This is a genomic window from Serratia sp. CY76391 (assembly GCF_052166695.1).
In the GTDB taxonomy this organism is placed as follows: Bacteria; Pseudomonadota; Gammaproteobacteria; order Enterobacterales; family Enterobacteriaceae; genus Serratia; species Serratia nematodiphila.
Window position 1 is genome coordinate 1112786 of the sequence record NZ_JBJNOJ010000001.1, and the last position, 222916, is coordinate 1335701.

Below are 222916 nucleotides of genomic sequence, written 5' to 3' on the forward strand. Positions count from 1 at the left end.
ACGCTGAACCTGGACGATCAGGTGCTCGGTCTCGGCTCCAACTCCTGGGGCTCCGAGGTGCTGGATACCCACCGGGTCTATCTGGCGCCATTCAGTTACGGCTTCACGCTGGTGCCGTTCGACGGCCGGCAAACGGACGGCGCCACGCTCGCCGGTTATGACTTCGCGCCGGCCCCTCATCACCCGCAGTCTGCGGAGGAAAACGCATGATCATTCTCGAATCCCTGACGGAGTTTCAGCGCATTTATCACAGCGGCAAGAAATGGCTGCGCTGCATGGAGGCGATCGCCAATGTCGATCGCATCAGCCCGAACGTGTGCCATTCGATCGGCGACTCGCTGACCTATCGGCTGAGCGTCGGCGCCGGCCGGCAGCATGGCTGGCTGGAGGGTAACCGCCGCTACTTCGACGTGCACTACTACCTCGAGGGAGAGGAGATCGTCGAAGTCGCCGACAAACGGGCGCTGACGACGGTGGCGCCCTATCAGGACGAAACCGACCGCGAGTTCTTCAGCGGCGAAGGCGAGAGGCGCCGGGTCGGTAAAGGCAACGTGGTGATCTTCGAAAACCACCAGGCTCACCGCTTCAAAGAAAGCGGCAAGGTAAAAAAAGTCATTTTAAAAGTGACGGTGGAAGACAGCTATTTCATCAACAAATAGCGCGACCGCCGATCGATAACAACAAACCGAAGTCCCCTACACCATTCGGAGAATCTCTATGGCTGCGTCGAACAGAAACACCATCGGCAAGTTTGGCCTGCTGTCGATGACGTTTGCGGCAGTGTTCAGTTTCAACAACGTGATCAACAACAATATTCAGCTCGGCATCGCCTCGTCGCCGGTATTCCTGGTGGCGACGATCATTTACTTCATTCCCTTTTGCCTGATCATCGCCGAGTTCGTCTCGCTCAACCGCAACTCCGAGGCCGGCGTCTATGCCTGGGTCAAAAGTGCGCTCGGCGGGCGCTGGGCGTTTATCACCGCCTACACCTACTGGTTCGTGAATCTGTTTTTCTTCACCGCGCTGCTGCCGCGCGTCATCGCCTATGCTTCTTACGCGTTTTTAGGCTACGACTACGTGTTTACGCCGCTGACCACGGCGATCATCAGCATCTTCCTGTTCGCCTTCTCGACCTATATCTCCAACAGCGGCGCGAAACTGCTGGGGCCGATGACCTCCGTCACCTCGTCGCTGATGCTGCTGCTGACGTTTTCCTACATCATCCTGGCGGGCGCGGCGGTGCTGGGCGGCATCGAGCCGGCCGACCCGATCAACGTGCAGGCGATGACGCCGAACTTCAGCTGGGCGTTCCTCGGCATTACCGCCTGGATCTTCCAGGCGGCGGGCGGGGCGGAATCCGTGGCGGTGTACGTGAACGATGTGAAAGGCGGCAGCCGCGCCTTCGTGAAGGTGATCATCGTTTCCGGGCTGTTCATCGGCGTGCTGTATTCGGTGTCATCGCTGCTGATTAACGTATTCGTGCACCGCACCGACCTGCACTTTACCGGCGGTACGGTACAGGTGTTCGAAGGCTTGTCGGCGCATTTCGGCCTGCCGACGGTGCTGATGAACCGCTTTGTCGGCATTGTTTCCTTCACCGCCATGTTCGGTTCGCTGCTGATGTGGACGGCGGCGCCGGTGAAAATTTTCTTCACCGAGATCCCGAAGGGCATTTTCGGCGAGAAAACCATCCGCCTTAACCGGCACGGCGTGCCGACGCGCGCCGCCTGGATCCAGTTCTTCATCGTTATCCCGCTGATGCTGATCCCGACCCTGGGTTCCAGCAGCGTGCAGGATTTGATGAATACGCTGATCAACATGACCGCCGCCGCCTCGATGCTGCCGCCGCTTTTCATCATGCTGGCCTACCTGAATCTGCGGCTGAAGTACGACCGGGTGGCGCGCGATTTCAAAATGGGTTCGCGCCTGCAGGGTATCGCCATCGTCAGCGTGCTGATCGCCATCTTCACCGTCGGCTTCTTCGCCTCGACGTTCCCGACCGGCGCCAGCATCATGACCATCGTGTTCTATAACGTCGGCGGGCTGGTGGTGTTCCTCGGCTACGCCTGGTGGAAATACAACCGCTACTCAAAGACTCTGAATGCCGAGGCGCGCTACCACGAAGACATGCCGCTGGCGCGCCTCGCGCTGGAAGCGCAGGAGGGGGCGCCTGCCGGTCAACCGGCGCTGACCACGCCCGCATGCAATAAACCGCTGTAATTGCTCACCTCTCGACTCCGCGCCCCGGCGCGGAGTCTCGCCTTGCGAAAAAAATCTGCCTCTGCGTTTGCATAATACATAAGTGAATACTAATGTGTTTGTATGAACGAAAATGACATCTTCAAGGCGTTGGCCGATCCGACTCGCCGCAGCATCTTCGACAAACTCGCTGTCGCCAGCATGAACGCCAGTGCGTTGCGCGAAGGGCTGCCCATCAGCCAGTCGGCGATGTCGCAACACCTGGCGGTGCTGCGTAACGCCGGACTGGTACGCGAGACGAGGCAGGGGCGCTGCGTCAATTACCAGGTCGACCCGGAAGGGCTGGCGCAGATCGCCCAGTGGCTGGCGAAGTACCGCGCCTACTGGCCGGCGCGCATCGACGCGCTGCAAACTTTGCTGAAGGACATGGATCAATGAACAAACAGGCTGAGCGGCCGCCGCGCGACCGGCTGGTGTTGGAATATTCGCTCGAGGCGCCGCCGGAAAAAGTGTGGCGGGCGCTCAGCGTTCCCGAATTGCGCGAGCAGTGGCTGCCGACGGGGGATCTGGCGCAGGCCGAGCCGCTGGCCGCCACGCCGGGTGAGGCGGTGAGCTATCGCTTGCGCGACGACCAACCGCCGTTTCTCGAAAGCGTCGTCACCCTGCAGATCGTGCCGGACGCCGGCGGCGGCAGCCTGCTGCGGATTATCCACCAGCTCGATGCCGCCAACGATGGCCCGCCGACGGTGATGCGCGCCGCCTGACGCGTTAAACACATTTCTCTTTGTTGCCAACCCAGGAGTTCACCGATGCGTGAGAAGATGATGCTCGTCCCGATGGTGGTGGAACAGACCAGCCGGGGAGAACGTTCCTTTGATATTTATTCGCGCCTGCTGCGCGATCGGATCGTGTTCCTTAACGGCGAGGTCAACGACGACGTGGCCGAAATGCTGTGTGCCCAGCTGCTGTTTCTGGAGGCGGAAAACCCGGAAAAACCCATCCATCTTTATATCAACTCGCCGGGCGGGGTGATCACCAGCGGGCTGGCGATTTACGACACCATGCAGTATATCCGCGCCCCGGTGCATACGCTGTGCATGGGCACCGCGCGCTCGATGGGCTCGTTCCTGCTGATGGCCGGCGAATCGGGGCACCGCATGGCGCTGCCTAATGCCAGCCTGCACGTGCACCAGCCGCTGGGCGGCTTTCAGGGGCAGGCCTCCGACATCTTGATCCACGCCGAAGAGATGAAGCGCACCAAAGACACGGTGATTCGGTTGTATGCCCAACATTGCGGCCTAAGTTATGAAGAGGTGGAGCGGGTGTTGGATCGCGATCGCTTTATGACCGCCGACGAAGCGGCGGCCTGGGGGCTGATCGATCGGGTGCTGCGGGCGCGCTAAAGGGCTCAGGAGTGCGTGGCGGATTGTGGCGTTTGCCAAACCCGTTCAAGTCCGAATTCGACCATCGCGAAATAGAGACTAAAATAGCGCTCCGCCATGATGAAGAACGAACTGTTGAGTTCGATCACCACATTATTGGTGGTGGTCAGCAGGCCGGATTTTTCCGCCGCCTGCAGAATGCGGTTCACATGCGCGCGTGAGACGGAGCAGGACTTGGCGATTTTCGCCGAGGAGAGCAGCAGAAAGGGGGAGTCCTGTCGGATGCTTTCGATAAACAACATCAACAGCACCATGTGGCCGGCATCTTTGCTGATAAACAGCGCGGATTGCGGCACCAGGTCGATCAGGTAGACCTCCTTGAGCATCAGTTGCCCGTAGGCGGCGAAAAAGGTGGACAGAAAGTCGGGCGCCGCCAGCAGTGCCGCGATGGGCATCTGTGGCGCCAGCGCCTGATAAGGGCACGCCATTGAGGCGATCAGCGCCTGGGTTTCCGCCAGTGCGTGCGGCGTAGGCTTATAGCGTAACTGGCGTTTGTCATGCTCGCAGGGTTTGACCTCCAGCCGGCGCCCGACCCGTAAAAAGAACAGAAAGGAATCCAGGGAGTTCTCGCTGATCATATTCTTCCCTTTGAAAAAGGCTTTGATGTCTTTCAGCGCGGCGGCGTGCTGGTGGTAATAAATGGACAGGATGGTGGAGCAGATGATGAACCGGCTGTTCCTGAAAATGATTTTGTAAAACAGCGGATGCTTCTTGTAGGTCTCCCTCAATAATTCCCCGTGTTTGACGATAGCGGTGTGAAACGCCGCTGACTGCCTGATGTTGTTGGCCTGTTTCTCCAGATGAAACTGTAGCTGGAATCTGCTTAAACTCATTTTCCCTATTTCCTGTACTTAAAAAAATGCGCTGCTTTTTATCGTTATGGGTTTGCTGTGTATGGCTTGACGATCTGCTGGCCCTGGTCGTTGATGAGGGTGGCCTGAACGGTGGCCCGAGAAGGGAACTCGGATGCCGAAACGCCGTCGAGGTGATAATCCCGCGAGCTGAATGGCGCGGTCATCATGTCGCTTTCTTGCCGCACCGGGTAATCGCGCCTGTCGGCGTGCACGGCGATGCGCGCGAACGAGAGATAAAACGCCGATCGGTTTTGACAGCGCAGCAGATAACCGTCCGGCGATTTTTGCAGCGTGAATGAGACGGCCTCGGCCGCGTTTTCGGCTTTCCCCTGCAGCGCTCTGGGCCGGTAGAAGATCTTCATCTGGGTGTTCATCGCCAGCGTCACGCGCGACGCCAGCGGCCGCGTGGTCGGCAGGTTAGGCGGGATCTCATACAGGTTAAGCCAGAACACCGACTCCCGGTCGGCGGGCAGGTTCGCACCGGCAAACAGGATGCGCAGCCCTTTCAGCGCAGAAGGCGGCAGGGCGAACACGCTGGGCAGGGTGACAAAAGGTGCGCGGGACAGTTCGGGGGCGGCGTTGACGTCGCCGTTATCGACCCAGGTTTGCGCCACGATCGGATAGCCGTTGGTGTTGAGCAGCATCAGGGTTTTTTCCGTCTCGCCTTCGCGGAAAATCACCCGCGTGGCGGAGGCGATGATGCCCGCCTGCGCGCCGATGGAAGCCAGCGCCAGCAGCAGGGCGCATCCCATAATCAGGCATCTCTTTCTCATCATTGCACCTTAACCCAGACGTAGGCCCTGGCGTCCACCTTGCCGGCGGTGACGGTTTGGCCAGGCAGCCGGGCGAGCGTGGCGGTGAGCTGGGTGGTGTAGTGGGTAAACCCCGCTGCGGTGCTGCCGCCGCCGCTGGCGCCGTTGAGCACCGGGTACCAGCCGGCGTCGTTGCCCTGCGGGCATTGCCCGGCGCTGCAGCGCGCCCAGCCGACAAAGTTCATCGGCGCGCCGTTGCCGGCGTTGGCGAGCGCGATGCCCACGCCGGTGGCGATGCTGCTGTCGGTGCCGTAGCCACTGGAGAGCAGGTAGCTCACGCCGCCGTTGGCGCTGACCAGCCCGAGCTGCTGCGCCGCGACATAGCTTTCATACGGCACCTGCAGGCCGAGGGCGGTATTGTTGCTGCTGACGCCGGACACGGCGGCGTTGTCGCATTCGATATTGATAGTGAACTGCGCCTGTGAGGTTTGCCCGGCGGTCAACTGGCTGACGGAAATGGTCGGCAGGATCACCAGCGGCGTGACGTTGCGCGCCACGCAGGTGGCGGTATAGGTCAATGAGGAGATCGGTGCGGTGCCCATGCCCATCGCGTTCCAGCGCCCGGTGCCCCAGGTGGCGTAGTTGGTGGCGGAATCGCTGCCGATAGGATCCGAAGCGATGCCGGGCCCCTGAAAGGTGACATAGCCGTTCGGCTGCGTGCAGGTATAGTTCGAATTGCCGGTGGTCGACGCCATGCCCACCAGCGGGTTGCCGGCGCTGTAGCCGCAGTAGTTGCTGGCGCCCGCGCCCGGCAGCGAGCTGATGCGGATCAGATCGGCGCGGATGGCGCTGAAGTCTTTCACCCGGATCTGGATTTTGTTGCCGACGGTGGCGTAGCGGGTAATCGGCGCCGACTGCCAGTAACGGGTAAAAACCTTGCCGGAATCCAGGTGGGTCAAACGGATGCCGACGTAAGGGAAGTAGGTGGCGTAATAGTTGGGGTTGCCGTCCCTGGCGCCCAGATCGTAATAGCCGCCGACGCGATCGTCGCCGTTGGTGGCGAAGACTTCATAAATTTGCCCGACATCGCCGGCATCGCATTCATACAGCACCTTGTTGGGATCGGGATAACGGGTGCCGGAGGTCAGATCGAACACGCTGGTGCCGAGCGGCGTGCCGACGGGCTGCAGGTAAGTGCTGGTCAGGTTGACCCGGCCCAGCGCCGTGCCCACCCCGCAAGGATCGCAGCCGGAGTCGATCCAGGGGGCGACCCGCGTGCATTGCGCCAGCGCCGCGGGGGCGCCGAACAGCGACAGGGCGAACAGCGCCGGGGTGGCGACCAGATAAGAAATGCGTTTCATCGTCTCTCCTGAGATAAGTTAAACGGGTTAGCGGCACGGGGCGCTGAGCCGCTGAATCGGGCTGTCTTCCGCGGCGGGCAGGCGATAATGCAGCGTGCACTGCTGGCCGGGCGCGTCGCCCCAGTTCAGCGTCAGCGTGCCGGCATTCCGGTCGCTGCGCAGATATACCTGATTGGCCTGGCCAACCATGCCCACGCTGTTGCCCGCGTTGTCCAACACGTTGGCGCCCATCGGGATCGGTGCGTTATCGGGCCGCTGTGCGGTGATCAGCAGCGCCTGGCCGCTCACGGTGTTGAAGTGCAGACGCACCGTGGCACCGGCATAAGGAGCCACGCGCCGCTGGCCGTCTTCCAGTTCCGCTTTGTCGTTCATGCCCTCGGGGTTCAGCGCTACGGTGTTGTAGTGATAGGGCACCAGCGCCGGCGCCAGCGCATAGCCGAAGCGATCGACACGCGCGCCCTGGCCGTCCATCACCTGTGCGCCGCTGGCGCCGGGCGCTTCGATCAGGGCGAAGGTGTCGCCGACATACGGCCCTAATGTCACGCCGCCGCGGTGCGCCACCACCGCGCCCTGCAGCGACAGGGAGCCTTGTCGATACTGGCGCGCGGTGGAGAACGAGCCGGTGACGTTGGCGTAAGGCAGGCGGGTTTGCAGGTTGCCGCCCCAGATGCTTTGTTGGCGATCGTCGTCGGTGGTGAAGTTCAGGCCGTAGCTGACCGGCTGTTCGTCGCCGACGCTGCCCGACAGCGCAGCCTGATAGTTGCCGCCCTGACCCTGGCTGTGGTTGGCCAGCAGCGAGACGCTGGGGGCGGATGATGAGCGCCCGAGCGGGAAGCTCAGCGACAGGGCGGTGACGGTCTGCGCGTTCTGCGCCAGCGGCGCGCTGTAGACGTTATCCAGCGGCCCGTAGCCGCGGTAGTCGCCGTTGCTGTAGCCCAGGCTGCGGGTGCGGGTGACGGAGAGATTAAGCGCCACGCCGTTGCCGAAGGTTTTCCCCCAGCCCAGCTGCAGCTGATTGTCGCGGCCGCGCTGATCGCGGTAGTCCTGAGTCGAGCCGGACATCGTCAGGCTGCCGAACGCGCCCATGCCCTGATTGACGGCCACCTCGAAACGCGAACGCTGGCGGTAGGAGTCGGACTGCCAGTTTTTGCCGGTAACGGCGGCGCGCCGCACGCCGAGCACGTCGCTGAGATCGCGAAAGCCTTCGGTAGAGTAGCGGTAGCCGGCGATGGATAGCGTGGTGTCTGTCGGGCTGAAGGTTCGGCTGTAAGAGAGGTGCAGCATCCAGCCGGAGGCGCCGCCGTCCGGCAGGCTGGCGTGGGAATAGGTGGTATCCATGCCGAAGGCGCCCAGCCAGCTGCTGTACACGCCGCCCAGCATCATCGCCTGATAGCCGTCCGCCAACTGATTGCCGAGGTTGAAGGTCAGGGCGTTGGTCAGGCCGTGCTGCCAGGTCACTTCGCTGAACAGATCGTTGTCGCCGACGTAGCGGGAACGGCCGACGATGGCGGAGTAGCGCGACTGGCCGGGGCGAATGGATTCCGGCACCGCGGCGAACGGCACGGTGAAGGTGCTGACGCTGCCGTCGGCTTCGGTCACCACCACGGTCAGATCGCCGGCGTAGTTGGTGGCGTACAGATCGTTGATGGCGAACGGCCCCGGCGCCACGGTGGTTTCGTACAGCGTGCTTTTACCCTGCAGCACCGTCACGCGCGCGTTGCTTTTCGCCACGCCGCGCACCACCGGTGCATAACCGCGCTGTGAATCCGGCAGCATGCGATCGTCCGAGCTGAGCTGAATGCCGCGAAAGCCCAGGCCGGAAAAGAAGTGCCCGTCGGTAAAGCCTTCGCCCAGCAGCATTTCGCTGCGCCAGGGCAAGATCGCGCGCTGCACGTAGCGGCGGCTGGTATCCAGGTGGCCGCCGAACTCCCGATCGTAGCGGTAGCTGGATTGCTGGCGGTAGCGCCAGAGCCCGAGGTTGAACCCGCCGTTCAGGTTGGCGTAGGTCGAGTCGAGGTCGCGGGTTTGCCCTTGTCGGTAGCTGACGTGGTACTGGTTGAGGTTGTAATTGACGAAGACCATCGATTCGCCGCCGTCCAGGCTGGCGGGATTGACGCTGCCGCGCGGCCGGCCGTTCAACAGCGCCTGCGGAATGCTCAGATCCAGCCGCAGCCGCGAGATATCGGCGTTCACTGTGATGTCCTTCAGATCCCGGCCGGGCAGCAGGCATTCCGCCTCGGCCGCCGGCGGATTTTTCAGCCCGAAGCGCGTTAGCTGCGCGCGATCGAAACAGGGCAGCACCTGCTTGCCATCGCGCACGAAACGAATTTGATCGCGCTCGAGAAACTGGCCGTTGAGGTACAGATCGATCTGATAGCTGCCGGGGGCGACGGCGTCCTGTTGGTTGAATTGACTCAGGGCGCTGTTGCTCAGCACGCTGCCGCGCAGCAGCGCGGGATCGAAGGTGTAGCCGTCGGCGGCGGCGCAGCCCAGCGGCAGCGCCAGCAGCGCGCAGCACCAGCGTGCGGGCAGCGGCGTCGCCTTGCGAGCATCGAACATGAAAACCTCCCTGTCTGGTTTCAGCGCACGACGTTCAGGGTGCGTGTGATTTCCACCCCATAGTCATTGATGACGCGCAGCGCGACCTGCCGCACTTCCCCGTTCACCGGCCAATTGGCCTGTGAAAACGGCGGGATCAGATCCGCCTGCGGGATCACGGTGCGTTTTGCGCCGCTGAGTATCGCGGCCTGGCTGACGTTGGCGTAGTAGCCGGTCGGGTTGTCGACGCGCAGCGCGTTGCCGACCTGGCGCAGGCTAAGGCGATCGATGACGTGGTTTGCGTCGCCGGCCAGCCCGGCCGGGCGATAGAACACTTTCAGCCGGTTGGTGACCACCAGCAGCAGTTTGTTCTTGTCGCTGTCCGTCTGACGCACGGCGGGCACCTGCAGGAAGTTGAGGTAGAACAGCGATTCGCGATCGCGCGCCAGCGGCTGGCCGACGAACGACAGCCGCACCATTTGCCCGCTGTGCGGATCCATGCGGAAGATTTGCGGCGAGGCGACAAAGGGCGCATCGGCGTTTTCCGGCGTGGACTGCGGGTTGTTGATATCGAGCCAGATCTGCATCAGCGCCGGGGCGCCGTCATCGTTGGTGAACTGCAGCGTCTTCTCCCGCGCCTCGGCGGGGTAGATCACGCGGTTGCCGAGCAGCGTTACGCTGGCCAAGGCGTGGGTGGCGGCAAAACTCATCAGGCAAAGCGACAGGGCGGCCCATCGGCGGGCGGAACGGGATATCTGCGGCATAAACGTGAACCGATAAAGAAGCGAGTCATTCAGCGCCGTCCGCTAAGGAACGGCGCTGGCATCAACAGGTATGGCGCCTGACGCCGGCTTATTTGTAGCTAATGGCGAACTGGGCGGTGGCGATCACCGAACCGGCCGCCACGCCGGTGTCTTCCGCGTAGTAGCGGGCCACCAGGTTCTGCGAGGTGGAGGTGGCGTCTTTCGCCAGCGTCATCGCCGACGTGGTGACGGTCGAACCGCTGGCGAACGACAGCGGCGTGGTGGCGTCGCTGTCCAGCAGTTGAATGGACACCTTGGCCGCATCGCCCGCGTTGCCCAGGTTGCCGTTGGTGGTCGGGTTGTTGCCCGCCAACACGGTTTTGATCGCCGTATCGCTGGTCGCCGCCGCGCAGCCCGTCACGTTAACGGTAAAGGTGGTGTCGCCGGCGGTGGCGCCTTTGGTGGCGAGCTGGCTGGCGGCGACGGTCGGCAGCAACACGACCGGGTTGGATTGGTTGCCGTTAATATTCACCGAACAGGTTTGCGTGCTGACTTCGCCTTTGAATTGCACGGTATTGGACGAGGCGGCCGCACAGGCGCCGGAGAGAGCCAGCAGGGATAATGCGACTAATTTAACATTCATGTGAAATGCCCTTTAATTAACTTTAGAGAAAAGCTTTCATGACAGTAATAAATTACTGACGTGCGTTTGTTGATTAATCATGTTGCGCAATTGTTTTTTAAACGCGTCGGCAAACATGGATTTTCATCCTAACAAACTAAGAATTTTCCCTATAGGTGTTTTCCGCATGGTAATAAGTTGGCGGTACGGGTTGTTACATTTATTTTCATTTTTGCTTATATCATACAAAATGGAAAATAGATCTATATCATTACGTTGCGTTTTTATTGGATCGTCGGTTTTTGTTTATGAAATAATTTGAAACATTCATGCCTTTTTTGCGTATTAATCAAAGTGCTGGCTGTTGCGTGATTATTTGAAAAACATGTTATCAAGTTGTTTTATATCGGTGTGCTTTGCAGGCGAATTACCCCAAAAAAGAACAGCGACAAGCCGCCTGAGGTATGGAAGCATACTTTCACGCTGATAAGGAGAATTAAAGTGAGAGTGATTTATATCGACGGTTCGCCGCTATGCCGTTTGGGGATGAAAACATTATTGGGAGAAGGAATGATAACCTTATCCTCGCCCAATATTAATATCATTAAAAATATAAGCCCTGCGCCTGATTTAATTATCATGGATTTTCCCCATGAAATTTACCGGTTCGAAGCGTATTTGCGATTTATTCACGCCTCACGTGCTGAATATGAAGGCGTCCGGATACTGTTTTTCGTCGATAAAACTTCGCCGCTGATCCTGGCATTTATCGCGGCGGCGCAGCCGGATGCGATTTTGCACAAACGGGAAGCGCTGCGGGTGGTGTGGGAGACCTGCGCGGCGTTGAGCCGCCGGGAAAAGGCGGGCGAACGGCGCGTGGTGAGCCGGCATCGGGCGGCGGCGATCACGCCTGGCGAGGCGGCGGTGCTGTGTGAAACGGCCCGTACGGAAGATATCCGCCTGACCGCGCGGCGGCTGAGTTTGCACCCGAAAACCGTTTATTCGCACCTCAACAATGCCGGCAAAAAGTTCGGCATCCGCAATCGGGTGGAATTGCTGAAGATGATTGCGCTGCTGTAGCGCGCCGTTAACGGGCTTGGCCGACGGCCAGCCGCCATTGCGTCATTTCGTCGGCGCCCGGCCCGGCCGTCAGCGCCAGGTTTTGCGCCGGCAGCGATTCGCCGGTCACGGCATCCACTGCGCGCAGGGTGGCAGGGTGGCCGGTTACGCGGTCAACCACGCGCAGCGGCGGCCCGGCCAGCTCGGACAGATTCCATTTGTCGCCAATCTGAATCATCGCCATCACCAGCAGCCCGAGATCTTTTCCCTTCTCCGTCGGCAGATACTCGTAGCGATCGGGACGCGTCTGGTATTGCCGCTTTTCGATAAGGCCGTGGCTTTCCAGGGCCTTGAGGCGATCGGTCAGCGTATTGTTGGTGATGCCGGTCGATTGGCGCAAATCGTCATAGCGCGAGAGCCCCAGCAATAGATCGCGCATGAGGATCGCGCCCCAGCGATCGCCCAGAGCTGACAGCACGTGCGCCACCGAGCACGTCATGCCTTCAAACCCTTTTGCTTTCACGTTGCCTTACCTCCGCTTGCCGCCTGATTGCCGATAATTTTATCGCCTCGGCTTGATAACTTCAATAATTGGAGTTATTACTCTTATTATTGGAGTTTATCATTAACAGCGGCTGATGGCTTGAACGCCGGCCGGAAAACCTAGGAGATAACGCGATGCCACTGTGGCAGATTTACCACCCGGAGCCGGCCTTCAGCGCCGCCGATAAACGCGCGATCGCGCAGAAGGTCACCGCCCTGTATCAGGACTTTTTGCCGCGTTTCTACGTCAACGTGTTCTTCCACGCACTGCCGCCCGGCACGGCGTATCTCGGCGGCGAAGCGGCCGATGACTTCGTGCGGGTGACCATCGACCATATCGCGCGCGCCATGGACAACGACGCAGAGCAGCAGCAATTCCTAGCGGCCTGCACCCGCATCCTGCAACCCTACATCGCTGCACGCGGGCTGCGCTGGGAGCTGCACGTGGACGAAACGCCGTTCTCGCTGTGGACCATTGACGGATTGAAACCGCCGGCGCCGGGGACGGCGGCGGGGGAGAGGTGGCGCAGCGAGAATCGGCCTTCGGTGTGGGAGGGGTAGCGGCGTCTTCGGAATGCCTAATGCTTAAAGGCAGCGATGAGTGTCGGTTTTTATCTTCGCGTTCAAAGAGGGGCGAGATTAAGCGTGGGGGGAGGAGAAATCGACGAAAGTCATAGATTACTTTTTACATCTGATATGAAGGCATTAACGATGGCGGATTTTTCATTCTCACGATAGATGAAAAAAAACTCAGTCACGTTATCGACACCGGGGATCGCTCTGTAGGTAATGTTAGGCAGCTTGATTGAGGATAGTGTAGAAGGAACGATAGCGATGCCCAGGCCAGAAGCCACCATGGCGAGCACGCTTAGTGTGCTGTCCAGCCGATAGGAAACCTGGACGTCTTCTTCAAGAATGGCTTTCAGGATACGAAGCTGGCCATCCTCTCCGCTGTTTTCCGAGTAGATGATAAAGTCTCGTCCCGAGAGGTCTTCTTTTTTCAAGGTCTCTTTTTTCGCCAGATCGGAGTCTTCCTGAATCACGACGACCCAGTCAAACTTTTTAATGGGTATAAGGCCGAGCCCCGGTGGGATTTTGAGATCCAGATTGGGGCAGTAGCTGACGTCGATATTTCCGTTGACGATCTCATCGATTTGTTTCCAGTAAGACATCTCTTTGGCGCGGAAGTTAACGCCGGGATGCTCTGCTTTAAATCGATGAATATCGGCGGTGACTAATCCCGCCGCGACGGCATTGCCGACAAATCCGATGCGCACATTGCCATTCTCACCTTTCGCTGCTGCTTTGGTTTCGTCAAGCGCGCTTTTTATTTTTTCATAAATATCCGGTGCATTTTTTAAAAATATCTCTCCTACTTCGGTAAGTTCGACATTGCGGTTGGTGCGAATAAAAAGTGGTGCACCAATTTCTTCTTCCAGCGCTTTTATCTGCATGCTGAAAGCCGACTGTGTAACATGAATTCGCTTAGCCGCCTTGCCGAAATGTTTTTCTTCAACGAGAGCCAGGAATGCCTGGATATGGCGAAAATTCATGGATTAGATTCCTGCATCAGTCGTTCAAAAAAATGAATTGGATATATAGCGACCATGAAAATACCCTCTAATAGAACTCACGTTAAAGTGTAGATTATTTCTGGAATGCGGGTTAGTCAACAACACTCAGCATGTTGCTATCTGTTTCAAAGACCGAATATATGCATAGTGGAGGCGTTAAATGAATTCATTAGCCAGAATCGATGTTCATACTCACCTGGTCCCACCTTTTTGGGGCAGCGCGCTGCCCAGCCACGGCGGCGATCCATCCGGTTGGTCTCTGCCCAAATGGACGGCGGACGACCATCTGGGCTATATGGACAAACAGCAAATAGCGACCAGCGTCCTGTCGTTAACCGCGCCGAGCGTGGTTGGCTGGGAAGGCCAGGCGCGCCGCGATATGGCCAGAAAAGTCAATGAGTATACGGCGGATCTGGTGGCGAAGTACCCTACGCGGTTTGGTAACTTCGCGACCGTGCCGTTGCCGGACGTTGAGGGGGCGGTGCTGGAAGTGGAGTATGCGCTGGATGTGCTGAAAGCCGATGGCGTGGTGTTATTAACCAACTATGAAGGGGTTTATTTAGGGGATAAAAAGTGGGCTCCGCTTTGGGCTGCGCTAAATCAACGCTCTGCCGTTGTTTTCATTCACCCTGGTCATCCCATCATGGATTTGCTGGATGGCGTTCCGGGTCCCTTGGTTGATTATCCGTTTGATACTGCCCGCAATGCCGTCCATATGGTGTTGAACGGCATTATGGACAATTATCCTAACGTGAAAATTATTCTTTCGCATGCCGGTGGATTCCTGCCTTATGCCGTTCTGCGCTTTACATTGCTGGCGGAATCGCTTAATCCAAATGGGCCGTCAGCTCAGGAATTGAACGATAAATTTAAGCGTTTTTATTTTGATACCGCATTGTCTTCCGGCCCGAATGCATTTTCCAGCCTGCTGACGTTTGCGAATCATAACAATATTCTTTTCGGCAGCGATTATCCTTATGCACCGGAGTCCGTCGCCGCTAAGTTTAATCATATTCTCGACGCCGAAACAAACCTGACTGATGTGCAAAAAGCAAGCTTCAACCGAAATAACGGCCTGGCGCTTTTCCCTCGGTTAAATAAATAAAGGTTCTGCTGGGGCGATGCCGCACTGCTTCAAGCGCTGGCGGGTTCCTTCCCGAAAATAAAAAATCCACGCTGAAGCGTGGATTTTTCCGTTTCCGGCCGCGGAGAAAAACGCTGCGGGGAAGGGGTTAGACGTTGAACAAGAAGTTCATCACGTCGCCGTCTTTGACGATGTAGTCTTTACCTTCGGAGCGCATTTTGCCGGCTTCTTTGGCGCCTTGCTCACCCTTGTAGGTGATGAAGTCGTCATAGGAGATGGTTTGCGCGCGGATAAAGCCTTTCTCGAAGTCGGTGTGGATCTTGCCGGCCGCCTGCGGGGCGGTGGCGCCGACCGGGATGGTCCAGGCGCGCACTTCTTTCACGCCGGCGGTGAAGTAGGTTTGCAGGTTCAGCAGCTCGTAACCGGCGCGGATCACGCGGTTCAGGCCCGGCTCTTCCAGGCCCAGCTCGGCCATGAACTCGTCGCGCTCTTCGTCTTCCAGCTCGGCGATGTCGGATTCCACGGCGGCGCACACGGCAACCACCACGGAGCCTTCGGCGTCGGCGATTTTACGCACGGTATCCAGGTACGGATTGTTCTCGAAGCCGTCTTCGTTGACGTTGGCGATGTACATGGTCGGCTTCAGCGTCAGGAAGCTCAGGTATTTGATCGCCGCTTTGTCTTCCGCGGTCAGATCCAGCGCGCGCAGCATGCCGGCGTTTTCCAGGTGCGGCAGGCATTTCTCCAGCGCCGCCAGCTCGGCCTTGGCATCTTTGTCGCCGCCTTTGGCTTTTTTCTGCACGCGGTGGATAGCGCGTTCGCAGGTGTCCAGGTCAGACAGCGCCAGCTCGGTGTTGATGACGTCGATATCTTCGGCCGGATCGACCTTGTTGTTGACGTGGATGATGTTGTCGTTCTCGAAGCAGCGCACCACGTGGCCGATGGCTTCGGTTTCGCGGATGTTGGTCAGGAACTGGTTGCCCAGGCCTTCACCTTTGGACGCGCCTTTCACCAGGCCGGCGATGTCGACGAATTCCATGGTGGTTGGCAGAATGCGCTGCGGCTTGACGATCTCGGCCAGCTTATCCAGACGCGGATCGGGCATCGGCACCACACCGGTGTTCGGTTCAATGGTGCAGAACGGGAAGTTGGCTGCTTCAATGCCCGCTTTGGTCAACGCGTTGAACAGGGTGGATTTGCCTACGTTAGGCAGGCCGACGATACCGCATTTGAATCCCATGTTGTAATCACCTTAAATATCTTAACTATCAGTTGGTTAGATTTAACCGACTGCATAAAGGGCAAAATAATGCCGCCATTATACACGTAATGGGCGTTTATCTCGATCAGACTTGCTTGGCCGGGGCGAACGCAGCGCGGACGGCCGGTTTTTATTTGAGATTTGGATCACATTTACCCATACTGGCCATTCCGATTAACCGACAGGAAACGCGCCGGATGTATTTCTTGCCTACGCCACCCTGAGCTGTGCCCGCCTGCACTCTGCCGCGCCTTGCGGTACCCCATACCCGCTACGCGGGGAGATGATGTCATCTGTCATAAGTGAATAATGCATGTTTAACCTGAGTAACGTCAGGATCGCGGACGTTAAAAATGAAGTCCTGGCGGGCTTTGTGGTGGCGGTTTCGATGATCCCCGAGGCGGTCGGCTTTTCGCTGGTCGCCGGTCTTTCGCCAATTGTCGGCTTGCATACCGCGTTTATTATCGGCCTGGTCACGGCGCTGTTCGGCGGCAAACCGGGCATGGTTTCCGGCGCCGCCGGCTCCATTGTGGTGGTGCTGATGAGCCTGGCGGCGCAGTACGGCATGGGTTACGTGCTGTGGGCCACGCTGTTTGCCGGGGCGATTCAAATCCTGATCGGCGCCTTCCGGCTGGGCAAGTTCATTCGTCTGGTGCCGCTGCCGGCGATCCACGGCTTCGTCAACGGCCTGGCGATCGTCATCATGCTGGCGCAGTTGAAGATGATCGCCGGGCAGGGGCCGCTGATGTACGGCCTGGTGGTGCTGGCGATTGCGGTGGTGGTGCTGTTCCCGCGCCTCACCAAAGCCATTCCGTCTTCGCTGGCGGCGCTGCTGGTGGTCTCGGCGTTGGCGATCGGCCTCAACCTGCACACGCTTCGGGTGGGCGATCTGGCGGACATTTCCGGCGCGCTGCCGCACTTTAGTCTGCCGACGGCGCCGTTTACCCTGGAGATGGTGCGGGTGGTGCTGCCCTATGCGGTGGTGATCGCCCTGGTCGGTTTGATTGAATCGCTGCTGACCATGACGGTGCTGGATGAAATGGGCGGCAAGAAGGGCAACGGCAATCGCGAGAGTATCGCGCAGGGCGCCGGTAACGCGGTATGCGGCCTGTTCGGCTGCTTCGCCGGCTGCGCGATGATCGGCCAGTCGATCATCAACTTCACCTCGGGCGGGCGCGGGCGCATCTCCGGCACGGTGGGCGCTATCCTGCTGATTCTGTTCGTGGTCAGCCTGTCGCGCTATATCGGCCTGCTGCCGGTGGCGGCGCTGGCCGGGGTGATGCTGGTGGTGTGTTACAACACCTTCGAGTGGAGCTCGCTGCGCCGCTTGCGCCGCATGCCGAAAGCCGACGCGCTGGTAATGATCGTCGTCACGCTGATCACCATCTTTACCGATCTGGCGGTGGCGGTGATCAGCGGGGTGATTATCTCGGCGCTGGTGTTCGCCTGGCAGCAGGCGCGCATCCGCGTGCGCCAGCGGCAGGTAACGGGCGACGTGGCGGTGTATCAACTGGATGGCCCATTGTTCTTCGGCTCCGCCGCCGCTTTCGCCGAGCTGTTCGATCCGCAGAGCGATGCGCAGAATGTGGTGCTGGATTTTGCCGGCACCCGGGTGATGGATTCCAGCGGCGTAGAGGCTATCGATAAGCTGACGGCGCGTTATCTGGCGGCGGGGAAAAGCATTCGTCTGCGCCACCTGAGCAATGACTGCGTGCGCTTGCTCAAGCGCGCCGGGCCGTTCTGCAGCCATGAGCTGGACGATCCGCAGTATTACGTGGCGGAAGAGGGCTTCACCGCCGATGGGCGCCGCGTGGGCGAGGAAACCTTCAACCCGCGCGGCTAAAAGCAGGCAGCGGGCAGGACGCCCGCTGCGGCAAGGTTCAGGCCTGCGCCTTGAAGCTGTGCAGGCGCTGAACGGTTTTTTCCAGCCCGTCCTTCATCAGCATTTCGGTGCAGCGCAGCGACTCGTCGATCGCTTCGTCAATCATCTTCTGTTCGCTGGCCGGCGGCTTGCCGAGCACGAAGCCCACCACCTTGTTCTTGTCGCCCGGATGGCCGATACCGATGCGCAGGCGATAGAAGTTCGGGTTGTTGCCGAACTTGTTTTGGATGTCTTTCAGGCCGTTGTGGCCACCGTTGCCGCCGCCGAGCTTGATTTTGGCCACGCCGGGCGGCAGATCCAGCTCGTCGTGCGCCACCAGGATCTCGCTTGGTTCGATGCGGTAGAAGTTGGCCATCGCCAGCACCGCTTTGCCGCTCAGGTTCATGAAGGTGGTCGGCACCAGCAGGCGCACGTCGTTGCCCGCCAGGTTCAAACGGGCGGTGTAGCCGAAGAACTTGCTCTCTTCTTTTAACTGCTGATTGTGGCGCTGGGCCAGCAGATCGACGTACCAGGCGCCGGCGTTGTGGCGCGTCTGGGCGTATTCCGCGCCCGGGTTGGCCAGGCCGACTATCAATTTAATACTGCTCACTGGGAGATTCGCTATGATCAGGGTAATGGAAAGGGCCTTAGTCTACCTGTCGGGGCGATGAATGACAAAACCCGATCTCCGCCGTCGCCCTGGGTAAGAAAGACGAATGATTCATTAGCTGAATAATTCAATTTGTCCGCTAATTTTCAGCGCCGTGTTAAGAAGTGTCAATAATTCTTTACCATTTGTGATCGCCTCCGCAATCCCCTTGCCGCAACAGGGACTATACTTAACTTATCAAAGTGGGTTAACAAGTTGCAGCGTTATCCCGGTTGGCACATGGCAATCATGGAGGTGGCATATGAAACGTAGAAGCGCGGACAGAGTGGGCAACTTTTTTATGGGGCTGGGACTGGTCGTGATGATCGGCGGTGTCGGATACTCAATTATTGCTGAAGTATCCCAGTTCAATCTGCCGCAATTTTTCGCCCACGGCGCCATCATGAGCATCTTCGTCGGTGCGCTGTTGTGGCTGGTGGGCGCGCGTATCGGCGGCCGCGAACAGGTGGCGGATCGCTACTGGTGGGTAAAACACTTTGATAAACGGTGCCGCAACGATCAACATCGTTCGTCGCATTGATTAAAAAAGCAGAAGGGAAGCAAGAGCGGGGCAAGGGAACATCTGCCGTGCATTAAGGTTTGAGGTCATGTCGGACTACAAGTAGAAAACCCGTTGTTGCTCGCGCACCAACGGGTTTTTCTTTTTCTGCTGTCGGGCGCGCTATCTTTCCGGCGCAGTGGGCGCCGCACCGGAAAGACGACGAATTAATGCTCGAACATCGCAGAGATCGACTCTTCGTTGCTGATGCGGCGGATGGCTTCAGCCAGCATGCCGGACAGGGTCAGAGTGCGAACGTTTTTCAGTGCCTTGATTTCCGGCGACAGCGGAATGGTGTCGCAGACGATCACTTCATCAATCACCGAGTTCTTGATGTTGTCCACGGCGTTGCCGGAGAAGATCGGGTGCGTCGCGTAGGCGAATACGCGCTTGGCACCGCGTTCTTTCAACGCTTCGGCCGCTTTACACAAGGTGCCGCCGGTGTCGATCATGTCGTCGACCAGCACGCAGTCGCGGCCTGCCACGTCACCGATGATGTGCATCACCTGAGAAACGTTCGCGCGCGGGCGACGTTTGTCGATGATGGCCATGTCGGTGTCGTTCAGCAGTTTGGCGATAGCGCGGGCGCGCACGACGCCGCCGATGTCCGGGGAAACCACGATCGGGTTTTCCAGGTTCTGCTGCAGCATGTCTTCCAGCAGGATCGGGCTGCCGAACACGTTGTCTACCGGTACGTCGAAGAAGCCTTGAATCTGCTCAGCATGCAGATCCACCGTCAGAACGCGGTCAACCCCTACGCTGGAGAGGAAATCGGCAACCACCTTGGCGGTGATTGGCACACGCGCGGAACGCACGCGGCGATCCTGGCGGGCATAGCCGAAGTAAGGGATAACGGCGGTAATACGCCCTGCGGAGGCGCGACGCAGGGCGTCGACCATCACAACCAGTTCCATCAGGTTGTCGTTGGTCGGGGCACAGGTGGACTGGATGATGAAAATATCACCGCCGCGTACATTTTCGTTGATTTGCACGCTCACTTCGCCGTCGCTAAAACGACCTACAGCGGCGTCACCAAGGCTGGTGTACAAACGGTTGGCAATACGTTGTGCTAGTTCCGGGGTGGCGTTACCAGCAAAAAGCTTCATATCAGGCACGAGAAGAACCTCAGGCTTGCGTCCAGAGAAGATATTGTCATACGACATCGCCAAGGGGCAGTCGGCGACGCCGGCGCAATATACATACGGGTATGTAAAACTAAAATTGAGACCGCAGGCAGCGCAGGGATAACAGGGCCAGGTGTGCATGACCCTGCGCAGCGAAACGTTGAGCTACGACTCAAACCGCCCGGAACGAATGCGATGTAGTGGGGAGACGTTAACGCCGCGCGCTACAAAACCACACAACCACTCCGGGGCTTGATTTAACACCTGACGGGCGGCGATTTCTGTGTCGAATTCAGCAAACACACAAGCACCTGTGCCAGTCAGGCGTGACGGGGCGTATTCTAACAGCCATGAAAGAAGCTGTTCAACCTCGCGAAAACGTTTTCTTGCGATCGGTTCGCAATCATTTGCGTACGGCGCCTGCAACAGCTCACTTAAGGAGCGAACCGGGGTGTCTCTTTTCAATTCGGGGTCGCCGAAGATAAGCGGTGTCGGGATACCGACGCCAGGATGCGCCACCAGATACCATTTTTCCTGCGGCTCGGCCGGCTGCAGGCGCTCGCCGATGCCTTCGGCGAAGGCGGCGTGGCCGCGCACGAACACCGGCACGTCGGCGCCAAGGCTGAGCCCCAGCTCTGCCAGTTGGTCGTCGTCAAGGCCGCAGCGCCACAGTTCGTTCAGCGCCACCAGCACGGTGGCGGCGTTGGAGGAGCCGCCGCCCAAACCGCCGCCCATCGGCAGGCGCTTGTCGATGCTGATGTCGGCGCCGCGCGGTGCGGTCTGCAGACCCTGCTCATCACAATAGCGCTGCAGCAGGCGGGCGGCGCGCACGATCAGGTTCTGCTCATCCGGCACGCCGTCGACCGGCGTCAGCAGGTTAATGCGATCGTCCTGGCGCGGGTCAATGGTCAGGGTGTCGCCGTAGTCCAAAAACTGGAACAGCGTCTGCAGCAGGTGATAGCCGTCTTCACGACGGCCGGTAATGTACAGAAACAGGTTGAGCTTCGCGGGGGAGGGCCACTGGCGGATCATTTGAGCGTCCAGTTATCCATTTTCAGTTTGATGCGTTGGTCGCCCTGCTGCAGCTCCAGACGGTTCGGCAGCGTCGGCTGGACCTCGGTGCTGTAGCTCTGGTAATCCACCTTCCAGGTTTGACCGCCTTGCTGGTAGGTCAGTTTGCTCAGGCGATATTGGTCATCCAGCGCAAAATCGCTGGCTTCGCCCGGCAGGCCGACCATCCACTGGCGCAGGTTGTTCAGCGGGATCGCCATCCCGGTCAGCTTGCGGATCATCTCTTCCGGGTTGTCGCTGACGTAGCGTTTGCCCTGATTGTCGGTCAGCTGCACCACGTTTTTCTGTACGTTGAGATCCATTTCCGTGCTGCCCAGCGGGTTAGTCAGCAGCAGGCGGTAGCGCTCCGGCGAAAACTGCTGCCAGAAGAAGCGGGCATAGACTTTTTTCTGATCAGACAAGTAGGCGAAGGAGCCGCGGGTCTGATAGGTGCTAAGCTGCTGCACCGCCTGCTCATGGGCGCGCCACTGCGGTGAGGTCGGGCTGGTGGCCGGGCCGGTTGGCTTGGTGGTGGTACAGGCGGCCAGCACCAGGCTGGCCAGCGGGATCAGACGGAGCAAACTAACTTTGCGTATTGGCATAACTTTTTCTTGTCCTTTTGTCCTTGCGGGCATGCGCGACGAAACCCGGATTCAGCGCTCACGCTAACGGGGCGGCGGCGGCGCGTCAATTTTTTGCTGCATCGCGTTGAATCTTGCCGCGTTTATCGGCGTAGTCCCAACGCGGTGCGCGCGTCGGGGTTGCCATTAAGCGTAACACAATCGCCTGAAGGCGGGGGAGGCGCTCCCGATAAGCGGTGCAGAGTTGCGCAAACGCCGCCGTTATGTGCGCCGAATAGCGTGCGCGTCTTCGCAAACTGCGCTAAAATTTAAACCATCAACCTACCCTTTGACTATTTATCCCGCTGTATTTATTACTTATTCATTAATTGATGTCGTCTATGACAGCGATTGAACGGAAGATGCGGTTGTTACTTTTATTGATCCCGCGCATCAAGTAGAATGCCGCTCAACGAGAACCCGTACCAACAGAAGTATTACTCGAAGCAATGACCCTGCTGGCGTTAGGTATAAATCATAAAACCGCTCCGGTTTCTCTGCGTGAAAGGGTGACCTTCTCGCCAGAGTCCATCGATGAGGCGCTGACCAGCTTGCTCCAACAACCGTTGGTGCAGGGCGGCGTCGTGTTGTCCACCTGCAACCGCACCGAGCTGTACCTCAGCGTGGAGCAGCAGGAGCACATGCACGAACAGCTGGTCGCCTGGCTGTGCGCCTACCACAATCTGCGTCCGGAAGAGGTGAAGAAAAGCCTCTACTGGCATCAAGGCAACGATGCGGTTAGCCATCTGATGCGGGTGGCCAGCGGGTTGGACTCGCTGGTGCTGGGCGAACCGCAAATCCTCGGCCAGGTGAAAAAGGCCTTCGCCGAATCCCAACGCGGCCAGTCGCTGTCCGGCGAGCTGGAGCGCCTGTTCCAGAAATCCTTCTCCGTCGCCAAGCGCGTGCGCACCGAAACCGAAATCGGCGCCAGCGCGGTCTCTGTGGCGTTCGCCGCCTGTACGCTGGCGCGGCAGATTTTCGAATCGCTGGCCGATCTCAACGTCTTGCTGGTGGGCGCCGGTGAAACCATCGAGCTGGTGGCGCGCCACCTGCGCGAGCACAAAGTGCGGCATATGATCATCGCCAACCGCACCCGCGAGCGCGCGCAATTGCTGGCGGAGGAAGTCGGCGCGGAAGTGATCACCCTGCCGGAGATCGACGAGCGTCTGGCGGACGCCGACATCATTATCAGTTCCACCGCCAGCCCGCTGCCGATCATCGGCAAAGGGATGGTTGAGCGGGCGCTGAAAGCGCGCCGCAACCAGCCGATGCTGCTGGTGGATATCGCCGTACCGCGCGATATCGAACCGGAAGTCGGCAAGCTGGCCAACGCTTATCTTTACAGCGTGGACGATCTGCACGCCATCATTCAAAGCAATCTGGCGCAGCGCAAAGCGGCGGCGGTGCAGGCGGAATCGATCGTGCAGCAGGAAAGCACCAACTTCATGGCTTGGCTGCGTTCGCAGGGCGCGGTGGAAACCATCCGCGACTACCGTTCGCAGGCCGACCAGATCCGCGCAGAGATGGAGGCCAAAGCGCTGGCCGCCATCGCGCAGGGCGCCAACGTGGAGCAGGTTATTCACGAGCTGGCCCATAAACTGACCAACCGTCTTATTCATGCCCCTACCAAATCCCTCCAGCAGGCCGCCGGCGACGGCGACGTGGAGCGGTTGCAGTTATTACGCGACAGCCTCGGGCTGGATCAGCATTAGTTTTCTCTATTAACAGGGTTTATTACCACGCATGAAGCCTTCTATTGTTGCCAAACTGGAAGCGTTACAAGAGCGCCATGAAGAAGTGCAGGCGCTGCTCGGCGATGCCGGCGTTATCGCCGACCAAGACCGGTTCCGCGCGCTGTCGCGAGAATACGCGCAGCTGACCGACGTCAGCCGCTGCTTCCTGGAATGGCGTCAGGTGCAGGAGGATCTGGAGACGGCGGAAATGATGCTGGACGATCCGGAGATGCGCGAGATGGCGCAGGAAGAGCTGAAACAGGCGCGGGCGACCAGCGAAGCGCTGGAACAGCAGCTGCAGGTGTTGCTGCTGCCGAAAGATCCGGATGATGAGCGCAGCTGTTTCCTCGAAGTGCGCGCCGGCACCGGCGGCGATGAGGCGGCGATCTTCGCCGGCGATCTGTTCCGCATGTACAGCCGTTACGCCGAAGGCCGCCGCTGGCGCGTCGAGGTGATGAGCGCCAACGAAGGCGAACACGGCGGCTTCAAAGAAGTGATCGCCAAAGTTTCCGGCGACGGCGTGTACGGCCAGCTGAAGTTTGAATCCGGCGGCCACCGCGTGCAGCGCGTGCCGGAAACCGAATCCCAGGGGCGCATCCACACCTCCGCCTGCACCGTGGCGGTGATGCCGGAAGTGCCGGAAGCCGAGCTGCCGGATATCAACCCGGGCGATCTGAAAATCGACACCTTCCGCTCCTCCGGCGCCGGCGGCCAGCACGTTAACACCACCGACTCGGCGATCCGCATTACCCACCTGCCGACCGGCATCGTGGTGGAGTGCCAGGACGAACGTTCACAGCACAAAAACAAAGCCAAGGCGATGTCGGTGCTGGGCGCGCGCATTCGTGCCGCCGAGATGGCCAAGCGCCAGCAGGCCGAGGCGTCCACTCGCCGCAACCTGCTGGGCAGCGGCGATCGTTCCGACCGTAACCGCACTTACAACTTCCCGCAGGGGCGGGTGACCGACCACCGCATCAACCTGACGCTTTACCGCCTGGATGAAGTGATGGAAGGCAAACTGGACATGCTGATCCAGCCGATCGTGCAGGAGTATCAGGCCGATCAGCTGGCGGCGCTGTCCGCCGAGCAAGAGTGATGGATTATCAACACTGGCTGAAAGCCGTCGCCGCGCGTTTGACCCACAGCGACAGCGCCCGGCGCGACGCGGAAATCCTGTTGGGTTTCGTGACCGGCAAGGCCAGAACCTTCCTGATGGCGTTCGGGGAAACCGTGCTGACGCCGCCGCAGCAACAGCAACTGGAGACGCTGCTGGCGCGCCGCGAACGCGGTGAGCCGGTGGCCTATCTGGTGGGTGAGCGCGAGTTTTGGTCGCTGCCGCTGTCGGTCTCGCCCGCGACGCTAATCCCGCGCCCGGATACCGAATGCCTGGTGGAGCTGGCGTTGGCGCGCCTGCCACCGCAACCCTGCCACTTCCTCGATCTCGGCACCGGCACCGGCGCCATCGCGCTGGCGCTGGCCAGCGAGCGCCCGGATTGTTCGGCTATCGGCGTCGATGTGCAGCCGGAGGCGGTTGCGCTGGCGCAGCACAATGCGCACAAGCTGAAGATCGACAACGTCCGATTTTTACAGGGCAGCTGGTTTGCGCCAGTCGCGGGGCAACGTTTCGCGCTGATCGCCAGCAATCCGCCCTATATCGACGCCGCCGATCCGCATTTGTCGCAGGGCGACGTGCGCTTCGAGCCGGGCAGCGCGCTGGTCGCCGCCGAGCATGGCTTGGCGGATCTGGCCGCCATCGTGCGCCAGGCGCCGCACTATCTGCAGCCGCAGGGCTGGCTGCTGTTGGAACATGGCTGGCAGCAGGGTGAGAGCGTGCGCGCGTTGCTGCAGGCCGCCGGATTTTCCGCTGTCGCCACCCACCGTGATTACGGCGACAACGACCGCGTGACGCTCGGCCAATGGCCGGGATAAGCGCCCTCATAATAACGACGCCCGAGCCATTTAAGGGAGCATCATGACTGCATACACCGCGTTGAAACATTTCCATTTGCTGACGGTCGCCATCAGTATTACCTTGTTTGTGCTGCGTTTCTTTTGGCAGTGGCGCCGTTCGCCGATCATGGGGCGTCGCTGGGTCAAGATAGCGCCGCACCTGAATGACACGCTGCTGTTCGTCAGCGGTATCGCGCTGGTGGTGACGTTCGGGTTTTATCCGCTGCTGGGTATGGACTCATGGCTGACCGAGAAGCTGTTTGGCGTTATTATCTATATCCTGCTTGGCTACGTCGCATTGGGCAAGAAGACCAAAAGTCAGCGGCTGCGAACCGTGGCGTTCGTGCTGGCGTTGGGCTGCCTGTACCTGATAATTAAACTTGCCACGACGAAAATACCGTTTCTGATGGGATACCTATGAGTAGCATTGCTGATTTTGAATTTAACACCTCGCCGCTGAGCGAAGGGGTGATCCTGGTGTCGCAGTCGGTGCGGCGCGATTTCCCGGCTGCCGACGTGGAGCGCAAGCTGCAACAGCTGGTGGACGAAGCGCGCGCGGTGGTGCCGGCCGATATCACTCAGGAGCAGCAACTGGATGCGCTCATTGAACTGTTCTACAAGACCTGGGGATTCGGCGGCGCCAGCGGCGTGTACCGCCTGTCGGACGCCATCTGGCTGGACAAGGTGCTGGAGGGGCGGCAGGGCACGCCGGTTTCGCTCGGCACCATCTTCCTGCACATCGCCAACGCGCTGGATCTGCCGCTGCTGCCGGTGATTTTCCCCACTCAGCTGATCCTGCGCGCCGATTGGCTGGATGAAGAGCTGTGGCTGATCAACCCGCTGAACGGCGAAACCCTGAGCGAACACCAGCTGGAAGTGTGGATTAAGGGCAACCTGGGCTTGGGTGCCGAGCTGGAAGACGACGATCTCGACGAATCCGAGAACATCATGGTGGTGCGCAAGATGCTGGATACGCTGAAGGCCGCTCTGATGGAAGAAAAGCAGCTGGAAATGGCGCTGCGCACCAGTGAAACGGTGTTGTGCTTCGATCCGGAAGATCCGTACGAGATCCGCGACCGCGGGCTGATTTATGCCCAGCTGGAGTGCAACCACATCGCGATTTCCGATCTCAACTATTTTGTCGAGCAGTGTCCTGAAGACCCGGTCAGCGAGGTGATCAAAGTGCAGATCCATTCGATTGAACCGAAACAGGTGACGCTGCATTAATTCAATGACTCCGTGCAGTTTGCAAGGCGACGGTTACAACCTTAACAAAGGCGAAAGCATGAAACAGAAAGTGGTTAGCATTGGCGACATCGACGTAGCAAACGATCTGCCGTTTGTGCTGTTTGGCGGTATGAACGTGCTGGAATCGCGCGACCTGGCGATGAGCATCTGCGAGCACTACGTCACCGTGACGCAAAAACTGGGCATTCCTTACGTATTCAAAGCCTCTTTCGACAAGGCCAACCGTTCTTCCATTCACTCGTACCGCGGTCCGGGCCTGGAAGAAGGGATGAAGATCTTCGAAGAGCTGAAAAAAACCTTCGGCGTGAAAATCATCACCGACGTGCACGAAGCGGCGCAGGCGCAGCCGGTTTCCGAAGTGGTTGACGTGATTCAACTGCCGGCCTTCCTGGCGCGTCAGACCGATCTGGTGGAAGCGATGGCGAAAACCGGCGCGGTAATCAACGTCAAGAAGCCGCAGTTCGTCAGCCCGGGGCAGATGGGCAACATCGTCGACAAGTTCAAAGAGGGCGGCAACGACCAGGTGATCCTGTGCGATCGCGGCAGCAACTTTGGCTATGACAACCTGGTGGTCGACATGCTGGGCATCAACGTGATGAAGAACGTGACCGGCGGCCATCCGGTGATCTTCGACGTGACCCACGCGCTGCAGACCCGCGATCCGTTCGGCGCCGCGTCCGGCGGCCGTCGCGCTCAGGTGGCCGAGCTGGCGCGTGCCGGCATGGCGGTTGGCCTGGCAGGGCTGTTCCTCGAAGCGCACCCGGATCCGAACAACGCCAAGTGCGACGGGCCGTCCGCGCTGCCGTTGGACAAGCTGGAACCGTTCCTGGCGCAGATGAAAGCCATCGACGACCTGGTGAAGAGCTTCCCGGAGCTGGATACCAGCAACTAAGCGCTCATCGCCAAAAAAAAGCCCGACGCGTCGGGCTTTTTTACGTTTAGGCGCCGGTGGCCGCCAGCGCTTCCGGCAGCGTCGGGTAGAACTGCAAGCGGCCCTCGATCGGCTGCACCCGCGCGCGCGCCAGGGTTTTCAGCGGCTGGAACGGCACGTCGGTGATCACCAGCTTTTTATCCGCCGGCAGCACGTCGATAAAGCGCCGCAGGGCGTTCAGGCCGCCGGCGTCGAGCACCGGCACCGCATCCCACTGCAGCACGATCGTCCGGTAATCCTCGCTGCGTGCCAACAGTTCGCTAAAGATACGCTCGGCGGCGGCGAAGAACAGCGGGCCATTCACTCGCAGCACCAGGCGGCCATCGTCGGCGCTCAGCTCGCTCAGCCGCGTCATGCGGGCGATGCGGCGCATAAACAGCAGCGACGCCAGCACGATGCCCACGGTAATGGCGATCACCATGTCGAACAGCACCGTCAGCGACATGCACAGCAGCAGCACCAGAATGTCGTCCTTCGGCGCCCGGCGCAGCAGGTAAATCACTTTGTGCGCTTCGCTCATGTTCCAGGCGACCATCAACAGCAGCGCCGCCATCGCCGCCAGCGGCAGATAAGAGAGCCACGGCGCCAGAACCAGCAGCGCCAACAGCACCAGCAGTGCGTGGATGATGGCGGACACCGGCGAGGTGGCGCCGGCGCGCACGTTGGCGGCCGATCGGGCAATCGCAGCGGTCGCGGTGATGCCGCCGAAGAACGGCGCGATGATGTTGCCCGCACCCTGGCCGATTAATTCGCTGTTCGAGTTATGCTTCTTGCCGGTCATGCCGTCGAGCACCACCGCGCACAGCAGCGACTCAATCGCGCCGAGCATTGCCATTGAAAATGCCGCCGGTAGCAGCGCGGAAACGGTTTGCCAACTCAGGGTGAACGGTTGCCCGCCGCCGCCCGGCAGATCCCAGGGCAGCAACAGCTGTGGCAGGATCGGCGGAATGCCCTGGCCGCTGCTGCCGTCGGCCAGCAGGTAGCTGAAGCGGGAGCCGATGGTTGCCACCGGGTGGTCAAACAGCGTCAGCAGCCCCATCAGCGCGGTGCCCGCCAGCAGCGCCGGCAGGTGGCCGGGCACCCGCAGGCCGAGTTTGGGCCAGAAGATCAGGATCAGCAGCGTCACCGCGCCGATCAGGGTATCGCCGAGATCCAGCGTCGGCAGCGCCTGCAGCAGAGCGTACAGCTTGCCGACGTAGTTTTCCGGCGTGTGCGCCAGCTGCAGGCCGAAAAAGTCCTTAATCTGCATGGTGGCGATGGTGATGGCGATACCGGAGGTAAAGCCGAGCGTCACCGGCAGCGGAATGTACTCGATCAGCCGGCCAAAGCGCGCGAGCCCCATCAACAGCAGAAATACCCCGGAGATCAGCGTGGCGACCAGCAGGCCGGCCAGGCCGAACTGCTGAGAAACCGGATAGAGGATCACCACGAAGGCGGCGGTGGGGCCGGAGACGCTGTAGCGCGAACCGCCGCTGACGGCGATGACGATGCCGGCGATGGCGGCGGTATACAGACCATACTGCGGCGGCACGCCGCTGGCGATCGCCAGCGCCATCGCCAGCGGAATGGCGATAATGCCGACCGTCACCCCGGCGATAGCGTCTTTCAGCAACCGCGCCAGGTTATAAGGTTCCCGCCAGCAGGCGTCTATCAGCGCGCTGAAGGGGCGAATTTTGTTGATTTCATGCCTTTTCATCTACGGTGCGTACCAAATCTTCAAAAGTGAAAGGAATGGCGGGCCCGATGAGGTCCGTCTTGTCACGTGACAGATACCATACGCCTTTTGTTCAGCGGATTACCAGACCTGTATCAATTTGGCGCAGGAAATCAGAGAGTCGCCCTTTTGTTCGGCGCTAAATTTCGATAATAGAGAAGTCAGCCGCAGATTCTGCGGCTGACAAGAAAGGTGACAGTCAAGGTTTTAACGGTTATTGCAGGGCGGGCAGGGATAAGCCGAGAAAGTGGGCTAAAGTGCTCACCAGCAGCTGGTGATCTTCCTTCTGCGGCGCGCCGGAGATGCTGATGCTGCCGACGCAGCCGAGGCCGGTCAGGGTGAGCGGGAAGGCGCCGCCGTGCACCGAATAGTCACGCACGCTCAGCCCGTAACGCTCCTCCAGCGACGTTTGCCGCTGCTGCAGGCGCAGGCCGATGGCGTAAGAGCTTTTGTGAAAATGGTTCACCAGATTGCGCTTGCGCCGCACCCAGTCGGCAATGTCCGGCGTTGCCCCCGGCATGGCGTAATAAAACAGCGTCTGCCCGGCAAGTTGGATCTCGATGGCGATGCTCAGGCCGCGCCGCTCGGCGGCGGTTTTCAGCGCCGCGCCCAGTTCCCAGGCGGTGGCGGCGTCAAAATGGGTAAAGGCCAGCGTCGCTTCCTGTTCGCTGAGCGCTTGCAGTTCATCGTCGATATTCATGCGGTTCTCCCCCGATAACACAACGCACAGAGTAGCCTGAAGCGGGCGTCGTGAGATAGACGGCTTGGCGATAAGATAGAACTGCTACTCTATTAATAGACTGTGTATCCCTATGGATTTCAAATTGCAGCTAGGCGCCCAGCGATCGCATCCCCAGGAGCTTACTCAGGTAAGTGACTGGGGTGAGAGCGTGCAGGTAACAACGCTGCGGTTTGAAAGACGACGGGTATAAATGGCCGCCGCCGAAGCGGAGACGACAGGGATGCGTTATTCAACGTCTGCACATTACCCCCTGGCGATCCCGAGGAGCGCGCTGACAATTTATGACTTACATTGCGTCCATTTCTACCCTTTACAGCGACGCCTGCATCACCTACGCGACGTTGTCGATAAGCTATTTCCTTCTCAGCAAGAATGCCCCTTTTTCTTATCAATCCGCACTGTGGAAGCGCGTTGTTTTCGGCCTGCTGGCCGGGGTGGCGGTGCTGTATTTGAGCCAGGATCGGCTGGAGCTGACCGATAAGGTGCATTACAGCTTTGCGATGATCCCGATGATATTGGTGACTTTCTTCGGCGGCGGCGTCAGCGGGCTGGTGAGTTTTCTGTTCGCCATGATGCTGACCGGCGGTTTCACCGTCGATAACCTGTTCATCGCCTCGATCGTCGCGCCGCTGCTGCTGTCGCGCGTGTGGCTGAAAAAATCCCACCGGACGTTTTACCTGACGATCGGCATCATCGCGCTGTATCGCATCGCGGTGGTGTGGCTGCTGGTGGACATGAGCGGGCTGTGGCCGGATGTGTTGCTGTACCAGGCGGTTTCCGCGCTCTGTCTGGCGATTTGCTATCATGCGCTGAATTTCAAAGAGCGCCATATCTATGCCTATTTCGCGATGCGCGCGCGCGCCACCACGGACAGCCTGACCCACATCAACAACCGCGCCAGCGTCGATTATCAGCTGATGCTGCAGCGTGCCGAGCGCCGCCCGTGCGGGCTGATGATCCTCGATTTGGATAACTTCAAAAGCATCAACGATACCTACGGCCATCCGGCCGGTGACGTGCTGCTGGCCAGCGTCGGCCGGCTGCTGCAAAACAGCGTGCGCAATGAGGACTTCGTCGGGCGCTACGGTGGCGAGGAGTTTATGGTGATCACCGCCAGCTACGATCCGCAGGTCATCGGCGGGGTGGCGGAGCGCATTCGCAGCGCGGTTGAAAGCTCGACGTTCTTGCTGAATGCGCACGACGAAGCGCACATCACGCTGTCGATCGGCGTGTCGCTGTATCTGCCGGGCATGACGCTGGACAAGGCGATCGCCATGACCGACGAGGCCTTGTATGAGGCGAAGCGCAGCGGCAAAAACCGGGTGGTGACCAGCCGCGTGATGCAGCTGGCGCCGCTGGGCGCCGGATTCCCGCGCGAATAAGCCGCCCCCGCCGCCACGGCGGGGACATTGGCTCAGACCGCCAGCGTGTGTTCGCGGAAGGCGTTCAGCAGCTCTTCGGTGAACGCCAGGCGTTTTTGGCGATCGGTTAGATCGAGCGTGAACTTCAGCTTGCTCGGGCCGTCCAGGCGGTAAACCTGCGGATTGCCCTGCAACAGGCCGATCAGATAACCCGGATCGACGCGGTTGTTGTCGCCGAACTCGATAAAGCCGCCGCGCTCGTTGCTCTCGATGCGTTTGATCCCCAGTTTCTGCGCGTGCAGGCGTAGTGCCGCACACTGCAACAGATTGCGCGCCGCATCCGGCAGTTGACCGAAGCGGTCGATCAGCTCGACCTTCAGCTCGTCAAGCTCACCGTCGTTCTTCGCGCTGGCGATACGCTTATACAGCGACAGGCGGGTATTGACGTCGGGAATGAAATCTTCCGGCAGCAGCGCCGGCATGCGCAGCTCCACCTCGGTCTGGTTGCTGGTGAGATCTTCCAGCGACGGTTCGCGGCCGTTTTTCAACGCGTCGACGGCGCTTTCCAGCAGCTCCATATAGAGCGAGAAGCCGACGGTGGTCATCTGGCCGCTCTGGTCTTCGCCCAGCAGCTCACCGGCGCCGCGGATTTCCAGATCGTGAGTCGCCAGCGCGAAACCGGCGCCGAGATCTTCCAGCGATGCGATGGCCTCGAGCCGTTTATGAGCGTCGGTGCCCATGGCTTTCGGGTTTGGCGTCAACAGATAGGCGTAAGCCTGATGGTGCGAACGCCCGACGCGGCCGCGCAGTTGGTGCAGCTGCGCCAGGCCGAAGCGATCGGCCCGCTCGATGATGATGGTGTTGGCGCTGGGGATATCGATGCCGGTTTCGATGATGGTGGTGCACACCAGCACGTTGAAGCGCTGGTGGTGGAAATCGTTCATCACCCGTTCCAGATCGCGTTCGCGCATCTGACCGTGACCGATGGCGATGCGCGCCTCCGGCACCAGCTCAGCCAGGCGTTGCGCCGCTTTCTCGATGTTTTCCACGTCGTTGTAGAGGTAGTAAACCTGGCCGCCGCGCAGCACTTCGCGCAGGATCGCCTCGCGCACCACCAGACTGTCGTATTCGCGCACGAAGGTCTTCACCGCCAGCCGGCGCGCCGGCGGAGTGGCGATGATCGACAGATCGCGCATGCCGCTCATCGCCATGTTCAGCGTACGCGGGATCGGCGTGGCGGTCAGCGTCAGGATATCGACGTCGGCGCGCATCGCCTTGATGCGCTCCTTGTGGCGCACGCCAAAGCGGTGTTCTTCATCGACGATCAGCAGCCCCAAATCTTTCCAGCGCAGCTCGCTCTGCAGCAGTTTGTGCGTGCCGATGATGATGTCCACTTTGCCTTCGGCCGCGTCGTCCAGCACCTGCTGCTGCTCTTTGGCGCTGCGGAAGCGCGACATCATCTCGATGCGGATCGGCCAGGTGGCGAAGCGATCGCGGAAGTTGTCGAAGTGCTGCTGCGCCAGCAGGGTGGTCGGCACCAGCACCGCCACCTGCTTGCCGTTTTCCACCGCCAGGAAGGCGGCGCGCATCGCCACTTCGGTTTTGCCGAAGCCGACGTCGCCGCACACCAGGCGGTCCATCGCCAGCGGCTGGCACATGTCGCTCAGCACCGCATTGATCGCCTGTTCCTGGTCCGGCGTGGTTTCGAACGGGAAGCTCTGGCAGAACAGCTGGTACTGCTCGCGGTTGTGTTTGAAGGCGAAACCGGCCTTGGCGGCGCGCTGGGCGTAGATATCCAGCAGCTCGGCCGCCACGTCGCGCACCCGCTCGGCGGCTTTCTGCCGCGCGCGCGTCCAGGCGTCGCCGCCCAGTTTGTGCAACGGAGCGTTTTCATCCGCACCGCCGGCGTAGCGGCTGATCAGATGCAGCGAAGACACCGGTACGTACAGCTTGTCCTCACCGGCGTAGGAGAGGATCAGGTATTCAGCCTTGATGCCGCCGGCTTCCAGCGTGGTCAGGCCGACGTAGCGGCCAACGCCGTGCTCCAGGTGCACCACCGGCTGGCCGGGATGCAGCTCCGCCAGGTTGCGGATCAGGGTATCGGTGTTGATGGTACGCCGGTTGTCCTGCCGGCGGCGGCTGACGCGCTCGCCGAGCAGATCGCTTTCGCAGATCAGCGCACGCTGGCGCAGGCCGTCGAGGAAGCCGTGTTCGGCGGCGCCGACCATCATGTAACGGCCTGTCGTCTCCGCCTGATCGAGACGCTGGATCAGCGCCGGAGCCAGCTTGATGCGGCCGAGCAGATCCTGCAGCGTTTCACGCCGCCCCTCGCTCTCGACGGAGAAAATCACGCTGCCGTCGAAGCCTTCGATAAAGCGCCGCAGATTATCCAGCGGGGATTTATGCTGCGCCTGCACCGCCAGATCGGGCAGGGCATGGTAATCCAGATTGGTATTGCCGGCCTTGGCCGGCAGCTCATCGGTTTTCAGCGCGATGCGCGGCCAGGCTTTCAGCTCGCCGAACAGCGCGTCAACGCGCAGCCACAGCGTATCCGGCGCCAGCAGCGGGCGCATCGGATCGACGCGGCGGCTTTCGTAACGCTGGTTGACGTCCTGCCAGAAGCGCTCGGCGGCGCCCTCCAGATCGCCGGTATTGACGATCAGCGTATTGGCCGGCAGGTAGCTGAACAGCGACGGCAGCGGCTGGCTGAAGAACAGCGGCTGCCAGTATTCGATACCGGCGGGCCAGGCGCTTTTGCTGACCTGCTGATAGATGTGCTCGGCGTCGCGACGCACCTCAAACTGCTCGCGCCACTGGCTGCGGAACAGCTCGATGGCGTTCTTGTCGGTGGGGAACTCGTGGGCCGGCAACAGATTGATGGCCTCGACTTCGCTCAGCGTGCGCTGGGTATCGACGTCGAAGATGCGCAGGCTGTCGATTTCGTCATCGAAGAAGTCGATGCGGTAAGGCTCATCGCTGCCCATCGGATAAAGATCGAGCAATGCGCCGCGGGTGGCGAATTCGCCGTGCTCCATCACCTGATCGACGCTGCGGTAACCGGCCTGTTCCAGCTGCGCGCGCAGCTTATCGCGCGACAGGCGCTGGCCTTTCTTCATCACCAGCGCGTGGCCGTGCAGGAATTCGTGCGGGCAGACGCGCTGCATCAGGGTGTTGACCGGCAGAATGATCACGCCGCGCGCCATGGTCGGCAGGTGATACAGGCTCGACAAACGATCCGAGATGATTTCCTGATGCGGCGAGAAGCTGTCGTACGGCAGGGTTTCCCAGTCGGACAGCGTGGTCACCATCTGATCGGTGAACTGCTGGATCTCGTCGCGCAGCCGCAGGGCGTTTTGCATATCCGGCGCGATCAGCATCACCGGGCCAGGGTGGCGCTCGACGATCTCGGCGCACTCCACGGCGCAGGCCGCGCCGGTCAGTTGCCCCAGCTGGCGCAGATCGCCCGCGCGATCGGGCAGAGAATAACGAGGGGATGAAGAACGGTTACGGCTATCGGAAGTGCTCATTCAGGTATCTTTAATCAATGTGTTAGAGGGCGTCCCGGCACGGATAACCCAGCGCTTTTATGCTGTTTATAGTAGCCCAGCGGCCGGCAAACTGACACAGCAAAAAGCGCTGTCCATCGCTTTTTTGCCGGTTATTTAACCGGTTAACGCCGTCGATTTTTTGCAGCGACGGGTAAATCTTGCGCTAATCTGCCGCCACCGCTCTCGTCTGCGCCACGCAATAAAAGGCCGTCGGGTGTTCCCTAAACGAGGGAGAGCCTTTATTATCCATGATCACTTTGCTTAAGCCACGGCTATCAAACGGATTTCATGTATCAACCTGTCGCGTTATTCATTGGCCTGCGCTACATGCGCGGGCGAGCCTCAGACCGCTTCGGGCGGTTTGTTTCCTGGCTTTCCACCATCGGCATTACGCTGGGGGTGATGGCGTTGGTCACCGTGCTGTCGGTGATGAACGGATTCGAAAAGGATCTGGAAAACAACATTCTCGGCCTGATGCCGCAGGCGTTGGTCACCAGTCCGCAAGGATCGGTCAACCCGCAGCAGCTGCCGGCCTCCGAGGTGCAGAAGCTGCAGGGCGTCACGCGCGTCGCGCCGCTGACCACCGGTGACGTGGTGCTGCAAAGCGCCCGCAGCGTGGCGGTCGGGGTGATGCTCGGCGTGAATCCCGACGAGGCCGATCCGCTGACCCCATATCTGGTCAACGTCAAGCAACAGCAGCTGCAGCCGGGCCAGTACAACATCATCATCGGCGAACAGCTGGCGGGGCAACTTGGCGTCAAGCGCGGCGATTCGCTGCGCGTGATGGTGCCGAGCGCCAGCCAGTTCACGCCAATGGGCCGCATTCCCAGCCAGCGCCTGTTCACTCTCATCGGCACCTTCCACGCCAACAGCGAGGTGGACGGCTATCAGCTGCTGGTCAACCAACAGGACGCTTCGCGCCTGATGCGTTACCCGGCCGGCAACATCACCGGCTGGCGCCTGTTCCTGCAACAGCCGCTGACGGTCGATACCCTCAGCCAACAGGCGCTGCCGGCGGGCACCGTCTGGAAAGACTGGCGCGATCGCAAGGGCGAGCTGTTCCAGGCGGTGCGCATGGAGAAGAACATGATGGGGCTGCTGCTCAGTCTGATCGTGGCGGTGGCGGCGTTTAACATCATCACCTCGCTCGGCCTGCTGGTGATGGAGAAGCAGGGCGAGGTCGCCATTCTGCAGACCCAGGGGCTGACCCGCCGCCAGATCATGTCGGTATTTATGGTACAGGGTGCCAGCGCCGGCATTATCGGTTCGCTGCTCGGCACGCTGCTCGGCGTGCTGCTGGCCACCAACCTGAATAACCTGATGCCGATCCTCGGCGCCTTGATCGACGGCGCTTCGCTGCCGGTGGCGGTCGATCCGCTGCAGGTGACGATCATCGCCGTGGTGGCGATGGCGGTTTCCCTGTTGTCCACGCTTTATCCTTCATGGCGCGCTGCCGCCGTACAACCCGCTGAGGCTTTACGTTATGAGTAACCATCTTTTGCTGCAGTGTGACAACCTGTGCAAGACCTACCAGGAAGGCAATCTGCACACCGACGTGCTGCGCAACGTCAGCTTTGCCATGCAGCAAGGCGAGATGATGGCGATCGTCGGCAGCTCGGGTTCCGGCAAGAGCACCCTGTTGCACCTGCTGGGCGGGCTGGACTCGCCGACCTCCGGCGAGGTGATCTTCAAGGGCGAATCGCTGAACGCCATGTCTTCGGCGGCCAAGGCCGAGCTGCGCAACCGCCAACTGGGCTTCATCTATCAGTTCCACCATCTGTTGCCGGACTTCACCGCGCTGGAAAACGCCGCCATGCCGCTCTTGATCGGCGGCGCCAAGCCGGCGCAGGCGCAGGAGAAGGCGCGGGAGATGCTGGCGGCGGTCGGGCTGGAAAAACGCAGCAAGCACCGCCCGTCCGAGCTCTCCGGCGGCGAACGTCAGCGCGTGGCGATCGCGCGCGCGTTGGTCAACAACCCGGCGTTGGTGCTGGCGGACGAACCGACCGGTAACCTGGATAAACGCACCGCGGACAGCATCTTCGATCTGCTGGGCGAGCTGAACGTGCGCCAGGGCACCGCTTTTCTGGTGGTGACGCACGATCTGCAGCTGGCCAAGCGCCTGAGCCGCCAGCTGGAAATGGCCGACGGCCACCTGCAGGCGCAGCTGACCCTGATGGGGGCCGAGTAATGGCGGGAGCCTCACTGTCCTTTCTGACGGCCCTGCGTTTCAGCCGCGGCCGTAAACGCGGCGGCATGGTGTCGCTGATCTCGGTCATCTCCACCATCGGCATCGCGCTGGGGGTGGCGGTACTGATCGTCGGGCTGAGCGCGATGAACGGCTTTGAGCGCGAGCTGAAGAACCGCATTCTGGCGGTGGTGCCGCACGGCGAGCTTGAGCCGGTCAATCAGCCGTTCAGCGGCTGGCCGTCGATTCTGCAGCGGGTGGAAAAGGTGCCGGGTATCTTGGCCGCCGCGCCGTACATTAACTTTACCGGCCTGATGGAAAACGGCGCGCAGCTGCGCGCGGTGGAAGTCAAAGGCGTGGATCCGCAGCAGGAGAGCCGGCTGAGCGCGCTGCCGCAGTATGTGCAGGGCGACGCCTGGGCCAACTTCAAGCCCGGCGAGCAGCAGGTGATCCTCGGCAAGGGCGTGGCCGACGCGCTGGGCGTCAAACAGGGCGCCTATGTGACGGTGATGATCCCTAACAGCGACCCGGAAATGAAGCTGCTGCAGCCGAAGCGCATTCGCCTGCATGTGACCGGCATTTTGCAGCTCAGCGGCCAGCTCGATCACAGCCTGGCGTTGGTGCCGCTGGCCGATGCGCAGCAGTATCTCGACATGGGTGACAGCGTCACGGGTATCGCCATCAAGGTGAACGACGTATTCGCCGCCAACAAACTGGTGCGCGACGCCGGCGAAGTGACCAATTCTTATATCTACATCAAAAGCTGGATCGGCAAGTACGGCTATATGTACCGCGACATCCAGATGATCCGCGCCATCATGTATCTGGCGATGGTGCTGGTGATCGGCGTGGCCTGCTTCAACATCGTCTCCACGCTGGTAATGGCGGTGAAAGACAAAAGCGCCGACATCGCGGTGCTGCGCACCCTGGGCGCTAAAGATGGCTTTATTCGCGCCATCTTCATCTGGTACGGGCTGTTGGCCGGGCTGCTGGGCAGCCTGAGCGGCGTGGTGATCGGGGTGATCGCCTCGCTGCAGTTGACCAACATCATCCGCGGCATCGAGAAGCTGGTCGGTCATTCCTTCCTGTCGGGCGATATCTACTTCATCGACTTCCTGCCTTCCGAGCTGCACTGGCTGGACGTGCTGATCGTACTGGCGACCGCCATCGTGCTGAGCCTGTTGGCCAGTTGGTATCCGGCGAGGCGCGCCAGCCGCATCGATCCGGCGCGGGTGCTGAGCGGACAATAACACCGACGGGGAGGCAGCGATGCCGCCCCGTTTTTTTAGCCTGGGGATGGGTTATGTACTACGGTTTCGATATGGGCGGCACCAAGATTGAGCTGGGGGTGTTCGACGGCAACCTGCAGCGCATTTGGCAAAAGCGGGTGCCGACGCCGCGTGAAGACTACCGGCAACTGCTGGCCACGCTGTGCGATCTGACCCTTGAAGCGGATGCGTTTTGCGGCCGGCGCGGCAGCGTCGGCATCGGCATACCGGGCCTGCCCAACGACGATGACGGCACGTTGTTTACCGCCAACGTGCCGGCGGCGATGGGGCGGCCGCTGCCGCGCGATCTGGCGGCGCTGATCGGGCGCGAGGTGCGCGTCGATAACGACGCCAACTGCTTTGCGCTGTCGGAAGCCTGGGACGACGAGTTCCGCCGCTACCCGACGGTGCTGGGCATCATCCTCGGCACCGGCGTGGGCGGCGGCCTGATCGTCGATGGCAAGACGGTGCCTGGGCGCAACTATATCGCCGGCGAGTTCGGCCATTTGCGCCTGCCGGTGGACGCGCTCGAGGTGCTGGGGCGTGATGTGCCTCGCGTTGCCTGCGGGTGCGGCCATCAGGGTTGCATTGAAAATTACATATCGGGCCGCGGTTTCGAATGGATGTACGCCCATTTCTATGGCCGGCGCTTGCCTGCCACCGAGATCATTGCGCATTATCAGGCGGGTGAGCCGCAGGCGGTGGCTCACGTCGACCGCTTTATGGACGTGCTGGCGATCTGCCTGGGTAACCTGCTGACGGTGCTGGATCCGCACCTGGTGGTGATCGGCGGCGGGCTGTCGAACTTCGACGCCATTTACCAGGCGTTGCCGCAGCGGCTGCCGGCGCACCTGTTGCGGGTGGCCCGGCTGCCACGCATCGAGAAGGCGCGCTATGGCGACGCCGGCGGCGTGCGCGGCGCGGCCTTCCTCAATTTGGCGCGCCCAACGTAATGGGCGTTGAGGCCGGGCGTGAATGTATGCAGCCCACCACGCCTCAACGTCCAGTAAGAAGGGTAAACAGGGAAAAGTAAGGAGAGAGTTAATGCACACTCGCCATCGGCTGTGTCAGTTTCGCAAGAGTAAGCATGTGCTGCATCAGCGCTTTCGTTCACGCATTTTTCACCGTGACACCATGGCGGCGGCCGAGCTGAAAAAGCCGTTTGTGGTGGTGTTGACCGGGGCCGGCATTTCGGCCGAGTCGGGCATTCGCACCTTCCGCGCCGCGGATGGGCTGTGGGAAGAGCACCGGGTGGAGGACGTCGCCACGCCGGAAGGTTTTCAGCGCGATCCGGCGCTGGTGCAGGCGTTTTACAATGAACGCCGCCGCCAGCTGCAGACGGAGGCGATCGCCCCGAACGCCGCACACCGCGCGCTGGCGGATTTGGAAGAGTGGCTGGGAGACAACTTCCTGCTGGTCACGCAAAACATTGATAACCTGCATGAGCGCGCCGGCAGCAAGCGGGTGCTGCACATGCACGGCGAACTGTTGAAGGTGCGTTGCACCCAGTCGGGGCAGGTGTTCGAATGGCCCGGCGATCTCAGCGTTGACGATCGTTGCCATTGCTGCCAGTTCCCGGCGCCGCTGCGGCCGCACGTGGTGTGGTTCGGTGAGATGCCGCTGGGCATGGACGACATCTACCAGGCGCTGAGCAAGGCCGATTTCTTCGTCGCCATCGGCACCTCCGGCCATGTCTACCCGGCGGCCGGCTTCGTGCATGAGGCGCGGCTGGGCGGCGCTTACGCCATGGAGCTGAACCTGGAACCGAGCCAGGTAGAGAGCCAGTTCGACGAGAAACACTACGGTCTGGCCAGCGAAGTGGTGCCGCGTTTTGTGCACAAGTTCCTGGTGGGCAAGGTGGCGCGGGCCGACCGGCCCTGAGAAAGGCATCAGGGCGCAATGCGCGCCCTGATGGGATGGCGGGCGTATTAGCGCCCGGCTTTCAGCTTTTGGAAGTAGCTTTCGTACAGCGTGCTGGCGTCGCCGACGTCGTTTTGCCACTCGCCGTGCTCAATCACCGCCTTATCCGGGTAGAGCGACTTGTCGTTGGCGATCTCCGGCGACAGCAGCTTCTTCGCCGCCAGGTTCGGCGTCGGGTAACCGATGGTCTCCGCCACCTGCACCGCGATTTCCGGCCGCAGCAGGAAGTCGATCAGTTTCAGCGCCCCTTCGACGTTGCGCGCGTTGGCCGGAATGGCCAGGCTGTCCATCCAGAAGATCCCGCCTTCCTTCGGCCAGACGATCTCCAACGGCGTGCCGGCCTGGCGCGCCACAAAGGCCGAGCCGTTCCACACCATGCCGACGTTGACTTCCCCTTCCATAAACGGGTTGCCCGGGTTGTCGGAGTTGAAGGCCAGCACGTTCGGCATCAATTTCTGCAGTTCGTGGTAGGCGGCTTCGATCTCTTTCGGGTCAGTGGTGTTGCCGGAATAGCCCAGCTTGAGCAGCGCCATCTGGAACACTTCGCGCGCGTCGTCGGTCAGCAGCAGGCGGCCTTTGTACTGCGGTTGCCACAGATCTGCCCAGGAGGTGACGGTGGACGGATCCTGCGCGTCGCTGTTGACGCCGATGGCGGTAGCGCCCCAGATGTAAGGAATGGAATAGTCGTTGTTGGGATCGAACGGCTTGTTCAGCAGGGTGGGATCGAGATCCTTGAAGTGGCTGAGCTTGCTCTTGTCGATTTTTTGCAGCATGCCTTCCTTGCTCATCTTGGCGATGAAGTAGGTGGAAGGCACCACCAGATCGTACGCGCCGTCCTTGTAGGTCTTCAGCTTGGCGTACATGCTTTCGTTGGATTCATAGGTGGAATAGATCACCTTGATGCCGGTTTCTTTGGTGAACTGCTCCAGCAGCCCCGGCGGGACGTATTCAGTCCAGTTATAGAAATACAGCGTTTTGCCGTCAGAGGCGTTTGCAGAGCAGAAACTCAGCGCCATCATCCCGGCTGCGAGCAGATGTGACCACTTTTTCATGCAGCGTATCCTTCAGCAGTAGTGAGCCGAACCCGTATGGACTGCCGTTTTCGGCCGCGCCATACCCCAGAAAGGGGCCATTATAGGGGCCGGGGCGAGGTGGGTAAAGGCGGTTATCCCGCTGGCAAATCAAGGGGTTCAGCGCCTTAAAGTGCATCACAATTTGTGTGTCTCGCGCTGGACAGGCGGTGAAGCGCGTGCGAAACAATAATTTTGGCGAATAAACGAGGGCAGCGATGAATTTCAAACAGGTCTTCAGCCAGGCTGAGCTCAGCAAGACGGATCTGACGATTTTGCACTGCATTCTCGACAACCCGGACGCCTGCATCGACGACGGCATCCGTGCGGTGTCCGCACGCTGCTACAGTTCCCCCTCGACGCTGGTGCGGCTGGCTAAAAAGCTGGGCTTTCGCGGCTATCTCGAACTGGTCTATTTCATCAAGTTCAACCTGACGATGGCGCCGGCCTACCAGGCGGAACGCCCTACGGCGGCGGCACCGCCGGCCCAGCAGGCGCAGTTTCTCGATCTGCTCGACAACGGCAAGATCCTGATCCACGGCAGCGGTTTTTCGCAGCTGGTGGCTCAATATATGTACAACAAGTTTATGACGCTGGGTGTAGACAGTTATCTGTCGCTGTGGCCGGATTTCGACATTCTTGACCGTGAGACGCGCTTTCGCTTCGACATGGTGATCGTGATTTCAAAGTCGGGCAACAGCGGCTCGGCGCTGAGCTGGAGCGAGGCGGTGAAGCGTAACCGCATTCTGCTGGCGGCCTTCTGCGGCGACGGCGGCAGCCCGCTGGCGCAGCAGGCCGACATGACCTTTCTGTTTGAGGACCGGCAAAAATACGATCACGATATCTACTATCCCAACCCGTTTTTCGGCCACTGTCTGTTGGGATTCGAGAATGTGATCACCGCCTGGTTTGAACGTCGCGGCCGCTGACGGCCGCACCGTTTAGCGCCAGTGCCCGGCATACGCGCGGTGGGCCTGCAGGTACTCCTCCACCAGCGTTTTCGCCAGCGAGTAGGAGTTGACCAGCGGGTGCACCATCAGCGCCTTGATGGCCAGTTGGCGGTTGCCGGTCAGGATCGCCGCCACCGCCAGCCGTTCGTACTCTTTCACCTGCGAAATCAGGTTTTTCTGGGTGTCGGGAATATCGCGCATTTTGACCGGCTGAATGCCGGCGCTGCTCAATTCGCAGCTGATTTCGATCACGTCATCCGGGTGCAGAAAATCGAGCGTGTCGCGGTTTTGCATCGACACCACCACGCGTTTTTGCCGGCCGCTGTTGACCGCCTCCAGAATGTCGATCGCCACCCCGGCATAGCCGCCGCTGTCCGGCTGTTCGATAAACTGTTGCAGCGTCAGCATCTCGCGCGTTTTCACCTTGCCCTGGTTGGACTCGCGCTGCATGTAGGAGTTTTCGCGCTGCAGATAATGGCTGAAATAGACAGAGAAGGCGTGTTCCAACTGGTGGGGGATGTCCAGCTCGCCTAACTCTGACAGCATTTGGCGGTTGATCGCCGCGATTTGTTCGCCGCGGGTCTCGCCGCCCGCGACGATGGCGGCGATCGCCTGCTCGCGATAGTAGTAATAATAGAGATACTCGTTGAGCATCAAATTGTCCGACAGCGCCACCAGCTCCGGCGAGAAGTATTTCATGCAGGTGTCGCGATACAGGCGCGGATCCGCCAGCAACCGATCCGTGACCGGTTCGCCGTTGACGCGCGCATTGCGGAACCAGGAAAGATGGTTGAGGCCGAAACAGTCGACGCTCAGTTGGTCTTCGCGGCAGTCCAGCAGTTCGGCCAGTTCGCGGATAAACTCGCTGGGGGCGTCGCAGATGCCGTAGACCCGGCGCTGGAAGCCGGATTTGATGATCGCCTCGGTCACCATGCCGGAAGGATTGGTGAAGTTGAACAAGACCGCGTCCGGCGAGGAAACCTGTTCGATCAGGCGGCAATAGTCGAGGATCGCCGGAATCGAACGCATCGCCATGGCGAAGCCGCCGGCACCGGTGGTTTCTTGCCCGAGCAACTGGTGATCGAGCGCGATGCGCTCGTCATGGATGCGGCCTTCCTCGCCGCCGATACGCAGGGTAGTGATGATGTAGTCGGCGCCTTGCAGCGCCTGGCGCGGATCGCTGCTGAGGCTGAAAGCAATGTCGCCGCGAATGCGCTGGAATACGCCCTGCGCGAGGGCGCCATAGATCGCCAGATGGCGCTCATCGGTATCCATAAACACCACTTCGGTAATGCCGATGCGATGGGCGTTATAGGCGATGGATTTGGCGAGGAACGGGGAACGCACGCCGCCGCCGCCGAGAACGGTTAATTTCATTCGATATCTCCCATTAATAAAGCGTTAGAGTGCCGCTAAATATTTTTCTACCTGATTTTTGACCTTGCCGACCGTGACGCCGTAAATCACCTGCACTTCACGGCGATTCTTCACTACGCCTTTGGCGCCGGTGCTTTTTAACGCGGCTTCATCCACCCGCGTCATATCCTTTAATTCCACCCGCAGCCGGGTAAAGCAGTTATCGACGGAAATAATGTTTTCCTTGCCGCCCAGCGCGCGAATAATGATGCCGCTCGGCTCGTCCGGGGTATTTTTTCGGTTCCGGTAATCCTGTTTGGAATAGAGTCTGACGTCCTGATCATCTTCACGGCCCGGCGTCTTCAGATTGAGCTTCAGCACCAGCGTTTTGAACACCAGGTAATACACCGCAAACTGCACCAGGCCGATGAGCACGTACAGCGGCCAGCGGGTGAGGGAAACCGGCAGCGGCAGGTTGTAGGCCAGGAACTCGACCAGCCCGCTGGCGCCCCAGGGGCGCACCTGCAACAGGTTGCAGGCCACCTGCGACAACGCGGTCAACACGGCGTGGATCACCCACAGCAGCGGAGAGATAAACAGGAAGGTGAACTCTATCGGCTCGGTGATGCCGACCAGGATCGAGGTGGTGATGGCGGGGATGAGAATCGCCTTGGCCAGCATTTTCTTTTCCGGCTTGGCGGTGTGATAGAAAGCCAATGCCGCGCCCGACAGGCCGAAGATGGTCACCATCCCTTGCTGCGAGAAGCGCAGCGCCTCGTTCATCAGCGGCGAGATGCTCGGGTCGCGCATATAGGCCAGGAAAATCGCCTGCGAGCCGGAGACGGTCTGGCCGTCCTGCACGATCGAACCGCCGATGCTGGTGAGCTGGAACGGCGACCAGATAAAGTGGTGCAGCCCGGTGGGGATCAGGAATTTCTCAAAGAAGCCGTAGACGAATACCCCGAGCGAGCCGGCGCTTTTCATAAAGCCGGTCAGCGCGATCAGGCCCTGTGAGATCGCCGGCCACAGGTAGCTGAAGGCGACGGCGTACAGCATGATGATCGGCGTCATGGCAATCAGCACCAGCTTGGCGCCGCCGTAGACCGAGAACACGCCGTTGAGTTCGACGTTGCACAGGCGGTTATGCACCCAGGCGATGGTGACGCCGAGGATAAGACCGAGGAAAATGCCCATATCCACCACGGTAAAACCCAGCAACTCCGTCTGCCCGGTGCCGTAATATTCGCCGTTGATCTTGGCCGCGACGTGGCCGCTGAAGTGCAGATAAGAAGAATTGGCGCCGAGGAACATGATAAAGCACATCACGGCGACCAGCGCCGCTTCGCTTTTCTTGTCTTTGGCCAGGCCGTAGGTAATGCCGATGCAGAAAATCAGCCCGAGGTTGCCGAATAATGGCCAGAAGGTATCGCCGATCATTTTACCGATAGAGAAGACGGCGGAATGTTCATTGATTAATGTGGCATTGGTGAGAATAGAACTGAGCGCCAGGATCAGACCGATTACCGGCAGGAAAAATATCGGCCCCATCATGGCTTTGGAGAAAAGCTGCAGCTTGCTTAAGATATTATCGATAATACCTTTCATGGCAGTTCCTTTTTATATTTTAATGGATGACGACGTTGCTGAATAAACTCCCTGGAAGCGAGAAAAAAAATAAGGCACCTTGCCTGAATTCAGTTATAGGGGGAAGTTTTCGCCGCTGCAATCGGCGGGGTGGAAATAGGCACCGATGGTCAGGGGGTGACAACCGGTGCCGGTTGTGAAGGGGATCACAACCGGGCGCCGCAGCGCCCGGCGGGAAGGGTTACTCGGCCTTGGGCGAGCGATCGCGCATCACCCACTGGCTGGCGATCACCAGCACCAGCGACAGCAGCAGCAAAATGGTGGCCAGCGCGTTGACCTCCGGCGAGACGCCGACTTTCACCATCGAGTAGATCTTCAGCGGCAAAATCTCGTAGCTCGGCCCGGTGACGAAGGAGGAGACCACCACGTCGTCCATCGACAGGGTGAAGCTCAGCAGCCAACCGGCCGCCACCGCCGGCATCGCCAGCGGCAGGATGATTTTGCGCAGGATGGTGAACTCGCTTGCGCCGAGATCGCGCGCGGCTTCCAGCATCTTCACGTCGAAGCCTTTCAGGCGCGCATAGACGGTCACCACCACGAACGGCAGGCAGAAGGTGATGTGCGAGAACAGCAGCGACCAGAAGCCGAGCGAAATGCCCAGCAGCATGAACAGCACCAGCAGCGAGATGGCCATCACGATGTCCGGCGACATCATCACCACGAACAGCATGCCGCCGACAAACGGCTTGCCGCGGAAGCGGTAGCGGTACAGCGCCACCGCGGTCAGCGAGCTGATCAGCGTGGCGAAGGTGGCGGAGAGCACCGCCATGGTCAGCGAGTGGCCCGCGGCCTGCAGCAGGCTGTCGTTATTCAGCAGGGTGCTGTACCACTTGGTGGTAAACCCTTGCCAACTGATACCGAAGCGCGAGGCGTTGAAGGAGTTGACGATCAGGATGACGATCGGGATATACAGATAGGCGTATACCAGCGTCATAAAGCCGCCGCGCAGCAGACGTCCGATCATGCCAGATCCTCCTTCTTGTTCAGCAGGCGTGCGGCCCGGTAATAAACCAGCAGCAACAGCCCCATCACCAGCGTCAGGCAGATGCTGGTGGCCGCGCCGAACGGCCAGTCGCGGATATTGAGGAACTGGCTTTTAATCACGTTGCCGATCAGCAGGTTTTTGGCGCCGCCCATCAGATCGGCGACGAAGAACAGCCCCATCGCCGGCAGCACCACCAGCAGGCAGCCGGCGATAATGCCCGGCATGGTCAGCGGCACGATGATGCGGATAAAGGTTTGCAGCTTGCTGGCGCCGAGGTCGCGCGCCGCCTCCAGGCAGGACTTATCGAGCTTTTCGATGCTGGAGTAGAGCGGCATCACCATAAACGGCAACAGGATATACACCAGGCCGAGGACGACCGCTTCCGAGGTGTACATGATGCGCAGCGGCTTGTCGATGACGCCGATCCACAGCAGCGCGTCGTTGAGATAGCCGCGGGTGCTGAGAAACAGCTTCAGGCCGTAGATGCGGATCAGCGAGTTGGTCCAGAAGGGCACGATCAGCAGAAACAGCAGCAGCGGCCGCACTTTCTGCGGCAACCGCGCCAGGATAAAGGCGAACGGATAGCCGATCGCCAGGCAGCACAGGGTGGCGATCAGCGCCATGTTCAGCGAGTGCAGCAGCACCTGGGCGTACAACGGATCGAACAAGCGCCGGTAGTTGTCCAGCGTGAACACCATCTGCACCAGGTTGGCGTCGTCGCGGGTCAGGAAGCTGGCGCCGATGATCATCAGGTTCGGCATGAACACGAACAGCAGCAGCCAGGCGACGACGCCGACGATCACCACATTCTGGAAGACTTTACGCGATTTCTTCATCGGCCAGCACCACCTCCCAGCTTTCAACCCAGGTTACCGCCATCTTCTGATTGAGCGAGTGATCGACGTCCGGATCGTCTTCGTTGAAGAACTCGCTGACCATCACCATTTTGCCGCTCTCCAGCTCGACCACCGATTCCAGCGTCATGCCTTTGTAGTTGCGCTCGCGCACGTAGCCGATCAACCCGTCGTGCTGCGCGCTGTCGTTCACTTCTTCCACCCGCAGATCCTCCGGGCGCAGCAGCACCTTCAGCTTTTGGCCCGGCTCTACCGGCAGATCGGCGTAGATGTCGCACTCGCGGCCTTCCACGTTGGCGCGCACCCGCTGCGGATCGAGGCGTTGCAGGACCACCGCGTCGAAGATGTTGATCTCGCCGATGAAGCTGGCGACGAACAGGTTCTTCGGCTCTTCGTAGATCTCACGCGGCGTGCCGTCCTGCTCAATGCGGCCTTCGCGCATCACCACGATGCGATCCGACATGGTCAACGCTTCTTCCTGATCGTGGGTGACGAACACGAAGGTGATGCCCAGTTTGCGCTGCAGCGCTTTCAGTTCGTTCTGCATCTGCTTGCGCAGCTTGTAGTCCAGCGCCGACAGCGATTCGTCCAGCAGCAGCACCTTCGGCTTGTTGACCACCGCGCGGGCGATGGCCACGCGCTGCTGTTGGCCGCCGGAGAGCTGGCCCGGCCGCCGCTTGGCAAAGTCGTCCAGCTGCACCATGCGCAGCGCCTCTTCGACGCGCGGCGTCAGTTCCGCTGCCGGCACCTTTTGCATGCGCAGGCCGAAGGCGACGTTGTCGAACACCGACATGTGCGGAAACAGAGCGTAGCTTTGAAACACGGTGTTGACGTGGCGATGTTCGGCCGGAATGGCGGTGATGTCCTGGCCGTCGAGCACGATGCGGCCCACATCGGCGTCTTCCAGACCGGCGATCAGGCGCAGCACCGTGGTTTTGCCACAGCCGGAGGGGCCGAGAATGGTGAGGAATTCGCCGTGGTTAATCGTCAGATCCAGATCGGCAATGATGGTTTTGCCATCGAACGCTTTGCTCAGGGCATGCAGTTCAACAAGGGGAGTCGGAGAGGATGTCTCAGTCATTTATCGTATTACTCTATCCCGTGGGCTAATGCAGATAGAACCGCAACTGGAAAAGACTGCCGGAGCTTGCGGGATACCCGCTGATCAAATGAAGCTCAAACCAGTTACGCCAATGGAAATTTTTCGAGCGCGCATGATAGACGCTGAATGCCGGAATTGAAAGCCGATCCGGCCCAGATGCCGCGTTTTTCATCATGATAGCGACAAATGACCCTGTGATGACAGCATTATTCCCCTCAGAAATCATCACAAAGATTAATGATATTGGCGAATTCTGGTTAAAAATGACCTGACGCAATATTTGATCCTGATCGGTTCCGCATAATGAAACGCGATATTCTGAGGGGCCGCTACCATGGACAAATTACTTGACCGCTTTTTCAACTACGTCTCTTTCGACACCCAGTCCAAAGCGAACGTAAAGCATGTGCCGAGCACCGACGGGCAGTTGAAGCTGGCGCGTGCATTGCAGCAGGAAATGATCGCGCTCGGCTTCGAGCGGGTGTCGCTCAGCGAACACGGCTGCGTGATGGGCACCTGGCCGGGTAACGTCGCCTGGCCGGTGCCGGCGGTCGGTTTTATCGCCCATCTGGATACTTCGCCGGATTTCAGCGGTAAACACGTCAATCCGCAGATCGTCGAGAACTATCGCGGCGGCGACATTGCGCTCGGCATCGGTGATGAGGTGCTGTCGCCGGTGATGTTCCCGATCCTGCACCAGATGCTGGGGCAGACGCTGATCACCACCGACGGCAAAACGCTGCTGGGCGCCGACGACAAGGCGGGCATCGCCGAGATCCTCACCGCCATGGTGCGCCTGCGCGCGCGCAAGATCCCGCACGGTGACATCCGCGTGGCCTTCACTCCGGACGAGGAGGTGGGCAAGGGGGCGCAGCTGTTCGACGTGGCGGCCTTCAATGCCGAATGGGCCTACACGGTGGACGGCGGCGGCGTCGGTGAGCTGGAGTGCGAAAACTTCAACGCCGCCTCGGTGACGATCAAAATCCTCGGCAACAGCGTGCACCCCGGCAGCGCCAAGGGGGTGATGGTCAACGCGCTGTCGCTGGCGACCCGCATTCATCAGGCGCTGCCGGCGGACGAAGCGCCGGAGACCACCGAAGGCTACCAGGGCTTTTATCATCTCAGCAGCATCAAGGGCAGCGTGGAGCGCGCCGAAATGCACTACATTCTGCGCGACTTCGAGCGCGAAGGGTTCGAGGCGCGCAAGCGTAAGATGGTGGACATCGCTCGCGAGGTCGGCAAAGGCCTGCCGCGCGATTGCTATATCGAAGTGAGCATCGAAGACAGCTATTACAACATGCGCGAACAGGTGGCGGAGCACCCGCACGTGATCGCGCTGGCGCAGCAGGCGATGCGCGACTGCGACATCGAACCGGTGATGAAGCCGATCCGCGGCGGCACCGACGGCGCGCAGCTGTCGTTCCGCGGCCTGCCATGCCCGAACCTGTTCACCGGCGGCTACAACTACCACGGCAAGCACGAGTTCGTGACGCTGGAAGGCATGGAGCAAGCGGTGGCGGTGATCATGCGCATCGCGGCGCTGGCCGCCGAGCGGGCGCGGTAAACACTTTCGTTCCTCTGCCGGCTAGCGCCGGCCCGACTATCCTTTTCTGATCCGCCCGGCGGGGCTCAGCGCGCCCGCCGTTCTCTTCTTCTTCTTCTTCTTCTGTTCTCTTTATGGTTCCCAGTCTCATGGTTGTTTCGTTCACCACACAACCCGCGGTGAGGGAATCCCATTATCCTTCGAGATAAAGTGCTGTTTATGCATACAGTATGGCTGTGTGCTTAACCGGTTTTACAGCTTCAGTGCGGTGAGCCCAGTCGCCAGGGGATGCTGGGGGAATGAGCGCTGTTAACCGCCATCAAACAGGACGTAAGAGGGTAACAATCATGGCAGAAGAAAAGAAAAATGCTCAGGTGATTAACGGCGTTAACGACGATATTGCCGAACTGAAATCGCTGTCTACGCTGCGCCAGCGCGTGGTCAGCGACGGTGAAATCGTCTCCAAATCGGCCAACGGTTTTCGGCTGGCAAATGGCAATACCGGCGTGATGCTGCGTAACGACGGCGAGGCTTTCTACTTACTGACAACTCAGGCTGGGCAAGCTCAAAACGGACAATGGAACACCTCGCGTCCTTTCGCTTTCAGCCTGGCTTCCGGCAGGGTTGCACTCGGCAACGGCGTTGATATTTCCGGTGGTGCGATGGTATCGCATGACGCGGGTATAGGGGCTGTGACCACTGGGCCCACTCCCCTGATAAATGGGCAGGCATACAACGCGCCCTATATTCATACGCGCTTCGTCACCAGCGGAGTAAGTTCTTCTATGATGATGGGCGCGCGGATTATCCCCGGAAAAGAAGATACGGGATTACTAGCTTATAGCGACCTTGCGGGACGCTGGAATGAAATTCAAGTAAAGGCGAACAGCGAGCTCTCTGCCGGGCAACTGACAAAACGTAACGGCAATGGCTGGATTGTCGCTGCCGGCAATATTGACGTTGCAGGTAAAGCAGAACGTATTACCAATGGGGTGCGTCTTCAGGGAAATGGGGATCTGAGCGCAGATATTTATCACATTGAACACATTAGCCAATACCATGCCATGGCATTCCATGTGGCCAACGGCGGGGCGCAAGGATGGTATGAGTTCCGGAATAACGGTCATGCCTACACCAACGGCGCCTGGCACAGCAGCTCCGACGCTCGCATGAAAACGGACATCACCCAAATTGCCGGCGCATTGGACAAGCTGGCCAATATCGGCGGCTACACCTACCTCAAACAGGGCGTGCCGGAAGCCGGGGTGATCGCTCAGGAAGTGGAGAGCGTATTGCCGCAGTCGGTCACCCAAACCGAATTGAAGCTCAACGACGGCAGCGTGCTGAAGGATGCGCGGGGCATCAATATCAACGGCGTGGTGGCGCTGTTGGTTGAGGCGCTTAAGGAAGAGCGAGCGGCCCGAGAAACGCTGGAATCGCGGTTGGCGGCGTTGGAAAAAGCGATTACGTGCGCCTGAGTAATAACAATTTTTGTGGGTAGCGAAGAGTATTAACCGATAGTGCTGCTGGCGATAAGCACTTAAGAATTTACTCTGCTGCCACATCAACGAAATAAAAGGACTGGCATATGAGTGGCGGAGATGGAAAAGACAGCCGTGGCCCAACTGGCGGTATTAAAGGGGGGGCTTCAGACCAGGGACCTAATGTAGGGCACGGTGGATCTATGGATACACATATTCCCGGCATGGGGGATGTACATATCGATGGAGTACATGGTTTAAATCCCGGTAAAGATAACAGTACCAACTGGGATGATGGTAAAGGGAACGGTAATGGCGGCAGGGATAGCAGCAGTAGTGGAGATTCCCAGGGTGCAGCGATACGGCGGCAGGTTAACGCTATCAAAAATGACCCTAAAATTAATAATATACTGAAAGATTTACAAAAAAAGGTACGTGCGGTTACAACTTATGCAAAGGTAGCTTTGAAAAGTGTTGAGGCTGACGGAAAAATACAGGTGCAGGTTGGTGAAATTCGTACAGCCGATGAAGCCGCCGTCAGCAAGGCTATTTCCTCTGTCCCACAAGTTAAAAATGTACTTGGCGTGGGGTTGCCTGCTCAAGGCGGGATCGTGTTCGCCGGTAATATCGATACCCATCATAGAATCGGTAATTATCAGAACATACCCAACGGCAACAATAACGGCAACAATTCTGCCGCAGAGGATAAGGCGTCATTAGCCACCTATTCCGAGGTGCTTAATGGAACAATCCCACCGGGTTTCTGGCTTGATAATAATAGGGTGATGACAGAAATTACGGAGCAGTATGAGATCAGCGGCGGCGGCAAAGGGAGCGATCGCACAGGGTATCGGCAACGTAATGTCGAAGTGCCTTCTTTGACATCGGCCTATCAACAATTTAAGCAGGTAGAACGAGAAGTGGCCGAAGAGGCCCGTAAAGCTGAGGAGGCCCGCAAGGCGGAAGAGGCTCGCAGAGCTGAAGAAGCTCGTAAAGCTGAGGAGGCTCGCAAAGCCGAGGAGGCCCGAAAGGCGGAAGAGGCTCGCAGAGCCGAAGAAGCCCGTAAGGCTGAAGAAGCCCGCAAGGCGGAAGTCGCCAGAAAAGCGTTGTTCGCCAAAGCGGGGATTCTGGATGCACCGGCCTACTCCCCGGAAAAGCTAAAAGCGGCCAATGCGGCGCTGGCGGCAGCAGGTGCCATGGTGCTCAACCGTGCGCCCGCGATGCTGCAGACGTCGGTAATCGGGCAAGGCGTGATGACGACCACGAGCGAACTGGCCGGCTGGGCAGCGAGCGCGTCGTGGCGGGCAGCCTACGAAATTGGCAGTATACGCGCCGGCACTGTGGTCGCTGCCGGATCGGTGCTGGGGGCTTTTGCCCTTGGTTTCTACCCGACGGAGGTCGGTGCAGGGAGCGACCGGGTACCCGGGCGGGATGTCAATTTGTTTGCCCTCCAGGCGAGCCTGGCGGCAGCGGGCAGGGCGACCATCCAGCCCGGCATGACCTCGGTCGATTTGCCGGTGCGCGGATTTATCACCATTGACGATGATGGGAGACAGAGCGTCAACTTCGTCAGGACGGGCGTGGGCGGCGTATCGCCGAGCGTGCCGGTATTCAGACCCGTTCGCGATGAGCTGACGGGGCTGGACAAAATCACGCTGCCCGCAATGGCGGGGGTACCGGCGAGGACGATACTGATCAACCCGGTGCCGACCGGGCCGGCCGCGCCGGCGCATACCGGCAATGGCTCACCGGGGCCTAAGTCGCCAGTGCATACCGGCACCGGCATCAGGCAGGCGGACAGCATCGTGGTCACCACCTTCCCGGCGGATGTGGTGCAGGATCTGCAAGACTTTATCCTGTGGCAGCCGGATGCGCTGGAAACCGGGGTTGAAGCTGTCTATGTGATGGTCAGTGATCCGCTGGACTCGGGGCGTTTTACGCGTCAGCAACTGGATAAAAAGTACAAGCACGCGAGTGACTTTGGTGTTGCGGACACCAGAAAAAACAGAGAGACTCTGACTCAATATCGCGATGCGCTCGAGGCCCATTTGAATGATAAAGATACGGTAGAGAGAGGGACTTACATAAGAGAAAAAGACTCCAAAGTCTTTTTTAACCTAAGGACCAATAATGTTGTTGTAATTAGACGTGATGGATATTTCTCGACGGGAATGAAATTAAGCCTTGGGACGCCACAGTATAAAAACTATATGGAAAAAGGAGTACTGTTATGAGTATGAAGTTGATTGAAATCGCGCAGGCATTACTCGACTCTAAATTAACCGCTGATGAGTATGAGTCACAGTATCTTAATATGTGGAGAAAAGAACGCGATGACGGGACATTAAGAAATGATAGTAATGATGTTGGGTATTGTGCAGCAGAGCTTTTCAGCTTGGCGGATTGCTATACATCTTCCCCAAATCGGGATGGTAGCGATTTGGATGAGAATGAACTCAAGATAGAGGTAAAAAAAACGCTCGAGAAGTATAATTTTCTCAAAAAAGAGTAAGTTCTATATGTTTTATAAATGAATACGCACACTCTGCCATCACGATGATGAGAAAGAGGGGGTTCTTCGCACCCAGTAAAGAAAGTTTATTGGGTGTTTTTGCCTACTCATGTTTGCCTATGGTGAGCATCAGTATTGTAGTCAGATATTCTAATATTGCTGATTTAGATGTGTCGAGACGTTAGCTTATCTGGAAATCTGCTGCGATAGATGCTGTCAGGCCGGAAAGAATGCCCTTTTAACATAGCGCATTTTTTTGCACTAATACCCCCAGTGCATACTGGGGAGGTAGTGACATCACATATCGATAAGGTACAGCGATGCAGACGGCCAGCATCACCTGGTTATTCACACGATGGAGTTTTTTTAGGATACACTTGGCCTTACTTATAACCACTCGAATTTAATGGGGTGGTTAACCGCCTGCTATACAAAATGCAGTAACCAGGTCTGCAACGCTCCACTCTTTGGTATCTGATACCTGGCCATCGCCTATTTCGATTAGGCGCAATTCGCCATTGGCATTTTTGGCGATATCGATCGAATAAAAAGGCGTTTTAATACGCGATGCGATCTGATGAACGATGTCAGGTATTTCACCATCGGCGGAAAAAACCTGGCTGTTAATCGAAAAGTATCGGCGCTCACTGTCGTCAAACAAGTTTTCAAAGCGTCTTAAGCTAACGCCGCCTTCAAGCTCCCCTCTGTAATGCATAATCAGTTTAAGAACCTCTCTGATTTCAGCGGCATTGTGAGCTACCGAGCCTCGGGATGTGGTCAGCGATTTCACATAATCCTTAACAAAGTAGGCGGGCCAACAAAGTTGGGTGACCAGAGTGTCGAAATCTGTATCAGCCGTGGTGAGCACGGTCTCTGCGGTATATGACTTACATGGCTCATACCAGCCGGTTATATGGTGATTACGCAAATACTCATCCGGGGACTCAAGCATTTCCCCTCCATTAGCCGTTACCGCACGGTGCAACTGGCGATATTCCTCTGCATTCAACATCCAACCACGCCAGATTACCGGTACGCCTGGTTCAAAGCGGCCCGAAAAACGGGTTTTTCCTAATGCTGCGGCTTCTGAGGAAAGTAGAAAACAGCGTATTCCTCTATTTTTGGCGCAGGTAAATTCTTCGGCAAAATTTTCATCCGGTCTGCCTTGGTTTGAATAATCATCAGGATAAATAATTTGCATGGATAACACCTTGTATTAATTAGTATTGTAAGTAATTCAGTGAATGGCCTTAAAAATAACGTCAGTGGGACTGAGAAGCAATGGTTTGTTTGATTTCATGTGGTATGCATTACTTTCAAAATAATAATGATAGGGGCATTCGTGTGGTGGATAAATTGAGGTCTCGATAGAAACATATTGTTGAGGGCGGGCCAGCTTTTTCCACCCTAAAGAAAAGGCCCGCATAAGCGGGCCGGTAGACATGTTCAACAGAGGCCACAGCCCCGAGAACTCAGTCGTTAAAGTACCAATAGCCGCTGTTGACCAGCGCGGTCAGCAGCGCCAGGAATGACGGATCATCCACCGCGTCGCCGAGCAGGGCGGCATCGACGCTGAAGTGCTGGCACAGGGCGTCTGCGGCCTGCAGCTGGTCGGTGTCGATCAGCTCGCCGTTGACGAAGCAGCGATCGCCGACGCGCAGCACGCGCAACCCACCCAGGCGCTGCAGCGCTTCACCCTGTTGCAGCAGTTCGTAGATTTCCCCGGCCTGATACGGCGGCTCCGGCGGCGCCAGATCCAGCTCGTGGCGCGACTGGGAGATAAACTCGCCGAACCAGTGCTGGAAGTGTTCCGGCTGTTGCACCAGATCCAGCATCATCTGCCGTAAGGCGTCCACTTCCTGCGGCAGGATCTCCGCCGGGTGTTCGCGCAGTTTAACGTCCGGATCGCCGTAGCGTTTGCTGCCCAGCTCGCGCGCCAGCACGTAATCGGCGAAGCCGCTCACCAGCTCACGGCCGTTCGGCGCGCGGAAGCCCACCGAGTAATTGAGCGCGTTTTCCAGCGCGTAGCCTTCATGCGGGAAGCCCGGCGGAATATAGAGAATGTCGCCCGGCTCCATCTCTTCATCGATGATGGCGTCGAACGGTTCGACCTGCAGCAGATCCGGGTGCGGGCAGTGCTGTTTCAGCGGCGTTTTTTCCCCGACGCGCCAGCGGCGGCGGCCGGTGCCCTGAATGATGAACACGTCGTACTGATCGAGGTGCGGGCCGACGCCGCCGCCCGGCACCGAGAAGGAGATCATCAGGTCATCCATCCGCCAGTCCGGCAGTTGGCGGAACGGGCGCATCAGCGCGGCGGAAGGCTCATGCCAGTGGTCCACCGCCTGCACCAGCAGCGACCAGTTGTTTTCGCTCAGGTGGTCGAAGCTCTCGAAGGGGCCGTGCGCAACCTGCCAACGGCCGTCCTGGTGGCTGACCAGACGGCTGTCCACTTCGTTTTCCATCGCCAGCCCGGCCAGCTCATCCGGGGAGATCGGATCGATAAAGTTTTTGAAGCCGCGCTTCAGAATCACCGGACGCTTTTGCCAATAACGTTGCAAAAAATCGTTCCAGTCCAGATCTAATTGATAATCCATGTTCTATTCCAGGATAGGGGAGTGAGCCTGAGTGCGATTATAACGGAAGTTTGGCCCCGTGGATCGGGGCCGCAGCGGCATAATTTACTCGTTGTGGTGGGTGTCGTGCTGGCGGGCGAAGGTGACCTGCATGCGCGCGCCGCCGAGCGGGCTGTCGCTGATGACGATTTCGCCGTCGTATTGCTCGATGATCTCCGCCGCCACCGACAGGCCAAGGCCCTGACCGGGCCGCAGGGTATCCACCCGCTGGCCGCGCTGGAAAATCAGCTGGCGCTTGCTTTCCGGGATGCCCGGGCCGTCGTCGTCGATAACGATAGTGAGGTTTTTCTCGGAGTGCAGCGAGGTGATCTCCACGAACTCGAGGCAGTATTTGCAGGCGTTTTCCAACACGTTGCCCATCACTTCCATAAAGTCGTTCTTCTCGCCCATAAAGGTCACTTCCGGCGAGATGTCCAGCGTGATCACCACCCCTTTGCGCTGGTAAACCTTGTTCAGCGCCACCACCAGGCTGTCGAGCAGCGCCGGCACCGAGTGGATCTCGCGCGTCAACACCGTTTGGCCGGAGTTGATGCTGGCCCGGTGCAGGTAGTAACCGATCTGCTGCGAGATGCGCCCGATCTGATCCAGCATGATCGGCTCGGCTTCTTCGATGGTGGTTTGCTTGCCGCTGCGCAGCGAGCGCAGGGTGCTTTGCAGCACCGCCAGCGGCGTTTTCAGGCTGTGGGTCAGATCCGACAGGGTGGTGCGGTATTTGGTGTAGCGCTGGCGCTCGTTGCGCACCAGAATGTTCAGATTGCGCACCAGTCCGCGCAGCTCGCTGGGCGGATTTTCGTCGAGCTGATCGCGCTCGCCGTTCTCCAGCTCGCCCACCTGATTGACCAGCGCCTTGATCGGCCGCAGGCTCCAGTAGGCCGCCAGCCACAGCAGCGGCACCACCAGCAGCAGGTTGGCCAGCAGCACGTAGCTGAACCACTCCCACACCACGTCTGAGCGCTGCAGCTCTTGCGGAATGCTGTCGACCACTACGATGGTCAACGCCGGCAGCCGCGCCGTGGCGGCATAGGTATTGACCGCCACCGAGTGGGTCAGCGCGTTCTGATCGGTATCGTCGTAATTCTTCAGCTGATCCTGCGCTTTGGGGTTGTCCCCCAGCACTTCGCTACTGATGCGGGTATCGGTGTCAATTTCGTAGAAGCCGGACTCCTCCAGCCATTCTTTGTTGATCAGCTTCTCGAGCTCCGGCACTTTGCGCTGGCTCCACAGCAGGTTGCCTTTATCGTCGTAGATAAATACCAGCGTGGGAAAATTGAGATCGATATCGGGAGGAATGGCGATGGTGAGCTTGTTGTCTTTCCACTGCGCCAGGCTGAAGAACAGGTTGCTCTCGCCGCGCAGCAAACGGAAGGCGGTCTTGTCGAAGCTGACGATGTAGCCGACGACCGCCACCAAACCGTAAGAGAGCGACAGCGCCAGGATCACCCCGGCGGTCGCCATCAGGAAGCGGGCACGCAGCGAAAACGGTTTTTTATTCTTGTTGAACATCATGTTCACTTCGCGTCAAAACGATAGCCCTGGCCACGTACCGTGGTGATCACTTCATGCGGGTATTCCGCCTGCACTTTCTTGCGCAAGCGGCCCATCAGCACGTCGATGGTGTGGCTTTCGCGCAGTTCGGCGTCCGGGTAGAGCTGCAGCATCAACGAATCCTTGCTCACCACCTTGCCGGCGTTGCGGATCAGGGTCTCGATGATGGTGTATTCAAAGGCGGTCAGCTTGATTTGCTGATCGTTGACGCTCAGTTCGCGGCGCGACAGATCGATCTGGAATGGTGGCAGCACGATCACCTGCGAGGCCAGGCCGCTGTTGCGGCGCATCAGCGCCTGCATGCGGGCGATCACTTCTTCCAGGTGGAACGGCTTGGTGACATAGTCGTCGGCGCCGGCTTCCAGCACCGCCACTTTGTCCTGCCAGCTTTCGCGGGCGGTCAGCACCAGGATCGGCAGCTTGGTCTGATGGGCGCGCCAGCGGCGGATCAGGCTCAGGCCGTCTTCACCCGGCAGGCCGAGATCGACGATGGCGATATCCGGCGCGTGCTCCTGCAGGAAATAATCGGCTTCCTTGGCGTCTTCGGCCGCGTCGACCTGATGGCCCATCTCGCGCATCTGAACGGAAAGGTGGTGACGCAGCAAACCATTATCTTCAACAACCAGTACTCGCATGGCGAACTCCTGTGACTATGCGGGTGAACGTCCTGTCACCCACGCGATAAAAGGGAACACGCTCTGCGGCGTGTCGGGGAATAACGCGGCCACCTGAACCATTTTGACAAAAAGTGCTGAGGCTATGGTAGGTATAACCCGCCCGGCTCGCAAGAGAGCCGAAGCAATGTATTAAAATAAGCGTTATCAATTTGTTCGCCGACATTATCGACAAGCTCTGATAAACGTCGGATAAACAGCGGCGGGGCAACATTAAACGCAACTTAAACGCCCCAGGCATTGCCCGCGAAAGGGAAGTGTGAGCCGGGGCGCTTGATAAGCTTTAAAGGTACTAATAAGGTATTATTGAGGCAACGGTACATTTTCTCAGGAGCGACGGATGAAGCAGTTAACCCAGGCAGAACGCATAGCGGGCGCACTTTACGGACAGATGCTGGGCGACGCGCTCGGCATGCCTTCCGAGCTGTGGCCGCGCGAGCGGGTTAAGCGCCATTTCGGCTGGATAGACGGCTTTCTCGATGGGCCGGCGGAGAACACCGCCGCCTGTTACTTCAAGGCCGGGCAATATACCGACGATACCGCGATGGCGTTAGCGCTGGCCGATGCGCTGCGGGAAGCGGAAGGCGAGGTGGTGCCGGAACTGATCGCCCGCAACGTGATCCGCTGGGTGGACAGTTTTGACGCCTTCAACAAGAACATTCTCGGCCCCAGTTCCAAACTGGCGTTGAGCGAGCAGAAAGCGGGCACGCCGATCGCCGCGTTGGAAAACAACGGCATCACCAACGGCGCGGCGATGCGCATTTCGCCTTTGGGCTGCGTGCTGCCGTCTGCGCCGCTGGAGGGGTTCTGTCAGCAGGTGTGGCTGGCCTCCAGCCCGACGCACAAATCCGACATCGCCGTCGCCGGTGCCGTGGCGATCGCCTGGGCGGTTTCGCGTGCGGTGGAGGGGGCTGACTGGGCCTCGATTCGCCTGGCGTTGCCGGGCGTAGCGGAGTATGCCCAGCGCCGGCAGGAGACGACGTTCAGCCCCTCGCTGGCGGCGCGCATTGAGTTGGCGTTTCAGGTGGTGGATGAGGCCACCGATCCCGAGCAGGCCTCTGAGCGGATATATCAACTGATCGGCGCCGGGGTGAGCACCATCGAGTCGGTGCCGGCAGCGCTGGCGATGGTGCAGCTGGCGCAAACCGATCCTACCCGTTGCGCGGTGCTGTGCGCCAACCTGGGCGGCGATACTGACACCATCGGCGCGATGGCCACCGCTGTCTGTGGTGCGCTGCACGGTGCAGAAGCGATCGAACCCGGATTGCTGGCGGAGTTAAAACGGGTGAATCCGCTGGACGTTGAGGCGTATGCCCAGGCGTTCGTGCGTTTTCGCCGCCGCCGGCAGGGTGAGGCGTGAGCCGCCGCAAGGTGCAACGGGTCAGCTTTCGCTGGTAAATTCGTACATGTCGCTGCGGCAGAAGCTTTCGCTGTATTCGACAGGCTTCTTGCGGTGGTCGAACAGCGTCTGGCGCACGATCAGCAGCGGCATCGGTTCTGATAGCTGCAGCGTCCGGCGGATATCGTCGTCGGCCATCGCCGCGCTGACCTGGCTGCGCAGCGAGCCCATCTCCACATTATTGCGCCGGAAGTAATCGTAGAGCGAGATGCCAATCTCGTCGATGTTGGCAATCGCCGCCGCCACCACGTAGGACACCGCCACCGACATCGGCCGCCGATCGATAAAGTGAATGCGTTTGAGTTGGTAGATCGGCGCTCCAACCGCCAGCTGGAGCCTTTCCGCCAGTTCGGCGCTGGCCGGCACCCGCTCGCGGCTGATCCATTGCGTGTCCGGCTGACGCCCCTGTTGCGTCGCCTCGCGCGAGAACCCTTTGATGTCCGCTAAGGAATAGCGCAGCTTCGGCGCGGGCCGTTGCGGCTGGATGAAGGTGCCGTAGCCGCGTGAACGGCCAATGATGCCGTCTTGCTCAAGGCAGGCCAGCGCTTTGCGCACCGTGATGCGCGAGATGCCGAGCCGTTCGGTGAACAGGCGCTCGCTGGGCAGGAAATCCCCCGCGCTGAGCAATTCTTGCTCGATAGCCTGGCGCACCGAGGCGTTAAAGCGCAGATACAACGGCATCGCGCCCGCGCTGGCCAGATCCTGCAGCAGTTTTTCCAGCAGACGCTGGTTGATCTCCTTGCTCATAGCTGACGGAAGTCCTGTAGCCGCAATGCGATGGCTTATTTAAGGGGATTTCGCCGGGCAGCGCAACTGCCGCCGCCGCTGGGAGGAAATGAGATAGAGTAGTGTGTAATTGCCCCAGGCTCGGAGAAACAGACGCCCATGAGTGACACCCCACAACACGCGGACGACGCGGCAATCCTGACGGCCTTCACCCAGCAGCGTCAGCAGGGGCTGACCCGACGTTCGGCGCTGCATCAGACCCTGTTGCGGCTCATCACCGCCGGGGAACTGCCTTGGCGGGCGAAGCTGCCGCCGAGCCGCGCGTTGGCGGCCCGGCTGGCGGTGGCGCGTGACACGGTGGAGCAGACCTACGCGCGGCTGGAGGCGGAGGGATACATCAGCCGGGCGGTGGGGCGCGGCAGCTATGTGCGTTATCGCTGCGATACGCTGCTCGGCCGTGAACTGCTGGCGACGCAGGCAGGCCAGGAGGCGCAGTTGGCGGAGCGCGAGCTGAGCGATCGCGGCCGGGCGCTGCTGGCGGTCAGCCATACGCCGCACACCAGCCGTCAGGCGTCGCTGACGCCCTCGCTGGCGGATCTGCGGGCGTTTCCCATCGATTCGTGGCTGCAGTGGGAAAAGCAGGCGCTGCGGCGGCACGGCGAGCGGCTGTTGGGCTATGCCGATCCGCAGGGCTTGCCGGAGCTGCGTGCGGAGATCGCGCACTATTTGCAGCGGGAGCGGGGCGTCAAGGCGACGGCGGAGCAGGTGATCGTGGTCACCAGCTCTCAGCAGGCGCTGGCGCTGTGCACGCAGGTGCTGTTCGATCCCGGCGATGCGGTATTCGTCGAAGAGCCGGGTTACCAGGGGGCGAAAAAGTTGGTGCAGTCGGCGGGGCTGCAGGCGCGGCCGATCGGCATCGATGAACAAGGGCTGGACGTCGGGCAGCTGATGCAGGCTGCGGGCGGCGGGCGGGGCGTTTACATCACGCCATCCCATCACTACCCGCTGGGATACTCGCTGAGCCTCGAGCGGCGCCTGGCGCTGTTGCAGTGGGCCCAGCGCCGGCGGGCCTGGATCATCGAAGACGATTACGACGCCGAGTTCAACTACGATCGACAAACCAAGGCGGCGCTGCAGGGGCTGGACAGCGGCGGGCGCACGCTGTACATCGGCACCTTCAGCAAGACGCTGTTTCCGGGGTTGCGCATCGGTTTCATGATCGCGCCGCCGCAGCTGGTGCGGCCATTGGTCGCCGCCAGGCAGTTTCAGGACGGCTACACGTCGGCGCTGGCGCAGATGACGCTGTTCCACTGCCTGCACGAGGGCGGCTACGCCGAGCATCTGCGCAATATGCGCACGCTTTACAAGGCGCGGTTGGATGTGCTGTACGACGCGGTGTATCGCCATCTCGCGCCCTGGACGCGCCCGGCGCTGCCGCAGGGCGGGCTGCAGCTGGTTTGCCCGCTGGCGGATGCGGCGACGGAGCGGCGGCTGGTGGCGGCGGCGGCCGAACGGGGCATCCGGCTGTACGGCCTGGCGGACTTCTACACCGGCGCGCCGCAGCGCGGGGCGCTGGTGCTCGGTTTCTCGGCCTATACGCCGGACGAGATCGTGCGTTTTATCGCCACGCTGGCGCAGGTGTTCAACGCGCTGCCGCGGGAAAACGGCGGTTAAAATTGGTCTGCTCGACGTTTTGAATTGGTCCGTATTACGCCGTCGCTGAGCGGTGTATTCTGCCGCTATTCGGTTATTTCCCTAATGGAAATAATATCTTAACCCCGTGAGGCGCTATGAACCCATCAAATCGTGAAGTGACCATCCGCAGAATCAATGGCGACGACAGAGCGCAATGGCTGGCGTTGTGGCAGGGCTATCTCGACTTTTACCGCGCCGAGGTGGCGCCGCAGGTGACCGATCGCACCTTCGAATGCTTGGGGCAGGATGAACAGGTGTACGGGCTGGTGGCGGAGGATGCCGACGGCCGGCTGCTGGGGCTGATGAACCTGGTATTCCATCCGTCCACCTGGAGCGCGGTGGGCTATTGTTATATCGAAGATCTCTATGTGTCGCCGCAGGCGCGCGGCCATAAAGTGTCGGAAAAACTGTTCGAACAGGCGTATCGGCTGGCGGAGGCGCGCGGCAGCGATCGGGTCTATTGGATGACCCAGGAGTACAACGCGCCGGCGCGTTCGCTGTACGACAAAATCGGCAGAAGAAGCTCGTTTATCGTGTATACCCGTTAACCGCAGGAGGCGCGTATGGCAATGAATCGTTATGGTCAGCCGATTGGCGAACCGATGCCGGATTGGCAGCCCGCTCGCCGCCCGGGCGGCGCAACGCTCGGTGGGCGTTTCTGTTCACTGGCGCCGCTCGATCCGCAGCGGGATTACGCCGCGCTGTATGACGCTTTCCAGCTGGCGCCGGACGGCCGCGACTGGACCTATCTGTCTATCGAACGGCCAGACACGCCGGCGGCGATGCTGCAGCATCTGGAGACGCTGCAGGCCAACCCGGGGCTGGTCAATCTGACGGTGTTCGACGCCGCCAGCGACGCGCCGGTGGGGACGGTGGCGCTGATGCGCATCGACGAGGCCAACGGCGTGCTGGAGATCGGCCACGTCAGCTGGTCGCCGTTGATGAAACAGCGCTCCAGCGCCACCGAAGCCATCGCGCTGCTGCTGCGTTACGCCTTCGACACGCTGGGCTATCGCCGCTGCGAGTGGAAGTGCGACAGCCACAACGCGCCGTCGCGCCAGGCCGCGCTGCGCTTCGGCTTCCGTTACGAGGGCAACTTCCGCTTTGCGGTGATCGTCAAGGGGCGCAGCCGGGATACCGACTGGTTCGCCATCACCATTGACCGTTGGCCGGCGGTGCGGCAGGCGCTGGCGCGTTGGCTGAGTGCGGACAACTTCGATGCGCAGGGGCGGCAGATTGCCCGGCTGCAGGTGTTGCGCGGCGAATAATAAGCAAAAAGGCGGCCCGTTGGCCGCCTTGTCGTTGTGGGTCTAACGCGCTTACTTCAGCTCGTCGACCAGGGTGGTGGCGCGGCCGATATAGTTGGCCGGGGTCATCGCCTTCAGACGGGTTTTCTCTTCTTCCGGCAGCGCCAGGCCATCGATGAACGCCTGCATGCCGGCGGCGTCCACGCGCTTGCCGCGGGTCAGCTCTTTCAATTTTTCGTAAGGCTTCTCGATGCCGTAGCGGCGCATCACGGTCTGGATCGGCTCGGCCAGCACTTCCCAGTTGTGATCCAGTTCGTCCAGCAGGTGCGCCTGGTTGACTTCCAGCTTGCTGATGCCCTTCAGGGTGGCCTGATAGGCGATCAGCGCGTAACCCAGGCCCACGCCCAGGTTACGCAGCACGGTGGAGTCGGTCAGGTCGCGCTGCCAGCGGGAAACCGGCAGTTTGCCCGCCAGGTGGCCCAGCACGGCGTTGGCCAGCCCTAGGTTGCCTTCGGAGTTTTCGAAGTCGATCGGGTTGACCTTGTGCGGCATGGTGGAAGAACCGATTTCGCCGGCGATGGTCTTCTGCTTGAAGTGGTTCAGGGCGATGTAGCCCCAGATGTCGCGGTCGAAGTCGATCAGAATGGTGTTGAAACGCGCTACGCAGTCGAACAGTTCGGCGATGTAGTCATGCGGTTCGATCTGGGTGGTGTACGGGTTCCAGGTGATGCCGAGTGAGGTGACGAACGCTTCGCTGAACTGATGCCAGTCCACTTCCGGGTAGGCGACGATGTGGGCGTTGTAGTTGCCGACCGCACCGTTGATTTTACCCATGATCTCCACGCGCTCCAGTTGGCGGTACTGGCGCTCCATGCGGTAAGCCACGTTGGCGAACTCTTTGCCGACGGTTGACGGGGTCGCCGGCTGGCCGTGGGTGCGTGACAGCAGCGGGATATCGCGGTATTCCTGCGCCAGCCCTTTCAGCGCGTCGATGATCTTGCGCCAGTAAGGCAGCACCACGTCCTGACGGGCGCTTTGCAGCATCAGCGCGTGCGACAGGTTGTTGATGTCTTCGGAGGTGCAGGCGAAGTGGATGAACTCGGACACCGCGTGCAGCGCAGGCACCGCCGCCACTTTTTCCTTCAGGAAATACTCGACCGCTTTCACGTCGTGGTTGGTGGTGCGCTCGATGGTTTTGATGCGCTGAGCGTCTTCTTCATTGAATTCCGCGACAATTTTGTCGAGGAAAGCGTTTGCGTCGGCGTCAAAAGCGGGAACTTCCTTGATTTCTGCGCAGGCGGCCAGTTTTTGCAGCCAACGTACTTCAACCTGTACGCGGAATTTCAGCAGACCGTATTCGCTGAAAATGGGGCGCAGTGCGCTGACTTTATCACCGTAGCGTCCATCAACGGGGGAAACGGCGGTCAGTGAGGATAATTCCATCGGTAGCAACTCCTGGGATCGATTAACAATGAGCAACGATATTTTGCGCCTGCTTGAACAGACGATTACGGGAAAACATTAACTGCAGGCGGCTGCCGCCGACCTGTTGCCACAGCACGGCGGCGCGAATGCCGGCCAGCAGCGTGGCGCGAACCTTGGCCTGCACCTGCGGATTCTGCAGGATGGCCGGCGAGCCGGTCACCTGGATGCGCGGCCCGAGCGGGCTGACCACGTCGACGTAAATGCCGGCCAGCGCGCTGATGATGGTGTCCGACTCAAGATCGAAGTGCGCCAGCTGGCGTTCGAGCTGGCCGAGGCGTTCGCCGAGCGTGTTCATCGCCTGTTTGTTGGCGTTGAGCTTGCGCTCCAGCACCATCAGGCTGATGGTGTAGCGGGTCAGTTCCGCGCCCGGCCCTTTGTTGTTGGCATTCAGCACGCCCATCAGGGTTTCGAGGCCGACCATCAAATTGCGTTCTTCGCCGCCGAACACCGCCAGCGTGGAGGGCGGATCCATTTGCAGCAGGCTTTTCAGCGAGGTCTGAAACGCTTCGCGGTTGCATTGCCCTTCATGGGCCAACTGCTGAACCAAACGCGCCGACTGGCTGATACCCGCCATGGCCAGCGTGATGTCATAATAATTCTTCGCCACGATGACTCCTGTAAACGCGGTGAACGGTACATGGCTTACTGCATAAGGTTGTGTGTATCGCAGGGGTAACGGCGGCGGCCGCGAACGGTAACGATCGGGCGTGGCTGTAACAACGATGACAACGAATGCCGCGGATCATGCCACAAAATCGAGGGTAAACCCAGCGTCTAATACGTCTGCGGTGAGGCGGAGGCGCCGTGCGGCGCAGAACTGCGCAAATAGGCGACGAAAATCGCCGGCGCGGCGGCGCGAACTTATTGTTGCTGCGGCAAATAAAGTGCGGCGGCTGCATCTATACTGCCAACGTGAACCCTCAAATAAAGACCTTTATATGCACGTAAAAAACAAGCAGCCACTGCCGGCGGTGACGCTGGCGGCCATCGGCGTGGTGTACGGCGATATCGGCACCAGCCCGCTGTATACCCTGCGCGAATGCCTGACGGCGGAGGAGGGCATCACCCTGACGCCGGCCTCGATTTACGGCTTTTTATCGCTGATTTTCTGGCTGCTGACGCTGGTGGTTTCCATTAAATACATTTGTTTCGTGATGCGCGCCGACAACGACGGCGAGGGAGGCATTCTGACGCTGATGTCGCTGGCGATCCGCAAGCTGGATGCGCGCTGGGTGCCGGCGGCGGTGCTGATCGGGCTGGTGGGCGGCAGCTTCTTTTACGGCGATGGGGTGATCACCCCGGCCATTTCGGTGCTCTCGGCCATCGAGGGGCTGCAGATTATCGCCCCCGAGCTGGACAGCTTTATCGTACCGCTGTCGCTGTTGGTGCTGACCGCATTGTTCGCGATCCAAAAACGCGGCACCGGCAGCGTCGGCAAACTGTTCGCCCCGGCGATGGTTATCTGGTTCCTGACGCTGGCGCTGCTGGGCCTCGGCGGCATTTTGCATCACCCCGGCGTGCTGCGGGCGCTGAACCCTTACTGGGCGGTGAATTTCTTCCTCGAATACAAGGCCGTGTCGTTCTTTGCGCTGGGCATGGTGGTGCTGTCGGTCACCGGCGCCGAAGCGCTGTACGCCGATATGGGCCACTTCGGTAAAAAACCGATCCGTCTGGCGTGGTTTACGCTGGTGGCGCCGGCGCTGGTGTTGAACTACTTCGGCCAGGGGGCGCTGCTGCTGGCCAACCCGGCGGCGATCAATAACCCGTTCTTCCTGCTGGCGCCGACCTGGGCGCTGATCCCGCTGCTGGTGATCGCTACGCTGGCGACGGTGATCGCCTCGCAGGCGGTGATCTCCGGTGTGTTCTCGCTGACGCGGCAGGCGGTGCGGCTGGGCTACCTGCCGCCGATGCGCATCATCTATACCTCCGATCAGGAATCCGGGCAGATCTACATTCCGGTGGTGAACTGGCTGCTGTTCGCGGCGGTGCTGATCGTGATCGTCAGCTTCAAACACTCCAGCAACCTGGCCTCGGCCTACGGCATCGTGGTAACCGGCACCATGCTGCTGTCGTCGATTCTGCTGAGCATCGTGGCGGTGAAAAACTGGGGCTGGCCGCGCTATCTGGGCGGGCTAATGCTGCTGGTCATGCTGTGCATAGACGTGCCGCTGTTCGGCGCCAACCTGATCAAGCTGGCGACCGGCGGCTGGCTGCCGGTGGCGCTCGGGCTAATCATTCTGCTGATCATGCTGACCTGGAAGACCGAGCGTTCGCGCCTGATCCGCCGATTGCGCGACAACCAGGAAGGGCTGAGCGCGCTGATCGAGTCGCTGGAGAAGGCGCCGCCGAAGCGGGTGCCGGGCACCGCGGTGTTTATGGAGCGCACGCCGCATGCGGTGCCGCTGGTGCTGTTGCATAACCTGAAGCACAACAAGGTGCTGCACGAGCGCGTGGTGCTGTTGACCATCGTCACCACCGACATGCCGTACGTGCACAACGTGCAGCGGGTGGCGATCGAACAGTTGTCGGCGAGTTTCTGGCGGGTGGTGGCGAGCTATGGCTGGCGCGAGACGCCCAACGTGACGGACATTCTTTACCGCTGCGGGCTGGAGGGGATGAGCTTCACCATGAACGAGACCTCGTTCTTCATGTCGCGCGATACGCTGGTGCTGGGCAAACGGCCCTGGTATCTGCGCGTGCGCGGCAAGGTGTTCCAGCTGTTGCAGCGCAACGCGCTGCGGGCGCCGGATCTGTTCGAAATCCCGCCGAACCGGGTGATCGAGCTGGGAGCGCAGGTGGAATTTTGAATAAAAAAAACGCTGCGATAACGCAGCGTTTTTCTTTTGCCGGGCAGTTACGCCAGGCGCTGTTCGATGATGCCGCCGCCGAGGCAGATTTCGCCCTGGTAGAACACCGCCGACTGGCCGGGGGTGACGGCGGAGACCGGCTCGTCGAAACGCACTTCGATGCGTTCGTCGTCGAGCGGGGTCACGGTGCAAGGGATATCCTGCTGGCGATAGCGGGTCTTCACCGTGCAGCGGAACGGGCCGCTCAGCGGCAGACGATCCACCCAGTGCAGCTGCTGCGCGATCAGGCCTACGGACATCAGGCGCGGGTGATCGTGCCCCTGTGCAACCACCAGCACGTTGTTGGCCACGTCTTTATCCACCACGTACCACGGATCTTCGCTGCTGTCTTTCAGGCCGCCGATGCCCAGCCCTTTGCGCTGGCCCAGGGTGTGATACATCAGGCCCTGGTGTTCGCCGACGGTCTGGCCGTCAACGCTGACGATCGGGCCCGGCTGCGCCGGCAGGTAGCGGCCGAGGAAGTCGCGGAACTTGCGCTCGCCGATAAAGCAGATGCCGGTAGAGTCTTTTTTCTTGGCGGTGACCAGCTCCAGCTGCTCGGCGATGCGGCGCACCTCCGGCTTCTCCAGCTCGCCGACCGGGAACAGGCTCTGCGCCACCTGCTCGTGGCTCAGGGTATAGAGGAAGTAGCTCTGATCTTTGTTGCCGTCGACACCGCGCAGCAGGCGGCTTTTGCCGTCCACGTCCTGGCGGCGCACGTAGTGGCCGGTGGCGATGAAATCGGCCCCCAGATCTTCGGCGGCGAACTCCAGGAAGGCTTTGAATTTGATCTCTTTATTGCACAGGATGTCCGGGTTCGGCGTGCGGCCGGCCTTGTACTCTTCCAGGAACAGCTCAAACACGTTGTCCCAGTATTCCGCCGCAAAGTTCACCGTGTGCAGTTCGATGCCCAGCTTGTCGCAGACCGCTTGCGCGTCGGCCAGATCGGTCGCGGCGGAGCAGTACTCTTCGTCGTCGTCTTCTTCCCAGTTCTTCATGAACAGCCCAGCGACCTGATAGCCCTGTTGCTGTAACAGATAGGCGGTAACGGAAGAGTCGACGCCGCCGGACATACCGACGATTACTTTTTTCTGGCTGTTGTCTGACATGGGGATCTCACGAACTTGAACACGAACCGTGCTGATAAAAACAAGCGCAGGATTTTACCACGTTGGCCGCGCCGGCGCACTGTTCATCTTGTGCTGCCCGGTGCCCTTAATGCGGCCAGGCGAAGCTGCCGACCAGCGACAGCGGATAGCGCTCCGGCTGCTGATAGCTGCGAATGCTCTCCGCCACCAGCGCGGAACGCAGGTTGGGCGCCTGCAAAATCTCGTCGGCGCTCAGCCACAGGCAGCGATCGATGTCGCTGTCGTGCGGCTCGGTCGGCAGCGGCTGTTCCAGCTCGATAACGAAGCAAAAACGCAGGAACGGCGTGCGATCCGGCGCGATCCACTGGTGCAGCCGCAGAAACGCCTGCGGCGTGGCGCGGATGCCGGTCTCTTCCCACAGCTCGCGTTCGGCGGCCTGCACCAGCGTCTCGTCGGCCTCCAGATGGCCGGCCGGCTGATTCCACAGCGCTTTGCCATTGATGGTTTCTTCGACAATTAAAAATTTGCCGGCGGCGTGCACCACGCAGGCGACGGTGACGTGCGGTTTGAACATGCGGTCTCCTTACAGCGGTTTGTCGATGCGCCGGTAGATGTCGTCCAGCTCGGCGATGCGGGTGCGGTAACTTTGCAGCAGGCAGGCGGTGTCGCCGCCGCACCGCTGGCGCTTGGTCAGCCAGGCCTGCTGGCTGTCCTGCATCGCGCCGCGCGCGCCCATGGCGAACAGGCCGCGCAGGAACTGGTATTTGGTGGCCATTTGCACGTCCAGATCGTTCAGCGTGCGGTCGGCGCAGATGGCGCGCTCATCGCCGCCTGCCGCCTTGGCGCAGTCGAAGCTGGCGGCAGGGGCGGCGAACGGGGCCGCCAGAGCGGCGAGCAGCAGCGCGATCGGAGTAGATTTCATGGCGCCTCCATCAGTTATCGGTCTACAAGGAATCGATGATTTTCCATTCACCGGGCTGCAGTGAACCCAGCGAAAGATTACCCATACTGTAGCGAATCAGGCGCAGGGTAGGGAACCCGATATGCGCCGTCATGCGACGCACCTGGCGGTTTCGCCCTTCGAACAGGGTGATTTTCAACCAGCTGGTGGGGATGGATTTGCGTTCGCGGATCGGCGGGTTGCGCGGCCACAGCCACTGCGGCTCGGCCACCAACTCCACCCCGGCGGGCAGCGTCGGGCCGTCTTTCAGCGTGACGCCGCTGCGCAGCGGAGCCAGATCGCTCTCCTGCGGCGCCCCCTCAACCTGCACATAGTAAATTTTGCCGGTGCGCTTGCCTGGTTGGGTGAGCTGTGCCTGCAGCTGGCCGTCGTTGGTCAGCACCAGCAGCCCCTCGCTGTCGCGATCCAGGCGCCCGGCGGCGTAAACGTCGGGGAAGGGGATGTACTCTTTCAACGTGGCGCGGCCGGCTTCGTCGGTGAATTGCGGCAGCACGTCGAAGGGCTTGTTGAATAACACAATGCGGCGCGGCCCCTTCGGCGCGGCGGGTTTGGCGGCATTCGGCTTGCTGAATCGTTTAACGTTGTGATTTCTAACAGAGAATTTTTTCATAACGGTTGAGATTACGGATGATAAGCGCATTATAACCGAATCCGTTTCGGATTGGCGCGGACCGAATATTCAAGTAGTATCTACACGCATCTTACAAAGCATTAACAAAATTGCGCTTGAAGGAGAGGTTGATGGAAAGCAAAGTAGTTGTTCCGGCAGAAGGTAAAAAAATCACGGTTGACGCCCAGGGTAAACTGGTTGTTCCTCATAACCCGATCATTCCGTTCATCGAAGGCGACGGCATCGGCGTTGACGTGACTCCTGCCATGATCCACGTGGTTGATGCGGCCGTTAAAAAGGCTTACCACGGCGAACGTAAAATCTCCTGGATGGAAATCTACACCGGCGAAAAATCTACTCACGTTTACGGTAAAGACGTGTGGCTGCCGGACGAAACTCTGGACCTGATCCGCGACTACCGCGTCGCCATCAAAGGCCCCCTGACCACCCCGGTCGGCGGCGGCATCCGTTCTCTGAACGTGGCCCTGCGCCAGCAGCTGGACCTGTACGTGTGCCTGCGCCCGGTGCGTTACTACCAGGGCACCCCAAGCCCGGTGAAACAGCCTGAGCTGACCGACATGGTGATCTTCCGCGAAAACGCCGAAGACATCTACGCCGGCATCGAGTGGAAAGCCGGCTCCGCCGAAGCGGACAAAGTGATCAAATTCCTGCGCGACGAAATGGGCGTGAAGAAAATCCGCTTCCCGGAGCAGTGCGGTATCGGCGTGAAGCCATGCTCCGAAGAAGGGACCAAGCGTCTGGTGCGTGCGGCGATCGAATACGCCATCACCAACGACCGTGACTCCGTGACCCTGGTTCACAAAGGCAACATCATGAAGTTCACCGAAGGTGCCTTCAAGGATTGGGGCTATGAGCTGGCGCGCGAAGAGTTCGGCGGCGAGCTGATCGACGGCGGCCCATGGCTGAAGATCAAGAACCCGAACACCGGCAAAGAGATCGTGGTTAAAGACGTGATCGCCGACGCCTTCCTGCAGCAGATCCTGCTGCGCCCGGCGGAATACGACGTGATCGCCTGTATGAACCTGAACGGCGACTACATCTCCGACGCCCTGGCGGCCCAGGTCGGCGGCATCGGCATCGCGCCGGGCGCCAACATCGGCTCCGACTGCGCCCTGTTCGAAGCGACTCACGGCACCGCGCCGAAGTACGCCGGCCAGGACAAAGTGAACCCAGGCTCCATCATCCTGTCCGCAGAGATGATGCTGCGCCACATGGGCTGGTTCGAAGCGGCTGACCTGATCGTTAAAGGCATGGAAGGCGCCATCGCCGCCAAGACCGTGACCTATGACTTCGAACGCCTGATGGAAGGCGCTAAACTGCTGAAATGTTCAGAGTTTGGCGACGCTATCGTTAAACACATGTAAGTGTGTTCAGCGCTTGAATGAGAACGGGAGCCTTAGGGCTCCCGTTTTTTTTTACGGTTCAAATATGTGTGAGGTGTCGGACAGGTTCACTGAGTGGCGTTAGCCGATTCACGCACCACCAGCACCGGGCAATTGGCGTGGCGGACGACGGCGGTGGCATTGGAGCCGAGGAGATAAGTGATCGCAGAAGGGCGGTTGGAACCCATCACGATAATCTCCGCGTTGAGCGCATCGGCGAGCTCCAGGATCTGATCTTTAGGATCGCCGACGGCAACGTGCGTGGTCACTCTATCTTCAGGCACGCTGAATTCTTTGGCCGCTTTTGCCAGCCCCTCGGTTGCTACCGCAATGATTTCGTCTTTGGTTTCTATCGCCGCCGTGGCGGCAAAGCCGAAAGCGGCATAGGTGGCGCGCGATGGGATCACCGCCAGGAAATGGACGTGGGAGTCTTCGAGCCTGGCGAGCGCGTTGACATGCGGGATGACCTGCTGTGTCAATTCCGGCTCGGTAATATCCACGGGAACCAAAATAGTTTTGTACATACTCCCTCCTTATCGTTTTCAAAAAACTCCACTTTTTGGATTATAGCTGCTTGACGCCGAGAAAACGGCGATCGGTATGGCAGAACCAAAGAAATTGACCGCCAAAAGGGAAAGCATGCAGAAACCGTTGTTGTGGCAATCGATTAGAAGCGGCTGATCTGGCCGTTAAAGGCATGTGACGGCGTAACAAGCTGGGTGTTCGTGAACATGGCATCCAGCGATCCGGTTTATCTCAGCATTGTGAGCCAAAAGACCGTGTTGAAATTTATGTGTAGTGCTTACAAAGGATGAGCGAAAACGTGTATGCCGCCGCTGTCTATTCATACGTTATTCTGTCAAAAATTGGTGCGTCACTGCTGGTGTAGTGACGGACTTCACAGCCCCTGGCGAAAGTTTTAAGGTCAGTTGCGGTGTATATTGATCCTGTATAACGTATTGGCCGGGGCTCTTTGCGTGGCCCAGCGTCAACTGATTTCACTACAGAGAATTATCCATAAGGACAGGGATATGAAAATAACGCATTCAGGCTATAAAACCGGCGTTGCCACAGTATTGGCGGCGATGACCGCGCTGGCATTAACGGGGTGTGCCAAGAGCACGGCCCCCAGCCAAACCGATCCGGTAAATAAAGAGGTTGACGATCTTTTCACCAACCTTGGCGACCCAAAGACGCCGGCACCGGGAAAAGAGAAAGAACACTATATCGCCCAGTTGCAGGCCGCGATTCAAAGCCATTTGAAAGATGCCGAAGCCTACTCAGGCAAGCGTTGCACATTGAGCATCAAGCTGGCGCCGGACGGTATGCTGATCAGCATTCGGGCTGAACAAGGGGAACCGGAACTTTGCCAGGCCGCGATCAAAGCAATCGCCAATGCGCGTCTGCCTAAGCCGCCAACGGCCGCGGTTTACGAAGCGGTCAAAAGCAGCACGTTGGAATTTCGCCCGCAGTGAATAAACAATGCGGTTTCCGTGCAACGCTATCCCGGTCAAGGCCGGGATTTTTTATTGCCGTCACCCTGCGTTAATGGGTGAAAATCACTAAAGCCCTTGATGAATGGTGACGATAACCCTTAAAACTCCTGATTATAAAAGAGTGGCCATGCGTTTTTTCTGGGTCAACATCGGTGGCAGCGTCGCGGAAGTTTTGAAGGGCGAATTCCTGTGGGCGCCGCAATATGGAATAAATAAGACTGGGAACATGTTTAAACCTGCCGGGTGGGAAACGGTCAAAAAAGTCAAAGAGGGTGACCTGATTTTTTGCCACAAGGGTAGGAAGATCATCGGCGTGGCGACAGCGGTACGCGATGCTTACTCTGCACCGCGGCCTGAGCATCGGGTCGCGGGACCGCCGCATATTGAGGGTACCCAAGTCGATTTGGAACTGACGCGTCTTGAACTCCCTATTGATGTTTCCCTTTTTAATCAGGCGTTCATACGCATGCACAACCAGGCTTGCCTTCCGCGCGTTTTTAATAAGAAAGGCGGATGCACCGAAAACTATATGTGCGAGATCCCCGCGCCGGCAGCCGCGTTGATCGCCGGTTTTATCTCGGAAAATCTCTCTATCAACCTCCATGCGGATACCGTCGAAATCACCAGAGAGGTCGGTGGTGAGCAAGAAAGGGTGATTCAGGCGCGGATTGGGCATGGTCCCTATCGCGATAAAATGTTTAAGCGGTGGGGAAATCGGTGCGCCGTCACGGGGATTGCGGAGCCGTCCATTCTCATTGCCTCTCACATCGTTGCCTGGTCGATTGCGACCCCAGAAGAAAAAGTGGATCCGCACAATGGTTTGCCGTTAATCCCCAATCTGGACAAGCTGTTCGACCGTGGCACGATCAGTTTTGCCGATGACGGACGTTTGCTGTATTCACGAACGATGAGCGGTTTGCTATGTGAGCTAAGGATCCCGTTGGACGCCAATATTAGCGGGTTGTCTGAAAAGAACAGAGCTTACCTGCGGCGGCATCGAGCGAGATGGGGTTTTGAAGTAGAGCCCTGATGCAGGTTTGCAAATCAGGGCCGGCGCTCCTAGCGATACATCATCGCGCTCACGCGCTCGCTCCGATCGTTAAAACCGTTGCTGCGCATCGTGACCACATAGTAGCGATAGTGATGTTTCTGTGCGTATTCGCGCACCAGATCTTCGGCGAACAGGCCGCTGAAGGTGACGGTGGTGACGAACGTCAGCCCTTTCACTTCGTTGGTGCCGATCTCTTGCGGGGTGCCGATATACGGCGGCGGGAACACGGTTTTGTGGAACTGGCAGCCCGCCAGCAGCAGGGTAAACAGCAGGGCGGCGGGTATTTGCGGTATGCTCATCGGGAAAAGCTTTCCTTCCTTGGCGTGTGTTTTAGTAACTCTATAATAGGATTACAAAATTCGGCGGGGATGTAAAAATTATCCCGCTTCGGTTGCCGTTTCGTTGAAGCGGTGTCGCCGTATCCATCAGCATGAGGATTAAAACATGTTTGTTCGCCAGGCCACTGACAGCGATGTCGCAGCCCTGACCGCCCTCGACAGCGTCGCCGAACACGAACCGCAGCGCGCGGCGCAGATCCGCGCCTGGTGCGGGCAGGGGGATTGCTATCTTGCCGAGGAACAGGACGTGGTGATGGGATACGGTGTGCTGCACTATCACTTCTTCGGCTGCGGCTTTATCGAGATGCTGATGGTCGGCGAGCGCTATCGCCGCCGGGGCGTCGGGCAGGCGTTGATTACGGCATTGAAGTCCCATTGCCGACACCCGAAGCTGTTCACTTCCACCAATCGTTCCAACCTGCCGATGCAGCGGCTGCTGCTGAACGCCGGATTTGTCGCCAGCGGCCAGATTGACAATCTCGATGACGGCGATCCGGAGCAGGTCTTTTTTATCCCGCTGCGCTAATACAACCGGACATCGACCGCCTGCTGTTGCAGCCAGGTGCTGACGTAGCCATAAGCGGCATAGAAGGCCAGCAGCGCGAAGATCAGCACCGAAAGCGAGGCCAAAAATTTGACGTCGCCGTGCTTCGAAAGCTGGTAAGCGCAAGAGATAAAGGCCAGCAGGCACAGCAGGGTGAAGGCGATGGCCAGCGTGGCGTAGAAAATAAGCATAACGAAACCCGTTCTTCCTTGTGAGCCTGGCAAGGATACCACAGACAAAAAAGGGGCCCAAACGGGCCCCTGCGTGATTCGCTGCGGGAGGTTTACTCCACCGCGTCGGGATGGTTTTTGCCTTCCTCGATAAATTCTTCGTCGATCTCTTCGATATTCTCCTCGCTGTCGCGGCCGGACAGGATGTTCCAGCAGGCGATGAACAGCGCGGCGATCAAGGGGCCGATGACGAAGCCGTTGATGCCGTAGATCTCCATGCCGCCCAGGGTGGAGATCAGGATCAGGTAGTCCGGCATTTTGGTGTCTTTGCCCACCAGCAGCGGGCGCAGGATGTTGTCCACCAGGCCGATCACCACCACGAAGAACACCACCAGGAAGATGCCTTTCCACAGCATGCCGGTGGCGAAGAAGTAGATCACCGCCGGCACCCAGATGATGGCGGAGCCCACGGCCGGGATGATCGACAGGAATGCCATCAGCGCGCCCCACAGCAGGCTGCCGTCGATGCCGGTAAAGTAAAACGCCAGCCCGCCGAGCGCGCCTTGCACCACGGCGACCACCACCGTGCCCTTGACGGTGGCGCGGGAAACGGCGGCGAACTTCACGAACAGGTGGTGTTTCACGTGCTGGGAGAGCGGCAGCGCTTCGAGCGCCAGGTTCACCAGATAGGGGCCGTCTTTCAGCAGGAAGAACAGCAGGTAGAGCATCACGCCGAAGCCGACGACGAAGTTGAAGGTGCCCTTGCCGATCAGGAACACGCTGCCCGCCAGATATTGCCCGCCCTTGAGCGCCACCTCGGAAAGCTGCTTTTGGATCTCGGCGGCGCTGTTGAGGTTATGCTCCGCCAGGAAGCGCTGCGCCCAGCCGGGCAGGTGGCGCATAAAGTCCGCCAGCATGGTCGGCAATTGGCTGTTGTTGGTCTGCAGCTTGGTGTAGATCACGTTGAATTCCATCGCCAGCGACGAGGCGATGATCGCCAACGGCGTGAACACGATCAGGCAAATCAGCGCCACCGTCAGCAGCGACACCACGCCGTTGCGTTCGCCGACGTACTGCTTCAACTTCTTTTTCACCGGATGGAAAATCACCGCCAGAATAACCGCCCACAGCACCGAGGAGTAATATGGCCCCAGCACGTCGAGAAAAGCGGCGGTAACGATGAACAGGATCAGAATAAAGAATCCCTTGGAAATGCCTTTAGACATCATAGTCGTCCCTCAAAAGATGAATTTTCAGCATAGATGAACTGAATGAAAACAACACTATCATCACCTTTGCTTAACCGGTAGGGGATTTTTAGTGGCGTATTCCATAGGGTTATTAAGGGCAAGGCGGGCGCCGCACGGTGAACAGGCGGCGGCGTGAGAAAAGAAAGAGGGCTAAATAATTAACAAAATTTATCGATTGTGTTTCATTTTGTGAGCCGCGCTTGCCGCCTGCGCCAGGCTTTCCTAGTTTTTAGGAGGGCGGCCGTTCGCCCGATACCACGAAGGAGTATGCAAATGACTGAACACAAACGACTTGCCGTTATCGAAAAGGTGCTGCTGATCGCTTTCGCCGGTGTGCTGGTTTATCTTGCCGCGACCGGCGCCTTGTCATTATCGGGTCTGGACCATCACTGGCCTTATCCTTCGCGCTGAGCGTGATTGATCTCACCACGCAGACCCGATAACGATAACTAGCAGCTGTACCCTACAACACTGGATCCCCAGAATAAATCGCCCGTCATTCGCCTCGTTCTTTGGCGCGCAGGGCGGTGACGCTCTCTCCGCCGACGCCCCAGTTGTCGGTGGCTACCTCGTCAATCACCACGAAAGTGGTGTGGCGTGGCTTATTCAGCACCTGCTCCAGCAGCGCGGTGGTTCCCTCGATCAGCATGCGCTTTTGCGCGGCGCTGACCCCTTCGTCGGTCACTTTAATGTTGACGTATGGCATGGCGTTTCTCCCCGGTTTCACCAGACGCCGGCGGTGGCGCCGCCGTCAACCGCGAGCGCCGCGCCGGTAACGAAATTGGCGTCGGTCAGATACAGCACCGCATCGACGATGTCCTGCGGCTGGCCGACGCGGCCGGTTGGCGCCAGTTGCCGCATCTGCGCCAGACTCTGTTCATCATTTTGATGCATCGGCGTGGCGATGATGCCGGGCGCCACGGCGTTGACCATCACGTTGTGCGGCGCTAACTCCAATGCCAGCTCGCGCACGGCGTGGTTAAGGCCGCCCTTGATTAGCACCGGCAGCAAGGCGGGCACTTTGCTGTTGGGCTGCATGGCGATCGACGCGGTGATGGCGACGATGTGGCCGGCGCCGCGTTGCTGCATATGCCGGGCGGCGGCCTGCGCCGGGTAGAAGAAGCCTTTCAGATTGGTTGCCACCATCGCGTCGACCTCCTCCGGCGTATAGTCGGCGATCGGCTTGGCGATAAATATACCGGCGTTATTGATGAGAATATCTACCTGACCAAAAGCCTGTATCGCCAGGCTGAACAACCGTTCGGCGGTTTCCGGCAGCGCAATGTCTCCCGGCGCCAGCAGCAGATTGGTCGGGCGGCCGAGTTTGTCCGCCGCCGCCTGCAGCCGTTCAAGCGAACGGGCGTTTGCGACAACCTGATAGCCGCGCGCCAGGTAGGCTTGCGCGATGGCGAAGCCCAGGCCGCTCGATGCGCCCGTGACGATGACCGTTTTTACTTTGCTCATTTTCTCTCCTCGACAGGATAGGGATTGATCGTACGTGAACGGTAATCCATACCTGATGATTGAAAAATGAGGGGGAAAGAACTTTAATTTATACCTTATGTAATGAATTAGCAGGGAGAGACATGCAACGCCATTTTGACGACGTTCAGGTGGGCAGCATCGAGCTGTTTTGCCTGACGGTAGAAACCGGCAGCTTCACCGCAGCGGCCAATGCCGCCGGGATAACCCCTGCGGCGGTCAGCCGCTCGGTCGCGCGCCTGGAGACGCGATTGCAGGCGAAGCTGTTTATCCGCACCACGCGCCAGATGCGCGTCACGGATGCCGGCCAGCGTTATTACCTGGAATGTCGCCGGGCGCTGAGCCAGCTGATGGAGGCTGAGGCGAGCATTTCCGGCGAACGGGACAAACCGGTGGGCACGCTCAGCATCAGCGCGCCGACGCTGTACGCGCATTTTAGGCTGTTGCCGCGTTTGCCCGAGTTTGCGCAACGCTATCCCGATCTCAAGCTGAATCTGCACGTCAGCAATCAGAATATCGATTTCTCCGAAGATAAATTCGACGTCGCCATTCGCGGCAGCGAGCTGAACGACTCCGGCCTGGTGGCGCGGCGTCTGGAGGAGGCTGAACTGATCGTGGTGGCGACGCCGGGCTATTTGCAACGCCACCCTGCACCGCTAACGCCGGCGGATCTGGCCCGGCACGATTGCATTCAGTATGCGTTGCCCAGCACCGGCAGAAAAACCGCCTGGACGTTTAAGGTTCAGGGCGAAAACAGCAACGTGGATACTGCCGGGCGCTGGCTTTGCCAGGAAGATTACCTCGCTACGCTGACGCTGGTGAAAAGCGGCGCCGGACTGATGCAAGTGTATCGCTTTACCGTCGAACAAGAGTTGAGCAGCGGGGCGCTGGTCGAGGTATTGAAAGATTATGCCGGCGCCTCGCGTCCCTTCATCCTGCTTTACCTCTATGCGCGCTTTGTCCCGCTGAAGGTGCGGAAATTCATCGATTTCCTGACGCAAGCGTAGCCGCCAGCGCCAATACCGCTCCAGACACCGCCGCCGCCAGCACCAGCCACGCCGGGGCCGCCCAGCCGGCTGCGGCCACGATGGCGCTCAGCGCGACCGGGCCGATCACCTGGCCGAGGTAGTTTCCCTGCATCACCAGCCCGAGGCTCAGCGGCAGCAGCGTCGGTTCCGGCGTCGCCGCCGGCGTGGCGGCCAGAATGGTGGCGGGCAGTATGCCGGCGATGGCGCAGAACAGGAAACACAGCGGGATCAGCAGGCCGTTGGGCGTCATCGGCAGGAAAATGCCGACGCCGAAGACCCCGATCAACAGGCTGGTGGCGGCGAGCAGCGCTCTGGCGGGCAGCCCGCGCGACAGCAGCACGCCGGCGGCGAGGTTGCCGATGATGTTGGCCGCCACCGCCGCCGCGCTGATGCCGCCAGCGGCCGCCAGCGACAGGCCGATGCGCTGCATCAGAAAGATCGGCAAAAAGGTCATTACCGAGAAAAACTGCAGGTTGTAAGCGGTGAACATCAGCGCCAGCAACAGCGGCTGGCGCGCCCGCAGCATCGCGCCCAGCGCCTGCCGCAGCGGCAGAGACGGCGAGTGCGCGTCGGCAGCGCGGCGGGACGTGGTCAGCGGCAGCAGCAGGGCGGCCAGCAGCGTCAACGCCGCACCGGCCTGCCAGCTCTGTTGCCAGCCGGCGAGATGGGGGCCGAAAAACAGCGAAATGGCGATGCCCGCCGGCATGAAGGTGCTCCAGATGCCGAACACCAGGCTGCGCTGCGCCGGGGCGACGATGCGGTTCAGCACCGCCGGCGAGGCAACCACCACGATCACGAAGCCGAGGCCTTCGACAAAGCGGCTGACGATCAGCCCGCTGAAGTCGTGCAGCGTGGCGCCGGCGAAGCTGGCGGCGCTGATGATCAGCAATCCCAGCGCCAGCAGGCGCCGGTCGCCCCAGCGGCGCACCAGCAGCCCGGCGGCGATGCCGCCGAACACCCCGACGAAGGGAAAGGCCGAGATGACCCAGCTTAGCGTCTCCAGCGAGCGGCCGAACTCGGCCTGCAGCGCCGGCAAGGCAATGGTGGCCTTGCCCACGTGCAGCGCCGCGGCGATGCCGGCGAACAGCACGTTGATGACGGCCAGCCAGGGCGTGGCGGCGGGGGAAATGCGGTCGATGGCGTCCGGTTTAATCGCGGTCATAACACTCTCCAGTGGCGGTAACGCCCTCACTATGCGTCTGCGCTACGACAGAAGTCGTTCAAATGCTGCGCTGCCACGTGGGGAAATTATTCATTTCGAGCTTTAATTTGCGCGCCTCGTTGTTTGGTGCGCCAGCGTGCCGCCCTGCGTGGACGCGGGTGCCCGTTCAGCGGTTTACTGTTCCGGCACGCAGCAGGCGTGTTGAATTCACTTTATAAGGAGCAGTGTATGTCAGAGATGATGAACGAGAGTGGGGCGCCGGCCATTGAATGGAGCTATGGCGGCCGGGGCGATGATATCAGCAGCAGCCTGATCCTCGACACGGTTGAGGAGCAGCCGCAGGGTTTCCTGATGACGGTCGATCGGCCGGTGCAGATCTTTACAGAGGCGCTGTCGCCGCTGATGGCCTTTGTCACGCTGCTGCGCCCGCTGTACGCCAAGACCAGCGCAGGCTTCCAGTATGTGCCGGTTTCCAACCCCTGGACCGACGTGCAGCGCCTGCCGGCCAGCGCGGGCTATCTGGGCGTGCAGGTCAACGCCGGGCTGTTCTTCCATGGCGCCAAGCCGACGCACTATAAAGATCGCGACGGCCAGATTAAACCGATCGACGGCGGTACTCTTTTGCAGAACATCACCGTGCTGCATCAGGTGGCCCAGCCGCTGGGGCCTGGCGAAGGCGCGGTCTGAGCCGGCAGTGCTATCATGGGGCCGGACGCGGCCCCTTATCGTGCCTTGAAACCGTGTGCCGGTTGGGTAAACTGGCTGTCTATTCAAGGAGAAGAGTATGTACAGCGACAACGAGAAAAAGTTTTATATCATCCTCAACCGCAATCACGAACCGGCCACGCTGTTTAACGCCTCTTGCCATCTAACGGCGGGCATCACCGATCTGATCGAGCAGCGCGAGTTTCACCACTATCCGAGCAGCCTCGACGGCGTCAGCGCCAATATGAGCCACTACCCGATCGTCATCCTGCAGGCTAAAAACAGCAGCCAACTCAGCAACCTGATCCTCAAATGCAAGGAGGAGGGCGTGCTGTCCAACTTCTTCACCACCACCATGCTGTCGCACTCCGCCGAGCAGCAGATCGCCGACACCGCCAATACCCCTTACGAGCAGCTGGATTTCGTGGCGGTGGCGCTCTACGGTGACACCGAGCAGCTTAAGCCGCTGACCAAGAAGTTCTCCGTCTACCGTTAATCGCGAACGGCATCACATCAGGGGCGGCAACGGCTATGATATTTTTCCATCAAATCGTTGATGGAGATGAACATGAGCGGCAAGAAAACCACCATGGCGGCCATCGCCAGAGAGGCGCGGGTCGGCATCGCCACCGTCGATCGGGTGATCAACCAACGCGCGTCGGTGCGGCCCGCCACCCAGCGCCGGGTGATTGAGGCGGCGAAAAAGTTGGGGTTCGCGTTGGAGAAGTCCCACTGCCTGTCGGCGGTGCTGGGCAGGCCGGAACGCCGCCTGAGAATGGGGTTCATCCTGCTGCGGCGCGAACACTCTTTCTATGCGCAACTGGCCGATGAACTGATGGCGCAAGCGGCGCCGTATCATGAGCCGGGTCTGCCGCCGCAGTTCATCTTCCACTCTCTCAATGCCATCGGCGACACCGCAGCCGCCATTAGCCAATTGAGCCGCCAGGTGGAAGCGATCGGCGTGCTGGCGCTGGATCACCCCCTGATCCACTATGCCGTAGAAGAAGCCGCCCAGGCGGGCATCAACGTTTTCGCGCTGCTGTCGGATTTATCGGTGCCCAGCCGCGCCGGCTACATCGGTCTGGATAATCAAAAAGCGGGCCGCACCGCCGGTTGGGCGGTGGATCGTCTGTGCAGGCGGCAGGGCGACGTCGGCGTGATCATCGGCGACAACCGTTTTACGTGTCAGGAGGCCTGCGAGATCGGTTTTCGCTCCTACCTGCGTGAGCAGATGAGCGGCCAGCGCGTGCTGGAACCTGTGCGCAGCCTCGAGGACGCGGAAACGGCGCGCCGGGTCACGCGTGAACTGCTGGCGAACCACCCGGAACTGGCGGCGCTGTACGCGCCGAGCGGCGGTGTGGAGGGCATTATTCAGGCGTTGCGAGAGAGCGGCCGGCAGCGCGACATCACGCTGGTGTGCCACGGCCCGGTGCAGGGCGGTGAAATGGCGCTGCTCGACGGCACGGTGGATCTGCTGCTGTGCCACCGCATTCCCGAATTGGCCGCCACGATCGTCGAGACGTTACTCGCCGCCGATGAACAACCGGGATTACGCCACATCATTAATCGCTTCGATGTGATCACCAAAGAAAACCTCTGACGGCCGCTGAGCCGTATTCTGCTGGGCGCAGCCAGACGCTGCCTATATTTGATTAAAAAACATCAAATATTTTATCAAAAATAGCGCGATCTCTATCAAAAAATAAAATTTTCATTATTGATGGTTTTGGAATTTTTGTTTGATACTGCCGGCATTCCCTGCAAAAAAGAAGCCGTCGCCATGACTTTGCCTATCGCCAATGCGCCCTGCAGTTGGGGCGTGGATGATCCGAACAACCCCCATTTGCCGCCCTGCGCCACGGTTCTGCAAGAAGCCTCGGCGGCCGGCTACCGCAGCATCGAGCTGGGGCCGTGGGGCTATCTGCCGACGCAGAGCGAGGCGCTGTGCGCCGCGCTGGAGCAGCATCGCCTGTCGCTGGTGGCCGGCACGATTTTTGACGATCTGGTCAGCGAGGCGAACATTGAGCGCCTGCTGGACCTGACGCATCGGATTTGCCGCAACCTCTCGCGGGCGCCCAGGGCGGAGCCGAGCGAGGGCGATCGCGCCGCGCCGCCGTTCCTGGTGATTATCGATTTCGGCAATCCGCAACGCGCCAGATTCGCCGGGCGTTCAGATTTAGCGCCGCGTTTGTCGCAGGCGGAGTGGCAGAGGATGATCGGGCACATTACGCGCATCAGCGAACTGGCCTGGCGGGAATACGGTGTGCGGCCGGTGGTGCATCCGCACGCCGGCGGCTGCATCGAGTTCGCCGACGAAATCGACCGGTTGGCGGCGGACATTCCGCATCACACCGCCGGATTGTGCCTGGATACCGGCCATCTGTATTACGCCGGGCTGGACCCGGCAGCCTGGCTGAGCAAGCACTTTGATCGCCTCGATTATCTGCACTTCAAAGACGTCGATCCGCAGGTGTTCCGCGAGGTGCTGGCGCGCGGCGTCGATTTCTTCACCGCCTGCGCCGAGGGCGTCATGTGCCCGTTGGGCAGCGGGGCGATCGATTATCCGCAGCTGCGTATGCTGTTGGCCGAGCGCGGATACCGGGGCTGGATCACTATCGAGCAGGAGCGCGATCCGCGCAATGTGCAGGGCAGCCTGCAGGACGTCACCGCCAGCTTGCGCTACTTGCGCGGCCTCGGCTTTTAATCAGGAGAAACACGATGATCAACGGCAGCAAACCTTTGGCGAGATCGTTGCGCTGGGGCATGATCGGCGGCGGCGGCACCAGCCAGATCGGTTACATCCACCGTTCGGCGGCCTTGCGCGACGGCGCGTTTACTCTGTTGGCCGGCGCGTTCGACATTGACGCCGAACGCGGGCGTGATTTTGGCCGGAGTCTGGGCGTGGCGGCGGAGCGCTGTTATGCGGATTATGCCGAGATGTTCCGCGCCGAAGCCGCGCGGGCGGACGGCATCGAAGCGGTCTCGATCGCCACGCCGAACAACACCCATTACGCCATTTGCCGGGCGGCGCTGGAGGCGGGATTGCACGTGGTGTGCGAGAAGCCGCTGTGTTTCAGCGTCGAAGAGGCGCAGGCGCTGGCGGCGCTGTGCGAGCGGCAGCGCAAAGTCATCGGCGTGACCTATGGCTATGCCGGGCACCAGATGATTTTTCAGGCCCGGCAGATGATTGCCGATGGCCGGCTGGGGGAAATTCGGCTGGTGAATATGCAGTTCGCCCACGGCTTTCACGCCGCGCCGGTGGAGCAGGATAATCCCAGCACTCGCTGGCGGGTCGATCCGCGCTTTGTCGGCCCCAGCTATGTGCTGGGCGATCTGGCGACCCACACGCTGTTCCTGGCGGAAACCATGGCGCCGCAGCTGAAGATCCGGCGGCTGCTCTGCAGTCGACAAAGCTTTGTGCCGTCGCGCGCGCCGTTGGAGGACAACGCCTATGTGCTGATGGAGTATCACAACGGCGCCATCGGCTCCGTGTGGGCTTCGGCGGTCAACTGCGGTTCGATGCACGGCCAAAAGGTGCGCATTGTCGGTGAAAAGGCCAGCCTGGAGTGGTGGGATGAACAACCCAATCAGCTGCGCTTCGAAGTGCAGGGCGAGCCGGTGCGGATCCTGGAGCGCGGCATGCCGTATCTCGCCGCGTCGGCGCTGGCGGACGATCGCATTGGCGGCGGCCATGCGGAGGGGCTGTTTGAAGCCTGGTCGAATCTTTACCGCCGCTTCGCGCTGGCGATGGACGCCACCGATCGGCGCGACGCGGCCTTCCTGGCCGACTTCTGGTACCCGGACGTGCAGGCCGGCGCGCTGGGCGTGAAGTGGGTGGCGCGCTGCGTGCAATCCGCCGAAACCGACGCCGGCTGGGTCGCCTTCGACTGAGCGCGCGATTCGCTCAGACGCTGGCGCCGTCGTAGGCATGGATCTGCAACGCATCCAGCACGACGTCCGGCACGCAGCGCAGGTTAACGGCGCACATCGCGGCGCCGTCAGGCGCAGTGCCGTAGGCGAAGGGCTGGGCGCCGCAGGTCCGGCAAAACTGATGGCGGATCTTGTGCTGATTGAAGGTGTAGGTGCTGAGCCGGTCTTGGCCGCTGCTGAGCGTGAACGCGCTGATGGGAAAGAACGACAGCAACAGCCCCTTGCGGCGGCAGATCGAGCAGTTGCAGCTGAGGGCTTCGGTGGGCAGTTCGGCGTCTACGGAGAAGGTGACGGCGCCGCAGTGGCAGCTTCCCTGGAATGACATGGCGGTGATCCTGTGGCAGGAGGGCGGGTTTGCCCAGTATAGTGCAATTTATCGCCATTCGGCCGCACCGAGCGGGGTTTCCTTAATAAATGCGCGGTTTTCTGGTAGGTTAAGGTTTAACGTCATCAAAAGGAGATCGCGATGTTAGAACATTACTATCCGGCCAATATGGGCGCCGAACCGGTCACGGACGAACAGCACAAACGGCTGGTGGCGGTGCAGGCGGCGCTGGAACTGATCAAGGCCACGCTGTCGGATACCAACGACGGCAACGGCGTGGACTTCCAGCTGAAGGCGGCAGAAAAGCACATTGGCCCGATGGCCGACGCCATTCAGGAAGCCCTGAAGTAACGGTTCGCCGTCACGTCAACCGCCCGTATCGGGCGGTTTTTTTTGCGCCGATTACTGCGGTCTTTTACGACGCCAGCGGCTCAAGCCATCATCAGGTGCCCGTTCATATTCCGCTCTCGCGCCTTTGCTCGACGGCGGTTGCCAACCGCGCCGGAATAGGGTTAAATGCCGCGTTGACTGTATAAATAAACAGGGGTATTGCAATGAGCCTGGCGCTGAAGGGTGAGAAGATCGCGCGTAACCGCTTTACCGGCGAAAAAATTGAAAACGGCAGCTTTATGCTGTGTGATTTTTCGGGCGCCGATCTGACCGGCACCGAATTCATCGGCTGTCAATTTTACGATCGCGACAGCCGACAGGGCGGTAACTTCAGCCGCGCAATCCTGAAAGACGCGAGTTTTAGAAGCTGCGATTTATCGATGGCCGATTTCCGCCACGTTGACGCATTAGGGTTGGAGATCCGCGAATGTCGCGCGCAGGGCGCCGATTTTCGCGGCGCCAGCTTTATGAACATGATCACCAGCCGCACCTGGTTTTGCAGCGCCTATATCACCAAAAGCAACCTGAGCTATGCCAACTTCGCCAAGGTGGTGTTGGAGAAATGCGAGCTGTGGGAAAACCGTTGGCACGGTGCGCAGGTGCTCGGCGCCAGTTTCAGCGGCTCCGATCTGTCCGGCGGCGAATTCTCCGGTTTTGACTGGCGCGCCGCCGATGTCACCCAGTGCGATCTGAGCAACGCGGAACTGGGCGAGTTGGATTTGCGCACCACCGATCTGCAGGGCGTTAAAATGGACAGTCACCAGGCCGCTCAACTGCTGGAACGGCTGGGGATCGCAATCATCGGCTGAAGGGGAGGGTTACCGCGATGGTTGGGCAAATAAGCGATTGAACGCTTGATCCGCGTCCACGGGAATGCGGCGTTGCATTACCGGGATAGTGAAACGCGGATCGCGCACAAAGTGCCGAGCTTGCTCGTTGAGCGGCACGACGGCGATCGCCAGATTGTCGTTAGCCTGCATGACGCCTTCCTGCTCGAACAGGGCGAATACCGGCGCGTGGCGCGCGTTGCCCAATGAGCAAGCCGAAATCCAATAATCGCCGTCTTGGGCAAATTTGCACTGCGCCGCTTGCGGGCCAATCGCGCTGATTTGTTTGGCTATCAAGGCGTTCGCGTTTTCCACATAGCTTGGCGGTGCCGGCTGGCAGCCCGCCAAACTGAGCGTCAGCGCCGTCAGCATCAGTGTTCTTTTGCCCATCATAGCCATCCTTGAGGTCATTTCCTGTAAAGTAAAATAATTATCCTAACAACGATAATGCGTCAGTGTCGAGAACGGATTGATTTATTAAGCTTTTATTTCTCTTTCATGACGATTAAGCGGTTTTCTCTGTTTTATAGCAGAGAACGGTTTTGCGTGAAGGGAAGAATAGAAAGCGGAAGTGGAGGCTGTTTGCGTGTTCATGATCGGCCCCGGCGCGGCGAGTCCAATCGTTCGTTATTTTTCACCCCGAACGCCGCGTAGATAACCCTGAGCTGGCGGCAGATGCAGGCGGTGATTTGCGGTAATAAATTTATGAGGCAGATGAATATAATTTAAAATATATCTTGCTTAAATAATTTAGCTGTGTGTAAATAGCGTCATCGGTTTGTAGTACAGACCTTATGAAAGCAGTTTTAGTAAAGCAGTTCTCAGTATTAGCGATATCCCTCAGATACCTCTTCTTCCGCGAATTCTCTTCTCTAGTGCCCCATAAGTTTCCAATAAAAACAGACCTCTATCGCCATGTGGCGTCGCAAAAATATAAAGGAAATATCTCTATGTCCAATAAAATGACTGGTTTGGTAAAATGGTTTGATGCAGGTAAAGGCTTTGGTTTTATCACCCCGGCAGACGGCGGCAAAGATGTGTTCGTACACTTCTCCGCTATCCAGAGCAACGATTTCAAAACGCTGAACGAAGGCCAACAGGTTGAGTTCACTATCGAAAATGGCATGAAGGGGCCTTCTGCCGGCAACGTGGTCGCGTTATAATTTTCGGCCGAGGTGCAATTTCTTACGACAGCGATGATGGTTTAAGCCGGAGCAGTTAAGCAATGAAATCCTCAGCCTGAATAAACTCCGGGTTCGCCCGGAGTCTTTCTCGATACGTCATTAGCTCAGCAGGAAGAGCGGCAGCGAAATTATTCGTTGGCGGACTGGGGTTCGATTCCTCGATGACGTTCCAATAATTAATGATTATTGGCAACAGAAAAACAGATTGCCGCAGAATTAATAACGCCGCGTTTCAGTCTATTTTTCTGTTGTGAAAAAGTCGCGCTTAGGCTGCGTAATGTTGGAGTGTGGGATGGACGCTTACGCCATAACATGACAGCCGGGAAAGTCACCGGCACACGATTAATAGCCCCGGCCTTGGCCGGGGTTTTTTATGCCCGCGATCTTAGCGCTGCGAGTCCAGCAGTTCGTTGTTTTTCACCACGTCTTGCGCTTTGAGGTAGCTCTCGATCAGCAACTGATAGGCCGGGAAGATTTTGGTGTAGACCTCGGCCCATTGCTGAGCGTCGGCGCGGTTCCAGCTGCCCTGCAGCTCCGAGGCCACGCCGGCGGTGTCGATCGGCACCACGCCGGCCTGCACCACACGCGCCAGGGTGATTTCCTGCGCCATTTTCGAGTAGGTGCCGGAGGCGTCGAGCACCGCGAAGACCTTATAGCCTTCGGCCACCGCGCTGATAGACGGGAAGGCCATGCAGACGCTGGTGATGGTACCGGCGATGATCAGGGTCTTGCGGCCGGTGGCCTTGACCGCCGCTACGAAGTCCGGGTTGTCCCAGGCGTTGATTTCCCCTTTACGGGCGATGTATTGCGCGTGCGGTGCATTCTGGTGAATTTCCGGGATAAGTGGGCCGTTGGGGCCCTGCGGCACCGAGGCGGTGGTGATCACCGGCAGTTTACTGAGGGTGGCGATGCTGGCCAGGGCGGCGGCGCGGGCGCGCAGTTCGGTCATCGGCATATCGGCGACGGTCTGGAACAGGCCGCTCTGGTGATCAATCAGGAGCATGACCGCGTCATTGGCATCAATAACAGGACGCTGGCCGTTGAAATTGGCTGGAGTGCTCATGGTGTTTTCCCTTTCTCGTCGTGAGGTCAGTGGGTATCTTCTTTGATTGATAAGGCTGAAACTCAGCACTTGCCTACAGTGTAGGGAGAAGAGAGAAATCCGGTAGAGCCTGAAGTCGGGATGCATCGTTCCATAAATGGAACGGTCTTGTGGCAAGCGAGAAAACCGGCGCTGGGCTAAACTTAAGATGCATAAGAAACATGCGGCAAGGAGCGCCATCCTGTTTACGGATCTGACGAGGAGGGCCGCCATCATGGCTTACCGGCATATCGTTGTTGCCACGGATCTCAGCGAAGACGCCGAGTTCCTGCTGGGCAAGGGCGCCAGACTGGCCGCCGCGCTCAATGCCAAACTTTCCCTGATCTATATCGACATCCACCGCGCCGGCTATTACGTCGATCTGGGCGTGGGCGATTACAACTACACCGATCGCACCTTTTCGGAGCGGGTGAAGAATATGCTCAATGCGATCAAAGGGCAGTCGTCGTATCCGGTGGAAGAGGTGATCGTCAGCCGCGGCGCGTTGACGGAAGAGCTGAACCGGGTGGCGAAGGAAAAAGGGTTCGATCTGGTGATTTTCGGCCATCATCATGATGTCTGGAGCCGACTGGTCTCTTCGGCGCGTCAGGCGATCAACGAGCTGAACGTTGATCTGCTGGTTGTTCCCATCGAGAAAAAATAGTCGCGGCCGCCTGCGGGCGGCTGCCGTTTTCCATTCGCATCGCTTATCTCTGGGTGAAGATAACCGCATACCTGCAATAATTTCGCTTGCTGACAATCCGCACGAAAAATAGTGACTGCCTGGAATTTTATTTTCTCCATCAATATGTTGGCCAAAATCCGATAAAGGTTAATCCAGCGCATTGAAATCACTGTCATACCTCTTTTTGGTTAATAAACCGCACGTTTTGACTGGCTCTCCGCGAAGAGGCGTCTTATCCTCGGGGTAATGAGATTTGTATGACTTATATAAATACGTTCACATGGAGGAGGTCTCATGCGTTTTGACAATAAAGTCGTGGTTATCACCGGTGCGGGCAATGGCATGGGGGAAGCGGCGGCGCGGCGTTTCTCCGCCGAGGGCGCCATTGTGGTGCTGGCCGACTGGGCCAAGGAAGCGGTGGACAAGGTCGCCGCTTCGCTGCCGAAGGGCCGGGCGATGGCGGTGCATATCGACGTTTCCGATCACGTCGCGGTTGAAAAAATGATGAACGAGGTGGTGGAAAAACTGGGCCGCATCGACGTCCTGCTGAACAATGCCGGCGTGCACGTGGCGGGCAGCGTGCTGGAAACCAGCGTCGACGACTGGCGTCGCATCGCCGGGGTTGATATTGACGGCGTGGTGTTCTGCTCCAAATTCGCCTTGCCGCACCTGCTGAAGACCAAGGGCTGCATCGTCAATACCGCGTCAGTGTCCGGCCTGGGCGGTGACTGGGGCGCGGCCTATTACTGCGCGGCGAAAGGCGCGGTGGTCAACCTGACGCGCGCCATGGCGCTCGATCACGGTGGTGACGGCGTGCGCATCAACTCGGTCTGCCCGAGCCTGGTCAAAACCAACATGACCAACGGCTGGCCGCAGGAGATCCGCGATAAGTTCAATGAGCGCATCGCGCTGGGGCGCGCGGCGGAGCCGGAAGAAGTGGCGGCGGTGATGGCGTTTCTGGCCAGCGACGACGCCAGCTTTATCAATGGCGCCAACATTCCGGTCGATGGCGGGGCGACCGCCTCGGACGGCCAACCGAAGATCGTCTAAGCGTTAACGCACAGGCCCGGTCAGGATGACCGGGCCTGCTGTTTTAGACGCCGATGCGGTCGCGCAGCGTGTAGTAGGCCGCGCCGATGGCGGTGAATGGGATCTGCAGGTTGCGCCCGCCGAAGAATGGCAGGTGCGGCAGCTTGGCGAAGGCGTCGAAGCGTTCGGCGTCGCCGCGCATCAGCTCGGCGATCAGCTTGCCCGCCAGATGGGTGCAGGTCACGCCGTGGCCGCTGTAGCCCTGCATGTAGTAAACGTTATTCTCCAGCCGGCCGAACTGCGGCATGCGCGACAGCGTCAGCAGGAAGTTGCCGGTCCAACGATAGTCGATACGCACCCCTTTCAGCTGCGGGAAGGTCTTCAGCAGCTTTGGCCGGATCAGGTTGTCGATGTCGTCCGGATCGCGCGCGCCGTACACCACGCCGCCGCCGTACAGCAGGCGATGATCGGCGGTGATGCGGTAGTAATCCAGCAGGTAATTGCAGTCTTCCACGCAGTAGTTCTGCGGGATCAGCGCCTGCGCGATCTCCGGCGCCAGCGGTTCGGTGGTCACCACCTGAGTGCCGCACGGCATGCTGCGTTTGGCCAGCCGCGGCTCCAGCTTATCGCCCAGGTAGGCGTTGCCGGCGACGATGACGAAGCGCGCCTTCACCTGGCCGTTGGCGGTGCTGATGAGCGCCGGTTCGCCGTGGCGGATGTTCGTCACCGCCGATTGCTCGAAGATGCGCCCGCCCTGCAGGCGAATCGCCTCGGCCTCGCCCAGCGCCAGATTGAGCGGATGGATGTGGCCGCCGCTGTGATCGAGCAGTGCGCCGACGTAGCGATCGCTGGCGACCTCCTGGCGCACCCGGTCCGCATCGAGCAGCTCGAGCTGGGTGTTGCCGTAGCGCTCCCAGTTGCGTTTCTGCTCGATCAGCGCATGAAACTGCTTGTTGTTCAGGGCGGCGAAGATGCCGCCGGGGCGGTAGTCGCAGTCGATGGCGTAGCGGCTGATGCGGCTGCGAATGATCTCCGCGCCTTCAAACATCATGCTGCCGAGCAGGCGGGCGCTTTCCGCGCCGTAGCGCTCCTCGATCACATCAATGTCGCGGCTGTAAGAGTTGACCAACTGGCCGCCGTTGCGGCCGCTGGCGCCGAAACCAATGCGCGCCGCTTCCAGCACCACCACGTCGTAACCGGCTTCCACCAGGAACAGCGCGGAGGAAAGGCCGGTATAGCCGCCGCCGATCACGCAGACGTCGCACTCGATCGATTCATTCAATTGCGGATAGGGCTGATGAGCGTTGGCCGTGGCCGCATAGTAGCTTTTTACGTGTTCAGTCATGATGTAAGCCCTTATTCCAGCGAGATCCAGGTGGTTTTCAATTCGGTGAACTTGTCCAGCGCATGCAGCGATTTGTCGCGGCCGTTGCCGCTCTGCTTATAGCCGCCGAACGGCACGGTCATGTCGCCGTCGTTGTAGTTGTTGACGAACACCGTGCCGGCTTTCAGCTGGCGCGCCATGCGGTGCGCCCGCGCCAGATCGCGGGTCCAGACCGCGGCGCCGAGGCCGTAGTCGCTGTCGTTGGCCAGCTGCAGCGCCTGTTGCTCGTCGTCGAAGGCGGTCACCGCCAACACCGGGCCGAAGATTTCATCGCGCGCCACGCTCATGGCATTGTCCACCTGGGTGAGGATGGTCGGCCCCAGATAGCCGGCGTGGTTGCCCTGTGGATGGTCGCGCCCGTCGAGGAACAGCGTGGCACCCTGGCTCAGCCCCCGATCGATATAGCCGGCCACTTTCTCGCAGTGGCCGCTGTCGATCAGCGTGCCCATCACCGTGGCGGGATCGAGCGGATCGCCTGGAACGAAGGCCGCCGCATGTTTGCGCAGCGCCTGCAGGAACGCTTGCTGAATGCTCGCTTCGACCAGCAGGCGAGTGCCGGCGATGCACACCTGCCCCTGATTATAGAAGATGCCGGCGGCGGCGCTGCGGGCGGCCTGATCCAGATCCGGGCAGTCGGCAAAGACGATGTTGGCGCTCTTGCCGCCGGCCTCCAGCCAGACGCGCTTCATGTTCGATTCGCCGGCGTAAATCATCAGCTGTTTCGCCACCAGGGTGGAGCCGGTAAAGGTGAGGGCATCGACGTCGCGGTGCAGCGCCAGCGCCTTGCCGGCGTCGTGGCCATAGCCGGGCACCACGTTCAGCACGCCGTCCGGCAACCCGGCCTGTTGCGCCAGTTTGCCGAGCAGGATGGCGCTCAGCGGCGATTTTTCGGAGGGTTTGAGCACCACGCTGTTGCCGGCGGCCAGCGCCGGGCCGAGCTTCCAGCAGGCCAGCAGCAGCGGGAAGTTCCAGGGCACGATGGCGCCGACCACGCCGATCGGTTCGCGCTCGATCAGCGCCAGCGCATCGCGGCCGGTGGGGGCGATTTCGCCGTACACCTTATCGATCGCTTCGGCGTACCAGCGGATGCAGCGGATAGCGCCCGGCACGTCGTCGCGCAGGCTGTGGCGAATCGGTTTGCCGGTGTCCAGCGTTTCCAGCAGCGCCAGCTCTTCGTGATGCAGTTCCATCAGCTCAGCGAAGCGCAGCAGCGTGGCTTTGCGCTGCGCCGGCGCGGCCTGCGCCCAGTCGCCGCGTTCAAAGGCGGCGCGCGCCGCACTGACCGCCCGATCGATGTCGGCGGCTTCGCCGCGCGCGACCTGCGCCAGCTCACGGCGGCCGGCGGGATCTTCCACGGCGAAACGCTTCCCCGCGGCGGCCGGCTGGTAGCGGCCGTCGATAAACAGCTGGTGCTCAATCTTCAGGGCCTGCGCCCGTTGTTGCCAATACTGCAAATGGTGAAAGTTCATGCCTGGCTCCGTTGATCAGAATGTCGTCGGCGTATGGGCGCTGATAATCCGGCAAATGCGCGCCGACGTGTTGCTGAAGCTGTGGGGAATGCCGGTATTGATGGCGTAGCTCTGCCCGGCCAGCAGGTGGTAGCTCTGGCCGTTGACCTGCAGCACCACTTCGCCCTCCAGCAGCGTGCCGATCTCTTCCCCTTGGTGTTTGATGCGCTCGCCGGTGGTGGTGCCCGGTTCGTAGGTCTCGATCATCATTGCCAGCGTGCGGTTTGGATCGCCGTTGTGGATCAGCTTCATCGAAACGCCCTGGCTGCCGATTTCGATCAGATCGTCACTGCCTATCACGATCTGCGGTTCTGCCGGTTTTTCCGGCTCGGCGAAAAACGCCGACAGCGACAGACCGTATACCGTCAGCAGCTTTTGCAGCGTGCTGATGGCCGGGCTGACCTTATCTTGCTCGATAGTACTGATGGCGCTGTGGGTTAACCCAGACAGTTCGGCGACCCGGCGCTGCGACAACCCCAATTGTTGACGGATCTGCGACAGACGTTTTCCCGGTGCCAAGCTGACGTCGCTCATGGGCGTTTTTCCTTTTGATAGTTCCGACAGGCGGTAATGAAACCATCAAACAACAGGCGCGACAGGGCGTACTCGTCGCTGTTCCACTCCGGGTGCCACTGCACGCCGAGCGCGAAGGGCTGATCGCGCACGCTGATCGCCTCCACCAGTCCGTCGGCGGCATGCGCCTCGACGCGAACGCTCGCGCCCAGGGTTTTGGCGCCCTGGCCGTGCAGCGAGTTCACCCAGAATCTGTTGCAATCCGGTATCAGTTGCGAAAGCAGCCCCCCTTCCTGAACGATGACTTCATGGGCGGGGGCGTATTGCTGTTCCAGCGGCAGGTCGTGATCTTCACGATGCTCCAGCAGCTCGGGCAGTTCGTACAGGCGGCGATGCAGGGTGCCTTGGGTGGCGACCACCATCTCCTGCATGCCGCGGCAAATGGCGAAAAGGGGAATGCGCCTGTCGAACGCCTGGCGGAGCAGCGCCAGGCTCAACGCGTCTCGGCCGGGATCGGCGTCAGGCTCATCGCCGTTTTCACCATAAAGGTGCGGCTGCACATTACTGGGGCTGCCCGGCAGCAAAATGCCGTCGAGGCGCGGCAACAGTTCCGCCAGCATTTCCGGCTCCGCCAGCGCGTGCGGCAGGGCGATCGGCAAGCCGCCGGCGGTGATAACGGCATTCAGGTACTTTTCTTGCAAGGTCTGTGTGAGGTGCCCGTTTAACCTATACCTGCACATGACGACGCCGATGACTGGTCTGTTAAATATATTGTCCATGCTATCCCCTTGGTACGTTCGAAATTATGAACGATAAGCTTCTCCACCGCCGATTTCGTTCAATATTCTATAAATCTAGCAGTCGATTGGGCAATATTCAAACCAAAAGTAACACTTGCAAAACAAATTTGTTTCATCTACGTTTCATTTGTGGGCATTATATTGAACAAGACGGTCAATAAACATCGACGACAGCAAAACACAAACGGCGGGTGAACCATGCAGACCAACATCGTAGAAGTGGAAAACTTTGTTCAGCACAGTGAAGAGAGACGAAGTAGCGCGTTCCAGCGCGAAGTGAAGAAGTATTTGGAACGTTATCCGTTAACCCAACATGTCGACGTACTGCTGACCGATCTGAACGGCAGCTTCCGCGGCAAACGCATCCCGGTCGGCGGCCTGAACAAACTGGAGAAGGGCTGTTATTTCCCGGCGTCGGTATTTGCGATGGATATTCTCGGCAACGTCGTAGAAGAGGCCGGGCTGGGGCAGGAGTTGGGCGAGCCGGATCACGTGTGCGTGCCGGTGCCGGGTACGCTGACGCCGTCGGCGGCGGACCCGCAATATATCGCGCAGGTGCTGCTCACCATGCTGGATGAAGATGGCACTCCCTTTGACGTTGAACCGCGCAATGTGCTGAACCGAGTGTGGCAGCGTTTGCGTCAGCGCGGGCTTTCCCCCGTGGTAGCGGTAGAGTTGGAGTTCTATCTCATCGATCGTCAACGTGATGCGGAGGGCTATCTGCAGCCGCCTTGCGCGCCGGGAACCCAGGAGCGCAACACCCAAAGCCAGGTGTACTCCGTCGATAACCTGAACCATTTCGCCGATGTGCTGAGCGAAATCGACGAGCTGGCCCGTTTGCAGGGCATTCCGGCGGATGGCGCGGTGGCGGAGGCGTCGCCGGGGCAGTTCGAAGTCAACCTGCACCATACCGATGATGTGCTGCAGGCCTGCGACCATGCGCTGGCGCTGAAACGGTTGGTGCGCATGGTGGCCGAGAACCACAACATGCAGGCCACCTTTATGGCCAAGCCGTATGAAGAGCACGCCGGCAGCGGCATGCACGTGCATATCAGCATGCTGAATGCGCAAGGCGACAATGTGTTCGCCGACGACGACGGCGAAGATTCGGCGCTGCTGAAACAGGCGCTGGCGGGCATGATCGCCCTGATGCCGTCCTCGATGGCGCTGCTGGCGCCGAACGTCAACGCCTATCGCCGTTTCCAGCCCGGCATGTATGTGCCGACCCAGGCTTCCTGGGGGCATAACAACCGCACCGTGGCGCTGCGCATTCCCTGCGGCGATCGCGACAACCACCGCGTGGAGTATCGCGTGGCGGGCGCCGACGCCAACCCTTATCTGGTGATGGCGACCATTCTGGCCGGCATCGTCTACGGGCTGGAAACCGCATTGCCGCTGCCTGAGCCGGTGACCGGCAACGGGCTGGAGCAGGACGGGCTGCCGTTCCCAATCCGCCAGAGCGACGCGCTGTACGAGTTTGAACATCAGCCGGTGCTCAATGCATTGCTGGGCGAACGCTTCAGCCATGTCTACCTGGCCTGCAAAACCGACGAGCTGGTGCAGTTCGAGCGTCTGATCACCGAAACCGAAATCGAGTGGATGCTGAAAAACGCCTGATCCCGCTCACCTAACGACTACCGCGCGCGTCCGGCGCATTTCATTGGCTCTCCTGTGGCCGGTGAGGCTGCGCGCTGCGGTAAAGAATTTCTTCTATCACGGCGTACAGGACGCCGACGAGGAAATAACCATGACTCAGTCATCCCCATGCGCAGGCGTCTGCCTGTGCCGCAGTGCCTACGGGCCGGTCGCCGGCCGCCCGACAGTGACCCCAAACCGTTTTTCCCGCCGCCTGAACAGCAGTTTCCCCGCGGCCTCTCTGAATGACGTTGCACGGTTGACAGCAGAGGACCAAGAGGGGAAATGCCATGACGACTAAAGCCATCGACGGCGGCCCGGCGGGCAAACCGCAGCTGCGCAAATCCCTCAAGCTGTGGCAGGTGGTGATGATGGGCCTGGCCTATCTGACCCCGATGACAGTGTTCGACACCTTCGGCATTGTCTCCGGTCTCACCGACGGCCATGTGCCGACCTCCTATTTGCTGGCGCTGGCCGGCGTGTTGTTCACCGCCATCAGCTACGGCAAACTGGTGCGCCAGTTTCCCACCGCCGGCTCCGCCTACACCTATGCGCAGAAGGCGATCAACCCGCACGTCGGTTTTCTGGTGGGGTGGTCGTCGCTGCTGGATTATCTGTTCCTGCCGATGATCAATACGCTGCTGGCGAAGATTTATCTGACCGCGCTGTTCCCGGAAGTGCCGCCCTGGGTGTGGGTGGTGGGCTTCGTGATTCTGATCACCGCCATCAACCTGAAAAGCGTCAATCTGGTGGCCAACTTCAATACTCTGTTCGTGCTGGCACAGGTGGCGATCATTCTGGTATTTATCTACCTCGTGGTGCGCGGCCTGCACAACGGCGAGGGGATGGGCACGGTGTGGAGCCTGCGGCCGTTCCTCAGCGAGAATGCACACCTGCTGCCGATCATTACCGGCGCGACTATCCTGTGCTTCTCGTTCCTCGGTTTTGACGCGGTCACCACGCTGTGCGAGGAGACGCCCGACGCCGCCAAGGTTATTCCGCGCGCCATCTTCCTGACTGCGCTGTACGGCGGGGTGATCTTTATTAGCGTTTCGTTCTTTATCCAGCTGTTTTTCCCGACCATTCAACGCTTTCACCAACCCGACGCCGCGCTGCCGGAGATCGCACTGTACGTCGGCGGCAAGCTGTTCCAGTCGATCTTCCTGTGTGTGACCTTTATCAACACGTTGGCCTCCGGCCTGGCGTCGCACGCCAGCGTGTCGCGCCTGCTGTATGTGATGGGGCGTGACAACGTGTTCCCGGAGAAATTCTTCGGCTATATCCACCCCAAATGGCGCACGCCGGCGCTGAACGTACTGATGGTCGGGCTGGTGGCGTTGTCGGCGCTGTCATTCGATCTGGTGACCGCTACGGCGCTGATCAACTTTGGCGCGCTGGTGGCCTTTACCTTCGTTAACCTGTCGGTGATCAGCCACTTCTTTATTCGCGAAGGGCGCAACAAAAGCTGGAAGGATCGCTTCAACTTCCTGTTCCTGCCGCTGGTGGGGGCGTTGACGGTGGGGGTACTGTGGCTGAACCTGGAGAAGAGCTCGCTGACCATGGGGCTTATCTGGGCGACGCTGGGTTTCGGCTATTTGGCCTGGCTGACCCGACGCTTTCGTCAGCCGCCGCCGCAGTTGGAGCGGCAACCGCAGCAATAAATTCACAGGCGGGAGTTTCCCGCCTTTCTTTTTGGCTCGTGCGGCAGTAGAGTGAAAAACCTGATAAAAAATAACCTATTGGACCTGCCTTATGCCCGCTTTGCCCTTGCGTACCCGCGCCACGCTGCTCGGTTTGTTGGCCATTGTGCTGTGGAGCAGCGTCGTCGGCCTGATCCGCAGCGTCAGCGAAGGGCTGGGGCCGATCGGCGGCGCGGCGATGATCTACAGCGTCAGCGCGGTGTTTTTGCTGGCGGCGCTCGGCGTGCCGAAATGGCGCAGCTTTCCGCGGCCTTATCTCATCGTCGGCAGCCTGCTGTTCGTCAGTTACGAGATCTGCCTGTCGCTGTCGCTCGGCTACGCCAATACCCGCCTGCAGGCGATAGAAGTGGGCATGATCAACTACCTGTGGCCCTGTTTCACCGTGCTGATGGCGTTGGTGCTTAACGGCCAAAGAGCGAAATGGTGGCTGCTGCCGGGGCTGCTGCTGTCGCTGTTCGGCATCGGTTGGATCATGAGCGGCGAGGGCGGCTGGTCACCGGCGCAGATGCTGGCCAACGTGCGCAGCAACCCGCTCAGCTACGCGCTGGCCTTCAGCGGTGCGGTGATCTGGGCGCTGTATTGTAACCTGACCAAGAAGATCGCCCAGGGCAGCAACGGCGTGGTGCTGTTCATCGTGCTGACCGCGCTGGCGCTGTGGCTGAAGTATGCCTTCAGCGCGGAAAGCGGCATGCGGTTCAGCCTCGGCGTGACCGTGACGCTGCTGTGCGCCGGGGTGGCGATGGGGACGGGGTATGCCGCCTGGAACGTCGGCATCTTGCACGGCAACATGACGCTGCTGGCCACCGTCTCCTATTTTACCCCGGTGCTGTCGGCGGTGTTCGCCGCGTTGGTGTTGCACACCTCGCTGACCGTCAATTTCTGGCAGGGCGTGGCGATGGTCACTCTCGGTTCGCTGATCTGTTGGCGGGCAACTCGCGGAAATTAACGGAAATTATCCGCTGTCGTCGCAATGTTGAACTAGAATTTAACTAGCCATGTTGCCTGAAGGAACGACGACGATGAGAAGCGACATTCAATTTATTCAACAGCCTGAAATCGACGTGCATCACTATGAGCGCGGCGATACCGTTCGCCTGACCACGGCGAATCTGCGACATGAATATCAGCTCGACGTTTATATTTTGCGTCGCGACGACAAGCTGATTTACGGCTCGGTCGTCGCGGCGGCGCCCAAGACCGATATTCCGGTCGCCAGTTGGGAGGTGAAAAACGGCGAAGAGGTGGCGTTCCGCCAGGAAAACATCGCCAAAGCGGTGCCGGCGGTGAACTGATTTCACGTTCCGCACTTTCTCCTGATTCTGATGAAGGCCGGCGCTGGCGCGTCGGCTTTTTCTTTTCCAGGGCGTGATCACGCCCTGATGTCATTTGGCTCAAAAACTGCGCTAAAAAACGCGGTGCATGACAAAAATCACAGCGAATGTGAATTTGCATGAAACATAATTTGACAAATGTGAACGCAATCGATTACCTATTCGCGAAATGCGTAACTGGATCACAGATTCTTACAGTCAGTGGTTTCTATAATGCGCGCGTCATCCGAGTTTCTGTGTGAAGACAACGCCAGGTGTCGGCAGACTCATTGTCATCTTTTCTAAACGGGCAGGAAATGGCCCTTTAAGCATGTGGTAATAAAATGAAAAAAATAGCTCTCGCAGCAGGTGTACTGCTCGCAGCGTCTTACAGTGCATCATCAATGGCTGATAGCAAAGACAGTCAATATGTCTCCGACTGGTGGCACCAGAGCGTCAACGTGGTGGGCAGCTACCACACCCGTTTCGGGCCGCAGCTGAATAACGACGTGTATCTCGAATACGAAGCCTTCGCCAAGAAAGACTGGTTCGATTTCTACGGTTACGTTGACGTGCCGAAATTCTTCGGCGTAGGCAATACCCCGGATCGCGGCATCTGGGACAAAGGCTCCCCACTGTTTATGGAGATTGAACCACGTTTCTCCATCGACAAACTGACCGGCACCGATCTGAGCTTCGGTCCGTTCAAAGAGTGGTACTTCGCCAACAACTACATCTATGATCTGGGCCACAACGCCGACGGCCGTCAAAACACCTGGTACATGGGTCTGGGCACCGATATCGACACCGGTCTGCCGATGAGCCTGTCGATGAACATCTATGCCAAATACCAGTGGGAAAACTACCAGGCAGCCAACGAGAACAGCTGGGACGGTTACCGCTTCAAGGTGAAATACTTCGTGCCGCTGACCCAGGTGTGGGGCGGCAACCTGAGCTACATCGGCTTCACCAACTTCGACTTCGGTTCCGATCTGGGCAAGGACAGTGGTAACGCGATCAACGGCAAACAGGTGCGCACCAGCAACTCTATCGCCTCCAGCCATATTTTGGCGCTGAACTACGATCACTGGCACTATTCTTTCGTGGCGCGTTATTTCCATAACGGCGGCCAGTGGCAGGATGGCGCGGATATCGGCACCCCGCAGGGCCCGATCAAGTCTACCGGTTGGGGTTATTACCTCGTGGTCGGCTATAACTTCTGATTTTCCGTGCTATCAGAAACAGAAAACCCCGCCTGGCGGGGTTTTTTTCGTCATCACTGGGCTTGTTCAACCGGGAGATGCTTCACCGGCATAAACAGTCTGCCTTTGATCACGTGACATTCATTATTTATCCAACTAATGATTTGTTCACGGCTGACGCCTTCCGACTGCGCGTACTGATGAAGATCGCCGTTAAAGTGCCGAGTGATGTATTCCATGAGGGTCATTTGCACGTCTTTTGCTCCTGAACGCCCACCCGTTGCCAGCCTGGCCACCGCGGGAGGTTGAGGTTTCTCAGACAGCGAATGTAAATTATCGGCAACGAAATCTCAACATAAAGCACCAAATAGGGGTAACGTCGGTGGGAAAAAGAATCCCGCACGGAGAGGCGGGAAATGTTCGCTATTATCATTATGGATGATAAGAATAAGATTTGAGGTGCGACGAAAAAGAGCACGCTAACTCTTTTTTGTTACCTTCCCACGCTAGCGTAAGGCTTATTTTTCTTCAAGAAAAATCGGGGGTAGATTTCGGAATTCTCGAGGCGTTTTGCGTTAAAACAAGAGAGTGGCGCGAATGCCGTAAAACCGCACTGTCATCTCGGAGTTTTCCTTATACTTTGTCTGGAAAAGGCCAGCTATAGTCAACAGAGTCACCCACGCAGGAATACACAACATGAACAAACGTCGTACGACTCTCACGGTGTTGGCGCTGATTGCATCGCTGGGGTTGTCATCCGCCCCGGCCTTGGCCGACAAAGGCGGCAATGGTAACGGCAACGGAAACGGCCATGGCAACAGCGGCAATCACGGCAATAACGGTAACCATGGCAACAACGGTAACAACGGCAATCACGGCAACAAAGGCAATAAAGATAAGGGCGGCTATAGGAACGACGATAATCTGGTATCAGTCAGCCTCTCGCGCGACCGCGCCCGTTCGCTGGCGCACAACTATGGCTTGACCGGCTACAGCTCGCTGCCACCGGGCATCGCCAAAAATCTGGCGCGCGGTAAACCGCTGCCGCCGGGCATCGCCAAAAAAGTGGTGCCTTACTCGATGCTGCGTGAGTTGCCGCAGTACCCGGGTTATGAGTGGCGTATCGCCGGCGACGATCTGGTGCTGGTCGCACTCAGCACCGCGATTGTGGCCTCCGTGATCAATGGCGTTTTCGACTAACGTTTGTCGAGCGTTATCGGGCCTCGCTGCGGCGGGGCCTTTTTATTTGCCAGCGCGGGGCGGACGTGGTGAACTTTGGGCCTTACGTTTTCACTGCATCATAAGGGAGGCGCCATGTTCAGGGCGTTATTGATAGCCTGCTGTTTGACCAGTTTTCCCGCGTTGGCAGACGGCGCCGCCGCCATCGGCGAGCTGGTGAACCAACGGCTGTCGTTGATGAAAGACGTTGCCGGTTACAAGGCGCAGCAGCATTTACCGATCGAAGACCTGGCGCAGGAGGCGAAGGTGTTGGCCAGCGCGCAGGCGGAGGCGGGGCGTTTGGGGCTGGAGCCGGCGTCGGTACGGCCTTTTATCACCGCGCAGATGGACGCCGCCAAGGCGATTCAGTACCGCTATCGCGCCGACTGGCTGGCGAACCCGGGATCCGGCTGGGAGCCGCGCCCGTTGGCGCAGGTGCGCCCGCAGATCGCGCAACTGAGCAGCCAGATATTGCAACGGTTGGCGGAGCGGCTGCGTGCCGGCCCGCTCGGCGAGGCGGATCGGGCGGCGTTTATGGCGTCGGTGGATCAGGTGAATCTCAGCGACGCCGACAAACGGCGGCTGGCGGATGCGCTGCTGGCGGTCAAAACCGGCAGCGCACGCTGAGCGTCAGTCGCGGCCGACGGTGCTGCGGCGGAAGGTCAGCATCCGGCTGCGGTTGGCGATGAGATCCACGTTGTAACCGCGGAAATAGAGGCAAAAGCGTTTTAACCACGGGCCGTCCTGGCTCTCCACCAGCATGCGGCCCTGGCCGAGCGGGCTGAGCGTGCCGGTCTGCGCCGCCGGGCCGACGCCGATATGCACCCGATTGCCGCGAATTTCAAAGGCGGTGCGATAGTGCGGGTGATACCACAGCCCCTGCACATGCTTCAGGCAGTCGCCGTTGGCCGTGACCGGCAGGAAACGGCGCGCCACATGCCCGACTTCGCCCTCGATCGCTTCACCGGTCCATTTCAATTTGATCGGCATATGGGCGGACAGCGACACCGCGTACCCATCCTCGCCCTGATACAGCGGCTCACTGCTGCCCAGATAGGCCAGATTGCCGTCTTTGACCTCCAGCCAGTGCGGCTCCGCCAGCGTGGCGTAGAGGCCATCGGGGATCGCCGTGCTGAGCTGCGGCAACGGTTCACCCAGCAGCGCGGCCATCACCTGTAAGACCATGCCGAAGCTGTCGCAGTCTTCGCGGTTGGCCACCAGTGCGACGCCGGCCTGACGGTCGGGCGCCAGCAGGAAATAGGTTTTGTAACCGGCGTGGGAACCGCCGTGGCCGAGCAAGCGGCGGCGGCCCAGCGGGGTTTGCGCCAGACCCAGGCCATAGGCGCTGAGCTGGCCCTGATTAAGGCGGCGCGGTGCGCCGAGTTGCGCCAGCACGCCTTGGCCGGGGCCCTCGTCGGCCAGCAGCGTCTGCAGCCAGCGGGTGAGGGCGTTGAGGCTGCCGGTCAGGCTGCCGGAGGCGGAAAGGTGCAGGCCGGCGCTGGCGTGTTGCCAGCCCTGCGGCGCACGCCAGTAACCCGGCACCAACCCCGGCACCACGTCGAACCAGCTTTCCGGCGCCCGCATCTGCACCTGCAGCGGCCGGGCGATGTGCTGTTGCACCAGTTGGTCGAAATCATACCCTTTGCTGCGCAGCGCGGCCTCCAGCAGCCGATAGCCGGTATTGCTGTAGGCGATCTCGCTGCCGGCTTCGTAGTTCAATTTCTCCAGCCCCTCGACGAACTGCATCACCGGCTGCGCCTCGCTGACGGCGTGCAGCGAGATGCCCAGCAGGCCGAGCGTCTCGCGCACGTCGGGCAGGCCGCCGGTCATGTCCAGCGCCTGGCCGACGGTAACGTCCGCCAACGCGGGCTGCAGGGCGGGGAGCAGTTCACCCAGGCGTTGCTCCAGCCGAATGGCGCGCTCGGTGGCGTTCAGCGCCAGCGCGGCGAAGATATGCTTGGTCACTGAGGCATAACGCACCACGCTGTCGGCGGTGAAGGGGGTGTTCTGCGCCAGATCGGCCAGGCCGGCGCAGGCGGTGGCGCGGCGTTGTTGGGCGTCAAACAGGGTGATGGCGCCGCCGGGTTCGCCATGCCGTTGCCAGCCGGCCAGCAGTTGTTCGGCCAAAGCGCCGGCAGCGCGCCAGTTTAACGGTGTTACAGACATAGGGCCTCCAGAGAGTATTCGAAACGGGCCAGCTCGGCCACACGCCGCCCGGCGCTGAGCGCGGGCTTTTGGGCTGATTGTGGCGCAGTGTGTTTTTCGTCGGCCGCCGTTTTGTGCGCTGTTTAGAGCAGTTAGCGGGGAATCACGTGAAACTTTGATATAGCGCGCAGATTGCTGCTGGCGTTGCGGTTAGAGGCAGGAGAAAAACAGGCGCCCGGTGGCGCCTGTAAAGGGGGATCAATTCAGTCTGGCGGCACCGTCCAACAGGCTTTCAATCATCTGCTTGAGCAGACGCTGCAGCGAGGCGGCGCGCTGGGGCTCGAACGCGAAAGGATACTGTTCGGACATGTAGTTGACCTGCGCCAGTTCGAGCTGGATCGCATGCTGTTGCTGCTGCGGTTGACCATAGGCGCGGGTGATATAACCGCCCTTGAAGCGGCCATTCAGCACGTGGGTGTACTGCTGTTGCTGCTCGCAGCAGGCAACCAGCCGATCGCTCAGCGCTTGGGCGCAGCTTTCACCGCCGTTGGTGCCGAGATTGAGATCCGGCAGCTGGCCGTCGAACAACCGCGGGATCACCGAGGCGATCGAGTGCGCGTCGAACAGCAGCGCATAGCCGTGGCGCGCTTTGAGGCGCGCCAGTTCGTTCTGCAGCTGCTGATGATAAGGTTGCCAAATTTGCTGCAGGTAGAGGGCGCGTTCTTCGTCCGTCGGCGCTTTGCCCGGCAGGAAGCTTGGGCGGCCGTCGAACAGCACGTCGGGATACAGGCCGGTGGTGGCGGTGGTGTACAGCGGCTTGTCGTCCGCCGGGCGGTTCAAATCGATGACGAAGCGCGAATAGTTGCCGACCAGTACGCTGGCGCCCATCGCCCGGGCGAAGTCGTACAGCTGCGGAATGTGCCAGTCGGTATCGGGCAGCGGGCGAGCGTCGTCGGTCAGCCCGGCCTCGACCGCCGGCGTCAGTTGTGTGCCGGCGTGTGGGATGCTGATTAGCAGCGGCAGGCTGCCGGTCTGGAAGCTAAAAGGATCGCGAATGGTCATTGACGTACTTCTCCTCGGAAAATCACCGTACAGGGCAGCTGGCCGCCCAACCAATAAGCCAGTTCCGCCGGCCGCGACAGCGGCCAGTGAACGAAGTCCGCCACCTTGCCGGTTTCCAGCGTGCCGTGGCTGTGCTGCAGCCCCAGCGCTTTGGCGGCGTGGGTGGTGACGCCCGCGAGCGCCTCTTCCGGCGTCAGGCGGAACAGCGTGCAGGCCATGTTGATCATCAGGCGCAGCGACAGTGCCGGCGACGTGCCGGGGTTGGCGTCGCTGGCGATCGCCATCGCCACGTGGTGTTTGCGGAACAGCTCTACCGGCGGGCATTGGGTTTCACGCAGCAGGTAGTAAGCGCCCGGCAGCAGTACCGCCACGGTACCGGCGTCGCCCATGGCGCGGGCGTCTTGCTCGGTAGCGTATTCGAGATGGTCGGCGGAGAGCGCGTGATGGCGTGCCGCCAGCGTGCTGCCGCCGAGGGCGGAGAGCTGTTCGGCGTGCAGTTTGACCGGCAGACCGGCGGCTTCGGCGGCGGCGAAGACGCGCTCTACCTGCGCCGGTGAGAACGCCAGGTGCTCGCAGAAGGCGTCGACCGCATCCGCCAGACCGGCGGCCGCCGCCTGCGGGATGATGGTGTCGCAGACCAGATTGATGTAGTCGTCGGCGCGGTTGGCGTATTCCGGCGGCAGCGCATGGGCCGCCAGACAGGTGGTTTTCACCTCGACCGGCAGCAGCTCGCCCAACTTGCGCGCCACCCGCAGCATTTTCAGTTCGCTCTCCGGGCTGAGGCCATAACCGGATTTGATCTCCACGCAGGTGACGCCTTCCGCCAGCAGCGGCCGCAGGCGGAACAGCGCCTGCTCCAGCAGCAACGCTTCGTCGGCCTCGCGGGTGGCTTTCACGGTGGAGATGATGCCGCCGCCCTGGGCGGCGATGTCGGCGTAGCTTACGCCGTTCAGCCGCTGTTCGAACTCGCCGCTGCGATTGCCGCCGAACACCAGGTGCGTGTGGCAGTCAACAAAGCCGGGGGTGATGATGCCGCCGTCGAACTTCACCGTTTCGTCCGCGATAAGATCGGGCGGCAGCGCCGCATGTTCGCCAATCCAGACAATCTTGCCGTCGCGTACGGCGATCGCGCCGTCGGTCAGGGTGTGATATTTACCGTCGCGCATGGTGACGATATCGGCGCCGTGCCACAGGCTGTCACAGTGGATCTCAGACGTCATTGCTTTCCTCCGCCGGAGCCGCAGCTCCCACATGGTTGTATATACAATTAAAAACAACCTAACGCATTCACCGGGATGTCACAAGAGGCGGGCGAGATTTTGTTATCAGGATGTGATCGACAGCGGAGATGCGGGCGCAGGGCGCGCCCGCCGGGGTTCAGACTTCGCTGGTGAAGCGGCCGAACAGCTGATAGCGGCTGCCGGGGTACAGCAACCGCGCCGAGGTGACCACGGTTTTGCCGGACCAGGTGCGGCGATGGATCAGCAGGCCGGGTTCGTGGTCCTCCAGCTGCAGCAGCTCGCGCTCGAGCCGGGTGGGGATCACCGCTTCGACGATGTGTTCGCCGGCGGTCAGCGGCGCGGCCTGCGTCAGGTAGGTGTAAGGGGTGACGCGGTCGAAATCCTGCTTCAGGTAATCCGGCGCCACCAGCGGGTTGACGCAGCGGTCTTCCACCTGCACCGGCACGTCGTTTTCGTAATGCACGATCTGGGAGTAGAACAGCCGTTGGCCGGGCTGAATGCCCAGCGCCGTCGCTTCTTCCTCGCTGGCCGGGCGGGCCTTCAGCTCGAGAATTTTACTGCTGTGGCGATGACCGCGCGCGGCGATCTCATCGGCGATGTTGTGCACTTCCAGCAGTGCGGTATGCGCCTTGGCTTCGGCGACGAAGGTGCCGACGCCCTGCATGCGGATCAAAAAACCTTCGCTGGTCAGCTCGCGCAGCGCGCGGTTGATGGTCATGCGGCTGACGCCCAGTTCCGCCACCAGTTCACTTTCGGAGGGCACGCGCTGGTGCGGTTGCCAATGCCCCGCACGGATTTGATTCACGATCGCCTGTTTGACCCGTTGATAGATCGGGGCGGGGGCATCGCTCATTGCAGCCGCCAGTTGTAACACGGTCTGTTGTTCAGCCACGACGTTAACCTCGTCAAATAAAAAAATAATAACACCAGTTTACTGTTGATGTCGGCGTATGTATATGTATATACAACTAGTGGCCGTCGCGCCAGAAACTTGCCGGCGGCCGCCAAAAAATTCCTGAATGCGCGCCATCGCCGCGCCTCATTCACCGTTACATCAACCGTGGAATACTGCCATGCCTGCTTATTTTGCCCCACGCGCTTTGCTCCCTGAGGGCTGGGCGCATAACGTCCGGCTGGACGTCGATGCGCAAGGTTATCTGACTCAAGTTACCGCCGACGCTGAACCGCAAGGCTGCACCCGGCTGCACGGCGACGCGGTGCCGGGTATGCCGAACCTGCACTCCCACGCTTTCCAGCGCGCGATGGCGGGGCTGGCGGAAGTGGCGGGCAACCCGCAGGACAGCTTCTGGACCTGGCGCGATCTGATGTACCGCCTGGTGCAGCGTCTGACGCCGGAGCAGGTGGAGGTGGTCGCCCGTCAACTGTATATCGAAATGCTCAAGGGCGGATACACCCAGGTGGCCGAATTCCACTACCTGCATCACGACGCCGACGGCAAGCCATACGCCGATCGCGGTGAGATGACCGGCCGGCTCAGCGAGGCGGCGCATCAGGCCGGCATCGGCATGACGATGCTGCCGGTGCTGTACAGCTACGCCGGTTTCGGCGCGCAGCCGGCCCAGCCGGGGCAGAAACGTTTTATCCAGGATACCGAAAGCTATCTGCACCAGCAGCAGGTGATTGCCCGCCAGCTGGCGGATCGTCCGTTGCAGAATCAGGGGCTGTGCTTCCATTCGCTGCGTGCGGTGGAGCTGGGCCAGATGCAGCAGATTTTGGCCGCGTCGGATCGCACCTTGCCGGTACATATTCATATCGCCGAGCAGCAAAAAGAGGTGAACGATTGCCTGGCGTGGAGCGGGCAGCGCCCGGTGGCCTGGCTGTATGACCATCTGCCGTTGGATCAGCGCTGGTGCCTGGTGCACGCCACCCATCTGGACCGCGACGAGCTGGAAGCGCTGGCGCGCAGCCGCGCGGTGGCCGGCCTGTGTCTGACCACCGAAGCCAACCTCGGCGACGGTATTTTCCCCGGCGACGCGTATCTGCAGCAGCAAGGGCGCTGGGGCATCGGTTCCGACAGCCACGTTTCGCTCGACGTGGTGGAAGAGCTGCGCTGGTTTGAATACGGCCAGCGGCTGCGCGATCAGCGTCGCAATCGCCTGACGACGCCGGAACAGTCGGCGGTGGGCGATGTGCTGTACTCGCAGGCGCTGCAGGGCGGCGCGCAGGCGTGCGGCGCGCCGATCGGTCGGCTGCAGAGCGGCTATCGCGCCGACTGGCTGGTGCTGGACGGCGACGATCCGTATCTGGCGGCGGCGCCGGACGCCTCGATCCTTAACCGCTGGCTGTTCGCCGGCGGCAAAGAGCAAATTCGCGACGTATTCGTCGGCGGCCGGCAGGTGATCGAGCAAGGACGGCACGCGCTGCAGCAGCAGAGCAGCGCCGAGTTCCTGCAGGTGCTGAAAACCTTTCAGCAGGAGGCGTAATGGGCCTGACCCGTTTTAACTTCGCCGCGCTGCCGGTCAGCCCGTGGCGCAACGGCGGTGGGGAAACCCGTGAAATCGTCAGCTGGCCGCCGGGCGCGCAGGATTTTGACTGGCGCGCCAGCATCGCCACCATCGCGCAGGACGGGCCGTTTTCCGCCTTTGCGGGCATCGATCGTTCGATCACCCTGCTGGAAGGCGACGGCGTGCGGCTGTTCAGCGCTGGGCATATCGACCATCAGTTGGCGCGCGTCGGGGAGCCGTTCGCATTTTCCGGCGACGTGGCGCTGGAAGCGACGCTGCTGGGCGGCGCCAGTCAGGATTTCAACATCATGACGCGCCGCGGCCGGCAGGCGGCCGAGGTGCGGCGCAGCACGGCGCCCGTCACCCTGCCACCCAACCGGGCGGGCGTGCTGTATGTGCTGAGCGGGGTCTGGTCGCTGCCGGGGGGCGGCGAGCTGCGGGCGCGTGAAGGCGTCTGGTGGACGGCGCAGGCGGTGAGCGACGAGGTGAAGCCGCTGACGGCCGACGGCGCTATTCTGTGGGCGGACATCACAGCCTGCTAACGCGGAGTAGAGTCCTGCGCCTGGTTATGGGATTATTCACTTTTCCTCATTAATCATAAAGAAGGGCGCATGGCTTCGCTGAAAGACGTCGCAAAACTTGCCGGAGTCTCGTTGATGACGGTGTCCCGCGCCATCAATGAGCCCGGCAAGCTGCGGCCGGAAACCTATCGGCGCGTCAAACAGGCTATCGACCAGTTGGACTATGTGCCGGATCTGTCGGCGCGGCGTATTCGTGGTGACGGAAATCGCGTACAGACGCTCGGCGTGCTGGCGCTGGACACCGCCACAACGCCGTTCTCGGTGGACATGATCCTGTCGATTGAAAAAACTGCGCGCGAGCACGGCTGGAACAGCTTCGTCGTCAATCTGTTTGCCGACGACAACGCCGAACAGACCGTCGATCTGCTGCTGGCGCATCGCCCGGACGGCGTGATCTTCACCACCATGGGGCTGCGTCAGGTGGATGTGCCGGCCAAACTGTTGGACAAAAGGCTGGTGCTGGCCAACTGCGTCAGCCCGGCGCATGCGATCGCCAGCTACATTCCTGATGACGAGCAAGGCCAGTATGACGCGATGCGCACGTTGATCGCCAAAGGCTATCGTTCGCCGCTGTGCATACATTTACCGGCGGATACGCTGGCGGCGGGGCTGCGCCGCCGCGGTCTGGAGCGCGCCTGGCGCGAAGCTGGGCGCGATGTTGAACAGCTGCGGCAGTATCATCTCGATCTGAGCGGCGGCGATCAAGGTTATCGCGACTGCGTCGCGCTGCTGGCGCGGCATTTCTCTGCCGGCCGGCGCGATTGCGATGTCGTGGTATGCGGGAACGATCGGATAGCCTTTCTGGTGTATCAGGTATTGCTGGCGCAAGGATGGCGGATACCGCAACAGGTGGCGGTGCTGGGCTACGACAACATGGTTGGCATCGGCGAGCTGTTCCTGCCGGCGTTGACGACGGTGCAATTGCCGCACTACGAGCTGGGCCGCCTTGCAGCGCTGCATGTGATCGAGCAGCGGGAACAGCGTGATACGGTGAAAGTGCCTTGCCCGCTGTTGGCGCGTGGTTCGCTGTAACCGCACCGGGTGCGTCGCTGCGCGCCCGGTGCTCATTCCCACTATCCCCAGATGCTAGCCAGCCGCCATCCTGTGATGGGCTCGAACTCTGCCCGTCCGCCCTCGGCAAACAGGCTGAGGCGGCGATCCCCCTCCGTCGGATAAATGCGGCTGGTCAGGCAGGCCAATCCCTGATTAACGAAAATCTCCAGCGATGAACGGTCGATAAAGATCCGCAGCGACAGGATGTCACCCTCCGGCAGCGGCACGCTGCGGCAGGTGCTCAGGGCGGGGTTTTCATGAAAACGTTCCAGTACCAGTCGGTGCGCCTGATTATCGACGAACAGCCGCGCCGCACTCCCTATGGCCAGCCCGTAACGCTCGGCGTCGTTGTCGGCCGGTCTCAATGTCAGAGTGAGTTCCTGCACATCGTTCGCCAGCGGCAAATGCTGATTGGTAAGCGTCTGCGCCAAAAACGAGTGCGATTCTCGGCGCAGCGCCGCCAGTTCACGCGCCGGGTTCATGCGAACGCTGCCGTCGGCGGCCAGCGTCAGCTCGCGCGGCAGGGTGAGGGCGCCGGCCCAACGGTGCGCTTTGCTGGGCATCGGTGATTCCCACATATCCATCCAGGCAAACAGCAGCCGACGGCCGTCGGCGGCGGTGAAGGTCTGCGGCGCATAGAAATCGTGGCCGGCATCCAGCTCGCAGAAGGGTTGGGTCACCCTGAAGTCGCTGTCAGGTCGCCAGTGGCCGAGCAGATAGCCGCTCTGGAAGCGATTGCGGTAGCGGTAGCCCTGCGCCGCCAGCCCCTGCGGCGAGAACAGCAGCAGGTGTTGCTCGCCCAGCGGGAAGAAATCCGGGCATTCCCACATATACCCTTGATGCGCCGTTTGCGCGCCGGCCAGCACCCGATCGAAGCGCCAGGCGCGCAGGTCTGCAGAACGGTACAGGCGCACCTGGCCCAGGCCGTTTTCTTTAGCGCCGACCACCAGCCACCATTCGCCGTTCTCGTGCCAGACTTTCGGATCGCGGAAATGCTGAATGCCGTCCGGCGGGGCCAGCACCGGCCCGTGCTTGACGAAGCGTATGCCGTCTTCGCTGGTGGCCAGACATTGCACTTCCCGCACCTGGCTGTCGTCGCCGGGCTCGCCCAGCCACACGTGGCCGGTGTAAATCAGCGTCAGCACGCCGTTGTCATCCACGGCGCAGCCGGAAAAGCAACCGTCTTGGTCATAGGGCGCATCGGGTGCCAGGGCGATGGGCTGGTGCTGCCAGCGGATCAGATCGCGGCTGGTCGCGTGCCCCCAGTGCATGGGCCCCCAGTGTTCGCTATAGGGGTGATGCTGGAAGAAGGCATGATAGACGCCGTCAATACAGATCAGGCCGTTGGGATCGTTGATCCAGCCGGCGGGCGGCGCGAGATGGAACTGCGGGTAGTAATCATCTCGGCGCTCTGCGCGCAGGGCCTCGACCGCATGGTCGGCTTGAGCTAAGGCAGTGTTCATTGGACAGACTCACTTGATTTAATGGCGGATGGAAAGGGCGCTGCCGTGGCGGAACGTTCGCCGCGCAGCAGGAAACAGGAAACAAGCGTGGTGGCGGCGACCGCGCAGCCCATCAGCAGATAGGTGTCGGCAAAGCCGATGCGGTCATAACCGTAGCCCGCCAGCGGCGACAGGAAGCTGGCCATCACCTGGGTGATGAACTGAAAGCCCACCAGGTACAGCGTGGAGGAGAGGCGGCTGTCGAAGCGGCTGGCGATGTATTTGAAGATAGCGATCAGCAGGATCGGCAACTCTACGGCGTGCAGCAGTTTCATGGCGGAGATCATCAAGGCGCCGCTGACCAAGCCGGAGCCGAACATACGCAGCGCCATCACGCTGCCCGCCAGCAACAGCCCCTGCTTGGCGCCGATGCGGTTCACCAGCAGCGGAGCCAGAAACATACCGCCGGCTTCGAGGAAGACCTGCAGCGAGTTGAGAAAACCGTACATCTCGTTGCCCTGTTCGCGTGACGCGAACTGTGAGGCGAAGTAGACCGAAAATTGCTGATCGAAAACGTTGTATACGCTGATGCCGAGCACAAACACCACCAACGCCCAGAAGCCCGGCATGCGCAGCAGCGCCAGCGCGTCCTGCAGCCGCAGGTTCTCCGGTTTGCCAAACGCCAGGCCGGCCATGGCGTTCGGCTTCAGCTCGCGCACCTGGCTGAGCAGCACCAGGAACACCACGGCGGCGGCGGAGGCCAGCCAGAAATTGATGTTCGGATCGATATTGAAGATAAATCCGGCCAGAAAGGTGGCGCTGGCCCAGCCGAGCGAGCCCCACATGCGGGCGCGGCCGAACTCGAAACCGCTGATGCGGCTGACGCGCTCGGTATAAGATTCCAGCGCGCCGATGCCGGCGAAGAAAGTGGCACCGATGAACAGCCCGCCGACCAACGCACCCAGCGGCAGGCTGCTCGCCAGCAGCGGGGCGTAAACGTAGATAAAGAACGGGCCGGTCAGCAGCAGCATCACGCCGAGAAACTGCAGCAGGTGCTTGCGCAGCCCAAGTTTGTCCTGAATAAAACCGTACAGCGGCTGTGCGCACAGCGCCACCAGCGAGATAGCGGAAAAAATCAGGCCGGTCTCGGCGCCTTTAAGACCGATCTTCTGATTCAGCCAGAGTGAGATCAGCGAAAAGCTGGAAGACCAGGTGAAGAAAAAGAAGAACAGCAGGCCGCTGAGCAGCACGTAATATTTTTTCGTTTCGCGGTTCATGGATAAGGTCCCGGTGAGTGAAATCAGCTTTATTGTTAACGTTAACTCACGAAGGGATGAAGCTGTCCGATATCACACATGCGATGTTAATCACAAAAGTTAACGTTAACATTATTGATTTGTGATGTTTCTCACGCAGAGACGCGGATTAACGAGCGTGGTTACTCATCCTGCGGGGGGACATGAAACGGCGGCGATTGGCTGGCGGCCGCAAAGCGGGCGATCAAGAAATCCAACAGCAGGCGCACGCGCGGCGGCTGATAGGGCGAGCGGCGAAACACGGCGTAGATCCCGGCTTCATGCGGGGTGAAGTCGGGAAGAATGACGTTCAGACGCCCGCTGCGGATATCGTCCGCCGCATCCCAGATGGTTTTACGCGCGATGCCGTGCCCCGCTAAAGCCCACTGGCGCGCCAGCGCGCCGTCATTGGTCTCCCAGGCGCTCTCCAGCGGCACCGTGTGGCTCCAGGCCTGGCCGTCCCGGGAGAAATGGAACGTATTCAGCGGGCCGGCTGCGGTCACCAGTACGATAAAACGATGGCCGGCGAGATCGGCCGGCGTGCGTGGCTCGCCATATTGCGCCAGATACGCCGGAGAGGCGCACAGCACGCGTCGGCTGGCGGCCAGGCGCCGCGCGATGAGCGTTTCTTCGCGCGGCGCGCCGAAACGAATGGCGATATCCAGATCGTCCTGCAGCAGGTTGGATAGGGAGTCCGACAGTGTCAGCGCGATCTGCAGCCGGGGGTGTTCGGCGCAAAATTCTTCAATCCACTGATTGAGAAGGTTGCGCCCGAAATCGGCGGAGGCCGAGAGGCGAAGTTTACCGCACACGCCGCTTTGGCTGGCCCGCAGAGCCGCCTCGCCGTCGGCAATCGCCTGCAACGCGAGGGTGCAGTGTTGCAGATAAATGCGCCCTTCTTCAGTGAGACGCAGGCGGCGAGTGGTGCGATCGAAGAGTTTACTGTGCAGCGCCGCTTCCAGCTTGAACAACCGCGCGCTGGCGGCGGCGGGGGAAAGGCCGAGTTTACGGCCGGCGGCAGAAAGGCTGCCCGATGCCGCCGCTTCGGCAAATAAACGCATGTCACCCAGTCTGTCCGTTGCCATTTTTTATCAATCTGGATTTGAAAATAATTCAAATGGTAGGCCAATTATCAATCCGTATGCAAGGTGAGACGCTGGTGACTCTGCAATTGACCATGGGAGTTGTTGGTAATGAATGTTCACTCTGTTTCCACCGATAGCGATAATGCGCATGGCGCGCTGCCGCCGCTGAAAGCATTGCTGGCGCTGACGATGAGCAGCTTCATCGCGACCGCTAATGAGACTGTGCCGGCCGGCATGCTGCCGCAGATAGCCCGAGGCATGAGCATCAGCGAGGCGTGGGCGGGGCAAATGGTGACGTTGTGCGCGCTGGGCGCCGGGGCGGCGGCGATCCCGCTGACGTTGGCGCTGGGCGGGTGGCCGCGTCGCCGACTGCTGCTGTTGGCGATCGGCATCTTTTTGATCTGCAACGCGGTGACGGCGTTGTCACCCTGTTTTGGCGTGACGCTGGGGGCGCGCTTTTTGGTCGGCATCGCTACCGGGGTGACGTGGAGTCTGCTTGCGGGTTACGCGCGCCGCCTGGCCATCGTCTCATTGCAAGGGCGGGCGATGGCGATCGCCATGCTGGGGATCCCGCTGGCGTTGGCGTTGGGCGTACCGATGAGCGCCAGGCTTGGCGAACTGTTGGATTGGCGCTGGATTTTTGCCGTGCTGGCGAGCTTGAGCGCGTTGCTGCTAGTGTGGATCCGGCTGACGCTGCCCGAATTTTACGGTCGCCGAACGCCAGGCAATGCGCGTTTGCGTGAGGTTTTCTGTCTTCCCGGCGTGCGGCCTATTCTTGCCGTATTGGCGTGTTGGATCCTGGCTCATTACACGCTGTATACCTATCTTGCGCCCTATCTTGCCGCGCGCGGCCTGGCGGCCAGGGTGGATTTGGCGCTGTTGGCGTTCGGCATCGCCGCCGTTGCGGGCATTGCGCTGACCGGCTTATGGGTGGATCGCTGGCTGCGTGCGCTGGTGCTGTTCAGCCTGGCGGCCTTCGCGTTGGTGGCGCTGGCGTTTGGCGTGAACGGTTTGCCCGCCGGGGCGGTTTACGTTGGCATGGCGGCATGGGGATTGAGTTTCGGCGGTGCGCCAACGCTGTTGCAGACATCACTGGCGGATGCAGCGGGTGAGCATGCCGATCTCGCCCAGTCGCTGCTGGTCACTTTCTTTAATCTGGCTTTTGCCGTCAGCGGCGCGTTGGGCGGAATTCTGCTGGCAAACGTCGGCGCTAACGCCATACCGTGGATGGCTTTTGTCCTGTTGCTGGTGGGGTGGAGCATTGCCTGGGGCAGTGCAAAGCGCGGCTTCAGCGCCGAACGCCGCGCCGCGGCGCGCTGAGGGGGCGGCGTCGCCCCCTGTAGCGAGATTAACGTTCGTTCAGTGAACGCAGGTGATCGTCACGGCGCAGCGTCATCAGCGCAAACAGGCTGACCACCGACGTGGCGACCACGTAGTAGGCGGGAATATCGATATTGCCGGTCTGTTTGATGAGGCCGGTGATAATCAACCCGGCAGAGCCGGAAAACACCGCATTGGAAAGTGAGTAAGCCAGCCCCAAACCGGTATAACGCACCCGGGTCGGGAACATCTCCGCCAGCATCGCCGGGCCGGGACCGGCCAGCAGGCCGACCACGGCGCCGGCGATCAGCACCGCCAGCCCTTTGACCCACAGTGAACTCTGCGCATCCTGCAACAGGTGCAGCAGCGGAAAGGTAAACAGGATCACCGCCGCCACCGCCGTCAGCATCACCGTTTTTCGTCCCAGCCTGTCGCTGATGATGCCCGCCGGCAGAATGGTCAGGGCGAAACCGACGTTGGCCAGCACCGTCGCCACCAGCGCCTGTTGGAAGGTGGCGTGCAGCGAGGTTTGCAAATAGGAAGGCATCACCACCAGGAAGGTATAACCGGCGGCCGACCAACCCATCATGCGGCCGATGCCGATCAGAATGGTTTTCACCACGCCGCCCAGCTTCGCTTCCGGTTGTGGGGCGGCGTGTTCCGCACGTTGCTGCGCCTGGGTGAACGTGGGCGTTTCCTCGAGCTTGAGCCGCAGCCACAGCGCCACGGCGCCCATCGGCAGCGCCAGCAGGAAGGGAATACGCCAGCCCCAGTCATGCAACTGCTGTGCGCTGAGCAGCGCGGCCAGCAGCGCCACCAGTCCGGCCCCGGCCAGCAGGCCGAGCGCGACGGTCAGCGATTGCCAGGCGCCGAACAGCCCGCGCTTGCCCTTGGGAGCAAACTCGGTCATCAGCGATACCGCGCCGCCGAATTCGCCGCCGGCGAACAACCCCTGAAACATGCGCAGCAGCGTCAGCAGCAGCGGGGCGGCAACGCCGATCGAAGCGTAGGTCGGCATGACGCCGATCAGCGCGGTGGCCAGCGTCATCAGCAGCAGAACCGCAATCAGCGTCGGCCGGCGGCCGATGCGATCGCCGATGCGGCCGAAGATCACCGCGCCGATCGGTCGGCAGAAAAACGCCAGCGCAAAGGCGGCGTAGGTGAGGATCAGGCTGGTGATTTCATTTTCACCCTGCAGGGTGAAAAAATTGGCGGCGATAACGGTGGCCAGGAACCCGTATACGCCGAACTCATACCATTCGATAAAGTTGCCGACCGATCCGGCCAGCAACGCCTGACGCGAGCGGCGCGCGTCGAGAGTCTGTTGATTCATCCCCGTTCCCATACATTTGAATTATTGTTCGTCAGTTCTAAATTTATACGACAAAACAATCAATTGATTTCAGCGGGAACTGTGAGGCGCGATTCACCAGAGCAACGGCGCCGGCTCGCGGCCGTTTTCGGCGTAGTACAGCGACGGCAGGAACTGCGCCAGATAGCTGAACTCGTTGTAGCAGTGGCGCATCAGGTTAAACCCGATGTTGTCCGCCAGTTCGTCGTGGGCGTTGGCGCAGGCTTTACCCAGCAGGAAACGGCTGCGCAGCACGCACCCATAGGGCGTATCGCGCGCCAGATGCAGCATCTCGCCGTCGCAGGGATCGCCGTTGTCATCCAACGCCACCTGGTCGCCGAAGCCGATGCGCGCGCACACGGCGGCGGAGAGCGCCTGCGCATCGCGCGCCTGGCGCAGCGGCTGCGGCGCGAAGAAGTCCTCGGCGGCGTGAAACTTGAGGCGCGCCGCAACCGGCGGCAGCTCCGCCAGCCATTCGACCGCTTCGATGCTGGCGCCGACGTAGCTTTCCCCTTTTTTCCAATGGCGGTCCCAGCCGCGATGTTCGACGTGATCGTGCGGGTGCCACCAGTTGATGTGCTGGGTGTTCTCGAAGAAGGTGAACCACCAGTCCAGCATGCGCCCTTTACAACCGTGCAGATCGGTTCGAACCGCTACGGTGAGCAGACCGTCGGCGCTGCGGCTCAGCCCCATCTCCAGCCGCAGCGGCTCGGGCCTGAGCAACTCGTTGATATCGTTGACGCCCCAGGGCGCCAGCAGGGAAGGATGTGTCATAATGGGGTCCTGTTTTATTTTGGAAACGAAATTTGTTTCCAAAATAAAGCTATGCCGTTATGCTGAGTCTGTCAACGCTTGTGAGGAACAATTATGGCGAACCCGAATGAAGAACCGCTGCGCGCTCGCGGCCGGCCTGCCACGCCGGAAACGGCGCTGCGCGCCGCGCTGACGCAGGCGACGCTGGCGCTGCTGCTCGACGGCGGATACGCCGCGGCAACGGTGGATGCGGTGGCGAAACGCGCCGGGGTAGCTAAAAAAACCCTGTATCGCTTTGCCACCAATCGCGATGAGCTGGTGGCGCAGGCGGTGAGCGGCTGGACCGAGGCGTTTCAGCCGGCCTTCGCTCAGGATGCCGGGCGGCGGGAGGCGGTTGCGCCGCTGTTGGAAACGGGACTGAAGGCGGTGGCGCAGCAGGTACTGAGCGCCGAAGCGGTGGGCATGTTTCGTCTGCTGCAGAGCGATTTCCCGGGGCGTGAGGCGCTGCTGGACAGCTACCAGCGCAACGGCATTCAGCGCGGGCGAGCGACGGTGGCGGATTGGCTGCGGCGCCAGCAGCAATACGGCTGGTTGCTTGCGCGCGACTGGGCGCAAACCAGCGACCTGCTGCTGGCGATGACCATCGCCGAACCGCTGCGCCAGATGACGTTGGGGCTGCTGCCGCCGGGCAGCGCGATCGACGAACGCATCGCGGCGGCGGTGGCGCTGGTGATGCCGGGGTTGCTGCGCGGCGAAAACGCGGATTGCGCCGCATTGTGAGCCGCGTTCATCTGTGGCATGTTAATTGTTCAATTTATGTCACTATTTTGCGATGCCCCCATGAATGCTGCTTACCCGTTCAAACAGGGCGATCTGTTCGCCTTGACCGTTTTTCTGGCCGTCGCCACCCATCGCAGCTTTCACGCGGCGGCGGTGGAGCTGGAGGTGACGCCGTCGGCGGTCAGCCACTCGATAAAAAACCTGGAACAGCGGCTTGGGGTGAGGCTGTTCAACCGCACCACGCGCAGCGTGGCGCCGACCGAAGCGGGTGAGCGTTTGGCGGCGCAGCTGCGCCCGGCGCTGTCGTCTATTTCGCAGGCGCTGCATGAAGTGGATGAATGGCGCGCCACGCCGAGCGGCACCGTACGCATCAACGCCAGCGAAGGGGCAGTCAGGCTGGTATTGCGTCCGTTGCTGGCCGATTTCCTGCGCGAGTACCCCCATATCCACCTGGACATCGTCTGCGACGGCAAGCTGAGCGATATCGTCGCCGAGGGGTTTGATGCCGGCATTCGGCTGGCGGAAGCCGTACCGCAGGACATGATCGCGATGCGCGTCAGCCCGCCCGTGCGTTTCGCCGCCATCGCCGCGCCCGGCTATTTCGCCGTCCATGGGCGCCCGGCGACGCCGCAGGATTTGCTGCGTCATAACTGCATCCGCTTTCGCTTCGACAGCGGCACGATTTACCGCTGGGAATTCGAGCGCGATGGCGTGAGCGAGTCGATCGGCGTTACCGGCTCGCTGACGCTGACCGATCAGCCTCTGATGGTGGACGCCGCCATCGACGGTATCGGCATCGCTTTCGTTCCTGAGCATTTGGCGCTGGAAGCGCTGCACGACGGGCGCCTGGAGCGCGCGCTGGACGCGTGGTGTCCGGCTTATCCGGGGCTGTGCCTCTACTACTCCGGCCATCGCCACGTGTCGGGCGCGCTGAAGGCGTTGATCGAGTATCTGCGTGCGGCGCAGTCCTGATGCGTTCGCGTTCTGCTTTTGGCTACGCCAATTAGTGAACCGCCTTCATCTCCACAGTGAGGTTCGCCTGCATTGTTGCGGCGTGGCGCCTGCCTTACGCTCATGAGGAGACGCCGGGCAACCGCCGGGCGCCACCCTGCTGCGAGGAGTTGATGATGGAAAAGAAGATGAAAGCGGTGGTTATGACCGGCGCCAATCGGCCCTGGGAAGTCAGGCAGGTACCGATGCCCCGGGCGGAGCCGGGGCAGGTCCTGGTCAAAGTGCACGCCTCGGGCATGTGTTATACCGACGTATGGGCGACGCAAGGATATGGCGGCGATATTTATCCGCAAACGCCCGGCCATGAAGTGGTGGGGGAAGTGGTTGAGGTGGGGGCCGGTGTGCATACGCGGCAGATTGGCGATCGCGTCGGCACCACCTGGGTGCAATCGGCCTGCGGCCGCTGTCCGTACTGCCGCGAGAATCGGCCGCTAACCGGGCAAACGGCGATGAACTGCCCGGCGCCGCGCACCACCGGTTTTGCCGCCCAGGGCGGCCACGCCGAGTATATCGCCATCGCCGCTGAAGGTACGGTGTTGCTGCCGGACGGGCTGTCTTACATCGACGCCGCGCCGATGATGTGTGCGGGGTATACCACCTGGAGCGGCCTGCGCGACGCGGCGCCGCTGCCGCATGAGACGGTGGCGGTGTTAGGCATTGGCGGGCTGGGGCACGTCGCGTTGCAACTGTCGAAAGCCTGCGGTTTCGATACCGTTGCCATCACCCATTCGCCGGACAAGCACGCGCTGGCGAAGCAACTGGGCGCCGATCGCATCGTCGCCTCCGGGCAGGCGCTGCGGGAGAACGGCGGCGCGGACATTCTGCTGGTGACCACCAATGACTTCGACTCCGCACAGGAGGCGATGAGCGGCTTGCGGGTCGATGGCCGCGTGGTGCTGTGCGGGCTGGACTTCAGTAAACCGTTCGCGATCTCTTCCGAAGGGGTGCCGTTCCATATGATGCGTCAGCGGGTGATCGGATCGACCCACGGCGGGCAGCACTACCTGAGTGAGGTGCTGAACCTGGCGGCGAAAGGCAAAGTGAAGCCGATGGTCGAGACTTTCACGCTGGATCAAGCCACGGAGGCTTATGAGCGGCTTGCCTCTGGCAACATGCGTTTTCGCGGCGTTTTTGTGCCGTCGGCGGCGTGAGAAAAGGGCCGAGGGTTCGGCCCTTGCAGACAGGTATGAAGGGCGCTGCGGCGCCCTGGTTGCTTTACAGCTTAGGCCCGGCCTTCACCAACTTTTCGCCCGCCGGGGTGACGGTATATTTGGCGAAGTTGTCGATAAAGCGCTGCGCCAGATCCTGCGCCTTCTCCTGCCACAGCGATTCGTCGGCGTAGGTTTTGCGCGGATCGAGGATCGACGGATCGACGCCAGGCAGTGCGGTCGGCACGTTCAGCCCGAAGATCGGCAGCGTGAAGGTCTCGGCCTGCTCAATGTCGCCATTCAAGATGGCGTCGATGATACCGCGCGTATCTTTGATCGAGATGCGTTTGCCGCTGCCGTTCCAGCCGGTGTTCACCAGGTAAGCCTGGGCGCCGGCGGCCTCCATGCGTTTCACCAGCACTTCGGCGTACTGCGTCGGGTGCAGCGTCAGGAACGCGGCGCCGAAGCAGGCGGAGAAGGTCGGCGTCGGCGCGGTGATGCCGCGTTCGGTGCCGGCCAGCTTGGCGGTGAAACCGGACAGGAAGTGGTATTGGGTCTGCTCCGGCGTCAGGCGCGATACCGGCGGCAGCACGCCGAAGGCGTCGGCGGTCAGAAAGATGATCTTGCGCGCGTGGCCGGCTTTGGACACCGGCTTGACGATGTTCTCGATGTGATAAATCGGGTAAGAGACGCGGGTGTTCTCGGTTTTGCTGGCGTCGTCGAAGTCGATGCTGCCGTCGGCCAGCACGGTGACGTTTTCGAGCAGCGCATCGCGGCGGATCGCCTGATAGATTTCCGGCTCCGCCTGCTGCGACAGCTTGATGGTTTTGGCGTAGCAGCCGCCTTCGAAGTTGAACACGCCGTCGTCGTCCCAGCCGTGCTCGTCATCGCCGATCAGCTGACGCTTAGGATCGGTGGAGAGGGTGGTTTTGCCGGTGCCGGACAGGCCGAAGAATACCGCCACGTCGCCTTGCTCGCCGACGTTGGCCGAGCAGTGCATCGACGCGATGCCCTGCAGCGGCAGCAGATAGTTCATGATCGAGAACAGGCCTTTCTTCATTTCGCCGCCGTACCAGGTGCCGCCGATCAGCTGCATGCGCTCGCTCAGATTGAAGGCGACGAAGTTCTCCGAGTGCAGCCCTTGCTGCTGCCAGTCCGGATTGGTGCATTTGGCGCCGTTCATCACCACGAAGTCCGGCTCGAAGTCAGCCAGCTCTTCGTCGCTCGGGCGGATAAACATGTTTTTCACGAAGTGCGCCTGCCAGGCCACCTCGGTGATGAAGCGCACTTTCAGACGCGTGTCGGCGTTGGCGCCGCAGAACGCGTCCACCACGAACAGACGCTTGCCGGAGAGCTGATTGCCCACCAGCGTCTTCAGATGCTGCCAGACTTCCGGCGAGAGCGGCTGGTTGTCGTTCTTGCCGGTGCCGTTGTCCGACCACCAGACGGTATCGCGCGTGGTGTCGTCGCGCACGATGTATTTGTCCTTCGGCGAACGGCCGGTAAATTCGCCGGTCGCGACGTTGACCGCGCCCAGTTGGGTGAGGGTGCCACGCTCCAGCGGCGGCAGGTCGGCGCGGGTCTCTTCGGCGAACAGCAATTCATAACTGGGGTTATAGACGATGTCGGCGGCCTGATGGATGCCGTAGCGAGCGAGGGTTTGTGGGGTAACAGCGCGTGAAGACATATTCTACTTCCTTATGAGTCATATTATGCCTCTTTCCCGTGCGGTGCCGCGCGCAGGATTGAGATTCGGATCAAGCTGACCGGATTCAGCTAATGCGTTTCCGGTTCTTTATTAATAAAACAGGGGGCTTTTTCGCCCTCCTATAGCATAGCAGCGAATTTAAGCCTGCTTACTTTAATTACAAAATGCTGACGATAATTAATTAAAACCAACCTTGGCGGAGGGTCACAATATTGAATTTCGCCGGCGTAATTTAGTTTTGCATTTTTATTTTTTATCATATTGTCAGGGCTGTCTACTGTTTTATTTCTTATTAGAAAAAGCAAAATTCACAATAGGATTTTTCGTAATCATTTGTTTTTGCTTGGCTATGGCAGAGTTTTTGCGCCAGGTGAATCTAACCGTACTGTACGCTTGTCAGCAGGGTGAATAATGAAACAGATAAATGCAGAACTGGCCTGTGATAAAAATACGGCATCGTCCGAATCCTCAGGATTAATTAATCAACTTCGTCAAATGGATATCGGCGCGGTACCGATCGCCTTGTTTATCACGATTTGCGCGATCGTAGCGATTTCCGCCTACGCCAACTTCCTGCCGAAGAATATGATCGGTGGCCTGGCGGTGATAATGACGCTGGGCTTTGCGCTGGCGCAGTTGGGAAAAAGTATTCCCGTGCTGCGCGATATCGGCGGGCCGGCCATTCTGTGTTTGATGGTGCCGTCGGTGCTGGTCTATTTCAATGTCTTCCAGCCTAACGTCATGGGCACCGTCCACCTGCTGATGAAAGACGCCAACCTGCTCTATTTCGTCATCGCCAGTCTGGTGGTCGGCAGCATTCTCGGCATGAACCGGGTGATCCTGATCCAGGGGATGATTCGCATGTTCGTGCCGCTGGTGGTGGGCACGATCACGGCGGTGATCACCGGGCTGCTGGTGGGCAAGCTGTTCGGCTTTACCTTCTATCACACCTTCTTCTTCATCATCGTACCGATCATCGGCGGCGGCATCGGCGAGGGGATTTTACCGCTGTCGCTGGCCTATTCGGCGATCCTGGGCTCGACGCCGGACATCTATGTCGCGCAGCTGGCGCCGGCGGCGGTGCTGGGTAACATCTTCGCCATCGTGACCGCCGGGGTGCTGGCGCGCATCGGTATGCAACGCAAGGCGTTGAGCGGCGACGGCATGCTGATCCGTTCGGCGCAGGAGAACGCGATGTTCGCCATCAAGGAGCAAGGCGGCAATGTCGATTTTCAACTGATGGGCGGCGGGCTGCTGGTGATCTGCGCCTTCTTTATCGTCGGCGGCCTGTTCGAACACATCGTGCATATTCCCGGCCCGGTGCTGATGATCCTGTTCGCGGTGCTGTGCAAGTACTGCCGAGTGATCCCGGCTTCGATGGAAACCGGCGCGCACAGTTTCTACAAGTTCGTCTCCACCGCGCTGGTGTGGCCGCTGATGATCGGTCTGGGCATGCTGTACGTGCCGCTGGAAAGCGTGGTGGCGGTGTTCTCGGTCGGTTATGTGGTGGTCTGCGGCTCGGTAGTGCTGTCGATGGGGCTGGTCAGTTTCCTGATTGCGCCTTACCTGAAGATGTTTCCGGTGGAAGCGGCGATCGTCACCTGTTGTCACAGTGGCCTGGGCGGCACCGGTGACGTGGCGATCCTGTCGGCGTCGAACCGCATGGGGCTGATGCCGTTCGCCCAAATCGCCACGCGCATCGGCGGCGCTTCTACGGTCATCGGCGCGACGCTGCTGCTTGGTTGGTTAGTCTGAGTCCAGAGTATCTTATGGATAACCGGGGTTGGATTGCCCCGGTTTTTTTATGCGTTTTTTTCGCTTATCGTGATAGTGCTGATTATTGCCTTGAAAATCATTCGTGTGGCGCAAATGCATAGCCGCACTTTATCTAAGAAAACTCTGTAATCGGTGAAAATGTGTCTATTCTTTTCTCTTAAGGGATTATCGTTCTCATTCAGAGTGCCGAGGGAAGGCGCCATCGCATTACCGATATCCCCGTATTGATTCAACACCGGGCCGCTGCCGTTCAGGCAATCCGCCAGTTGGGGCATCCCCCCGATTGAATTGACGAATATGGAGATAAGGTTATGTCATCAAGCAATGCTTCCGTTAAGGCCGAAGGCGTATTAGCCCTGCTGGGCGCTTATAAACCCGATGAAGACGACACCATTACCGTGCATCATCCGTCGAAAACGTTCGAAAACGCCGGCCTGGAGCTGGTGCGCGGCGATCGCAGTTGGCACGACAAGGGCGTGACCGACACGCCGGTCTCTCTGACCTACAGCTTCTGGGAAAAGGCGCCGGGCAACATGTCGAGCATGGGCATCAGCGGCTTCAGCAGCTTTAACGCCGAACAGCGTGAGCAGGCTAAACTGTCGCTGCAGTCATGGTCAGACGTGGCTAACATCACCTTCACCGAAACCAGCAACACCGCCGCCGCCAACATCAAATTCGGCCTGTTCGACTACAGCTCGCGCGGCTCCTATGCCTTCGCGTATAACCCGGACACCTCGCCTTCGGTCGCCGGGCAGACCTGGTATAACGCCAAGAACCACACCTTCGTCAACAACCAGATCCATGAGAACGAGTACGGTCGCCAGACCTTCACCCATGAAATCGGCCATGCGTTGGGGCTGCAGCACCCGGGCGACTATAACGCCGCACCGGGCGTCAGCATCACCTACGCTAAAGACGCGACCTACTTTGAGGACAGCCGCGCGCACAGCCTGATGAGCTATTTCAGCGAAAGCAATACCGGGCAGGACTTTAAAGGCGCGTACTCTTCCGGGCCGTTGCTCAACGACATCACGGCGATCCAGCATTTCTACGGCGCCAACATGACCACCCGCACCGGCGATACGGTTTACGGTTTCAATTCCAACACCGATCGCGACTTCCTCACCGCCACCGGCGCGCAGGACAAAATAATCTTCACCGCCTGGGACGCCGGCGGCAACGACACCTTCGATTTCTCCGGCTTTGGCCAGAATCAGCGCATCAACCTGAATGAAAAGGCGTTCTCGGACGTCGGCGGCCTGAAAGGCAACGTGTCTATCGCTGCCGGCGTAACGATTGAAAACGCCATCGGCGGGTCGGGTAACGATGTGCTGGTGGGCAACGCCGCCGATAACGTGCTCAAGGGCGGCGCGGGCGATGACGTGCTGTACGGCGGTAAGGGGGCGGATCAGCTGTGGGGAGGCGCCGGCAAGGACACCTTCGTCTATTTCGCGGCGGAAGAGTCAACGGCGGCGGCGCCGGATTGGATCCGCGACTTCGTGCGTGGCGAGGACAAGATCGATCTGACGCTGTTCAACACCGGCAGCGCCGACGGCATTCGCTTCGTCGATCAGTTCAGCGGCAAGGCGGGCGAGGCGACGCTGAGCTACGATGCGCAAAATCACGTCAGTGACGTGGCGATCAACCTGGGCGGCGCCTTTGACGGCAGCGATTTCCTGGTGAAAGTGGTGGGACAGCCGCTGGATGCGGGTGATTTCGTGCTGGCCTGATGCAGGCAACAAAAATAGGGCACTTTGGGCAAAAACCCGACAATTCCTATTAATTACGTCATATTAGCGTGACATAGTAGCGCGCAGAAGGCCGGGCTTGCATACCTCGGGCTTCTGTCGGATCGCCAACCTTCTTCGGTTGGCGATTCATTTTCCGCCTTTCAGCATGTTGATGGCGGCGCCAAGCAGGATGCGCCGTTCGATATCGTTGCTGTCCGCCAGCTGCCGCGCCAGATGTTTTTCCAGCGTTTCCACCGACAGCGCTTCGCCGCGATGACGCAGCTGCATCACGCCGTCGCCGATCAGGCGTGCGACCTCATCCCATACGGGTTTAATCTCCTGTTCCGAGAACGTCATGGTCTACCTCGGCTGGTTGATTTTTGCCCAATGTAGCAGCTGAGCTGCGGCTTCGCTACCCGCCGCCTAAAACAGGAAGCATAAAAAACAAGCCATCAGTATTTCTTCTGGTTTTTACGCTCAATACTTGCGGTGTCGAAAAGCAGGAGAAAACATCATGAACTGGGTCGAAACCTTGGCGGAGTACTACCGCCTGAGCCGCACGGGTGAAACGCAGCATTGGCTGTGTCGCCGCTGGTTGCTTCAGGGGGAGGCGCGTTTGGCCTATTTGCGGGAGTTGCTGGAGCCGACCGCGCCACGGCGGCGGTGAACAGGGCGCCGGCGTTGCCGGCGCCATTTCGCGGGATCAACCGAAGGCGATCGCCGCCCAACGCAACAGCAGCAGCGCCAGGCAGATCAGCAGCAGCACCACCACCATTTTACCGAGCTTGTTGCCCATGCGCTTTGTTGCCACGCTGTCCTCCCTTTTAGCTGAAATACCACCCGCCGGCGAGGAGGATGAAGAAAAGCGTCACTAACGCGACGCCGTTGAGTAAGTCGCTGAACGTATCGTCAGCATCGATGTCATTTTGCCGCATGTTACCGCCTGGCGGACGCCATTGGGTGAATAATGTTCACAGTATGCGCCCCGCAGCGCGACAGGCACAGCGAAGAACGGTAAAAACGCGTAAAGGTGGCGGTGGCGGAACGCGCAGTCGCGCCTGCGACGGATGCAGACGGCCGGCAATACGTTGTACTATCCTGTCTGCATTGAGGCATTTTTCCAAAAGGTATAATCATGGCGATGGCAATTCCACAGAAATACGAACACCTTGAGCGTTGGGCATTCGGCGATACCGAGCAGCAGGCCGATGAAGTGGTGCAATTGATCCTCAATGGCACCAAAACGGCCACCTGCTCCAACCTGGACGGCGAGGGGATCCCGCAGGCCGGCGATCTGTTCCTGGTGGTGGACGGCAAGGGGGAGCCGGTCTGCGCGGTCGAGCTGACCGCGGTGGAAATGAAAACTTACGATCAGGTCGATGAAGCGCACGCCTTTGCCGAAGGCGAGGGCGATCGCTCGCTGGCGCATTGGCGCAAAGAGCTGCAGCGCTTCTTCGAAGAGTACGATCTGTTCTCGCCGGACATGACGCTGGTGTTGATGAATTTCAAAGTCGTCGACAAATTCTAATCTTATGCGCGCCGTTCCCTACGAGTGCCAGTGGGCGAGCCCGGAGTTGGCTGCCGATCTGATAGCCGGCCGCGCGACGCTGGCGCAAGACGAAAATTGGGCGCGCAGCGGCGCCCGCGATCGGGCAGAGTACATCGAGTGGGCCAACCACGTGTGCGGCATGGCCTGCCTGAAAATGGTGCTGGGCCATCGCGACGGCGAAACGCCGCCGCTGCTGGAACTGGCGCGCCGCAGCCTGCCCTACGGCGCCTATGTGCGCGAGGGTGAACGGATAAAGGGCCTGATTTACGCGCCGTTCGTCGAGTACGTGCGCGAGCAGTTCGCGCTGCATGCGGAGGTGAAGGTGGGGCTGGAAGCTGCCGACGTGCCGGCGCTGCTTAGCGAATGCCGTTACTTTATCGCTTCGGTGCATCCCGCCATTCGCCGGCCGGAGAGCACACCGCCGCACAGGGGCGGGCATCTGGTGCTGATCACCGCCGCCGATGCGCAAAGCGTGACCTTCCACAACCCTTCGGGCGACAGCCCGGCGACGCGCGAGCGGGTATGCCTGCCGCTCAGCCGCTTCGCCCCTTTCTTTGCCGGCCGCGGCATCGCCATCGCATAAAAAAACGCGCTGTTTCCGATGAAAACAGCGCGTTGTCAGCCGTTCTGATGCACTGTCATGCCAGCCGCATCACCCAGGCGTCCGCCTGCCGATCGTAGTGTTGCTTGTACAGCAGCGACTGTTTGCCGTCGAGGATCGCCGGGATGCTGGTGTGTTCATCCCAGCCGTCCAGCTGCATGCACAGATCCGGATCGGACTTGCAGGGTATGCTCAGGGTGCCGGCGCGGTCGGCACCGGCGTGAAGATGCGCGTCATCGACCTCGAAGCTGCCAATTTTTACGACGGTTTTGCTCATGGGAACTCCTTGCTCAATGGTGTGGTAGGAGGTTAGACCAGTTCGGTCATCGGTAAGAGCATAGCCAAATGAGCAAAAAATGCCACATAAAAATTACATTTTGGAAACAATTTCCACGCCGGCAAAACACAACGCCTAGTACTCCACCACAAAACTGAGGTTGTCTTGATAGCTGCCGACCGCCACTTCCGTCTGCGCCGCATTGACCGCCGCCTTATACGGGATGCTTTGCGCCAGCCCGGTGCCGGCGCCGCTCTGTTTGTTGGTGCTATCCCAAACGGTCGTCGTATTAGGCAAGTAAATCTGGTACTGCATGAAGTTGCTGGTGCCGCTTTTCATGCGCCGCCAACCGGTGACCGGGTTATTGCCGTTGGTGAAATAGGTGTTGTATCCCTCGGTTTTGGTGCAGGTCAGGGTGATGCTCTGATTGACAGGATTGAACTGCCCAACCAACGCCATGCTGCCGAAATTGACGTTGGGCGCGGTGCCGATCAGGCAATCTTTGGTGATGGTGACGCTGACGCTGACCGTGCTGGGTTTGTCGACGCCGTCCCACCAAACGCACAGGCCGAGCACGCCCAGACCGCAAATATGGTAATTCCAGATCAGGTTGATGCTGTCGGTATAGGTTCCTGCGCGCACGTTGGCGCCGGCGGTGGTTTTGATATACAGCGGAAAGTTGACGTTGGAGGAAATCAGGATCAGCGACAGCAGGTTGAGCGAGCTGTAGTCGATGGTTTGGCCGATGCTGTAAGGATATTGGTAGTTGGCGTCGGGGTAGATCAGGTAAGCGATTTTATCGCCGGAACCGTCGGTGTTGGCAACCGCCATATTGTTGGTGGTGGAGGCGATTTTGACCGTGACGGTGTTTTGCGACAGTAAACTGAGCCCGAGCCCGGTGCAGTTGAGGCCGGCAGTGCCCTGGGCGTTGATCTGCCCGTTGTAGACCACGAAAGAGCTGCTCCCCGGTAAGGTGACGGTGCCGTTGGTAGTGGCGCAGTCGGCGAATGCGCGCTGACAGAGCAGCAGCGAGAGGGTTAGCAATAAGGCTTTCAATCCCCGAAACATAGTGACTCTCCGTCGTTGAATTAGCGGCAGACAACCGGGCCGACGCGCTGGATGCCCTGAGGCTTCGCCAGACTGAATTCCGCCTGACACGGCGGGCTGCCGTCGGCCGGGATCACGCTCAGACGATTGTGTTGTTGCACCGGGTCGATATAGGTCATGCCGTCCCAACCGACATAGCTTTGCTGATTGCCGCCAACCACCGCCACCTGGCTGCCGTTGGCCAGCGGTTTGCCTTGCTCGTCAACCAGTTCGACGTCGGCGGCGGAGATGGGTTGGATGGGGAACTCAACCAGAAAACCGCTGTGATCGCGAATGGCGACGGTTTTTTCCACCGTTGGCAGCGCGACGTCGGCGGGCAGACTAAGCGGATCAATCTGGAATTTCGCATGGTAGTAAGAGGTGACGGTCGGCACCAGTAAATAGCCCTGGGCATCGGTCTTGCCGATCGGCTGGTTCTCATAGCTCACCGGAATGTCGGCGTATCCTTGCGTGGACACCAGCGCAAAGGCATCGTTGATGGTGTTGGTGGCGTATACGCCGCCGTTCATCGCCACCAGCGAACCGCTGATTTCGCCCCAGTGGTTGGTTTCATCGCGGGTGCCGTATACGCCCGCTCGGGCTTCGAGTCTGCGGGTTCGCCAGGTCAGATCCGCCTGGCGGTAATCGCCGCCGCTCGGGTTATTGGCGTAGGCCAGATTCCAGCCGAAACCGCCATCGGTCGGCGCGGCGCGGCTGTAGCTGACGCGTTCGCTCCAGCGGTTGTTGTTGTCGCGCGCGGCGCTGAGGCTGGCCGTGCCCCAGCTGTCAAACGGAATGGAGAGCTGCAGTTGGGCGCTGTAACCGCTGCTGCCGATTTCCCGGTTGAGGGAGGCGTACAGGCTGCTGTTGCGCCAAAGCGACACACTGTAGGACAGGTTCACCAGGCGGGTCCGTTGAGCGATGGCGTCGCGAACGTCAAAATAACCGGCGCCGAGGCTGCCTAGCCGGCCCAGGCTGACGCTGCCGGTCAACTGATCGGTGCGACGGCTCAGACGGTAGTCGCTTTTATACACGGAAATGTCGCCAAAATCGGCGCTGCGCAGGATGCGTTGCGCATTGAGGCTGAAACGTGGGTTGCTGTAGGTGTAGCCAAAGCTGCTTTGATCGCCGTGGTTGCCGGTGTAGCGATAGACGGGCTGAGGATCTGGCTGCTGCAACGGCCTGCCGGTCAGCGGGTCATAATACGTGGGGGATGGTATCGGCCGGCCGCCGTTAAACGCGTCGTCGCCGGCCTGGCTGACGCTGTAGGACGCGTTGAGAACCCCCCATTGTCCGACGCGAATGTCTGCGCCGCCGCCGCCGACCGCCAACTCGGCTGCGCCTTCGGCGCGCCCTTCCAGGGTTAACCAATCAGTGACGCCGTAACGTAAACTGGCGCTGCCTACCCATTGCCCGTAATCGGCAGAATTCAACCCGTAGTTGCGTCGCAGCAAGCCGGTAGAAATGCTGAAATCGCTCATGCCGGTCTGCAGCAGGTTGCTGGCCACGTAGAACGGTACCGTGGTGCTGACCTGGCGGCCGAGGGCGTCGGTGGTGACGACGGTGGCCTGACCCGCGCCGTTAATGTAGGGCACGCTGTTGAGGGTAAACGGCCCGGGATTAATGTTGGTGGTGCTGTTTTTATAGCTGTTGATGTATAAATCGACGCTGCTGGGCAATGCCGCCTGGCCGGAAAACTGCGGCAACGGGTAGGTGATAAGATCCGGGCGCACCGCGAAATTGCGCGCCAATTGCAAGCCGCCGATGCGCACGGCGCTGCTCCAGGGGAGCGAGCCGGTGGTAAGGTCACCGGCGATCACACTCAGCATCCGTTGATCATCGTTGAAACGCCAGTAGCTGTCGTACCGAATATAGCGGCCGCCATCGTCGTTTGGCCCGCCGTTAAACCCGCTGCGATAGATGCCGGTGTTGGCGACGACGCCGAACCCGTCGAACAGGCGCTGTTCGCTCCACGCCGACAGGTAGCCCGGCCGGCCATTGCCGTTGCTTTGGCTGGCGTAGATGTCGTAGTTGAACAGCAAACCGAGGCTGCTTTGCGCCGGCAAGTGCTGCAACGGTGAACGGGCGCCGATGGTTTGCTGCGGCAACCAGTCGTTGGGCACGTTGATCAGCAACTGCTGGCTCTCGCCGCTGTAGCTGACATCCACCTTCTCCAGCCGATCGACGGCGATTTCTTTCGCCTGTTTATCCGCTACCGGCAGCCCGGCGTCGAGCAGTTGTTGGGGTGTCATGTAGTAATGGCCGCCGCGGTAGTTGACCGGCACGACGTTGCCGGTTTGGCGCCCGTTGACGACCGGCTCCAGATACAGCGTGGTGTCCGGCATGCTGACGGCGCTGGGCGGCGGCGGCAGATCGTCGCCGAGCGCAAACGGCAGCCAGCCGCCGGCCGCCATGCTCAGCATGGCACACGCCAGCGGCTTAAGGCTGAAGCGCCGCGTCGATAGCCTCCCTGTCGGCTGCACCTGGGCCTCAATAAGACGGAATGGCTACGGGCTGTTTGTTGTCATTGACCGTGGCCATCAGCTTGCCGCTGCTGAAACCGCCGGCGGGCGGCAAGGCGAAGCGCATCTGTGAACCGGGCAGCACGTATCCCATCAGGCCGGGATTCAGGCTGCGGCCTTGCAGCGTCACTTTCGAGATACGAGCATGCACTGCGCCTTGGTTTCGCACCTCCAGCCAGCGTTCGCTGCTTTGCTGCTGTAGACGATAGCTGAGCTGGGGTTGGCTGGCGGTCGCGTAATCGCGCGGTTTTTCGCTGTCCTGTTTGGTCCAAATGCCTTTGCCGCTGACGAACAGCGGCACCGAGTAGCGCATCTGGAATTTCAGCCCCATCTCCGCGCCGCCGGGAGCGGCGCTCGACGCTGGTTCTTTCACCGGCACTTCATCGACCAAAATGCGGTAGGCGCGCTCCTGTCCCGCCGCCGGGGCCGACTGTTTGATCAGGCGTATCAGTTGGCGTTTGCCTGGCGCGATCGACGCCACCGGCGGGCTGGCGATCACGTCGCTTTGGTTGCTGTAATCGTCTTTGCCGGCGGTTTGCTGCCAACCCAGCACGCGAATTTGCATATAGACCGGTTTGCTGTCGCGATTTTCCAGCCACAGCGCGGTGGCCTGCTGTTGATCTTCAATCACCGGATCGATCGGCCAAATGAGAATGGAAGCCGCGGCCAGGGCGTGCTGTTGGCTTGCCAGGAGCAAGGCTGCCGTTAACGGCAGTCGGAAGGGTATGCGCATAACTCAATCCTTATTGCAAAAAACTTAATAAGTGACCGTCAACAAGACCGTATCGCTGTAAACGCCACTGGTGGGCAGGGTACTGGTCGAAAACAGACGGGCGTAAACCTTGATTTCTTGCGTGCTGCCGGTGGCGGCGACGGTCTGCGCCGCGCCGCCGTTGGCGCCATCTCCCCAAAGGGTGGCGTAGTTGCTGTCTTGATAAAGTTGATACAGCAGCGTTTCCGCCGTGACGGCATTTTGTAATTTTCTGCCGCCGGCGATGGATCCGGTCACGTGATTGCCGACGCCGAGGGCCAGCGTAACGCTCAGCCCCGGGTTGCAGCGAAACAGCACCGAACCGGCACCGCTGCTGGAGACGATGCTGACTGCGTTGCTCAGCGAGGACAACTGGCCGAAGTTCAGGGTGCCGAAGGTGGTCACGTCACTGACGCCGCTGCCCAATACGCAGCCTTTTACCACGGTTGCATTGACGGTGAACGGCTGGCTTTTGGTCAAATCGTTGACGCCGGTATCGCTTTGGGCCGGGGAAAGCGGCAGGCAGAACAGCAAACCGCAAATGGAAGCGCGCATCGTCATTACCAATTGATCGTGACCTGTACCGTATCGGTGTAGCTGCCTGTCGGGGGCGTGGACTGCGCCGGGATCATGCCATAGACCGGCAGCCAGTTGTCCGTACCGTTGGCGGTTTGTGACACGCCCGTCAGATTATCCCAAATGGTGCTGTGGGCGGCGTTGGTGTACAGGTTGTAATTCACCCGTTGGCCTGCCGCGCTTTGCAGGTAGCGGGCAGCGGTATTGCCGCTTTGCCCGCCGCCAAGCAGAACGCTGTAGCTGGTGCCGTTGGTGCATTTCACCCGAATGGCGCCGGCGTTTTGCTGCCCGGCGACGCTGGTTGCGGTGCTGAGAAAATACAGCGTGCCGAAATTCAGCGTGCCGAAGCTGACGTTGCCACCTGAGCTGCTACCGGCCTCACAGGCGCTGAGCAAGGTCGCGCTGACGCCGAGGGTCGCGGTTTTACTGTCGGCCTGCGCCAACAGGCTGCACGCCCATAATCCGCAGCAGCAAAGCGCGCGCCGCACCGTTACCAGGTGACCGTCATCGTGACGGTGTCGTTATAGGTGTCCGCCGCCGGGGTAGATCCGGCCGCCGGTACGCGGCCATAGACGATCAGCGGAACGGCGGCGCCGGTGCCGGTGCCGGTTCGCGCGTTGGCGCCGCTGCCCCAGGCGGTGGTGCGTGCGGCATCCTGGTACAGGTTATAACTGATGAATGCGCCTGCCGTGCTGGCCATGCGGCGTTGGGTGCCTGAAGTGACGTGGAGCCCGTTGTCCAGCGCCACCGTGTAGTCTGTGCCGGTGGTGCAGGTCAATGACAGCGTACCGGCCCCCCCTGCGCCGGTGGCGCTGGCGTCGATGATGTTGGCCAGTGAAGAGTAAGTGCCGAAGCTGATGGAGCCGAAGTCGTTGACGGAACCGCTGCTGTTGCCGCCTCCCACGACGCAACCGGCGCCGATGGTCAGCGTCACGCCTAACGTGCCTTGAATGGTGCCTGCTGCGTTAGCCGCGCCGTTGGCGCACAGCAGGGTTGCTACCGAGGTCAATGCCATCAGAGTTTTTTTCATCTTATATTCCTTGCCGTATGAGAGAAAGCCCGCAAAGACGCCACCCAGAGGTGGGTTGAACGTATTCATTTAGCTGCACTTTAATTAATAGAATAAGAATCGGGAATTGTCTTGATGAAAACGAGAAACTTATTATTCTCACTCCCCGGCTGGCGGGGCTTTCAGGCGAGGTATACCGATAAAGTGAAATGATTAGAATAATAACGAACGGAGATAGGAATATTATTAGCGTTATTTTATCGCCGGGGGGCATTCCCCGGCGCGGTATTGTTTACAGGTGGAAATCCAGTGCGCCATCCCGCACCAGCTCGCGCGGCAGGTTATTCTTGATACGGCTGCCAATGCGCTTGGCGATGCCCAGAGGTTGCCCCTGATAGGTGACGATGCACTCGTCGCCCGCCGGTGGCTGCTGCGGATAGAGATCGCGGCCGTGATACCACTCCTGGGCCAGCGCGGCGTCCAGCTCGAAATGCTGTTTGCCGTCAGCGCCCGCGAGGGCGATCGCTGCTTCGTGCTGCCAACGGAAACCTTTCGGGAAGCGCTCCGCCAGCTTGAGGCCGATACGCGAGAAGCGCACTTTGCCGAACAGCGGTTCCAGCTCGGCCGGGAACAGCCAGATTTCCTTATCGCGCTCCCACAGCCGGCTGTCAGCGCCCCAGGTTAAGCCGGATGCGGCGGCGGCTTGGGCGACCAGCGCCGCCTCTTTGCCGGACAGTGGGCTGAACGGAAACTTACCGACTTTATAGGTCGGCTTCGCCAACGGCGCTACGGCGTGCTGTTTGCGCAGACGGGCGACGAAAAACCCTTCGCTGTCGTAAATCTGCGGGAAGACGTGCAGAAAACCTTCGGCGGTCAATGCCTTGTCGGCGCCGGGAAACAGCTCGCCCAGCGGTTCGACGCTGACCGCGTCGCCGTAGGTGTCCAGCAGCCAACGCACCACCTGCTGATTTTCCTGCGCATTGAGCGTGCAGGTGGAGTAAACCATCACGCCGCCCGGCGCCAGCGCATGAAACGCGCTGTCGATCAGCTCGCGTTGGGTGGCGGCGATTTCGGTCACGCTTTCCGGCGACCAGTTGCTCATGGCGTCCGGATCCTTGCGTACCACGCCTTCGCCGGAGCAGGGGGCATCGAGCAGAATGGCGTCGAAGCTCTCCGGCAGCGCGGCGCCGAACACCCGGCCGTCGAAGTGGGTCAGCGCGGTGTTCTTCACGCCGCAGCGGCTGATATTGGCGTGCAGCACTTTCACCCGGCTGGCGGAGTATTCGTTGGCGACGATGCCGCCCTGGTTGCCCATCAACGCGGCGATCTGGGTGGTTTTGGAGCCCGGCGCCGCCGCCACGTCCAGCACGCGATTCGGCGCCGCGTCGCCGGCGAACAGCGCGCTGACCGGCAGCATCGAACTGGCCTCCTGAATGTAAAACAGGCCGCTCAGGTGTTCGGCCGCGCTGCCGAGGCGCAGTTCCTCATCGTCACGTTCGATCCAGAACCCTTCCGCGCACCAGGGAATGGGCTCCAGTCGCCAGTCGTAATCCTGCACCAGCACCAGGAAGTCGGCGACGCTGATTTTCAGCGTGTTGACGCGCAGGCTACGGCGCAGCGGGCGCTGGCAGGCGGCGATAAAATCTTCCATCGCCAGCTCGGCGGGCATGATGGCGCGAGTGGCGTCGAGGAAAGCGGGGGGCAGAAAAACGGCGGTGGATTTGGCCACGGGGCGAACTCTCAGGGTGCAATAAAGACAAGGGCGAGAGTTTATCACAAAGCGGAAAAAAACAGGGCCCGGCATTGCCGGGCCCTGAGGGAAACGCGAAAGTTAATCGCGCGGAATGGCGGTGCCCCAGGTTTTCCAGTCCTTCGGTTCTTCCGGATTCAGCAGGAAGTGCTTGTTCGGCGTCGCTTTCGGCGCCAGCGGAATAGTCGGCGGGGTGGCGAAGGCGATACCGCCGCGGATGAACTGCTGGAAGGTGCCGCTCTTGATCACGCCGCCGGTCAGGCCGAACTGCAGGTTGTAACCCGACGCCAGCCAGAACACGCTGTTGTTGCGCACCAGATGCTGATACTTCTTGCTGATGCGCAGCGCGACGTGCACCCGGTCGGACATGGCGCCAAGGTAGAAACCGGTGATGGTGCCGACCTCCACGCCGCGGAACAGCACCGGCGTGCCGATCTGCAGCGAGCCGGTTTCGGCGGCGTCGAGCACCACGCTCAGGCCGTCCAGATAGCGCGAGTCGGTGATGCTGGCCTGCTGCAGCTCGAAGGTGCGCAGCTCGCGGCCGCGCCCCGGCTCCACGTTGATATAAGGTTGAAGCAGGGTATCGAGATTGCTGACGCCGGCGGCAGAGATCTCCGGCGAGACGATCGAGAAGCGGCTGCCGAGACGCGCGAAGGTCTGCACGTATTCCGGATACAGCACCGCCTTGGCCAACACTTCGTTGCGCTCCGGCGCCAGCTGCAACGACTCTACCTGGCCGACGTCGATGCCGAGGTAGCGCAGCGGCATACCCGCCGACAGCTTGCTGGCGTCGTAGGTTTTCAGCGTGATTTGGCTGCCCACCGCGCGGGCGGCGGTTTCGCTGGCGTACAGCACGCGGTTGGCACCCTTGTTCAGCGTCACGCCCTGTAGATTATCGAAGCTGATGGCACCTTTCAGCGCGCGGTTGAGCGGTGAAGCCTGCACCGTCAGGCCGCTGCCGTTGAGCTGCACCTTGGCGCCGCCTTCGGCCCAGAAGATGCTTTCACGGGTCAGCAACTTACGGTATTCCGGGCTGATGTAGACATCCACCTCAAACTCGTTGGCCTTCGGCCGAACGTTGACGATCTCGCCCACCTGGAATTTGCGATACAGCACTACCGAGCCGGCCTGCACGTCCGGCAGGCTGGTGGCGCTGAGGGTCAGGGTGGTGGAAGGGGCGTTGCCGACGATGCCTTCCTCGGCTTTTTCGCTGTTGGCGTACAGCGGGTATTGGCCGCCAGGTTCCCCCTTGCTGCCGGGAATAATGCGCACGCCGCCGTCTACCCACTCCTGGGCGCTGGCGCCAAGCACTTCCATGCCGTCGATGCCCAGCTTGACGTCGAGGCGGCTGTTGACCACGAATTTGCTGTCTTTGTGCAGCAGGCCGCGATATTGCGCATCAACGGCGGCGGTGAACACCACGCCGCCGGCGGTCAAGGTGCGGCTCAGGATTTGGCCGACTTTCACGCCGTGCACCACCAGCGGCTGCCCGACGTCGATGCCGTAGCTTTGCGGCGCCGTCAGCGTGACGGTCAACACGCCCGGCTGTTGCAACAGCGTTTCGCTGCTGTCCAGCACGTTGAAGCGCTGCTGCGGCTCGCCTTCGCCCGGTACCAGCTCCAGCGTGGTGCCGGTCAGCAACTGGCTAAGCTTGGCGTCGTTGAGGCTGATGCGCGGGCTGCGCATCACGATGCGGGTGCCGCTGCGCATCAGATCGACCACCGAAGGATCGATGGTCAGTTCACCGACCACTTTGCTGTCCTGTTGCAACGTCAGCTTGGTCAGGGTGCCGACCTGCAGCCCCTGGTACATCAGCGGCGTGCGGTTTTCGCTCAGGCTGTTGCCGCTCGGCAGATCCAGCAGGATATTGACGCCGCGCTGGCTGTGGGCCAGATCAGGATACAGGGTATAGCTCTGATCGCCCTTGGCCTGCTGGCCATCGGCCGGAGAATCGAAGGCAATGGCACCGTTGACCAGCGCCGCCAGGCTCTCCATCTGCACCGTGGCACCGGACAGGCTGAAATCGCCCTTGAAGCCGGAAACGTTCCAGAAGCGGCTGTTGCTCTTCACCAGGTTGGCGAAGCGGCGGTCGATCAGCACGTCGATGGTTACGCCCTTGTTGCCTTCGCTGATGGTGTAGTCATACACCTTGCCGACCGGGATTTTACGGTAATAGACCAGCGAGCCGCTGTTGAGCGAGCCGAGATCGTCGGCGTGCAGGTGAATCATCAGCTCGCCGGTGTTCAGGCGGTACTTCGGCTGGGTATCGAGCGCCGTGAAGTGGGTTTGCTCCTTGCCGCTGCCGGGCATCATGCCGATATAGTTGCCGCCGACCAGCGCATCGAGCCCGGATACCCCGGCCAGCGAGGCCTTGGGCGTCACCAGCCAGAACTGGGTGCCTTCGCGCAGCGAGTCTTCCAGATCGCTTTTGATGCTGGCTTCCACCACGATGCTGCGCAGATCTTTGCTCAGGCTGATTTTTTGCACCGTGCCGACCTCAACGCCCTGGTAGCGCACCGGCGTGCGGCCGGCGACGATGCCCGCTGCCGATTGGAAATCGATGGTGACGGTGGTGCCGCGTTCCTGGACATTGTTATAGACCAGCCACCCGGCGATCAGCAGGGCGATGAACGGCAGTAACCAGAACGGTGAAATGCGGCGTTTGTTCTTGACCCGCGCTTCAGTCGGTGTAGTCGGCGTTTCCTGTTGCATGTGCATCCCAAATCAATCGGCTATCGAGCCACTCAACGGCAAGAATAGTCAAAATGACCGCCGAGCCAAAGTAAAACGCGGCCGGTCCCATAGTAAAAGATAACAGCTGGTCGCGGTTTACCAGCGACATCATCAAGGCGATAACGAACAGATCGAGCATCGACCAGCGGCCGATCCAGGTGACCAGACGCAGCAGACGAATGCGCGTCTTCAGGCTGTGCGAGGTTTTGAAGTGGATGCTCAGCAACAGCGTGATCAGCACGATCACCTTGGTAAAAGGCACCAGCACGCTGGCGATGAACACGATGGCGGCGATCGGCACGTTGCCGGAGGTGGCCAGTGAGACCACGCCGGAGAAGATGGTGTCTTCCATCCGCACGCCGTTGGCGTAAATGATGGAAATCGGCAGCAGGTTGGCCGGTATCAGCAGGATCATCGCCGCGATCAGCGCCGCCCAGGTTTTCTGCAGGCTGTAGGGCTGGCGGTGGCACATCGGCACATGGCAGCGCGGGCAGCGGCCGCGCGCGTCAGGGTAGCCGGTATAGTGGCAGGACAGGCAAATATGCAGCGCCGCCGGCGGTCCGTCCGGCTGTTCCTGCGGATAGTAACGCTCCCACAGCTGCTCCAGATTAGCGTGGATCAGCGTCAGGATGCTGAGCAGGGTGAGCGACAGGTAGGCGATCAGCGCGCTGCCCGCCTGGATGTCGGCGTAATCCTGCACCTTGATCGCCGCCACCGCCATGCCGATCAGATAAATGTCCAGCATCACCCACTCCTTGAGCCGCTCCAGCATCAGCAGCACCGGGCGCAGGTTCATGCCGAGCGCGTGGCCGAAGCGCAGGTACAGCAACGACAGCGCCAGCGTCAGCGGGGCGCCGATGGTGCAAAACGCCACCATGCTGGCGGTGAGCGGATCGCCCTGGCGGCTCATCTGCCAGATGCCCTCCAGCAAACTGGCGTCGATGCGCGTGCCGAGCAGGCGGATGCTGATCAGCGGTTCGGTGAAGGCGAACGGCATCAGCAGCAGCATGGTGATCGCCATGGCGGTCAGACGCGTCATCGACCAGTCGCGGCCGTGCACCACCTTGGCGTTGCAGCGCGGGCAATAAGCGGCCTGATTGCCGCTGAGCGGCGGCAGCATGAACAGCAGATCGCACTCGCAGCAGCGTTGGTGGCGCGCTTTGGAAAGGGGGGCGGTGATCGCGTGTATTTTCATTTTTGACAAGTAGCTGCCCTTGAGCCCGCCGGAACTGTCAGCGTAGCTGAAAAATAAACCGGCCGCGTCACCGGCGATCGGGCGCCGGACGGTAAAACGAGGTAAACCGGGATTCTGAGCGGCAAACATACCCCGAGCGACGGGGTTTTGTGAAGCAACAGATGATTAACCTTGTGGCTATACGCATTTAATGCTTATTTTATAGGGCCTAAGCTTTGGGCTTCTGGCCATCTTCACTGTTTCAATGGTTATCACATGACAAAAGAACAATTCTACGCGGAATTAAAACGTGATCTGAGCGCGTTGCTCGGCGGGGAGACCAACTTTATCGCGGCGCTGTCCAACGCCAGCGCCTTGCTCAACGAGCGTCTGGATGACGTGAACTGGGTCGGTTTCTATCTGATGGATGGCGCTCAGCTGGTGCTGGGGCCGTTCCAGGGCAAGATCGCCTGCGTGCGTATCCCGGTGGGCAAGGGCGTGTGCGGCACGGCGGTGGCGGAAAATCGCGTGCAGCGCGTCGGCGACGTGCATGCGTTCCCGGGCCATATCGCCTGCGATGCGGCCAGCAACGCGGAAATCGTGCTGCCGCTGGCGGTTGGCGGCCGGGTGATCGGCGTTTTGGACATCGATAGCACGGTTTATCAACGCTTCGACGAACGGGACGAAGCGGGCCTGAAAGCAGTGGTGGCGGGGCTTTGTGAGCAACTGGAGCAGTGCGACAGTGCGAAATATGTGACTGTGGCGGCAAGTTGATCGACGGTTAACGTGGCAATTACCGATGGCGTCATTATAATGACGCCTGTTCATGCCTGTGGCTTGTTGGCAATACCGTTGTAATCAGGAAATTTCATGGAAAATCAACCTAAGTTGAACTCTAGTAAAGAAGTCATTGCTTTTCTTGCCGAGCGTTTTCCGCTCTGCTTTAGCGCCGAAGGCGAAGCTCGTCCGCTGAAAATCGGTATTTTTCAGGATTTGGTAGAGCGCGTGCAGGGGGAAGAGAATCTCAGCAAAACGCAATTGCGTTCTGCCCTGCGCCTGTACACCTCAAGCTGGCGTTACCTGTACGGCGTTAAAGTCGGCGCGCAGCGCGTCGATCTGGACGGCAATCCGTGCGGTGAACTGGAACAGCAGCATGTCGATCATGCTCGCCAGCAGCTTGAAGAAGCCAAAGCGCGCGTTCAGGCACAGCGTGCCGAACAAAACGCCAAAAAACGTGAAGCCGCCGGTGAATCCGCCGAAGCTGCGCCACGCCGTCCGCGTCCAGCCGGTAAAAAGCCCGCTGCACGTCGCGAAGGCGGAGCCGCGCCGGAAAACCGCAAGCCGCGCCCACAAACTCACCCACAGCCCGCTCGCCAACCTCGTGCAGCCAAAGAGGAAAGCCAGCCGCGTTATGCGCCAGTCACGGATATCTCTAAACTGCAAATTGGCCAGGAAATCAAAGTCAGAGCAGGCAAGAGCGCGATGGATGCTACCGTACTCGAAATCGCTAAAGATGGCGTACGTGTGCAGCTCTCTTCCGGTCTGGCGATGATTGTGCGCGCAGAACACTTGCAGTTCTGATACGGAGGCCAACCCAGGCATGAACAAATTCGTCAGATTAACAGCGATTGCAGGGCTGCTGTGGGCGGGTGTCAGTTACGGCGCGGAAACAGCCAACATCCGCATCGGCCAACTGCCCCAACTGCAACAGGAACCCCAGCACGCTACGGTGAGTGAGCGCGTTACCTCGCGCTTCACTCGCTCTCATTACCGCCAGTTCGCCCTTGACGCGGAGTTTTCAGGCAAGATCTTCGATCGCTACCTGAACATGCTGGACTACAACCATAACGTATTGCTGGCTGCCGACGTGGCACAGTTCGCCGGCAAACGCAATCAGGTTGGCGAAGAGCTGAAAACCGGCAAGCTGGACACCTTCTACGCGCTGTTCAATCTGGCGCAGAAACGCCGTTTCGAGCGTTATACCTATGCGTTGTCGTTGCTGGACAAGCCGATGAACTTCACCGGCAACGGCACTATCGATCTCGACCGCAGCAAAGCGCCGTGGCCGAAAGACAAGGCTGAGCTGGATAGCCTGTGGGATGCGAAAGTCACCTATGACGAGCTGAACCTCAAGTTGACCGGCAAGACCGACAAAGAAATCCACGACACGCTGACCAAACGCTATCAGTTCGCCATCAAGCGCCTGACGCAAAGCAACAGCGAAGACGTCTTCCAGCTGGCGATGAATGCCTTTGCGCATGAAATCGATCCGCACACCAACTATCTGTCTCCGCGCAATACCGAGCAGTTCAACACCGAGATGAGCCTGTCGCTGGAAGGCATCGGCGCGGTGCTGCAGATGGATGATGACTACACCCTGATCAACTCGATGGTGCCGGGCGGCCCGGCGGCGAAGAGCAAGGCGATCACCGTAGGCGATCGCATCGTCGGCGTCGGCCAGGCCGGCAAACCGATGGTGGACGTGATCGGCTGGCGTCTGGACGACGTGGTGTCGCTGATCAAAGGGCCGAAGGGCAGCAAGGTGCGCCTGGAGATCCTGCCGGCCGGCAAGGGCACCAAAACCCGCGTGGTCACCTTGACCCGCGAGCGCATCCGCCTGGAAGACCGCGCGGTGAAAATGACCATCAAGACCGTCGGCAAAGAGAAGGTGGCGGTGTTCGACATCCCTGGCTTCTACGTCGGCCTGACCGATGACGTGAAAGTGCAGCTGCAGAAGATGGCCAAGCAGAACGTCAAGAGCGTGATCATCGATCTGCGCACCAACGGCGGCGGCGCGCTGACTGAAGCGGTGTCGCTGTCCGGCCTGTTCATTCCGAGCGGCCCGGTGGTGCAGGTACGCGACAACAACGGCAAAGTGCGTGAAGACGCCGACACCGACGGCGTGACCTACTACAAAGGCCCGCTGGTGGTGCTGGTCGATCGCTTCAGCGCCTCCGCCTCCGAGATCTTCGCGGCGGCGATGCAGGATTACGGCCGCGCGCTGATCGTCGGCGAACCGACCTTCGGTAAAGGCACCGTTCAGCAGTACCGTTCGTTGAACCGCATCTACGACCAGATGCTGCGCCCTGAGTGGCCGGCGCTCGGTTCGGTGCAGTACACCATCCAGAAGTTCTACCGCGTCAACGGCGGCAGCACTCAGCGCAAGGGCGTGACGCCGGATATTCTGATGCCGACCGGCGTCGATCCGGCGGAAACCGGCGAAGCGTTTGAAGACAACGCCATGCCGTGGGACAGCATCAATGCGGCGACCTACAGCAAGACCGGCGATATGGCGCCGTTCGAGCCGGAACTGCTGAAAGATCACCAACAGCGCATCGCGCAGAATCCGGAGTTCCAGTACATCGCGCAGGATATCGCGCATTACAAGGCGCTGAAGGATAAACGCAATATCGTGTCCCTCAATCTGGCGGTGCGCGAGAAAGAGAACCACGATGACGATGCGACCCGTCTGAAACGCATCAACGAGCGTCTGGAGCGCGCGGGTAAGAAGCCGCTGAAATCGCTCGACGATCTGCCGAAGGATTACCAGGAGCCGGATCCGTACCTGGATGAAACCGTGCATATCGCGCTGGACCTGGCTCATCTGGAAAAGGATCAGCCTGCTCAGCAGCCAACGCCGGCCAAATAAGGCCACGGCTTTGCCTGTAAAAAACGCACCCTCGGGTGCGTTTTTTTTTGGGGTTGCGGCAAGCCCGGCTTAAGCCGGTTTCTTGCGGTGACGCAGCCCGAGCTGAATGCAGGAAACCACCACCAGCAGACAGCCGAACAGCGACAGCAGCAGCGGGATCTCATGCCAGAACAGCCAACCCCAGGCGATGTTGAACACGATGCCGATATAGCGCACCACCGAGACCACGATCAGGTTATCGGAAGAAAAGGCCTGGGTTAAGACGACCTGCCCCAACAGCGACACCAGGGCGATGGCGAGCAGAATGGCGAACTGATAGGCGTTGGGCCAAACGAATGCGTTCCACATCAGCGGCAGCGAGATCAGCGTTGCGATGAACAGGAAGTAGAACACGATCTCGTAGTTATGGTGGCGCTTGCTGAGTTTGTTGACCGACAGATAGGCGATCGAGGCGAACACCGCGCTCATCACACCGACCAGCGACGCCAGGGTATAGGCCGAGAAGTGCCACGGCCGCACCAGCAGCACGGCGCCGATGATGACCATCGCCAGCCAAAACGCGGTATTGGCGTTGACCCGTTCACGCAGCACCAGCAAGGAGAGCAAAATGGAGAAAAACGGTGACAGATAGGCCAGCATGCTGGCGTCGGCCAGCGTCAGATGGGCGATGCTGTAAAAATAACAAATGAGATACAGCCCGCCCATGGTGCCGCGCAACACCAGCAGCGGCCGGTCTACGCGGCTGAAGGCGATGCGGTGGCGGTACATCAGCAGCAGAACCAGCAGACAGCCGATGCTGCTGCGAAAGAACACGATTTCACCGGTGGGAATAGCGTCGGAGATGGTTTTAACCAGCGCGTTCATGACGCTGAAAATCAACGAGGCAAAAATGGCCAGTAACGCACCCTGATTCATGCTTGCCTCCGCCATTGTCGGTAAATGATGTCCGCCTGCTCGCCGCAGGTATCGTCCAGCAACGAACGATGGCAATGCTCGGCGCCGATCCGGGTGACGAAGCGCTGCAGCGCCTGCTGAAAGCGCGCCAACAGACGCTGGGCGGCGGGCATCTCGACGTCAAGCCGCTGCGCCAGCAAGACCAGGACGCGCAGTTTGCGCACGTCCTCTTGCGGCACGCGCGGCAGGCGCCAGCGCCCTTGGGCATCCTGGAAGACGCGGGCGACTCTGACGGCGGAAAAATCATAGTAGCGGCCCTGCGCGTCCGGCTCGGAATAGGGATCGACCAGCAGCGCGGTATAACGCGTAAACAGCGCATAGCATTGCTCTGTCGGCGCGAGCTGCGGGAATTGGTCAATCCAGCGGCGGCTCACCATGCGGGGTGGAACCGGGTAGTTGTCGTCATTCAAAAAGCGCAGCAGGTTAATGGCCTCGATGCCGAGCCGGTTGAGCAACTGCTGGTAATCCTGCGAGAGCGCCAGCATGTCGGCGATCGCCTCGGGACAGATGGGGCCCTCGGGGTGGGTTTTATACAGATACTGGATCGGCCCCTGCGGCTGGAATATCGCCTGCAGCGTGGTATCGGCCAGCGCCAGCGGAGGATGAACATAATTGGTGATGCTGAAGCGCTCGGCGGCGAGCAGGCTGTCGCCGCGTTGGGCGTCAATGCCGTGACGCGCCAGCAGCGAGCAAAGCCAGTCGAGTTCGGCGCAGTCTGACCTTGCACCTGCGCCGGCCAGATAAATCCGCTGCTTGAACGCCTTGGTGTAGGCGCGGTAAGGCTGCTCGGCGTTCTGGTACTTGGTATCGGCGTAGTAACTCGACAGGCTGATGACCTCGACGTGGGACTGTCCGGCGTCCTGCAGCAGGCTTTGCGCCATCAGGCCGGAACCGATGGAAGGAGAGAGCAGGATCAGTGAGCGCAGTTGGGGCAACGCCGCCCATGGCACCTGTCGCAGCACGTCATGGTATTGATCGGCGGGGACGGCAAGGATCAGTCGGTGCCAGTCGCCGCCGACCAGTGACAGATCATCGTAATAGCGATCAATCGTCACCTGCGCATCGTCTTGGGTGCGCTGCGCCTTACCGGCACCCGTCAGCCACAGGCTGGGCGTGTGCGCCAGATGCTGCTTCAGGCGGCGCCCTTTTTCGCTGGGGCGGTTGTACAGGCCGATGCGCGCATTGCCCGCGGCCTTGATGTCCGCAGCCAGTTGGATCGCCGCCGGGCCGGCGCCGAGGATCAGGGTGGGAAAGGCATTATTCATGGCGGTGGGGCTCCAAAATCAACAGATCGTACAGCGGGGTGGCGAGCGGTTTACCGCTGACGCGCCAGGGTGAGCCGGCGGCCTGGTGGTGGTAAGGGCAGTTGAAGATCGACTTGAGGCCGTTGCCATAGCGCACCAGCAATTTGCCGCACTGGGGCAGCAAAGGCCGCAGCGCCTTCAGCAAACCCTGCTTGTCCGCCACCAGAGAGGCGATGATGATGTGATCGATATCGTTGCGCGTCAGGCCGTTCAGCTTGTCGATGCAGGGCATCTGCTGCACCAGCCCCAGGTGGCGCGTGAGCCGGCGGGCAAAACGCTGGGCCGCCGGATCGCAATCGTAGCAAATGACGGTGGCGGAGAGCCTGGCGACCAGCGCCAGCGCCGTGGTGGGCAATGCGCCGCTGCCCACCAGCAGCACCCGTTCGCCGGGTTTAATGTCGGCGGCCGCGATCTCCAGCTGCAGCGCGCGGTCGAAACTGTTCAGGTAGGCGTTGGTTTGCGCCGGTTCCCGGCACAGCGCCGAGACGCGATGTTTCTCGTAGTCGCACAACGCGGCGTTGGCTGTCGCCCGCAGTTGGGTGATCTGCGCCGTTATCAAACGGTCGTTTTCCAGCTTTTGACGATAGGCCTGCAGCTGCGGTTCGTCGTTAAAGGCCTGCAGGCGGCTGAAACGACGTTCCAGCAGGGAAAAATGGCGCCGATCTTGCCGGGCGGAACGGTGAAGCTGGTGAATTTCCTGTTGCAAGCCGGCGAGTTGCGCCAGCATGTCCGCCTTGGTCAGAGTGTACATGGGGATTCTCCGTGTGCGTGTAACAGCTGTGTCGGCAGCAGATAGGGGTAGCCCTGCGGGCTGACGCCGTTTTCGATGCCGACGCCAAATACGCGAGACACCATCGGATGTCCCATCATCTGATGGGTATCGCCGTGGCAAACGACGCGTCCGTGCGCGAGCAGCGTGAGTGAGTGGCAATAGCGCAGCGCCAGCCCCAGATCGTGGATCACCAGCAGCGTGATGCAGCGGTGGCGCCGGCCGTAGTCGGCGATCTGATTGAGCACGCGCAGCTGGTGGTGGATATCCAGCGCGCTGGTGGGCTCGTCGAGCAAAATGATCTGCGGCTGAGAGACGAAGGCCTGAGCCAGCATCACCAACTGCCGCTGCCCGCCGCTGAGACGGTTGAAGGGGCGATCGGCGAGCGCGGAAATGCCGCATTCCGTAAGCGCCTGCTCGACCGCATCGGCCTGGGCGGCGCTGACGCGCCAGCTCAACTGGCGTACCTTGCCCAGCAGCACCATGTCAAAAGCGGTCAATGCCGAATCGCAGCGATTAAGCTGCGGCACATAGGCGATACGGCTGGTTTTCGGATCGAGAGGGCGTTCGCGGTAAGCGATCTCGCCGCTGCATGGCACCATGTGGTTAATCGCTTTGAGCAGCGTTGATTTGCCGGCGCCGTTGGGGCCGATGATGCCGCCGAGCTGCGCCTCCGGCCAGCTCAATGAAACGTCTGCCAATAGCGAGCGGCGATGCAGCGAGACGCCGACGCGGGTGAGGGTCAGTTGAGTCATGGGCGTTTAACCTGTCGAGTGACGAAGTAAAACAGCACCGGTACGCCGATCAGGGCTATAACGATGCCGATGGGCACCACGCCGTTCGGCATCACCAGCTTGGCGACGATCGAGGCGCACAGCAGCAGCAGGCTGCCGCAGAGGGCGGAAATGCAGATCAGGTAGCGCTGATCCTCACCCACCAGAAAGCGGGCGAAATGCGGGGCGATCAGCCCGACGAACCCGATGGTGCCGACAAACGAGACCGAGGCGGCCGTCAGCAAGGTCGCCAGCAGAAAGGCCAGCTTGCGCAAGGCGCTGACATTGATACCCAGCCCCTGGGCCTGCTCTTCGCCGGCGGACAGCGCCGTCAGCCGCCAGGCGAGCCGCAGACTGACGAACAGCGCGCACAGCAACACGACGCCGGTGATCGCCACGCCGTGCATATTGGCTTTGAGCAGGCTGCCAAACAGCCAAAAGACAATTTGCTGCATGGCTTCCGGCGAGGCCAGAAACAGCAGCAGCGATTGCAGCGACTGAAAGAAAAACAGCACCACGATGCCGCTCAACACCAATATTTGCGGTGTCATGCCGCGGCGTTGTCCCAGCAGATAGATAGGCACGCAGGCGAGCAACGCCATCAGCGAAGCCAGCAGCGGCGTGCCCAGCGCCCACGCGCCGCCCAGGCTGAAGCCGGTGAGGATCGCCAGCGCCGCGCCGAACCCCGCCGCGGCGGAGATCCCCAGCGTATAGGGGCTGGCGAGGGGATTGGCCAGCACGGTCTGCATCAGCAGGCCCGCCAGCGCCAGGCTGGCGCCGACCACCAGGGCGGTGAGCGTCATCGGCAAGCGAATCGACCAGAAAACCACCTGATGCAGCTCGTTGCCAGGCGCAGAGCCGGGCCAAAGCATCCGCACGATATCCGTGAGGCCAAGTTGCGCGGCGCCGACGGTGAGATCGATGGCGGTCGCCGTCAGCAGCGCGCCGAGCAGCGCCAGCGTCAATAGCCCGCGGCGCAGCCTGCGCCGTCGCAAAAACGCACGTCCTGTGTGGGCCACGGTTATTCTCCTTGCCAGCGTTGCAAGAAGACGCCGTCCGCCTCTATCGGCAAATATTGATGGTAGAACTGCGCCAGATTGCGCGCGGGATCAACATCGGCAAACGCGGCGGGATAGAGCGCTTTCGCCAGATACTGGACAAAGATAAAATCGTATATCGTGCGCGCGCCGCCATGGTAAAGCGCATAAAGACGCTGATTTTTTACCGCCGGCAGCTGCGGCCATCCCGCCCGCCGGGCGTATTGCGTCAGGCGCGTCTGTAGGGGGGCGGCCTGCGTGCCGTAGCCCATCGGCACGGCGTTCGGCATGTTTTCCCAGTCGCCACCGGCGAGAAAAATCACCTCGGGCCGTTGGGTCAGGACATAGTCGGCGCGCAAGGGGGAAGGGCTGCCGACGACGCCGGCGGCGATATTGTCGGCGCCGGCCAACTGCAGCAGCGGCCCCCAGATCGAGGCGCCATAGCTGCTGCTGTATTCGCCGGGGCCCTTGTCTCCCAGTTCAATATAGGTGATCGGCGGCGGCAGCTGCGCCTGGCGGATGCGCCGTCGGGTATCTTCGAGGCTCTGGCGATATTCGTCGGCCAGCCGTTCCGCTCGCTCGGCGTGGCCCATCGCCTGGCCCATCAACCGGATGCTGGCGAGCTTGACTTCAACGCCCTGATTGAAGTCGACGACGATGTAAGGAATGTTGAGCCGTTGCAGCACCGGCAGGAAGTTGGCGAAGCCGTCGAGCTGCCACTTCGCCAGGATCAGCAGGTCTGGCCGCGTGGTCAGCAGGCGTTCAAAATCGAAGCTCTGGTTATAGAGCGAACCGACATCGACCAGTTGAGCGAGCCGTGGCAGCGCCGCCTGATAGCGCGCCCATTGGCTGGCGCGCAACGCCCAGTCGCTTTTGGAGAAGGCGACGACCTGTTGATAACTCTCCGGGCCGTTCACCGCCAGAAAATCTTCGTAGTAAAAGCCGATATAGGCGCGCTGTGCGGGGGCGGCCAGGGTAACCTGGCGTCCTTCAACGTCGGTGAGGTGAATTTCCGCGTGCGCGACCTGGCAGAAAAGCAGCCACGTCGCCAGCATCCAGACGATACGCGATAACATGATTGACATCCCTTTACGATTAATTGTGATGTTATAATGTAACAATTAATCGCGAGATTCAAACTTTCGTCGCCGCTGAATCAGGCGGGGCATGATGAAGCGCGCCGAGCGGATATTGGCCTATAAAGCGTGAGGATAACGTTTCTCGTTGTCATGGCGTGCGGGCAAAGAAATTTTTCTGCAAAATCCCTCCGCCTTGCGCAACAATCGTTTACAATTTGCCAAATCCCGGTCGCGCGTCGTTTTTGTAAAGTTTCGTATTTTTAGTAGGTTAATGGCGCGCGACTCTTGAAACTGTGACGAATGCCCATACGATCTAGGGTATCTTGGACAGCGTTTTGTTAACATTTATGAGGAAGTAAACATTTTATGATGCGTATAGCTCTGTTCCTGCTCACCAACCTGGCGGTGATGTTGGTTTTCGGGCTGGTGCTCAGCCTGACAGGAATCCAATCCAGTAGCGTTCAGGGCCTGATGATCATGGCCGGTCTGTTCGGCTTCGGCGGCGCTTTCGTGTCGTTGCTGATGTCCAAGTGGATGGCGCTGCGCTCCGTCGGCGGGGAAGTGATTGAACAACCGCGTAACGAAACCGAAAACTGGCTGCTGGAAACGGTGCGCCGTCAGTCGCAGCAGGCGGGCATCGCCATGCCGCAGGTCGCTATCTACCACGCGCCGGACATCAACGCCTTCGCCACCGGCGCCCGCCGCGACGCCTCGCTGGTCGCCGTCAGCACCGGCCTGCTGCAGAGCATGAGCCGTGACGAAGCGGAAGCGGTCATCGCGCACGAAATCAGCCACGTCGCCAACGGAGATATGGTGACCATGACCCTGATTCAGGGCATCGTGAACACCTTCGTGATCTTCATTTCGCGCCTCATTGCGCAGGTCGCCGCCGGTTTCCTCGGCAACCGCGACGGGGATGGCGAAGGGGAAGGCAACGGCAACCCGATGATTTACTTCGCCGTATCGATGGTGCTGGAACTGGTGTTCGGCATCCTGGCGAGCATCATCACCATGTGGTTCTCGCGTCACCGCGAGTTCTATGCCGACGCCGGTTCCGCCAAACTGGTGGGCCGCGAGAAGATGATCGCCGCCTTGCAGCGTCTGAAAACCAGCTATGAACCGCAGGAAGCGGGCAGCATGATGGCGTTCTGCATCAACGGCAAATCCAAGTCGTTCAGCGAGCTGTTCATGTCGCACCCGCCGCTCGACAAGCGTATCGAAGCGCTGCGTACCGGCCAGTACCTGAAGTAATCGGCTGAATGAAATGAAAAACCCCGGCTTGCCGGGGTTTTTTTATGGCATGCCTGAACCGCTTTTTCAGCGTCGACGGGGGTTAACGCGGTGCAAGAACCCCCCGAGTCCATAAAGCCCGCCTTCGAATAACGCCTGTCGGCCTCTCTGTGCGATTACCGCCGCGGAGCGAGACGACCATGAAAGAGGGTAAGCCGCATCCTGGCTGAGTGACGACCGGCTGTTTGGCTTTGGAAGCGCATGTTATATGCTTTGGCGCAATGACATTTGTCCCTGAGGCCCTATGAAAATCAACCACCTTCCCTTGCTCAACGGTGATGAGCGACCGGCGCGCCTGGCGGAATTGACAGGCGGTATCGCCGATGCGGTTGCGGAACTGTTCAACCGGCATGATGACGATGCTGAACGGCCAGCTATTCGCTGGCATTCAGGCGATCTTCACCTCCCGGCATTTTTCCCCGACGAGCACGATAGCCACGATTACGATTACCTGATCGTGGACGGCGATATGATCGTGGAAGGATGCCTGGCGGTATCGCCGCAGCGCGAGGACGGCGGCATTGTTGTGCTGGGGCGGCTGCAGGCGGATACGCTGATTTGCTGGGGCGGACTGGTCGTACGTGATGATGTCCGCATACGCCATGCCTATTGCAGCTCAGGAAACGACGGTGCGTTCGTGGTGGGGGGAGATCTGACCGCGCTCACCCTGGTAGAGACGGGGGAGTTTATCCATGTCCATGGCGATCTCGATGCGCGGTGTCTCGCTTCGTTGCAGAACTTCGTTCAGGTTGACGGAAACACGCGCTGCGATTGCCGCATCGACAGCGCTCAGGCCGAAGATCTGATCAAGCGCATGTTCGCCCCTGGCTTACTGAAGGGCTTCGAGGGGGTGGATAACGACGGCCAACGCATTGTTGGCTGGTATCCGGATGACGACGCCTATTTAGCGTGTCTACGACAAGGCCGCAGCCCTTTGAGGAGCGGCGACTGACGCCAGGCCTGCATCGCACTCGACGTGGCCCGGCTCAGGCAGGCCACATCGGATTGGGGCCCGGCTCTTTCTATGCCCTCTATTTCACCTCGCGGCTGGGCTGCGCCGTTTGCGTCGTCGGTTGAGTGATGCGCAGGCTGCTGACCGCCGCAGCCAGGGTGGCGAACACCCCAGCCAGGATCAGTGAAGCGTGGGTGCCGGAGGCCGGGAACAGGTTGAACATCAGCGCCACCAGCGCGGCTCCCGAGGTTTGCCCCAGCAGGCGAGCGGTGCCCAGCATGCCGCTGGCGCCGCCGCTGCGGTTGCGCGGCGCGGCGGAGATGATGGTGTGGTTGTTGGGCGACTGGAACAGGCCGAAACCGGCGCCGCACAGCACCATGCGCCAGATGATGTCCATATTCGACGGCGCCGCGGGCAGCAGCGCCAGCGAGAACAGCCCGAGCGCGAACACCGCCAGCCCGACGCAGCCCAGCAGGCCGGCATGCACGCGTTCCACCAGCCGGCCGGCGATCGGCGCCATCACCACGATCGCCAGCGGCCACGGCGTCAGCAGCAGCCCGGTCGCCACTTCGTCGCGGCCCAACGCGCTTTGCAGGAAGAACGGCAGCGACACCATCGCCAGCATTTGCGCGGCGAACGAGCAGATTGAGGTGCCCATGGACAGGGCGAAGATCGGGATGCGCAGCAGATCGACCGGCAGCAACGGAAATTCCTGGCGCAGCTGGCGGCGCACGAACACCGCGCCAATCGCCAGCAGCGCGGCGATCTCGCTGAAGATCAGCGTCAGGCTCTGCCCCTGGGCGAAGCCGCTGATGGCGGTGATCAGCAGGCCGAAGGTCAGCGCGTTCAGCACCGCGCTGGTGGGATCGAAACGGCGGTTATCGCTTTTTTGGCCGTTTGCCGGCAGGAATTTCATCCCCAGCAGCAGCGCGACGATGCCGATCGGCAGGTTGATGGCGAACAGCCATTGCCAGGACGCGACCGACAGGATAGCGGCCGCCACCGTCGGCCCGGCCGCCGAGGAGCAGGCGACGATCAGCGAGTTGATGCCCATGCCGCGGCCGAGAAAACGCTGCGGGTAGATGATGCGGATCAGCGCGGTGTTGACGCTCATAATGGCGGCGGCGCCAAAGCCTTGCAATACGCGGGCGATGGTCAGCGTGAGCAGCGAGTCGGACAGGGCGCAAAACAGCGAGGTGATGCTGAACACCAGCAACCCGGCTTGATAGATGCGGCGATAGCCGACCAGATCGCCGAGCGAGGCCAGCGACAGCAGAGAGACGGTGATCGCCAACTGATAGGCGTTGACCACCCAAATGGAGTTGGCCGGGCTGGCGTTAAGATCGCGCGCGATGGTGGGCAGCGCCACGTTGGCTATCGCGCCGTCGAGCACCGATACGGTAATGCCGAGGGCGATGGCGAGGATCGCCCCATAGCGTTGCGGGACGGGGAGGCCGTCGGAACAAGGACGCATGTTGGTCTCAGCGGTATTTATTCAGGGGAGTATTATCATGCTAATCATATTCGCCCGTGATTGCATGCCCGTTGCCCGCTTAATTGTAAATAGCGGTGAGCGGGCCGGGGTTATCCATTTGGCTTCAATCGCTTAGCGTTCAGCCGCGTTGCGCGCCGCGATCTGTTCCGATTATACTGAAACCCTTGTTTAAATTTCCTGAAACAAAACCGTTAAGTAGGGCATTCACCATGGCTAACGCAGATTCAGACAAGCACCCGGATGCCGTCTCATCCGTGATGAAGGTGTTCGGCATTTTACAGGCGCTTGGCGATGAGCGCGAGATTGGCATTACCGAACTTTCCCAGCGAGTGATGATGTCCAAAAGCACCGTCTACCGTTTTCTGCAAACCATGAAAGCGTTGGGCTACGTATCGCAGGAAGGCGAGACGGAAAAGTATGCGCTGACGCTCAAGCTGTTCGAACTGGGCGCCAAATCGTTGCAGAACGTCGATCTGATCCGCAGCGCCGACGTGCAGATGCGCGAACTGTCAAACCGCACCCGCGAAACCATCCACCTCGGCGCTCTGGATGAGGACGGCATTGTCTATATCCACAAGATCGACGCGATGTACAACCTGCGCATGTATTCGCGCATCGGTCGCCGCAACCCGCTGCACAGCACCGCCATCGGTAAAGTGCTGCTGGCCTGGCGCGATCGGGAGGAGGTAGCGCAGATCCTGTCGCAGATTGAATTTACCCGCAGCACCGAGCATACCCTGACCAGCGCCGCCGAACTGTTGCCGGTGCTGGAGCGGGTGCGTGAGCAGGGATTCGGCGAAGATGTCGAAGAGCAGGAGGCGGGGATCCGCTGCATCGCGGTGCCGGTCTTTGACAGGTTCGGGGTGGCGATCGCCGGGCTGAGCATCTCTTTCCCGACGCTGCGCTTTTCCGACGCGGCGCGGGAGGAGTATGTGGCGTTGCTGCACGTCGCCGCCCGGCGCATTTCCGAGCAGCAGGGCTATCACGACTACCCGTTCTGACCGTCGTTTCGATGAGCGAGGCGCTGCCATGGCAGCGCCTTGTTGTTATTTCGCGCCCGGTGTCAGCCGCTGAGAAATCCGCTCCAGCACCAGCATCAGCAACAGCGTGGCCGCCACCAGGATCATGGTCAGCGTCGCGCCGTTGGCGATGCTGCCGCGATCGGTCAGGCTGAAGATCGTGACCGGCAGCGTCGCCCAGCTCGGCGGGTAGATCATCATGGTCGCGCCCAGCTCCCCCATCGACAGCGACAGGCTGAGTGCGAAGGCGGAGATCATGTAGGGGGCGATCATCGGCAGGGTGACGTGACGCAGGCGGAACAGCGGCCAAGCGCCCAGGCTGGCGGCGACGTTCTCGTAGTCGCCAGGTAGCCGGGTCAGCCCGGCCATCACGTTGCCGAAGGTAAAGGCGGAAATCAGCACGAAGTGGGCGGCGGGCACGATCAGGAAGGTGCCGTTCATCTGCAGCGGCCCCTGGCTGAACGCCACCAGCATCCCCAGACCGATAGAGACCGAAGGCACCGCGCTGGGAATGAAAAACAGCGTGCCCAGCAGCCGCTGGCCGCGCCCCTGATGGTGGCGCAGCGCCAGCGCCGCCCAGGTGCCGCACAGCAGCGCGAACAGGCTGGCGCTGAAACCGATAGCCAGACTGGCGACCAGCGCGTCCCAGGAGGCGCCGCTGAACGCCTGGCGGAAGTGGTTGAGGGTGAAGCCGCTCGGCAGCACGCCGTTCCACTGTTCACTGAGGCTGGACATCAGGATCACCGCCAGCGGCAGGCAGAAGAACAGGGCGAACAGCGTGACCGTCAGCGTGCAGGTCAGGGTGCGGCCGGTGCGAGACCAAATCAACATCGTCAGTTCCTCAGCCCGGCGCGCGCCGCGGCGTAGCGGTAAAGGGAGAACAGCCCGAGCGACAGCGCGATATTCACCACGGCGATGGTGCAGGCGACGGCGTAATCCGCCTCCAGAATTGCTTTGGCGTAGACCATCATCGGCAGCGTGGTGACGCCCTTGGCGCCGATAAACAGCACGATGCCGAACTCATTGGTGGTCAACAGCAGGCACAGGCTGCCGCCGGCCAGCAAGGCCGGCAGCGCGGCCGGTAAAATCACCTGGCGCACCACGCGCCCCGGCCGGGCGCCGAGGATGCTGGCGGCCTCGAGCTGGCTGCGATCGATCTGCGACAGCGCCGCCATCAGCGGGCGCATCACCAGCGGCGTAAACACGGTGATTTCCGCCAGGATCACCCCCCAGATGGAGTAAAGAAAGTCCACCGGCGGCAGGGTGAAACCAAAGGCCGCCATCAGCGTGCCGTTCAGCAGGCCGGCGGAGCCGTAGATAAAGGTGAAGGCCAGCGTGATCAGGAAGGTCGGCATGGCGATAAAGGTATCGATCACCCGGGCAATCAGTCGGCTGCCGGGGAACGGCGTGAATACCAGCAGCAGCGACAGCAGGGTGCCGAGCACCAGGCAGCCCAGCGTCGCCAGCAGCGCAATCTGCAGCGTGTTGAGCAGAGCGCCGACAAAGCGGCGGGATTCGAACACCTGTTGCAGAGCGGCGGCGCTGAATAGCCCCTGATCGTCGGTAAACGCCTGTTTGACGATCAGCGCCAACGGGTAGAAAAACAGCGTCGCCAGCACCAGTAGCGGCAACAGGATCCACAGGCGGCGCGGCAAACGCAGCCGCAGGGCCGGACGAATAAGCGTAGAGTCGGTCATGTCAGTCCTCGATCAGTACCGCATCGTCGGGGGCGAAGTAGAGCGGCACGCGCTCGCCGATCTGCGGCATCCGGCTGCGATGAGTGGTGACCACGCGCAGCGGATGGCCTTCCGCGTCGAACTGCAGGTGCGTCAACTCTCCCTGCCAATGAATATCATGCAGCGTGCCGATGATGCAGTTGCTGCGCTGGGCATCGGCATCGAGCGCAATGTGCTGTGGCCGGATGCACAGCAGCTTGTCGAAGCCGCGTTGTGCGCCGTAAGTGAAACAGCCGATCACTTTGCCGGCGCAGCTGACGGTGGTCATGCCTTGCTGCGCGGTAGTCTCCAGGGCGGTAGCCGGCAGCAGGTTGGCGCGGCCGAGGAACTCGGCGGCGAAGCGGTTCGTCGGATGATGGTACAGCGCGCGGGTTTCGCCGTGGGCGATCAGGTGGCCGTCGCGCATGATGCCAATCTTGTCCGCCAGCGTCAGCGCTTCGCCCTGATCGTGGGTGACGTACAGGATGGTCAGATCCGGCAGCTCGCGGTGCAGGCGGGCGATCTCTTCCACCATGCTGTGGCGGATTTGCGCGTCCAGCGCCGACAGCGGCTCATCCAGCAGCAATACTTTGGGGCGCACCGCGATGGCGCGAGCGATCGCCACCCGCTGTTGCTGGCCGCCGGAGAGCTGGTTGGGATAGCGCTTGGCGTAGGCGGACATGCCGACGATGGCCAACGCCTCTTCGACGCGCTCGGCGGTCAGGCCGCGCGGCTTGCCCTGCGCGCGCAGGCCGAACGCCACATTGTCCTCGACGCGCATATGCGGAAACAGCGCGTAGTTCTGTACCACCATGCCCAGGCCGCGCTCATAGGGCGGCACGTCGGTAACATCGACGTCACCGATGGCAATACGCCCGGCGGAGGGCTGCACGAATCCGGCGATCGCTCGCAGCACGGTGGTTTTACCCGAGCCGGAGGGGCCGATCAGCGCCAGCACTTCGCCGGGGGCGATGGTGAGCGTCAGGGGTTTCAGCACCTCGGTGCCGCGATACGACACGCTGACGCGGTCGAGCTGAATGCCCGACGGCCCGGTGATGTCGAGGCTGCTATCCCGCGCCTCGGCGCGGGAAGTGAGGGTAGAAGGCATGGTCAGCGTCATTCTGTCACCTTGTGCCAGCGGGAGATATCGGCGGACAGGCTGTTCACCACCTGGTTCCAGTCCGGTGCCCAGATCTCTACACCCTGCAGCGCGGCCTGCGACTGCCTGAAGTTATCGTCGGTCGGGGTGACATCCTTACGCACCGGCATGCCGTAGGAAATGGCGCTGACGCTGCTCTGCGCTTCTTTGCTCAGCAGGAAATCGATCAGTTTTTTGCCGTTGGCGCTTTGCGGCGCGCCTTGCACCAGGCCGATGTAGTAAGGCAGCACCAGCGTGCTGCGTTTGCCGTCCGGCCCGGCCGGCCAGAACACCTTGACGTTCGGGTTGCTGCGCATCTGCGCCAGGTTCATCTGTAGATCGCCGTTGGCCACCAGCAGCTCCCCCTTATTGACCAGCGCGGTCAGCTTGCCGGTGGAGGCCGAAGGGCCGACGTTGTTGCTTTGCAGCTTGCCGAGGTAGTCGAAACCGGCATCTTTGCTGCCGAAGCTGTGAAACGCCTGCAGCATCACTGCGGTGCCGTCACCCGCCTGGCCCGGCGTGGAGTACTGCAGCTTATTGCGGAACTGCGCGTCCAGCAGCTGTTGATAGCTGGCAGGCGCCTGCGGCAGCAGTTTGGCGTTATAGATGAAGCTCAGGTAGTTGTTCACCAGTGGCACGAACTGCGGCTGGGCGTCGGCGATCTGCGCCGCATCCTGCGGGGTGAAATCCTGCAGCAGTTTTTCCGCGGCGGCGCGCTGAATGAACGGCGGCGGCGTCACCAGCACGTCGGCCTGCGGGTTGCTGCGCTCCTTCGACAGGCGCTCCACGATGGCGCCGGAGCCGCCTTCGACGTACTGCACCTTGACGCCGGTCGCCTGGGTGAAGGCGTCGAACTGGGTTTGATACCAGCTGTGATCGCCGTCGTGCAGACCATCGGCGGAGTAGACGGTCACCACCGCATCGGCGGCCCAGGCCGGCGCGGCGCCGAGTGCGATGGCGGTCATCACGACCAGACGAGAAAATTTCATAGCTTCAGCCTCACTGTTGCGGGTTAATGCGAAACTGGTATACACCAGATATGCGGCCAAGCTAATCGGCGAATATGACAAACAAATGAAAGCGGCAAAATATATTTGCCTTAAAAGGGGGATCGAGCGTGGGTGAGGAAGACGGGGCGGCGGGCGCCGGCCCCGTGATAATCGAGGTTAGAGCGTATCGACTTCGATGCGCAGGCTGTCGTGGCGCCAGTATTCAATATCGAAATCGAGGATGCGGCCGTGCTGATCGTAATTCAGCCGACGCAGCAGCAACGCGGGCAGGCCGACCATGGCGCCGAGCGCGTTGGCGGCGCGGTAAGGCAGGGCGGTCGGGTAGAACGACAGGTGCATGTTGCTGTAAATCAAATCGTAATGCTGTTGATAAACCTCGGTCAGGCTGCCGTTGAGATCGTGACTGAGCAGTTCCGGCACCCGCTGCGGCAGGCAGTGGTTCTCGCAATAGCAGATGGCGCGGTCGTCGGCATAGCGCACGCGGCGCAGCAGATACACCTGATCGAACGGTTCGAGCGCCAGCGGCTGCATGACGTCGAGCGGCACCGTGGTTTTTTCGCCGGACAGCAGCGCGGTGCGCGGCGTGCGCCCTTGCTCCTGACAGAGACGGTGGAAGTTGGTGTTCTGCGTCGGATCCAGCCACAGCCGTTCCGGCGTGACGAACCAGCCGCGGCGATCGGCGCGGTAGATGGCGCCGGTGGCTTCCAATTGCGCCAGGCTTTCGCGAATGGTGACGCGGGTGGTGGAGAAGATGGCGCACAGCTCGCGCTCCGAAGGCAGCTTATCGCCGGCCTGCAGCGCGCCGCGGGTGATGCGCGCCTGGAGCTGATCCTTGATCTGCAGGTAGTGAGGCATATCGCCCTGATGTTCTTTCATTTCATCTCGCTATGGCATCGGCCCGACATTCCGGCACGCGCTTATTATACATAGCCAGATGAATTTTTTGTTTCACCGCGCTTTGTCGTTTGACCGGGGCTGGAATTTGCCGCCACAATGATCGCAATCTGGTATAGACCAAATAGGTGAATAACATGTCCGACCGTAACTACCTGCTGTTGACCCCCGGCCCGTTGACCACCTCGAAAACGGTGAAAGAGGCGATGCTGTATGACAGCTGCACTTGGGATGAAGATTACAACCTCGGCGTGGTGCAAAGCATCCGCCAACGGCTGGTGGCGCTGGCGACGCCGTCCGCCGGCTACACGTCGGTGCTGCTGCAGGGCAGCGGCAGCTTCGCGGTAGAGGGCGTGCTGGGCACGGTCATCGGCCCGCACGACAAGCTGCTGATCGTCAACAACGGCGCCTACGGGGCGCGGATGATCGAAATGGCGCGGCTGATGGATATCGACCACCACGCCTTTGACTGCGGCGAGGTGAATGAACCGGACGTGGCGGCGATGGAAGCGGTGCTGAAAAGCGATGCGCGCATCAGCCATATCGCCATGGTGCACTGTGAAACCACCACCGGCATGCTCAATCCGCTGCAGAAGGTCGCCGGTCTGGCGGCGCGCAATGGCAAGACCTTTATCGTCGACGCCATGAGCAGCTTTGGCGGCATCCCGTTGGATGTGGACGCGCTGGGCATCGATTTTCTGATCAGCTCCGCCAACAAATGCATTCAGGGCGTGCCGGGCTTCGCGTTCGTCATCGCCCGCCGCAGCGAGCTGGAGAAATGCGCCGGCCGTTCACGCTCGCTGTCGCTGGATCTGTATGCTCAGTGGCGCTGTATGGAGGATCAGGCCGGCAAATGGCGCTTTACGTCGCCGACCCACACCGTGCTGGCCTTCGCGCAGGCGCTGAAAGAGCTGGAACAAGAGGGCGGCATTGCCGCGCGCCACCACCGCTATCAGACCAATCAGCGGCGGCTGGTGGCGGGTATGCGCGAGCTGGGTTTTGAGACCCTGCTGGACGATGCGCTGCACTCGCCGATCATCACCGCGTTCTATTCGCCAAAGGCCGATACATACCGCTTCGCCGAGTTTTATCAGCGTCTCAAGCAACAAGGCTTCGTGATTTATCCCGGTAAAGTGTCGCAGAGCGACTGCTTCCGTATCGGCAACATCGGCGAAATCTATCCGCAAGATATCGAACGTTTGCTGGCGGCCGTCGGGCAGGCGATGTACTGGAATCAATAAGGATTGACCATGAAACAGATCAACGCAGTGATCCTCGACTGGGCGGGCACCACGGTGGACTTCGGCTCCTTTGCGCCGACGCAGATTTTCGTCGAGGCGTTCAAGCAAACCTTCGATATCGATATCAGCCTGGCGGAGGCGCGCATTCCGATGGGGCTGGGCAAATGGCAGCACATCGAGGCGCTGGGCAAGCTGCCGGCAGTCGACGCGCGTTGGCGGCAGAAGCTGGGACGCTCGATGAGCCATCAGGACATTGACGCGCTGTATCAGGCGTTTATGCCGCTGCAAATCGCTAAAGTGATCGACTTCGCCGATCCCATCGAGGGCGTGCCGCAGGCGATCGCCGCTCTGCGCGAACAGGGCATTAAAATCGGTTCCTGCTCCGGCTATCCGCGCGCGGTGATGGAGGTGCTGGTGCCCGCCGCCGCGCAGCGCGGCTACGCGCCGGATTACTGGGTCGCCACCGACGATCTTCCAGCCGGTGGCCGACCGGGGCCGTGGATGGCGTTGCAGAACGCGATCGCGCTGGGCATCGATGCGGTGGCGCATTGCGTGAAGGTGGATGACGCGGTGCCGGGCATTGCCGAAGGGCTGAACGCCGGGATGTGGAGCGTTGGGCTGGCGCTGTCCGGCAACGAGTTTGGCGCCACCTGGCAGGAGTATCGCCGGATGACGGCAGGCGAGATAGAGCGCCGCCGCGCGGCGGCCGCCGATAAGCTGTACGCGGCGGGCGCGCACTATGTGATAGACACGCTGGCGCAATTGCCGACAGCGATCGCCGACATCAACCGGCGGTTGGCGAACGGCGAGCGGCCGTAACGACCGAACGCGGGGCGTAAAAAAACCGGGGATTATCCCCGGTTTTTTCGTTCTGAGACGGCGTTAGCGATGCGCCAATTCGACTTCGTCTTCGCTGTCCATCACGGCTTTGTCGGTTTGTTTCATCAGCTGGCTGGTGATGGTGCCCGCCGCCATGGAACCGTTGACGTTCAGCGCGGTACGGCCCATGTCGATCAACGGTTCGACCGAGATCAGCAGCGCGACCAGCGTCACCGGCAGGCCCATCGCCGGCAGCACGATCAGCGCAGCGAAGGTGGCGCCACCGCCCACGCCCGCCACGCCGGCGGAGCTGATGGTGACGATGCCGACCAAGGTGGCGATCCACACCGGATCCAGCGGGTTGATGCCGACAGTCGGCGCCACCATCACCGCCAGCATCGCCGGGTAGAGGCCCGCACAGCCGTTCTGGCCGATGGTGGCGCCGAACGACGCCGAGAAGCTGGCGATGGATTCCGGCACGCCCAGGCGACGGGTCTGCGCTTCCACGTTCAGCGGAATGCTGGCGGCGCTGGAGCGGCTGGTGAACGCGAAGGTGATCACCGGCCACACCTTGCGGAAGAACTTCATCGGGTTAACGCCGGTGAAGGCCAGCAGGACAGCGTGAACCACAAACATGATGGCCAGGCCGATGTACGAGGCCACCACGAAGCTGCCGAGCTTGACGATATCGTGAATGTTGGAGCCGGCGACCACTTTGGTCATCAGCGCCAGCACGCCGTACGGCGTCAGCTTCATGACCAGACGCACCAGCTTCATCACCCAGGCCTGCAGGGTGTCGATAGCCACCAGCACGCGCTCGCCTTTCGGCTTGTCGTCTTTCAGCAGCTGCAGCGCCGCCACGCCGAGGAAGGTGGCGAAAATCACCACGCTGATGATCGAGGTCGGGCTGGCGCCGGTCAGATCGGCGAACGGGTTTTTCGGGATGAACGACAGCACCATCTGCGGCACCGTCAGATCGGCCAGTTTACCCACGTAGTTGGTCTGGATCGCCGTCAGGCGCGCGCTTTCCTGCGCGCCCTGCACCAGGCCTTCGGCGGTCAGACCGAACAGGTTGGTGACCAGCACGCCCACCAGCGCCGAGATCAGCGTGGTGAACAGCAGCGTGCCGATAGTGAGGACGCTGATTTTGCCCAGAGAAGAGGCGTTATGCAGCTTGGCCACCGCGCTCAGGATCGAGGCGAACACCAGCGGCATGACTATCATTTGCAGCAGTTGCACATAGCCGTTACCGACGATGTTGAACCAGCTGATGGATTCTTTCAGTACCGGGTTATCGGAGCCGTACACCAGCTGCAGGCCCAGACCGAACACCACGCCGACCACCAGGCCGACCAGCACTTTTTTCGCCAGGCTCCATTGCTTGTGGCGGGTTTGCGCCAGCAGCAAAAGGAGCGCGACAAACACCAGCACGTTAATCACGAGCGGAAGATTCATCCCCAATGTCTCCAATAATCTTTCTTATAAAAACGACTACGCATCACGTATGTCGCGATGTAAATATCGTAACAGTTTGCTGAGTGGCCTACTTATATCCAAATGGAATTTGATATAGCTTTTTGTGTGTTTTTGTTCGTTTTATATACTTCAAGGTGATGGGTTAGGCGGTTTTTTGTGATCAGAGTCTGATATTTCTGATTTGCTCGACATAGGATTGCACCGGCAGGGTGAAATCACCTTGCCAGCAGATGGCAAACGCCACGAGGCACAGACACAACACCCGCTCCAGCTGGTTGCCTTTTTGCGAGTTGAGCAGCGGCAGGCGAAAACGCCAGCGGCATGGCCACAGCAGCGGCACGCCGGCGGGGGTGAGCATATCGGCCAGCAGATGGCTGAAGTAGCCGATGATCATGGCGTGCAGCGCATCGGCCGGGATCGGCCAGCTGCGCGGTACGTCCAGTTGGAACAGCGCCATGCCACCGGCGATCGCCAGCAGGCTGTGGGTGAAACCACGGTGGCCGAAGGCGCGGGCGATGGGCAGGGCAATCCAGCGCAGGCGCTGGCCCAGCACCGACTTGGGGTGATCGATGTCCGGCAGCAGTGAGGTCAGCAGCGCGGCGGGTATGATGTGCCACCAGTCGCCGGTAGCCAGCTCTGGCGTCACTTCCGCCTTCTTGGCGAAGATCGCGCAAGCGACAGAGAATATAAGGTGTCCTTCCGCGGTCATGCTGTTGCGATTCCGGCTGGTAAACTGTTAATTTATCCAGTATATGGGAAAATTCCCAGTAGTGGAAGCAGTTACCCTGTAACCAATTGTTTATTTTCCCCTGTTTTACAACGGCTTGTTACGGCAATGGGTAACAAATCATCGATTTTGACGGGCGAGAACAAAAAGCGGGCAATGGGGGGCGTGAAACGGAAAGCAACGAGCGCGGTTTTACGGCGTGCGGCGGGAGGAAGCGACGGCCTTGAAGCGCGCTGCGTGGCAGTGACAACGCGCTGCGGGCCGTCGCTTTCCCTGCCATGCAGCATAATGAGAACGTCACGCCAATTCAATAAAATGAAACGGTGTTTCGTTTATTTTGCGGTGCGGATCCCTTTTATGCCGCAGAGCGGCAAACCCAGGGCGCCGGTGGCCGGCGCCGCAGAATCAGGCAAAGTGGGCAGGGGTGAGCTGTTCGAGGGTCTCCAACTGGTGATCCGCCAGCGCCCAGCGCGGGTCGTGGCGGTATTCGGCGGCCGGGATCACGATGGAACGCATGCGCGCGGCCTTGGTGGCGATCATGCCGTTAAAGGAATCTTCCAGCGTGATGCAGCGCAGCGGATCGCTGCCCAGGCGTTCGGCGGCGATCAGGTAGACCTCCGGATGCGGTTTGCTGTACGGCAGGTATTCGGCGGAAACCAATTGATCGAAGTAGCCTTCAAGATCGAACATCTTCAGCACCTGCCGTTGCATGTGCAGCGGCGAGGCGGAGGCGAGACCGATGTTCAGTCCCTGGCTGCGGCACAGCTCCAGCGCCTGCTGAACGCCCGGCAGCAGCGGGCGCGTCTCGTGCACCAGCTCGATGGCGCGCTCGATAATCCGCGCCGACACCTCTTCAAGCGTAACCCCTTGCCACGGCATCGCCTGGTACCACATTTTCACCACCAGATCGATGCGCAGCCCCAGCGTGTCCGGCAGCTTGTGACGGTCGGACAGATCCAGGCCCAGCGCGCCGAAGATATCCAGCTCGGCCTGCAGCCACAGCGGTTCCGAGTCGATCAACAAGCCGTCCATATCAAAAATTGCGGTTTCAATGCGTTGCGAATAAGCCATTAACGGTTAACTCCTGCCGGCGCGGGTGAATGTGCCCGACACTTTATCATCGCCGGTGACGAGACTAAAACCTTTGCCTGCGCGTTTGGCTTTTGCCAAAACGCAGGATATTCCACACCTCGCGCAGCTTTAGCCACCAACGTTGGTGCTGGCGCTCGGAAACCTGTTGCAACATGCGCGCATAGTCCAGCACCAACCCCGGCGTCCAGGTCATGCTTTCTCCGCGGCTGCGCAGTACTGCCAGCATCCACAGGTTGGGATCCAGCACCAGCAGCAGAAAACGGCGCCACAGATGTTTATCGCCCAGCACGCCTTCCAGCGCGCTGTCGAGCGCGCCGATGACAGTGGTGGAGCAGTTGCGCCGGGTCAGATTGTAGGTGGCGTCCTGCCGATAACGCAGCCAGAATGCGCGCAGCGCCGCCGGGTTATAGCGGTAGAATTGAATTTTCTTGTCCGGTGGGCACCAACTGGCGATCTCGCCCGCCAGGTCGGGCAGGAAACGCCCGTCGACGTTGTTCTGTTCGCCCGCATGCAGCAACTGACGGAAATCCTGAACGGAATGGCTGATGTCGTTGAGCGGGTAGTGGCTGATATACACGTCCGGCGCGAGCGCCAGGGCGGCGTGACCGGTGGAGATATTGCCGCCGCCGTCGACCGCCGCGATGTATCGGTCGACGATGTAACGCCGGCGCGGATCTTTAGCCGCACCAATCGGTGTCCAGACATACACCGTGAGCGGCGCAGTCTCATCCTCCGGGTGCGGTGGCTGCCCCGCGGGGTTCTGATTCAGAGAGAAGTTTGTCAGTCTGCGGGCGATACGCAATAAAGCCCAGCCGGAAAGCACCATCATCACGCCGAGGCAAAAGGGCACCGTCATCCGATGCGGCGCCGGCCAGCCGACAAAAATCATCAACGAAAGCAGGATCTCGCCGCCGCCCGCCAGCGCCACGCCTTTCCATCGACTGTGTTGAATCACCGTGGAGGAGGCGATGCGCACGGCGCCGTCAAGCAGCAGCGCGCTGCCAAACACCACGGTGGCGACGATGTTATCGTCTGCGGGCACGTCCAACGTTAAAAAGGCCATAAACACGAAGCCCAGCCCCTTCAGCAGCACCGGCCTGCTGGCCGAAGAGCCGATCACCAGCGCGGCGGATATCGCCACCAGTCCCTCCAGCGCCAGGATGACCGCCAGCGCATCCAGCGCCAGCACGGACCGGCCATCCTGCAGTATGTCGAACAGCATCAGCGCCCCTGCGGCTATCCACAGCCAACCGAACAGCACCAGCAGGCGGCGCTGGCCGTGCAGCGCCTGCGAGCCCAGCAATAAGATAATCAGTCGAATCATGGCGGCCTCTGGCTAAACGGATAACGTTATCTCTTCAATGATAGTGCCCGGATGGCGTTAAGCAGTTGATTTCGGCGAATTCGGCTAAGCTTGTAGCACAGCGGGAATGAAGAAAACGGTGGGCGAGTTTCGCCAACTGCAGGTAGACTTAGCCGATTCGGTTACGTCGCTAACAAGGGGAACACATGACGTATCAACAGGCCGGGCGTATCGCCATTTTGAAACGCATTCTCGGATGGGTGGTTTTTATCCCGGCGTTGCTGTCGACGCTGATTTCCGTGCTGGGCTTTATCTATCAGCACAGTGAAAAAACCAAGGGCATCAACGCAGTGATGCTGGATTTTGTCCACGTGATGGTGGACATGGTGCGTTTCAATACGCCGTTCCTGAACCTTTTCTGGTACAACTCGCCGGTGCCGGACGTGGATAAAAGCCTGTTCAGCGGCGCCAATTTGATGTTCATCATCATCTATATATTGATCTTCGTCGGGCTGGCATTGCAGGCTTCCGGCGCGCGCATGTCGCGCCAGGTCAAGTTCATTCGCGAAGGGCTGGAAGATCAGATGATCCTGGAGCAGGCCAAGGGCAGCGAAGGGCACACGCGTCAGCAACTGGAGGAACGCATCACGCTGCCGCACCACACCATTTTCCTGCAGTACTTTCCACTGTACATCCTGCCGATTGTGATTGCGGTGATCGCCTGGTTCGTGATCCGCCTGTTGGGGCAGTTGGCCGGCGCGGCCTGAACCATGGACGGGGCGCCGAGCGGCGCCCCGGAACGTTATGACGCTTCCGGCTGCAACAGCGCCTCCACCGCACGTTGCGCAGCCACCAAATGCTGGCCGCCGAACAGGTTGCTGCGGTTGAGCAGGTAGTACAGCTGATACAGCGGCTGGCGCTCGATAAACCCGGCCCCCAGCGGCCACACGCTCTGATAGCCGTCGTAGATCTGCGGCGGCAGCTCCGGATACAGTGGCAGCATCGCCAAATCGCACTCTCGGTCGCCCCAGTAGCTGGCCGGATCGAACAGTATCGGCCCGTGGGCGGTCATCGCGCAGTTGCCCGGCCACAGGTTGCCGTGCAGCAGGGAAGGCTGCGGCTGGTGGTGCTGCAAGCGCAGATACACCCGATCGACGATGTCGTCGATGTCGCCGAAGGTCATGCCTTTTTCCGCCGCCAGCTGCAGCTGCCAGCCGATGCGCTGCTCGGCGAAGAATTCCGACCAGCGGCGTTGCCAGGCGTTGGGTTGCGGGGTGGTGGTCAGATCGCTGTCGAAGTCGAGACCGAACTGCGGTTGCTCGCTCCACTGGTGCAAATGCGCCAGCTGTTGGCCCAGGCAGTAGGCGCCGTGAGCGTCGAGGGGTTTCAGCTGCTGATACTCCAGCAGCAGGAAGCTGTAGTCGCGATCGCTGCCGACGCCGTACACTTCCGGCACCCGCACGCTTTTGCTGCGCGCCAGCAACGCCAGCTGATCGGCCTCGGCGGTGAATATCGGCAGTTGTTCACGGGCGTCGCATTTCACGAACACCTCGTTGTCACCGTAACTCACGCGCCACGCCGGGTGAATGTCGCCCCCGGGCAGTTCAATCCTTTCGCGTATCTCTGCGCTGCCAAGATGTTCACTTAACAGACGGCTAACGGCTTGCCACATGGTATTTCCCCCTCTGTGCTGCCTGATAATTCATTAGGTTAGCGTCTTTCCCGTGGTGAAAACACGACGCGGCGCACAGCCGGCGTCAAAGGCGGCGATTTTTTCAGCGCCTCACCAGCTCAAAGTATATACCCTATTGATTAATTTAAGCGCAATACCGGTTGCAACTTGATGACAACGGAACGGATAAGCGAGGGGAGGATAAGATGCGGCGGAGAGCGCCGCCGCATCAGAGGAGGGCGTTTAACGGTCGCTCAAGGCGGTTTGGTTACGCTGTAACGGACGCAATTTACTGTACAACAAGGCGATAACGAACAGCGCGGCCTGTACGATGACGATGCAGGGGCCGGTGGCGCCGTCGATGTGGAAGCTGATCAGGGTGCCGAGCACGCAGGAGAACACCGACACCACCGTCGCCACCATCAGCATGCGGTCGAAGCGGCGGCACAGCATAAAGGCGATGATGCCGGGGGCGATCAGCATGGCGATCACCAGGATCACCCCCACGGCCTGCAGCGAGGCGACGATGGTCATCGCCAGCAGGCACAGTAATCCGTAGTGCAGCAGCTTGACCGGCAGGCCAATCACCCGCGCATGGTGCGGATCGAAGCAGTACAGCATGAAGTCTTTGCGCTTGAGCAGCACCACCGCCAGGGTGATGCCGGCGATCAGCAGGGTTTGCTTCAGTTCGCCGTCGGTAATGCCCAGCATGTTGCCGAACAGAATGTGGCTCAGGTGCTGGTCGGTATCGATGCGCGAGAACAGCACCAGGCCGAAGGCGAACATGCCGGAAAAGACGATGCCCATCACCGTGTCCTCTTTCACCCGGCTGTTCTCTTTCAGGTAGCCGGTGGCTACCGCGCAAAAGATGCCGGAGAGGAAGGCGCCGATCGCCAGCGGGATGCCGACCACGAACGCCACTACGATGCCGGGCAAGACGGCGTGCGAGATGGCGTCGCCCATCAGCGACCAGCCCTTGAGCACCAGATAGCAGGAGAGCACGGCGCACACCACGCCGGTAACGATGGCTGCGACGATCGCCCGCTGCATGAACGGGTAGGCGAAGGGTTCGCTGAGCAGTTGATACAGGGTGTCCATCAGCGGCCTCCGGTTTGCGAATGTGCCACGCGGCGCCGGGATGCCAGCAGGCCGTGTTTCGGCGCGAAGAAGAACGCCGCCAGGAATACCAGCGTTTGCAGGGTGACGATCACGCCGCCGGTGGCGCCGTCGAGGAAGAAACTCAGGTAGGCGCCGATGCCGCTGGTCAATGCGCCGATGATGATGGCGATGATCACCAGCCGGCTGAAGCGATCGGTCAGCAGGTAGGCGGTGGCGCCCGGGGTGATCACCATGGCGATCACCAAAATGGCGCCGACGGTTTGCAGCGCGGCGACGGTGCAGGCGCTGAGCAGGGTGAAGAACAGGATCTTCAGCTTCAGCGGCGACAGGCCGATCGACACCGCGTGGCTTTCGTCGAAGAACACCGCCAGCAGATCTTTCCACACCAGGCACAGGATCAGCAGCGAAACGCCGATGATGATTTCCACCTGCAGCACGTCTTCGTCGGCGATGCCGAGGATATTGCCGAAGATGATCGACTGTACGTTGACCGAGGTGGGGTTGAGCGACACGATCAGCAGGCCGACGGCGAAGAAGGTGGAGAAGATAAAGCCGATGATGGCGTCTTCGCGCAGCCGGGTGATGTGGCGCACCAGCGTCATCGCCAGCGCCGCCAGCATGCCGGTGAAGAAGGCACCGGCGGCGTAGGGCAGGCCGAGGGCGTAGGCGCCGGCCACGCCGGGCACCACCGAGTGCGACAGCGCATCGCCCATCAGCGACCACCCTTTCAGCATCAGGTAGGCGGACAGGAACGCGCAGGCGGCGCCGACGATGGCGCTGACCCAGATGGCCTTCACCATGTAGTTGTAACTGAAAGGTTGCAGCAGAAGGTCCAGCATCAGGATTGTTTCTCCCTGGCCTGGCTGTTGGCCGGCGGATCGCTTTTGGTGTGGCCGTAGAACACCGCCGGGCGTTCATCGTCGGTCAACACCGTGACGGTGCGCGGATCGTTGTCGTCGTGCAGATCCGGGCCGGAAAGGTTGATATGGCGCAGCACGCCGCCGAACGCCTGCTCCAGGTTGCTCTGGGTGAAGGTGGTCTCGGTCGGGCCAGCGGCCAGCACCGTGCGGTTGATGAGGATCACCCGATCGCAAAACTCCGGCACGCTGCCGAGGTTGTGGGTGGAGACCAAAATGAGATGGCCCTCGTCGCGCAGCGCGCGCAGCAGCTCGATAATCGCATTCTCGGTTTTCACATCCACGCCGGTGAAAGGCTCATCCAGCAGCAGCACCGTGCCCTGTTGCGCCAGCGCGCGCGCCAGAAATACGCGCTTCTTCTGGCCGCCGGACAGCTCGCCGATCTGCCGGCCGCGCAGCTCGCTCAGGCCGACGCGCTCCAGCGCCTTGTCGACCCGCAACCTGTCCTCACGTGACGGAATGCGCAGGAAGTTCATCTTGCCGTAGCGGCCCATCATTACCACGTCCTCCACCAGCACCGGGAAGTTCCAGTCGACGTCTTCGGTCTGCGGCACGTAGGCGATCAGGTTTTTTTTCAGCGCGTCCGCCACCGGCTTGTCGCTCAGCGACACCTGGCCAGCGGTGGGTCTGACCAGGCCCATGATGCTTTTGAACAGCGTCGATTTGCCGCTGCCGTTGACGCCGACCAATGCGCAGATCGAACCGCCGCTCAGGGTGAAGCTGGCGTTGTGAATGGCGGTATGCCCGTTGTTGTAGGTTACGGTGACGTCGTCCACGTTCAATTCAGGGCGGACAAACGGTTCATGGGTCATTGATCGAATCCTTTGGCGATGGTTTGCACGGTGGTGTTAAGCAGGTCGATGTAGGTCGGCACCGGGCCATCGCGGGTGGACAGCGAGTCCACGTACAGCACGCCGCCGTATTTGGCGCCGGTTTCTTTCGCCACCTGCCTGGCCGGCTTGTCGGAAATGGTGCTCTCGCTGAACACCACCGGGATATGGTGGGTGCGCACGGCGTCGATCACCCGGCGCACCTGCTGCGGCGAGCCTTGCTCATCGGCGTTGATCGGCCACAGATAAACCTCTTTCAACTGATAGTCCTGCGCCAGGTAGCTGAAGGCACCTTCACTGGTCACCAGCCAGCGCTGTGCGGCCGGAATGCGCGCCAGGCGTTCGCGCAGCGGGGTGTCCAGCGCGCCGATTTTCTCTGCGTAGGCCTTGGCATTGCGGTTATAGGTTTCCGCATTGGCCGGATCGTGCTCCACCAGCGCCTTGCGGATATTCTCGATATACACCAGCGCGTTGCTTGGCGACATCCAGGCATGCGGGTTCGGGTTGCCGTTATAGGGCCCTTCGCGGATCGGCAGCGGGGTAATGCCTTCGGTGACTACCGCCGCCGGCACCTGTTTGATGTTTTCGAAGAAACGCTGGAACCAGCGCTCCAGGTTCATGCCGTTCCACAGGATCAGGTCGGCGTGCTGTGCCTTGACGATGTCGCGCGGAGTCGGTTGATAGTCGTGGATCTCGGCGCCCGGCTTGGTGATGGATTCCACCACGGCGGCGTCACCGGCCACGTTCTGGGCGATATCCTGAATGATGGTGAAGGTGGTCACCACGCGCAGCTTTTTTTCCGCCAGCGCGTTTTGGCTGACCAAGGCGGCGCCGAGCAGCAGGCAGGCGAGCGTGAAAGGGCGTAACAATGCGGCAGAGCGGGAAGGGCGACTGCGACGAAAAGCGCAACTTATCAATGGCATGATGACGTCTCCTGGTTCAAATGAAAATGATTATCAATATCAATTGAAGCGAAGTCAAGCGCCACTTGCCCACCGCCGGCGGGGTATTTCTCCAACTGAAAAAATAATACCGTCCGGGGAGTTATAGCATTTTATGTATCAGTATGTAACCGCTGAAGGTAGTCCTCACAGCTGCATATCGCCACCTCCGGCTGTTTTCCCAATGCCAACTGCCCGAACCCCTGCGCCAGGCGCAGTACATCCTCTTGATCCAGCACGGTTATGAACGCAAAACTGTTGCTGCCGAGTTCGTGGTGAACGCCATTTTCGTCTGTCACCGACGTGACAAAACCCTCTCGCGTCAATTGCCCGGTCAGCTTCGCCAGGTCGGTTAATCCCTCTTCCTGATAGCGAAAAGTCACCACAAAGCAGCTTGTTGCAGATTGACTCATAAATCACCTCTTGGTATATGGATAGCTTGAGATTAGCCCAAAAAATTACTGCAGGTGTCCTTACAAGTTGTATATGCTACGCAACTCATTGAAAGGAGTGAGGGATTCTGTGAAAACAAAAATAGGTTGCCTTACGGCAATTTTACTTTTGTCGGGGTGCGCCAAAGACCCGCAAACGGCAAGCAATATTTCAGGCAGTGGCACAACGCGCGGCGGTTGGTTAAAACCCCCTCCGCAGGCACCGGTAAACCGCACGGGCACCCCGGTTGCTTATAACGATTACATTCGTCAGGCGGCCAGCAACTATGGCGTTGACGAAACGCTGATTAAAGCGATTATTCAGGTGGAGTCCGGGTTTAACCCGAACGTGGTCAGCACCTCGAACGCAGTGGGATTGATGCAGCTTAAGGCTTCTACCGCCGGCCGCGACGCCTATCGCATGAAGGGACGAAGCGGGCAACCCAGCTCGCGTGAGCTGAAGGATCCGGCGGTCAATATTGATCTGGGAACGGCCTATATCAATATTCTTCAAAGCCAGCAGCTAGCCGGAATCAACAACCCACAGACTTTACGTTACGCCACCATCGTTTCGTACGTGAACGGGGCGGGCGCCATGTTGCGCACCTTCTCCTCGGACAAGCGCGTGGCGGTCAATCGCATCAATCAGATGAGCCCGGATGAGTTTTATCAGCACATCCAGAAAAAGCACCCGGCACCGCAGGCGCCGCGCTATTTGTGGAAGGTGACCACCGCCTACCAGGCGATGTCGCAGTAATCCTCTCTTTTGTCGAATCGGCCGCTGAACGCGGCCGATTTTGTTTTCGGCACCGTTCCAGCGCGCGACCCACCTCTCATTTTTCGTTATTTCCTCACCGCTTATCGGAAAAACCGCACAAAAAGTTAAATTTACGTTAGCAGATAAATCTTTACGTTCATTCAATAAGTTACCGGTAACATTTTTGCTTTTGTACGCATTCTGACCTTCAATAAATATACAAATAAGTAACAAATTATTTTAAAAACCCGTATCGATCGCAAGGTTGCGGTTAAATAGTTGTGACTATCTTTGGATGGAATGTGACATGTCGAATCATAAAACCAACAATTCGCGGCGCGATTTCTTGTTGAAATCGATGACCTTAATTCCTGCGGCGGTAATTGGTGGCAGCGGCGTTGGCGCGCTGACGGCACCGACACCGGCGGTCGCAGCCTCGAACACCTCAACGCAGAACGATTACCAACCGACCTTTTTCACCCCGGAAGAGTGGGCCTTCATCAAGGCCGCCGTCGCGCGCCTGATCCCGGCCGACGATCGCGGCCCCGGCGCGCTGGAAGCCGGCGTGCCGGAGTTTATCGATCGTCAGATGAACACCCCGTATGCCACCGGCTCCATCTGGTACATGCAGGGGCCGTTCAACCCCGATGTGCCGAAGGAGATGGGCTATCAGTTGCCGCTGGTGCCCAAGCAAATCTACAACCTCGGCATCGCAGACGCCGACGCCTACAGCAAGAAAACCGCCGGCAAGCCCTTCGCCGAACTGGATGGCGCGCAGCAGGACGCTCTGCTGCAAAAGTTCGAGTCCGGCGAGGCGGAGTTCCAGCAACTGCCGTCGAAACTGTTCTTCTCCTATCTGCTGCAAAACACCCGCGAAGGTTTCTTCAGCGATCCTATCCATGGCGGCAACAAAGACATGGTGGGTTGGAAGCTGATTAATTTTCCGGGCGCGCGCGCCGATTTTATGGACTGGGTTGAGCGAGGGGAGCGTTATCCCTTCCCGCCGGTCTCGATTCGTGGGGAGAGGGGCTAACCATGGCAACGGTAATGAAAAAAGTAGATGCGGTGATCGTCGGCTTCGGCTGGGTGGGCGCGATCATGGCCAAAGAGCTGACCGAGGCCGGCCTCAACGTGGTGGCGCTGGAGCGCGGCCCGATGCGCGACACCTATCCGGACGGTTCTTACCCGCAGGTGATCGACGAGCTGACCTATAACATTCGGCGCAAGCTGTTCCAGGATCTGTCGAAAAGCACCGTCACCATTCGCCATAACAGCAGCCAGACCGCGGTGCCTTACCGCCAGCTGGCGGCGTTCCTGCCGGGCACCGGCGTCGGCGGCGCCGGCCTGCACTGGTCGGGCGTGCATTTCCGCGTCGATCCGATCGAACTGCGCATGCGCAGCCATTATGAAGAGCGTTACGGCAAAAACTTCATTCCGAAGGACATGACCATCCAGGACTTCGGCGTGACTTACGACGAGCTGGAGCCGTTCTTCGACAAGGCGGAGAAAGTGTTCGGCACCTCCGGCACCGCCTGGACCATCAAAGGGCAGAAAGTGGCGCAGAAGGGCGGTAACCGCTTTGCGCCGGATCGCTCCGACGACTTCCCGCTGCCGGCGCAGAAAAATACCTACTCCGCTCAGCTGTTCGAGAAAGCGGCGCTGGAGGTGGGTTACCACCCTTACAACCTGCCGTCCGCCAACACCTCGGATTCTTACACCAACCCGTACGGCGCGCAGATGGGCCCGTGCAACTTCTGCGGTTTCTGCAGCGGCTACGCCTGCTACATGTATTCCAAGGCCTCGCCGAACGTCAACATCTTGCCGGCGCTGCGCATGGAGAAACGCTTCGAGCTGCGCACCAACGCCAACGTGCTGAAGGTCAACCTGACCGACGACAAATCCCGCGCCACCGGCGTGAACTACGTCGATGCGCAGGGCCGCGAGATTGAACAGCCGGCCGATCTGGTGATCCTGGGCGCGTTCCAGTTCCACAACGTGCACCTGATGCTGCTGTCCGGCATCGGCAAGCCTTACGATCCGGTGACCGGCGAAGGCGTGGTCGGGCGCAACTTCGCCTACCAGAACATGACCACCATCAAGGCGTTCTTTGATAAAGACGTGTTCACCAACCCGTTCATCGGCGCCGGCGGCAACGGCGTGGGCGTGGATGACTTCAACGCCGACAACTTCGATCACGCCAAAGAAGGCTTCGTCGGCGGTTCGCCGTTCTGGGTCAACCAGGCGGGCACCAAGCCGATCTCCGGCCTGCCGACCCCGCCGGGCACCCCGGCCTGGGGCAGCAAGTGGAAAGCGGCGGTGGCGGATGCCTACACCCATCACGTCTCGATGGACGCCCACGGCGCGCACCAGTCGTACCGCAACAACTATCTGGATCTCGATCCCAACTACAAGAACGTGTTCGGCCAGCCGCTGCTGCGCATGACGTTCGACTGGCAGGAAAACGACATCAAGATGGCGCAGTTCATGTACGACAAGATGGCGCCGATCGCCAAGGCGATGAACCCGAAACTGATCGCCGGCAGCCCGAAAAACGCCAACAGCCACTTCGACACCACCAGCTACCAGACTACCCACATGAACGGCGGTGCGGTGATGGGGGAAGATCCGAAGACCAGCGCGGTCAACCGCTATCTGCAGAGCTGGGACGTGCACAACGTGTTCTCGATCGGCGCATCGGCCTTCCCGCAAGGGCTGGGCTACAACCCGACCGGCACCGTGGCGGCGCTGGCTTACTGGTCTGCCCGCGCCATTCGCGAGCAGTATCTGAAAAACCCAGGCCCATTGGTGCAGGCATAAGGACGGCGAACGATGAAAGCATTTGTACCGGCACTGGTTCTCAGTGCAGTGAGTTTTTCCGTTTGGGCGCAGGACGCCACCGTCAGCAGCGAGCTGATCAAGCGCGGCGAGTACCTGGCGCGCGCCGGTGACTGCGTGGCCTGCCATACCGATGGCAAGAACGGCAAAACCTTCGCCGGCGGCCTGGCGATGGAGACGCCGATCGGCACCATCTACTCGACCAACATCACGCCGGACAAGAAAACCGGCATCGGCGATTACAGCTTCGAGGATTTCGACAACGCGGTGCGTAAGGGCGTAGCCAAAAACGGCAGCACCCTGTACCCGGCGATGCCGTACCCGTCGTTCGCGCTGGTGAAAGAGGACGACATGCGCGCCATGTATGCCTATTTCATGCACGGCGTGCAGCCGGTGGAACAGGCCAACAAGGACTCCGACATCCCGTGGCCGCTGTCGATGCGCTGGCCGCTGAGCATCTGGCGCGGCATGTTTGCGCCGTCGCCGGCGGACTTCGTTGCCGACGCCAAGGCCGATCCGGTGATTGAACGCGGACGCTACCTGGTGGAAGGCCTGGGCCACTGTGGCGCTTGCCATACCCCGCGCAGCATCACCATGCAGGAAAAAGCGTTGAGCAACAGCGAAAGCGACGACTACCTGTCCGGCAGCAATGCGCCGATCGACGGGTGGGTGGCTTCCAGCCTGCGCGGCGACCGCAAGGATGGCCTGGGCAGCTGGAGCGAAGCCGAGCTGACCGAGTTCCTGAAAACCGGCCGTAACGACAAGGCGATCGTGTTCGGCGGCATGAGCGACGTTGTGGAGCACAGCCTGCAATACCTGAGCGACGACGATCTGACCGCCATCGCGCGCTACCTGAAATCGCTGCCGCCGAAAGACGGCAAGCAGCAGGCGGCGCCGGTCGAAGACAGCGTGGCCAAGGATCTGTGGCGTGGCGATGACAGCAAGCCTGGCGCGGCGCTGTATGTCGATAACTGCGCGGCCTGCCATCGCACCGACGGCGTGGGCTACAAGCGCGCCTTCCCGTCGCTGAGGGGCAATCCGGTGGTGCAGACCGAGGACGCGACTTCGCTGATCCACATCGTGCTGACCGGCAACACTACGCCGGCGGTGCAGGGGGCGGTATCCAACATCACCATGCCGCCGTTTGGCTGGCGTCTGAACGATCAGCAGGTGGCGGACGTGGTGAACTTCATCCGCTCGAGCTGGGGCAACAGCGCCAAACCGGTGAGCGCTTCCGACGTGGCCGACGTGCGTAAAGACCGCTCGATGATCCGCGACGAGAAGGAGATGGGCAGCGCCGAGGTGCCGGACCATCCGGACGCGAAGAAATAAACCGCTCAAGGGCTCCGCAAGGGGCCCTTAGTTTTTACTGAGTGCGCCGTTTTTTTCAGCACATTGTGTTCGCAAATCGTTCATTCAGCCGATAAAACATAGACCCGCAGCGGATTTTTCATTATCCTTTGCCGTCCTTTCATCAGGCGTAAGTATGAAATATCGCTTTAATTCACTGATTATTATTAAAAAACTCGCGGAGAAGGATATCCCGTTAGGCGCAATCGTTGTCGCCGCAGATTAAGGTAGACTGTCTCATGAGTACGATTTCTCCCGATTCAGGCACGCTGACGGCCGCTCAGCCTGCCAAATGGAACAAAACCGACACCGTCTGGATGTTCGGTCTCTATGCGACTGCGGTGGGTGCCGGTACGTTGTTCTTGCCGATCAACGCCGGCCTGAACGGCCCGCTGGTGTTGCTGTTGATGGCGCTGTTCGCTTTCCCGCTGACCTATTTGCCGCACCGCGCGCTCAGCCGCTTCGTGCTTTCCGGCTCCAGCCGCGACGGCAACATTCACGATGTGGTGGTGGAACACTTCGGCGTGCTGGCCGGCAAAATCATCATGATGCTGTATCTGATGGCGTTCTTCCCGATCGTGCTGGTGTACAGCATTTCGATCACCAACGCGCTGGACAGCTTCCTGATCCATCAGTTCCACGTGGCCCCGCTGCCGCGCATCTGGCTGAGCCTGGCGGTGGTGGTGGTGCTCAATCTGGTGCTGCTGCGCGGCAAAGACAGCATCGTGGCGGCGATGGGCATGCTGGTGTTCCCACTGCTGGTGTTCCTGATGGGCATTTCGCTCTATCTGATGCCGAGCTGGAATACCGCCAACTTCGTGCACGGCCTGGCCGCCACCCGCTTCGACACGCCGGGGTTGTGGCATTCGCTGTGGCTGGCCGTGCCGGTGATGGTGTTCTCCTTCAGCCATGCGCCGATCATCTCTTCCTTCGCCTCGACCCAGAAGAGCCTGTACGGCGACAAGGCGGAACGCCGCTGCGCGCGCATCATGCGCTATAGCTATGTGCTGATCTGCGTTACCGTGCTGTTCTTCGTGTTCAGCTGCGTGCTGAGCCTGTCTCATGAAGACATGCTGCAGGCGAAAGAGCAGAACATCACGGTGCTGACTACGCTGGCCAACAAGTTCTCCAACCCGCTGATCGCCTACCTTGGCCCGGTGATGGCGATGCTGGCGATGGCCAAATCCTATCTCGGCACTTCGCTGGGGGTGACGGAAGGGGCGACCAGCCTGATCGACGGCGTCACGCGCGCGGTCGGCAAGCCGCTCAGCTCGCGCATGACGCACCGCATCTCGGCGGTGTCTCTGTTCCTGCTCACCTGGGCGGCGACGGTATGGAACCCCAGCGCGCTGCACATCATCGAAACCATCAGCGGCCCGCTGATTGCCGCCATCCTGTTCATTCTGCCGATGTACGCCGTGCGTGCGGTGCCGGCCATGCGCCAGTACCGCGCGGCGAGCAACGTCTTCGTGCTGGTGATGGGCCTGATTGCGCTGTCGGCGCTGATCTACGGCCTGATGTGATCCCCTGGGCGCGCCGCTTCCGGCGCGCCTCTTATCCTTCCTTTACACATCCCTTTGCAATTAATCGCCAGCATGCCGGGCGTTATCTTTGATAATGCAAGCCATTCTCATTAGTATTTTCTGAATGTATTCATGACTAAGGAGTTTTTCGTGCACCGTCGAATCATTTTGCCGGCGCTGGTTTGCGCCGCCTTGCTCGCCTCTCCGGCGATGGCCACCACTTATCCGCTGACGCTGACCGACACGTCCGGCCAGACGATCACCCTCCAGCAAGAGCCGAAACGCATCGTGGTGCAGGACGGGCGCGACATTCTCACGCTGGCGCTGCTCGATCGCGCCAATCCGTTCGGCCGGCTGGTGGCCTGGAATAACCTGCTGAAGAAAAGCGATGCGGCGACCTGGGATATCTTGCAGAGCAAATGGCCGGGGGCGAAAAACATCATCGATATGGGATTCAGCGATAAGGGTGAAGTGAACCTGGAGAGCGTGATCGCCAAGCGGCCCGATCTGATGATCGCCCAGCTGCGCTCCAAGCCTTCGCTGAGCCAAACCGGCGTGCTGGATAAGCTGAAGGCGCTGAACGTGCCGGTGCTGTTCATCGATACCATGCTCAAGCCGGTAGAAAACACGCCGAAAAGCGTGACGCTGCTGGGGGAAACCCTCAACCGCGAAAGCGAAGCCAAGCAATATACTGATTATTATCAGCAGCATTATCAGGCTATTCTGGCCAAAACGCAGGCGGTGGAGCCCAAACCGCTGGTGTTTTTTGAAGCCAAGGCTGGCCTGAATGGGCTGGAGTCCTGCTGCTTCACCCATGCGCACGTCGGCTGGGGGGCGCTGGTCGAGGCGGTCGGCGCGCGCAACATCGGCTCTGCGCTGTTGCCGGGCGCGACCGGCGACGTGGCGCTGGAAAAAGTGATCGCCATGAAACCGGACGCCTACATCCTTTCCGGCTCACAGTGGGCCAGCAAGACCAATGCCGCGGTGCCGTTCGGCTATGGCGTGACGCAGCAACAGGTGGATGAGGCTTTCAACCGCATGAAACAGCGCCCGGGCTTCGCGCAGGTGTCGGCGGTGAAAGAGGGGCGGTTCTACGGCATCTACCATAATTTCTACAACCATCCGTACAACATCGTGGGGCTGGAGTATCTGGCGAAGTTTATCTACCCGGCGCAGTTCCCGGATCTGGATCCGGCCAAGACCTACAGCGAGATCCTCAGCCGCTTTACCGAAGTGCCGGAAGGCAAGGGCATTTTGGGCGCGCAGGCGCCGATGGGGAAATAACGGCAACGGGCGCGACGATCGCGCCCGTTTTGTGTGATCAGGCGGCCGGCGTATAGGTGGAGATGATCTCCAGCACGCCGTTGATAATGAACTGTACCCCCATGCACACCAGCAGGAAGCCCATCAGGCGCGAGATTGCCTCGATGCCGCTTTTCCCCACCAGGCGCATGATGGCGCCGGAGCTGAGCAGGCAGCCCCACAGGATCACCGCGACCGTCAGGAAGATGGCGACCGGCGCTACGGCCAGCACCCAGGGTTCAAAACCCAGCGTGTTCGCTTTGACGCTCGACGCCGAGCTGATGATCATCGCGATGGTGCCCGGCCCGGCGGTGCTCGGCATGGCCAACGGCACGAAGGCGATGTTGGCCGATGTCTTGTGGCGCAGCTCGTGCGACTTGCTCTCCACCTCCGGCGCCTCATCGGCGCTTTGTTGCGGGAACAGCATGCGGAAACCGATGAAGGCGACGATTAGGCCGCCGGCGATGCGCAGGCCGGGGATCGAAATACCGAAAGTGTTCATCACCACCTGTCCGGCGTAAAACGCCACCGTCATGATGCAGAACACATAAACCGAGGCCATCAGCGACTGCTGATTGCGCTCTTCGCGCGTCATATTACCGGACAAGCCGAGCAGCAACGCCACCGTGGTCAGCGGGTTGGCCAGCGGCAACAGCAGCACCAAACCCAGTCCGATGGCCTGGAATAACTGCAAAATACCCGTCATAAAGTAGACTCCCTGTGCAACGTTCAGGCCGCCAGGCGGCGGCCTACGAGTTAAACAGCCTAGCCTGCCGCGTGCCTGGCGGCAATGGGGATAGCTCGTAACGTTAATTAACCGTCGGCCGGCGTTTCATCATTGCCGTTGCACTCGCCGGCGAGCTCAGGTTCATCCTCACATCCCAACGGGGCGTCGTTGACCGCAATCGCCCGCGGCGCCGAACGCGCACCAAAATGCATCAGCCTCTATAACGTCGTTAATACCGCGCCCCCATGATGAGCGCAGGCTGAAAAACGAGCGGCGCTCAGAAAAAATGCACAATTTTTGTGTTTTATGGCCTTTTTCGCCGCAATTGGCCGGTAAAGGCCGACGTTCAGCACCAATTGCTACACCCCGCAGGCTCAGCTGCCTACCATAGGCGCGCTTTAAAACGATAATGAGTTTGATTATGCAAGACGAGTTGAAACTTTTACTGGGGAAAATCAGCGCATTCGCGCTTTCCGCCGCCTTCATGGCGGCATTGGTCGGCCTGGTGTTTATCGATGTGCACTGGTTGCATAACTTCGTGCATGAAACCTCGCTGACCGAAGCGGCGCAGGAACTGTTGCTGCTCGCCATCGCCGGCGGTTTTTTCGCCGCGGCCTGGCGGCAGGCGGAACGCCGCTCCGCCTGGATGCTGGTCGGCGGCTTCTTTCTCTGCATGCTGATCCGCGAAATGGACTTCGCTTTCGATGCGTTGTGGCACGGCGCCTGGGTGTGGTTCGCGCTGGCGGTCACCTTGGTCTGTCTGTGCCATGCCGCCAGGCACATTGCGGCGACGATGCGCGGCCTGGCCGATTTCGTGACGCATCCCGGCTACGGCATGATGTGCGCCGGTCTGCTGTGCATTCTGGTGTTTTCACGCCTGTTCGGCATGAGCGCGCTGTGGCAAACGCTGATGTTGGACGGCTATAACCGGGTAGTGAAAAACATGGTGGAAGAGGGCTGCGAACTGCTGGGCTACGGCCTGTGCCTGCTGGCCACCCTCAGCTACATGAAGACCGTTTTTGCGCTGAATGAAGCGAAAGTGTGAGGGCGACGGCGCTTTATTTATCCGGAACAATTTTAGTGATACTATTCGCTTAGCCGAATGCGGCTGAGAAGGTATGCGTTCCATTCTGTATACCCAGTGAGGTTTCAATCTGGCAATTGTGGGCGAGATCTGAAACCTGGCTGACCAAACCCAAAATCCAATTTTCGTACTGCATGTGATCTGTCGTGTGGGTCACCACTGTAGATAAGGAATTATTAATGCCTGTTATTACTCTTCCTGACGGTAGTCAGCGTCATTTCGACCACCCCGTTTCCCCGATGGATGTCGCGCGCGATATCGGCCCTGGCCTGGCGAAAGCCTGTATTGCCGGCCGCGTCAACGGCGAACTGGTTGATGCCAGCGATCTGATCGAATCGGATGCGCAGCTGGCCATCATCACCATCAAAGACGAAGACGGTCTGGAAATCATGCGCCACTCCTGCGCGCACCTGCTGGGTCATGCGATCAAGCAGCTGTGGCCGGATACCAAAATGGCGATCGGTCCTGTTATCGACAACGGTTTCTATTATGACGTGGATATCGACCGCACCCTGACGCAGGAAGACCTGGATCTGCTGGAAAAGCGGATGCACGAGTTGGCCGATAAGGATTACGACGTCATCAAGAAGAAGGTCAGCTGGCAAGAAGCCCGCGACACCTTCGCTGAGCGCGGCGAAATTTATAAAGTGGCGATCCTGGATGAGAACATCAGCCATGACGATCGTCCTGGCCTGTATCACCACGAAGAATACATCGACATGTGCCGCGGCCCGCACGTGCCGAACATGCGTTTCTGCCACCATTTCAAGCTGCAGAAAACCTCCGGCGCTTACTGGCGCGGTGACAGCAAAAACAAAATGCTGCAGCGTATCTACGGCACCGCCTGGGCAGACAAGAAGCAGCTGAACGCCTACCTGCAACGCCTGGAAGAGGCGGCCAAGCGCGATCACCGCAAGATCGGCAAACAGCTCGATCTGTATCACATGCAGGAAGAAGCGCCGGGCATGGTGTTCTGGCACAACGACGGTTGGACTATCTTCCGCGAGCTGGAAGCCTTCGTGCGCATGAAGCTCAAAGAGTACCAGTACCAGGAAGTGAAAGGTCCGTTCATGATGGACCGCGTGCTGTGGGAAAAAACCGGCCACTGGGAAAACTACAAAGACGCCATGTTCACCACCGCGTCGGAAAACCGCGAATACTGCATCAAGCCGATGAACTGCCCGGGTCACGTGCAGATCTTCAACCAGGGCCTGAAGTCGTACCGCGATCTGCCGCTGCGCATGGGCGAATTCGGCAGCTGCCACCGCAACGAGCCTTCGGGTTCCCTGCACGGCCTGATGCGCGTGCGCGGCTTCACGCAGGATGACGCCCACATCTTCTGTACCGAAGAGCAGGTGCGCGCCGAAGTGAACGAATGCATTCGCATGGTCTATGACGTGTACGGTACTTTCGGCTTCGACAAGATCGCCGTCAAGCTGTCCACGCGTCCGGAAAAACGCATCGGCACCGACGACATGTGGACCCGTGCGGAAGAAGACCTGGCCGCCGCGTTGACCGAGAACGGCATTCCGTTCGAGTACCAGCCGGGCGAGGGCGCCTTCTACGGACCGAAAATTGAATTTACCCTGCATGATTGTTTGGATCGCGCATGGCAATGTGGTACCGTGCAGCTCGATTTCTTCTTGCCGGGCCGTTTGGGCGCTTCGTATGTTGGCGAAAACAACGATCGCGTCGTGCCGGTAATGATTCACCGCGCCATTTTGGGCTCCATGGAACGCTTCATCGGTATCCTTACCGAAGAATACGCCGGGTTCTACCCGACCTGGATCGCTCCGGTGCAGGTGGTGGTGATGAATATCACCGACAGCCAGTCTGATTACGTCCAGCAATTGACCAAAAAACTGCAGGATGCAGGTATTCGCGTGAAAGCGGACTTGAGAAATGAGAAGATTGGCTTTAAAATTCGCGAACATACTTTACGTCGAGTCCCTTACATGTTGGTGTGCGGCGACAAAGAGGTCGAAGCCGGCAAAGTTGCCGTTCGTACCCGCCGTGGCAAAGACCTGGGAAGCCTGGACGTAAACGAAGTCGTAGACAAGCTGCTGAAAGAGATTCGCAGCCGTAGTCTTCATCAACTGGAGGAATAAAGTATTAAAGGCGGAAAACGAGTTCAACCGGCGCGTCCTAATCGCATTAACAGAGAAATTCGCGCGCAAGAAGTTCGCCTAACCGGCGTCGATGGCGAGCAGATTGGTATTGTCAGTCTGAATGAAGCTCTTGAAAAAGCTGAGGAAGCGGGCGTTGATTTAGTAGAAATCAGCCCAAATGCCGAACCGCCAGTTTGCCGAATCATGGATTACGGCAAATTCCTCTACGAGAAGAGCAAGTCGACGAAAGAACAGAAGAAGAAGCAAAAAGTTATTCAGGTCAAGGAAATCAAATTCCGTCCTGGCACCGATGATGGCGACTATCAGGTCAAACTACGCAACCTGATTCGCTTTCTGGAAGATGGCGATAAAGCCAAAATCACCCTGCGTTTCCGTGGGCGTGAGATGGCGCACCAGCAGATCGGTATGGAAGTGCTTAACCGCGTCCGTAAAGACCTGTGTGAAGATATGGATCTGGCAGTGGTCGAATCCTTCCCTACGAAGATCGAAGGCCGCCAGATGATTATGGTGCTCGCTCCTAAGAAGAAACAGTAAGGCTTACAAGTAATGGAACCCGCGCGGCGCTTGCGCTGTGTGGGTTTTATTCGCCCAACTGATTCGTTGTTTAACAATGCGAAGTGGATTTAATTAAAATGCCAAAGATTAAAACTGTACGTGGTGCAGCCAAGCGCTTCAAAAAAACCGGCAGCGGTGGTTTTAAGCGTAAACATGCCAACCTGCGTCATATTCTGACCAAAAAAGCAACCAAGCGTAAACGTCACCTGCGTCCGAAAGGCATGGTGTCTAAAAACGATCTGGTCCTGGTTACCGCGTGCCTGCCGTACGCATAAGCCATTTTTTTTGAATTTAGAATAAGACTTTAGGAGAGAGCATATGGCTCGCGTAAAACGTGGTGTAATTGCACGCGCACGTCACAAGAAAATCATGAAGCAGGCGAAAGGTTACTACGGTGCCCGTTCGCGCGTATATCGTGTTGCCTTCCAGGCAGTAATCAAAGCAGGTCAGTATGCTTACCGTGACCGTCGTCAACGTAAGCGTCAGTTCCGTCAGCTGTGGATTGCACGTATCAACGCAGCTGCTCGTCAGAACGGTCTGTCTTACAGCAAGTTCATCAACGGCTTGAAAAAAGCCTCGATCGAAATTGACCGTAAGATCCTGGCTGACATCGCAGTCTTCGACAAAGTGGCCTTCGGCGCACTGGTTGAGAAAGCGAAAGCAGCTCTGGCGTAAGTCAGTTGAAGAGGGAGCTTGCTCCCTCTTTTAATCTTTGTTTTCAGCGACAAATATTGACTTTTATTGCCCGCCGCTATATCACTGGTGGACAATTATCGACAAGGTACCGCAATCATGCACGCAGCTATTTTTCGTTTCTTTTTTTACTTTAGCGCCTGATTTCAGGAGGCTTTGCGCGTAAGAAAAGAAACGAAAAGTAGCGCCTAAGCCTCCCTCGTGGAGGCTTTTTTGTTTTTGGCCATCGCCTTGCCTTGCACATTGCTGCGGCGAGGGTGGCAGACACTCAGTCGGCCCTGTGCCGCGCAGGTGAGTCGCTTGGCCGACAACGCATTGAAAAGTCTTTGAAGATTGCTCAAAGGCGTGTTCGAATAATAGATAACAATTACTTAGGGCCATTCCGGCCAGAGGAAGAGGAAAGCAATGCCACATCTCGCAGAGCTGGTTGCCAATGCCAAGGCAGCCGTAGAAGATGCCCAGGATGTTGCCGCGTTAGATTTGGTGCGCGTCGAATATTTTGGCAAGAAAGGTCATTTCACCTTGCAGATGCAGTCTCTGCGTGACGTACCGGCGGAAGACCGTCCGGCGGCCGGCGCGGTGATCAACCAGGCCAAGCAAGAAGTGCAGGACGCCCTGAACGCGCGTAAGAACGCGCTGGAAAGCGCCGCGCTGAACGCGCGCCTGGCAGCTGAAACCATCGACGTCTCCCTGCCGGGCCGTCGCATGGAGAACGGCGGCCTGCATCCGGTGACCCGCACCATCGACCGTATCGAAACCTTCTTCGGCGAGTTGGGCTTTTCCGTTGCCACCGGCCCGGAGATTGAAGACGATTACCATAATTTCGACGCGCTGAACATTCCAGGGCATCACCCGGCGCGCGCCGACCACGATACCTTCTGGTTCGACGCCACACGCCTGCTGCGCACCCAGACTTCCGGCGTACAGATCCGCACCATGAAGAACCAACAGCCGCCGATCCGTATCATTGCGCCGGGCCGCGTTTACCGTAACGACTACGATCAGACTCACACCCCGATGTTCCACCAGATGGAAGGGCTGATCGTCGATAAAGACATCAGCTTCACCAACCTGAAGGGCACGCTGCACGATTTCCTGAACAACTTCTTTGAAGAAGACCTGCAGGTCCGTTTCCGTCCGTCCTACTTCCCATTCACCGAGCCGTCCGCTGAAGTGGACGTGATGGGCAAGAACGGCAAGTGGCTGGAAGTGCTGGGCTGCGGCATGGTGCATCCGAACGTGCTGCGCAACGTCGGCATCGATCCGGAAGTTTACTCCGGCTTCGCCTTCGGCATGGGCATGGAGCGCCTGACGATGCTGCGTTACGGCGTCACCGACCTGCGCGCATTCTTCGAAAACGATCTGCGTTTCCTCAAACAGTTTAAGTAAGGCGGGAATATCACATGAAATTCAGTGAACTCTGGTTGCGCGAGTGGGTAAACCCGGCCATCAGCAGCGAAGCATTATCCGATCAAATCACCATGGCCGGCCTGGAAGTGGACGGCGTGGATCCGGTTGCCGGCGCGTTTAACGGCGTTGTGGTGGGGGAAGTGGTCGAGTGCGGTCAGCACCCGAACGCCGACAAACTGCGCGTCACCAAGGTCAACGTCGGCGGCGACCGCTTGCTCGACATCGTTTGCGGCGCGCCGAACTGCCGTACCGGCCTGAAAGTGGCGGTCGCCACTGTGGGCGCGGTGCTGCCGGGCGATTTCAAAATCAAAGCCGCCAAGCTGCGCGGCGAGCCTTCGGAAGGCATGCTGTGCTCGTTCTCCGAGCTGGGCATTTCCGACGATCATGACGGCATCATCGAGTTGCCGCTGGATGCGCCGATCGGCACCGACATCCGTGACTACCTGAAACTGAACGACAATACCATCGAGATCAGCGTTACCCCGAACCGCGCCGACTGCCTGGGTATCATCGGCGTTGCGCGGGACGTGGGCGTACTGAACCAGGTGGCGCTGACCGAGCCGGATATGAGCCCGGTGGCTGCCACCATCGACGCCACGCTGCCGATCCGCGTTGACGCGCCGCAGGCGTGCCCGCGCTATCTGGGCCGCGTGGTGAAAGGCATCGACGTCAAGGCGCCAAGCCCGCTGTGGATGCGTGAAAAACTGCGTCGTTGCGGTATCCGTTCTATCGATGCCGTCGTCGACGTCACCAACTATGTGCTGTTGGAACTTGGCCAGCCGATGCACGCCTTCGATCTGAGCCGCATCGACGGCGGCATCGTGGTGCGCATGGCGGAAGAAGGGGAAACCTTGACGCTGCTGGACGGTAACGAAGCCAAACTGAACGCCGACACCTTAGTGATCGCCGATCATCAAAAAGCGTTGGCGATGGGCGGCATCTTCGGCGGCGAGCATTCCGGCGTCAACGGGGAAACTCAGGACGTGCTGCTTGAGTGCGCTTTCTTCAGCCCGCTGTCGATCACCGGCCGCGCGCGCCGTCACGGCCTGCACACCGACGCTTCTCACCGCTATGAGCGCGGCGTCGATCCGGCGCTGCAGTACAAAGCGATGGAGCGCGCCACGCGCCTGCTGCTCGACATCTGCGGCGGCCAGGCCGGCCCGATTATCGACGTGACCCACGAGAACGAACTGCCGAAGCGCGCCACCATCACGCTGCGCCGCGAGAAACTGGATCGCCTGATCGGCCACGTGGTGCCAAGTGAGCAGGTCAGCGACATTCTGCGCCGCCTGGGTTGCCAGGTGACCGAGCAGGGCGACAGCTGGCAAGCGGTCGCGCCAAGCTGGCGTTTCGATATGGAGATCGAAGAGGATCTGGTGGAAGAAGTGGCGCGCGTCTACGGCTACGACAACATCCCGGATGTGCCGGTGCGCGCCGATCTGGTGATGACCCAGCATCGCGAAGCCGATCTGACGCTGAAGCGCGTGAAGACCATGCTGGTCGATCACGGTTATCAGGAAGCGATCACCTACAGCTTCGTCGATCCGAAGGTGCAGGCGTTGTTGCACCCGAATGAAGAAGCGCTGATCCTGCCAAGCCCGATTTCGGTAGAAATGTCGGCGATGCGTCTGTCGCTGTGGACCGGCCTGCTGTCTGCGGTGGTATATAACCAGAACCGCCAGCAGACGCGTTTGCGTCTGTTCGAAAGCGGCCTGCGCTTTGTGCCTGATAGTGCGGCAGATCTGGGTATCCGTCAGGATGTCATGCTGGCGGGCGTGATCGCCGGCCATACGCACGATGAACATTGGGATCTGGCGCGCAAGCCCGTCGACTTCTATGATTTAAAAGGGGATCTGGAGTCCGTCCTCGAGCTGACCGGTAAATTATCCGAAATTCAGTTCCGGGCGGAAGCCAATCCGGCCCTGCATCCAGGGCAAAGTGCGGCGATTTATTTGCACGGCGAACGCGTAGGTTTCATCGGTGTGGTTCACCCGGAACTTGAACGTAAACTGGATCTTAACGGCCGCACCGTGGTGTTTGAACTGGAGTGGAACAAGCTTGCGAGCCGCGCCGTGCCTCAGGCGCGGGAGATTTCGCGCTTCCCGGCAAACCGCCGTGATATCGCCATTGTGGTGGCTGAAAACGTCCCCGCAGAAGATATTTTGGCCGAGTGTAAGAAAGTTGGCGCAAATCAGGTAGTTGGCGTAAACTTGTTTGACGTGTACCGTGGCAAGGGCGTGGCAGAAGGTGACAAGAGCCTGGCTATCAGTCTGGTATTGCAGGATACCGCTCGTACACTGGAAGAAGAGGAGATAGCCGCTACCGTTGCAAAATGCGTAGAGGCTCTAAAACAGCGATTCCAAGCATCCTTGAGGGATTGAACCTATGGCGCTTACTAAAGCTGAAATGTCAGAACACCTGTTTGAGAAGCTTGGGCTTAGCAAACGGGACGCCAAAGACCTGGTGGAACTGTTCTTTGAAGAGGTCCGTCGGGCTCTTGAGAATGGCGAACAGGTAAAACTGTCGGGTTTTGGCAACTTTGATCTGCGTGACAAGAACCAACGTCCGGGGCGTAACCCGAAGACCGGCGAAGACATTCCGATTACGGCGCGCCGTGTGGTGACCTTCCGTCCGGGGCAGAAGCTGAAAAGCCGGGTAGAAAACGCCAGCCCGAAAGGGTGAGTGACGTGACATCAAAAAAGGCCGCTTGCGCGGCCTTTTTCTTTTCTGAGACAAAATTCAGTTTATTCCTAATGGGCAATGCATGAATTAAAATTATTCATTAAATCACCTCGGCGAAAATTTATTTAATCTCAATTACGGAGTATTCTTATATCTTGTTTTGTGTGGTGAGTGGCCATATTTGTTGTTTCAATAACGGCCGTAATAATGGCCAGGGCCGTCGCCGCGGTGGCCACCGCCCCCGTGCGGGCCCCAGCAGCAGGCGCTCAGGGTTGAGGCCAAGGCTACAACGGTCAGCAGCATACCGATACGTTTAATCATCTTATAATCCTCCGGTGGAAATCCATTTAACTATAATTGCCGCGCCGCTTGAGAGACGTCAGTTATTCGTTAAATCTTGTCAGTGGTTATGATAATTAAAGGTGGCGGCAAACAGTGTAGGGATTGTGTAAGGCCGTCGAAAACAATCTGAAAATAGGCATCGGTGAGATAGTCGTTAAATAAGCACGCTGATATAACCATTGCAGCAAGAAAATAGAGTGAGAAGGTGAAATGAAAAAGATCCTGTTGCTGGTGTGTTTCCCGCTGTTGCTGCCGCTGGCGGCGAAGGCCGATGTCTCCGTCGATATCAACGTGCCGGGCGTTTCTCTGCATCTGGGGGATCAGGACCGTCGCGGCTACTACTGGGATGGCTACGACTGGCGTCCACCGCAGTGGTGGCATGCGCACCAGGGCCGCGGCCTGGGTGAGCGCAACGCGCGCGGTATGTACTGGGACGGCGGACGCTGGCAACCTTCGCCGCCGCGTGGCTATGAGCATCGTGGGCCGGAACGCAGCGGCAATCCATTCCACGGCGATCGCGATAGTCGCGACCACGACCGCCGTCATGACGATCGCGGTGACCATGACCGCCGCGATGGCGGCCGCGGCCAACCTTATCCACCGGGCAACTCCGGCCCGCATCGTTAATCCCTGAGTTTATCGGCGGCTGGTTTTGCCATCATTGTTGCGATGACGGGCAAGGCCAGCCGCTGCTTTCCTGAGCCACTATCCACGCAAGACTTCCCCTTGCGGCGTTAACCCCCTAATATTCGACTCAAACGTCAATTATCCGGCCACGACAGCGGCCGGCAGGGAACCGCCGCGCCATGCCAACCAGCCGTACCTTCACCTTACTGTTGCAACATCAACGCTACCGCGATAAACGCCAGCTCAGTCTGTTGGCGCTGGGCGTGGCGGTGGCGTTGCTGGTCAGCCTTTGCGCCGGCGACCAATGGATATGGCCGTCAGCGTGGTTCAGCGATCGAGCGCAACTGTTTGTTTGGCAACTGCGTTTGCCGCGCGCGCTGGCGGTGATGCTGGTCGGCGCCGCCCTGGCGGTAGCGGGGGCGGTGATGCAGGCGCTGTTTGAAAATCCTCTGGCGGAGCCCGGTCTGCTGGGCGTCGCTAACGGCGCCGGCGTAGCGCTGGTGCTGACGGTGTTGTTGGGGCACGGTTTGTTGCCGGTGGCGCTGATGAGCGCCGCCGCGATAGCCGGTGCGCTGGCGATGACCTTCTTGCTGCTGGGCTTCGCTCGCCGGCGACGTCTGACCAATGCACGGCTGTTGCTGGTCGGCGTGGCGCTGGGCATCGTGTGCAGCGCGCTGATGACCTGGGCGGTCTATTTCAGCACCAGCCTCGATCTGCGGCAGCTGATGTACTGGATGATGGGCGGTTTCGGCGGCGTCGACTGGCGCCAAAAGTGGCTGGTGCTGGCGCTGCTGCCGGTGTTGCTGTGGCTGTGTGGCCAGGGTCGAGTGCTCAACCTGATGGCGCTGGGCGAGGTGCAGGCGCGCCAGCTCGGGCTGTCGCTGCATGTGTGGCGTAACCTGCTGGTGCTGGCGATCGGCTGGCTGGTTGGCGTCAGCGTGGCGCTCGCCGGGGTGATCGGCTTCGTTGGGCTGGTGATCCCGCATATTTTGCGGCTCACCGGCCTGACGGACCAGCGCTATCTGCTGCCGGCCTGCGCGCTGGCGGGGGCCGGGGTGTTGCTGGTGGCCGATGTGATCGCCCGCGTTGCGCTGCTGGCGGCCGAGCTGCCGATCGGCGTGGTGACAGCCACGCTGGGGGCGCCGCTATTTATCTGGTTACTGACCCGGACAAAAGGCGTAAGGTAGTTTTCTTCATTCACCTGCCATTAAAAAACCAAAGGATGACAACCGATGAGCAAGCCAATCGACAACCTGCCGTTACAAACCATCGAAAATCAGACGATCACGCTGGGTGCCTATCAGGGCAAGGTGCTGCTGGTGGTCAACGTGGCCTCGGAGTGCGGCCTGACCAAGCAGTACGAAGGGCTGGAAGCGCTGTACGAAACCTATCGCGAGCGGGGGCTGGAAGTGCTGGGGTTCCCGTCCAATGAATTCCTGGGCCAGGAGCCGGGCAGCAACGAAGAGATCCTGGCGTTTTGCCGCGGCACCTTCGGCGTGCAATTCCCAATGTTTGCCAAGATTGAGGTGAACGGCGAACACCGTCATCCGCTGTACCAAGCGTTGATTGCCGCACAGCCGGAGGCCGTCGCGCCGGAAGGCAGCGAGTTCCTGGCGCGGATGACCAGCAAAGGGCGTGCGCCGAAGCATCCCGGCGATATTCTGTGGAACTTCGAGAAATTCCTTATCGCGCGCGACGGCACGGTGATCCAGCGCTTCTCGCCTGACACCACACCTGAGGATCCGGCGCTGGTGGCGGCGGTGAAACAAGCGCTGGCAGGATAATACGGATGCTGCAACTCGTTGAGGTTGGGGTGGCGGGGCGCCTGGCGCCTTTTTCGGCACAGATTGACGGCGGGTTGCAGGTTCACCTGATCGGCCCAAATGGCGCAGGGAAGAGTACCCTGCTGGCGCGGGTGGCGGGCATGCTGCCGGGGCGGGGCGAAGTCTGCCTGGACGGATGCGCGCTCTCCGACTATCCGGGGAGCGAGCTGGCGCGCCGACGCGGTTATCTCAGCCAGCAACAGCCGCCGGTGTCGCTGATGCCGGTGTTTCAGTATTTGGCGTTGCACCGGCCTGCCGGCGCGGCGCAAACCGAGGTGGAACACACCATCCTCTATCTGTGCCAGCGGTTGAAGCTGGTGGATAAACTGTCACGCATGCTGACACAGCTTTCCGGTGGAGAATGGCAACGGGTGCGGCTGGCGGCGGTATTGCTGCAGGTGTGGCCCAGCGTTAACCCGCACAGCCGATTGTTGTTGCTGGATGAACCAACCAATAGCCTGGATGTGGCGCAAAAGGTCGCGCTGGATCGCCTGCTGCGCGAATTCTGCCAAAGTGGGCGCAGCGCGCTGGTGTGCGCACACGATCTGAATCATACCCTGCAGCAGGCCGATCGGGTTTGGTTGCTGCACGCTGGGCAGATGGTCGCGCAGGGCATCACCCGTGAGGTGATGGCGCCCGCACTGTTGTCGCAGATTTATGAAGTGGATTTCCACCTGCAATGGGTGGGGAACCAGCGTTGGATCATGACCCGCACGGCTTAATTCGCCCTGGGGTATAAATATAAACGAAAACTAAACGTACTGAATATAAATAGCCGGGTAATCATCGGCTATTATTGTGCTGCCTCTCATTTTCTCGTGAGTTTTCTTGAAAAACGCCAATGACGTGCTACGCTTGATTCGGCAAAAATAAAATAAGTAAATAATTATTAATAAATATAATCACCTGATTTATATAATAAATTTAAATTAATGATGACAGCGCCTATCCATCAGTTCTCTTACTGATGACAAGCCTCGTCTTAAGGTTTAGTTAAGCTTGCGGCCTTACATTGGCGGTTAATCCACGGAAACGATTCTTCTCTGGCGTTTAATATTCGTTAAACGAAAGGGATTTACAGTGTCATCAAAAGCAGCTCGATACGTTTGGGGTTAACTATGGATCAATTTTTGCCTTTCTCTCGTCCGGCCATCGGCGACGAAGAAATCGCCGCGGTAGAGAAAGTGTTGCGTTCCGGCTGGATCACCACCGGGCCGCAAAACCAGCAACTGGAAAATGACTTCTGTTCCACTTTCGGCTGTAAGCACGCCATCGCCGTCAGTTCCGCCACCGCGGGCATGCACATCACGCTGATGGCGCTGGGCATCGGGCCCGGCGACGAAGTCATCACCCCTTCGCAAACCTGGGTTTCCACCCTCAACATGATCGAACTGCTGGGCGCTACGTCGGTAATGATCGACGTTGACCGTGAGACCTTGATGGTCAGCGCCGCCGATGTCGAGGCTGCCATCACCCCCAAAACCAAAGCGATTCTTCCGGTGCATTATGCCGGTGCTCCCCTGCAGATGGATGCGCTGCGCGCCGTGGCCGAACGCCACCGCTTACCGCTGATCGAAGACGCCGCCCACGCGGTCGGCACGCGCTACAACGGCGAATGGGTCGGCGCACGCGGCACGGCGATTTTCTCTTTCCATGCGATTAAAAACGTGACCTGCGCCGAAGGCGGCCTGATAGCCACCGACGACGATGCGCTGGCGGATCGCCTGCGTTGTCTGAAGTTCCATGGTCTGGCCGTCGATGCCTTCGATCGCCAGCAGCTAGGCCGCAAACCGCAGGCCGAAGTGGTGGAGCCGGGTTACAAGTACAACCTGTCCGACATTCACGCGGCGATCGCCGTAGTGCAACTGTCGCGCTTCGCTGAGCTGAACGCACGGCGTAAGGCGTTGGCACAGCGCTACCTGAGCGCGTTGGAAGGCTTGCCGTTCCAACCGTTGGGCGTGCCGGATTATCCGCATGACCACGCCTGGCACCTGTTCATGGTCCGCGTCGATCCAGCGCGTTGCGGCATCGATCGCGACCAGCTGATGGAGCGCCTGAAAGAGGTTGGCGTCGGCACCGGGCTGCATTTCCGCGCCGCGCACACCCAGAAATTCTACCGTGAGCGTTATCCACAGCTTTCTTTGCCGAATACCGAATGGAACTCGGCGCGGCTGTGCACCTTACCGCTATTCCCTGATATGACCGACGCCGACGTGGATCGCGTGGTCAATGCCTTGTCTTCTGTTGTGGAGTCTTTACGTGTCTCGCGTTGAACCGATTAAAAAAGTGTCGGTAGTCATTCCGGTATACAACGAGCAGGAAAGCCTGCCGGCGTTGCTGGAGCGTACTACTGCCGCCTGTAAGCAGTTATCTCAACCTTATGAAATCATCCTCGTCGACGATGGCAGCAGCGACAACTCCGCTGACATGCTGACCGCGGCGGCCGAAAAGCCGGACAGCCACGTGATCGCCGTTTTGCTGAACCGCAACTACGGCCAGCACTCGGCGATCATGGCCGGTTTCAACCAGGTGACCGGCGATCTGGTGATTACGCTGGACGCCGATCTGCAGAACCCGCCGGAGGAGATCCCTCGTTTGGTCAGCGTGGCGGAAGAGGGCTATGACGTGGTGGGCACCGTGCGCGCCAACCGTCAGGACTCCTGGTTCCGCAAAAGCGCCTCGCGCGTGATCAACATGATGATTCAACGCGCCACCGGCAAGTCGATGGGGGACTACGGCTGCATGCTGCGCGCCTACCGTCGTCATATCGTTGAGGCGATGCTGCACTGTCATGAGCGCAGCACCTTTATCCCGATTCTGGCGAACACCTTCGCCCGTCGCACGACCGAGATCGACGTGCGCCATGCCGAACGCGAGTTTGGCGACTCTAAGTACAGCCTGATGAAGCTGATCAACCTGATGTATGACCTGATCACCTGCCTGACCACTACGCCGCTGCGTTTGCTCAGCGTGGTCGGCAGCGTCGTGGCGCTGTCCGGGTTTGTGCTGGCGCTGGTGCTGATTGCACTGCGTCTGCTGCTCGGCCCTGAATGGGCCGCCGGCGGCGTGTTCACGCTTTTCGCCGTCCTGTTCACCTTTATCGGCGCTCAGTTTGTCGGCATGGGGCTGTTGGGTGAATACATCGGCCGCATCTATACCGACGTGCGTGCGCGTCCTCGCTATTTTGTTCAGAAAGTGGTCGGTGCACAGCATGACCACAATACTCAGGAAGAAGAATGATGAAAGCTATTGTATTTGCTTACCATGATATTGGCTGCGCAGGTCTGAAAGCGCTGACTGAGGCGGGTTATGACGTGCAGGCCGTGTTCACGCACACCGACGACCCTGGTGAGAACAACTTCTTCTCCTCTGTGGCCCGTTTGGGCGCCGAATTGGATCTGCCGGTCTATGCGCCGGAAGACGTAAATCACCCGCTGTGGGTTGACCGCATTCGCGCACTGCAGCCGGACGTGATCTTCTCGTTCTATTACCGCCACATGCTGAGCGACGAGATCTTGTCGCTGGCGCCGCAGGGCGGTTTCAACCTGCACGGCTCGTTGCTGCCGCGTTACCGTGGCCGCGCGCCGGTGAACTGGGCGCTGGTGAATGGCGAAACCGAAACCGGCGCCACGCTGCACAAAATGGTGAAACGCCCGGACGCCGGTGACATCGTCGGTCAGCAGAAAGTGACCATTGCCGACAGCGACACCGCGCTGACGCTGCACAAAAAAGTGCTGGAAGCCGCGCAGATCGTGTTGAAAGAGCAGCTGCCGAAGCTGAAGAACGGCAACGCCACCTTCACCAAGCAGGATGAGTCTCAGGCCAGCTACTTCGGTCGCCGCACCCCGGCGGACGGCGAGATCCTGTGGCACAAATCCGCCAAAGAGATCAACAACCTGGTGCGCGCCGTCACCGAGCCGTACCCGGGTGCCTTCAGCCACCTCGGCCAGCGCAAGCTGATCGTCTGGCGCTCTCGCGTGCTGGACACCCAACACGATAAACAGCCGGGCACCGTGCTGAGCACCTCGCCGCTGGTCATCGCCTGTGGCGAAGGTGCGCTGGAGATCGTCGCCGGTCAGAACGACAGCGGTCTGTATGTGCAGGGCAGCCGCCTGGCGCAGGAAATGGGTATCGTCACCGACGTGCGTTTGGCCGCCAAGCCGAATGCCGTAATGAAACGCCGCACCCGCGTGCTGATCCTCGGGGTTAACGGCTTCATCGGCAACCACCTGACCGAGCGCCTGCTGCGCGATGACCGCTACGACATCTACGGTCTGGATATCGGTTCCGACGCCATCAGCCGCTTCCTCGACAACCCGCGCTTCCACTTCGTGGAAGGCGACATCAGCATTCACTCCGAGTGGATCGAGTATCACATCAAGAAATGCGACGTGGTGCTGCCGCTGGTGGCGATCGCGACGCCGATCGAATACACCCGTAACCCGCTGCGCGTGTTCGAGCTGGACTTCGAAGAGAACCTGAAGATCGTTCGCGACTGTGTGAAATACAACAAGCGCATCATCTTCCCGTCCACTTCCGAAGTGTACGGCATGTGCGACGACAAAGAGTTCGATGAAGATCATTCGCGTCTGATCGTCGGGCCAATCAACAAACAACGCTGGATCTACTCGGTCTCCAAGCAGCTGCTGGATCGGGTGATCTGGGCTTACGGCGCCAAAGAAGGCCTGAAGTTCACGCTGTTCCGTCCGTTCAACTGGATGGGGCCGCGTCTGGATAACCTGGACGCCGCGCGCATCGGTTCTTCCCGCGCCATCACCCAGCTGATCCTCAACCTGGTAGAAGGTTCGCCGATCAAACTGATGGACGGCGGCGCACAGAAGCGTTGCTTCACCGACATCAACGACGGCATTGAAGCGCTGTTCCGCATCATTGAGAACCGCGACGGCCTGTGCGACGGCCAGATCGTCAACATCGGCAACCCGACCAACGAAGCGAGCATTCGCGAGCTGGCGGAAATGCTGCTGGAAAGCTTCAACAACCACCCGCTGCGCGACCGCTTCCCGCCGTTTGCCGGCTTCAAGGACGTGGAGAGCAGCAGCTATTACGGCAAAGGTTACCAGGACGTCGAGCACCGTACGCCGAGCATCAAAAACGCGCGCCGACTGCTGGGCTGGCAGCCGACCATCGAGATGAAGCAAACCGTCGCCGATACGCTGGACTACTTCCTGCGCACAACCGTTCAGGAAGGGAACGGTGCATGAAGAAAGTCGGTCTGCGGGTTGATGTAGATACCTTCAGCGGCACCCGTGAAGGGGTGCCGCAGTTGCTGGACCTGTTCGAAAAGTACGACATTCAGGCCAGCTTCTTCTTCAGCGTGGGACCGGACAACATGGGGCGCCATCTTTGGCGCCTTTTGCGTCCGAAATTTCTGTGGAAAATGCTGCGTTCGAACGCCGCCTCGCTGTACGGCCTGGATATTCTGCTGGCCGGCACCGCCTGGCCGGGGCGCAATATTTCGCGCGCGTTGGGGCCGCTGATGAAGCGCACCGCCGAAGCCGGCCATGAAGTCGGGCTGCACGCCTGGGATCACCAGGGTTGGCAGGCCAAGGTCGGCAAGTGGAGCGAGGCGCAATTGACCGAGCAGGTGCAATTGGGCGTCGACGCCCTGAGCGCCTGCACCGGCCAGCCGGTGAAATGCTCCGCTGTGGCGGGGTGGCGCGCCGATACGCGCGTGCTGGAGGTCAAGCAGCGCTTCGGCTTCCATTACAACAGCGATTGCCGCGGCACCCATCCGTTCCGTCCGGTGCTGAGCGACGGGCGTCACGGTACGGTGCAGATCCCGGTGACGTTGCCGACCTTCGATGAAGTGATTGGCAGCGAAGTCAGTATGGCCGACTTCAACGACTATATTCTGCGCGCCATCGAGAACGATCGCGGCGTGCCGGTGTACACCATTCACACCGAAGTGGAAGGCATGTCGCAGACGGCGATGTTCGAACAGTTATTGCAACGCGCACAGCGGCAGGGCATCGAATTCTGTCCGCTGAGCGTGCTGTTACCGCAAGATTTGGCGTCACTGCCGTTGGGCCGCATCAAGCGCGCTCCTTTCCCCGGCCGCGAAGGTTGGCTGGGCTGTCAAACCGATGTGAAGGACGTTACATGAAGGCGCTAAAAGGATCCTGGGCCATTCTGCTGGCCGTTTTTTTTGCTCTGGTTTACCTGATCCCGCTTAACGGCCGCCTGCTGTGGCAGCCGGACGAGACGCGTTATGCCGAGATCAGCCGTGAAATGCTGCAGCGCGGCGATTGGGTGGTGCCGCATCTGCTGGGGCTGCGCTACTTCGAGAAGCCGGTAGCGGGTTACTGGTTCAATAACATCAGCCAATGGCTGTTCGGCGAAAACAACTTTGCGGTGCGCTTCGGCTCGGTGTTCAGCACCGGCATGACCGCATTGCTGGTGTTCGCGCTGGCGATGCTGATGTGGCGCAATGCGCGCCGCGCCAGCCTGGCGGCGCTGATGTTCCTGTCGATGGTGCTGGTGTTCAGCATCGGCACTTACAGCGTGTTGGATCCGATGATTTCGCTGTGGCTGGCGGCGGCGATGGTCAGCTATTATCTGACGCTGAAAGCCACCTCGGTCAAGGGCAAGCTGGGCGCTTACGCCTTGCTGGGCCTGGCCTGCGGCATGGGCTTTATGACCAAGGGCTTCCTGGCGCTGGCGGTGCCGGTGATCGCGGTGATCCCGATCGTCATTCAGCAACGCCGCATCAAGGATCTGCTGTGCTATGGCCCGGTGGCGATCGTGACCGCTACGCTGCTCAGCCTGCCGTGGGCGCTGGCGATCGCGCAACGCGAACCCGATTTCTGGAATTATTTCTTCTGGGTCGAGCATATTCAGCGTTTCGCCGAAGATAATGCCCAACACAAGGCGCCGTTCTGGTATTACCTGCCGGTTCTGCTGGCGGCGGTGCTGCCTTGGCTGGCGCTGCTGCCCGGCGCGCTGCTCAAAGGTTGGCGCGAGCGCGTACAGCGTCCGGAGCTGTTCTTCCTGCTGAGCTGGGCGCTGATGCCGCTGATCTTCTTCAGCATCGCCAAAGGCAAGCTGCCGACCTACATTCTGCCGTGCATGGCGCCGCTGGCGCTGCTGATGACCGCCTATGCGGAAGACTATGCCGCCACGCTGCGCGCCAAGCTGTTCAAGGCCAACGCCTGGTTGAACGGCCTGTTCGGGCTGATTGGCATCGTGGCGCTGGTGGTGTTGAGCTCCGGCCTGCTGCCGAAAGCGCATCTGTTTACTCCCCAGGAGTGGCCGAAAGTGGTGCTCGGCCTGATCGCCTTCGGCGGCTGGCTGCTGTTCGCATTGGTTTCTGCGCGCGATAACGGCCGCCAATGGCGCTGGGCGGCGGCTTGCCCGGTGCTGCTGTGCCTGGTGATCGGTTACGCCATTCCGCAGCAGGTGACCGACTCCAAACTGCCGCAAAACTTCGTCCGCGCCACGATGGCCGAACTGAGCGACAGCCGCTATGTGTTGAGCGACAGCGTCGGATTGGCGGCCGGCCTGGCCTGGGAGCTGAAGCGCAGCGACGTGCTGATGTACAGCCAGAAAGGTGAGGTGGCCTATGGTCTGGAGTATCCGGACGCCAAGGGGCACCTGATCAGCGATGCCGACTTCCCGCAGTGGCTGGCGCAGGCGCGCAAGCAGGGCAATGTGTCGCTGGTGTTGCAGCTCTCCCGCGGCGAAGCGCTGCCGCAGGAGCTGCCGGCAGCAGACAAGGTGGATCGTATGAACCGCCTGGTGCTGATGTGGTATAAACAGCAACCATGATCGGTTTTTTGTTGGTGATAGTGGTCAGCCTGCTCACCTGTGGTGGGCAGCTGTGCCAGAAACAGGCGGCGCACTGCTGGGAACGGGCAGACGAGGCGCGGCTGAAACAGACGCTGCGCTGGTTGGCGCTGGCGGTGTTGCTGTTGGGGCTGGGCATGGCGGTGTGGCTCAATGTGTTGCAACGTCTGCCGCTCAGCCTGGCTTACCCGATGCTCAGCCTGAACTTCGTGATGGTGACGCTGGCGGCGCGCTGGCTGTTTCATGAGCCGACAACCGTTCGCCACTGGTGCGGCGTGGCGTCGATTATGCTGGGGATCCTGTTGATGAGCGTGCATTCATGAGGGGCTATGCCTGGGGCGCCGCCAGCGTGTTGCTGGTGACGCTGGCGCAGTTGCTGATGAAGTGGGGCATGGTGCAAATCCCGCTGATGTCGTTCGCCGACGTCTCGTTGGCGCTGATCGGCGACTACTGGCTGCCGCTGCTGGCGGTGGGCGGTGGCATTTTCGGTTATGCGCTGTCGATGCTGTGTTGGTTCTTTGCGCTGCGCCATCTGCCGTTAAACCGCGCTTATCCTCTGCTGAGCGTCAGCTATGCGTTGGTTTACCTGGCGGCGGTGATCCTGCCGTGGTTTAACGAATCCGCTACGCTGCTGAAAACGTTGGGCACGCTGTTTATTCTGTTCGGCGTCTGGCTGATTAACAGCAAACCCGAGACAAAATCGCCGGAATAGCACCAAAACCGGCGATCCCGCCATTATCTCCCTTATGACGCTTGCCTTTTTCACCGTGCGGGAGATAAATTAACGCCAAATGACGCTCTCCTTACGTGATGCCGGCTTTGCCTCGCAGGCGGTGTGGTGGTGTACCGGATGGCATAATGCGGCGACGTGTTCAATGAAGGGATATTATGCGGATGCGTGTGTGGTTTTTATTAGCCAGTTTGATCCTCGCCGGGTGTAGCAGCCATGCGCCGCCGCCCAGCGGCCGCCTCGCGGACTCTATCGTGGTGGTGGCCCAGCTCAACGAACAGTTGCGCCAATGGTACGGCACGCCATACCGTTACGGCGGTCTGGATCGCGGCGGCGTAGATTGTTCCGGCTTTGTTTACCGCACGTTCCGCGATCGCTTCGACATGCAACTGCCGCGTTCGACCGAAGAACAGACCTCACTGGGCACCAAGGTTTCACGCGATGAGCTGATGCCGGGCGATCTGGTGTTTTTCAAAACCGGCGGCGGTGAGAACGGCCTGCACGTCGGCATTTACGATACCAACGACCAATTTATCCACGCGTCGACCAGCCGCGGGGTGATCCGCTCCTCGCTCGATAACGTCTACTGGAAGCGGGTGTACTGGCAGGCGCGACGCATTTAGCCTTAACCCGTTGATTTGGTGTATCATGGCGGCATCTCGTGTTTTGAACGGTGCCTGCCATGAACAGCCTGCGTTTACTGATCTCCGACTCCTACGATCCCTGGTTCAACCTGGCGGTGGAAGAGTGCATCTTCCGCGAAATGACCACGCAAAAAATTCTCTTCCTGTGGCGCAATGCCGAAACGGTGGTGATTGGCCAGTCGCAGAATCCCTGGAAAGAGTGCAATACCCGGCGTATGGAGCAGGACGGCATTCGGTTGGCGCGGCGCAGTAGCGGCGGCGGGGCGGTATTTCACGATCTGGGCAATACCTGCTTCACCTTTATGGCCGGCAAACCGGGCTACGACAAGAGCGTCTCAACCGACATCATTCTGCAAGCGCTGCGACAGTTGGGCGTCACAGCCGGCGCGTCGGGGCGCAACGATCTGGTGATGGAAACCGCCGACGGGCCGCGCAAAATATCCGGCTCGGCCTATCGAGAAACGCAGGATCGCGGTTTCCACCATGGCACGCTGCTGCTGAATGCCGATCTGGAACGGCTGGCGGACTACCTTAACCCGGATCCCAAAAAGCTGCAGGCCAAGGGTATCACTTCGGTGCGTTCGCGCGTCGCCAACCTGGCGGAGTTTTTGCCGGGCATCAGCCATGAGCAGGTATGCGACGCTATCGTGCAGGCCTTCTTCGCCCACTATGGCGAAACGGCCGAGCCGGAGATCATTTCACCGGATGTATTCCCCGATCTGCCCGATTTTGCCGCGCAGTTCGCCAAACAGAGCAGTTGGGAATGGAATTTTGGCAAGGCGCCGGCGTTCAGCCACTTGCTCAACGAGCGCTTTGTCTGGGGCGGCGTAGACCTGTTCTTCGATGTGGAGAAGGGGGCGATCGTTCGCGCGCAGGTATTCACCGACAGCCTGAATCCCACCCCGCTGCAGCGGTTGGCGGAGATGCTGGTGGGCTGCGCGTATCGAAGCGAGCCCGTTGCCGCTTGCTGTGACCGGCTGATGGCGGACTATCCTCAGCAGGCGGCCGAATTAGCCGAGCTGCGGCAATGGCTGAGCGAAACGATCCGCTAGCGCAGGCCTGGTGATGAAGGGATGAGCGTGCTCATCCCTTTTTTTATCGCTGAAATCGACGTTTTGCATGGTGGTAGCGCAGATTTTCTGAAAATCAAGGTGGGCATTTTTTTACGTTTTCAATGCCGCGAATAACGGGCGGAATTGATGCGTTATTAAATTTAATCAGTCGTCGTTAACGGCAGGGGAAATTGGCGTTAAGAAGGAAAGATTATTTTACTTTATTTAGGATTTTTCTTAAATAAAACAAAGGAGATAAGTCAAATTTAGCCATAAATCCATTCAACTTAAGTCAAATACCTTTTCGCATAACGCGTTTGGCGGCTACCTTGGCATAAGTCCGGCTGCTTTTCTTTGCGCCTTTTACGATTGTCGTATAGCTTTAATCTATCAATTAAATGATATTTCATGGGTATTTACATTGATATTTCCGATTAATCCCAGAGGGATTGATCGATAAAATGTATTGATATACGATGATAAGCTAGCCATTCATCCTGTGGCATTAAAATGAACATCCAACTCGAAGCTGACTTTATTAGTAGCTATGTTTTTCAACCTGTTTACTCAATGGAGGGCGGGCTGTTGGCGGTGGAAATGTTGAGCCGTTTCAACAGTCTCGACGGTGATTTAGCCATGCCGGCCGAAATTGGGATTAATTTATTGGCGCCTGAACAAAGGATTGAGTTATTTAATGAGCAACTGAAACTTGCGGAGCAGCATGCGGCTTGGTTTACCGATAACAACGTACAGTTGACCATCAATATCGAAGAAACCATCGTTGAGCTTATTCTTTCCGATTCGGCGTTGTGCCAAAGGATCGGGCAATATCCTTTTATTGCATTTGAAATGAGTGAGAGTTTTCCGAATCTTTCGGCCGGTAAGAACAACCCGAGCGTGCGGCGATTAAGCGAAATGTTTACGCTGTGGCTCGATGATTTCGGTTCCGGTAAGGCCACGTTGACCGCGTTGTACGATGGTTTGTTTGACTACGTAAAGATAGACAAACGTTTTTACTGGCAGCTGTTTACCCATCAGGGGTATGACGTGGTCATTGACTCGTTGTTAAAGAATATCAACCTGTTATGTAACGGCGTGATCGTCGGAGGAATAGAGAAAAAAGAGTATTTTAATAAACTCAGATACGCCGGTGTTTTAGGCCTGCAAGGTTTTTTATGGCCCAGCGTTGGTGTGGATAATCTGCAGGCTTTGCTGACGATGCCCAGCGAGTTCAATAATTAAGAAGTGATATAAAAAACTACACCCTATGAGGTAGATAATGCGCGGGGTGAGGTTAACGTGATTCCGCCGTCGTTATTCACCTCGTTTGGGGTTGATAATCACGTTTGTCCGCCAGCGTTAAACCGCGTTCCCACCGCCAGGCGGAAGCGCCAAACTCCCTGCATCCGTCCTGACGGCAGGCGGATGCGTTCTCCCTGCATTCCTTCGGTGTTAATCCGCCCGTTCACGCTCTACACTACGCTGAAACGGAGGGCCTATGCCGCAGTTCGATAACGCTTACTACCAACAGTTACCTGGTTTCTACACCGCTCTGAATCCGACGCCGCTCAAGGATACGCGCCTGCTGTACCATAGCGAGCCGCTGGCGCGCGAGCTGGGGCTGGATGAAAGCTGGTTTACTCAGGATAAAACCCCGATTTGGGCGGGAGAAATGCTGCTGCCGGGCATGCAGCCGCTGGCGCAGGTGTACAGTGGCCACCAGTTCGGCGTGTGGGCCGGGCAACTGGGCGATGGCCGCGGCATTTTGCTGGGCGAACAGCGCCTGGCGGACGGCAGCCACCGCGACTGGCACCTGAAGGGCGCCGGGCTGACGCCGTATTCACGCATGGGTGATGGCCGCGCGGTGCTGCGTTCGGTTGTCCGCGAGTTTCTGGCCTCTGAGGCGTTGCACCATCTGGGGATCCCCACCACGCGTGCGTTAACTATTGTCACCAGTCAACAACCGGTATTTCGCGAGCAGCCGGAACGCGGCGCGATGCTGCTGCGGGTGGCGGAAAGCCATGTGCGCTTCGGCCACTTCGAACACTTTTACTACCGCAAACAGCCGGAGCAGGTGCGGCAGCTGGCGGATTTCGTCATCGCCCGTCACTGGCCGCAGCTGCAGGATCAGGCCGATCGCTATCTGTTGTGGTTTACCGACGTGGTCGAACGCACGGCGCGCCTGATCGCCCATTGGCAAACCGTCGGCTTCGCCCACGGCGTGATGAATACCGACAACATGTCGATTCTCGGCATCACCATCGATTACGGCCCTTACGGCTTCCTCGATGACTATCAGCCCGGCTATATCTGCAACCATTCCGACCACCAGGGGCGTTATGCCTATGACAATCAGCCGGCGGTGGCGCTGTGGAACCTGCATCGCCTGGCGCAAACCTTGTCTGGGCTGATGACCACTGAACAGCTGCAGCAGGCGCTGGCGGCGTATGAACCGGCGCTGATGCGCGCTTACGGTGAACAGATGCGTGCCAAACTCGGCTTCTTCACGCAGACGGCGCAGGATAATGACGTGCTCACCGGCCTGTTGAGCCTGATGGCGCAGGAAGGGCGGGACTATACCCGCACGTTCCGCCTGTTGAGCGAGACCGAACAGCAGCAGGCGCAGTCGCCGCTGCGCGACGAGTTTATTGACCGTGCGGCGTTCGATGCCTGGTATCAGCAGTATCGTCAGCGTTTGCAACAGGAGCAGGTGAGCGATGCGGATCGGCAACGATCGATGAAGGCGGTGAACCCGCGCCTGATCCTGCGCAACTATCTGGCGCAGCAGGCGATTGAGGATGCGGAGAAAGACGACGTGGGCCGTTTGCGGCGGTTGCATCAGGCCCTGCTGCGGCCGTTCGACGAGGCGCCGGAGTATGACGATCTCGCCGCGCTGCCGCCGGACTGGGGCAAGCATCTGGAGATTTCCTGCTCCAGCTGAGATGAAAAAGGGCGCCTAATGGCGCCCTTGACGTTATTGACGCAGGTAGACCTGCGGCAGCGGCACTTCGGGATGATGCACCACGCTGAGATCGGCCTGATACCAGCGGGTGAGGATCTCCGTCTGCAGCACCTCCTGCGGCGTGCCGCTCGCCACCAGGCGCCCCTGATGCAACAGCAGGATCCGATCGGCATACAGCGCCGCCAGATTAAGATCGTGCAGCACGCAGCAGACGCCCAGCGGCTGTTGGCGCGTCAGCGAGCGCAGCAGGCGCAGGGTGTGCTGCTGGTGGTACAGATCCAGCGCCGAGGTCGGCTCGTCGAGAAACAGCCAGGCGGGGGAAGGTTGCGGTTGCCACAGCTGCGCCAACACCCGCGCCAGTTGCACCCGCTGCTGTTCGCCGCCGGACAGCTGGCGGTAGTCGCGCTGCGCCAGCGCCAGGCAGTCGGTTTGCGCCATTACCTGCTGGATCGCCAGGTGCTGGTCGCGTTTGCCGTGCGGTGCCCGCCCCATGCTGACCACTTCTTCCACGCTGAAGGGAAATGCCAGATCGCTGTACTGGCGCATCACGGCCCGGACTTTGGCCAACTGTTGCGGCGCCCAGTGTTCCAGCGGGCGGTCAAGCAGCCGGCATTCGCCGCAGTCCGGCGTCAAATAGCCGGTCAGCAAGCGCAGCAGCGTCGATTTGCCGGCGCCGTTAGGGCCGATAATCGCCACCATTTCGCCGCCGGCGAGGCTGAGCGAAACGTCGTTGATCAGGCGGCGCGCACCGAGGCTGTAACGCAGCTCTCGGGCCGTCAGGCAGGCGGCGTTATCCACCGGTTCGCTCCCGCTGGCGCATCACCAGCCACAAGAAGTAAGGACCGCCGATCAGGCTGGTCATCAATCCCACCGGCATTTCGGCCGGCGCCACCAGCGTGCGCGCCAGCGTATCGCTGACCAGCAACAGGCAGGCGCCGCCCAGCGCGGAGCAGGGCAGCAGCCAGCGGTGATCGCCGCCGAGGCGCATGCGCACCAGATGCGGTACCACCAGACCGACGAAGCCGATCACGCCACTCATTGCTACCGCCGCGCCGATCAGCAGGGCACTCAGCAACAGCAGCTGTAGTTTGGCGCGCTGGACGTTAACCCCGAGGTAGTGGGCCTCTTCGTCCCCCAGCTGCAACAGGTTCAGCCGGCGCGCCTGCAGCAGCGTCAGCAGCGCCGCAGGCAGGATCAGCGAGGCGGAAACCGCCAGGGTCGGCCACTGCGACTGGCTGAGGCTGCCCATCATCCACAGCGAGAACTGGCGCAGCTGTTGATCGCTGCTGACGTAGGAGAGCACGCCGATGGCCGCCATGCACAGGGCGTTGATGGCGATGCCCGCCAGCAACAGCCGCGACAGATTGCCGTGCCCGCTGCGGCTGATGCCGTAGATCAATAGCGACACCAGCAGGCTGCCGAGGAACGCAGCCAGCATATGGCCGTACAGCGCGATCGTCACCGGCAATGCCAGCGGCATCACGATGAACAGGGCGACAAACAGCGCGCCGCCGCTGCTGATGCCCAGCAGGCTCGGGTCCGCCAGCGGGTTGCGGAACAGCCCCTGCATCACGGCGCCGGACACCGCCAGCGCGCAGCCGATCACCACCGCCAGCAGCACGCGCGGCAGGCGGATGTTCAACCAGATGTGCCAGGCGGCGTCGCTGAAAGGTTCGCGCCACAGGGTGCGAAACGACAGCGTCAGCGCGCCCAGGTTGGCGGCGACCAGCGCCAGCAGCGTCAGCAACACCAGCAGACCGATGATGGCCAACTGAGGCGAGGTGCGACAGCGCATTACTTTTGCTCCGCCGCGTGGCGCAGTTTGGCCAGCGCCGCCGGCGTCTCCAGACCGAAGCCCAGCAGCGCCATGTCATCGACGATCAGCACGCGGCGCTGCTTGCCCGCCGGCGTCAACGCCAGGCCCGGCAGCGCCCACAGCTGCTGTTCGCCGCCGAGGGTGCGCACGCCGTCGGTGGTGACCAGCAACAGATCCGGCGCGCTGGCGATGACGCCTTCCTGCGACAGCGGACGATAGCGATCAAAGCCCTGCATGGCGTTTTTCAGGCCGGCGGCGGCGATCACCGCGTCGGCGGCGGTGTGTTGCCCGGCAGCCATCGGCGTAATGCCACCGTGGCTCATGACGAACAGCACCTTGATCGGCAGCGGGGAGGTATCGACCGCCGCCAACTGCTGTTGATAGCGCTTGCTCAGCTGTTTGCCTTGCTCAACGCGTTGCAGCGCGGCGGCGATCGTAGCGATTTTCTGCGGCACCGCCTGCAGGGTGGTGTCACCCGGCACGCTGACGACTTTGACGCCGCTGTCCGCCAGCTGTTTGAGCACCAGCGCCGGCTGTGCCAGCTCGGTCGTCAGCACCAGCGTCGGCTTCAGCGCCAAAATGCCTTCGGCATTCAGTTGGCGCATATAGCCGACGTCCGGCAGTTTTTTCACCGCTTCCGGATGCAGACTGGTGCTGTCGCGGGCGATCACGTCGTCGCCGGCGCCGAGCGCGAAGGCGATTTCCGTCACGTCACCGCCGATCGAGACGATGCGCTGCGCCGCCGCTGCAGTGAGCGGCAGCGCCAGCGTCATCATCAACGCCAGGCGGCGGATCAAGGAAGATTTCATGCGGCGATGTCCTTGGCGGCGAGCGCGGCAACCTGTTCGCGCCACTGGGTTTGTTCCGGCTGGCCTTCGGTACGCTGGCCATACAGCTGCGCGATCTGCGTGCCGTCGGCGGCGAACAGCTCCAGGCTGGTGACGATGCCGTCCTTGGTCGGTTTACGGGTGATCCAGCTTTCGGCGATGGCGTCTTCAATCAGGTGCAGCGTGAAGCGGCGGTTGAACACGTTGATCCAGCCTTCCTGCGGCATCAAACGTTCGATCTGGCCGGTGAAGATCTGCACGCAGCCGCGGTTGCCGACGAAGATCATGATCTCGTTTTGCTGCTGCTGCGCCGCTTCGAGCAGCTGCGACAGCGCGCTGTTGTCCACCTGATAGGCCAGATCGTCGCCGACGGCGCGGAAGGCCTGCTGGCGCGTCAGCTTGTTGCGGCTGAGCAGCTGGAAGAACTGGTGAACGTCGGTCATCGCGCGCCACTCACCGTCGATTTTGGCATGATCCTGCGCCGTTTCATCCGCAGCGCTCGCCTCGGCGGGCTGCAGCGCCAGCGCCGGGTTTTCTTCGCTCAGGTGGCGCTCTACCAGTGCCATCCAGGCCGGCAGATCGGTCTCTTCGGTGGTGTAGACCTTGTGCAGCGCATCGCCCTGTTGGTCGAAGAACTGAATGCTGTGGCGCACGCCGCGCTTGTTGGTTTCGCTCATGGCGAAGACGCTGGTCCAGTGGTTGAGGAACAGGCGCAGATCCAGCTCGCGCGGGTTGAGGATCAGCCCGGCGTGGCCGTTGAGGTGCTGGTTGCGGTAGCGGCCCATCTGCTCATGCACCGCATAGCTGTTGCGGGTGATGGACTTGGTGACGCCGACCTGCTCAAGCTCGGTCAACAGGGTGCGCGCGTCGGCCTGCAGGCGGCGGGTGTCGTGGCCGACGCGGGCGTGCGTCAGCTCCGCTTCGCTGACGCCGAGGATCGCCGCCAGATCGCGGGCGTATTTGCCGGGGTGGTCGATTTTGGCCTGTTGGTAGCGTTCGTATAGGGTGTTGCTCATGCGGGATTCTCCTGCGCTGTAATGCGAACGGCGGACAACCGGGGTGTCCGCCAGATAGTCAAATGATTACCACTGGTAGCTGACCAGCAGTTTGGCGTTGCGGCCATCCTGCGGGACGCCCTGCGGCGAGTAATATTCTTTGTCGAAGGCGTTGCCCAGCACCACGGTGGTGGTCATGCCCTGCAGACGATCGCGGCCCTTGTAGCTCAGATAGAAGTCGTTGACGCCATAGCCGGCTTGTTCGGCCGTGCCGGTCTCCACGCGCGTCGCGCGTTCGGCGAAGGTGGCGACCCAGCCGGCGGACAGACCGGTTTCGCCCAGCGGCACGTCCAGCGAGCTGGTGACAGTGTCTGGATTGATGCTGCTTAACCAGTCACCGGTCGCTTCATTTTTGCCACGGGTGCGGTTATAAGCCAAATCCCAGCCGAACCACGGTGTTTTATAGCTGAGCGTAGCGTCCCATCCCCAGATTTTGGCGCGATCGATATTGGTCGAGAATGTGGTGCAACTGATGCAATAAGGACCTCGCGGACCGCGTCCCAGTTCCATCGTGACATCGGTGGTGATGTAGTCCTTGGCTTTGGTATCGAAATAGCTGGCTTTGAACTGCAGACTATCATCGGCCAGCATCAAATCATCGAAACGCAGGCCAAACCCGTACTCTTGGGTTTCGTTAGTTTCCGGTTTCAAATTCGGGTTAGGCACCCAATAGTTGGTGATGGTGGTTGGCCCCATTGGAATTGAGAAATGCTTGGAGTCGTTGTACATCTCACCCATCGTCGGCGCGCGGAACGCCTGAGAATAGGAGCCGAACAGCATCAACCAGTCGGTAGGCGTAATGCTGACCGCACCGCGAGAGGACCATTTGTCCGCATCCACATCGGCATAACCGTCGCTTGAGCCCTTGTAATTGTCATAGCGGGTGCCGGCGAGCAGAGTGACAGGCAGATCGCGCAGCGTGATTTCATCTTGCAGCCAGCCTGAAGCGAAATTGATTTTTGCTTGCGGGAAACTTTCGGTAGCGCCGCCCGGCGTTTGTTCCTGTTTGTAGGCCTCGGTGCCGTAGGTCAGCAGGTGAGAGGCGAAAGTATCCGCAAACAGGCGCGTTCGGTTTTCGAGTTTGGCGCCTTTCGTGGTTTGTTTGCGTGCTTCATCTTCGCTGCCACTGGCGTGAGCGTTAATTTTTACGTCTGAATAATACACTTTCGCTTCTGCATCCAGCCAATCTTGGCCGGCCGGTTTCAGTTTGTAACTCAGTGCCGCGTCGCGTTGAATCGTCGAACGATCGGTCATTAAGTTTCCACTGGAGCTGGCTGGAGTTTGCGGGTTTTTCGGCTCCTGGGCGCTGTTGTTGTAGTAACGCAGGTTGCCGCTCAGCGACTGGCTATCGTCGATCTTCCAGGTGCCTTTGGCCAGCACGTTGCTGATGGTTTCGTCGTTAGGCGCATCGAAGCCGTTGCCCTGACGAAGATCGCCGACGTCGCGAGTGCCGAACGACAGCAGGCCGTCGAGGTTATCGGTCTTGCCGTAGGCGCTGGCGCCCATGCCCAGACTGTGATCGCCGGTGCCGGCGGTGCCGTAGACGCGGAACCCGCTATCGTGGCCCGGCAGCAGCAGATCGGCGGCATCGACGGTCTCATAAGACACTACGCCACCCAACGCGCCGCTGCCGTACAGCAACGCGGAGGGGCCGCGCACGATTTCAATGCGTTTCACTAACGCAGGATCCAAAAATGTGCCGTTAATATGGCCTGTATCGGTCCCCTGGCGGATGCCGTCAACCAACGTCAGCACGCCGCGTCGGTCGTAACCGCGCATCATGAGATCTTGCCCATTGCTGCGCCCGGAACCTGTGACGGTAATGCCCGGCACGCGGCGCAGCATATCGGCGGCGGTGCCTGCAGTTTGGCTTTCCGGCGAGTTGCCTTCGATGACCGTGACCATCATCGGCGCTTCAAAGCTGCTGCGCTGGTTGCCGGTGGCGACCACGGTCATGGTCTCGTCGGCGGCTTTGGCTTTTTTAGCCGGCGCCGCGTTGGAAGAAGATGTTGTGCTGGTGTTTTGGGCCAAGGCCACCGTAGGCAGAGCACAGGCAATCGCCAGACTCAAAGCGGAAAAACGCAGCCGGGTGGAAAATGTCAGAGGCATGGTGCAACTCTCCGTATGTAATAAAACATATCAATAGATTTGCTGGCTGCCTGGATCAAAAGATCGGGGTGGCTGGCGTTTGAGGGTTCTGTGGTTATTTGGTCAGGATCAATTTCCCGGCTTTGGTCTGCCGCAGTTGATAGCGCTGGCCCTGATGGGTAATGAACGCGATGCCTTCGGCGCCGAGCAGCTGTGCGCTGTCGTAGCTGGGCGGCGCGTTTGCGCTGTGCTCGTTCGGGGCCGCGGCGGCGGGGGGTGGCGTGTTGGCAGTATCCATCATCATTGTGCTTAAAAAACAGATCATTAAATGGTAATTAATATCAAACTGAGAATCATTATCATGTGAAGGAAAGGTTACATCAAGGAAAATTTTCTTACCGATGGAACCTTTTTGTCGAACGGGCATCCGGCGGCGGGCCGAGCGCACTCGGCCCGTAAAAAAGGGGCGTTATTTCAGCAGGGTTTCGATGCGGTCAAACAGACGTTCGGGTTTGGTGATCGGCGCAAAGCGCGTCACGCGCTGGCCGTCGGCGGTGAGCAGGAACTTGGTGAAATTCCACTTGATGCGGCGGCTGCCCAAAATGCCGGGCGCCAGGCGTTTCAGCTCATTGAACAGCGGGTGCGCGCCGGGGCCGTTAACGTCTATCTTGCTGAACAGCGGGAAACTGACGCCGTAGTTGAGGCTGCAAAAATTGGCGATCTCCAGCGGGCTGCCCGGTTCCTGAGAACCAAACTGGTTGCAGGGGAAGCCGAGCACCATCAGGCCGCGCTCGCGATAGTATCGCCACAGATTTTCCAGCCCGCGGTATTGCGGGGTGAAGCCGCACTTGCTGGCGGTGTTGACCACCAGGTAAGCGCGCGCCGGGAAATCGCCCAGCGTTTTTTGCTCGCCCTGCAGCGTGACGCAGGGAATGGATAACAGAGAGTGAATCATGCCGGGGCTCCCAGTGCATTTCGGCGGGTGCTAAAGCGTTGCAATCAGTATAGATGAGCGGGACAGAAGGGAGAAAGCCGGGGCGAGGCCCCGGCCTAGGTTGCGTCAGAAACGGCTATCGACCGCATCCGCCAGCATCGCCAGCAACTGTTCGCTGTCGGACCAGCTCAGGCAAGGATCGGTGATCGACTGGCCATAGGTCAACGGCTGGCCGGCGACGATCTTCTGCGTGCCTTCCACCAGGAAGCTTTCGGCCATCACGCCGGTGATGGCGGCGGAGCCGGCGCGGATCTGCTGGCAGACGTTGTCGGCCACTTCCAGCTGGCGGCGGTGCATTTTCTGACAGTTGCCGTGGCTGAAGTCGATCACCAGGTGTTCAGGCAGATCGAACTCGCGCAGGCTGTCGCAGGCGGTAGCGATGTCGCTGGCGTGGTAGTTCGGCGTTTTTCCGCCGCGCATGATGATGTGGCCGTACGGGTTGCCGCTGGTCTGGTAGATGGTCATCTGGCCATGTTTGTCCGGGGACAGGAACATGTGTCCGGCGCGCGCCGCGCGAATGGCGTCGATGGCGATGCGGGTATTGCCGTCGGTGCCGTTTTTGAAGCCGACCGGGCAGGAGAGCGCCGAGGCCATTTCACGGTGGATCTGGCTTTCGGTGGTGCGCGCGCCGATGGCGCCCCAGCTGATCAGGTCGGCGATATATTGGCCGACCACCATGTCCAGGAATTCGGTGGCGGTCGGTAGGCCGAGCTGGTTCACTTCCAGCAGCAGGCGGCGCGCCATTTCGATGCCGCGGTTCACCTGGAAGGTGCCGTCCAGCGCCGGATCGGAGATCAGGCCTTTCCAGCCGACGACGGTGCGCGGTTTTTCGAAATAGGTGCGCATCACGATCTCCAGGCGATCCTGGTAGCGTTCGCGCAGGGCGTTCAACCGGCCGGCGTAATCGACGGCGGCGTCGAGATCGTGAATGGAGCAGGGGCCGATCACCACCAGCAGGCGGCGGTCTTCACCAGTAAGGATTTTTTCAATGCGTTTACGTGACGCTGTCACGTTATCGGCGACGGCCGCCGAGATCGGCAGCTTGTCCGCCAACGCTTGCGGCGTGACGAGGCTGTCGATGCGCGCGGTCCGCAGTTCATCTGTTTTGTGCATGTTGTTCCCTGGAAACTGTTCTTCTCTGCGGCAGGAGTGCCGGGAAGTGATGGCGATCACAATAACGCAAAAAGCGCTGAATTCAACCGTAGAGATTGCGTTCTGTTGATCAAAGCCGCGAAAAAAAGCACAAAAAAATCAGCTGCTGCTGAAATAAACGGCAGGCGGCGGGGCGCGACGGCCCCGCGAGGAAAAGATCAGAACATGCGGCGGCTCATGCCAAGGATGTCGAGGATTTTGGTGGAGATCTCTTCGACCGAATAGTTGGTGGTATTGAGATAGCGGATCTGGTTTTTGCGGAACAGCGCCTCGACCTCGGCGATCTCCATGCGGCACTGACGCAATGAAGCGTAGCGGCTGTTTTCACGCCGTTCTTCACGGATCGCCGCCAGGCGCTCCGGATCGATGGTCAGGCCGAATAATTTATGCTGAAACGGTTTCAGCGAAGCCGGCAGGTGCAAATTGTCCATATCGTCGGCGATAAACGGGTAGTTGGCGGCGCGGATGCCGAACTGCATCGCCAGATAGAGGCTGGTGGGGGTTTTGCCGCAGCGCGACACGCCGAGCAGGATCACCTGCGCCTGATCGAGGTTGCGCAGCGAAATGCCGTCGTCATGCGCCAGGGTATAGTCGATGGCGGCAATGCGCGCGTCGTACTTGCCGAGGTTGCTGGCGGTCAGGCCGTGGGTGCGGTTCGGCACCGGCGTCGGTTCCACTTCCAGCTCGCCCTGCAGCGGGCCGACCAGCGCCTGCACGATATCCTGGCAGAAGCCCTGGCTCTGGACGATCACATCGCGCACTTCCGGCGAGATGATGGAGTAAAACACCAGCGGCCGCACGCCGGTTTCGTTATAGATATCATCGATTTGTTGGCGAACTGCGCGTGCGCGCGCCTCGGTTTCGACAAACGGCAAGGTGTACGTGGTCGCCGTGACCGGGAACTGCGACAGCACCGCGTGCCCCAGCACTTCGGCGGTGATCGCCGTACCATCCGAAATATAAAAAACGCTTCTTTCCACCCGAGGCTCCTTACCTGAAAACGGTGTTCCTGCTGTCATCTCTGCCAATATCATGAGCCGCAGGCGATTCGCCGGTAAAGGGGCGAGGGAAAAAATTGTGACGGCGGGGCGGTAAACCGCCTTGCGGCGGCGCGCGAAGAAAAGCGCGCTTTGGCGGCGGCAGAAATCGCGGCGCAGCGACGCTGTTCGAGCCGAAACGTAAATTTGCCGCTATTTTCACCAAAAACGATAGCGTTTGCGTGGTCATTAAAACAGAATTTTAAAAAGAGCGTAATTTGTTGAGAACTAAGCTTTTCGTGCGATTGGGAACGGTTCCCAGGCAAATCAGCCGGTTAGGACATTCTCTTAAAAACCACTTTCTTCAGTGGGTTGATCGATTCACCTTTCCATTTTCCCCGGATCAGTGTGCTAGTCTGATTCGGCTCCGTGTTAGCGGTGCCGTAAAGCAAGCGAATTAAATCCGTCTTTACCCTACTGATAGCAATAAGGATTGTCTCGATGTCCAACAATGGCCCAGACTTGCGTAATGTGCTTTGGTACAACCAGCTTGGCATGCACGACGTTGACCGTGTCGGCGGCAAAAATGCCTCCCTCGGTGAAATGATCACCAATCTTTCCGATTTGGGCGTGGCCGTGCCTAACGGTTTTGCCACCACCGCACAGGCGTTTAACGATTTCCTCGAACAAAGCGGTGTTAACCAGCGCATCTATCAGTTACTGGATCAGACTGACGTTGACGACGTTGCCCAACTGGCCAAGGCCGGCGCCCAGATCCGCCAATGGGTGATCGACACGCCGTTCCACGCCGAGTTCGAGCGTGAAATTCATCAGGCTTACCAACAGCTCGCCGACGGCGAACCGGAAGCTTCCTTTGCGGTGCGCTCCTCCGCCACGGCGGAAGACATGCCGGACGCCTCCTTTGCCGGCCAGCAGGAAACCTTCCTCAACGTGCAGGGCATCGACGCCGTAATGGTGGCGATCAAGCACGTGTTCGCATCGCTGTTCAACGACCGCGCCATCTCTTATCGCGTGCATCAGGGCTACGATCACCGCGGCGTGGCATTGTCGGCCGGCGTACAGCGCATGGTGCGCTCGGATCTGGCCTCCTCGGGCGTGATGTTCACCATCGACACCGAGTCCGGCTTTGATCAGGTGGTATTCATCACCTCCGCTTTCGGCTTGGGTGAAATGGTGGTGCAGGGCGCGGTGAACCCGGATGAGTTCTACGTGCACAAACCGACGCTGCAAAACGGCAAGCCGGCGATCGTGCGCCGCAACCTGGGTTCGAAAAAGATCCGCATGGTATACGCGCCGTCGCAGGATCACGGCAAGCAGGTGCGCATCGAAGACGTGCCGGAAGCGCAGCGCAGCCGTTTCTCGCTGACGGATGAAGAAGTGCAGGCGCTGGCGCAGCAGGCGATCCTGATCGAAAAACATTATGGCCGCCCGATGGATATCGAGTGGGCGAAAGACGGCCATACCGGCAAGCTGCTGATCGTGCAGGCGCGCCCGGAGACCGTACGTTCCAACGAGCAGACCATGGAACGCTACCAGCTGAACGGCACCAGCCCGGTGCTGGTGGAAGGCCGCGCCATCGGCCACCGCATCGGCGCCGGTCCGGTGAAAGTGATCCACGACATCAGCGAAATGGATCGCATCCAGCCGGGCGACGTGCTGGTGACCGACATGACCGACCCGGACTGGGAGCCGATCATGAAGAAGGCCGCCGCGATCGTCACCAACCGCGGCGGGCGCACCTGTCACGCGGCGATCATCGCCCGTGAGCTGGGCATTCCGGCGGTGGTGGGCTGTGGCCACGCCACCGACGTGCTGAAAGACGGCCAGAAAGTCACCGTCTCCTGCGCGGAAGGCGACACCGGCTTCGTTTACAGCGACATGCTGGACTTCAGCGTGCAGAGCTCCGAAGTGACCGAGCTGCCGGATCTGCCGCTGAAGATCATGATGAACGTCGGCAACCCGGATCGCGCTTTCGACTTCGCGCGTTTGCCGAACGAAGGCGTGGGCCTGGCGCGGCTGGAATTTATCATCAACCGCATGATCGGCGTGCACCCGCGCGCGCTGCTGGAGTTCGACCAGCAGACGCCGGCGCTGCAAAATGAAATTCGCGCGCTGATGCAGGGTTACGATCACCCGGTCGAGTTCTACGTCGGTCGCCTGACCGAAGGCATCGCGACGCTGGGCGCCGCCTTCTGGCCGAAGCGCGTGATCGTGCGTCTGTCCGACTTCAAATCCAACGAGTACGCCAACCTGGTGGGCGGCGACAAGTATGAACCGCACGAAGAGAACCCGATGTTGGGCTTCCGCGGCGCCGGCCGTTACGTGGCCGACAGTTTCCGCGATTGCTTCGCGCTCGAGTGCGAGGCGGTGAAACGCGTGCGTAACGATATGGGGCTGACCAACGTCGAAATCATGGTGCCGTTCGTGCGCACCGTGGCGCAGGCGGAAGCGGTGGTGGCCGAGTTGGCGCGTCAGGGGCTGAAACGCGGCGAAAACGGGTTGAAAGTGATCATGATGTGCGAAATCCCGTCCAATGCGCTGTTGGCGGATCAGTTCCTCGAGCACTTCGACGGCTTCTCCATCGGCTCCAACGACATGACTCAGCTGGCGCTGGGGCTGGATCGCGATTCCGGCGTAGTATCGGAACTGTTCGACGAACGCAACGAGGCGGTGAAAGCGCTGCTGTCGATGGCGATTCAGGCGGCCAAGCGCCACGGCAAATACGTCGGCATCTGCGGCCAGGGCCCGTCTGACCATGAAGACTTCGCCGAGTGGCTGATGGAGCAGGGCATCGACAGCCTGTCGCTTAACCCGGACACTGTGGTGCAGACCTGGATCAATTTGTCGAAAAAGAAATAATGTCTCGGCCTCACTGAGGCATTAACGTCGGGCCGCAGTTAACGCTGCGGCCTTTTTATTTCCGAATGTAAATAACGGCGCGTAAAATAATCAATTCGACGAAAAAAGAATAAAAAAAAGCCCACCGTAGGAGATGGGCAAAGACTACACACAGCAATTCACATGTATGGCATTACATTGTTCAGAAAGGTTGCTTTAAAATCAGTGATTTGAAGCAATAGATGGCCATAATACTAGATTTTTGAACGCGACTAGTCATTAAGAATCATCCTAATCGATAGCGGCATCACATTTTATTTGCGGGAGTTATCTCTTTTTTCCGTTTGCAACAAACAGGGATTTACATTGCACCTTTCATTCGCCGTACCGTAATCAATATAGGGCGGCATTATATAGGACGGAGATATTACTCGAATGAGGTAGGAATAATGACAGGCGTGAAAAGTTCCGCCCGACGGTGCGGGCGGAAGGGGGGGAATTAGCGTTTTTCCAGATCGTCGATGACTTGCTCCGGCGCGGAGGTCGGCTCCGGCGCTTCATCCATCCAGGCGGTCAGCAGGCGATAAGATACCGCCAACACCACCGGGCCGATGAACAGGCCAATCATGCCGAAGGCCAGCAAACCGCCGATAACGCCGGACAGGATCAGCAGCAGCGGCAGATCGGCGCCCATGCGGATCAGCACCGGGCGCAGCACGTTATCCAGCGTGGCCACCACGCAGCTCCAGACCAGCAGCACGGTGCCCCAGGTGGTGTCGCCGTGCCAGTACAGCCAGATGATGGCCGGCACCAGCACCAACAGCGGCCCCAATTGCGCCACACAGCAGATGAAGATCAGCATCGTCAGCAGAGTGGCGGCAGGAATGCCGCTTACCGCCAGACCGATGCCGCCCAGCACCGACTGCACCAACGCCGTCACCACCACGCCCAGCGCGACGGCGCGAATTGCCTGGCCGCCCAGCAGCACCGCCGCATCGCCGCGCGCGGAACCGAGGCGCACCGCAAAGTGGCGGATACCCAGCGCCACCTGCTCGCCGCGTGCATACAACAAGGCGCTGAACAGCAGCATCAGCGCGCAGTGCAGCAGCAGACGGCCGATATGCGCCGCCTGCGCCACGAACCAGGTGGCGGTTTGGCCAAAGTACGGCTGCACCTTCGCCAGCAGCGCAGCGCCGCCGGCGTTAACCAGCGTGTGGTAGCTGGTATAGAGTTTGTCACCGATCATCGGTACGGACTGCAGCCAGGCGAGATCGGGAATATGCAGTTTGCCCGGCGAACTGGCCCAGGCGATCAGCGGCGCGCTGTTATCCACCACGCTGCTGATCAGCAGTGAGATAGGCAGAATGAACAGCAGGATCAGCAGCAGGGTCATGACCAACACCGCCAGCGAACGGCGGCCCCACAGCAGCTTTTGCAGTTTGAGCAGCAGCGGCCAGGTGGCGATCACCACCATGCCCGCCCAGGCGAAGCCGAGAATAAACGGTTGGATCACCCAAAAACAGGCGACGATCATGATGGCGATAAACAGCACGCCGAAAATAATTCGCGGTAAGTCGTAACGCGATTGCGGGAGTGGCATCAGTGGGTTCTCATCCTGGTCAATTAAATCCCTGGCACCGGCGAATCGGGGTGCCTGTCGGTCGGTTTCTCACCGTCGGGCGGCCGCCTGTGGCGGCGCTCGCAGGGCGGTAATAATGTGAATGCCTTCACTAAACGAGTATGTTAGTTTTTAGTGTCACTAAAAAATAGGGTGGGTCTGAATTAAAGGCCCGATTCAGCGTACATCAGCGCATAAAAAATAGACGGACAGGGTCAAAAAAGCGAATGATCCCACAGATTTCTCAGGCGCCCGGCCTGGTTCAACGGGTGCTCGACTTTTTGGAAGCACTGAAGCAAAACGGATTCAACGGCGATACCGCCACCAGCTATGCCGACAGGCTGACGATGGCCACCGACAACAGTATCTATCAGCTGCTGCCCGATGCGGTGGTGTTCCCCCGTTCCACCGCCGACGTGGCGCTGATCGCCCGTCTGGCCGGAGAAGAGCGCTTCAATACGCTGACCTTCAGCCCGCGCGGCGGCGGCACCGGCACCAACGGCCAGTCGCTCAATACCGGCATCGTGGTCGATATGTCGCGCCATATGAACCGCATTCTGGAGATCAACGTCGAACAAGGCTGGGTGAAAGTCGAAGCCGGTGTGATCAAGGACCAGTTGAATCAATACCTGCGGCCGTTCGGCTACTTCTTCTCGCCGGAACTGTCCACCAGCAACCGCGCGACGCTGGGGGGAATGATCAACACCGATGCCTCCGGCCAGGGCTCGCTGGTGTACGGCAAAACCTCCGATCACGTGTTGGGCCTGCGGGCGGTGCTGCTGGGCGGCGAGATGATCGATACCCGCGCCATGCCGACGGCGCTGGCGGAAACGATTGCTCTGGAAGAGACTGCCGAAGGGCGCATCTACCGCACGGTGCTCAACCGCTGCCGCGAGCAGCGCGCGCTGATCCTAGAGAAATTCCCCAAGCTCAACCGCTTCCTCACCGGTTACGATCTGCGCCATGTGCTGAGCGACGATCTGCAAACCTTCGATTTGACGCGTATTCTGACCGGCGCCGAGGGCACGCTGGCGTTTATCACCGAGGCGCGGCTGGACATCACGCCGCTGCCGAAAGTGCGCCGCCTGGTCAACGTGAAGTACGATTCCTTCGACTCGGCGCTGCGCAATGCGCCCTTTATGGTCGAGGCCAAGGCGCTGTCGGTGGAAACCATCGATTCCAAGGTGCTGAACCTGGCGCGTGAAGACATCGTTTGGCACTCGGTGAACGAACTGATCGCCGACGTGCCGGATAAAGAGATGCTCGGGCTGAACATCGTCGAGTTCGCCGGCGACGATCGGGCGCTGATCGACGGCCAGATGGAGGCCCTGTGCCAACGGCTGGACGAATTGATCGCGCAGCGGCAGGGCGGCGTGATCGGGTACCAGATCTGCGGCGATCTGGCTGGCATCGAGCGCATTTACAACATGCGCAAGAAGGCGGTCGGGCTGCTGGGCAACGCCAAAGGGCGCGCCAAGCCGATTCCGTTCGCCGAGGACACCTGTGTGCCGCCGCAACATCTGGCGGACTATATCGTAGAATTTCGGCAGCTGCTCGATGACCACAATCTGAGCTATGGCATGTTTGGCCACGTCGACGCCGGGGTGCTGCACGTGCGCCCGGCGCTCGACATGTGCGACCCGCAGCAGGAAGTGCTGATGAAGCAGATCTCCGATCGGGTGGTGGCGCTGACCGCCAAATACGGCGGCCTGCTGTGGGGGGAGCACGGCAAGGGATTCCGCGCGGAATACAGCCCTGAATTCTTCGGAGAAACGCTGTATGAAGAGCTGCGCCGCATCAAGGCGGCGTTCGATCCCGATAACCGCCTGAACCCAGGCAAGATCTGTTCGCCACTGGCGGTGGATGCGCCGATGATGCAGGTGGATGCGGTCAAACGCGGCACCTTCGATCGCCAGATCCCGGTCGAGGTGCGCACCTCGTTCCGTGGCGCGCTGGAGTGTAACGGCAATGGCCTGTGCTTCAACTTCGACGTGCGCAGCCCGATGTGCCCGTCGATGAAGATCAGCGGCAACCGCATTCATTCGCCGAAAGGGCGGGCGACGCTGGTACGTGAGTGGCTGCGTCTGTTGGCCGAGCAGGGGGTCGATCCGCTGGCGCTGGAGAAACAGCTGCCGCAGCAGCGCCTCAGCTTGCGCGGCCTGATCGAGAAAACCCGCAACAGCTGGCACGCCGGCAAGGGTGAGTATGACTTCTCGCACGAAGTGAAAGAGGCGATGTCCGGCTGCCTGGCCTGTAAGGCCTGTTCAACCCAGTGTCCCATCAAGATTGACGTGCCGGGATTCCGTTCGCGCTTCCTGCAGCTTTACCACACTCGCTATCTGCGCCCGGTAAGCGACTACATGGTCGCCGGCGTGGAGAGCTATACCCCGTTGATGGCCCGCGCGCCGAAGGTGTTCAACTTCTTCTTCCGCCAGCCGTGGCTGCGGGAGATGAGCCGCAACGCCATCGGCATGGTCGACCTGCCGCTGTTGTCCAGCCCGACGCTGCGTCAGCAGCTGTCCGGCCACCGCGCGACCACGCTGACGCTGGAGCAGTTGGAAGGGTTGAGCGCCGAGCAGCGCGCAGAACACGTGTTGATCGTCCAGGATCCGTTCACCAGCTATTACGATGCCAAAGTGGTGGCGGACTTTGTCCGGCTGGTGGAGAAGCTCGGCTATAAACCGGTGCTGCTGCCGTTCTCGCCGAACGGCAAGGCGCAACATGTGAAAGGTTTCCTGACGCGGTTCGCCCGCACCGCGCGCAAAACCGCCGATTTTCTCAACCGCGTGGCGCAGCTAGGCATGCCGCTGGTGGGCGTCGATCCGGCGCTGGTGCTGTGTTACCGCGACGAATACCGCGAGATCCTCGGCGCTGAGCGCGGCGATTTCCAGGTACAGCTGGTGCATGAATGGCTGCAGCAGCGGATCGCGGATCGCGCCGAACAGCCGGCGACCGGTGAGCCGTGGTATCTGTTCGGCCACTGCACCGAAACCACTGCGCTGCCGGCCAGCGGCCAACAGTGGGCGGCGATCTTCGCCCGTTTCGGCGCCAAACTGGAGAACGTCAGCGTCGGCTGCTGCGGCATGGCGGGCACTTACGGCCATGAAGCCAGGAACCTGCAAAACTCGCTCGGCATTTATGAGCTATCATGGCATCCGACGCTACAGCGTTTGCCGCGGCAGCGCTGCCTGGCGACCGGCTATTCCTGCCGCAGCCAGGTGAAACGCATCGAGGGCAATGGCGTGCGCCACCCATTACAGGCACTTCTGGAGATGATTGAGTGAAATTGTGGAAACGTGAAACATCGCTGGAGCAGCTGAACCGCGCCGGCGACGGCTGCATGGTCAGCCATGTGGGCATCGAGTTTACCCAACTGGGCGAGGATTTCCTCGAGGCCACCATGCCGGTCGATGGCCGCACCCGGCAGCCGTTCGGGCTGTTGCACGGCGGGGCGTCGGTGGTGCTGGCGGAATCGATGGGATCGATGGCCGGCTACCTGTGCAGTGAGGGCGAGCAGAAAGTGGTGGGGCTGGAGATCAACGCCAACCACCTGCGCGCGGTGTTCGATGGCCAGGTGCGCGGGGTGTGCCGCGCACTGCACGTCGGCCGTCGCCATCAGGTGTGGCAAATCGAGATCTTCGACGCGCGCGATCGGTTGTGCTGCACCTCGCGTCTGACCACGGCGGTCATCGACTGATCCCTGCCGCTTTCCGCAGGCAATCGGCCTGCGGAGCCTTTCGCTTTACAGCTGAAACGGCACGCGTTTGACGAAGTCCTTCTGAAACGCGTTCGCCTTCTCCCAGGTGCCTTCCATTGCATATTTTTGGCAGATCAGCGTCAGCGTATGGCGGGCGAAGTGGTAGCTTTGCACCCGAAAAAGCTGGCAACGCTGTGGGTTGTTGATCTCGACGATCAGCCGGTTGTGCAGCTTGCTGAGCGCGTGCAGGTAGCTGTCGTCGTCGCCGTTCTCCAGACACAAATTGGCCATGGTAAGGCTGACGCTGTTGTACCGCTTCAGGTGGTCGATATTGCATTCCGGGCGCCGTAGCGCCGCTTCGGCCATGTAAAAGTCCACCGTGGCGTCGCGCACGCTGAATTTGTAGTCATCAATCTTGCCCAGCAACCATGCGTTGATCGAAAGAGTCATTGGCTTCGCGCTCAAATTCAAATTGAATGATAATCATTATCATATAAACTGCCGCGTTGCCGATCAATCCCCGGCGTGGCGTTTTTTCATCGCGTGAGGTGTAAAACGCCGCCGACGACCCAACTTGATGCTGAGCGACTAAACTTTAACCTGAGGGCGCGCGCTTGCGCTGCGCCACGAAATGCCGATAAACGCACATTTACGACAGACAGAATGCAGAAATAGGTATTTTCTATGAATGTTTAGATCGGCAACGTACCGCGGCGCTGTAACGCTGACGGGCCACCGAGGAGTGCGGTACGGTGATGCAGGATAAAGAACAAATTCATAGGGATAGCATGCACACCTTGCCGCCAGGCGCCGCAAGCCGCCACGGATGTCCCGCTGGCTTGCCGCACGCCGCAGCGAAAAACCGCGCTTGCGGCGGATACCCCCGCAAAACAAACGGTTGAAGTGATAATCGTTATCACTAACATATAAGC

Annotated in this window: 217 protein-coding genes, 1 other RNA gene, 1 pseudogene and 1 other annotated feature (1 of these 220 only partly in view); of the genes and pseudogenes, 111 read left to right on the forward strand and 108 right to left on the reverse strand. The window is 60.1% G+C overall.

Going from position 1 to position 222916, the window contains the following annotated elements; translation table 11 throughout:
- From ebgA to ACJ8PN_RS05685, 6 genes are all read left to right on the forward strand, one after another.
- Positions 1-210: the 3' end of a beta-galactosidase subunit alpha gene (ebgA, locus tag ACJ8PN_RS05660; protein WP_442534693.1), read on the forward strand. It extends 2880 nt beyond the left edge of the window; the window shows 210 of its 3090 coding nt (coding positions 2881-3090); its start codon lies beyond the left edge, outside the window; it ends in the stop codon at positions 208-210.
- Positions 207-659: a beta-galactosidase subunit beta gene (locus tag ACJ8PN_RS05665; protein WP_015377553.1), complete on the forward strand. Its 453-nt coding sequence runs from the start codon at positions 207-209 to the stop codon at positions 657-659. Before ebgA ends, ACJ8PN_RS05665 begins: the two co-directional genes overlap by 4 nt.
- Before the next feature lie 58 nt (positions 660-717).
- On the forward strand, positions 718-2220 hold the full coding sequence (locus tag ACJ8PN_RS05670) for an amino acid permease (protein WP_411261385.1): 1503 nt from the start codon (positions 718-720) through the stop codon (positions 2218-2220).
- A 102-nt stretch (positions 2221-2322) separates the two neighbouring features.
- On the forward strand, positions 2323-2637 hold the full coding sequence (locus ACJ8PN_RS05675) for an ArsR/SmtB family transcription factor (protein WP_004941008.1): 315 nt from the start codon (positions 2323-2325) through the stop codon (positions 2635-2637).
- Positions 2634-2963 carry an SRPBCC family protein gene (locus ACJ8PN_RS05680; protein ID WP_015377555.1) on the forward strand — a complete coding sequence of 110 codons (330 nt, stop codon included), beginning with the start codon at positions 2634-2636 and terminating at the stop codon, positions 2961-2963. Before ACJ8PN_RS05675 ends, ACJ8PN_RS05680 begins: the two co-directional genes overlap by 4 nt.
- A gap of 45 nt (positions 2964-3008) precedes the next feature.
- Positions 3009-3602 carry an ATP-dependent Clp protease proteolytic subunit gene (locus ACJ8PN_RS05685; protein WP_015377556.1) on the forward strand — a complete coding sequence of 198 codons (594 nt, stop codon included), beginning with the start codon at positions 3009-3011 and terminating at the stop codon, positions 3600-3602.
- 5 nt (positions 3603-3607) lie between these two features.
- Here ACJ8PN_RS05685 and ACJ8PN_RS05690 read toward each other — a convergent pair whose 3' ends face one another.
- The 6 genes from ACJ8PN_RS05690 to ACJ8PN_RS05715 form a co-directional block, all read right to left on the reverse strand.
- Entirely contained in the window at positions 3608-4474 is an 867-nt protein-coding gene (locus ACJ8PN_RS05690; RefSeq protein WP_442534694.1) for a hypothetical protein, read from the reverse strand.
- A 44-nt stretch (positions 4475-4518) separates the two neighbouring features.
- Positions 4519-5271, reverse strand: coding sequence for a fimbrial biogenesis chaperone (locus tag ACJ8PN_RS05695; RefSeq protein ID WP_442534695.1), 753 nt, complete (start codon positions 5269-5271; stop codon positions 4519-4521).
- Positions 5268-6608 (reverse strand): fimbrial protein, encoded by a 1341-nt coding sequence (locus ACJ8PN_RS05700; RefSeq protein ID WP_442534696.1) that lies wholly within the window; start codon positions 6606-6608, stop codon positions 5268-5270. Before ACJ8PN_RS05700 ends, ACJ8PN_RS05695 begins: the two co-directional genes overlap by 4 nt.
- Positions 6609-6635: 27 nt before the next feature.
- A complete protein-coding gene (locus ACJ8PN_RS05705) occupies positions 6636-9167 on the reverse strand; it encodes a fimbria/pilus outer membrane usher protein (RefSeq protein WP_442534697.1) in 2532 nt (843 codons plus the stop codon).
- Positions 9168-9187: 20 nt separating this feature from the next.
- Entirely contained in the window at positions 9188-9910 is a 723-nt protein-coding gene (locus ACJ8PN_RS05710) for a fimbrial biogenesis chaperone (protein ID WP_171453812.1), read from the reverse strand.
- Between the two features lie 88 nt (positions 9911-9998).
- On the reverse strand, positions 9999-10532 hold the full coding sequence (locus ACJ8PN_RS05715) for a fimbrial protein (protein WP_074054465.1): 534 nt from the start codon (positions 10530-10532) through the stop codon (positions 9999-10001).
- Between the two features lie 486 nt (positions 10533-11018).
- Here ACJ8PN_RS05715 and ACJ8PN_RS05720 point away from each other — a divergent pair, with 486 nt between their 5' ends.
- Complete coding sequence (locus ACJ8PN_RS05720; RefSeq protein ID WP_442534698.1) at positions 11019-11591, forward strand: helix-turn-helix transcriptional regulator; 573 nt, start codon at positions 11019-11021, stop codon at positions 11589-11591.
- Positions 11592-11598: 7 nt separating this feature from the next.
- Here the strand turns inward: ACJ8PN_RS05720 and ACJ8PN_RS05725 are convergent, their stop codons facing one another.
- Positions 11599-12093 carry a winged helix-turn-helix transcriptional regulator gene (locus tag ACJ8PN_RS05725; protein ID WP_442534699.1) on the reverse strand — a complete coding sequence of 165 codons (495 nt, stop codon included), beginning with the start codon at positions 12091-12093 and terminating at the stop codon, positions 11599-11601.
- Positions 12094-12248: 155 nt separating this feature from the next.
- Here ACJ8PN_RS05725 and ACJ8PN_RS05730 point away from each other — a divergent pair, with 155 nt between their 5' ends.
- Positions 12249-12674 (forward strand): tautomerase family protein, encoded by a 426-nt coding sequence (locus ACJ8PN_RS05730; protein ID WP_171453814.1) that lies wholly within the window; start codon positions 12249-12251, stop codon positions 12672-12674.
- A 110-nt stretch (positions 12675-12784) separates the two neighbouring features.
- On the opposite strand, the gene ACJ8PN_RS05735 is transcribed toward ACJ8PN_RS05730, so the two are convergent.
- Positions 12785-13666 carry a LysR family transcriptional regulator gene (locus tag ACJ8PN_RS05735; protein WP_171453815.1) on the reverse strand — a complete coding sequence of 294 codons (882 nt, stop codon included), beginning with the start codon at positions 13664-13666 and terminating at the stop codon, positions 12785-12787.
- Positions 13667-13847: 181 nt separating this feature from the next.
- Between ACJ8PN_RS05735 and ACJ8PN_RS05740 the strand changes: the two genes are divergently transcribed.
- Entirely contained in the window at positions 13848-14792 is a 945-nt protein-coding gene (locus ACJ8PN_RS05740; protein ID WP_411261379.1) for an amidohydrolase family protein, read from the forward strand.
- Positions 14793-14919: 127 nt separating this feature from the next.
- Here ACJ8PN_RS05740 and ychF read toward each other — a convergent pair whose 3' ends face one another.
- On the reverse strand, positions 14920-16011 hold the full coding sequence (gene ychF, locus ACJ8PN_RS05745; protein WP_033633304.1) for a redox-regulated ATPase YchF: 1092 nt from the start codon (positions 16009-16011) through the stop codon (positions 14920-14922).
- Positions 16012-16345: 334 nt separating this feature from the next.
- Here ychF and ACJ8PN_RS05750 point away from each other — a divergent pair, with 334 nt between their 5' ends.
- Complete coding sequence (locus tag ACJ8PN_RS05750; RefSeq protein WP_442534700.1) at positions 16346-17875, forward strand: SulP family inorganic anion transporter; 1530 nt, start codon at positions 16346-16348, stop codon at positions 17873-17875.
- A gap of 37 nt (positions 17876-17912) precedes the next feature.
- On the opposite strand, the gene pth is transcribed toward ACJ8PN_RS05750, so the two are convergent.
- Positions 17913-18503 carry an aminoacyl-tRNA hydrolase gene (gene pth, locus ACJ8PN_RS05755; RefSeq protein WP_021504829.1) on the reverse strand — a complete coding sequence of 197 codons (591 nt, stop codon included), beginning with the start codon at positions 18501-18503 and terminating at the stop codon, positions 17913-17915.
- A 301-nt stretch (positions 18504-18804) separates the two neighbouring features.
- On the opposite strand from pth, the gene ychH reads away from it, so the two are divergent.
- The gene (gene ychH, locus ACJ8PN_RS05760) at positions 18805-19083 is read left to right on the forward strand and encodes a stress-induced protein YchH (protein ID WP_004941056.1); all 279 of its coding nucleotides are present in this window, start codon (positions 18805-18807) and stop codon (positions 19081-19083) included.
- 185 nt (positions 19084-19268) lie between these two features.
- Here ychH and prs read toward each other — a convergent pair whose 3' ends face one another.
- The 3 genes from prs to lolB form a co-directional block, all read right to left on the reverse strand.
- Positions 19269-20216 carry a ribose-phosphate diphosphokinase gene (gene prs / locus ACJ8PN_RS05765; RefSeq protein WP_004941061.1) on the reverse strand — a complete coding sequence of 316 codons (948 nt, stop codon included), beginning with the start codon at positions 20214-20216 and terminating at the stop codon, positions 19269-19271.
- 174 nt (positions 20217-20390) lie between these two features.
- Positions 20391-21257 carry a 4-(cytidine 5'-diphospho)-2-C-methyl-D-erythritol kinase gene (gene ispE / locus ACJ8PN_RS05770; RefSeq protein ID WP_351109874.1) on the reverse strand — a complete coding sequence of 289 codons (867 nt, stop codon included), beginning with the start codon at positions 21255-21257 and terminating at the stop codon, positions 20391-20393.
- The gene (gene lolB / locus ACJ8PN_RS05775; RefSeq protein ID WP_004941069.1) at positions 21254-21877 is read right to left on the reverse strand and encodes a lipoprotein insertase outer membrane protein LolB; all 624 of its coding nucleotides are present in this window, start codon (positions 21875-21877) and stop codon (positions 21254-21256) included. The genes ispE and lolB overlap by 4 nt, the downstream gene beginning before the upstream one ends.
- Positions 21878-22344: 467 nt before the next feature.
- On the opposite strand from lolB, the gene hemA reads away from it, so the two are divergent.
- From hemA to kdsA, 6 genes are read left to right on the forward strand one after another with little or no spacing between them, the layout of a single operon-like run.
- Positions 22345-23607, forward strand: coding sequence for a glutamyl-tRNA reductase (gene hemA / locus ACJ8PN_RS05780; protein ID WP_004941072.1), 1263 nt, complete (start codon positions 22345-22347; stop codon positions 23605-23607).
- 31 nt (positions 23608-23638) lie between these two features.
- A complete protein-coding gene (gene prfA / locus ACJ8PN_RS05785; RefSeq protein WP_004941074.1) occupies positions 23639-24724 on the forward strand; it encodes a peptide chain release factor 1 in 1086 nt (361 codons plus the stop codon).
- Positions 24724-25557: a peptide chain release factor N(5)-glutamine methyltransferase gene (gene prmC / locus ACJ8PN_RS05790; RefSeq protein WP_442534701.1), complete on the forward strand. Its 834-nt coding sequence runs from the start codon at positions 24724-24726 to the stop codon at positions 25555-25557. The genes prfA and prmC overlap by 1 nt, the downstream gene beginning before the upstream one ends.
- Positions 25558-25597: 40 nt before the next feature.
- Complete coding sequence (locus ACJ8PN_RS05795) at positions 25598-25999, forward strand: SirB2 family protein (RefSeq protein WP_171455054.1); 402 nt, start codon at positions 25598-25600, stop codon at positions 25997-25999.
- Entirely contained in the window at positions 25996-26805 is an 810-nt protein-coding gene (gene sirB1, locus ACJ8PN_RS05800) for an invasion regulator SirB1 (RefSeq protein ID WP_015377575.1), read from the forward strand. The genes ACJ8PN_RS05795 and sirB1 overlap by 4 nt, the downstream gene beginning before the upstream one ends.
- A gap of 58 nt (positions 26806-26863) precedes the next feature.
- Complete coding sequence (gene kdsA, locus ACJ8PN_RS05805) at positions 26864-27718, forward strand: 3-deoxy-8-phosphooctulonate synthase (protein WP_004941087.1); 855 nt, start codon at positions 26864-26866, stop codon at positions 27716-27718.
- 46 nt (positions 27719-27764) lie between these two features.
- Here the strand turns inward: kdsA and dauA are convergent, their stop codons facing one another.
- A complete protein-coding gene (gene dauA / locus ACJ8PN_RS05810) occupies positions 27765-29453 on the reverse strand; it encodes a C4-dicarboxylic acid transporter DauA (RefSeq protein WP_442534702.1) in 1689 nt (562 codons plus the stop codon).
- A 232-nt stretch (positions 29454-29685) separates the two neighbouring features.
- Entirely contained in the window at positions 29686-30171 is a 486-nt protein-coding gene (locus ACJ8PN_RS05815; RefSeq protein WP_004941092.1) for a heme-degrading domain-containing protein, read from the reverse strand.
- Positions 30172-30494: 323 nt separating this feature from the next.
- On the opposite strand from ACJ8PN_RS05815, the gene ACJ8PN_RS05820 reads away from it, so the two are divergent.
- Entirely contained in the window at positions 30495-31595 is a 1101-nt protein-coding gene (locus tag ACJ8PN_RS05820; protein WP_275095765.1) for a GGDEF domain-containing protein, read from the forward strand.
- Positions 31596-31627: 32 nt separating this feature from the next.
- Here ACJ8PN_RS05820 and mfd read toward each other — a convergent pair whose 3' ends face one another.
- Entirely contained in the window at positions 31628-35101 is a 3474-nt protein-coding gene (gene mfd / locus ACJ8PN_RS05825) for a transcription-repair coupling factor (RefSeq protein WP_442534703.1), read from the reverse strand.
- Positions 35102-35410: 309 nt separating this feature from the next.
- Here mfd and lolC point away from each other — a divergent pair, with 309 nt between their 5' ends.
- The 5 genes from lolC to cobB all read left to right on the forward strand — a co-directional run bounded on the left by lolC (position 35411) and on the right by cobB (position 40456).
- The gene (gene lolC, locus ACJ8PN_RS05830) at positions 35411-36613 is read left to right on the forward strand and encodes a lipoprotein-releasing ABC transporter permease subunit LolC (RefSeq protein ID WP_004941116.1); all 1203 of its coding nucleotides are present in this window, start codon (positions 35411-35413) and stop codon (positions 36611-36613) included.
- Positions 36606-37310, forward strand: a complete 705-nt coding sequence (gene lolD / locus ACJ8PN_RS05835; RefSeq protein WP_004941120.1) for a lipoprotein-releasing ABC transporter ATP-binding protein LolD — start codon at positions 36606-36608, stop codon at positions 37308-37310. The genes lolC and lolD overlap by 8 nt, the downstream gene beginning before the upstream one ends.
- Positions 37310-38557 (forward strand): lipoprotein-releasing ABC transporter permease subunit LolE, encoded by a 1248-nt coding sequence (lolE, locus tag ACJ8PN_RS05840; protein WP_049240231.1) that lies wholly within the window; start codon positions 37310-37312, stop codon positions 38555-38557. The genes lolD and lolE overlap by 1 nt, the downstream gene beginning before the upstream one ends.
- Positions 38558-38610: 53 nt before the next feature.
- Positions 38611-39528: an N-acetylglucosamine kinase gene (gene nagK, locus ACJ8PN_RS05845; RefSeq protein WP_004941127.1), complete on the forward strand. Its 918-nt coding sequence runs from the start codon at positions 38611-38613 to the stop codon at positions 39526-39528.
- A 91-nt stretch (positions 39529-39619) separates the two neighbouring features.
- Positions 39620-40456, forward strand: coding sequence for a Sir2 family NAD+-dependent deacetylase (cobB, locus tag ACJ8PN_RS05850; protein ID WP_261438317.1), 837 nt, complete (start codon positions 39620-39622; stop codon positions 40454-40456).
- A gap of 47 nt (positions 40457-40503) precedes the next feature.
- Here the strand turns inward: cobB and potD are convergent, their stop codons facing one another.
- Both potD and ACJ8PN_RS05860 read right to left on the reverse strand, forming a co-directional pair.
- On the reverse strand, positions 40504-41547 hold the full coding sequence (gene potD / locus ACJ8PN_RS05855) for a spermidine/putrescine ABC transporter substrate-binding protein PotD (RefSeq protein ID WP_015377584.1): 1044 nt from the start codon (positions 41545-41547) through the stop codon (positions 40504-40506).
- Positions 41477-41794 (reverse strand): hypothetical protein, encoded by a 318-nt coding sequence (locus ACJ8PN_RS05860; RefSeq protein WP_171453822.1) that lies wholly within the window; start codon positions 41792-41794, stop codon positions 41477-41479. Before ACJ8PN_RS05860 ends, potD begins: the two co-directional genes overlap by 71 nt.
- On the opposite strand from ACJ8PN_RS05860, the gene ACJ8PN_RS05865 reads away from it, so the two are divergent.
- Complete coding sequence (locus tag ACJ8PN_RS05865) at positions 41784-42494, forward strand: MurR/RpiR family transcriptional regulator (protein ID WP_351107564.1); 711 nt, start codon at positions 41784-41786, stop codon at positions 42492-42494. The genes ACJ8PN_RS05860 and ACJ8PN_RS05865 overlap by 11 nt on opposite strands.
- Before the next feature lie 12 nt (positions 42495-42506).
- On the opposite strand, the gene ACJ8PN_RS05870 is transcribed toward ACJ8PN_RS05865, so the two are convergent.
- The 6 genes from ACJ8PN_RS05870 to ACJ8PN_RS05895 all read right to left on the reverse strand — a co-directional run bounded on the left by ACJ8PN_RS05870 (position 42507) and on the right by ACJ8PN_RS05895 (position 48733).
- Positions 42507-43892 carry a family 4 glycosyl hydrolase gene (locus tag ACJ8PN_RS05870; RefSeq protein WP_442534704.1) on the reverse strand — a complete coding sequence of 462 codons (1386 nt, stop codon included), beginning with the start codon at positions 43890-43892 and terminating at the stop codon, positions 42507-42509.
- Between the two features lie 24 nt (positions 43893-43916).
- Positions 43917-45476: a PTS transporter subunit EIIC gene (locus ACJ8PN_RS05875; protein WP_442534705.1), complete on the reverse strand. Its 1560-nt coding sequence runs from the start codon at positions 45474-45476 to the stop codon at positions 43917-43919.
- Between the two features lie 220 nt (positions 45477-45696).
- Entirely contained in the window at positions 45697-46479 is a 783-nt protein-coding gene (potC, locus tag ACJ8PN_RS05880) for a spermidine/putrescine ABC transporter permease PotC (protein ID WP_442534706.1), read from the reverse strand.
- Positions 46476-47336, reverse strand: coding sequence for a spermidine/putrescine ABC transporter permease PotB (potB, locus tag ACJ8PN_RS05885; RefSeq protein ID WP_004941149.1), 861 nt, complete (start codon positions 47334-47336; stop codon positions 46476-46478). The genes potC and potB overlap by 4 nt, the downstream gene beginning before the upstream one ends.
- Positions 47320-48435 carry a spermidine/putrescine ABC transporter ATP-binding protein PotA gene (gene potA, locus ACJ8PN_RS05890; RefSeq protein WP_015377589.1) on the reverse strand — a complete coding sequence of 372 codons (1116 nt, stop codon included), beginning with the start codon at positions 48433-48435 and terminating at the stop codon, positions 47320-47322. Before potA ends, potB begins: the two co-directional genes overlap by 17 nt.
- A gap of 25 nt (positions 48436-48460) precedes the next feature.
- Positions 48461-48733 carry a hypothetical protein gene (locus tag ACJ8PN_RS05895; protein WP_126180994.1) on the reverse strand — a complete coding sequence of 91 codons (273 nt, stop codon included), beginning with the start codon at positions 48731-48733 and terminating at the stop codon, positions 48461-48463.
- Between the two features lie 57 nt (positions 48734-48790).
- Here ACJ8PN_RS05895 and pepT point away from each other — a divergent pair, with 57 nt between their 5' ends.
- The 4 genes from pepT to ACJ8PN_RS05915 all read left to right on the forward strand — a co-directional run bounded on the left by pepT (position 48791) and on the right by ACJ8PN_RS05915 (position 53992).
- The gene (gene pepT / locus ACJ8PN_RS05900; RefSeq protein WP_004941154.1) at positions 48791-50020 is read left to right on the forward strand and encodes a peptidase T; all 1230 of its coding nucleotides are present in this window, start codon (positions 48791-48793) and stop codon (positions 50018-50020) included.
- A 326-nt stretch (positions 50021-50346) separates the two neighbouring features.
- On the forward strand, positions 50347-51477 hold the full coding sequence (locus tag ACJ8PN_RS05905) for a tail fiber domain-containing protein (RefSeq protein ID WP_351107573.1): 1131 nt from the start codon (positions 50347-50349) through the stop codon (positions 51475-51477).
- Positions 51478-51683: 206 nt separating this feature from the next.
- Complete coding sequence (locus ACJ8PN_RS05910; protein ID WP_442534707.1) at positions 51684-53714, forward strand: S-type pyocin domain-containing protein; 2031 nt, start codon at positions 51684-51686, stop codon at positions 53712-53714.
- Positions 53711-53992, forward strand: coding sequence for a colicin immunity domain-containing protein (locus tag ACJ8PN_RS05915; RefSeq protein ID WP_351107579.1), 282 nt, complete (start codon positions 53711-53713; stop codon positions 53990-53992). Before ACJ8PN_RS05910 ends, ACJ8PN_RS05915 begins: the two co-directional genes overlap by 4 nt.
- A gap of 415 nt (positions 53993-54407) precedes the next feature.
- Here the strand turns inward: ACJ8PN_RS05915 and ACJ8PN_RS05920 are convergent, their stop codons facing one another.
- The 4 genes from ACJ8PN_RS05920 to phoP form a co-directional block, all read right to left on the reverse strand.
- Positions 54408-55193, reverse strand: coding sequence for an ATP-grasp domain-containing protein (locus tag ACJ8PN_RS05920; protein ID WP_351107582.1), 786 nt, complete (start codon positions 55191-55193; stop codon positions 54408-54410).
- Positions 55194-55464: 271 nt separating this feature from the next.
- The gene (locus ACJ8PN_RS05925) at positions 55465-56586 is read right to left on the reverse strand and encodes a ribosomal protein uL16 3-hydroxylase (RefSeq protein WP_004941161.1); all 1122 of its coding nucleotides are present in this window, start codon (positions 56584-56586) and stop codon (positions 55465-55467) included.
- A gap of 84 nt (positions 56587-56670) precedes the next feature.
- The gene (gene phoQ, locus ACJ8PN_RS05930; protein WP_025160271.1) at positions 56671-58128 is read right to left on the reverse strand and encodes a two-component system sensor histidine kinase PhoQ; all 1458 of its coding nucleotides are present in this window, start codon (positions 58126-58128) and stop codon (positions 56671-56673) included.
- A 5-nt stretch (positions 58129-58133) separates the two neighbouring features.
- Positions 58134-58805 carry a two-component system response regulator PhoP gene (gene phoP, locus ACJ8PN_RS05935; protein ID WP_004941169.1) on the reverse strand — a complete coding sequence of 224 codons (672 nt, stop codon included), beginning with the start codon at positions 58803-58805 and terminating at the stop codon, positions 58134-58136.
- 379 nt (positions 58806-59184) lie between these two features.
- On the opposite strand from phoP, the gene ACJ8PN_RS05940 reads away from it, so the two are divergent.
- Entirely contained in the window at positions 59185-60204 is a 1020-nt protein-coding gene (locus ACJ8PN_RS05940; protein WP_351107585.1) for an ADP-ribosylglycohydrolase family protein, read from the forward strand.
- Positions 60205-60225: 21 nt separating this feature from the next.
- On the opposite strand, the gene ACJ8PN_RS05945 is transcribed toward ACJ8PN_RS05940, so the two are convergent.
- Entirely contained in the window at positions 60226-60990 is a 765-nt protein-coding gene (locus ACJ8PN_RS05945) for a GntR family transcriptional regulator (protein ID WP_171453829.1), read from the reverse strand.
- A gap of 138 nt (positions 60991-61128) precedes the next feature.
- On the opposite strand from ACJ8PN_RS05945, the gene pdxR reads away from it, so the two are divergent.
- From pdxR to ACJ8PN_RS05960, 3 genes are all read left to right on the forward strand, one after another.
- The gene (gene pdxR, locus ACJ8PN_RS05950) at positions 61129-62643 is read left to right on the forward strand and encodes a MocR-like pyridoxine biosynthesis transcription factor PdxR (RefSeq protein ID WP_351107589.1); all 1515 of its coding nucleotides are present in this window, start codon (positions 61129-61131) and stop codon (positions 62641-62643) included.
- Positions 62644-62759: 116 nt separating this feature from the next.
- The gene (locus ACJ8PN_RS05955; protein WP_442534708.1) at positions 62760-63212 is read left to right on the forward strand and encodes a GNAT family N-acetyltransferase; all 453 of its coding nucleotides are present in this window, start codon (positions 62760-62762) and stop codon (positions 63210-63212) included.
- A gap of 15 nt (positions 63213-63227) precedes the next feature.
- Positions 63228-63932 (forward strand): GNAT family N-acetyltransferase, encoded by a 705-nt coding sequence (locus ACJ8PN_RS05960; protein ID WP_171453831.1) that lies wholly within the window; start codon positions 63228-63230, stop codon positions 63930-63932.
- A 51-nt stretch (positions 63933-63983) separates the two neighbouring features.
- Here ACJ8PN_RS05960 and purB read toward each other — a convergent pair whose 3' ends face one another.
- Together purB and hflD are read right to left on the reverse strand one after the other, a co-directional pair.
- The gene (gene purB, locus ACJ8PN_RS05965; protein ID WP_016928069.1) at positions 63984-65354 is read right to left on the reverse strand and encodes an adenylosuccinate lyase; all 1371 of its coding nucleotides are present in this window, start codon (positions 65352-65354) and stop codon (positions 63984-63986) included.
- 22 nt (positions 65355-65376) lie between these two features.
- Positions 65377-66003, reverse strand: coding sequence for a high frequency lysogenization protein HflD (hflD, locus tag ACJ8PN_RS05970; RefSeq protein ID WP_004941196.1), 627 nt, complete (start codon positions 66001-66003; stop codon positions 65377-65379).
- A gap of 331 nt (positions 66004-66334) precedes the next feature.
- Here hflD and kup point away from each other — a divergent pair, with 331 nt between their 5' ends.
- A complete protein-coding gene (gene kup, locus ACJ8PN_RS05975) occupies positions 66335-68203 on the forward strand; it encodes a low affinity potassium transporter Kup (protein ID WP_015377607.1) in 1869 nt (622 codons plus the stop codon).
- 47 nt (positions 68204-68250) lie between these two features.
- On the opposite strand, the gene mnmA is transcribed toward kup, so the two are convergent.
- The 4 genes from mnmA to rluE form a co-directional block, all read right to left on the reverse strand.
- Positions 68251-69351: a tRNA 2-thiouridine(34) synthase MnmA gene (gene mnmA / locus ACJ8PN_RS05980; protein WP_015377608.1), complete on the reverse strand. Its 1101-nt coding sequence runs from the start codon at positions 69349-69351 to the stop codon at positions 68251-68253.
- A 106-nt stretch (positions 69352-69457) separates the two neighbouring features.
- Positions 69458-69904, reverse strand: a complete 447-nt coding sequence (locus tag ACJ8PN_RS05985) for an NUDIX hydrolase (protein WP_004941205.1) — start codon at positions 69902-69904, stop codon at positions 69458-69460.
- Positions 69905-69913: 9 nt separating this feature from the next.
- The gene (locus tag ACJ8PN_RS05990; protein ID WP_273889986.1) at positions 69914-70252 is read right to left on the reverse strand and encodes a lysozyme inhibitor LprI family protein; all 339 of its coding nucleotides are present in this window, start codon (positions 70250-70252) and stop codon (positions 69914-69916) included.
- Positions 70253-70274: 22 nt separating this feature from the next.
- A complete protein-coding gene (gene rluE, locus ACJ8PN_RS05995) occupies positions 70275-70901 on the reverse strand; it encodes a 23S rRNA pseudouridine(2457) synthase RluE (protein WP_021505540.1) in 627 nt (208 codons plus the stop codon).
- A gap of 131 nt (positions 70902-71032) precedes the next feature.
- Here rluE and icd point away from each other — a divergent pair, with 131 nt between their 5' ends.
- Positions 71033-72286 carry an NADP-dependent isocitrate dehydrogenase gene (gene icd / locus ACJ8PN_RS06000; protein ID WP_015377612.1) on the forward strand — a complete coding sequence of 418 codons (1254 nt, stop codon included), beginning with the start codon at positions 71033-71035 and terminating at the stop codon, positions 72284-72286.
- An 86-nt stretch (positions 72287-72372) separates the two neighbouring features.
- Here icd and uspF read toward each other — a convergent pair whose 3' ends face one another.
- Positions 72373-72828, reverse strand: coding sequence for a universal stress protein UspF (gene uspF / locus ACJ8PN_RS06005; RefSeq protein WP_004941216.1), 456 nt, complete (start codon positions 72826-72828; stop codon positions 72373-72375).
- Between the two features lie 453 nt (positions 72829-73281).
- Between uspF and tolA the strand changes: the two genes are divergently transcribed.
- Positions 73282-73779 (forward strand): cell envelope integrity protein TolA, encoded by a 498-nt coding sequence (gene tolA / locus ACJ8PN_RS06010; protein WP_253718528.1) that lies wholly within the window; start codon positions 73282-73284, stop codon positions 73777-73779.
- 148 nt (positions 73780-73927) lie between these two features.
- Positions 73928-74830: an HNH endonuclease gene (locus ACJ8PN_RS06015; protein ID WP_351107597.1), complete on the forward strand. Its 903-nt coding sequence runs from the start codon at positions 73928-73930 to the stop codon at positions 74828-74830.
- Between the two features lie 29 nt (positions 74831-74859).
- Here ACJ8PN_RS06015 and ACJ8PN_RS06020 read toward each other — a convergent pair whose 3' ends face one another.
- A complete protein-coding gene (locus ACJ8PN_RS06020) occupies positions 74860-75150 on the reverse strand; it encodes a hypothetical protein (protein WP_351107600.1) in 291 nt (96 codons plus the stop codon).
- A gap of 145 nt (positions 75151-75295) precedes the next feature.
- Between ACJ8PN_RS06020 and ACJ8PN_RS06025 the strand changes: the two genes are divergently transcribed.
- Positions 75296-75715, forward strand: a complete 420-nt coding sequence (locus ACJ8PN_RS06025; RefSeq protein WP_166729888.1) for a GNAT family N-acetyltransferase — start codon at positions 75296-75298, stop codon at positions 75713-75715.
- Here the strand turns inward: ACJ8PN_RS06025 and ACJ8PN_RS06030 are convergent.
- Positions 75712-75924: a hypothetical protein gene (locus ACJ8PN_RS06030; RefSeq protein ID WP_004941224.1), complete on the reverse strand. Its 213-nt coding sequence runs from the start codon at positions 75922-75924 to the stop codon at positions 75712-75714. The genes ACJ8PN_RS06025 and ACJ8PN_RS06030 overlap by 4 nt on opposite strands.
- A gap of 92 nt (positions 75925-76016) precedes the next feature.
- A complete protein-coding gene (locus ACJ8PN_RS06035) occupies positions 76017-77132 on the reverse strand; it encodes an AI-2E family transporter (RefSeq protein WP_016928057.1) in 1116 nt (371 codons plus the stop codon).
- 294 nt (positions 77133-77426) lie between these two features.
- On the opposite strand from ACJ8PN_RS06035, the gene ACJ8PN_RS06040 reads away from it, so the two are divergent.
- Entirely contained in the window at positions 77427-77564 is a 138-nt protein-coding gene (locus ACJ8PN_RS06040) for a hypothetical protein (protein ID WP_004941229.1), read from the forward strand.
- An 85-nt stretch (positions 77565-77649) separates the two neighbouring features.
- Here the strand turns inward: ACJ8PN_RS06040 and ACJ8PN_RS06045 are convergent, their stop codons facing one another.
- Together ACJ8PN_RS06045 and ACJ8PN_RS06050 are read right to left on the reverse strand one after the other, a co-directional pair.
- Positions 77650-77859, reverse strand: a complete 210-nt coding sequence (locus ACJ8PN_RS06045) for a tautomerase family protein (protein ID WP_015377620.1) — start codon at positions 77857-77859, stop codon at positions 77650-77652.
- 17 nt (positions 77860-77876) lie between these two features.
- Positions 77877-78617, reverse strand: a complete 741-nt coding sequence (locus ACJ8PN_RS06050; protein ID WP_048323043.1) for an SDR family NAD(P)-dependent oxidoreductase — start codon at positions 78615-78617, stop codon at positions 77877-77879.
- Between the two features lie 122 nt (positions 78618-78739).
- Between ACJ8PN_RS06050 and ACJ8PN_RS06055 the strand changes: the two genes are divergently transcribed.
- Complete coding sequence (locus ACJ8PN_RS06055; RefSeq protein ID WP_442534709.1) at positions 78740-79642, forward strand: LysR family transcriptional regulator; 903 nt, start codon at positions 78740-78742, stop codon at positions 79640-79642.
- Here ACJ8PN_RS06055 and ACJ8PN_RS06060 read toward each other — a convergent pair.
- Complete coding sequence (locus tag ACJ8PN_RS06060) at positions 79617-80825, reverse strand: MFS transporter (protein ID WP_442534710.1); 1209 nt, start codon at positions 80823-80825, stop codon at positions 79617-79619. The two genes, ACJ8PN_RS06055 and ACJ8PN_RS06060, sit on opposite strands and share 26 nt — an antisense overlap.
- A 228-nt stretch (positions 80826-81053) precedes the next feature.
- Here ACJ8PN_RS06060 and ACJ8PN_RS06065 point away from each other — a divergent pair, with 228 nt between their 5' ends.
- From ACJ8PN_RS06065 to ACJ8PN_RS06085, 5 genes are all read left to right on the forward strand, one after another.
- Complete coding sequence (locus tag ACJ8PN_RS06065; protein ID WP_442534711.1) at positions 81054-81512, forward strand: hypothetical protein; 459 nt, start codon at positions 81054-81056, stop codon at positions 81510-81512.
- Positions 81513-81609: 97 nt separating this feature from the next.
- The gene (locus ACJ8PN_RS06070; protein WP_004941246.1) at positions 81610-82026 is read left to right on the forward strand and encodes a DUF2000 domain-containing protein; all 417 of its coding nucleotides are present in this window, start codon (positions 81610-81612) and stop codon (positions 82024-82026) included.
- Positions 82027-82098: 72 nt separating this feature from the next.
- Complete coding sequence (locus ACJ8PN_RS06075) at positions 82099-83130, forward strand: LacI family DNA-binding transcriptional regulator (RefSeq protein ID WP_171453838.1); 1032 nt, start codon at positions 82099-82101, stop codon at positions 83128-83130.
- Between the two features lie 180 nt (positions 83131-83310).
- Positions 83311-84234 carry a TIM barrel protein gene (locus ACJ8PN_RS06080; RefSeq protein ID WP_351107619.1) on the forward strand — a complete coding sequence of 308 codons (924 nt, stop codon included), beginning with the start codon at positions 83311-83313 and terminating at the stop codon, positions 84232-84234.
- Positions 84235-84248: 14 nt separating this feature from the next.
- A complete protein-coding gene (locus ACJ8PN_RS06085; RefSeq protein ID WP_442534712.1) occupies positions 84249-85421 on the forward strand; it encodes a Gfo/Idh/MocA family protein in 1173 nt (390 codons plus the stop codon).
- 13 nt (positions 85422-85434) lie between these two features.
- Here ACJ8PN_RS06085 and ACJ8PN_RS06090 read toward each other — a convergent pair whose 3' ends face one another.
- Positions 85435-85785, reverse strand: a complete 351-nt coding sequence (locus tag ACJ8PN_RS06090; protein ID WP_060559549.1) for a GFA family protein — start codon at positions 85783-85785, stop codon at positions 85435-85437.
- A gap of 141 nt (positions 85786-85926) precedes the next feature.
- Between ACJ8PN_RS06090 and ACJ8PN_RS06095 the strand changes: the two genes are divergently transcribed.
- Positions 85927-86136: a hypothetical protein gene (locus tag ACJ8PN_RS06095; RefSeq protein ID WP_004941260.1), complete on the forward strand. Its 210-nt coding sequence runs from the start codon at positions 85927-85929 to the stop codon at positions 86134-86136.
- 203 nt (positions 86137-86339) lie between these two features.
- Positions 86340-86984 (forward strand): Qnr family pentapeptide repeat protein, encoded by a 645-nt coding sequence (locus tag ACJ8PN_RS06100; RefSeq protein WP_351107626.1) that lies wholly within the window; start codon positions 86340-86342, stop codon positions 86982-86984.
- A gap of 9 nt (positions 86985-86993) precedes the next feature.
- Here ACJ8PN_RS06100 and ACJ8PN_RS06105 read toward each other — a convergent pair whose 3' ends face one another.
- Positions 86994-87374 carry a hypothetical protein gene (locus ACJ8PN_RS06105; protein ID WP_223523961.1) on the reverse strand — a complete coding sequence of 127 codons (381 nt, stop codon included), beginning with the start codon at positions 87372-87374 and terminating at the stop codon, positions 86994-86996.
- Between the two features lie 578 nt (positions 87375-87952).
- Between ACJ8PN_RS06105 and cspE the strand changes: the two genes are divergently transcribed.
- Together cspE and ACJ8PN_RS06115 are read left to right on the forward strand one after the other, a co-directional pair.
- On the forward strand, positions 87953-88165 hold the full coding sequence (gene cspE, locus ACJ8PN_RS06110) for a transcription antiterminator/RNA stability regulator CspE (RefSeq protein ID WP_351107630.1): 213 nt from the start codon (positions 87953-87955) through the stop codon (positions 88163-88165).
- A gap of 114 nt (positions 88166-88279) precedes the next feature.
- Positions 88280-88358 (forward strand): annotated as a pseudogene (locus tag ACJ8PN_RS06115).
- Between the two features lie 213 nt (positions 88359-88571).
- On the opposite strand, the gene ACJ8PN_RS06120 reads toward ACJ8PN_RS06115, so the two are convergent.
- Positions 88572-89249, reverse strand: a complete 678-nt coding sequence (locus ACJ8PN_RS06120; RefSeq protein ID WP_351107633.1) for an isochorismatase family protein — start codon at positions 89247-89249, stop codon at positions 88572-88574.
- A 253-nt stretch (positions 89250-89502) separates the two neighbouring features.
- Between ACJ8PN_RS06120 and ACJ8PN_RS06125 the strand changes: the two genes are divergently transcribed.
- Together ACJ8PN_RS06125 and ACJ8PN_RS06130 are read left to right on the forward strand one after the other, a co-directional pair.
- Positions 89503-89931 (forward strand): universal stress protein, encoded by a 429-nt coding sequence (locus ACJ8PN_RS06125; protein WP_033633267.1) that lies wholly within the window; start codon positions 89503-89505, stop codon positions 89929-89931.
- A 315-nt stretch (positions 89932-90246) separates the two neighbouring features.
- A complete protein-coding gene (locus tag ACJ8PN_RS06130) occupies positions 90247-91002 on the forward strand; it encodes an SDR family NAD(P)-dependent oxidoreductase (protein ID WP_033633266.1) in 756 nt (251 codons plus the stop codon).
- A gap of 43 nt (positions 91003-91045) precedes the next feature.
- On the opposite strand, the gene ACJ8PN_RS06135 is transcribed toward ACJ8PN_RS06130, so the two are convergent.
- From ACJ8PN_RS06135 to puuD, 4 genes are read right to left on the reverse strand one after another with little or no spacing between them, the layout of a single operon-like run.
- Complete coding sequence (locus tag ACJ8PN_RS06135) at positions 91046-92326, reverse strand: NAD(P)/FAD-dependent oxidoreductase (RefSeq protein WP_033633265.1); 1281 nt, start codon at positions 92324-92326, stop codon at positions 91046-91048.
- A gap of 11 nt (positions 92327-92337) precedes the next feature.
- Entirely contained in the window at positions 92338-93834 is a 1497-nt protein-coding gene (puuC, locus tag ACJ8PN_RS06140) for an aldehyde dehydrogenase PuuC (protein ID WP_437189002.1), read from the reverse strand.
- A gap of 15 nt (positions 93835-93849) precedes the next feature.
- A complete protein-coding gene (gene puuR / locus ACJ8PN_RS06145) occupies positions 93850-94407 on the reverse strand; it encodes an HTH-type transcriptional regulator PuuR (RefSeq protein WP_033638246.1) in 558 nt (185 codons plus the stop codon).
- A complete protein-coding gene (puuD, locus tag ACJ8PN_RS06150; RefSeq protein WP_044031398.1) occupies positions 94404-95165 on the reverse strand; it encodes a gamma-glutamyl-gamma-aminobutyrate hydrolase in 762 nt (253 codons plus the stop codon). Before puuD ends, puuR begins: the two co-directional genes overlap by 4 nt.
- A gap of 219 nt (positions 95166-95384) precedes the next feature.
- On the opposite strand from puuD, the gene ACJ8PN_RS06155 reads away from it, so the two are divergent.
- The 5 genes from ACJ8PN_RS06155 to ACJ8PN_RS06175 all read left to right on the forward strand — a co-directional run bounded on the left by ACJ8PN_RS06155 (position 95385) and on the right by ACJ8PN_RS06175 (position 101054).
- Positions 95385-96803, forward strand: coding sequence for a glutamine synthetase family protein (locus tag ACJ8PN_RS06155; RefSeq protein ID WP_015377637.1), 1419 nt, complete (start codon positions 95385-95387; stop codon positions 96801-96803).
- Positions 96804-97111: 308 nt separating this feature from the next.
- A complete protein-coding gene (locus ACJ8PN_RS06160; RefSeq protein ID WP_171453846.1) occupies positions 97112-98482 on the forward strand; it encodes an APC family permease in 1371 nt (456 codons plus the stop codon).
- A 91-nt stretch (positions 98483-98573) separates the two neighbouring features.
- On the forward strand, positions 98574-99467 hold the full coding sequence (gene yddG / locus ACJ8PN_RS06165; RefSeq protein WP_442534713.1) for an aromatic amino acid DMT transporter YddG: 894 nt from the start codon (positions 98574-98576) through the stop codon (positions 99465-99467).
- Between the two features lie 73 nt (positions 99468-99540).
- The gene (locus ACJ8PN_RS06170; protein ID WP_004941292.1) at positions 99541-99813 is read left to right on the forward strand and encodes a hypothetical protein; all 273 of its coding nucleotides are present in this window, start codon (positions 99541-99543) and stop codon (positions 99811-99813) included.
- A gap of 362 nt (positions 99814-100175) precedes the next feature.
- Complete coding sequence (locus ACJ8PN_RS06175) at positions 100176-101054, forward strand: nucleoside-specific channel-forming protein Tsx (RefSeq protein WP_171453848.1); 879 nt, start codon at positions 100176-100178, stop codon at positions 101052-101054.
- Positions 101055-101107: 53 nt separating this feature from the next.
- Here ACJ8PN_RS06175 and ACJ8PN_RS06180 read toward each other — a convergent pair whose 3' ends face one another.
- On the reverse strand, positions 101108-101287 hold the full coding sequence (locus ACJ8PN_RS06180) for a hypothetical protein (RefSeq protein ID WP_031300509.1): 180 nt from the start codon (positions 101285-101287) through the stop codon (positions 101108-101110).
- A 442-nt stretch (positions 101288-101729) separates the two neighbouring features.
- Between ACJ8PN_RS06180 and ACJ8PN_RS06185 the strand changes: the two genes are divergently transcribed.
- Together ACJ8PN_RS06185 and ACJ8PN_RS06190 are read left to right on the forward strand one after the other, a co-directional pair.
- Positions 101730-102233 carry an anti-virulence regulator CigR family protein gene (locus ACJ8PN_RS06185; protein ID WP_004941297.1) on the forward strand — a complete coding sequence of 168 codons (504 nt, stop codon included), beginning with the start codon at positions 101730-101732 and terminating at the stop codon, positions 102231-102233.
- 114 nt (positions 102234-102347) lie between these two features.
- Entirely contained in the window at positions 102348-102878 is a 531-nt protein-coding gene (locus ACJ8PN_RS06190; RefSeq protein ID WP_171453849.1) for a chorismate mutase, read from the forward strand.
- Between the two features lie 3 nt (positions 102879-102881).
- Here ACJ8PN_RS06190 and ACJ8PN_RS06195 read toward each other — a convergent pair whose 3' ends face one another.
- The 4 genes from ACJ8PN_RS06195 to hutC all read right to left on the reverse strand — a co-directional run bounded on the left by ACJ8PN_RS06195 (position 102882) and on the right by hutC (position 107591).
- Positions 102882-104417, reverse strand: coding sequence for a serine hydrolase domain-containing protein (locus ACJ8PN_RS06195; RefSeq protein WP_411261354.1), 1536 nt, complete (start codon positions 104415-104417; stop codon positions 102882-102884).
- A 237-nt stretch (positions 104418-104654) separates the two neighbouring features.
- The gene (hutG, locus tag ACJ8PN_RS06200; RefSeq protein ID WP_004941302.1) at positions 104655-105458 is read right to left on the reverse strand and encodes an N-formylglutamate deformylase; all 804 of its coding nucleotides are present in this window, start codon (positions 105456-105458) and stop codon (positions 104655-104657) included.
- On the reverse strand, positions 105455-106678 hold the full coding sequence (gene hutI, locus ACJ8PN_RS06205) for an imidazolonepropionase (protein ID WP_004941304.1): 1224 nt from the start codon (positions 106676-106678) through the stop codon (positions 105455-105457). Before hutI ends, hutG begins: the two co-directional genes overlap by 4 nt.
- A gap of 157 nt (positions 106679-106835) precedes the next feature.
- A complete protein-coding gene (gene hutC, locus ACJ8PN_RS06210) occupies positions 106836-107591 on the reverse strand; it encodes a histidine utilization repressor (RefSeq protein ID WP_411261353.1) in 756 nt (251 codons plus the stop codon).
- A 181-nt stretch (positions 107592-107772) separates the two neighbouring features.
- Between hutC and ACJ8PN_RS06215 the strand changes: the two genes are divergently transcribed.
- The 3 genes from ACJ8PN_RS06215 to ACJ8PN_RS06225 all read left to right on the forward strand — a co-directional run bounded on the left by ACJ8PN_RS06215 (position 107773) and on the right by ACJ8PN_RS06225 (position 110777).
- Positions 107773-109143: a formimidoylglutamate deiminase gene (locus tag ACJ8PN_RS06215; protein ID WP_411261352.1), complete on the forward strand. Its 1371-nt coding sequence runs from the start codon at positions 107773-107775 to the stop codon at positions 109141-109143.
- Positions 109143-109706 (forward strand): HutD/Ves family protein, encoded by a 564-nt coding sequence (locus ACJ8PN_RS06220; protein ID WP_351107645.1) that lies wholly within the window; start codon positions 109143-109145, stop codon positions 109704-109706. Before ACJ8PN_RS06215 ends, ACJ8PN_RS06220 begins: the two co-directional genes overlap by 1 nt.
- Before the next feature lie 69 nt (positions 109707-109775).
- Entirely contained in the window at positions 109776-110777 is a 1002-nt protein-coding gene (locus ACJ8PN_RS06225) for a LacI family DNA-binding transcriptional regulator (protein WP_351107648.1), read from the forward strand.
- A gap of 41 nt (positions 110778-110818) precedes the next feature.
- On the opposite strand, the gene ACJ8PN_RS06230 is transcribed toward ACJ8PN_RS06225, so the two are convergent.
- From ACJ8PN_RS06230 to ACJ8PN_RS06240, 3 genes are all read right to left on the reverse strand, one after another.
- Positions 110819-112261 (reverse strand): glycoside hydrolase family 32 protein, encoded by a 1443-nt coding sequence (locus ACJ8PN_RS06230; protein ID WP_442534714.1) that lies wholly within the window; start codon positions 112259-112261, stop codon positions 110819-110821.
- Positions 112258-113517, reverse strand: coding sequence for an MFS transporter (locus ACJ8PN_RS06235; RefSeq protein ID WP_004941315.1), 1260 nt, complete (start codon positions 113515-113517; stop codon positions 112258-112260). The genes ACJ8PN_RS06230 and ACJ8PN_RS06235 overlap by 4 nt, the downstream gene beginning before the upstream one ends.
- A 161-nt stretch (positions 113518-113678) precedes the next feature.
- Positions 113679-114620, reverse strand: coding sequence for a LysR family transcriptional regulator (locus ACJ8PN_RS06240; RefSeq protein WP_351107655.1), 942 nt, complete (start codon positions 114618-114620; stop codon positions 113679-113681).
- Positions 114621-114728: 108 nt separating this feature from the next.
- On the opposite strand from ACJ8PN_RS06240, the gene ACJ8PN_RS06245 reads away from it, so the two are divergent.
- The gene (locus ACJ8PN_RS06245) at positions 114729-115940 is read left to right on the forward strand and encodes an MFS transporter (RefSeq protein WP_442534715.1); all 1212 of its coding nucleotides are present in this window, start codon (positions 114729-114731) and stop codon (positions 115938-115940) included.
- 28 nt (positions 115941-115968) lie between these two features.
- Here ACJ8PN_RS06245 and ACJ8PN_RS06250 read toward each other — a convergent pair whose 3' ends face one another.
- Both ACJ8PN_RS06250 and ACJ8PN_RS06255 read right to left on the reverse strand, forming a co-directional pair.
- The gene (locus ACJ8PN_RS06250) at positions 115969-117273 is read right to left on the reverse strand and encodes an MFS transporter (RefSeq protein WP_351107661.1); all 1305 of its coding nucleotides are present in this window, start codon (positions 117271-117273) and stop codon (positions 115969-115971) included.
- Positions 117274-117366: 93 nt separating this feature from the next.
- On the reverse strand, positions 117367-118065 hold the full coding sequence (locus ACJ8PN_RS06255; protein WP_171453859.1) for a DAPG hydrolase family protein: 699 nt from the start codon (positions 118063-118065) through the stop codon (positions 117367-117369).
- 93 nt (positions 118066-118158) lie between these two features.
- Between ACJ8PN_RS06255 and ACJ8PN_RS06260 the strand changes: the two genes are divergently transcribed.
- The 3 genes from ACJ8PN_RS06260 to ACJ8PN_RS06270 all read left to right on the forward strand — a co-directional run bounded on the left by ACJ8PN_RS06260 (position 118159) and on the right by ACJ8PN_RS06270 (position 120986).
- Positions 118159-118824 carry a TetR/AcrR family transcriptional regulator gene (locus tag ACJ8PN_RS06260; RefSeq protein ID WP_171453860.1) on the forward strand — a complete coding sequence of 222 codons (666 nt, stop codon included), beginning with the start codon at positions 118159-118161 and terminating at the stop codon, positions 118822-118824.
- A 60-nt stretch (positions 118825-118884) separates the two neighbouring features.
- Positions 118885-119796, forward strand: coding sequence for a LysR family transcriptional regulator (locus ACJ8PN_RS06265; RefSeq protein WP_004941330.1), 912 nt, complete (start codon positions 118885-118887; stop codon positions 119794-119796).
- 167 nt (positions 119797-119963) lie between these two features.
- Positions 119964-120986, forward strand: a complete 1023-nt coding sequence (locus tag ACJ8PN_RS06270) for an alcohol dehydrogenase catalytic domain-containing protein (RefSeq protein WP_253893555.1) — start codon at positions 119964-119966, stop codon at positions 120984-120986.
- A gap of 64 nt (positions 120987-121050) precedes the next feature.
- Here ACJ8PN_RS06270 and pckA read toward each other — a convergent pair whose 3' ends face one another.
- Positions 121051-122670 carry a phosphoenolpyruvate carboxykinase (ATP) gene (pckA, locus tag ACJ8PN_RS06275; protein ID WP_442534716.1) on the reverse strand — a complete coding sequence of 540 codons (1620 nt, stop codon included), beginning with the start codon at positions 122668-122670 and terminating at the stop codon, positions 121051-121053.
- 432 nt (positions 122671-123102) lie between these two features.
- Between pckA and ACJ8PN_RS06280 the strand changes: the two genes are divergently transcribed.
- Together ACJ8PN_RS06280 and ACJ8PN_RS06285 are read left to right on the forward strand one after the other, a co-directional pair.
- Positions 123103-124446 (forward strand): 2-hydroxycarboxylate transporter family protein, encoded by a 1344-nt coding sequence (locus ACJ8PN_RS06280; RefSeq protein WP_088381508.1) that lies wholly within the window; start codon positions 123103-123105, stop codon positions 124444-124446.
- A gap of 332 nt (positions 124447-124778) precedes the next feature.
- On the forward strand, positions 124779-126197 hold the full coding sequence (locus tag ACJ8PN_RS06285) for a serralysin family metalloprotease (protein ID WP_442534717.1): 1419 nt from the start codon (positions 124779-124781) through the stop codon (positions 126195-126197).
- A gap of 147 nt (positions 126198-126344) precedes the next feature.
- Here the strand turns inward: ACJ8PN_RS06285 and ACJ8PN_RS06290 are convergent, their stop codons facing one another.
- Positions 126345-126554: a hypothetical protein gene (locus ACJ8PN_RS06290; RefSeq protein WP_004931526.1), complete on the reverse strand. Its 210-nt coding sequence runs from the start codon at positions 126552-126554 to the stop codon at positions 126345-126347.
- A gap of 157 nt (positions 126555-126711) precedes the next feature.
- Between ACJ8PN_RS06290 and ACJ8PN_RS06295 the strand changes: the two genes are divergently transcribed.
- Complete coding sequence (locus tag ACJ8PN_RS06295) at positions 126712-126864, forward strand: hypothetical protein (RefSeq protein ID WP_004931524.1); 153 nt, start codon at positions 126712-126714, stop codon at positions 126862-126864.
- Between the two features lie 36 nt (positions 126865-126900).
- Here the strand turns inward: ACJ8PN_RS06295 and yniD are convergent, their stop codons facing one another.
- Entirely contained in the window at positions 126901-126993 is a 93-nt protein-coding gene (gene yniD / locus ACJ8PN_RS06300; RefSeq protein ID WP_021505513.1) for a small membrane protein YniD, read from the reverse strand.
- A 339-nt stretch (positions 126994-127332) separates the two neighbouring features.
- Here yniD and ACJ8PN_RS06305 point away from each other — a divergent pair, with 339 nt between their 5' ends.
- Together ACJ8PN_RS06305 and ACJ8PN_RS06310 are read left to right on the forward strand one after the other, a co-directional pair.
- The gene (locus ACJ8PN_RS06305) at positions 127333-127725 is read left to right on the forward strand and encodes an ASCH domain-containing protein (protein ID WP_171453863.1); all 393 of its coding nucleotides are present in this window, start codon (positions 127333-127335) and stop codon (positions 127723-127725) included.
- 4 nt (positions 127726-127729) lie between these two features.
- The gene (locus tag ACJ8PN_RS06310) at positions 127730-128329 is read left to right on the forward strand and encodes a C39 family peptidase (protein ID WP_437188993.1); all 600 of its coding nucleotides are present in this window, start codon (positions 127730-127732) and stop codon (positions 128327-128329) included.
- Positions 128330-128384: 55 nt separating this feature from the next.
- On the opposite strand, the gene ACJ8PN_RS06315 is transcribed toward ACJ8PN_RS06310, so the two are convergent.
- From ACJ8PN_RS06315 to yebS, 10 genes are all read right to left on the reverse strand, one after another.
- Positions 128385-128624, reverse strand: a complete 240-nt coding sequence (locus ACJ8PN_RS06315) for a DUF1480 family protein (protein WP_004931517.1) — start codon at positions 128622-128624, stop codon at positions 128385-128387.
- Positions 128625-128759: 135 nt separating this feature from the next.
- Positions 128760-129692, reverse strand: a complete 933-nt coding sequence (locus ACJ8PN_RS06320) for a Csu type fimbrial protein (protein WP_004931514.1) — start codon at positions 129690-129692, stop codon at positions 128760-128762.
- A gap of 20 nt (positions 129693-129712) precedes the next feature.
- Positions 129713-132133: a fimbria/pilus outer membrane usher protein gene (locus ACJ8PN_RS06325; protein ID WP_442534718.1), complete on the reverse strand. Its 2421-nt coding sequence runs from the start codon at positions 132131-132133 to the stop codon at positions 129713-129715.
- A 67-nt stretch (positions 132134-132200) separates the two neighbouring features.
- Positions 132201-132965, reverse strand: a complete 765-nt coding sequence (locus ACJ8PN_RS06330) for a fimbrial biogenesis chaperone (protein WP_171453866.1) — start codon at positions 132963-132965, stop codon at positions 132201-132203.
- Positions 132966-132989: 24 nt separating this feature from the next.
- Positions 132990-133538: a Csu type fimbrial protein gene (locus tag ACJ8PN_RS06335; protein WP_162837984.1), complete on the reverse strand. Its 549-nt coding sequence runs from the start codon at positions 133536-133538 to the stop codon at positions 132990-132992.
- A gap of 5 nt (positions 133539-133543) precedes the next feature.
- Complete coding sequence (locus ACJ8PN_RS06340; protein ID WP_033633239.1) at positions 133544-134047, reverse strand: Csu type fimbrial protein; 504 nt, start codon at positions 134045-134047, stop codon at positions 133544-133546.
- A 2-nt stretch (positions 134048-134049) separates the two neighbouring features.
- Complete coding sequence (locus tag ACJ8PN_RS06345) at positions 134050-134589, reverse strand: Csu type fimbrial protein (protein ID WP_015377665.1); 540 nt, start codon at positions 134587-134589, stop codon at positions 134050-134052.
- 271 nt (positions 134590-134860) lie between these two features.
- On the reverse strand, positions 134861-136297 hold the full coding sequence (gene rsmF / locus ACJ8PN_RS06350) for a 16S rRNA (cytosine(1407)-C(5))-methyltransferase RsmF (RefSeq protein ID WP_442534719.1): 1437 nt from the start codon (positions 136295-136297) through the stop codon (positions 134861-134863).
- A 102-nt stretch (positions 136298-136399) separates the two neighbouring features.
- Positions 136400-139030, reverse strand: a complete 2631-nt coding sequence (locus ACJ8PN_RS06355; protein WP_351107672.1) for a PqiB family protein — start codon at positions 139028-139030, stop codon at positions 136400-136402.
- Positions 138999-140246 (reverse strand): membrane integrity lipid transport subunit YebS, encoded by a 1248-nt coding sequence (gene yebS, locus ACJ8PN_RS06360; RefSeq protein WP_411261340.1) that lies wholly within the window; start codon positions 140244-140246, stop codon positions 138999-139001. Before yebS ends, ACJ8PN_RS06355 begins: the two co-directional genes overlap by 32 nt.
- A gap of 255 nt (positions 140247-140501) precedes the next feature.
- Between yebS and ACJ8PN_RS06365 the strand changes: the two genes are divergently transcribed.
- The 3 genes from ACJ8PN_RS06365 to prc all read left to right on the forward strand — a co-directional run bounded on the left by ACJ8PN_RS06365 (position 140502) and on the right by prc (position 143874).
- Complete coding sequence (locus tag ACJ8PN_RS06365; RefSeq protein ID WP_004931498.1) at positions 140502-140999, forward strand: GAF domain-containing protein; 498 nt, start codon at positions 140502-140504, stop codon at positions 140997-140999.
- A gap of 96 nt (positions 141000-141095) precedes the next feature.
- Positions 141096-141806: an RNA chaperone ProQ gene (proQ, locus tag ACJ8PN_RS06370; RefSeq protein ID WP_442534720.1), complete on the forward strand. Its 711-nt coding sequence runs from the start codon at positions 141096-141098 to the stop codon at positions 141804-141806.
- A gap of 19 nt (positions 141807-141825) precedes the next feature.
- Complete coding sequence (prc, locus tag ACJ8PN_RS06375; RefSeq protein WP_015377670.1) at positions 141826-143874, forward strand: carboxy terminal-processing peptidase; 2049 nt, start codon at positions 141826-141828, stop codon at positions 143872-143874.
- Positions 143875-143943: 69 nt separating this feature from the next.
- Here the strand turns inward: prc and ACJ8PN_RS06380 are convergent, their stop codons facing one another.
- The 6 genes from ACJ8PN_RS06380 to ACJ8PN_RS06405 are packed head-to-tail and all read right to left on the reverse strand — an operon-like array spanning position 143944 to position 149787.
- Positions 143944-144789 carry a DMT family transporter gene (locus ACJ8PN_RS06380; protein ID WP_004931494.1) on the reverse strand — a complete coding sequence of 282 codons (846 nt, stop codon included), beginning with the start codon at positions 144787-144789 and terminating at the stop codon, positions 143944-143946.
- The gene (locus ACJ8PN_RS06385; RefSeq protein WP_411261338.1) at positions 144786-146093 is read right to left on the reverse strand and encodes an opine metallophore biosynthesis dehydrogenase; all 1308 of its coding nucleotides are present in this window, start codon (positions 146091-146093) and stop codon (positions 144786-144788) included. Before ACJ8PN_RS06385 ends, ACJ8PN_RS06380 begins: the two co-directional genes overlap by 4 nt.
- Positions 146086-146883: a nicotianamine synthase family protein gene (locus ACJ8PN_RS06390; RefSeq protein ID WP_351107684.1), complete on the reverse strand. Its 798-nt coding sequence runs from the start codon at positions 146881-146883 to the stop codon at positions 146086-146088. Before ACJ8PN_RS06390 ends, ACJ8PN_RS06385 begins: the two co-directional genes overlap by 8 nt.
- Positions 146871-147656, reverse strand: a complete 786-nt coding sequence (locus tag ACJ8PN_RS06395) for an ABC transporter ATP-binding protein (protein ID WP_442534721.1) — start codon at positions 147654-147656, stop codon at positions 146871-146873. The genes ACJ8PN_RS06390 and ACJ8PN_RS06395 overlap by 13 nt, the downstream gene beginning before the upstream one ends.
- Positions 147653-148693, reverse strand: a complete 1041-nt coding sequence (locus tag ACJ8PN_RS06400; RefSeq protein WP_442534722.1) for a FecCD family ABC transporter permease — start codon at positions 148691-148693, stop codon at positions 147653-147655. Before ACJ8PN_RS06400 ends, ACJ8PN_RS06395 begins: the two co-directional genes overlap by 4 nt.
- Positions 148694-148695: 2 nt before the next feature.
- Positions 148696-149787 carry an ABC transporter substrate-binding protein gene (locus ACJ8PN_RS06405; RefSeq protein WP_442534723.1) on the reverse strand — a complete coding sequence of 364 codons (1092 nt, stop codon included), beginning with the start codon at positions 149785-149787 and terminating at the stop codon, positions 148696-148698.
- A 369-nt stretch (positions 149788-150156) separates the two neighbouring features.
- On the opposite strand from ACJ8PN_RS06405, the gene htpX reads away from it, so the two are divergent.
- Together htpX and ACJ8PN_RS06415 are read left to right on the forward strand one after the other, a co-directional pair.
- Positions 150157-151041 carry a protease HtpX gene (htpX, locus tag ACJ8PN_RS06410; protein ID WP_004931482.1) on the forward strand — a complete coding sequence of 295 codons (885 nt, stop codon included), beginning with the start codon at positions 150157-150159 and terminating at the stop codon, positions 151039-151041.
- A gap of 283 nt (positions 151042-151324) precedes the next feature.
- On the forward strand, positions 151325-152032 hold the full coding sequence (locus ACJ8PN_RS06415; RefSeq protein ID WP_442534724.1) for a hypothetical protein: 708 nt from the start codon (positions 151325-151327) through the stop codon (positions 152030-152032).
- Between the two features lie 79 nt (positions 152033-152111).
- Here ACJ8PN_RS06415 and ACJ8PN_RS06420 read toward each other — a convergent pair whose 3' ends face one another.
- Positions 152112-153506, reverse strand: a complete 1395-nt coding sequence (locus ACJ8PN_RS06420; RefSeq protein WP_351107695.1) for an MFS transporter — start codon at positions 153504-153506, stop codon at positions 152112-152114.
- Positions 153507-153736: 230 nt separating this feature from the next.
- On the opposite strand from ACJ8PN_RS06420, the gene kdgR reads away from it, so the two are divergent.
- Positions 153737-154528, forward strand: a complete 792-nt coding sequence (gene kdgR, locus ACJ8PN_RS06425; RefSeq protein ID WP_442534725.1) for a DNA-binding transcriptional regulator KdgR — start codon at positions 153737-153739, stop codon at positions 154526-154528.
- Positions 154529-154573: 45 nt separating this feature from the next.
- On the opposite strand, the gene ACJ8PN_RS06430 is transcribed toward kdgR, so the two are convergent.
- The 5 genes from ACJ8PN_RS06430 to phnR all read right to left on the reverse strand — a co-directional run bounded on the left by ACJ8PN_RS06430 (position 154574) and on the right by phnR (position 159285).
- Entirely contained in the window at positions 154574-155377 is an 804-nt protein-coding gene (locus ACJ8PN_RS06430) for an ABC transporter permease (RefSeq protein WP_442534726.1), read from the reverse strand.
- A 2-nt stretch (positions 155378-155379) separates the two neighbouring features.
- Complete coding sequence (phnU, locus tag ACJ8PN_RS06435) at positions 155380-156243, reverse strand: 2-aminoethylphosphonate ABC transporter permease subunit (protein WP_171453880.1); 864 nt, start codon at positions 156241-156243, stop codon at positions 155380-155382.
- Between the two features lies 1 nt (position 156244).
- Positions 156245-157375, reverse strand: coding sequence for a 2-aminoethylphosphonate ABC transport system ATP-binding subunit PhnT (gene phnT / locus ACJ8PN_RS06440; protein ID WP_442534765.1), 1131 nt, complete (start codon positions 157373-157375; stop codon positions 156245-156247).
- 2 nt (positions 157376-157377) lie between these two features.
- A complete protein-coding gene (locus tag ACJ8PN_RS06445) occupies positions 157378-158388 on the reverse strand; it encodes a 2-aminoethylphosphonate ABC transporter substrate-binding protein (RefSeq protein ID WP_171453882.1) in 1011 nt (336 codons plus the stop codon).
- A 177-nt stretch (positions 158389-158565) separates the two neighbouring features.
- Entirely contained in the window at positions 158566-159285 is a 720-nt protein-coding gene (gene phnR / locus ACJ8PN_RS06450) for a phosphonate utilization transcriptional regulator PhnR (RefSeq protein ID WP_164119735.1), read from the reverse strand.
- A gap of 155 nt (positions 159286-159440) precedes the next feature.
- On the opposite strand from phnR, the gene phnW reads away from it, so the two are divergent.
- Together phnW and phnX are read left to right on the forward strand one after the other, a co-directional pair.
- On the forward strand, positions 159441-160544 hold the full coding sequence (phnW, locus tag ACJ8PN_RS06455) for a 2-aminoethylphosphonate--pyruvate transaminase (protein WP_171453884.1): 1104 nt from the start codon (positions 159441-159443) through the stop codon (positions 160542-160544).
- Between the two features lie 9 nt (positions 160545-160553).
- Entirely contained in the window at positions 160554-161363 is an 810-nt protein-coding gene (gene phnX, locus ACJ8PN_RS06460) for a phosphonoacetaldehyde hydrolase (protein ID WP_171453885.1), read from the forward strand.
- Between the two features lie 63 nt (positions 161364-161426).
- Here the strand turns inward: phnX and ACJ8PN_RS06465 are convergent, their stop codons facing one another.
- The 4 genes from ACJ8PN_RS06465 to ACJ8PN_RS06480 form a co-directional block, all read right to left on the reverse strand.
- On the reverse strand, positions 161427-162818 hold the full coding sequence (locus tag ACJ8PN_RS06465) for an L-cystine transporter (protein WP_004931458.1): 1392 nt from the start codon (positions 162816-162818) through the stop codon (positions 161427-161429).
- Positions 162819-162999: 181 nt separating this feature from the next.
- Positions 163000-163548 (reverse strand): metal-dependent hydrolase, encoded by a 549-nt coding sequence (locus tag ACJ8PN_RS06470; RefSeq protein WP_004931456.1) that lies wholly within the window; start codon positions 163546-163548, stop codon positions 163000-163002.
- Positions 163549-163971: 423 nt separating this feature from the next.
- On the reverse strand, positions 163972-164637 hold the full coding sequence (gene hxpB / locus ACJ8PN_RS06475) for a hexitol phosphatase HxpB (RefSeq protein ID WP_048323136.1): 666 nt from the start codon (positions 164635-164637) through the stop codon (positions 163972-163974).
- Positions 164638-164701: 64 nt separating this feature from the next.
- On the reverse strand, positions 164702-165982 hold the full coding sequence (locus ACJ8PN_RS06480; protein ID WP_442534727.1) for an HdeD family acid-resistance protein: 1281 nt from the start codon (positions 165980-165982) through the stop codon (positions 164702-164704).
- Between the two features lie 185 nt (positions 165983-166167).
- Between ACJ8PN_RS06480 and ACJ8PN_RS06485 the strand changes: the two genes are divergently transcribed.
- The gene (locus ACJ8PN_RS06485) at positions 166168-166728 is read left to right on the forward strand and encodes a YniB family protein (RefSeq protein ID WP_004931453.1); all 561 of its coding nucleotides are present in this window, start codon (positions 166168-166170) and stop codon (positions 166726-166728) included.
- Positions 166729-166763: 35 nt separating this feature from the next.
- On the opposite strand, the gene ACJ8PN_RS06490 is transcribed toward ACJ8PN_RS06485, so the two are convergent.
- The 6 genes from ACJ8PN_RS06490 to ghoS all read right to left on the reverse strand — a co-directional run bounded on the left by ACJ8PN_RS06490 (position 166764) and on the right by ghoS (position 171853).
- Positions 166764-167633, reverse strand: a complete 870-nt coding sequence (locus ACJ8PN_RS06490; protein ID WP_004931452.1) for a fructosamine kinase family protein — start codon at positions 167631-167633, stop codon at positions 166764-166766.
- Positions 167634-167876: 243 nt separating this feature from the next.
- On the reverse strand, positions 167877-168731 hold the full coding sequence (locus ACJ8PN_RS06495; RefSeq protein WP_004931450.1) for a metal ABC transporter permease: 855 nt from the start codon (positions 168729-168731) through the stop codon (positions 167877-167879).
- The gene (gene yfeC / locus ACJ8PN_RS06500; protein WP_015377686.1) at positions 168731-169591 is read right to left on the reverse strand and encodes an iron/manganese ABC transporter permease subunit YfeC; all 861 of its coding nucleotides are present in this window, start codon (positions 169589-169591) and stop codon (positions 168731-168733) included. Before yfeC ends, ACJ8PN_RS06495 begins: the two co-directional genes overlap by 1 nt.
- Positions 169591-170481 (reverse strand): manganese/iron ABC transporter ATP-binding protein, encoded by an 891-nt coding sequence (locus tag ACJ8PN_RS06505; RefSeq protein ID WP_004931446.1) that lies wholly within the window; start codon positions 170479-170481, stop codon positions 169591-169593. The genes yfeC and ACJ8PN_RS06505 overlap by 1 nt, the downstream gene beginning before the upstream one ends.
- Positions 170478-171422, reverse strand: a complete 945-nt coding sequence (locus ACJ8PN_RS06510) for a metal ABC transporter substrate-binding protein (RefSeq protein WP_442534728.1) — start codon at positions 171420-171422, stop codon at positions 170478-170480. Before ACJ8PN_RS06510 ends, ACJ8PN_RS06505 begins: the two co-directional genes overlap by 4 nt.
- 131 nt (positions 171423-171553) lie before the next feature.
- Positions 171554-171853: a type V toxin-antitoxin system endoribonuclease antitoxin GhoS gene (ghoS, locus tag ACJ8PN_RS06515; protein ID WP_015377688.1), complete on the reverse strand. Its 300-nt coding sequence runs from the start codon at positions 171851-171853 to the stop codon at positions 171554-171556.
- A 109-nt stretch (positions 171854-171962) separates the two neighbouring features.
- Between ghoS and ACJ8PN_RS06520 the strand changes: the two genes are divergently transcribed.
- The 6 genes from ACJ8PN_RS06520 (at position 171963) to ACJ8PN_RS06545 (ending at position 179620) form a co-directional block, all read left to right on the forward strand.
- Positions 171963-172628 carry a transglycosylase SLT domain-containing protein gene (locus tag ACJ8PN_RS06520; RefSeq protein ID WP_004931439.1) on the forward strand — a complete coding sequence of 222 codons (666 nt, stop codon included), beginning with the start codon at positions 171963-171965 and terminating at the stop codon, positions 172626-172628.
- A gap of 307 nt (positions 172629-172935) precedes the next feature.
- Entirely contained in the window at positions 172936-173661 is a 726-nt protein-coding gene (locus tag ACJ8PN_RS06525) for a gluconate 2-dehydrogenase subunit 3 family protein (protein ID WP_046898519.1), read from the forward strand.
- Between the two features lie 2 nt (positions 173662-173663).
- The gene (locus tag ACJ8PN_RS06530; RefSeq protein WP_004931432.1) at positions 173664-175445 is read left to right on the forward strand and encodes a GMC family oxidoreductase; all 1782 of its coding nucleotides are present in this window, start codon (positions 173664-173666) and stop codon (positions 175443-175445) included.
- A 12-nt stretch (positions 175446-175457) separates the two neighbouring features.
- A complete protein-coding gene (locus ACJ8PN_RS06535; protein ID WP_442534729.1) occupies positions 175458-176795 on the forward strand; it encodes a c-type cytochrome in 1338 nt (445 codons plus the stop codon).
- 257 nt (positions 176796-177052) lie between these two features.
- Positions 177053-178336, forward strand: coding sequence for an HAAAP family serine/threonine permease (locus ACJ8PN_RS06540; RefSeq protein WP_171453889.1), 1284 nt, complete (start codon positions 177053-177055; stop codon positions 178334-178336).
- 150 nt (positions 178337-178486) lie between these two features.
- Positions 178487-179620 (forward strand): ABC transporter substrate-binding protein, encoded by a 1134-nt coding sequence (locus ACJ8PN_RS06545; protein WP_442534730.1) that lies wholly within the window; start codon positions 178487-178489, stop codon positions 179618-179620.
- A 37-nt stretch (positions 179621-179657) separates the two neighbouring features.
- Here the strand turns inward: ACJ8PN_RS06545 and ACJ8PN_RS06550 are convergent, their stop codons facing one another.
- Positions 179658-180344, reverse strand: coding sequence for a MarC family NAAT transporter (locus tag ACJ8PN_RS06550; RefSeq protein WP_004931428.1), 687 nt, complete (start codon positions 180342-180344; stop codon positions 179658-179660).
- 442 nt (positions 180345-180786) lie between these two features.
- Here ACJ8PN_RS06550 and ACJ8PN_RS06555 point away from each other — a divergent pair, with 442 nt between their 5' ends.
- The 9 genes from ACJ8PN_RS06555 to ihfA all read left to right on the forward strand — a co-directional run bounded on the left by ACJ8PN_RS06555 (position 180787) and on the right by ihfA (position 188918).
- The gene (locus ACJ8PN_RS06555) at positions 180787-181410 is read left to right on the forward strand and encodes a hypothetical protein (protein WP_351107716.1); all 624 of its coding nucleotides are present in this window, start codon (positions 180787-180789) and stop codon (positions 181408-181410) included.
- 218 nt (positions 181411-181628) lie between these two features.
- Positions 181629-183557: a threonine--tRNA ligase gene (thrS, locus tag ACJ8PN_RS06560; protein WP_015377696.1), complete on the forward strand. Its 1929-nt coding sequence runs from the start codon at positions 181629-181631 to the stop codon at positions 183555-183557.
- 3 nt (positions 183558-183560) lie between these two features.
- Positions 183561-184112: a translation initiation factor IF-3 gene (infC, locus tag ACJ8PN_RS06565; protein WP_048233542.1), complete on the forward strand. Its 552-nt coding sequence runs from the start codon at positions 183561-183563 to the stop codon at positions 184110-184112.
- 98 nt (positions 184113-184210) lie between these two features.
- Positions 184211-184408: a 50S ribosomal protein L35 gene (gene rpmI / locus ACJ8PN_RS06570; RefSeq protein WP_004931418.1), complete on the forward strand. Its 198-nt coding sequence runs from the start codon at positions 184211-184213 to the stop codon at positions 184406-184408.
- 43 nt (positions 184409-184451) lie between these two features.
- On the forward strand, positions 184452-184808 hold the full coding sequence (gene rplT / locus ACJ8PN_RS06575; RefSeq protein ID WP_004931417.1) for a 50S ribosomal protein L20: 357 nt from the start codon (positions 184452-184454) through the stop codon (positions 184806-184808).
- 113 nt (positions 184809-184921) lie between these two features.
- Positions 184922-185044: a sequence feature (Phe leader region), on the forward strand.
- Positions 184926-184970 carry a pheST operon leader peptide PheM gene (gene pheM / locus ACJ8PN_RS06580; RefSeq protein ID WP_121626058.1) on the forward strand — a complete coding sequence of 15 codons (45 nt, stop codon included), beginning with the start codon at positions 184926-184928 and terminating at the stop codon, positions 184968-184970. Its footprint overlaps the feature before it by 45 nt.
- A 187-nt stretch (positions 185045-185231) precedes the next feature.
- Positions 185232-186215 (forward strand): phenylalanine--tRNA ligase subunit alpha, encoded by a 984-nt coding sequence (gene pheS, locus ACJ8PN_RS06585; RefSeq protein WP_004931416.1) that lies wholly within the window; start codon positions 185232-185234, stop codon positions 186213-186215.
- A 14-nt stretch (positions 186216-186229) separates the two neighbouring features.
- Entirely contained in the window at positions 186230-188617 is a 2388-nt protein-coding gene (gene pheT / locus ACJ8PN_RS06590; protein WP_016927965.1) for a phenylalanine--tRNA ligase subunit beta, read from the forward strand.
- A gap of 4 nt (positions 188618-188621) precedes the next feature.
- A complete protein-coding gene (gene ihfA / locus ACJ8PN_RS06595; RefSeq protein WP_004931414.1) occupies positions 188622-188918 on the forward strand; it encodes an integration host factor subunit alpha in 297 nt (98 codons plus the stop codon).
- A gap of 189 nt (positions 188919-189107) precedes the next feature.
- Here ihfA and ACJ8PN_RS06600 read toward each other — a convergent pair whose 3' ends face one another.
- Entirely contained in the window at positions 189108-189239 is a 132-nt protein-coding gene (locus ACJ8PN_RS06600; protein ID WP_015377698.1) for a hypothetical protein, read from the reverse strand.
- Between the two features lie 231 nt (positions 189240-189470).
- Here ACJ8PN_RS06600 and ACJ8PN_RS06605 point away from each other — a divergent pair, with 231 nt between their 5' ends.
- From ACJ8PN_RS06605 to ACJ8PN_RS06675, 15 genes are all read left to right on the forward strand, one after another.
- Complete coding sequence (locus ACJ8PN_RS06605; RefSeq protein WP_171453896.1) at positions 189471-189887, forward strand: DUF2502 domain-containing protein; 417 nt, start codon at positions 189471-189473, stop codon at positions 189885-189887.
- Between the two features lie 179 nt (positions 189888-190066).
- Positions 190067-191074, forward strand: a complete 1008-nt coding sequence (gene btuC / locus ACJ8PN_RS06610) for a vitamin B12 ABC transporter permease BtuC (protein ID WP_411261328.1) — start codon at positions 190067-190069, stop codon at positions 191072-191074.
- 45 nt (positions 191075-191119) lie between these two features.
- Positions 191120-191671, forward strand: coding sequence for a glutathione peroxidase (locus tag ACJ8PN_RS06615; protein ID WP_442534731.1), 552 nt, complete (start codon positions 191120-191122; stop codon positions 191669-191671).
- Between the two features lie 5 nt (positions 191672-191676).
- Positions 191677-192432: a vitamin B12 ABC transporter ATP-binding protein BtuD gene (gene btuD, locus ACJ8PN_RS06620; RefSeq protein WP_171453897.1), complete on the forward strand. Its 756-nt coding sequence runs from the start codon at positions 191677-191679 to the stop codon at positions 192430-192432.
- Between the two features lie 396 nt (positions 192433-192828).
- On the forward strand, positions 192829-193983 hold the full coding sequence (gene arnB, locus ACJ8PN_RS06625) for a UDP-4-amino-4-deoxy-L-arabinose aminotransferase (RefSeq protein ID WP_442534732.1): 1155 nt from the start codon (positions 192829-192831) through the stop codon (positions 193981-193983).
- Complete coding sequence (gene arnC / locus ACJ8PN_RS06630; RefSeq protein WP_004931408.1) at positions 193970-194950, forward strand: undecaprenyl-phosphate 4-deoxy-4-formamido-L-arabinose transferase; 981 nt, start codon at positions 193970-193972, stop codon at positions 194948-194950. The genes arnB and arnC overlap by 14 nt, the downstream gene beginning before the upstream one ends.
- Positions 194950-196932 carry a bifunctional UDP-4-amino-4-deoxy-L-arabinose formyltransferase/UDP-glucuronic acid oxidase ArnA gene (gene arnA / locus ACJ8PN_RS06635; RefSeq protein WP_442534766.1) on the forward strand — a complete coding sequence of 661 codons (1983 nt, stop codon included), beginning with the start codon at positions 194950-194952 and terminating at the stop codon, positions 196930-196932. The genes arnC and arnA overlap by 1 nt, the downstream gene beginning before the upstream one ends.
- Positions 196929-197834, forward strand: coding sequence for a 4-deoxy-4-formamido-L-arabinose-phosphoundecaprenol deformylase (arnD, locus tag ACJ8PN_RS06640; RefSeq protein WP_411261326.1), 906 nt, complete (start codon positions 196929-196931; stop codon positions 197832-197834). The genes arnA and arnD overlap by 4 nt, the downstream gene beginning before the upstream one ends.
- Complete coding sequence (gene arnT, locus ACJ8PN_RS06645; protein ID WP_351107729.1) at positions 197831-199495, forward strand: lipid IV(A) 4-amino-4-deoxy-L-arabinosyltransferase; 1665 nt, start codon at positions 197831-197833, stop codon at positions 199493-199495. The genes arnD and arnT overlap by 4 nt, the downstream gene beginning before the upstream one ends.
- Positions 199492-199836: a 4-amino-4-deoxy-L-arabinose-phosphoundecaprenol flippase subunit ArnE gene (gene arnE, locus ACJ8PN_RS06650; protein WP_004931404.1), complete on the forward strand. Its 345-nt coding sequence runs from the start codon at positions 199492-199494 to the stop codon at positions 199834-199836. The genes arnT and arnE overlap by 4 nt, the downstream gene beginning before the upstream one ends.
- On the forward strand, positions 199833-200225 hold the full coding sequence (arnF, locus tag ACJ8PN_RS06655; protein ID WP_118892088.1) for a 4-amino-4-deoxy-L-arabinose-phosphoundecaprenol flippase subunit ArnF: 393 nt from the start codon (positions 199833-199835) through the stop codon (positions 200223-200225). Before arnE ends, arnF begins: the two co-directional genes overlap by 4 nt.
- A 176-nt stretch (positions 200226-200401) precedes the next feature.
- Complete coding sequence (locus ACJ8PN_RS06660) at positions 200402-200866, forward strand: NlpC/P60 family protein (RefSeq protein ID WP_016927954.1); 465 nt, start codon at positions 200402-200404, stop codon at positions 200864-200866.
- 59 nt (positions 200867-200925) lie between these two features.
- Positions 200926-201939 carry a lipoate--protein ligase A gene (locus tag ACJ8PN_RS06665; RefSeq protein ID WP_442534733.1) on the forward strand — a complete coding sequence of 338 codons (1014 nt, stop codon included), beginning with the start codon at positions 200926-200928 and terminating at the stop codon, positions 201937-201939.
- Positions 201940-202449: 510 nt separating this feature from the next.
- On the forward strand, positions 202450-203181 hold the full coding sequence (locus tag ACJ8PN_RS06670) for an EAL domain-containing protein (protein WP_004931399.1): 732 nt from the start codon (positions 202450-202452) through the stop codon (positions 203179-203181).
- A 256-nt stretch (positions 203182-203437) separates the two neighbouring features.
- On the forward strand, positions 203438-204880 hold the full coding sequence (locus tag ACJ8PN_RS06675) for a protein adenylyltransferase SelO (protein ID WP_442534734.1): 1443 nt from the start codon (positions 203438-203440) through the stop codon (positions 204878-204880).
- 33 nt (positions 204881-204913) lie between these two features.
- Here the strand turns inward: ACJ8PN_RS06675 and ACJ8PN_RS06680 are convergent, their stop codons facing one another.
- The 9 genes from ACJ8PN_RS06680 to ppsR form a co-directional block, all read right to left on the reverse strand.
- On the reverse strand, positions 204914-205699 hold the full coding sequence (locus ACJ8PN_RS06680) for a heme ABC transporter ATP-binding protein (RefSeq protein WP_171453904.1): 786 nt from the start codon (positions 205697-205699) through the stop codon (positions 204914-204916).
- The gene (locus tag ACJ8PN_RS06685; RefSeq protein WP_048233553.1) at positions 205692-206696 is read right to left on the reverse strand and encodes a FecCD family ABC transporter permease; all 1005 of its coding nucleotides are present in this window, start codon (positions 206694-206696) and stop codon (positions 205692-205694) included. Before ACJ8PN_RS06685 ends, ACJ8PN_RS06680 begins: the two co-directional genes overlap by 8 nt.
- A complete protein-coding gene (locus ACJ8PN_RS06690; RefSeq protein WP_442534735.1) occupies positions 206696-207526 on the reverse strand; it encodes a heme/hemin ABC transporter substrate-binding protein in 831 nt (276 codons plus the stop codon). The genes ACJ8PN_RS06685 and ACJ8PN_RS06690 overlap by 1 nt, the downstream gene beginning before the upstream one ends.
- Positions 207523-208560, reverse strand: coding sequence for a hemin-degrading factor (locus tag ACJ8PN_RS06695; protein ID WP_197767731.1), 1038 nt, complete (start codon positions 208558-208560; stop codon positions 207523-207525). Before ACJ8PN_RS06695 ends, ACJ8PN_RS06690 begins: the two co-directional genes overlap by 4 nt.
- A 66-nt stretch (positions 208561-208626) precedes the next feature.
- Positions 208627-210708: a TonB-dependent hemoglobin/transferrin/lactoferrin family receptor gene (locus ACJ8PN_RS06700; protein WP_442534736.1), complete on the reverse strand. Its 2082-nt coding sequence runs from the start codon at positions 210706-210708 to the stop codon at positions 208627-208629.
- Between the two features lie 94 nt (positions 210709-210802).
- A complete protein-coding gene (gene hemP / locus ACJ8PN_RS06705; protein ID WP_171455060.1) occupies positions 210803-210985 on the reverse strand; it encodes a hemin uptake protein HemP in 183 nt (60 codons plus the stop codon).
- 171 nt (positions 210986-211156) lie between these two features.
- Positions 211157-211642 (reverse strand): glutathione peroxidase, encoded by a 486-nt coding sequence (locus ACJ8PN_RS06710; protein ID WP_015377714.1) that lies wholly within the window; start codon positions 211640-211642, stop codon positions 211157-211159.
- A 105-nt stretch (positions 211643-211747) separates the two neighbouring features.
- Positions 211748-212794 (reverse strand): 3-deoxy-7-phosphoheptulonate synthase, encoded by a 1047-nt coding sequence (locus tag ACJ8PN_RS06715; RefSeq protein ID WP_039566394.1) that lies wholly within the window; start codon positions 212792-212794, stop codon positions 211748-211750.
- Positions 212795-212991: 197 nt separating this feature from the next.
- Entirely contained in the window at positions 212992-213852 is an 861-nt protein-coding gene (gene ppsR / locus ACJ8PN_RS06720) for a posphoenolpyruvate synthetase regulatory kinase/phosphorylase PpsR (protein ID WP_049239973.1), read from the reverse strand.
- A 459-nt stretch (positions 213853-214311) separates the two neighbouring features.
- On the opposite strand from ppsR, the gene ppsA reads away from it, so the two are divergent.
- On the forward strand, positions 214312-216690 hold the full coding sequence (gene ppsA, locus ACJ8PN_RS06725; protein ID WP_004931376.1) for a phosphoenolpyruvate synthase: 2379 nt from the start codon (positions 214312-214314) through the stop codon (positions 216688-216690).
- A gap of 109 nt (positions 216691-216799) precedes the next feature.
- On the opposite strand, the gene rprA is transcribed toward ppsA, so the two are convergent.
- Positions 216800-216909: antisense sRNA RprA (rprA, locus tag ACJ8PN_RS06730), an RNA gene on the reverse strand.
- Positions 216910-217168: 259 nt separating this feature from the next.
- A complete protein-coding gene (ydiK, locus tag ACJ8PN_RS06735; RefSeq protein WP_033633195.1) occupies positions 217169-218269 on the reverse strand; it encodes an AI-2E family transporter YdiK in 1101 nt (366 codons plus the stop codon).
- A 245-nt stretch (positions 218270-218514) separates the two neighbouring features.
- On the opposite strand from ydiK, the gene ydiJ reads away from it, so the two are divergent.
- Positions 218515-221571, forward strand: a complete 3057-nt coding sequence (gene ydiJ, locus ACJ8PN_RS06740; protein WP_082997590.1) for a D-2-hydroxyglutarate dehydrogenase YdiJ — start codon at positions 218515-218517, stop codon at positions 221569-221571.
- Positions 221568-221984: a 1,4-dihydroxy-2-naphthoyl-CoA hydrolase gene (menI, locus tag ACJ8PN_RS06745; protein ID WP_016927938.1), complete on the forward strand. Its 417-nt coding sequence runs from the start codon at positions 221568-221570 to the stop codon at positions 221982-221984. The genes ydiJ and menI overlap by 4 nt, the downstream gene beginning before the upstream one ends.
- Positions 221985-222029: 45 nt before the next feature.
- Here menI and ACJ8PN_RS06750 read toward each other — a convergent pair whose 3' ends face one another.
- Positions 222030-222434, reverse strand: coding sequence for a hypothetical protein (locus ACJ8PN_RS06750; protein ID WP_004931369.1), 405 nt, complete (start codon positions 222432-222434; stop codon positions 222030-222032).
- Positions 222435-222916 lie beyond the last annotated feature (482 nt).

Bases quoted from the DNA above. Each gene is read 5' to 3' on its own strand.
- ACJ8PN_RS05665 (WP_015377553.1), top strand. From the start codon at position 207: ATGATCATTCTCGAATCCCTGACGGAGTTTCAGCGCATTTATCACAGC.
- ACJ8PN_RS05670 (WP_411261385.1), top strand. From the start codon at position 718: ATGGCTGCGTCGAACAGAAACACCATCGGCAAGTTTGGCCTGCTGTCG.
- ACJ8PN_RS05675 (WP_004941008.1), top strand. From the start codon at position 2,323: ATGAACGAAAATGACATCTTCAAGGCGTTGGCCGATCCGACTCGCCGC.
- ACJ8PN_RS05680 (WP_015377555.1), top strand. From the start codon at position 2,634: ATGAACAAACAGGCTGAGCGGCCGCCGCGCGACCGGCTGGTGTTGGAA.
- ACJ8PN_RS05685 (WP_015377556.1), top strand. From the start codon at position 3,009: ATGCGTGAGAAGATGATGCTCGTCCCGATGGTGGTGGAACAGACCAGC.
- ACJ8PN_RS05690 (WP_442534694.1), bottom strand. From the start codon at position 4,474: ATGAGTTTAAGCAGATTCCAGCTACAGTTTCATCTGGAGAAACAGGCC.
- ACJ8PN_RS05695 (WP_442534695.1), bottom strand. From the start codon at position 5,271: ATGATGAGAAAGAGATGCCTGATTATGGGATGCGCCCTGCTGCTGGCG.
- ACJ8PN_RS05700 (WP_442534696.1), bottom strand. From the start codon at position 6,608: ATGAAACGCATTTCTTATCTGGTCGCCACCCCGGCGCTGTTCGCCCTG.
- ACJ8PN_RS05705 (WP_442534697.1), bottom strand. From the start codon at position 9,167: ATGTTCGATGCTCGCAAGGCGACGCCGCTGCCCGCACGCTGGTGCTGC.
- ACJ8PN_RS05710 (WP_171453812.1), bottom strand. From the start codon at position 9,910: ATGCCGCAGATATCCCGTTCCGCCCGCCGATGGGCCGCCCTGTCGCTT.
- ACJ8PN_RS05715 (WP_074054465.1), bottom strand. From the start codon at position 10,532: ATGAATGTTAAATTAGTCGCATTATCCCTGCTGGCTCTCTCCGGCGCC.
- ACJ8PN_RS05730 (WP_171453814.1), top strand. From the start codon at position 12,249: ATGCCACTGTGGCAGATTTACCACCCGGAGCCGGCCTTCAGCGCCGCC.
- ACJ8PN_RS05735 (WP_171453815.1), bottom strand. From the start codon at position 13,666: ATGAATTTTCGCCATATCCAGGCATTCCTGGCTCTCGTTGAAGAAAAA.
- ACJ8PN_RS05740 (WP_411261379.1), top strand. From the start codon at position 13,848: ATGAATTCATTAGCCAGAATCGATGTTCATACTCACCTGGTCCCACCT.
- ychF (WP_033633304.1), bottom strand. From the start codon at position 16,011: ATGGGATTCAAATGCGGTATCGTCGGCCTGCCTAACGTAGGCAAATCC.
- ACJ8PN_RS05750 (WP_442534700.1), top strand. From the start codon at position 16,346: ATGTTTAACCTGAGTAACGTCAGGATCGCGGACGTTAAAAATGAAGTC.
- ychH (WP_004941056.1), top strand. From the start codon at position 18,805: ATGAAACGTAGAAGCGCGGACAGAGTGGGCAACTTTTTTATGGGGCTG.
- ispE (WP_351109874.1), bottom strand. From the start codon at position 21,257: ATGATCCGCCAGTGGCCCTCCCCCGCGAAGCTCAACCTGTTTCTGTAC.
- lolB (WP_004941069.1), bottom strand. From the start codon at position 21,877: ATGCCAATACGCAAAGTTAGTTTGCTCCGTCTGATCCCGCTGGCCAGC.
- hemA (WP_004941072.1), top strand. From the start codon at position 22,345: ATGACCCTGCTGGCGTTAGGTATAAATCATAAAACCGCTCCGGTTTCT.
- prfA (WP_004941074.1), top strand. From the start codon at position 23,639: ATGAAGCCTTCTATTGTTGCCAAACTGGAAGCGTTACAAGAGCGCCAT.
- prmC (WP_442534701.1), top strand. From the start codon at position 24,724: ATGGATTATCAACACTGGCTGAAAGCCGTCGCCGCGCGTTTGACCCAC.
- sirB1 (WP_015377575.1), top strand. From the start codon at position 25,996: ATGAGTAGCATTGCTGATTTTGAATTTAACACCTCGCCGCTGAGCGAA.
- kdsA (WP_004941087.1), top strand. From the start codon at position 26,864: ATGAAACAGAAAGTGGTTAGCATTGGCGACATCGACGTAGCAAACGAT.
- dauA (WP_442534702.1), bottom strand. From the start codon at position 29,453: ATGAAAAGGCATGAAATCAACAAAATTCGCCCCTTCAGCGCGCTGATA.
- ACJ8PN_RS05815 (WP_004941092.1), bottom strand. From the start codon at position 30,171: ATGAATATCGACGATGAACTGCAAGCGCTCAGCGAACAGGAAGCGACG.
- ACJ8PN_RS05820 (WP_275095765.1), top strand. From the start codon at position 30,495: ATGACTTACATTGCGTCCATTTCTACCCTTTACAGCGACGCCTGCATC.
- mfd (WP_442534703.1), bottom strand. From the start codon at position 35,101: ATGAGCACTTCCGATAGCCGTAACCGTTCTTCATCCCCTCGTTATTCT.
- lolC (WP_004941116.1), top strand. From the start codon at position 35,411: ATGTATCAACCTGTCGCGTTATTCATTGGCCTGCGCTACATGCGCGGG.
- lolD (WP_004941120.1), top strand. From the start codon at position 36,606: ATGAGTAACCATCTTTTGCTGCAGTGTGACAACCTGTGCAAGACCTAC.
- lolE (WP_049240231.1), top strand. From the start codon at position 37,310: ATGGCGGGAGCCTCACTGTCCTTTCTGACGGCCCTGCGTTTCAGCCGC.
- nagK (WP_004941127.1), top strand. From the start codon at position 38,611: ATGTACTACGGTTTCGATATGGGCGGCACCAAGATTGAGCTGGGGGTG.
- cobB (WP_261438317.1), top strand. From the start codon at position 39,620: ATGCACACTCGCCATCGGCTGTGTCAGTTTCGCAAGAGTAAGCATGTG.
- potD (WP_015377584.1), bottom strand. From the start codon at position 41,547: ATGAAAAAGTGGTCACATCTGCTCGCAGCCGGGATGATGGCGCTGAGT.
- ACJ8PN_RS05865 (WP_351107564.1), top strand. From the start codon at position 41,784: ATGAATTTCAAACAGGTCTTCAGCCAGGCTGAGCTCAGCAAGACGGAT.
- ACJ8PN_RS05870 (WP_442534704.1), bottom strand. From the start codon at position 43,892: ATGAAATTAACCGTTCTCGGCGGCGGCGGCGTGCGTTCCCCGTTCCTC.
- ACJ8PN_RS05875 (WP_442534705.1), bottom strand. From the start codon at position 45,476: ATGAAAGGTATTATCGATAATATCTTAAGCAAGCTGCAGCTTTTCTCC.
- potC (WP_442534706.1), bottom strand. From the start codon at position 46,479: ATGATCGGACGTCTGCTGCGCGGCGGCTTTATGACGCTGGTATACGCC.
- potB (WP_004941149.1), bottom strand. From the start codon at position 47,336: ATGAAGAAATCGCGTAAAGTCTTCCAGAATGTGGTGATCGTCGGCGTC.
- potA (WP_015377589.1), bottom strand. From the start codon at position 48,435: ATGACTGAGACATCCTCTCCGACTCCCCTTGTTGAACTGCATGCCCTG.
- pepT (WP_004941154.1), top strand. From the start codon at position 48,791: ATGGACAAATTACTTGACCGCTTTTTCAACTACGTCTCTTTCGACACC.
- ACJ8PN_RS05905 (WP_351107573.1), top strand. From the start codon at position 50,347: ATGGCAGAAGAAAAGAAAAATGCTCAGGTGATTAACGGCGTTAACGAC.
- ACJ8PN_RS05910 (WP_442534707.1), top strand. From the start codon at position 51,684: ATGGATACACATATTCCCGGCATGGGGGATGTACATATCGATGGAGTA.
- ACJ8PN_RS05915 (WP_351107579.1), top strand. From the start codon at position 53,711: ATGAGTATGAAGTTGATTGAAATCGCGCAGGCATTACTCGACTCTAAA.
- ACJ8PN_RS05920 (WP_351107582.1), bottom strand. From the start codon at position 55,193: ATGCAAATTATTTATCCTGATGATTATTCAAACCAAGGCAGACCGGAT.
- ACJ8PN_RS05925 (WP_004941161.1), bottom strand. From the start codon at position 56,586: ATGGATTATCAATTAGATCTGGACTGGAACGATTTTTTGCAACGTTAT.
- phoQ (WP_025160271.1), bottom strand. From the start codon at position 58,128: ATGTTCAACAAGAATAAAAAACCGTTTTCGCTGCGTGCCCGCTTCCTG.
- phoP (WP_004941169.1), bottom strand. From the start codon at position 58,805: ATGCGAGTACTGGTTGTTGAAGATAATGGTTTGCTGCGTCACCACCTT.
- ACJ8PN_RS05940 (WP_351107585.1), top strand. From the start codon at position 59,185: ATGAAGCAGTTAACCCAGGCAGAACGCATAGCGGGCGCACTTTACGGA.
- ACJ8PN_RS05945 (WP_171453829.1), bottom strand. From the start codon at position 60,990: ATGAGCAAGGAGATCAACCAGCGTCTGCTGGAAAAACTGCTGCAGGAT.
- pdxR (WP_351107589.1), top strand. From the start codon at position 61,129: ATGAGTGACACCCCACAACACGCGGACGACGCGGCAATCCTGACGGCC.
- ACJ8PN_RS05955 (WP_442534708.1), top strand. From the start codon at position 62,760: ATGAACCCATCAAATCGTGAAGTGACCATCCGCAGAATCAATGGCGAC.
- ACJ8PN_RS05960 (WP_171453831.1), top strand. From the start codon at position 63,228: ATGGCAATGAATCGTTATGGTCAGCCGATTGGCGAACCGATGCCGGAT.
- purB (WP_016928069.1), bottom strand. From the start codon at position 65,354: ATGGAATTATCCTCACTGACCGCCGTTTCCCCCGTTGATGGACGCTAC.
- kup (WP_015377607.1), top strand. From the start codon at position 66,335: ATGCACGTAAAAAACAAGCAGCCACTGCCGGCGGTGACGCTGGCGGCC.
- mnmA (WP_015377608.1), bottom strand. From the start codon at position 69,351: ATGTCAGACAACAGCCAGAAAAAAGTAATCGTCGGTATGTCCGGCGGC.
- ACJ8PN_RS05985 (WP_004941205.1), bottom strand. From the start codon at position 69,904: ATGTTCAAACCGCACGTCACCGTCGCCTGCGTGGTGCACGCCGCCGGC.
- ACJ8PN_RS05990 (WP_273889986.1), bottom strand. From the start codon at position 70,252: ATGAAATCTACTCCGATCGCGCTGCTGCTCGCCGCTCTGGCGGCCCCG.
- rluE (WP_021505540.1), bottom strand. From the start codon at position 70,901: ATGAAAAAATTCTCTGTTAGAAATCACAACGTTAAACGATTCAGCAAG.
- icd (WP_015377612.1), top strand. From the start codon at position 71,033: ATGGAAAGCAAAGTAGTTGTTCCGGCAGAAGGTAAAAAAATCACGGTT.
- uspF (WP_004941216.1), bottom strand. From the start codon at position 72,828: ATGTACAAAACTATTTTGGTTCCCGTGGATATTACCGAGCCGGAATTG.
- ACJ8PN_RS06015 (WP_351107597.1), top strand. From the start codon at position 73,928: ATGCGTTTTTTCTGGGTCAACATCGGTGGCAGCGTCGCGGAAGTTTTG.
- ACJ8PN_RS06020 (WP_351107600.1), bottom strand. From the start codon at position 75,150: ATGAGCATACCGCAAATACCCGCCGCCCTGCTGTTTACCCTGCTGCTG.
- ACJ8PN_RS06025 (WP_166729888.1), top strand. From the start codon at position 75,296: ATGTTTGTTCGCCAGGCCACTGACAGCGATGTCGCAGCCCTGACCGCC.
- ACJ8PN_RS06030 (WP_004941224.1), bottom strand. From the start codon at position 75,924: ATGCTTATTTTCTACGCCACGCTGGCCATCGCCTTCACCCTGCTGTGC.
- ACJ8PN_RS06035 (WP_016928057.1), bottom strand. From the start codon at position 77,132: ATGATGTCTAAAGGCATTTCCAAGGGATTCTTTATTCTGATCCTGTTC.
- ACJ8PN_RS06040 (WP_004941229.1), top strand. From the start codon at position 77,427: ATGACTGAACACAAACGACTTGCCGTTATCGAAAAGGTGCTGCTGATC.
- ACJ8PN_RS06045 (WP_015377620.1), bottom strand. From the start codon at position 77,859: ATGCCATACGTCAACATTAAAGTGACCGACGAAGGGGTCAGCGCCGCG.
- ACJ8PN_RS06050 (WP_048323043.1), bottom strand. From the start codon at position 78,617: ATGAGCAAAGTAAAAACGGTCATCGTCACGGGCGCATCGAGCGGCCTG.
- ACJ8PN_RS06055 (WP_442534709.1), top strand. From the start codon at position 78,740: ATGCAACGCCATTTTGACGACGTTCAGGTGGGCAGCATCGAGCTGTTT.
- ACJ8PN_RS06060 (WP_442534710.1), bottom strand. From the start codon at position 80,825: ATGACCGCGATTAAACCGGACGCCATCGACCGCATTTCCCCCGCCGCC.
- ACJ8PN_RS06065 (WP_442534711.1), top strand. From the start codon at position 81,054: ATGTCAGAGATGATGAACGAGAGTGGGGCGCCGGCCATTGAATGGAGC.
- ACJ8PN_RS06070 (WP_004941246.1), top strand. From the start codon at position 81,610: ATGTACAGCGACAACGAGAAAAAGTTTTATATCATCCTCAACCGCAAT.
- ACJ8PN_RS06075 (WP_171453838.1), top strand. From the start codon at position 82,099: ATGAGCGGCAAGAAAACCACCATGGCGGCCATCGCCAGAGAGGCGCGG.
- ACJ8PN_RS06080 (WP_351107619.1), top strand. From the start codon at position 83,311: ATGACTTTGCCTATCGCCAATGCGCCCTGCAGTTGGGGCGTGGATGAT.
- ACJ8PN_RS06085 (WP_442534712.1), top strand. From the start codon at position 84,249: ATGATCAACGGCAGCAAACCTTTGGCGAGATCGTTGCGCTGGGGCATG.
- ACJ8PN_RS06090 (WP_060559549.1), bottom strand. From the start codon at position 85,785: ATGTCATTCCAGGGAAGCTGCCACTGCGGCGCCGTCACCTTCTCCGTA.
- ACJ8PN_RS06095 (WP_004941260.1), top strand. From the start codon at position 85,927: ATGTTAGAACATTACTATCCGGCCAATATGGGCGCCGAACCGGTCACG.
- ACJ8PN_RS06100 (WP_351107626.1), top strand. From the start codon at position 86,340: ATGAGCCTGGCGCTGAAGGGTGAGAAGATCGCGCGTAACCGCTTTACC.
- ACJ8PN_RS06105 (WP_223523961.1), bottom strand. From the start codon at position 87,374: ATGCTGACGGCGCTGACGCTCAGTTTGGCGGGCTGCCAGCCGGCACCG.
- cspE (WP_351107630.1), top strand. From the start codon at position 87,953: ATGTCCAATAAAATGACTGGTTTGGTAAAATGGTTTGATGCAGGTAAA.
- ACJ8PN_RS06120 (WP_351107633.1), bottom strand. From the start codon at position 89,249: ATGAGCACTCCAGCCAATTTCAACGGCCAGCGTCCTGTTATTGATGCC.
- ACJ8PN_RS06125 (WP_033633267.1), top strand. From the start codon at position 89,503: ATGGCTTACCGGCATATCGTTGTTGCCACGGATCTCAGCGAAGACGCC.
- ACJ8PN_RS06130 (WP_033633266.1), top strand. From the start codon at position 90,247: ATGCGTTTTGACAATAAAGTCGTGGTTATCACCGGTGCGGGCAATGGC.
- ACJ8PN_RS06135 (WP_033633265.1), bottom strand. From the start codon at position 92,326: ATGACTGAACACGTAAAAAGCTACTATGCGGCCACGGCCAACGCTCAT.
- puuC (WP_437189002.1), bottom strand. From the start codon at position 93,834: ATGAACTTTCACCATTTGCAGTATTGGCAACAACGGGCGCAGGCCCTG.
- puuR (WP_033638246.1), bottom strand. From the start codon at position 94,407: ATGAGCGACGTCAGCTTGGCACCGGGAAAACGTCTGTCGCAGATCCGT.
- puuD (WP_044031398.1), bottom strand. From the start codon at position 95,165: ATGGACAATATATTTAACAGACCAGTCATCGGCGTCGTCATGTGCAGG.
- ACJ8PN_RS06155 (WP_015377637.1), top strand. From the start codon at position 95,385: ATGCAGACCAACATCGTAGAAGTGGAAAACTTTGTTCAGCACAGTGAA.
- ACJ8PN_RS06160 (WP_171453846.1), top strand. From the start codon at position 97,112: ATGACGACTAAAGCCATCGACGGCGGCCCGGCGGGCAAACCGCAGCTG.
- yddG (WP_442534713.1), top strand. From the start codon at position 98,574: ATGCCCGCTTTGCCCTTGCGTACCCGCGCCACGCTGCTCGGTTTGTTG.
- ACJ8PN_RS06170 (WP_004941292.1), top strand. From the start codon at position 99,541: ATGAGAAGCGACATTCAATTTATTCAACAGCCTGAAATCGACGTGCAT.
- ACJ8PN_RS06175 (WP_171453848.1), top strand. From the start codon at position 100,176: ATGAAAAAAATAGCTCTCGCAGCAGGTGTACTGCTCGCAGCGTCTTAC.
- ACJ8PN_RS06185 (WP_004941297.1), top strand. From the start codon at position 101,730: ATGAACAAACGTCGTACGACTCTCACGGTGTTGGCGCTGATTGCATCG.
- ACJ8PN_RS06190 (WP_171453849.1), top strand. From the start codon at position 102,348: ATGTTCAGGGCGTTATTGATAGCCTGCTGTTTGACCAGTTTTCCCGCG.
- ACJ8PN_RS06195 (WP_411261354.1), bottom strand. From the start codon at position 104,417: ATGTCTGTAACACCGTTAAACTGGCGCGCTGCCGGCGCTTTGGCCGAA.
- hutG (WP_004941302.1), bottom strand. From the start codon at position 105,458: ATGACCATTCGCGATCCTTTTAGCTTCCAGACCGGCAGCCTGCCGCTG.
- hutI (WP_004941304.1), bottom strand. From the start codon at position 106,678: ATGACGTCTGAGATCCACTGTGACAGCCTGTGGCACGGCGCCGATATC.
- ACJ8PN_RS06215 (WP_411261352.1), top strand. From the start codon at position 107,773: ATGCCTGCTTATTTTGCCCCACGCGCTTTGCTCCCTGAGGGCTGGGCG.
- ACJ8PN_RS06220 (WP_351107645.1), top strand. From the start codon at position 109,143: ATGGGCCTGACCCGTTTTAACTTCGCCGCGCTGCCGGTCAGCCCGTGG.
- ACJ8PN_RS06225 (WP_351107648.1), top strand. From the start codon at position 109,776: ATGGCTTCGCTGAAAGACGTCGCAAAACTTGCCGGAGTCTCGTTGATG.
- ACJ8PN_RS06230 (WP_442534714.1), bottom strand. From the start codon at position 112,261: ATGAACACTGCCTTAGCTCAAGCCGACCATGCGGTCGAGGCCCTGCGC.
- ACJ8PN_RS06235 (WP_004941315.1), bottom strand. From the start codon at position 113,517: ATGAACCGCGAAACGAAAAAATATTACGTGCTGCTCAGCGGCCTGCTG.
- ACJ8PN_RS06240 (WP_351107655.1), bottom strand. From the start codon at position 114,620: ATGGCAACGGACAGACTGGGTGACATGCGTTTATTTGCCGAAGCGGCG.
- ACJ8PN_RS06245 (WP_442534715.1), top strand. From the start codon at position 114,729: ATGAATGTTCACTCTGTTTCCACCGATAGCGATAATGCGCATGGCGCG.
- ACJ8PN_RS06250 (WP_351107661.1), bottom strand. From the start codon at position 117,273: ATGAATCAACAGACTCTCGACGCGCGCCGCTCGCGTCAGGCGTTGCTG.
- ACJ8PN_RS06255 (WP_171453859.1), bottom strand. From the start codon at position 118,065: ATGACACATCCTTCCCTGCTGGCGCCCTGGGGCGTCAACGATATCAAC.
- ACJ8PN_RS06260 (WP_171453860.1), top strand. From the start codon at position 118,159: ATGGCGAACCCGAATGAAGAACCGCTGCGCGCTCGCGGCCGGCCTGCC.
- ACJ8PN_RS06265 (WP_004941330.1), top strand. From the start codon at position 118,885: ATGAATGCTGCTTACCCGTTCAAACAGGGCGATCTGTTCGCCTTGACC.
- ACJ8PN_RS06270 (WP_253893555.1), top strand. From the start codon at position 119,964: ATGAAAGCGGTGGTTATGACCGGCGCCAATCGGCCCTGGGAAGTCAGG.
- pckA (WP_442534716.1), bottom strand. From the start codon at position 122,670: ATGTCTTCACGCGCTGTTACCCCACAAACCCTCGCTCGCTACGGCATC.
- ACJ8PN_RS06280 (WP_088381508.1), top strand. From the start codon at position 123,103: ATGAAACAGATAAATGCAGAACTGGCCTGTGATAAAAATACGGCATCG.
- ACJ8PN_RS06285 (WP_442534717.1), top strand. From the start codon at position 124,779: ATGTCATCAAGCAATGCTTCCGTTAAGGCCGAAGGCGTATTAGCCCTG.
- ACJ8PN_RS06290 (WP_004931526.1), bottom strand. From the start codon at position 126,554: ATGACGTTCTCGGAACAGGAGATTAAACCCGTATGGGATGAGGTCGCA.
- ACJ8PN_RS06295 (WP_004931524.1), top strand. From the start codon at position 126,712: ATGAACTGGGTCGAAACCTTGGCGGAGTACTACCGCCTGAGCCGCACG.
- yniD (WP_021505513.1), bottom strand. From the start codon at position 126,993: ATGGGCAACAAGCTCGGTAAAATGGTGGTGGTGCTGCTGCTGATCTGC.
- ACJ8PN_RS06305 (WP_171453863.1), top strand. From the start codon at position 127,333: ATGGCGATGGCAATTCCACAGAAATACGAACACCTTGAGCGTTGGGCA.
- ACJ8PN_RS06310 (WP_437188993.1), top strand. From the start codon at position 127,730: ATGCGCGCCGTTCCCTACGAGTGCCAGTGGGCGAGCCCGGAGTTGGCT.
- ACJ8PN_RS06315 (WP_004931517.1), bottom strand. From the start codon at position 128,624: ATGAGCAAAACCGTCGTAAAAATTGGCAGCTTCGAGGTCGATGACGCG.
- ACJ8PN_RS06320 (WP_004931514.1), bottom strand. From the start codon at position 129,692: ATGTTTCGGGGATTGAAAGCCTTATTGCTAACCCTCTCGCTGCTGCTC.
- ACJ8PN_RS06325 (WP_442534718.1), bottom strand. From the start codon at position 132,133: ATGCTGAGCATGGCGGCCGGCGGCTGGCTGCCGTTTGCGCTCGGCGAC.
- ACJ8PN_RS06330 (WP_171453866.1), bottom strand. From the start codon at position 132,965: ATGCGCATACCCTTCCGACTGCCGTTAACGGCAGCCTTGCTCCTGGCA.
- ACJ8PN_RS06335 (WP_162837984.1), bottom strand. From the start codon at position 133,538: ATGCGCGCTTCCATTTGCGGTTTGCTGTTCTGCCTGCCGCTTTCCCCG.
- ACJ8PN_RS06345 (WP_015377665.1), bottom strand. From the start codon at position 134,589: ATGAAAAAAACTCTGATGGCATTGACCTCGGTAGCAACCCTGCTGTGC.
- ACJ8PN_RS06355 (WP_351107672.1), bottom strand. From the start codon at position 139,030: ATGCAACAGGAAACGCCGACTACACCGACTGAAGCGCGGGTCAAGAAC.
- yebS (WP_411261340.1), bottom strand. From the start codon at position 140,246: ATGAAAATACACGCGATCACCGCCCCCCTTTCCAAAGCGCGCCACCAA.
- ACJ8PN_RS06365 (WP_004931498.1), top strand. From the start codon at position 140,502: ATGACAAAAGAACAATTCTACGCGGAATTAAAACGTGATCTGAGCGCG.
- proQ (WP_442534720.1), top strand. From the start codon at position 141,096: ATGGAAAATCAACCTAAGTTGAACTCTAGTAAAGAAGTCATTGCTTTT.
- prc (WP_015377670.1), top strand. From the start codon at position 141,826: ATGAACAAATTCGTCAGATTAACAGCGATTGCAGGGCTGCTGTGGGCG.
- ACJ8PN_RS06380 (WP_004931494.1), bottom strand. From the start codon at position 144,789: ATGAATCAGGGTGCGTTACTGGCCATTTTTGCCTCGTTGATTTTCAGC.
- ACJ8PN_RS06385 (WP_411261338.1), bottom strand. From the start codon at position 146,093: ATGAATAATGCCTTTCCCACCCTGATCCTCGGCGCCGGCCCGGCGGCG.
- ACJ8PN_RS06390 (WP_351107684.1), bottom strand. From the start codon at position 146,883: ATGTACACTCTGACCAAGGCGGACATGCTGGCGCAACTCGCCGGCTTG.
- ACJ8PN_RS06395 (WP_442534721.1), bottom strand. From the start codon at position 147,656: ATGACTCAACTGACCCTCACCCGCGTCGGCGTCTCGCTGCATCGCCGC.
- ACJ8PN_RS06405 (WP_442534723.1), bottom strand. From the start codon at position 149,787: ATGTTATCGCGTATCGTCTGGATGCTGGCGACGTGGCTGCTTTTCTGC.
- htpX (WP_004931482.1), top strand. From the start codon at position 150,157: ATGATGCGTATAGCTCTGTTCCTGCTCACCAACCTGGCGGTGATGTTG.
- ACJ8PN_RS06415 (WP_442534724.1), top strand. From the start codon at position 151,325: ATGAAAATCAACCACCTTCCCTTGCTCAACGGTGATGAGCGACCGGCG.
- ACJ8PN_RS06420 (WP_351107695.1), bottom strand. From the start codon at position 153,506: ATGCGTCCTTGTTCCGACGGCCTCCCCGTCCCGCAACGCTATGGGGCG.
- kdgR (WP_442534725.1), top strand. From the start codon at position 153,737: ATGGCTAACGCAGATTCAGACAAGCACCCGGATGCCGTCTCATCCGTG.
- ACJ8PN_RS06430 (WP_442534726.1), bottom strand. From the start codon at position 155,377: ATGTTGATTTGGTCTCGCACCGGCCGCACCCTGACCTGCACGCTGACG.
- phnU (WP_171453880.1), bottom strand. From the start codon at position 156,243: ATGACCGACTCTACGCTTATTCGTCCGGCCCTGCGGCTGCGTTTGCCG.
- ACJ8PN_RS06445 (WP_171453882.1), bottom strand. From the start codon at position 158,388: ATGAAATTTTCTCGTCTGGTCGTGATGACCGCCATCGCACTCGGCGCC.
- phnR (WP_164119735.1), bottom strand. From the start codon at position 159,285: ATGAAAGAACATCAGGGCGATATGCCTCACTACCTGCAGATCAAGGAT.
- phnW (WP_171453884.1), top strand. From the start codon at position 159,441: ATGTCCGACCGTAACTACCTGCTGTTGACCCCCGGCCCGTTGACCACC.
- phnX (WP_171453885.1), top strand. From the start codon at position 160,554: ATGAAACAGATCAACGCAGTGATCCTCGACTGGGCGGGCACCACGGTG.
- ACJ8PN_RS06465 (WP_004931458.1), bottom strand. From the start codon at position 162,818: ATGAATCTTCCGCTCGTGATTAACGTGCTGGTGTTTGTCGCGCTCCTT.
- ACJ8PN_RS06470 (WP_004931456.1), bottom strand. From the start codon at position 163,548: ATGACCGCGGAAGGACACCTTATATTCTCTGTCGCTTGCGCGATCTTC.
- hxpB (WP_048323136.1), bottom strand. From the start codon at position 164,637: ATGGCTTATTCGCAACGCATTGAAACCGCAATTTTTGATATGGACGGC.
- ACJ8PN_RS06480 (WP_442534727.1), bottom strand. From the start codon at position 165,982: ATGATTCGACTGATTATCTTATTGCTGGGCTCGCAGGCGCTGCACGGC.
- ACJ8PN_RS06485 (WP_004931453.1), top strand. From the start codon at position 166,168: ATGACGTATCAACAGGCCGGGCGTATCGCCATTTTGAAACGCATTCTC.
- ACJ8PN_RS06490 (WP_004931452.1), bottom strand. From the start codon at position 167,633: ATGTGGCAAGCCGTTAGCCGTCTGTTAAGTGAACATCTTGGCAGCGCA.
- ACJ8PN_RS06495 (WP_004931450.1), bottom strand. From the start codon at position 168,731: ATGGACACCCTGTATCAACTGCTCAGCGAACCCTTCGCCTACCCGTTC.
- yfeC (WP_015377686.1), bottom strand. From the start codon at position 169,591: ATGCTGGACCTTCTGCTGCAACCTTTCAGTTACAACTACATGGTGAAG.
- ACJ8PN_RS06505 (WP_004931446.1), bottom strand. From the start codon at position 170,481: ATGACCCATGAACCGTTTGTCCGCCCTGAATTGAACGTGGACGACGTC.
- ACJ8PN_RS06510 (WP_442534728.1), bottom strand. From the start codon at position 171,422: ATGCCATTGATAAGTTGCGCTTTTCGTCGCAGTCGCCCTTCCCGCTCT.
- ghoS (WP_015377688.1), bottom strand. From the start codon at position 171,853: ATGAGTCAATCTGCAACAAGCTGCTTTGTGGTGACTTTTCGCTATCAG.
- ACJ8PN_RS06525 (WP_046898519.1), top strand. From the start codon at position 172,936: ATGTCGAATCATAAAACCAACAATTCGCGGCGCGATTTCTTGTTGAAA.
- ACJ8PN_RS06530 (WP_004931432.1), top strand. From the start codon at position 173,664: ATGGCAACGGTAATGAAAAAAGTAGATGCGGTGATCGTCGGCTTCGGC.
- ACJ8PN_RS06535 (WP_442534729.1), top strand. From the start codon at position 175,458: ATGAAAGCATTTGTACCGGCACTGGTTCTCAGTGCAGTGAGTTTTTCC.
- ACJ8PN_RS06540 (WP_171453889.1), top strand. From the start codon at position 177,053: ATGAGTACGATTTCTCCCGATTCAGGCACGCTGACGGCCGCTCAGCCT.
- ACJ8PN_RS06550 (WP_004931428.1), bottom strand. From the start codon at position 180,344: ATGACGGGTATTTTGCAGTTATTCCAGGCCATCGGACTGGGTTTGGTG.
- ACJ8PN_RS06555 (WP_351107716.1), top strand. From the start codon at position 180,787: ATGCAAGACGAGTTGAAACTTTTACTGGGGAAAATCAGCGCATTCGCG.
- thrS (WP_015377696.1), top strand. From the start codon at position 181,629: ATGCCTGTTATTACTCTTCCTGACGGTAGTCAGCGTCATTTCGACCAC.
- rpmI (WP_004931418.1), top strand. From the start codon at position 184,211: ATGCCAAAGATTAAAACTGTACGTGGTGCAGCCAAGCGCTTCAAAAAA.
- rplT (WP_004931417.1), top strand. From the start codon at position 184,452: ATGGCTCGCGTAAAACGTGGTGTAATTGCACGCGCACGTCACAAGAAA.
- pheS (WP_004931416.1), top strand. From the start codon at position 185,232: ATGCCACATCTCGCAGAGCTGGTTGCCAATGCCAAGGCAGCCGTAGAA.
- pheT (WP_016927965.1), top strand. From the start codon at position 186,230: ATGAAATTCAGTGAACTCTGGTTGCGCGAGTGGGTAAACCCGGCCATC.
- ihfA (WP_004931414.1), top strand. From the start codon at position 188,622: ATGGCGCTTACTAAAGCTGAAATGTCAGAACACCTGTTTGAGAAGCTT.
- ACJ8PN_RS06600 (WP_015377698.1), bottom strand. From the start codon at position 189,239: ATGATTAAACGTATCGGTATGCTGCTGACCGTTGTAGCCTTGGCCTCA.
- ACJ8PN_RS06605 (WP_171453896.1), top strand. From the start codon at position 189,471: ATGAAAAAGATCCTGTTGCTGGTGTGTTTCCCGCTGTTGCTGCCGCTG.
- btuC (WP_411261328.1), top strand. From the start codon at position 190,067: ATGCCAACCAGCCGTACCTTCACCTTACTGTTGCAACATCAACGCTAC.
- ACJ8PN_RS06615 (WP_442534731.1), top strand. From the start codon at position 191,120: ATGAGCAAGCCAATCGACAACCTGCCGTTACAAACCATCGAAAATCAG.
- btuD (WP_171453897.1), top strand. From the start codon at position 191,677: ATGCTGCAACTCGTTGAGGTTGGGGTGGCGGGGCGCCTGGCGCCTTTT.
- arnB (WP_442534732.1), top strand. From the start codon at position 192,829: ATGGATCAATTTTTGCCTTTCTCTCGTCCGGCCATCGGCGACGAAGAA.
- arnA (WP_442534766.1), top strand. From the start codon at position 194,950: ATGAAAGCTATTGTATTTGCTTACCATGATATTGGCTGCGCAGGTCTG.
- arnD (WP_411261326.1), top strand. From the start codon at position 196,929: ATGAAGAAAGTCGGTCTGCGGGTTGATGTAGATACCTTCAGCGGCACC.
- arnT (WP_351107729.1), top strand. From the start codon at position 197,831: ATGAAGGCGCTAAAAGGATCCTGGGCCATTCTGCTGGCCGTTTTTTTT.
- arnE (WP_004931404.1), top strand. From the start codon at position 199,492: ATGATCGGTTTTTTGTTGGTGATAGTGGTCAGCCTGCTCACCTGTGGT.
- arnF (WP_118892088.1), top strand. From the start codon at position 199,833: ATGAGGGGCTATGCCTGGGGCGCCGCCAGCGTGTTGCTGGTGACGCTG.
- ACJ8PN_RS06660 (WP_016927954.1), top strand. From the start codon at position 200,402: ATGCGGATGCGTGTGTGGTTTTTATTAGCCAGTTTGATCCTCGCCGGG.
- ACJ8PN_RS06665 (WP_442534733.1), top strand. From the start codon at position 200,926: ATGAACAGCCTGCGTTTACTGATCTCCGACTCCTACGATCCCTGGTTC.
- ACJ8PN_RS06670 (WP_004931399.1), top strand. From the start codon at position 202,450: ATGAACATCCAACTCGAAGCTGACTTTATTAGTAGCTATGTTTTTCAA.
- ACJ8PN_RS06675 (WP_442534734.1), top strand. From the start codon at position 203,438: ATGCCGCAGTTCGATAACGCTTACTACCAACAGTTACCTGGTTTCTAC.
- ACJ8PN_RS06685 (WP_048233553.1), bottom strand. From the start codon at position 206,696: ATGCGCTGTCGCACCTCGCCTCAGTTGGCCATCATCGGTCTGCTGGTG.
- ACJ8PN_RS06690 (WP_442534735.1), bottom strand. From the start codon at position 207,526: ATGAAATCTTCCTTGATCCGCCGCCTGGCGTTGATGATGACGCTGGCG.
- ACJ8PN_RS06695 (WP_197767731.1), bottom strand. From the start codon at position 208,560: ATGAGCAACACCCTATACGAACGCTACCAACAGGCCAAAATCGACCAC.
- ACJ8PN_RS06700 (WP_442534736.1), bottom strand. From the start codon at position 210,708: ATGCCTCTGACATTTTCCACCCGGCTGCGTTTTTCCGCTTTGAGTCTG.
- hemP (WP_171455060.1), bottom strand. From the start codon at position 210,985: ATGGATACTGCCAACACGCCACCCCCCGCCGCCGCGGCCCCGAACGAG.
- ACJ8PN_RS06710 (WP_015377714.1), bottom strand. From the start codon at position 211,642: ATGATTCACTCTCTGTTATCCATTCCCTGCGTCACGCTGCAGGGCGAG.
- ACJ8PN_RS06715 (WP_039566394.1), bottom strand. From the start codon at position 212,794: ATGCACAAAACAGATGAACTGCGGACCGCGCGCATCGACAGCCTCGTC.
- ppsR (WP_049239973.1), bottom strand. From the start codon at position 213,852: ATGACAGCAGGAACACCGTTTTCAGGTAAGGAGCCTCGGGTGGAAAGA.
- ppsA (WP_004931376.1), top strand. From the start codon at position 214,312: ATGTCCAACAATGGCCCAGACTTGCGTAATGTGCTTTGGTACAACCAG.
- ydiK (WP_033633195.1), bottom strand. From the start codon at position 218,269: ATGCCACTCCCGCAATCGCGTTACGACTTACCGCGAATTATTTTCGGC.
- ydiJ (WP_082997590.1), top strand. From the start codon at position 218,515: ATGATCCCACAGATTTCTCAGGCGCCCGGCCTGGTTCAACGGGTGCTC.
- ACJ8PN_RS06750 (WP_004931369.1), bottom strand. From the start codon at position 222,434: ATGACTCTTTCGATCAACGCATGGTTGCTGGGCAAGATTGATGACTAC.